Annotated in this window: 188 protein-coding genes, 2 tRNA genes, 2 other RNA genes and 5 pseudogenes (2 of these 197 only partly in view); 101 read left to right on the forward strand and 96 right to left on the reverse strand. The window is 63.1% G+C overall.

The features are described 5' to 3' along the window. On the reverse strand, positions 1-1495 hold the 5' portion of the coding sequence (locus H7A86_RS07660; RefSeq protein WP_425509742.1) for a tellurite resistance TerB family protein. Its footprint begins 1697 nt before the window's first position; 1495 of the gene's 3192 nt are visible here — the first part of the coding sequence; it begins with the start codon at positions 1493-1495; its stop codon lies off the left edge, out of view. A 175-nt stretch (positions 1496-1670) separates the two neighbouring features. Between H7A86_RS07660 and H7A86_RS07665 the strand changes: the two genes are divergently transcribed. Beyond that, the gene (locus H7A86_RS07665) at positions 1671-4244 is read left to right on the forward strand and encodes an AAA family ATPase (protein ID WP_119132309.1); all 2574 of its coding nucleotides are present in this window, start codon (positions 1671-1673) and stop codon (positions 4242-4244) included. A gap of 111 nt (positions 4245-4355) precedes the next feature. Here the strand turns inward: H7A86_RS07665 and H7A86_RS07670 are convergent, their stop codons facing one another. The 3 genes from H7A86_RS07670 to H7A86_RS07680 form a co-directional block, all read right to left on the reverse strand. Continuing rightward, entirely contained in the window at positions 4356-5432 is a 1077-nt protein-coding gene (locus H7A86_RS07670) for a hypothetical protein (protein ID WP_147421363.1), read from the reverse strand. Next, positions 5398-5898 carry a hypothetical protein gene (locus H7A86_RS07675; protein WP_147421362.1) on the reverse strand — a complete coding sequence of 167 codons (501 nt, stop codon included), beginning with the start codon at positions 5896-5898 and terminating at the stop codon, positions 5398-5400. The genes H7A86_RS07670 and H7A86_RS07675 overlap by 35 nt, the downstream gene beginning before the upstream one ends. Before the next feature lie 80 nt (positions 5899-5978). Continuing rightward, on the reverse strand, positions 5979-6974 hold the full coding sequence (locus H7A86_RS07680) for a tyrosine-type recombinase/integrase (RefSeq protein WP_119132308.1): 996 nt from the start codon (positions 6972-6974) through the stop codon (positions 5979-5981). A 245-nt stretch (positions 6975-7219) separates the two neighbouring features. On the opposite strand from H7A86_RS07680, the gene H7A86_RS07690 reads away from it, so the two are divergent. Then, a complete protein-coding gene (locus H7A86_RS07690; protein WP_119132306.1) occupies positions 7220-10954 on the forward strand; it encodes a CHAT domain-containing protein in 3735 nt (1244 codons plus the stop codon). 91 nt (positions 10955-11045) lie between these two features. Further along, positions 11046-12371: a hypothetical protein gene (locus H7A86_RS07695; protein WP_147421361.1), complete on the forward strand. Its 1326-nt coding sequence runs from the start codon at positions 11046-11048 to the stop codon at positions 12369-12371. Between the two features lie 39 nt (positions 12372-12410). On the opposite strand, the gene H7A86_RS07700 is transcribed toward H7A86_RS07695, so the two are convergent. After that, positions 12411-13730: an FRG domain-containing protein gene (locus tag H7A86_RS07700; protein ID WP_119132304.1), complete on the reverse strand. Its 1320-nt coding sequence runs from the start codon at positions 13728-13730 to the stop codon at positions 12411-12413. Positions 13731-13760: 30 nt separating this feature from the next. Further along, positions 13761-14483, reverse strand: a complete 723-nt coding sequence (locus H7A86_RS07705; RefSeq protein WP_147421360.1) for a hypothetical protein — start codon at positions 14481-14483, stop codon at positions 13761-13763. A 317-nt stretch (positions 14484-14800) separates the two neighbouring features. On the opposite strand from H7A86_RS07705, the gene H7A86_RS07710 reads away from it, so the two are divergent. Continuing rightward, positions 14801-15100, forward strand: a complete 300-nt coding sequence (locus H7A86_RS07710; RefSeq protein WP_147421359.1) for a hypothetical protein — start codon at positions 14801-14803, stop codon at positions 15098-15100. A gap of 255 nt (positions 15101-15355) precedes the next feature. Here H7A86_RS07710 and H7A86_RS07715 read toward each other — a convergent pair whose 3' ends face one another. Next, positions 15356-15796 (reverse strand): hypothetical protein, encoded by a 441-nt coding sequence (locus H7A86_RS07715; RefSeq protein ID WP_147421358.1) that lies wholly within the window; start codon positions 15794-15796, stop codon positions 15356-15358. Positions 15797-15841: 45 nt separating this feature from the next. Continuing rightward, positions 15842-18967: a DEAD/DEAH box helicase gene (locus H7A86_RS07720; protein ID WP_232099287.1), complete on the reverse strand. Its 3126-nt coding sequence runs from the start codon at positions 18965-18967 to the stop codon at positions 15842-15844. Between the two features lie 593 nt (positions 18968-19560). Here H7A86_RS07720 and H7A86_RS07725 point away from each other — a divergent pair. After that, positions 19561-20163 carry a hypothetical protein gene (locus H7A86_RS07725; protein WP_119132299.1) on the forward strand — a complete coding sequence of 201 codons (603 nt, stop codon included), beginning with the start codon at positions 19561-19563 and terminating at the stop codon, positions 20161-20163. A gap of 411 nt (positions 20164-20574) precedes the next feature. Here H7A86_RS07725 and H7A86_RS07730 read toward each other — a convergent pair whose 3' ends face one another. Continuing rightward, complete coding sequence (locus H7A86_RS07730) at positions 20575-21966, reverse strand: site-specific integrase (protein ID WP_232099288.1); 1392 nt, start codon at positions 21964-21966, stop codon at positions 20575-20577. 485 nt (positions 21967-22451) lie between these two features. On the opposite strand from H7A86_RS07730, the gene H7A86_RS07735 reads away from it, so the two are divergent. After that, positions 22452-23297: a MobA/MobL family protein gene (locus H7A86_RS07735; RefSeq protein WP_116907041.1), complete on the forward strand. Its 846-nt coding sequence runs from the start codon at positions 22452-22454 to the stop codon at positions 23295-23297. Here H7A86_RS07735 and H7A86_RS07740 read toward each other — a convergent pair. The 3 genes from H7A86_RS07740 to H7A86_RS07750 form a co-directional block, all read right to left on the reverse strand. Then, on the reverse strand, positions 23289-23516 hold the full coding sequence (locus H7A86_RS07740) for a hypothetical protein (protein WP_119132298.1): 228 nt from the start codon (positions 23514-23516) through the stop codon (positions 23289-23291). The two genes, H7A86_RS07735 and H7A86_RS07740, sit on opposite strands and share 9 nt — an antisense overlap. A gap of 66 nt (positions 23517-23582) precedes the next feature. Continuing rightward, entirely contained in the window at positions 23583-23975 is a 393-nt protein-coding gene (locus H7A86_RS07745) for a hypothetical protein (RefSeq protein WP_116906818.1), read from the reverse strand. 49 nt (positions 23976-24024) lie between these two features. After that, complete coding sequence (locus tag H7A86_RS07750; RefSeq protein ID WP_180708134.1) at positions 24025-24342, reverse strand: hypothetical protein; 318 nt, start codon at positions 24340-24342, stop codon at positions 24025-24027. 235 nt (positions 24343-24577) lie between these two features. Here H7A86_RS07750 and H7A86_RS07755 point away from each other — a divergent pair, with 235 nt between their 5' ends. From H7A86_RS07755 to H7A86_RS07805, 10 genes and pseudogenes are all read left to right on the forward strand, one after another. Further along, the gene (locus H7A86_RS07755) at positions 24578-24919 is read left to right on the forward strand and encodes a helix-turn-helix domain-containing protein (protein ID WP_119132297.1); all 342 of its coding nucleotides are present in this window, start codon (positions 24578-24580) and stop codon (positions 24917-24919) included. A 165-nt stretch (positions 24920-25084) separates the two neighbouring features. Continuing rightward, complete coding sequence (locus H7A86_RS07760; RefSeq protein ID WP_180708073.1) at positions 25085-26782, forward strand: type IV secretory system conjugative DNA transfer family protein; 1698 nt, start codon at positions 25085-25087, stop codon at positions 26780-26782. 266 nt (positions 26783-27048) lie between these two features. Continuing rightward, a pseudogene (locus H7A86_RS20960) lies at positions 27049-27261 on the forward strand (hypothetical protein); the annotation flags it as partial. A gap of 503 nt (positions 27262-27764) precedes the next feature. Continuing rightward, positions 27765-31580 carry a zeta toxin family protein gene (locus tag H7A86_RS07770; protein WP_119132295.1) on the forward strand — a complete coding sequence of 1272 codons (3816 nt, stop codon included), beginning with the start codon at positions 27765-27767 and terminating at the stop codon, positions 31578-31580. 234 nt (positions 31581-31814) lie between these two features. Next, the gene (locus tag H7A86_RS07775) at positions 31815-33113 is read left to right on the forward strand and encodes an HlyD family secretion protein (RefSeq protein ID WP_119132294.1); all 1299 of its coding nucleotides are present in this window, start codon (positions 31815-31817) and stop codon (positions 33111-33113) included. After that, complete coding sequence (locus H7A86_RS07780; protein WP_119132293.1) at positions 33110-35326, forward strand: peptidase domain-containing ABC transporter; 2217 nt, start codon at positions 33110-33112, stop codon at positions 35324-35326. Before H7A86_RS07775 ends, H7A86_RS07780 begins: the two co-directional genes overlap by 4 nt. A 106-nt stretch (positions 35327-35432) precedes the next feature. Then, the gene (locus H7A86_RS07790) at positions 35433-36215 is read left to right on the forward strand and encodes a hypothetical protein (RefSeq protein WP_232099289.1); all 783 of its coding nucleotides are present in this window, start codon (positions 35433-35435) and stop codon (positions 36213-36215) included. 66 nt (positions 36216-36281) lie between these two features. Further along, on the forward strand, positions 36282-36920 hold the full coding sequence (locus H7A86_RS07795; protein ID WP_180708074.1) for a cupin domain-containing protein: 639 nt from the start codon (positions 36282-36284) through the stop codon (positions 36918-36920). A gap of 43 nt (positions 36921-36963) precedes the next feature. Beyond that, positions 36964-37488 (forward strand): hypothetical protein, encoded by a 525-nt coding sequence (locus H7A86_RS07800; protein ID WP_119132292.1) that lies wholly within the window; start codon positions 36964-36966, stop codon positions 37486-37488. Between the two features lie 116 nt (positions 37489-37604). Then, on the forward strand, positions 37605-38189 hold the full coding sequence (locus tag H7A86_RS07805; protein ID WP_232099290.1) for a hypothetical protein: 585 nt from the start codon (positions 37605-37607) through the stop codon (positions 38187-38189). A 100-nt stretch (positions 38190-38289) separates the two neighbouring features. Here H7A86_RS07805 and H7A86_RS07810 read toward each other — a convergent pair whose 3' ends face one another. From H7A86_RS07810 to H7A86_RS07820, 3 genes are all read right to left on the reverse strand, one after another. Continuing rightward, complete coding sequence (locus H7A86_RS07810) at positions 38290-39567, reverse strand: MFS transporter (RefSeq protein WP_119132291.1); 1278 nt, start codon at positions 39565-39567, stop codon at positions 38290-38292. Positions 39568-39629: 62 nt separating this feature from the next. Then, positions 39630-40061, reverse strand: coding sequence for a toxin-activating lysine-acyltransferase (locus tag H7A86_RS07815; protein ID WP_119132290.1), 432 nt, complete (start codon positions 40059-40061; stop codon positions 39630-39632). After that, positions 40042-41865 carry a protein adenylyltransferase SelO family protein gene (locus tag H7A86_RS07820; RefSeq protein ID WP_119132289.1) on the reverse strand — a complete coding sequence of 608 codons (1824 nt, stop codon included), beginning with the start codon at positions 41863-41865 and terminating at the stop codon, positions 40042-40044. Before H7A86_RS07820 ends, H7A86_RS07815 begins: the two co-directional genes overlap by 20 nt. 493 nt (positions 41866-42358) lie before the next feature. Between H7A86_RS07820 and H7A86_RS21225 the strand changes: the two genes are divergently transcribed. The 3 genes from H7A86_RS21225 (at position 42359) to H7A86_RS07835 (ending at position 48350) form a co-directional block, all read left to right on the forward strand. Further along, a complete protein-coding gene (locus tag H7A86_RS21225; protein ID WP_119132288.1) occupies positions 42359-44002 on the forward strand; it encodes a MobA/MobL family protein in 1644 nt (547 codons plus the stop codon). Positions 44003-44385: 383 nt separating this feature from the next. Next, complete coding sequence (locus H7A86_RS07830; RefSeq protein ID WP_232099291.1) at positions 44386-45717, forward strand: phospholipase D family protein; 1332 nt, start codon at positions 44386-44388, stop codon at positions 45715-45717. Between the two features lie 425 nt (positions 45718-46142). Beyond that, positions 46143-48350, forward strand: coding sequence for a hypothetical protein (locus tag H7A86_RS07835; protein ID WP_147421356.1), 2208 nt, complete (start codon positions 46143-46145; stop codon positions 48348-48350). A gap of 171 nt (positions 48351-48521) precedes the next feature. Here the strand turns inward: H7A86_RS07835 and H7A86_RS07840 are convergent, their stop codons facing one another. Continuing rightward, a complete protein-coding gene (locus H7A86_RS07840; RefSeq protein WP_119132287.1) occupies positions 48522-50051 on the reverse strand; it encodes a site-specific integrase in 1530 nt (509 codons plus the stop codon). Between the two features lie 107 nt (positions 50052-50158). Next, positions 50159-50555: a transfer-messenger RNA gene (gene ssrA / locus H7A86_RS07845) on the reverse strand. Positions 50556-50688: 133 nt separating this feature from the next. On the opposite strand from ssrA, the gene H7A86_RS07850 reads away from it, so the two are divergent. Then, positions 50689-53145 carry a S8 family peptidase gene (locus H7A86_RS07850; RefSeq protein WP_119132286.1) on the forward strand — a complete coding sequence of 819 codons (2457 nt, stop codon included), beginning with the start codon at positions 50689-50691 and terminating at the stop codon, positions 53143-53145. 154 nt (positions 53146-53299) lie between these two features. Here the strand turns inward: H7A86_RS07850 and smpB are convergent, their stop codons facing one another. Beyond that, entirely contained in the window at positions 53300-53803 is a 504-nt protein-coding gene (smpB, locus tag H7A86_RS07855; protein ID WP_039520446.1) for an SsrA-binding protein SmpB, read from the reverse strand. Between the two features lie 60 nt (positions 53804-53863). Between smpB and H7A86_RS07860 the strand changes: the two genes are divergently transcribed. Continuing rightward, a complete protein-coding gene (locus H7A86_RS07860) occupies positions 53864-54295 on the forward strand; it encodes a type II toxin-antitoxin system RatA family toxin (protein WP_104583340.1) in 432 nt (143 codons plus the stop codon). Between the two features lie 2 nt (positions 54296-54297). Beyond that, positions 54298-54573 carry an RnfH family protein gene (locus H7A86_RS07865; protein ID WP_119132285.1) on the forward strand — a complete coding sequence of 92 codons (276 nt, stop codon included), beginning with the start codon at positions 54298-54300 and terminating at the stop codon, positions 54571-54573. Between the two features lie 270 nt (positions 54574-54843). On the opposite strand, the gene H7A86_RS07870 is transcribed toward H7A86_RS07865, so the two are convergent. Then, the gene (locus H7A86_RS07870) at positions 54844-55239 is read right to left on the reverse strand and encodes an outer membrane protein assembly factor BamE (protein WP_039528130.1); all 396 of its coding nucleotides are present in this window, start codon (positions 55237-55239) and stop codon (positions 54844-54846) included. A gap of 104 nt (positions 55240-55343) precedes the next feature. On the opposite strand from H7A86_RS07870, the gene fur reads away from it, so the two are divergent. After that, positions 55344-55754: a ferric iron uptake transcriptional regulator gene (gene fur / locus H7A86_RS07875; RefSeq protein ID WP_016901564.1), complete on the forward strand. Its 411-nt coding sequence runs from the start codon at positions 55344-55346 to the stop codon at positions 55752-55754. Positions 55755-55865: 111 nt separating this feature from the next. Here the strand turns inward: fur and recN are convergent, their stop codons facing one another. Further along, positions 55866-57530 (reverse strand): DNA repair protein RecN, encoded by a 1665-nt coding sequence (recN, locus tag H7A86_RS07880; protein ID WP_119132284.1) that lies wholly within the window; start codon positions 57528-57530, stop codon positions 55866-55868. A gap of 116 nt (positions 57531-57646) precedes the next feature. Between recN and hrcA the strand changes: the two genes are divergently transcribed. From hrcA to H7A86_RS07910, 6 genes are all read left to right on the forward strand, one after another. Then, on the forward strand, positions 57647-58699 hold the full coding sequence (hrcA, locus tag H7A86_RS07885; RefSeq protein WP_104583337.1) for a heat-inducible transcriptional repressor HrcA: 1053 nt from the start codon (positions 57647-57649) through the stop codon (positions 58697-58699). Positions 58700-58798: 99 nt separating this feature from the next. After that, a complete protein-coding gene (gene grpE / locus H7A86_RS07890; protein ID WP_010366360.1) occupies positions 58799-59317 on the forward strand; it encodes a nucleotide exchange factor GrpE in 519 nt (172 codons plus the stop codon). Between the two features lie 142 nt (positions 59318-59459). Next, positions 59460-61388, forward strand: a complete 1929-nt coding sequence (gene dnaK, locus H7A86_RS07895; RefSeq protein ID WP_119132282.1) for a molecular chaperone DnaK — start codon at positions 59460-59462, stop codon at positions 61386-61388. Positions 61389-61531: 143 nt separating this feature from the next. Further along, positions 61532-62659 carry a molecular chaperone DnaJ gene (gene dnaJ / locus H7A86_RS07900; protein WP_104583336.1) on the forward strand — a complete coding sequence of 376 codons (1128 nt, stop codon included), beginning with the start codon at positions 61532-61534 and terminating at the stop codon, positions 62657-62659. A 347-nt stretch (positions 62660-63006) separates the two neighbouring features. Then, positions 63007-63915, forward strand: a complete 909-nt coding sequence (gene pdxY, locus H7A86_RS07905) for a pyridoxal kinase (RefSeq protein ID WP_119132280.1) — start codon at positions 63007-63009, stop codon at positions 63913-63915. Next, positions 63912-65039: a prephenate dehydrogenase gene (locus tag H7A86_RS07910; protein ID WP_119132279.1), complete on the forward strand. Its 1128-nt coding sequence runs from the start codon at positions 63912-63914 to the stop codon at positions 65037-65039. The genes pdxY and H7A86_RS07910 overlap by 4 nt, the downstream gene beginning before the upstream one ends. A gap of 267 nt (positions 65040-65306) precedes the next feature. On the opposite strand, the gene H7A86_RS07915 is transcribed toward H7A86_RS07910, so the two are convergent. The 15 genes from H7A86_RS07915 to H7A86_RS07985 form a co-directional block, all read right to left on the reverse strand. Continuing rightward, the gene (locus H7A86_RS07915) at positions 65307-65519 is read right to left on the reverse strand and encodes a hypothetical protein (protein WP_119132278.1); all 213 of its coding nucleotides are present in this window, start codon (positions 65517-65519) and stop codon (positions 65307-65309) included. A gap of 150 nt (positions 65520-65669) precedes the next feature. Beyond that, positions 65670-67073: a TolC family protein gene (locus H7A86_RS07920; RefSeq protein ID WP_104648390.1), complete on the reverse strand. Its 1404-nt coding sequence runs from the start codon at positions 67071-67073 to the stop codon at positions 65670-65672. Then, positions 67070-68161: an efflux RND transporter periplasmic adaptor subunit gene (locus H7A86_RS07925; RefSeq protein ID WP_104648391.1), complete on the reverse strand. Its 1092-nt coding sequence runs from the start codon at positions 68159-68161 to the stop codon at positions 67070-67072. The genes H7A86_RS07920 and H7A86_RS07925 overlap by 4 nt, the downstream gene beginning before the upstream one ends. After that, positions 68145-69833 carry an ATP-binding cassette domain-containing protein gene (locus H7A86_RS07930; protein ID WP_104583329.1) on the reverse strand — a complete coding sequence of 563 codons (1689 nt, stop codon included), beginning with the start codon at positions 69831-69833 and terminating at the stop codon, positions 68145-68147. Before H7A86_RS07930 ends, H7A86_RS07925 begins: the two co-directional genes overlap by 17 nt. Positions 69834-69921: 88 nt before the next feature. After that, complete coding sequence (locus H7A86_RS07935; RefSeq protein WP_104583328.1) at positions 69922-70821, reverse strand: hydrogen peroxide-inducible genes activator; 900 nt, start codon at positions 70819-70821, stop codon at positions 69922-69924. A gap of 102 nt (positions 70822-70923) precedes the next feature. After that, positions 70924-72693 (reverse strand): ABC transporter transmembrane domain-containing protein, encoded by a 1770-nt coding sequence (locus H7A86_RS07940; protein ID WP_104648392.1) that lies wholly within the window; start codon positions 72691-72693, stop codon positions 70924-70926. After that, positions 72690-73292: an IMPACT family protein gene (locus H7A86_RS07945; RefSeq protein WP_164739029.1), complete on the reverse strand. Its 603-nt coding sequence runs from the start codon at positions 73290-73292 to the stop codon at positions 72690-72692. The genes H7A86_RS07940 and H7A86_RS07945 overlap by 4 nt, the downstream gene beginning before the upstream one ends. Positions 73293-73445: 153 nt before the next feature. Further along, positions 73446-74039, reverse strand: a complete 594-nt coding sequence (locus tag H7A86_RS07950; protein WP_104648393.1) for an LOG family protein — start codon at positions 74037-74039, stop codon at positions 73446-73448. 153 nt (positions 74040-74192) lie between these two features. Then, entirely contained in the window at positions 74193-75629 is a 1437-nt protein-coding gene (gene lpdA / locus H7A86_RS07955; protein ID WP_104648394.1) for a dihydrolipoyl dehydrogenase, read from the reverse strand. A gap of 145 nt (positions 75630-75774) precedes the next feature. Continuing rightward, positions 75775-76989: a dihydrolipoyllysine-residue succinyltransferase gene (sucB, locus tag H7A86_RS07960; RefSeq protein ID WP_104582743.1), complete on the reverse strand. Its 1215-nt coding sequence runs from the start codon at positions 76987-76989 to the stop codon at positions 75775-75777. A gap of 42 nt (positions 76990-77031) precedes the next feature. Then, positions 77032-79860 carry a 2-oxoglutarate dehydrogenase E1 component gene (locus tag H7A86_RS07965; protein WP_119132277.1) on the reverse strand — a complete coding sequence of 943 codons (2829 nt, stop codon included), beginning with the start codon at positions 79858-79860 and terminating at the stop codon, positions 77032-77034. A gap of 180 nt (positions 79861-80040) precedes the next feature. Continuing rightward, positions 80041-80964, reverse strand: coding sequence for a GNAT family N-acetyltransferase (locus tag H7A86_RS07970; RefSeq protein ID WP_119132276.1), 924 nt, complete (start codon positions 80962-80964; stop codon positions 80041-80043). Further along, positions 80961-82439 (reverse strand): ribosomal protein uL16 3-hydroxylase, encoded by a 1479-nt coding sequence (locus H7A86_RS07975; protein WP_180708135.1) that lies wholly within the window; start codon positions 82437-82439, stop codon positions 80961-80963. Before H7A86_RS07975 ends, H7A86_RS07970 begins: the two co-directional genes overlap by 4 nt. A 417-nt stretch (positions 82440-82856) precedes the next feature. Continuing rightward, a complete protein-coding gene (gene purB / locus H7A86_RS07980) occupies positions 82857-84224 on the reverse strand; it encodes an adenylosuccinate lyase (protein ID WP_119132274.1) in 1368 nt (455 codons plus the stop codon). A gap of 36 nt (positions 84225-84260) precedes the next feature. Continuing rightward, positions 84261-85583, reverse strand: coding sequence for a hemolysin family protein (locus H7A86_RS07985; RefSeq protein WP_119132273.1), 1323 nt, complete (start codon positions 85581-85583; stop codon positions 84261-84263). A 289-nt stretch (positions 85584-85872) separates the two neighbouring features. Between H7A86_RS07985 and H7A86_RS07990 the strand changes: the two genes are divergently transcribed. Then, the gene (locus tag H7A86_RS07990) at positions 85873-87279 is read left to right on the forward strand and encodes a class II fumarate hydratase (RefSeq protein WP_119132272.1); all 1407 of its coding nucleotides are present in this window, start codon (positions 85873-85875) and stop codon (positions 87277-87279) included. 119 nt (positions 87280-87398) lie between these two features. Here the strand turns inward: H7A86_RS07990 and H7A86_RS07995 are convergent, their stop codons facing one another. The 7 genes from H7A86_RS07995 to H7A86_RS08025 form a co-directional block, all read right to left on the reverse strand. After that, a complete protein-coding gene (locus tag H7A86_RS07995) occupies positions 87399-87821 on the reverse strand; it encodes a hypothetical protein (RefSeq protein ID WP_180708137.1) in 423 nt (140 codons plus the stop codon). Positions 87822-88025: 204 nt separating this feature from the next. Next, positions 88026-88556: a DUF2884 family protein gene (locus H7A86_RS08000; protein ID WP_104648403.1), complete on the reverse strand. Its 531-nt coding sequence runs from the start codon at positions 88554-88556 to the stop codon at positions 88026-88028. Between the two features lie 34 nt (positions 88557-88590). Further along, positions 88591-89415, reverse strand: a complete 825-nt coding sequence (locus H7A86_RS08005) for a DUF4097 family beta strand repeat-containing protein (protein WP_119132270.1) — start codon at positions 89413-89415, stop codon at positions 88591-88593. A 10-nt stretch (positions 89416-89425) separates the two neighbouring features. After that, complete coding sequence (locus tag H7A86_RS08010) at positions 89426-90412, reverse strand: ABC transporter permease (protein WP_104648405.1); 987 nt, start codon at positions 90410-90412, stop codon at positions 89426-89428. Beyond that, positions 90409-91284: an ABC transporter ATP-binding protein gene (locus H7A86_RS08015; protein WP_119132269.1), complete on the reverse strand. Its 876-nt coding sequence runs from the start codon at positions 91282-91284 to the stop codon at positions 90409-90411. The genes H7A86_RS08010 and H7A86_RS08015 overlap by 4 nt, the downstream gene beginning before the upstream one ends. Next, positions 91281-91643 carry a GntR family transcriptional regulator gene (locus H7A86_RS08020; RefSeq protein ID WP_003483692.1) on the reverse strand — a complete coding sequence of 121 codons (363 nt, stop codon included), beginning with the start codon at positions 91641-91643 and terminating at the stop codon, positions 91281-91283. Before H7A86_RS08020 ends, H7A86_RS08015 begins: the two co-directional genes overlap by 4 nt. A gap of 2 nt (positions 91644-91645) precedes the next feature. Then, positions 91646-91894, reverse strand: a complete 249-nt coding sequence (locus H7A86_RS08025) for a hypothetical protein (protein ID WP_104582755.1) — start codon at positions 91892-91894, stop codon at positions 91646-91648. 135 nt (positions 91895-92029) lie between these two features. On the opposite strand from H7A86_RS08025, the gene H7A86_RS08030 reads away from it, so the two are divergent. The 5 genes from H7A86_RS08030 (at position 92030) to H7A86_RS08050 (ending at position 96008) form a co-directional block, all read left to right on the forward strand. Continuing rightward, positions 92030-92587, forward strand: coding sequence for a glutathione peroxidase (locus H7A86_RS08030; RefSeq protein WP_104648406.1), 558 nt, complete (start codon positions 92030-92032; stop codon positions 92585-92587). Between the two features lie 90 nt (positions 92588-92677). Continuing rightward, positions 92678-93649 carry an FKBP-type peptidyl-prolyl cis-trans isomerase gene (locus H7A86_RS08035; protein WP_180708077.1) on the forward strand — a complete coding sequence of 324 codons (972 nt, stop codon included), beginning with the start codon at positions 92678-92680 and terminating at the stop codon, positions 93647-93649. A gap of 24 nt (positions 93650-93673) precedes the next feature. Next, positions 93674-95023 (forward strand): UDP-glucose dehydrogenase family protein, encoded by a 1350-nt coding sequence (locus H7A86_RS08040; protein WP_104582757.1) that lies wholly within the window; start codon positions 93674-93676, stop codon positions 95021-95023. After that, positions 95016-95252 carry a SlyX family protein gene (locus tag H7A86_RS08045; RefSeq protein WP_024939344.1) on the forward strand — a complete coding sequence of 79 codons (237 nt, stop codon included), beginning with the start codon at positions 95016-95018 and terminating at the stop codon, positions 95250-95252. The genes H7A86_RS08040 and H7A86_RS08045 overlap by 8 nt, the downstream gene beginning before the upstream one ends. 18 nt (positions 95253-95270) lie before the next feature. Next, complete coding sequence (locus H7A86_RS08050; protein ID WP_338063648.1) at positions 95271-96008, forward strand: DUF2058 domain-containing protein; 738 nt, start codon at positions 95271-95273, stop codon at positions 96006-96008. 11 nt (positions 96009-96019) lie between these two features. On the opposite strand, the gene H7A86_RS20975 is transcribed toward H7A86_RS08050, so the two are convergent. Then, entirely contained in the window at positions 96020-96163 is a 144-nt protein-coding gene (locus H7A86_RS20975; protein WP_232099292.1) for a hypothetical protein, read from the reverse strand. Between the two features lie 81 nt (positions 96164-96244). On the opposite strand from H7A86_RS20975, the gene H7A86_RS08055 reads away from it, so the two are divergent. Next, a complete protein-coding gene (locus tag H7A86_RS08055) occupies positions 96245-97090 on the forward strand; it encodes a transporter (RefSeq protein ID WP_119132267.1) in 846 nt (281 codons plus the stop codon). A gap of 105 nt (positions 97091-97195) precedes the next feature. Continuing rightward, positions 97196-98368, forward strand: coding sequence for a LacI family DNA-binding transcriptional regulator (locus H7A86_RS08060; RefSeq protein ID WP_180708138.1), 1173 nt, complete (start codon positions 97196-97198; stop codon positions 98366-98368). Here the strand turns inward: H7A86_RS08060 and H7A86_RS21135 are convergent. Further along, complete coding sequence (locus H7A86_RS21135) at positions 98357-98479, reverse strand: hypothetical protein (protein ID WP_255438075.1); 123 nt, start codon at positions 98477-98479, stop codon at positions 98357-98359. The two genes, H7A86_RS08060 and H7A86_RS21135, sit on opposite strands and share 12 nt — an antisense overlap. Between H7A86_RS21135 and fucP the strand changes: the two genes are divergently transcribed. The 3 genes from fucP to H7A86_RS08075 are packed head-to-tail and all read left to right on the forward strand — an operon-like array spanning position 98469 to position 101877. After that, a complete protein-coding gene (gene fucP, locus H7A86_RS08065; RefSeq protein WP_425509681.1) occupies positions 98469-99692 on the forward strand; it encodes an L-fucose:H+ symporter permease in 1224 nt (407 codons plus the stop codon). The genes H7A86_RS21135 and fucP overlap by 11 nt on opposite strands. After that, complete coding sequence (locus tag H7A86_RS08070) at positions 99689-100675, forward strand: carbohydrate kinase family protein (RefSeq protein ID WP_180708078.1); 987 nt, start codon at positions 99689-99691, stop codon at positions 100673-100675. Before fucP ends, H7A86_RS08070 begins: the two co-directional genes overlap by 4 nt. Continuing rightward, positions 100672-101877, forward strand: a complete 1206-nt coding sequence (locus tag H7A86_RS08075; protein WP_119132265.1) for an AGE family epimerase/isomerase — start codon at positions 100672-100674, stop codon at positions 101875-101877. Before H7A86_RS08070 ends, H7A86_RS08075 begins: the two co-directional genes overlap by 4 nt. Positions 101878-102008: 131 nt before the next feature. Here H7A86_RS08075 and metH read toward each other — a convergent pair whose 3' ends face one another. From metH to H7A86_RS08090, 3 genes are all read right to left on the reverse strand, one after another. Next, entirely contained in the window at positions 102009-104762 is a 2754-nt protein-coding gene (metH, locus tag H7A86_RS08080; RefSeq protein ID WP_180708079.1) for a methionine synthase, read from the reverse strand. Positions 104763-105384: 622 nt separating this feature from the next. Beyond that, a complete protein-coding gene (locus H7A86_RS08085) occupies positions 105385-106524 on the reverse strand; it encodes a homocysteine S-methyltransferase family protein (protein WP_119132262.1) in 1140 nt (379 codons plus the stop codon). Then, positions 106521-107516 (reverse strand): ArsR/SmtB family transcription factor, encoded by a 996-nt coding sequence (locus H7A86_RS08090; protein ID WP_164740041.1) that lies wholly within the window; start codon positions 107514-107516, stop codon positions 106521-106523. Before H7A86_RS08090 ends, H7A86_RS08085 begins: the two co-directional genes overlap by 4 nt. A gap of 122 nt (positions 107517-107638) precedes the next feature. Between H7A86_RS08090 and H7A86_RS08095 the strand changes: the two genes are divergently transcribed. The 3 genes from H7A86_RS08095 to H7A86_RS08105 all read left to right on the forward strand — a co-directional run bounded on the left by H7A86_RS08095 (position 107639) and on the right by H7A86_RS08105 (position 110785). Beyond that, entirely contained in the window at positions 107639-108787 is a 1149-nt protein-coding gene (locus H7A86_RS08095) for an acyl-CoA dehydrogenase family protein (protein WP_119132261.1), read from the forward strand. Between the two features lie 74 nt (positions 108788-108861). After that, complete coding sequence (locus H7A86_RS21230) at positions 108862-108927, forward strand: hypothetical protein (protein WP_411863078.1); 66 nt, start codon at positions 108862-108864, stop codon at positions 108925-108927. 334 nt (positions 108928-109261) lie between these two features. Continuing rightward, on the forward strand, positions 109262-110785 hold the full coding sequence (locus H7A86_RS08105; protein ID WP_180708080.1) for a platelet-activating factor acetylhydrolase IB subunit: 1524 nt from the start codon (positions 109262-109264) through the stop codon (positions 110783-110785). 219 nt (positions 110786-111004) lie between these two features. Here the strand turns inward: H7A86_RS08105 and H7A86_RS08110 are convergent. Further along, a tRNA-Leu gene (locus H7A86_RS08110) sits at positions 111005-111091 on the reverse strand. A 121-nt stretch (positions 111092-111212) separates the two neighbouring features. Between H7A86_RS08110 and rnr the strand changes: the two genes are divergently transcribed. From rnr to H7A86_RS08135, 5 genes are all read left to right on the forward strand, one after another. After that, a complete protein-coding gene (gene rnr / locus H7A86_RS08115) occupies positions 111213-113759 on the forward strand; it encodes a ribonuclease R (RefSeq protein ID WP_119132258.1) in 2547 nt (848 codons plus the stop codon). Between the two features lie 137 nt (positions 113760-113896). After that, entirely contained in the window at positions 113897-114370 is a 474-nt protein-coding gene (locus H7A86_RS08120) for a GFA family protein (RefSeq protein WP_119132257.1), read from the forward strand. 173 nt (positions 114371-114543) lie between these two features. Beyond that, positions 114544-115293: a 23S rRNA (guanosine(2251)-2'-O)-methyltransferase RlmB gene (gene rlmB / locus H7A86_RS08125; protein ID WP_104532424.1), complete on the forward strand. Its 750-nt coding sequence runs from the start codon at positions 114544-114546 to the stop codon at positions 115291-115293. 67 nt (positions 115294-115360) lie between these two features. Then, a non-coding RNA gene (locus H7A86_RS08130) (sX9 sRNA) lies at positions 115361-115435 on the forward strand. Positions 115436-115695: 260 nt separating this feature from the next. Beyond that, positions 115696-118728: a ligand-binding sensor domain-containing diguanylate cyclase gene (locus H7A86_RS08135; protein ID WP_119132256.1), complete on the forward strand. Its 3033-nt coding sequence runs from the start codon at positions 115696-115698 to the stop codon at positions 118726-118728. A gap of 203 nt (positions 118729-118931) precedes the next feature. Here the strand turns inward: H7A86_RS08135 and rnt are convergent, their stop codons facing one another. The 9 genes from rnt to H7A86_RS08180 form a co-directional block, all read right to left on the reverse strand. Then, positions 118932-119579 carry a ribonuclease T gene (gene rnt / locus H7A86_RS08140; RefSeq protein WP_104582773.1) on the reverse strand — a complete coding sequence of 216 codons (648 nt, stop codon included), beginning with the start codon at positions 119577-119579 and terminating at the stop codon, positions 118932-118934. Positions 119580-119719: 140 nt separating this feature from the next. Continuing rightward, entirely contained in the window at positions 119720-120118 is a 399-nt protein-coding gene (locus H7A86_RS08145) for an RcnB family protein (RefSeq protein ID WP_119132255.1), read from the reverse strand. Positions 120119-120245: 127 nt separating this feature from the next. Beyond that, a complete protein-coding gene (gene phoU / locus H7A86_RS08150) occupies positions 120246-120956 on the reverse strand; it encodes a phosphate signaling complex protein PhoU (protein WP_005994733.1) in 711 nt (236 codons plus the stop codon). Between the two features lie 129 nt (positions 120957-121085). Then, positions 121086-121916: a phosphate ABC transporter ATP-binding protein PstB gene (gene pstB, locus H7A86_RS08155; protein WP_104582775.1), complete on the reverse strand. Its 831-nt coding sequence runs from the start codon at positions 121914-121916 to the stop codon at positions 121086-121088. 22 nt (positions 121917-121938) lie between these two features. After that, complete coding sequence (gene pstA, locus H7A86_RS08160; RefSeq protein WP_039511726.1) at positions 121939-122802, reverse strand: phosphate ABC transporter permease PstA; 864 nt, start codon at positions 122800-122802, stop codon at positions 121939-121941. Beyond that, complete coding sequence (gene pstC / locus H7A86_RS08165) at positions 122802-123776, reverse strand: phosphate ABC transporter permease subunit PstC (protein WP_006450306.1); 975 nt, start codon at positions 123774-123776, stop codon at positions 122802-122804. Before pstC ends, pstA begins: the two co-directional genes overlap by 1 nt. Positions 123777-123888: 112 nt before the next feature. Further along, on the reverse strand, positions 123889-124980 hold the full coding sequence (gene pstS / locus H7A86_RS08170) for a phosphate ABC transporter substrate-binding protein PstS (protein WP_104648424.1): 1092 nt from the start codon (positions 124978-124980) through the stop codon (positions 123889-123891). Positions 124981-125167: 187 nt separating this feature from the next. Beyond that, on the reverse strand, positions 125168-126187 hold the full coding sequence (gene pstS, locus H7A86_RS08175; protein WP_180708081.1) for a phosphate ABC transporter substrate-binding protein PstS: 1020 nt from the start codon (positions 126185-126187) through the stop codon (positions 125168-125170). Between the two features lie 193 nt (positions 126188-126380). After that, complete coding sequence (locus H7A86_RS08180) at positions 126381-127631, reverse strand: OprO/OprP family phosphate-selective porin (protein ID WP_119132254.1); 1251 nt, start codon at positions 127629-127631, stop codon at positions 126381-126383. Between the two features lie 336 nt (positions 127632-127967). Here H7A86_RS08180 and H7A86_RS08185 point away from each other — a divergent pair, with 336 nt between their 5' ends. The 3 genes from H7A86_RS08185 (at position 127968) to H7A86_RS08195 (ending at position 130662) form a co-directional block, all read left to right on the forward strand. Then, a complete protein-coding gene (locus H7A86_RS08185) occupies positions 127968-128288 on the forward strand; it encodes a hypothetical protein (RefSeq protein ID WP_180708139.1) in 321 nt (106 codons plus the stop codon). Positions 128289-128401: 113 nt separating this feature from the next. Then, entirely contained in the window at positions 128402-129082 is a 681-nt protein-coding gene (locus tag H7A86_RS08190) for a carbonic anhydrase (RefSeq protein ID WP_016902474.1), read from the forward strand. A gap of 11 nt (positions 129083-129093) precedes the next feature. Next, entirely contained in the window at positions 129094-130662 is a 1569-nt protein-coding gene (locus H7A86_RS08195) for a SulP family inorganic anion transporter (protein ID WP_119132252.1), read from the forward strand. Between the two features lie 247 nt (positions 130663-130909). Here H7A86_RS08195 and nth read toward each other — a convergent pair whose 3' ends face one another. From nth to H7A86_RS08210, 3 genes are read right to left on the reverse strand one after another with little or no spacing between them, the layout of a single operon-like run. Continuing rightward, the gene (nth, locus tag H7A86_RS08200; protein WP_119132251.1) at positions 130910-131620 is read right to left on the reverse strand and encodes an endonuclease III; all 711 of its coding nucleotides are present in this window, start codon (positions 131618-131620) and stop codon (positions 130910-130912) included. Next, positions 131617-131997 (reverse strand): hypothetical protein, encoded by a 381-nt coding sequence (locus tag H7A86_RS08205; protein ID WP_104582781.1) that lies wholly within the window; start codon positions 131995-131997, stop codon positions 131617-131619. The genes nth and H7A86_RS08205 overlap by 4 nt, the downstream gene beginning before the upstream one ends. A 10-nt stretch (positions 131998-132007) precedes the next feature. Beyond that, positions 132008-132790, reverse strand: coding sequence for an enoyl-CoA hydratase-related protein (locus H7A86_RS08210; protein WP_119129097.1), 783 nt, complete (start codon positions 132788-132790; stop codon positions 132008-132010). Positions 132791-132953: 163 nt separating this feature from the next. Here H7A86_RS08210 and H7A86_RS08215 point away from each other — a divergent pair, with 163 nt between their 5' ends. The 4 genes from H7A86_RS08215 to H7A86_RS08230 all read left to right on the forward strand — a co-directional run bounded on the left by H7A86_RS08215 (position 132954) and on the right by H7A86_RS08230 (position 136481). Further along, positions 132954-133652, forward strand: a complete 699-nt coding sequence (locus H7A86_RS08215; RefSeq protein WP_016902469.1) for an FKBP-type peptidyl-prolyl cis-trans isomerase N-terminal domain-containing protein — start codon at positions 132954-132956, stop codon at positions 133650-133652. A gap of 120 nt (positions 133653-133772) precedes the next feature. Next, positions 133773-134570, forward strand: coding sequence for a CoA pyrophosphatase (locus H7A86_RS08220; protein WP_119132436.1), 798 nt, complete (start codon positions 133773-133775; stop codon positions 134568-134570). Further along, positions 134567-135439, forward strand: coding sequence for a sulfurtransferase (locus H7A86_RS08225; protein ID WP_119132250.1), 873 nt, complete (start codon positions 134567-134569; stop codon positions 135437-135439). The genes H7A86_RS08220 and H7A86_RS08225 overlap by 4 nt, the downstream gene beginning before the upstream one ends. Positions 135440-135527: 88 nt before the next feature. Then, a complete protein-coding gene (locus H7A86_RS08230) occupies positions 135528-136481 on the forward strand; it encodes a DUF1684 domain-containing protein (protein WP_119132249.1) in 954 nt (317 codons plus the stop codon). Between the two features lie 54 nt (positions 136482-136535). On the opposite strand, the gene H7A86_RS08235 is transcribed toward H7A86_RS08230, so the two are convergent. Continuing rightward, positions 136536-137111, reverse strand: coding sequence for an N-acetylmuramoyl-L-alanine amidase (locus tag H7A86_RS08235; protein ID WP_119132248.1), 576 nt, complete (start codon positions 137109-137111; stop codon positions 136536-136538). Positions 137112-137134: 23 nt separating this feature from the next. Between H7A86_RS08235 and H7A86_RS08240 the strand changes: the two genes are divergently transcribed. The 8 genes from H7A86_RS08240 (at position 137135) to H7A86_RS08275 (ending at position 145825) form a co-directional block, all read left to right on the forward strand. Continuing rightward, entirely contained in the window at positions 137135-137626 is a 492-nt protein-coding gene (locus H7A86_RS08240) for an MOSC domain-containing protein (RefSeq protein ID WP_024940679.1), read from the forward strand. After that, positions 137623-138150, forward strand: coding sequence for a YqiA/YcfP family alpha/beta fold hydrolase (locus tag H7A86_RS08245; RefSeq protein ID WP_104648430.1), 528 nt, complete (start codon positions 137623-137625; stop codon positions 138148-138150). The genes H7A86_RS08240 and H7A86_RS08245 overlap by 4 nt, the downstream gene beginning before the upstream one ends. Positions 138151-138184: 34 nt before the next feature. Then, entirely contained in the window at positions 138185-138691 is a 507-nt protein-coding gene (locus H7A86_RS08250; protein ID WP_119132247.1) for a GNAT family N-acetyltransferase, read from the forward strand. Between the two features lie 355 nt (positions 138692-139046). Further along, complete coding sequence (locus H7A86_RS08255; protein WP_119132246.1) at positions 139047-140660, forward strand: ABC-F family ATP-binding cassette domain-containing protein; 1614 nt, start codon at positions 139047-139049, stop codon at positions 140658-140660. A gap of 166 nt (positions 140661-140826) precedes the next feature. Next, entirely contained in the window at positions 140827-142962 is a 2136-nt protein-coding gene (gene rlmKL / locus H7A86_RS08260) for a bifunctional 23S rRNA (guanine(2069)-N(7))-methyltransferase RlmK/23S rRNA (guanine(2445)-N(2))-methyltransferase RlmL (protein WP_104648433.1), read from the forward strand. Positions 142963-143159: 197 nt separating this feature from the next. Continuing rightward, the gene (locus tag H7A86_RS08265; RefSeq protein ID WP_104582792.1) at positions 143160-143936 is read left to right on the forward strand and encodes an NAD kinase; all 777 of its coding nucleotides are present in this window, start codon (positions 143160-143162) and stop codon (positions 143934-143936) included. Positions 143937-144111: 175 nt separating this feature from the next. Further along, positions 144112-145077 (forward strand): 5'-nucleotidase, encoded by a 966-nt coding sequence (locus tag H7A86_RS08270; protein WP_104582793.1) that lies wholly within the window; start codon positions 144112-144114, stop codon positions 145075-145077. Beyond that, positions 145046-145825 (forward strand): spermine/spermidine synthase domain-containing protein, encoded by a 780-nt coding sequence (locus H7A86_RS08275; RefSeq protein WP_425509743.1) that lies wholly within the window; start codon positions 145046-145048, stop codon positions 145823-145825. The genes H7A86_RS08270 and H7A86_RS08275 overlap by 32 nt, the downstream gene beginning before the upstream one ends. Positions 145826-145892: 67 nt before the next feature. Here H7A86_RS08275 and H7A86_RS08280 read toward each other — a convergent pair whose 3' ends face one another. The 12 genes from H7A86_RS08280 to asnS all read right to left on the reverse strand — a co-directional run bounded on the left by H7A86_RS08280 (position 145893) and on the right by asnS (position 158306). After that, complete coding sequence (locus tag H7A86_RS08280) at positions 145893-146465, reverse strand: DUF2939 domain-containing protein (RefSeq protein ID WP_119132243.1); 573 nt, start codon at positions 146463-146465, stop codon at positions 145893-145895. Positions 146466-146589: 124 nt separating this feature from the next. Beyond that, complete coding sequence (locus H7A86_RS08285) at positions 146590-147276, reverse strand: DUF2461 domain-containing protein (protein ID WP_104582796.1); 687 nt, start codon at positions 147274-147276, stop codon at positions 146590-146592. Then, positions 147273-148718, reverse strand: coding sequence for an exodeoxyribonuclease I (gene sbcB, locus H7A86_RS08290; RefSeq protein WP_119132242.1), 1446 nt, complete (start codon positions 148716-148718; stop codon positions 147273-147275). The genes H7A86_RS08285 and sbcB overlap by 4 nt, the downstream gene beginning before the upstream one ends. 106 nt (positions 148719-148824) lie before the next feature. Further along, positions 148825-150192, reverse strand: coding sequence for an FAD-dependent oxidoreductase (locus H7A86_RS08295; RefSeq protein ID WP_119132241.1), 1368 nt, complete (start codon positions 150190-150192; stop codon positions 148825-148827). A gap of 172 nt (positions 150193-150364) precedes the next feature. Next, positions 150365-151636 carry a kynureninase gene (kynU, locus tag H7A86_RS08300; protein ID WP_119132435.1) on the reverse strand — a complete coding sequence of 424 codons (1272 nt, stop codon included), beginning with the start codon at positions 151634-151636 and terminating at the stop codon, positions 150365-150367. 34 nt (positions 151637-151670) lie between these two features. Beyond that, positions 151671-153812, reverse strand: coding sequence for an FUSC family protein (locus H7A86_RS08305; RefSeq protein ID WP_119132240.1), 2142 nt, complete (start codon positions 153810-153812; stop codon positions 151671-151673). Between the two features lie 202 nt (positions 153813-154014). Beyond that, positions 154015-154545 carry a 3-hydroxyanthranilate 3,4-dioxygenase gene (locus H7A86_RS08310; protein WP_115676684.1) on the reverse strand — a complete coding sequence of 177 codons (531 nt, stop codon included), beginning with the start codon at positions 154543-154545 and terminating at the stop codon, positions 154015-154017. Positions 154546-154630: 85 nt separating this feature from the next. Then, positions 154631-155293 carry a carbonate dehydratase gene (can, locus tag H7A86_RS08315; protein WP_104648440.1) on the reverse strand — a complete coding sequence of 221 codons (663 nt, stop codon included), beginning with the start codon at positions 155291-155293 and terminating at the stop codon, positions 154631-154633. A 90-nt stretch (positions 155294-155383) separates the two neighbouring features. Further along, entirely contained in the window at positions 155384-156022 is a 639-nt protein-coding gene (locus H7A86_RS08320) for an FMN-binding negative transcriptional regulator (RefSeq protein ID WP_119132239.1), read from the reverse strand. Between the two features lies 1 nt (position 156023). Next, positions 156024-156350 carry a hypothetical protein gene (locus H7A86_RS08325; protein ID WP_119132238.1) on the reverse strand — a complete coding sequence of 109 codons (327 nt, stop codon included), beginning with the start codon at positions 156348-156350 and terminating at the stop codon, positions 156024-156026. Beyond that, positions 156347-156652, reverse strand: a complete 306-nt coding sequence (locus tag H7A86_RS08330) for a hypothetical protein (protein ID WP_104582804.1) — start codon at positions 156650-156652, stop codon at positions 156347-156349. The genes H7A86_RS08325 and H7A86_RS08330 overlap by 4 nt, the downstream gene beginning before the upstream one ends. 259 nt (positions 156653-156911) lie before the next feature. Further along, positions 156912-158306, reverse strand: coding sequence for an asparagine--tRNA ligase (asnS, locus tag H7A86_RS08335; RefSeq protein ID WP_104648443.1), 1395 nt, complete (start codon positions 158304-158306; stop codon positions 156912-156914). A gap of 218 nt (positions 158307-158524) precedes the next feature. On the opposite strand from asnS, the gene H7A86_RS08340 reads away from it, so the two are divergent. The 7 genes from H7A86_RS08340 (at position 158525) to H7A86_RS08370 (ending at position 165540) form a co-directional block, all read left to right on the forward strand. Next, positions 158525-158863, forward strand: coding sequence for a HesB/IscA family protein (locus H7A86_RS08340; protein ID WP_119132237.1), 339 nt, complete (start codon positions 158525-158527; stop codon positions 158861-158863). Positions 158864-159287: 424 nt separating this feature from the next. Beyond that, complete coding sequence (gene rpsF, locus H7A86_RS08345; protein ID WP_006451585.1) at positions 159288-159722, forward strand: 30S ribosomal protein S6; 435 nt, start codon at positions 159288-159290, stop codon at positions 159720-159722. A gap of 11 nt (positions 159723-159733) precedes the next feature. Next, the gene (rpsR, locus tag H7A86_RS08350) at positions 159734-159964 is read left to right on the forward strand and encodes a 30S ribosomal protein S18 (RefSeq protein ID WP_005991243.1); all 231 of its coding nucleotides are present in this window, start codon (positions 159734-159736) and stop codon (positions 159962-159964) included. 235 nt (positions 159965-160199) lie between these two features. After that, positions 160200-160649: a 50S ribosomal protein L9 gene (gene rplI / locus H7A86_RS08355; RefSeq protein WP_016904199.1), complete on the forward strand. Its 450-nt coding sequence runs from the start codon at positions 160200-160202 to the stop codon at positions 160647-160649. A gap of 208 nt (positions 160650-160857) precedes the next feature. Further along, a complete protein-coding gene (smc, locus tag H7A86_RS08360) occupies positions 160858-164361 on the forward strand; it encodes a chromosome segregation protein SMC (protein ID WP_119132236.1) in 3504 nt (1167 codons plus the stop codon). 56 nt (positions 164362-164417) lie between these two features. Further along, complete coding sequence (zipA, locus tag H7A86_RS08365; RefSeq protein ID WP_104648445.1) at positions 164418-165149, forward strand: cell division protein ZipA; 732 nt, start codon at positions 164418-164420, stop codon at positions 165147-165149. Positions 165150-165156: 7 nt separating this feature from the next. Next, positions 165157-165540 (forward strand): hypothetical protein, encoded by a 384-nt coding sequence (locus tag H7A86_RS08370; protein ID WP_104648567.1) that lies wholly within the window; start codon positions 165157-165159, stop codon positions 165538-165540. 251 nt (positions 165541-165791) lie between these two features. On the opposite strand, the gene H7A86_RS08375 is transcribed toward H7A86_RS08370, so the two are convergent. Then, on the reverse strand, positions 165792-166916 hold the full coding sequence (locus H7A86_RS08375; protein ID WP_119132235.1) for a pyridoxal phosphate-dependent aminotransferase: 1125 nt from the start codon (positions 166914-166916) through the stop codon (positions 165792-165794). 178 nt (positions 166917-167094) lie between these two features. Between H7A86_RS08375 and ligA the strand changes: the two genes are divergently transcribed. The 6 genes from ligA (at position 167095) to H7A86_RS08405 (ending at position 179065) form a co-directional block, all read left to right on the forward strand. Next, on the forward strand, positions 167095-169596 hold the full coding sequence (gene ligA / locus H7A86_RS08380) for an NAD-dependent DNA ligase LigA (RefSeq protein ID WP_119132234.1): 2502 nt from the start codon (positions 167095-167097) through the stop codon (positions 169594-169596). Further along, positions 169593-170555 (forward strand): EF-P lysine aminoacylase EpmA, encoded by a 963-nt coding sequence (gene epmA, locus H7A86_RS08385; protein ID WP_119132233.1) that lies wholly within the window; start codon positions 169593-169595, stop codon positions 170553-170555. Before ligA ends, epmA begins: the two co-directional genes overlap by 4 nt. A 167-nt stretch (positions 170556-170722) precedes the next feature. Further along, positions 170723-171409, forward strand: coding sequence for a DUF3011 domain-containing protein (locus tag H7A86_RS08390; protein ID WP_119132232.1), 687 nt, complete (start codon positions 170723-170725; stop codon positions 171407-171409). Between the two features lie 997 nt (positions 171410-172406). After that, positions 172407-173471: an S-methyl-5-thioribose-1-phosphate isomerase gene (gene mtnA, locus H7A86_RS08395; RefSeq protein WP_104582814.1), complete on the forward strand. Its 1065-nt coding sequence runs from the start codon at positions 172407-172409 to the stop codon at positions 173469-173471. A 209-nt stretch (positions 173472-173680) separates the two neighbouring features. Next, positions 173681-176392: a DNA gyrase subunit A gene (gene gyrA / locus H7A86_RS08400; protein WP_119132230.1), complete on the forward strand. Its 2712-nt coding sequence runs from the start codon at positions 173681-173683 to the stop codon at positions 176390-176392. 195 nt (positions 176393-176587) lie between these two features. After that, the gene (locus tag H7A86_RS08405) at positions 176588-179065 is read left to right on the forward strand and encodes a membrane-bound PQQ-dependent dehydrogenase, glucose/quinate/shikimate family (protein WP_119132229.1); all 2478 of its coding nucleotides are present in this window, start codon (positions 176588-176590) and stop codon (positions 179063-179065) included. Positions 179066-179297: 232 nt separating this feature from the next. Here H7A86_RS08405 and H7A86_RS08410 read toward each other — a convergent pair whose 3' ends face one another. Continuing rightward, a complete protein-coding gene (locus H7A86_RS08410) occupies positions 179298-180026 on the reverse strand; it encodes a hypothetical protein (protein WP_104582817.1) in 729 nt (242 codons plus the stop codon). Here H7A86_RS08410 and H7A86_RS08415 point away from each other — a divergent pair. Further along, entirely contained in the window at positions 180019-181314 is a 1296-nt protein-coding gene (locus tag H7A86_RS08415) for a hypothetical protein (RefSeq protein ID WP_232099293.1), read from the forward strand. The genes H7A86_RS08410 and H7A86_RS08415 overlap by 8 nt on opposite strands. Before the next feature lie 148 nt (positions 181315-181462). On the opposite strand, the gene hutU is transcribed toward H7A86_RS08415, so the two are convergent. The 4 genes from hutU to hutI are packed head-to-tail and all read right to left on the reverse strand — an operon-like array spanning position 181463 to position 186781. Next, positions 181463-183130: a urocanate hydratase gene (gene hutU / locus H7A86_RS08420; RefSeq protein ID WP_119132227.1), complete on the reverse strand. Its 1668-nt coding sequence runs from the start codon at positions 183128-183130 to the stop codon at positions 181463-181465. Between the two features lie 16 nt (positions 183131-183146). Continuing rightward, a complete protein-coding gene (gene hutG / locus H7A86_RS08425) occupies positions 183147-184007 on the reverse strand; it encodes an N-formylglutamate deformylase (RefSeq protein ID WP_119132226.1) in 861 nt (286 codons plus the stop codon). 13 nt (positions 184008-184020) lie between these two features. Beyond that, positions 184021-185562 carry a histidine ammonia-lyase gene (gene hutH, locus H7A86_RS08430; RefSeq protein WP_119132225.1) on the reverse strand — a complete coding sequence of 514 codons (1542 nt, stop codon included), beginning with the start codon at positions 185560-185562 and terminating at the stop codon, positions 184021-184023. A 13-nt stretch (positions 185563-185575) separates the two neighbouring features. Continuing rightward, entirely contained in the window at positions 185576-186781 is a 1206-nt protein-coding gene (gene hutI, locus H7A86_RS08435; protein ID WP_119132224.1) for an imidazolonepropionase, read from the reverse strand. A 60-nt stretch (positions 186782-186841) separates the two neighbouring features. On the opposite strand from hutI, the gene H7A86_RS08440 reads away from it, so the two are divergent. Beyond that, on the forward strand, positions 186842-188212 hold the full coding sequence (locus H7A86_RS08440; RefSeq protein WP_180708082.1) for a formimidoylglutamate deiminase: 1371 nt from the start codon (positions 186842-186844) through the stop codon (positions 188210-188212). Positions 188213-188252: 40 nt separating this feature from the next. Then, on the forward strand, positions 188253-188990 hold the full coding sequence (gene hutC, locus H7A86_RS08445; RefSeq protein ID WP_164740304.1) for a histidine utilization transcriptional repressor HutC: 738 nt from the start codon (positions 188253-188255) through the stop codon (positions 188988-188990). A 40-nt stretch (positions 188991-189030) separates the two neighbouring features. Here the strand turns inward: hutC and H7A86_RS08450 are convergent, their stop codons facing one another. From H7A86_RS08450 to H7A86_RS08460, 3 genes are all read right to left on the reverse strand, one after another. Beyond that, on the reverse strand, positions 189031-190035 hold the full coding sequence (locus H7A86_RS08450) for a restriction endonuclease (protein WP_119132223.1): 1005 nt from the start codon (positions 190033-190035) through the stop codon (positions 189031-189033). A 230-nt stretch (positions 190036-190265) separates the two neighbouring features. Then, positions 190266-190820 carry a phasin family protein gene (locus H7A86_RS08455; protein ID WP_115676698.1) on the reverse strand — a complete coding sequence of 185 codons (555 nt, stop codon included), beginning with the start codon at positions 190818-190820 and terminating at the stop codon, positions 190266-190268. A gap of 181 nt (positions 190821-191001) precedes the next feature. After that, positions 191002-191277, reverse strand: coding sequence for a polyhydroxyalkanoic acid system family protein (locus H7A86_RS08460; protein WP_102596972.1), 276 nt, complete (start codon positions 191275-191277; stop codon positions 191002-191004). 174 nt (positions 191278-191451) lie between these two features. On the opposite strand from H7A86_RS08460, the gene H7A86_RS08465 reads away from it, so the two are divergent. Next, positions 191452-192261 carry an FHA domain-containing protein gene (locus H7A86_RS08465; protein WP_119132222.1) on the forward strand — a complete coding sequence of 270 codons (810 nt, stop codon included), beginning with the start codon at positions 191452-191454 and terminating at the stop codon, positions 192259-192261. Here the strand turns inward: H7A86_RS08465 and msrQ are convergent. Beyond that, the gene (msrQ, locus tag H7A86_RS08470) at positions 192203-192859 is read right to left on the reverse strand and encodes a protein-methionine-sulfoxide reductase heme-binding subunit MsrQ (protein WP_119132221.1); all 657 of its coding nucleotides are present in this window, start codon (positions 192857-192859) and stop codon (positions 192203-192205) included. The two genes, H7A86_RS08465 and msrQ, sit on opposite strands and share 59 nt — an antisense overlap. A gap of 152 nt (positions 192860-193011) precedes the next feature. Further along, on the reverse strand, positions 193012-193980 hold the full coding sequence (gene msrP, locus H7A86_RS08475) for a protein-methionine-sulfoxide reductase catalytic subunit MsrP (RefSeq protein ID WP_119132220.1): 969 nt from the start codon (positions 193978-193980) through the stop codon (positions 193012-193014). 178 nt (positions 193981-194158) lie between these two features. On the opposite strand from msrP, the gene serC reads away from it, so the two are divergent. The 3 genes from serC to aroA all read left to right on the forward strand — a co-directional run bounded on the left by serC (position 194159) and on the right by aroA (position 197953). Further along, complete coding sequence (gene serC / locus H7A86_RS08480) at positions 194159-195244, forward strand: 3-phosphoserine/phosphohydroxythreonine transaminase (RefSeq protein ID WP_119132219.1); 1086 nt, start codon at positions 194159-194161, stop codon at positions 195242-195244. 66 nt (positions 195245-195310) lie between these two features. Beyond that, positions 195311-196513 (forward strand): prephenate dehydratase, encoded by a 1203-nt coding sequence (gene pheA, locus H7A86_RS08485; protein WP_119132432.1) that lies wholly within the window; start codon positions 195311-195313, stop codon positions 196511-196513. A 126-nt stretch (positions 196514-196639) separates the two neighbouring features. After that, entirely contained in the window at positions 196640-197953 is a 1314-nt protein-coding gene (gene aroA / locus H7A86_RS08490; RefSeq protein ID WP_119132218.1) for a 3-phosphoshikimate 1-carboxyvinyltransferase, read from the forward strand. Positions 197954-198109: 156 nt separating this feature from the next. On the opposite strand, the gene H7A86_RS08495 is transcribed toward aroA, so the two are convergent. Both H7A86_RS08495 and H7A86_RS08500 read right to left on the reverse strand, forming a co-directional pair. After that, entirely contained in the window at positions 198110-198577 is a 468-nt protein-coding gene (locus tag H7A86_RS08495; RefSeq protein WP_104648570.1) for an energy transducer TonB, read from the reverse strand. A 351-nt stretch (positions 198578-198928) separates the two neighbouring features. Then, entirely contained in the window at positions 198929-199591 is a 663-nt protein-coding gene (locus H7A86_RS08500) for an energy transducer TonB (protein WP_180708083.1), read from the reverse strand. 111 nt (positions 199592-199702) lie between these two features. On the opposite strand from H7A86_RS08500, the gene serS reads away from it, so the two are divergent. The 6 genes and pseudogenes from serS to cho all read left to right on the forward strand — a co-directional run bounded on the left by serS (position 199703) and on the right by cho (position 206834). Further along, positions 199703-200983, forward strand: a complete 1281-nt coding sequence (gene serS / locus H7A86_RS08505) for a serine--tRNA ligase (RefSeq protein WP_119132216.1) — start codon at positions 199703-199705, stop codon at positions 200981-200983. 462 nt (positions 200984-201445) lie between these two features. Beyond that, positions 201446-202462, forward strand: coding sequence for a LysR family transcriptional regulator (locus H7A86_RS08510; protein WP_016903391.1), 1017 nt, complete (start codon positions 201446-201448; stop codon positions 202460-202462). Between the two features lie 305 nt (positions 202463-202767). Beyond that, positions 202768-202857 (forward strand) — tRNA-Ser (locus H7A86_RS08515). Between the two features lie 83 nt (positions 202858-202940). Continuing rightward, a pseudogene (locus tag H7A86_RS08520) lies at positions 202941-204159 on the forward strand (DUF6538 domain-containing protein); the annotation flags it as partial. Between the two features lie 1323 nt (positions 204160-205482). Then, a complete protein-coding gene (locus tag H7A86_RS08525; protein ID WP_232099294.1) occupies positions 205483-205758 on the forward strand; it encodes a hypothetical protein in 276 nt (91 codons plus the stop codon). Positions 205759-205970: 212 nt separating this feature from the next. Next, complete coding sequence (cho, locus tag H7A86_RS08530) at positions 205971-206834, forward strand: excinuclease Cho (RefSeq protein ID WP_119132215.1); 864 nt, start codon at positions 205971-205973, stop codon at positions 206832-206834. 842 nt (positions 206835-207676) lie between these two features. Here cho and H7A86_RS08535 read toward each other — a convergent pair. Beyond that, positions 207677-207985, reverse strand: a complete 309-nt coding sequence (locus tag H7A86_RS08535; RefSeq protein ID WP_147421354.1) for a hypothetical protein — start codon at positions 207983-207985, stop codon at positions 207677-207679. A 220-nt stretch (positions 207986-208205) separates the two neighbouring features. Beyond that, a pseudogene (locus tag H7A86_RS20985) lies at positions 208206-208512 on the reverse strand (hypothetical protein). Positions 208513-208677: 165 nt separating this feature from the next. On the opposite strand from H7A86_RS20985, the gene H7A86_RS08540 reads away from it, so the two are divergent. The 5 genes and pseudogenes from H7A86_RS08540 to H7A86_RS08555 all read left to right on the forward strand — a co-directional run bounded on the left by H7A86_RS08540 (position 208678) and on the right by H7A86_RS08555 (position 214163). Then, positions 208678-209172 (forward strand): sigma-70 family RNA polymerase sigma factor, encoded by a 495-nt coding sequence (locus H7A86_RS08540; protein WP_119132213.1) that lies wholly within the window; start codon positions 208678-208680, stop codon positions 209170-209172. Continuing rightward, a pseudogene (locus H7A86_RS21235) lies at positions 209162-209278 on the forward strand (hypothetical protein); the annotation flags it as partial. The gene H7A86_RS08540 and the pseudogene H7A86_RS21235, both read left to right, overlap by 11 nt. Positions 209279-209419: 141 nt before the next feature. Continuing rightward, a complete protein-coding gene (locus tag H7A86_RS08545; protein ID WP_232099295.1) occupies positions 209420-210139 on the forward strand; it encodes a FecR family protein in 720 nt (239 codons plus the stop codon). Positions 210140-210180: 41 nt separating this feature from the next. Continuing rightward, the gene (locus H7A86_RS08550; protein WP_232099296.1) at positions 210181-212973 is read left to right on the forward strand and encodes a secretin and TonB N-terminal domain-containing protein; all 2793 of its coding nucleotides are present in this window, start codon (positions 210181-210183) and stop codon (positions 212971-212973) included. A 320-nt stretch (positions 212974-213293) separates the two neighbouring features. After that, complete coding sequence (locus H7A86_RS08555) at positions 213294-214163, forward strand: cytochrome-c peroxidase (RefSeq protein ID WP_232099297.1); 870 nt, start codon at positions 213294-213296, stop codon at positions 214161-214163. Positions 214164-214174: 11 nt separating this feature from the next. Here H7A86_RS08555 and H7A86_RS21240 read toward each other — a convergent pair whose 3' ends face one another. Continuing rightward, positions 214175-215044, reverse strand: coding sequence for an energy transducer TonB (locus tag H7A86_RS21240; protein ID WP_147421352.1), 870 nt, complete (start codon positions 215042-215044; stop codon positions 214175-214177). A 411-nt stretch (positions 215045-215455) separates the two neighbouring features. On the opposite strand from H7A86_RS21240, the gene H7A86_RS20990 reads away from it, so the two are divergent. Together H7A86_RS20990 and H7A86_RS20995 are read left to right on the forward strand one after the other, a co-directional pair. After that, positions 215456-215680, forward strand: coding sequence for a hypothetical protein (locus H7A86_RS20990; RefSeq protein ID WP_119132208.1), 225 nt, complete (start codon positions 215456-215458; stop codon positions 215678-215680). Beyond that, positions 215604-215831, forward strand: a complete 228-nt coding sequence (locus H7A86_RS20995) for a hypothetical protein (RefSeq protein ID WP_232099357.1) — start codon at positions 215604-215606, stop codon at positions 215829-215831. Before H7A86_RS20990 ends, H7A86_RS20995 begins: the two co-directional genes overlap by 77 nt. A gap of 561 nt (positions 215832-216392) precedes the next feature. Here the strand turns inward: H7A86_RS20995 and H7A86_RS08565 are convergent. The 7 genes from H7A86_RS08565 to H7A86_RS08595 all read right to left on the reverse strand — a co-directional run bounded on the left by H7A86_RS08565 (position 216393) and on the right by H7A86_RS08595 (position 225289). Continuing rightward, positions 216393-217469: a TonB family protein gene (locus tag H7A86_RS08565; protein ID WP_119132207.1), complete on the reverse strand. Its 1077-nt coding sequence runs from the start codon at positions 217467-217469 to the stop codon at positions 216393-216395. 9 nt (positions 217470-217478) lie between these two features. Beyond that, a complete protein-coding gene (locus H7A86_RS08570) occupies positions 217479-218096 on the reverse strand; it encodes a biliverdin-producing heme oxygenase (protein WP_119132206.1) in 618 nt (205 codons plus the stop codon). 21 nt (positions 218097-218117) lie between these two features. Further along, entirely contained in the window at positions 218118-219602 is a 1485-nt protein-coding gene (locus tag H7A86_RS08575; protein WP_119132205.1) for a surface lipoprotein assembly modifier, read from the reverse strand. Between the two features lie 83 nt (positions 219603-219685). Beyond that, complete coding sequence (locus H7A86_RS08580) at positions 219686-220450, reverse strand: Slam-dependent surface lipoprotein (RefSeq protein ID WP_119132204.1); 765 nt, start codon at positions 220448-220450, stop codon at positions 219686-219688. Between the two features lie 64 nt (positions 220451-220514). After that, positions 220515-223622 (reverse strand): TonB-dependent receptor, encoded by a 3108-nt coding sequence (locus tag H7A86_RS08585; RefSeq protein WP_119132431.1) that lies wholly within the window; start codon positions 223620-223622, stop codon positions 220515-220517. A gap of 130 nt (positions 223623-223752) precedes the next feature. After that, a complete protein-coding gene (locus H7A86_RS08590; RefSeq protein ID WP_119132203.1) occupies positions 223753-224748 on the reverse strand; it encodes a FecR domain-containing protein in 996 nt (331 codons plus the stop codon). Further along, on the reverse strand, positions 224741-225289 hold the full coding sequence (locus H7A86_RS08595; protein ID WP_232099298.1) for a sigma-70 family RNA polymerase sigma factor: 549 nt from the start codon (positions 225287-225289) through the stop codon (positions 224741-224743). The genes H7A86_RS08590 and H7A86_RS08595 overlap by 8 nt, the downstream gene beginning before the upstream one ends. A gap of 209 nt (positions 225290-225498) precedes the next feature. Here H7A86_RS08595 and H7A86_RS08600 point away from each other — a divergent pair, with 209 nt between their 5' ends. The 5 genes and pseudogenes from H7A86_RS08600 to H7A86_RS08620 all read left to right on the forward strand — a co-directional run. Next, positions 225499-225723 carry a hypothetical protein gene (locus H7A86_RS08600; protein WP_180708085.1) on the forward strand — a complete coding sequence of 75 codons (225 nt, stop codon included), beginning with the start codon at positions 225499-225501 and terminating at the stop codon, positions 225721-225723. Positions 225724-226123: 400 nt separating this feature from the next. Beyond that, positions 226124-226603 carry a JAB domain-containing protein gene (locus H7A86_RS08605; RefSeq protein ID WP_119132202.1) on the forward strand — a complete coding sequence of 160 codons (480 nt, stop codon included), beginning with the start codon at positions 226124-226126 and terminating at the stop codon, positions 226601-226603. A 191-nt stretch (positions 226604-226794) separates the two neighbouring features. Continuing rightward, positions 226795-227376: a hypothetical protein gene (locus H7A86_RS08610; protein WP_232099299.1), complete on the forward strand. Its 582-nt coding sequence runs from the start codon at positions 226795-226797 to the stop codon at positions 227374-227376. Positions 227377-228375: 999 nt separating this feature from the next. Beyond that, a pseudogene (locus H7A86_RS21170) lies at positions 228376-228786 on the forward strand (XVIPCD domain-containing protein); the annotation flags it as partial. Between the two features lie 297 nt (positions 228787-229083). Next, positions 229084-230686, forward strand: partial view of an ATP-dependent nuclease gene (locus H7A86_RS08620; protein ID WP_119132201.1) — the 5' portion only. Its footprint extends 128 nt past the window's final position; the window shows 1603 of its 1731 coding nt (coding positions 1-1603); the start codon lies at positions 229084-229086; the stop codon falls past the right edge of the window.

The raw sequence follows: 230686 nt of genomic DNA on the forward strand, positions 1-230686 counted from the left end.
CGATTCCATCGATCACGACCCGGCGTTCAATGCCATAAAAGAACAACATCACGTAACGGTAGTTGCATTCGGGATCGGATCGATCAGAAGCGAGCCAATTGATGTAGGCGCGACGTTCGGTTGCAGATAGGTCTGCGTAGTTTTCCTGGTAGCCGATCGGCTCCCGGTAGTTGCCAGTTGGTGCAACGGCGAGAACGCCATTGACCAAGCTGGGTTCATTCCCACCCCTCGGTGTGGCGAGCTTGACCCCTGAGTAGAACAGTCCGCCCGAGATTTTTACCCCGCGAATTTCAATGATCTCGCCCGGCTGCACCCAACGCGTCTTCTCCCAGCCCGCAGGAGGCTTGGGCACCAAGAATTCCTTTGCAGGTGCACTGCCGGCGATGCTGGTGCGATGAAGTTCGTCCAAGGCGTTAGCCGGTTCTGTGTGGGAGGCTGCAGGTAATGGTGGCGGGGTTGATGGCACACGTGCCTCGCGCTGCGGAGCAGGAATAGGCGGCAATGCAGGTGGCAGTGCTGGGATCGTCTCAACTCTTTCAGCAGTTGGCGTTGGCGCGATCACGTGTTGATTTTCAAGTGTGGGGTCGGAAGCTGTTTGGGCGGGTGGAGGCATCGCAGCTCTAGCACCGACCGCACGCATAGCGTCGAGAAGATTGCTGTTCAGTTGCTGCGGCGATGATGGGGCTTCCGTAGGTGCCGAGGCGATGGTTTGCGCGTCTGGTGTCTTGGTTGTTCCTAGATCGCTTGGACTAAGCGAAGCAGTTGAGCGTGGGCGGCTCGGGGTGGGCACGATGATGCGCGGAGCGTCTGACGCGGCATCAATGGCAGAGTTCGCTTGCCGACTGATTGATGGTTGCTCAGCCACAGCGCGCATTGCTTCAAGCAAATTGCCGTTGGGCTGCTGAGGGACGGGGCGATCTTGAGGATTTCCGGTGGCGCTCGGTTCCAGTGCGGCACGTGTGCCTGACAGAATGATCGGAGACATTTCCGCCTGCCCGGGAGGGGCAGGAGTCGGTGGTGCTACTGGTGTCGTCGGGCCGTGCTCGGCAATGTGCGCCATCGCGGTCCGCAAGTTCCCAGGGCGGTCCTTTGCAGCAAGAGCTGGGTTCTGTGGAGGCGCCACCTGAGAAGGGGGGACTGATTGGCGCAAGGCTGCAGTCGGTTCCGCAACGGGCTCGCTGGCAACCCGGTTGCTCTGCGAGGGCGATGGAGCGATCGGTGGTTGAGCGGCCTCTAGCATGGAAGAGAGGATCTTCCGATTGGCGCTAGCGGGATCAGCGGCTGTAGAGCCACCAGGTTTGCTTTGAACTCTCTTTGTTCCCGTCAGTTCCGCTAGGGTGGGCTCACGCACGATCGGGGCGGGCGGCTTCTGCTGCGCTTGCCACTTCACGAAGAGATAAATCCCGAAAGCGACCACAACAGTAATGCCGATGGCAATCCACACTTGCTTAGGCACCATCGCGATGACCGCTAATGCGATCACCAATGCGATCACGGTAAGGTCTGAGCCTTGCTTTTTCCTGCGTCTCGCCACGTGGCCCCCTGCCTACGGCGTCTATCCTTATTCATCTTAGCGCTTTGAAAACACGCAGGGTGCTCTCGGCTGGCTGCTAGAAATTGAGATCGAGCCTGCTTGATTGCTATCCTAATCTCAGGGATGGGGGGCTAAGATGGCGCTTTACAACGATTTTTCTCGGTTTGAGAGATGGGCGCGAGATCAGCTGGCGCCCGAAGCAGTCTTGAAGATCTGCGCTGTGGTTGAAGCTAACCTTGAGCAAATCGCGCGAACGACCCACGCGGGCGGTCAGCGCACTCGGCTCATCACGCCTTTGATCCGTGCCAGTCTGGTGCGCCCGCTGCCTGAAAGGGCTGAGACGGCAATGGTGGACCAGTCAGAGCTGGGATGGACACGCTTGTCCAGGCTTCAACTTGGGCCGTTTAGGGGTTTCCGTCGCCAAGAGGTTTTTGAGCTTGATCATCGAACTGTTCTTGTCTTGGGTGCCAATGGCTCGGGAAAGAGCAGCCTCTGTGAAGCGCTTGAACTTGCACTTCTCGGACGCATTGAGGAGGCCGACGAGCGTGCATTGGATTCTCGGCGCTACTTCGATAATGCCCATGAAGGCCGTCACCAGTTGCCCGTATTAATTGCTAAGAGCAACGGTGCAGAGCACCAGGTTCAACCAGACGAGGAGCGTCATCGGTTCATCATCATCGAGCGCAACCGAATCGAATCATTTGCGCGCATCGGCGCACGAAGGCCAGCTGAGGCATCGTCCATGCTGGCGGCATTGTTCGGTCTCACTGCGTTCAATGATTTCGTGGCGGGTTTTGGTGGAAGCTTGGATCGGCAACTCAACCTCGCTCTTCCCAAGGCTGCCGACTTAGCGCAGCGACGCGTTGCAATCCAGGCCGATGAGGCCAAGATCGCATCCGAAGCTGCCACACACGCTGAGTTTGATGTGCAGCGCAATCAGGTGGCCACCGCTTTTGAGCATGGTCTTGACTATTTGGGTCTGAAAGCGCGAATTGGCACTGCACAGACCCCGGGACGGCTTCAAGAGATTCGTGCGATTTTGGCGACACCTTTGGCTGCCGAAACGGGAATTCGTCCTGAGCACTTGATCGCTTCGCGTCGAGCACACCGTGATCTGACCCGAGAGCTGGAAATAACACGGGGAGCGCTGGCAACACGCGCTCAAGAAGTATCGTATCGAGAGTTGTATCACTCTGTCGTTGCGCTCCAAGACGCACATGCAGACCGCTGCCCGGCGTGCGAGACCCCGCTGGACCAAGTGGCCATTAATCCGTTCGCTCGGGCAGCAACCGGCTTGGCGGCACTCAGTGAACTCTCCCAACTTGAAGCGGAAGCGAACCGGTTAGAGCGACAGGTGGACCGAAGCCAAAGCACGCTAGACATAGCGCTCCGGCAAGCGATCGAGCATATCGCTAAGCTCCCCAACATCGGCACCTTGGCGCCAATAGAGCAGTTGTTAGCAAATGGAAATAAGCAAGGTTGGCGTCAGCTGCTCGCGGCGGCGCGCGAGCTGCAACGACTCGACGAAAGTCTTGTAGTCAAGAGGGCCGAGCGGCAATCCTTGGAGGCCGAGCTTGAGAAGCTGCAAACGGCCAGGACGCAATTGGCAAAAATTGCGGGTCAGCAGAGCCAGTTCGACGCAGATGTCGCGTCAGCTAAGGAGCGGGTTGCGGCGTTTGCCACTCAAACTGCCGCACTAGTAGTGGAGGTGTCGGCCGAAGCAGTAGCCCATGGTGTTGAAGTCCAAATCAAAGAGGCCTACGAGTCCTTCTTAGGCTTATTGAGGACCTACCTGGCAACTCTTCCTGAGCAGCTAATGGCTGATCTCAATGAGATCACGGTAGACCTTTACAATAGTTTCAATGCGCATGACCACGCAGATGACTTGATCCATACGCTACGCCTTCCATTAAGGGGTGGTGCGCCGCTTGAAATCGCCTTCGCCCGCGAGCCGGATCGCTTCCATAACGCCTTGGCGATCTTGAGCGAAGGGCATCTTCGGTGTCTGGGTCTTTCGATCCTATTGGCCCAGAACATCAAGCTTAAACTCCCGGCTGTGCTGCTTGACGATGCCGTGAACGCCATCGATCACGAACACCGGGAGGGCATCCGTGTGACGCTGTTTGGCCATTCGGCATTGACGGAAAAGCAGCTTATCATCACATGTCATAGCCCTGAGTTCATCAAGGACATCTTCAACAATCACACGAAGGACGCGCCACTCTACGTCTTGCGTCATCATCAGGGCGACCACCATCCAATAGTCTCGGGAGGCAAGACACGCAACTATATCGAGCGTGCCGAATCACACATCGACGACTTTGATTCGCGCGCGGCGCTCTCGTGCTCGCGCCAAGCGCTCGAAAGTTTAGTTACACGGGTCTGGAAGAGGTTAGCCGATGTTGCCCCAAGTTTGGCAGAGCTCTCGCTAAAGACGCGACGGCCTGGTGCGCCTACGGATCTGAGCAACATTGTCCAATCCCTACTGAGCGCTCTCAATAAGGGGGTCAGCGCTGGCACCTTGGACGGAGTCTGGATCACCAGACGGGATCACTTGGATGCGATCATCAATGTTCGAGCGAATTCATTGGCATGGATGTCGTTGAACAAGGGAACCCATGAAGAGGAAGATCGTGAGGATTTTGAGGAACCCACGCTCCGCCGAATTGTTGAGGCGTTGCGTGGTTTGAACCAGTCTTTCAGCCAGTGAAGATACTGCCATTTCATCGGGATAGGGCTGCAGGATGGTGTGGAATAATAGGCTTAAAACGGTCATAGATTTTTCTAATCATGAGACTTACGGCTTTGAGCAACGCCTTGCTTAGACGCTAAGCTTCCTTGACACGGCTTTTCCGGAGTTGGTCTGTTTGGGCGTCCAATCTTTGCCTTCTGCTGCTTTGTTCAAGCTCGCAACAATTTTCCCCTTGGGACTTTGAGGCGCGCCGCCTTCGGTCGTAGGTGTGTTCTCGGGAGTGGGCGGTGTTGCTAATCGGGCTTCAATGAGCCTCAAGGAGCCAGCAGCGCGCTGAACAAAGCCGTCAACGGCCGTCTTTCCCTCGAGTGGAAGCCAGCCAGGCGCATTGAAACCCCAGCGGGTTGCTGCGCCGATAGTGAGTAGGTGAACCAGGTCCACCGAATCGGGGAGGCGTTTGATCTCCCTCGACTTGTGAGGTGCCCAAAGCTCGCGTGCCGCAGCCTTTGATGCCTCTGCCAATGCGGTAGGCTTCTCCTTTACCAGTGCATCTATGCGCTTCCGCAAGTCGTCTTGTATAGACGCATCAAACTTCGTATATTCGTCCAAAAGCCCGACTATGCTGCTAAGACTAATGCAAAAGCAGTTTGCTTTGTCGTAAATGGCGTAGTGGACCCATGTCAGGTCAGTAGCAGTTGCGCCTTCAGGTAACGCTTTAAAGCCGTGCTGCGCCAGCCTTAGGATCTGCGGCTGAGGCAACATGTTTTCTGAAATGCGGTTCGGAGAGATGCGATGGATGTCGATCGATCCTTCGTCGGACGCGGGTTTTGCTTGGAAAACCGCAACTCTTGCATTGTTATCATCGATTCTAATCAAGAGGGCGAAATCCGCGCCAGTTGATCCTTCGGATGTTTCACCTCGCCCATTTTTTGAGTATTTATGCCAATCAAATCCCGGGGTGAACGAATCAGTGAATTCTGAGGCGAACCATGGAATGGTCGCGGCCATTGCGCCGATGAAGGTCGCGGACATCTCTTCCTCGTCCAGCTCGCTTGCTTCATTGACGGCTAGGGCTTCAATAGTCGCCACTTGTAAGGCGCCAGCGAGCGGAGTTGGTGGATCGATGATCTGCATCAAAGGGCCGACGCGGAGCTCAACGAGACTGCGAACCTTATCTCCAACCGCACTGCTGACCCAGTTTTCCATTCTGCAAGCCTTCATTGGGTGGGCTGAACGCGTCTAAGCGCTCTTGCCGGGCCTGCTTCAATAGCACAGTGAAAGTTGCATCCGCAATAGATCCATGTATCTTTGCAAGTCTCTTTGCTTCGAATTCCCAGCTTTCCGTAGAGTGTTCTAATTTGGTGTTAATATTTTTTTTGAACATCTCATCTGGCAACGAGTGCTGGATGCCATCAATCCAGTCGTTAAACTCGCTCCGACTTCTTTCATCCAAGCTCTCAGCGGCCAGAACCAATGTTCGTGACCTAGCTAGCTGATACGCGCACTGTTTAGCTTCCAAGTCCCAATAATTCCTAGCATGTCTTAGGCTGCTGAACTGGGTAATGTTGCCGGCAGGGGTTGTTGTGTACCATCTTTTTTGAGCTCCTCGCTCATTCCGAGAGAGGGTAATCCCAAACTGAGAGAGGTATCGAGCACATTGTTTATAGTTCATGTTTATCTCCGCGATTATATGTAATCAAGTGCGGAGTAATGTCAAGCATCTGGGCCTCCTAATGTTGGTCGGGCCGGAGCTTACGGATACACCTTTGCCCCCTTCCTCAACCGCTCTTTGAACTGTCCACGCACATAGCTCGGCAGCGTCACAGCCGGCTGATAGTGGCCCAGTGCCTCCACTTGGATCTTCCGGGTGTTGCCGGCCGACTTGTGGACATAGTTGTCCTGCAGCACGGGCGCCTTCTTGTTGAGGGCATGGCCGGTGATCAGCGCAATGTGCTCAACCCGCACGCCTTTGGCATCCAGCTCTGTGGCAAGCGTATGGCGGAAGGCATGCGACCCGATGCCCTTGCCAAAGCCTAGGCCCTTCAAGTAAGCCGCAAATTGGTTGACGAAGCCTTGGCTGTAGCGCCCGTTTGGCTCACCGGTCTTGCGGCAGGTGCCGGCCGACAGGTTGGGGAAGAGGCGAGGGTGGCCAGACGCTTTGACGTCTGCCAGGAAGTCGAGGAAGCCCGCCTGGATGAGCCTTGGGTGGATCGGCACCTTACGGATGGCGCTCTTTCCTTTCAGGCTTTGCCGAGTGCGTTTGCCTGCGCTTTGCGCCAGGTCCTCGTCCACCGTCTTCTGGATCGAGAAGCACCACACGCCTTGGTCTTGCACGATGTCAGCCACTTTGAGCTGGGCGATCTCATTGATTCGAGCGCCTGTAAAGAGGGCAATGAGCGGGCACCACCATCTGTGCGGGTATTTCTTGGCCCAAGGCAGAAAGGTTTCGGGGTTGAAGATCTTCTGGATTTCTTCTGGTGAGAGAAGCCGCTCGGGCTCGTCCTGATCAGCCAGTAGCTCTTCTCTGGCCGGCTTGAACGCATCCATGGGCGAGTGCGGGATGGCACGAGCTTTGACCAGGGTGTTGAAGAAGGACGCGAGGAAGCGCCGATGCAGTTCCAAGGTGGCGTTGGCCGGTTGAGCCCGCCCTTGGCGTTGACCTTTGGCGATCAAGGCATCGACGCTCAACCCTTGGTGCTTGGGGTTGGTCATGAAGTCTTCGGGTGCCCATCGCAGCAGATCCCACATTTGGTAGATATGCGTGTGCTCGATCCGAGCAACGGACGTGTAGTGTTGCGTATCTGCTGTGCTTTGTTCAGAGGTTCCTTAGGGCGCATTGGACTGCCCGACGCTATCGCTCGCACCATCTTGCTCTTGGCGTCAGACTTAGTAACCTATGTCACTGGGGTAATGGTCCCGGTGGATGGTGGGGATCTAGCACGCTAGGTGATGGCGGTCCAGTCAGCAACTTTGCAAGCAAGGTCAGGCAGACAATGAATGGTTTTGATCCAGTGAGGCTTTTTGCTGAGGGCGTTCTATCGGCTTTGGTGGTGGGTGCCAAGACCGAGGAGGTCATTGGACGAACGGGTGCGTTTGGGTTCTTGAATTTTGCTGATCCTGCGGGTCAACGCGCATTTAATCGGGTCGCCATACTTGCCCCGCCGATCCAGGCATGGGCGAAGAGCGATCCGGAACTGGTTGACCTGGTCGTAGATGGACACCGTGAGCTATGTGGCAAGTATCCCGGCATGGCGAAAGATCCCGGTCTTGCTGCTCATGTTGAGGTTGTTCGCTGCCAGGATTTGACGTCCATGGCCTTGCTTGCGTGTCTTTCAGAGCTGACCGGTAAGCTCGTGCTCATTCCTCTGGCGCACCTTTACAAAGACGCTGACGCGGTGGTGCCTCCCGACATGGGGCGCGTGAGTGCGCTGACCAAGGAAGACGAGTGGGTCCCACATTTGTCGAGCTGGCTAACCAAGGCCGTTGAGGCGATCAGTGGCCAGCCTTGCTTGATGGTCGTAAGCGTGTCGGAAGACGCTCCTGTCAAAAGCGTCAATAAGGACGCGATTGATGAAATACCGGATCTGTTGGTTGCCTTCTGGGGAAATGACAAAGACGCGCAACAAATGACTTGGGTTGCCGAGCGCTATACCCGTTGGAGTGGCTTGGCTGGAACCGGTTGCGTGGATCAAGCGATCGCTGAGATCGATGCCTCTGAGTTGGACGATCAAGTCAAGCGACAGCTGCGTATCCAAGCGCTCCATCGCGCCAAAGAGTCGCTGCGCATGGCAGCTGAGTTGCGAGAACTCGCGACAGGCCCTGCTCTTCCGCCTGAGTTTTCGCTGTGTTTTGGTAGCTTTGCCCAAGAATGCGGAGAATATGAGATTGCCAAGGCTTGGCTGGCAGTTGGTGTCGATGGCGCCGTAAGCGAGGCTCATCTTGCCAGTGCCTTGGGTTCGGCGGTTGCATTACAAGATGCTCAGTTAGAACTTCGGATTTATCGGCGATTGGCAAGCCTTTATCAGCAAACCCGGTATCTTGATGTGTATCGAGAGCGGTTGCTGCTGCGGCTGAGTGCTCAGGTCAATCCTGGCGTTGCGCGCGAGGTGGTCGCACATGTAGATCTCAGTGAGCAGCAGCGCAAGGTCGCGGACTTTCTGAACGACGAAGGGGCTGGTGACAAAGATCGACTCAACGCGCTGTTGCAAGATGTCACCGAAGAACAGCGTGACTTTGCTCTACTGTGCTTGGGACATCGCGCTCAGGCCCTGCAAGACCCCCGTGCTGCAATTGATTGCACGCTGGGTATCGACCAGAAAGGCCCTTATGCCCGGCAGACGAGTTGGTTGGTCGTTGCAGCGTTGCGTGAGCTGCTACTGAAAGAAGCGCAGCAAGATGAAGATGGTGTTTTCTTCGACTTGCCCGTTGCTCGGCTGCGCCATTATGTGGCTCATCATCCGGAAGAGCCCGCGCTTCGTGAGGCGTTCTGCGGTCTATTTGGGGTGGAGGCAAGCGGTAGGAGGGGGTTGCCGGTGCTGGTGGCTCAGGCCGTTCATCTGTCGCGCCAAGAGCTAGGAAATGTTGCTCCGATGGAGCTGGAAAGGCCAGCTGCTACTCCGGCGGAGTTGGAAGCATTTTTAGAGCGTTGCTTTGAGTGGATGGAAAGCCTCGGCGCCATTGATTTGAGTAAGGCGGTTTTGCCCGGTCATGTTTTGAAAGGCGATGCTGCGCCCCTGCTTGAAGCTCTTGCCAAAATGGTCACGGTGTTGATCGATGAAGGCCAAGATGAAGATCTTGAAGCGGCTTATCGCTTCGCAATGGTCGGTTCGATGTTGGCCAGGCAGGTGCAGGAAACCACGCTCGATCTGGATGTGCTTCGTCTGGTTGCCAGTCGCTTCTCAATCAGCGGGAAAGTGCAGCGAAGCCGAGATATGGCTGAGCACATTTTGGAAATTTCCCAGAACTCTGATGTCCGCAAGCGTATCGCCTGGAATGCCTACGCCGATATCTATCAGCGCTCGCGCCACCCCATTGACGCCCTGGTGGGGCTGTCCTGCGCTTTTAATCTTGACTGTGATGTCGGGCCTCGCGAGCGCTGGTGGGAGATCTATACGCTTTTTCGCGTCGTGCGAGATCTTGGGTTGATTGACTTTGCCAGGCAGCTCCTTGTCCCGCTTCAAACCTTGCAGGTTCATGTGGATGACAATGCGTCTGGACAGGCAAGAATTCGCGCGTTTGAGCTGGGGCTTGGGTTGGTCGATCCCCAAGGGCGGGACACCGCATCTTATGAACAGTTGGTTGCGGACGCTGTGGATCACTATCGTCTGGTGCAAGATCTTGACGATGAGCTCTTGCCGTCGGCAGCGCTATTGGGTCAGGCCATCGGCCAATGCGAGATATTGGGTGGCCGGGTTGGAGCAGAGGCGCTGGCGGCTTTGGAAGAGGCGATCGCGGGGCTTGACGACAACGCTAAGGAGTATGTTCGCCTGATCTCAACCGCACGCCCGTCGATTGACGATGCCATTCGTTTAAGTTGTCGCGTGGAAGGAGCGCGCTATGGTGACGATGTTCCGGCCGACCTTCTTGCCGCCGAAATCGTTGCCCGACGCGTCCTTTCGACCAAGGCTGATCAACTAACGCCCTCCGATGCTGCCGCCGCGATTGAGCTGCTGGCTGATCGCGAGCTCGATCCGGTGGACGGCGCGCGTTTAGAGGACGCAGCATGGCCGTTGGCCTTCATGGAACAGATCTCAGCTCCGGGAAGTGCCGCGCTCATGATGGCGCTGGATCGGGACGATGCGCTTGTTGCCGTCTTGCAAGACCAGGGGCGGACCTCTTTGGTCAAGCGTGAGGCTGAGAAGTCTTCATTTGGCGATGTGCTTGACGACTGGTCTGCTCGCTATCCCTGGCGCTACGGCATGATCGATCCTCAGGATGGCAACAACGAGTTCTTCATGTCGATGGGGCCGTTGTCGACCCCTATCCCGCAATCCCGGCGCTTGATTGTGGTGGCTGAGCCCAAGCTGCTCCAAGTGCCGCTCAATCTGGTTCCCGATGGCGATCAGTTCTTGGGTCAGTCGTGCGCAATTGGCTTCATCCCCTCGCTCACTTGGCTCAAAGCCAGTAGATCTAAGCCAAGGTTGAAGGGTGCGAAGAGACTTGCCTGGATTTCAGATCCGGGCGATCAGGTGGATAACAGCGCGCTTTCGGCAGTGTTGGTGCGCACGAGTAATGCCTTCGAAGACCACGGCTTTGAAGTCAACACCGATGGCTCGGTGCCGGAGACACTGACCGAGGCCAGTATTGCCGTAGTGGCGGCACACGGCAGTGTGGGTGCAGATGGGCGCTTTTTGCACCGGGTCAGTGACGAAGGCACTTTGACGCTGACACCCCGCAACCTCAGCCGCGCCCTGGCGGGAACTGAACTGGTGATCTTGTTTGTGTGTAGTGGTGGGCGAGTGGACCGCCATCCGCACGCCAATACGGCAGTGGGGCTTCCGAAGCAACTTCTGGTCGCGGGTTCACGCGTGGTCATCGCCTCGCCTTGGCCAATCTCCCCCATTTTTACCGGGCGTTGGCTTGAAGCGTTCATGGCAGGGTGGGAAGACGGCTTGACGGCCATGGATGCAACGCATCTGGCCAACAAACGGGTGGAAGCGCAGTTCGGGATCGTGCCGCAATACGCCTTGGCCATGACGACGTACGGAGATGTATTGATGACCAAGTAAAGCGAGTACTTCCCACTGGACGCTTGGGTGGGCGATCATCTCGGCGGGGCACTTCGGCGCCGAGTAAAAGCCGTTGGGGGTAGCTCGATCGATGGCACTGGATAATCGTGAATGGGCATTGGTGATTTGGCTAACCATTGCCCTCATTGGGGTGCTTCTAAGTGCCAATTTAAGGCAGGCTTCCTGGGCCCTCCTGAAAGCCCTGGGCCAGCCCAGCATTGTTTCAGTTCTGGCGCTACTGTTTGCCTACATCGCACCGATCATATTGGGGCTTTGGCATCTCGGCTGGTGGGGGATTGCCAACCTAAAAACGACGTTGATTTGGGCCTTCGGTTCTGCCTGCGTTGCGGTGTTCAATGTCCATAAGGTGGAAGACGACGCGAGCTTCTTCCAACGCGCACTGGGGGAGGTTATCGGTGTTGCCGTTGTTGTGGACTTCCTCGCAGCAGTCGACACATTTCCGCTTTGGGTGGAATTTTTCATCGCCGGCGGTGCGTTTTTGCTGGCCTTACTGAGCGCTGTAAGCGCCAAAGAGCCTTCCCAACGCCTCGTGCATCGCGGGGCCAATGCCTTGCTAATTGCACTCGGCCTTCTGATGCTGGGAAAGTCGATCTTTCACATCACGGTCGATTTCAACGATTTCGCCAAGATGCAGACCGTTCGGGAGTTCCTGTTGCCCATCATATTGGGCCTACTGCTGCTACCTTTCTTGTTCCTTCTCAATGCTTACTTGGTTGCCGAGAGTGTGTTGGTCGCTTTTAAGTATCAAAGCAAAGCACCCAAGCTTGCGCGATATGCAAGCGCCAAGTTTCTGCGCCACTTAGGGTTGGATATGCCCGCGTGGCGGCAGTGGCAGCGCCATGCAGGGCGCTTTGCGCCTTCAAGCTTTTCCGAAGTTGAGGCGTCGGTGTTGGAGGTCAAGAAGACCCGTTGCCGTCAGAAAAATCCTCATCGCGTCCAGCCTGTGGTGGGTTGGCTACCCGAAGACGCGATGGGCTTTCTTTCATCCCAAGGGTTGAAGACGCGGCCTTACTATCGGGCGGATGATAGGGAGTGGCTGGCTGCGTCTGGCATGGTGGAATTGGGCACGGGGATCTTGCCCAACAATGTGGGCTACTACATCTCCGGAGACGCGTTCATCGTCAAAGAGCTTCGCTTGAAGCTCAATGTCAATCGACCGGAGGAACAAGAGAATGCCACTAGGCACTTTGGCTTGCTCTGTCATGAGCTTCTCAGAAAAGCGCTTCCCTTTGCTTACGCGCAGGATCTACCTTTTGAGATTGAAGTGGATCAGGTCACCATCATTGGACGCCATTCGGTAAGGATGACCCTCTTCGAATGGTCCGGTGGAATTAAGGGGGGTTTTGACCTGACCTTTGCCATTGGTGTGCCCGAAGACGACTGTGCAACCGATTGATCGCTGTGCAACTGTCATGATGCGCACCCATAGCGGCGGCTACGCTTGCTCTTCCTGCTTGAAGCGAAACTTCTCAGCGATGTAGAGAGCGGAGGTCTCGATGCGCGGGAAGACCGTTGGCTCAGTGATGTTGAGCTGATCCAATTCCTTCAAGATCCCTCGCTTGTTGCGGATCTCAATGCGCTCAATGCCAATCTTGTCGCTGCCTTCCTCATCCAAGGTCGCATCCTGTCCGAACAGCAAGAAGGCGCCTGACTGAAACGAGATCCGGTCGTTGCTCCGTTTGCTCTTCACGCACACAACGCTGCCCAGATCCTCTGGATTGATTTGTGGCGTGAAATGGGGTTTTTCCTGTCGGATGAGGTGTAAGAGCTTCCGGATCGGCTCTTGTGCATTGAACGCATCGGTGTCCAGCGTGTAGTCAATTGCATCCTTTTCCGCTTGCGGCAATCTCGCCAGGTTGGCCAGGCAGCTCGCGGTATCAGAGTCGAAATATTTGATTGAGGCTTGTTTCAGCGAGAGCAAGATCACTTCGCCAGGAACCTCTTGGGCTTGCCCACTTTTTGAAACACTCTTGCACGCAAAAAACAAAGCAATGAGCGGGTTGGAGGTGATATCTAGAAGGCGAGTCGGTAAAGAGTAGTGCTGCATGCGCACAAGTCGATCTAAGGTGTATTGGTCGCCCTGGAACTCTCCGGAATGAGAAAGGATCAGCTCGTTGTAGAGCTGATGCTCTTGGCGCAGGTGAAGAGGATTACCCGCACCATCCTTGCGAAAGACGGAAGGTTCCAGTCGATAGCTGTCGCGATTGGAGTGCCCTCGATAGAAAATTTCTTTGCCGTGCTTGGGCATTGCAAGCACGATATCGACGAATTCAGCCACTGACGATGCGCTGTGCTGTGGGTGCACTGGGGGAGGAAGATCGACGCGGCTGGGTTCGGGGTTGCGAAGATCGTTAAGCAAGCCGGCACCAGCAAGCTCCTCAAAGAGATCTGCCTCCTTGATCGCCCAGTGCGTCCGGTTCATTTCCCAGCCGCGGATATCCAGGCGATGCTGGATTGGGTCGATGTGTTCGAAGGGGATTGGCGCAATATCCGGATCGATTTGAAAGCCAATTACCACATCTCGACCGTGCAACTTGATGCTGGTCAGTCGACCAAGCTGCATATTCTCTCGGCCTTCGTAGGCAAACAGGCATGGCAGGTCTAGCAGATGTTCGATCTGCTCGGAGTTGAGTTCCTTGAACCGCGCGGCGACTGACTCGTTGGTGTATTCCAAGAAGCGACTGCGTGGATAGGTGTAGGTGAAGCTGGTGCCGTCCCAGGCCGTTTCATCAGCAGTGACCAGAAGGCTATACATCGGCGTGGTTCCTTTGGGCTTGGAGCATGTTCATAGGCTTCCTGTCGAACTTGCTTGGGCGAGCAGCCAGTTGCGCGTCAGCGACAGTGCAAGCGCTTTTCCTTCGTCAAGTGTCATTGGAGCATCAGGCGGCAAGGTTCTGTCTGCGCTATGCCGAGCAGTCGGTCCCGATGAGGGGTGGTTGGCGGTGTGGTCGAACCTCTTGAGGTCTTTTTGAGAAACCCAGCCGCGCGATTCAAGCGCCTTAGGGCCTCCAACTGCGTGCTTGATCAGCTCGATGATGCGTGCCAGATTGGTCCAATCATTTATAGGTTGAGCGAGATAGCTTTTAAGTTGCTCGCCCAGGCGTCCGCCTTGAAAAGCGGCTTCGAACTGATTAAAGGCGGGGCCGGACGACTGCTTGGCATACACAATGGGCCCATCGCCCAGCTGGATGCTGACCAACGACATCGAAACAACCAAACTTTCAACGATGGCCACATGGTGAGTTGTAGTCTGCCCTTGAACGATCTCGCGGACTTGGCCCAGTCCGATTTGACCGGGCGCAAGCGCATACAAGACTTGGTAGATGCGCAGGCTCGCCAACAGTTCTTCGCCTCTGCGCCTGACCTCAGAAGGCCCTTGCAAGCCTTCAAAGCGAGCAGCATCCAGCCGATAGACGCTATCGACCTCTTGGAGGGGCGACCCCTCGATCCGGCTTGCTTCGAGCGCTTGGAGGGTAGGGCGCTCACCGCTAACTTCAACAACCCACATCATTCATGCCTGTCATTGAGACCCCAGGCATCATGCAGAAATTCTCTGGCTGCTCCTAGTCTTTGGGGGCATTCAAGATCTACCTCCAACTGGATCGAATGAACGAGAGCGCTTCAACGCGCGCACGGCTGAAGTCGAGAAGGGTCGCCAGATCAGCATTAAGCCAAGCAAACTGGCAAAGGGCAAGAAGAAATAATTCAAGCGACGGCCCCTAGGGATCCGTCGTTCTTTCAGCTCCTTGAAAGCAGTGGCATTACCTGAAGCAGCCGAAGCTTGACAGATGCCATTTTGAGCATAGCTTGCTCTCAGGAGGGCTTATGTTTCATCCCGCAAATCTAGTCGAGCATATTGATCGCATGCCGAGCGGATCAGATCGATCCGTGATGGCTCGAGTGGCATTGAACCTACTCTACGATCCTGATCTCTATCCTGTCTCACTCATCGAAGTGCTTGAACTTGGCGCTGTCGAGCGGGTGTTGGTCAGAGCTTGCTTGGACTACTGTGCCATTGATCGCCGCCAGCTGCTGTCTTGGAGCGATGGGCGAGTGGTCGAATTGCGGGAATTCGCGAAAGAAGGGCAAGCTGACGATGGAGAATATGGCTTGTATATCTTATGAATGGCGCATCTTTTGTTGAATACATTGCTGATCAAACCCGAGGTCAGCGTCGCTTAGCACGCTTGGCTCTGCATGTGGCTGGTCACGACAAGATAGTGCCGTTCGACGTGCGCGATCTTCTGGGGCTTTGCGATGAGCAGCGGGCGGTTGCGAACAGTTTCATTGATTGGTTCGTGTGCAATCCAACGGCACGTTTTGGTGGTTCTACTCTGATCCACGCTGCCAGTATGGCGGGGCTTACAGGTGACACATTGGTCACATCGACTGCTTTGGCGAACGCATCTGTTTCAGATGCGTTCGTGCGGATTGGATTGTGAGCATTCCATTTTGTGTGAAGAGATTGAAGAGCTCAACCATTTCTCGAACATCAACTGTGTCTTCCATTAGGAGTTGCGTGATCAAGGTCTGCCAAGCGCGATTTTCGTAGCTCACCATAAATTGTAGGGCGCGAAGTTGGCGAATACGCTCCACACTAGGCCATTGTTTTTCGCCCTCACTTCTTAGCTGCTCCTCATGGGCCTGAGCTTGCTTCTGATTAGCTGTGAAAAACTTTTGTTGAATGATCACAATGATCTCAGAGGGCTTTAGCCCAAATTTGCAGAGCATTTGGATTCGGTCCACCACCTCCTTTGGAAGAGGAAATAGCAGCACATCGCGAACATCTTGCAAGCATTGGTTCATTTGATTTCCTTCCATCAAAAGTCGATCCAGATCGATGTGGCTGGTGGAGAGCGCTGATTCTTAGAGCATTTGATCAAGCACCGCAAAGTGACCAACACCGCTCCAAAGTGATCTGTTACCAACCACATAGAGCGCCTCCTTCGCGCGAGTGACCGCAACATTGAGCACATTTGGAGTAGATCCAGCCCATCCTCGTGCACCATGCTGGGCAGCTTGCGGAGCGCCCAGCACGAAGATCACAACTTGGGCTTCGCGACCTTGGACAGTGTGTACGGTCCCGATGCGCTCTTTGGTCCACTCATAAGGGCTATCCACCCAGCCGTTGAGTAAGCCTGAGCGGCGGACCAAGTCTCGAAGTTCGTCCTGCACCACGACGAATGGCGTGACAATATAGAGATCAGGCTTGATGCTAGCTGCGTGCAGCGCTCGCAGGAGCGCTACCACTTGCTCGCCTTCCTCAGGCGAATACTTATCGCGCCCACTTCCGCGAACATCGATCCAGCGTGAAGGACCCAAGACATCCCGGATGATCGAAGCACCAGGCACTTTGGCTTGGACCATGAGGTTGTTGTAGGCCACACGATTGGAAATTTCAAACATCGGCGAGGCGCAGCGCCTGTGCACCAACAGCGGCGCGCCAACCGCGCGAGAACCTGATGTGGTTTCAAAGCGCGCGCAATGCAGGCTTCCGTCGTCAGCAAGCGTTTGGGCAGAAGCGTTAGGAGCAGCAAAGCGATCCGAATCAACCTTGAACTCGCGCATCACCGCTTGCGTGAGCACGGGCGGCAGCGGGACCACAGGCTCTACTTGCACTGGATCGCCCACAATGAGCGCATGCTTGGTGCGAAGCAGTGCACCAACCGTCGACTGCGGCGTCGCCTGGCCAGCTTCGTCGACGAGCAACCAACCTAGGCTCTCATCAGGAAGCTGATTGAGCATGCGCTCGACTGATGCAAAAGCAGTGGAAATGACTGGCACCACAAGGAATAAGCTCGCCCAGAGATCTGCTGCTAGTTGCTTGCGATCGGCGCCAAGTTTGAAGTTGCTGCCGACAAGCCCATTCAAGTTGCGAAGGAGTGGTAAGGCTGCCGCATCGATGAACGCCCGGTGGACATCCATGGCCGCTTCAAACAGCTCAGAACGCTGGGTTTGAAGATCGCGATCTAGCCAAGGCAACGCCAAATTCTTAGCGCCGTGCGCAAGATCATGGAAGCTCGCATCAAGCACGCAAGCGCCTTCGCCCACTTGAATGCTTCCGCATTGAGCAAGGGCATTGTTCAGTGCAGCCTTTGCCGTGGCGTGAGATGCGCTGGCATTACGGATAACTTTTTGCGCTTGCTCAGATGCTTCGAGCGCAGCATCTTCTTCTAATTTTGCTTTCCGATGGGCTCCTTGTGCTTGATCATGAGCGCGAGCAAGAGGTGTGCGCGTGGCTTCCCACTGTTTAGCGCCGCTCGAACCAAACAGGCGTTTCAGGGCGAACAGACTGGGACGATTGCGTTCGTGTTGGCTCAGCGCTTCCTCGCTGCTTTCAAGCTGGCTTCTAGCGTCGCTTGATGTCGATTGCGCTGTCTGCCAAGTCTCCATAGCTATGGCAGCATTTCGCTCAGCATCGGTCCTTTGTCGCGAGGCATATTGCTCGCGCTCCCGTAGATTAGGCAGCGCACCGAGTGCCTGTCGAAGCGACTCCAATTCCGCCAAGCGCTTGCGCACTTGCGCTGAGCAAGCTTGGAAGTGCTGTTTCGCTTGCTGCCAACGCGTCATTGCCTCAACTGGATTTGCAGGGGCTTGGCAAAGCTCAGCTAGGCCTTCGCGATCAGATTCTTGGCGCGGCGTGATGCCACTAACGCGTTCCAGGTAGGTCTTGAACGAGAGGTGCGATTCTGTCCAAAACGCCTTTCGAAAGCGGGAGCGATTGGTGCCGTTCCCCAGGACAGCTGCCGAAAGACCCCAGGCATCTTTGCCAAGCAGCTGGGTTGCCAAAGGCTCGAAGTAACGAAGCGTGCTTTCCTTGGCTATGGAGCCGACTGCCGGGATCTCTTCGCTGATGTTCTCGACTGCTTTGTTGTTCGAGCTTGCCACGACCATTTCGAAACCACGAAGCGACAGATCGAGAGAAAATAGCTCCTGGTTTTCACCTCGGATGCGTTTACTCCATGCAGATTTGAAGGCCTTTTTGGGATCATCGAAGGCGCACATGGCCTCAGCCCGACGCGTCAGCTGATCGGCCACAACATCGCGCAGTAGCGTGCTCTTGCCCGTGCCAGGAGGGCCATTGACGCCAAGCAACGGGTTCGTCTTAGGCAACTGCGAGGCCAGGTTCACCGCCACCTGCTGTAAGAGCGCAGGACGCTGGTTGGGTGGGGTGATCCAGCGCCCCAAGGGCGTAGTAGCGGGTGACAACGCTTGGTCGAGCGCTTGGGGATCATGCAAAAGATCATGGCGTTCTGAGGGCTTCGTCTGGCCTAAGAAGCGCGCTAATGCGGGTGGAAGCGCCTGACGCATTGCGCGATCCTTGGCTCGGGCCAGATCGCGCAAGAAGAAGCTGTTGAGCAGGAGCGGGTCCGGGACGAGGTTGCTACGAAAGCCTATATAGGCAGCGACGGCAAATTGTGGGCCTTGCACAATGTTGGCAGGGAGTTTGAGGGTTTGCACCAGCCAGGAGAACGCCTTTTGAAGCGTGGCGTAAGCGATCGGCGTATCCGTCCCACTTGGGTCGGGGCGGAGCTGCTTGGTCAGACCTTCAATCAGGCGTCCTTCCTCCTGTGTCCAAGCAGCCAAGCTTTGCAATGAGCCTTCGAGCGCAACAGGTAAGCCCCAGCCAAAAGCCGAGATGGACACCGGCATTTCGCCAGCCAGAAGTCCGTTTTTGTCGACCAAGATCGATGCCAGAACGACTTCGCCCTTGATGTTGGGCGGGTTGGGGCGTGCCTCTTGAAAACGCGTGAGAAGCTTGCCGAAAGCGGGCTCGGCTGCAAGCGTTCCGAGGATGATATGAAAGTAGACCTTGAAGTTGGGCTTGGAGCGGGCGGAGCCGCCATCCCAAGGCAGCTCTGGTCCAATCGAGACGATATTCTGCGCAATGTTGCTCGCAAGTTCTGCTCGGCGCTTGAAGGTGGTAGGAGACAACACTTCCAGAGCCGACCAGGCATCCAGAATGTCGGGAGCGCGATTGGTGTAGTTCACTGGTTCGAGGTCAGGCGGGGAGATGGCGGGCCCAGCCTGCTGCCCCGCCATATCGCTCGGCTCAGGACGAGGGCGCGTTGGCTCGGTTGGGGCGGCGCGTGGCGCAGGCGGTGCATGGTTGTGTGCGCTGTCAGCCCGACCCTGTGCTCGGGAGCGATTCAAGGCATTGACCACCTCCGTAGCAAGCTCCTTAGCACGCGGAGTTCGGCGAAAGCCAAGTTCTTCCGCGAGTTCGGCAAGTGTGGCCTCGTCGGAAATGGATGCAGCGTAAAGCTCTTCGAGTTGGTCGATGGATTTAGATAGATGCGGGCGGCTCATCCGTGGGCTCAGGTGCAGAATAGGCCTAGCTTCGTAACTGCGGCGTTCATCGTCAAGCTTCTAGCGAGTTTTCGCCAAACGAGGATTTTGTTAAATCAGTCCATTGGCATTTTTGCGAAATTTCTGTGCGGGTTCTAGAGCCCAGTCTCAGCCATGCTTCTAGCCAGCTCATCGAGTGTGGGTGGAACTGTGTCCTTCGTCGCGGAATGGCAGGCGGGCGTTTGCGTTTGCGTAGGTTGGGTGACCAGATAGCACGCCGTGGCCCTGGTGCTGTAATGAGTGCAACCGATCTGATTGCGGAAGTATCCAAGACGAGCTTCGCTCTGTTTTGCCAATTGCTGGGTCAGAGCAGAAGAACCGTGTGGCGGCGCATTAGCTTCATGATGCTCATGGGCATCATGATCTGTCTTGGCTCATCTATCTTTGTCAAGCTCCTGATGGCCGAAATTGATAGTCGCAATTCCCAGCGAAGTGCCGAACAGAGTTGGGCAATTGAGGATGCTTTTCGGTTTCGTGCACTCAGCGCCATTGATGATTGCATCGGAGCCATGCAACGCAAAGACCCAGAGGTGGTGTGGTATTGCGACGAGGCGAAGTGGAGCTACACACAGGTTGTTTGGCCGACGCCTCAGCAGAGAGAGCAGGAGATCATCAAGCGTGAGGTCTACTGGGCCATGCGCTCGGACCTGCTGATGCAGGAGCATCGTGCAGATGCCAGTCGAAGAGCGGCTAAGCCGGAGCGATGGGAGCGGGCAGTTGACTCGCTCGGTAAATTCGAATGGATGTTGATGGTCTCGCTCTTAGTGCTAATTCCTTACTTGTTGGCCAGTGGTGCGCTGTATTGGGGTCTTGGACGTTGGGGCTCCCAGAGAACTTGACCGAGTTTCTGGGTGATGAGGGGGATGTAAAGCCGCTTCGAGTGAGGTGGCCACACTGACAAGTTGCTAAGAGCACGCGGAAGTGTCCCTTGCTAGCCTTGGAATAGACCTCCGTGCGTTTGTTGACTTAGCTGGCAAACTGACCTCGCACATAGCGAGGCTAAGCGACGCCTGGCTTGACTTCCCTATGGCAGCAATTGTGCTTGCTAAGACATGCATCGGTGCTTGGTGAATGCAGTGCGTTTGAAGGGCAGGCGCGGATTTAGCAAGCGCATGCGCAGTGATTAGCGCAGTGCTCTAAAGTGTGACTGCTGCGGCGTGCAGCTTGCGTGTGGTCGTCACTGATTCGAACGAGATGTCAAACCATGCCGCATCTATGCAGCATGGTGTTGGTAGCTGTCATGGCTCTTCTTAAGGATACATCTTTGCGCCTTTACGCAGCTTCTCTTTGAACTGGCCTCGTTGATACGTGGGCAATTGGACGCTCGGCTGATAGAGCGAGAGTGCCGCGAGCTGTCTTTGCATAACATTGCCTGACGATTTGTGGATGTAGTGGTCTTGCAGCACTGGCACGCTTTTAACCAGCGAATGACCCGTGAGCAACGCAATGTCCTGAGGCGTGATGCCTGCCGCATGAAGCTCTGTGGCCAAGGTGTGGCGGAAACCATGGAAGCCAATACCTTTGGCAAAGCCAAGATCTTTGAGGTAGTCACTGAACTGATTGAGGAGTCCTTGGCTATACCGGCAATTGCTCGCGCCGCTTTTCTTGTTCTTGCCGGCGGATAAGTGCGGGAACAGTCTGGGATGGCCGCAGGCCTTGATGTCGGCAATGAAATCCAAGAAGCCGGCATTGATCACCTCAGGATGCAACGGGATCTTGCGGATCGCGCTCTTGCCTTTCAGGCGTTGGCGGGTTTGAGCACCGTTAGACTGGGCAAGATCATCGTCTGCCGTCATCCGGATGGCCATGCACCATTGACCTTGTTCCAACATGATGTCGGCAACTTTCAGTTGCGCGACCTCATTGATACGTGCGCCTGTGTAAAGGCCTAAGATCGGTCCCCACCACCGATGAGGGAACTTAGACGCCCAAGCATTGAAGGTCGCAGAATCGAAGATCTTCTGAATGTCACTGGACGACAAGAGCCTGGATGGCGTTGTGGTGTTGGTGAGGAGCGATGGCTTCTTGGGCTTGAACGCTGCCATCGGCGAGTGCGCAACAGCTTGCGTTTTGAGCAACGCATTGAAAAAGCTTGTGACCATCCGACGATGCAGCTCGGTCGTGGCGCTTGCGGGGCAGGGCACATTGAGTGCGGCTCCTTCGCGAATGATGTCTTCGACACTCATCGACTCGAACCGGGAATTGCTGGTCAAGCCAGGCGGTGCCCATCGCAACACATCCCACATCTGGTGAATGTGTTGGTGGTCGATCTGCGACACCGGCACATCGCCACAGGTCAGACGCAAAATTTTGAGGGATCGGGCGGCGGAGTTGATGGTGGTGTCTTGGAGATCACGCCTCGCCATGTCTTTGAGGTAATCCGCGATCTCAACAGACAGCAGCCGGGCAGGTGATCCCGTGGGAAGTGCTTCTGGATAGCGTGATCGAGGGCGGCGAGCACGAGATGCACAGAAAGTTTGCCATGCACTTTGTAGCATTTCGCTCAATTGGATTGCGGCTTGTCTTCCGCGAACGGTGACGTCATTAAACAGCGTCTTTCCGACTTGGATGGATTTGAAGTGAAGTTGTTCGCCATCATTGATGAGAGGGACAACGGGTGGTTTGTTTTGCTTTGGAGTCATCGACTTTCCTTTGGGTTGAAGATGATCCAGCGATAACGTCAGTCTTTAAACTGTCAAGGATAAAAAAATTGAAATAATGAATTTGGCCGACGCCTCGGCGTCTTGAAGATTGATGTGAATAAGGAGTATCGGCGCATTTAAAATTAGCGGGCTTAACTTAGAAGAATGCTTGTGCCCAGGCGGTTTAGCCAATATTCAAAAGAAAACACTAGGCAACTTTTTATAGTGTTTATTTTTTTCCAAAATAGACGCCTAAAGGGCGCCTTATTATATTTTATTATAAGAGCTAGATTAGGCGTTTGCGCGGAGTTCAATTCCGGCCATTCTTCGTTATTGAAATGTAAACGTTAAATAAATGATATTTGCGGGGCCTAAAAACCATCACTATTAGGCGTTCTATTGGACCGCGATTTTTATATTTACGTGCTCTGGCCAGGAGAAAACTTGAGGTCATACAGGAGCGACCTTCACTCACTGGACTACATATGGCTATCTTTCATGTTCGCGTCAAAACTTTCAGTCGTTCTAAAAATCAATCCGCCGTTGCGGCAGCCGCGTATCGCGGTGCAATGCTGCTCACTGACCCAGGCGGAAAGCTTCACGACTATAGAGCGCGCCGAGGCGTCCTCAGAAGTCGATGCTTTGTTCCAGCAGGTTCCCCGGTCTGGGCTGATGATCCTCAGATGCTTTGGACGGCTGCGGAAGCTGCGGAGAAGCGCAAGGACAGCACGCTGTGCCGAAACTTCTGCGTTTCGCTCCCGCACGAGTTGAATCATGCGCAGCGCTGGGATCTCATCGAAGACCTGGCTCAACGCTTGGTGGATCGGTATGGCTTTGCAGTCCAGGCAAGCTCACACGCGCCGGTCGAAGGCGATCCTCGCCACTTCTATGCCCACTTGCTGAGCACGACAAGGAAGTTGGGCCCGGAGGGTCTGGCCGCCAAGACCCGCGAGCTGGATGGGCCCATCAATGGAAGGGTTGAGGTGGAGTGGGTCCGAGCAATGGTCGCCGCTCAGATCAATGCTCACCTGTCGAAGGTGGATGTTCAAGACCGAGTAGACGAGCCTTATCCAGTAACAACGGCAACACAGGACATGCGTGCAGACAGTCCAGCACTGGTCGATGGCGAAGCCGGCTTCGCATCGCTGCTCACCCGCTACCGTTCTGGTGGAGTGCTCATGGGTGTCCCAGAAGGCCACACGGCGGAGCGAGCGTTTGCAGAAAGACTTCTTGCGCGCGGCGCCAATCGGGTGCCCGCGCCCCAGAATCAACGCAGTGATGTCAGGACGGGAGACCGAGCTGGTGAGGCGATGTCTGATCAATCAGTGTAGATAAGGGCGCATGATCTCGCGCTGCAATGCAGGCATGTCGTAGCGGCCAGCTCGATATCCATCGAGTGCTTGTTCAAGGTGGGGGTCTAGGCCAAAGCCCTTTTCCAGGAATTCTTCGACGCAATGCGTCAGAAGCTCCTCGCGGAAATGCAGCTCGTCGCGGTCAAGCGACGAGCTGGCCTTCAATGTTCTTTTATGGATTTTTGAGTTCTGGTTCATACCATGATTCGTATCAGAGAATCACTAATCGTCAAGGCGGCGACGTCATGGCTGCACAGAAGTCGGTCAGAGCTTCTCGCCCTCATTGATCGCCTGACTCAAGATCTCATACCACTGGTTCATCTCGCGCTCGCTGCCGAACTTGATCGTCCAGACTGGATGATCCACATCCCGAACGCTGACTGTGATCGTTCCCTCCCGCCTTGAGTTGTGCCAGTGCTTCTCCCAAGAGCGGACATCCATCAACGGGTAGATCTTCACTGCCCTGCCGGCACGAATCTTCAACCGCGACCGCTCAATCGAGATCGCCAAAGCGCCTTGTCGCCCAAAATAGGAGCGATCAAACTCCCGCCCAAAGGCCTCCCGCTGGTTGCGCAATCGGTCAGCCCGATTGACGGCAACGGCGACCAGCACCGCTGTGCCCAGGGCAAGCAAGATGAGAAACGTGCTAACGGTCATGTGAACTCCTGAGAACAGAATGGGACCATCGTTGATTGCAAATGGACGGCTATTGGACGCGGCCGGTGATCTTCCAAGTGCCGCCCACCTTGGTGAAGGTGTAGACCCCATCCATTTGATGACCAAAGTCCCGCTCCATGGCTTCAATCTTGGCGCTTACGTCACAGGTGTAGCTGGGCGCACCTTCTGCCTTCGTGCACTGGTTACTCTCGAAGTCTTCGATACGCGCCTCTTCGTTGCTGTTCGCTTTGACGAACTGCAAAAAAGCGTGCTCTCGCTCAGTCTCAGCAGGGCCGCCGCCAGAGCAGCTGGCCAAACAGACCGACATCAGGCCAACCAGGGCCAAATAAAGCTTTGACATGTGCATCTCCAAAAGAGGAAGGGAAGAGCGCTGGGGATCCACCAGACCGACAGGTTCGGATGCCCTGATTGCCGGCATGCTCAATGACTGCAAGCCTCCGGACACCGGCGGGAATGACCGGTGTTGGTGCTTGGCAGTCGCAGTTGATTGGCTGACGGAACCATGTTACTGATAAAGTAACAGACAAGGCAAGTCGGAGACCTCATGCTCATTCATCACATTGCATGCTTGTGGTCACATTTTGGATCTGGACGACGCTCGTCTCATCTTCGCCAACCGCCTCCGTCACGCGCGCCAAAAGGCCGATCTGACCCAGGAAGCCTTGGGTGTTGCCGCTGGACTGGCACCTGAGGTGGCCAGGACGCGCATCAATCGCTACGAGAAGGGCGTCAACGAGTGCGACTTGCGCACCGCCAAGCGCCTGGCCGATGCCCTCGGCATGCCACTGGCTGCCTTCTTCGCCGAGACCGATGAGGTGGCAGACGCGATCCAAGCGCTCGCGAAGCTCTCCGTCGAAGAGCAGCGAAAGGTCGTCGCCGAATTGCAGCTCAAAGCCCAGCGCAGCGATCCGCCTAGCCCATAGTGCATCGGATCTCGCTGCTGGTGTCTTGGCCTGCGTGCAGATCAGACAATTCCTACACGGATGCCAACGCCCATCCGATCTGGCCGGGCGGTGTGATCCTGTAATCTTGCGAGCGGACGGTCGTTTTCAAACAAGCCAGGGATCACAGATGGAAGGCAGCGCGTCATGACCGGCAAGATCAAGCTCAGTGTCGCCATCGCGCTCTTGCTCCTCGCCCTCATTGCAGGGGTCTACCTCTCCGGTCAGTTGATCCTGATGCTGTTGAAAGTGGCTGGGCCGCTCAGCGTCGGCACCTATTGGTCTTACGTCAAAGCGCTCGAACTCCCGCAGTTCGCTCCCTATGCCACCAAGATCAAGCTGGCTGGCGCCCTCGGCTTCGGTGTGCCGCTGCTGGCCTGGATCGCACTGCTGATCCCGTTGTTCAAGCCAAAGGCGGCCGCCTTGCATGGCGACGCGCGCTTTGCCTCCGGCAGTGATCTGGCCAAGAAGGACATGCTCAAACCGTCGCCAACCGGCATCGTGGTTGGGAAGCACGGTGGCAAGTTGGTGCGCCTACCTGGGCAACAGTTTGTGATCCTGGCCGCGCCCACGCGTTCGGGCAAGGGGGTGGGCATCGTCATCCCCAACTTGCTCGACTACCAAGGCTCGGTAGTGGTCCTGGACATCAAGCAGGAAAACTTCGATCTGACTTCCGGCTGGCGCAAGAGCCAAGGCCAAGAGGTCTTTTTGTTCAACCCCTTTGCCGAAGACGGGCGCACGCACCGCTGGAACCCCCTGAGCTACATTTCGCCCGATCCCGCCTTTCGCGTGTCGGATCTGATGAGTATCGCGGCGATGCTCTATCCAGATGGCTCTGACGCCCAGAAGTTCTGGGTGAGCCAAGCGCGCAACGCCTTCATGGCGTTTACGCTCTATCTGTTCGATAGCTTGGACGATCAGATCAAGCGCAAGCACCCGAAAGACACCTGGATGTTCCCAACCCTTGGGATGCTCTATCGCGTGTCGTCTGGCGATGGGAGCGACTTGAAGGGCTACCTCAAAAAGCTCTCGCAGCGCGACTTCCTGGGCCGCGATGCCAAGATGGCCTTTGACAACTTGCTCTCGCAAGCCGAAGAGACGTTCGCCTCGATCATGGGCACGTTCAAGGAGCCGCTCAACCAGTTCATCAACCCAATCCTGGATGCAGCTACCAGCGGCAACGACTTTTTGCTCACCGATGTGCGCAAGAAGAAGATGAGCATCTACATTGGCATCCAGCCGAACAAGCTGGCCGAAAGCCGCTTGTTGATCAACCTGCTGTTTAGTCAGCTCATCAACCTCAACACCAAAGAGCTGCCGCAGAACAACCCGGCGCTCAAACATCAATGCTTGCTGCTGATGGATGAGTTCACGTCCATCGGCCGGGTCGACATCATTGCAAGCGCGGTGAGCTACATGGCCGGCTACAACATTCGTTTGCTACCGATCATCCAGAGCATGGCGCAGCTGGATGCGACCTATGGCAAGGATGTCTCGCGCACGATCATCACCAACCATGCCTTGCAAATCGTCTACGCCCCACGCGAGCAGCAAGATGCCAACGACTACTCGGATATGCTCGGCTACACCACGGTGCGCAAGAAGAACAAGTCGCAAACCAGTGGCAAGCAAAGCAGCGTGTCCTACTCCGAGACCGAGCAACGCCGCGCCTTGATGCTGCCGCAGGAGTTGAAGGCGATGGGCTTTGACAAGGAAGTCTTCCTCTATGAAGGCATCCCAAGTCCGGTGCTCTGCGAGAAGATCAAGTATTACGAAGATGCGTATTTCACCAAACGCTTGTTGCCGAAGGTGAAGATCGAAGCCTTACAGATGGCGCTTGCATGAGTGATAGCACACCTTCCAATGTGCCTCAGAATCGATTGAAGGCTGGTGGCAGTCACAGTCAACAGCTTCTGCGTGACCTGGCATTAATCAATGCGCGCACTGTGCAGCAGTTAGGGCCATTGCAACCAAGTGCATCCGTAGAAAAACCTAAGCGTAAGCCCAATTTTCCACGTCCAATGCAAGGCCTCAATCAGGATGCTCTCATGACTCAGACCAACGATTCTTCCCCTGATTCGGTCGGCAAACGACCGCCAGTGCCACAAGGCTTGCGCGAAAGCTTCAAGGATTACCCCGATCACATCGCGCGGCTGGAAAGCGCCCTCCAAGAGTCGGTCGATAAGCCATCGCCGATCACCCCTCCGTTGGAGTTTGCGATCTGGGCGATCGAGGGCTGTATCGATACTTTCATTGACGAGTCACGCGAAAAGGTACGCATTGCGGAGCAAACAGTTGACCAAGAGGCAATCGCATTAGCGAGGTCAACGCATCTGCTTATGCTTCACAGCGCCGCTAAGGGCGCATGGAAGGGGCAGAACTTGATGGATTATTTTGGCTTCCCAAGTTCGAAGTATCCCAATGGTCAAAGCCAGCGCACCGATCAGGATGTTCAAATGACACAGGAAAATTCTCCTTCATCTGGCTCGATTGACGAATATCCTCCCGTTCCCGAAGGGTTGCAGAAAATTTTTCAGGAGTACCCTGAATATATGGATAGATTGAAATCGGCCCTCAAAGAGTCGGTGGATAGTCCGTCATTGGTCACTCCTCCTCTTGAAATTGCAATATGGAACCTAGAAGATTGCTTGGATTCCATCTTGGGTGAGGTCAACAGGGAGCTTAGGGAAGCTGAGGAGGACGGTGATCCGGTAAAATTGGAGGCGGCCGAGAAAAAGCGTAGGCAGCTTGGGCCTGCGGGGTTCAGTCACAACTGGAAAGGCAGCAACATGTTTGCCTACTTTGAAGCACGCGGAAATCGGCAGTCATGACCGGAATTCAAGACCCGCTTGATCTGGGACAGCACGAAGATATTTTCAGGAAGCAAATTCTAGCTGACCTGAAATTTGAGGGACTCTCAAGTTATGAAAGTCCTAGGGCAATCATTCTGGCGGGCCAGCCTGGAGCTGGTAAAGGCAGTTTAGCGCGAGCGGCAAGCAGCGATTTGCATGGTGATTCCATAAAGATCGATCCTGACGAGCTTCGCAGATATCATCCAAGGATAGATGAGTTTCGGCATGAAAATCCGTTCTCTTGGTCAAGTCGGACTCATTCCGACGCAAGTCAATGGGCCGATGAACTTTTAGCGGAAGCTACCTCTTCAAAGAAAAATATAATCTTCGATACAACCTTGGCAAATGGGGAATGGGCATCGAAGACGCTCATTAAAGGTCTTCAAGACAATGGTTATGAAGTTGAGGTCCGCGCCGTTGCGTCACCTAAGCTAGAAAGCGAGCATGGTGTCGACAGCCGATTTACGGCGAATATCGACAGGGAGGGCTATGGTCGTTATGTGCCTGAGGGCGCGCGTGATGCAATCTATAGCAGAATTCCGAGTAGTTTAGACACGATCCATGCAGTCAACAACGTGCCCATCCGCATCTTCAATCGAGAGGGCACCGAGCTTTACGACAGCCGCACCGATGCACGCATGCCTGGCCAAGCGATGGAAGAAGCGCGCAACGCGCGGCTTAGAGATCCGGCTTTCACAGAGCATCTTCGAGAGGCTTGGCAAAAACAATTCGATTGGCACCGTGATCTGCCGGAACACGTGCAAGAAGTCCCCAGATCCGATCCTGCTCTCCAAGCGAAATTGCTCGCTGAGCACGCCGAGCTGCACGTCAGTGACGGCGTGAACAGCCGGCTGGAAGGCATTGCCACCATCGATGAACTTGTGCGACCAGGGGCTCCACCTGCACGCGTGCCTGTGCCGGAACCTGAAATCCCAGGCTTGCGCCGCGCCGGGATGACAGCAGGGCTTGCGGGTTTGGGTGTTGCCGCGACCGCCTACGATGCGTCGCAAACTGGAGAGCGTGTTGGCACGCTGTTGGCGCAAGACAACCTCACCGCTGCGCGCTCAGAAGCGTTGCACTTTGCTGCCCGAGGTGCGGGCGGCTGGGCGGGGGGCGCCGCTGCAGCTGCTGTGGTTGGCACAAGTGGTGCCGGACCCGTCGCGCTGGTGGTGGCCGATAGTTATCTGTTCAGTGCTGCTGCCGACAAGGCCGTGACGCTTTGGGACAACCGCCAGATCTATACACAGACCGACAAGCAGGGCGTGAGCTGGGAGTTCAACGGCAGCCAGTGGCTTCGTCAAGAAAAAGCCGACCTGCAAAACGATGGCACGGATACCCCACAGAAGCAGGGCATGTTCGCGCTGCCTGAAAAAGCGCGCGAGCTGAACTATCACGCAAGTAGCGAAGCGACCGAGCAGGCGCTGGGCAAGGTGCAACCCAGTAATCCTTATGTGCAGCCATCCAGTGAGGCAGATGCGGCGCATCTCTACGCACGGGATTGGCGACACGATCCGGCGAGTGGCCAGTGGTCACGGATGATCGCCGACGAAGTTGATCGGAACGATCGACCTGTCTGGACGGTTGATCCGGCAAATCCTGAGCGTAGTGCCGCGTTGAACCAGCAAGCAGCTCAGGAGGTGGACGCCAACATTGCCCGTGGCCCAGCTGCGATTGCCGCGACGTATCAAGCTGCTTATCAGCGCAATGGTTGGGACGACTTTGGCCCCGTGCCAGCGGCCGTGCAAGCCGCCTTAAACCCCGACTCACTGCAAGCATCGGACGGCAAGCAGTATCAGCGCGATACGCAAGGCCAGTGGCGGCATGACGGCGTTGCTGCCGAAGGCAATGTCCCGTTAGAACTCAACGCAACGCGTGAACGCCTGCAGCCAGCCTTAGAGCAGCACGCGCAGGCGTTGGCACAGATGCCTACAAGGCAAACGCCAACGCCACAGCAGCAAGACCAGGCCAATACCGAAGCGACCTATGCCGCCTATGGCGTTGCGCCCAATGCCCAGACTGCGGGCGCGATCCAGCTTGCGGTGCAAAAAACCCGTGAGGCAAACGGGATTGATGCCGCGACCAGCTCTTTGGCGTTGGAGCGTGATGCGACCGGTCAATATTCGGTGGACAGCCCCATCCAGCATTTGAGCCGTGGCGCCGATGGTGTAGTGCGTGTTGCAGCAACGACCAGCACTGATGAGATCCATCAGGCACTTGGGCAGCTGCAATCAGTTCGGCAGGAGCAACCACCTTCGACGGGTGCACCAGAGCTGCGCATTGACGCGCAATCGCCCCAAGAGCGCGATGCCTACGATCAAGCCTTGCGGGAGGCCAATCGGCAAGGCGTTTCGACGCAAGAAGCGCAACAGGTCGCAAGCTTCGCCGCAACGACCGTCACCGCTGCGCGGGTAGACGAAAACCAAGCGCCTCAGGCCGCTATTGATGCGCAGCGGGATCGATATGTTGCACGCACACCCGAGGTGCCTGTTGTTGCGGAGACGGCAACGCCTGCCCCGGTCGTGATGCCTGCACCCGTCAATGCGCAAGTGCGAGAAGAGCCGTCCCAGGTTGCCAAGCCTGCCGAACCGAAGCCCGAACCTGTCCCACAACGCGAATCCCAAGAAACCCGAACACCTGAGGTTGCCGCACCCTCGGCAGCCGGCGCAGTCCAGCCGAAGGCAGAGGCAGTGGCGCCAGCTTCTGCAAGCGCATCTGCGCCGAGTGTCGGATCGCCTTCATCAGCTCTAACGTCTCGTGAGGAAACCCCAAGCCAGGCAACTGTTCCAACGCCGTCAGCATCAGATGAGGTGGAAGGGTTGCGCCTGGGCGACCGGGGACAAGAGGTCGAGTTCTTGCAGTATCGCTTGCAGCAAGTGGATGCCCGTGGTCCCAATGGTCAGGCCGTGCCGCAAGACGGGCACTACGGTCCAGAGACCGAACATGCCGTGAGGCAGTTCCAGCAGGACCAAGGTTTGCCGGCGACGGGCGTTGCCGGGCAAGATCTGGATGCGGCGTTGTCCCAAGCACAACACACGCGTCGGGAAGCATTGAAGCCCACAGCACCGGCCTCGGCAAATAACCCGGTGGAGCAGGGCAGCGAGCAGCAAGCGCAAGGAGTCACGCCACGGAACGAAGCGCCATCGGCTGTTCCATTGCAGGCAGAGCAGCAAGAGGCGGCGATGCAGGCCTCGTTGCCAGCAAATCCAACTCAGAGCGAAGTGCCGGCACAGATCGTTTTGCCTGAGCGCACGTCATCCTCCTATACGTCATTACCTAGCTTTGGTGGTGCAACCGCCCGCTCAAACGCATACGAACACGATGAGGATCGGTTCGAGCAAGCGAGGCCCTTCCAAGATGTCGCTCAGCAGGCGTTTCCCTCTGATCATCGGGATTACGCGTTGTTCTCCGCCATCCAGGCGCAGCTCCCGAAAGGCACCTCCGATGAGAAGACGACCGAAGTGCTGCATGCCGTCAAAGAGTCAGGGATTGAGCGCGCGGATGAACTCCGCAAAGTGATCATCCAAGATGATGTCGCCTTTGTTTTTGGCAAAACGCCCGGCTTTCACTCGGAAACCTCGCTCAACACGCCATCGCCTGGCATCAATGAGACCTTGCAGAAAACAGAGGCATTGGATCAACAGCGGGCGCAGGAGATGGTGCAATTCCAGCGCGAGCGCGAAGAAATCGACAAGAATCCAACAGGCCCCGTGATGACGCTTGCTGCCCACCCTCAGCAGCAGGCGATGTCTGGCGGCGATGGAAGCGGTGGTGGTGATGGGGGCGGTGGTTGACGCATTGAGCGTAGGGTTCATGCTTCGACTCCGTAATGTGCGGCTGCGCTTTGCGCAACGCACCTTCGCTTGACGCAAACCTTGGTTGCTGAAAAAGCAATAGTGTGGGGCTTGCAACCTTAGGTTTGGCGCCAATGCCAACGCCAGATCAACAAAATGCAAATGTAATTTTAATGTCTGCGCGGGTAGCCTCAACTCACGCAAGTGTGCAGTAGATCTCGAAGTGTAGGTGCTATGGATAGCGAGTCAGGTCAGACGGATGACGCAGAACAACCGCTCTTTCGCAAGCGAAAGGGGCCGGAGACAACTTCCACACTCGGCGACCTAAAAGATGCGTTTCCCTCGTCCATCCGGATCTGGATCGGCTGTGGCTGTGTGCTTTTCCTCTTTCTGGCCACGTTTGTTCTGACCGCGTCCTACTCCAAGCGGGAGCACGTGTCGGGCCAGATCATTTCCACGCATGGGCGAGTGGACATCCGCAGTGGAACGCCTGGCCTCATCCTTTCAACGACATTGAAGCCTAATGCCTTGGTCAAGAAGGGCCAAGTGCTCGCGGAGCTGTCAGCCGACATTACCGATGAAGCGGGCCGCTCTCTGTCCGATGAGACGATCAAGCGTGCTCTCACCCGATCAGAAGAGCTGACCAAGGAGCAATTGCAGGCGCATGACTTTTCCGGCCAGCGCGAGCGGGAACTGACGCGTCAAGTCGAAGAAACGAGCGGTGCGATGCAGGAAGTCGCTCGCAAGATCTCAATCTTGGAAAAGAAATACGCCAAGAACCAAGAACTGTTGAAGACTATTGAGCCGCTGCTTGCTGAGAAGTATGTGTCCAAATACACCTACCTCACCTACGAAAATGCTCTCTTGGATGCAGAGGCGGAGATTCAGGATGCCCGCGCGCAGCAGTCCACACTTCGCAATCAACGTGCCGCATTGCTGGGTGAGATCACCGAGATAAAGACAACGGCCAGCAGACAAGCAAGTGAAATCGAGCGCGAGAAATCCACGATCGAAGATCAAGTGGCCAGAGCCAAGTCCGACCGGCTGCAAACCATCACCTCGCCCTTGAGCGGCACAGTCGCAGCGATCTACGCATCCCAAGGTCAACGCATTGGCACCGACTCGATCATCGCGTCCATCACCCCAAGCGAGTCGGTGTTCGAAGCTGAAATCCTCATTCCTTCAAGGGCCATCGGACATGTGAATGTCGGCACCGAGGTGCTGCTCAACATCGCCGCATTCCCGAAAGCAAAATATGGCGCCATCCAGGGGCGCATCGCATCGCTGTCGACGCAAACGAGTCCGCTCGGTGAGTTGGAGCGCCGCTATGGTCGCCAGTCACCCACCGAGCCGGTTTACACCGCCAAGGTGGCCTTGCCTTCTCAAACCATCGGAGTCGCCCAAGAAGCGAAGTCCTTCCTGCCGGGGATGGAAGTGGATGCGGAATTGATCTTGGAGGGGCGCAAGATTTGGGAGTGGATGTTTGACCCCTTCCAAACCATGGGATCACGCTTGACGGGTGAAAAGCGATGAAGGACGTCTTGACACCATCCGCCGATGGCGCTGCCGAGACGGATCGCTCTGCTGAACCAAGCCTGGTGTTCTCCTCGAAGCGCCGTGTGCCGCATATCCGTCAGACGGAGTCGAGCGAGTGCGGCCTGGCCTGCATTGCGATGCTGCTCTCCTACTACGGCCATGAAACGAGCCTCGGGGAGCTTCGCAACCGCTTTACGGTGTCGACCAGTGGGGCAACGCTCGCTTCGCTGATTGAAATCGCTGATGCCAACGGGCTTACAACGCGCCCGCTTCGCTTGGAGCTTTACGAACTGCCTAAGCTGTCGCTGCCTTGCATGGTCCACCTGCATCACGGGCACTTTGTCGTGCTGACGGCTGTGCGGGGCGGGCACGTGCACATCAGCGATCCCGCAACCGGCGTTAAGAAGATCAAGCTCGATGAGTTCGATGAACTCTTTAGCGGCATTGCGTTGGAAGCGCATCCAGGCCCGGCCTTCAAGAAGATCAAGAGTGTGCCATCGGTATCGCTTCGCGATCTGGCAGGCTCGCTTCGGTCCCTGGTGCCCGCGTTCTGGGTTGTTGGCATCTTGGCGCTCTTCTTGGAAGGTTGTGCGCTGATTGCGCCGCAGTATCTGCGACTGACCATGGATCAGGTGCTCAGCGTGAAGGACGATGGCCTGGTCACCACATTGGCGATCGGCTTTTCGATCGTGCTCTTGGTCCAACTCGTCTTGACCGTTGCTAGGAAGTGGACCTTGCTGTGGATCTCTTCCACCACCGGCTTGCGGTGGAGCAGCAACTTGTTCCGTCACCTGGTGTCGCTACCCCAGTCGTATTTTGTGAAACGGCATACCGGGGATATTTCAAGCCGCTTCCAGTCGATCTACTCCATCCAGCAGTCACTCACGACGAAGATGCTGGAAGCGGTCATTGATGGGGTGATGTCTTTCCTCATGTTGTTGCTCATGATGAGCTACGACGCGCCGCTTGCCTTCGCCTTGTTGGCTTTTACCATTGCCTATGTGGGTTCGCGCTACGCCTACTACGCCAAGCTCAAAGAAGCCAACCTCGATCAGATCAACATTGATGCACGCCGACAAAGCTTGCTCTACGAAACGGTCCGAAGCATCCAGCCCATCAAGCTGTTCAACAAGTCAGCGCTCTGGGCGTCGCGCTTTACGAACTACAGCGCGAAAGCGACCAACGCGACAATCGGGGCCGAGCGGATCCGCATCGGGTTCGATTCTGTCCAGCTCCTCATCCAAGGCCTGTGCCGCATCTTTGTGATCTGGGAAGGCACCCGGTTGGTGCTCAGTGGGGATATGACACTCGGGGTGCTGACGGTCTTTTTGATCTACGCGACCCAGTTCAGCCAACGCAGCATCAACTTGGCCGACTACTTGATGCAGCTCCGGCTGCTTCGTTTGCACACAGAACGCATTTCAGACATCACCCACAGCGAGCCTGAGTCGTTTTTGCATGGTAACGGCGCGCTGGAGGATGCTGCGCCCGCTATTGCCATTGCTAACGGCTACTTCCGCTACTCATCCACCGACAAGTGGATCATGAGCGCCTTGCAGCTCAGGGCCCCGGCAGGCCAAGTGATTGCGATTGTCGGGAACTCAGGCGTGGGTAAGACCACACTTATCCGCGTTCTGGCGGGGCTTGAAGATCTTCAAGTCGGGGACTTCTTAGTCAATGGAGAGGATCTGCGCAAGGTCGGTAAGTCGAGCTACCGGAGCAAGGTCAGCATCGTCATGCAGGGAGACAATCTGTTGTCGGGAACGCTGTCGGAAAACATCTCCATGTTCGATGAGCACATTGATCAAGAACGCCTCGTGCAGGCTGCGAAATTGGCATGCATCCACGACGATATTCAGCGCATGCCAATGGGCTTCAACACCAGAGTTGGCGACTTGGGAAATACGCTGTCAGGCGGTCAAAAACAACGGATCTTCTTGGCCAGAGCCTTTTACAGGCGCACCAAGTTGTTGTTGATGGATGAGCCAACAACTGGGGTTGATGAGCAGATGGGCATACAGCTGATGAAGAACATCAGGAGCATTGGCGCGACCACAGTCATCGTGACGCACGACAAGAACATCTCTCGGATGTGCGATATGCACTATCTCTTTGTGGGCGGGATCCTAAGGCCTTTGATCAAAGAGCAGCCCAGCAAATTTGAACAGGACGAGGCCGGGGAAACGGCTGAGAAGTCCAGTCAACAATGAGGAGTTACAACGCTTATCAAAATAAGTTAAAAGGAAAAAGAGATATGGAACATTCAATAGAAAAAACGATCAGGAAAAAAATCTACTCACAGGATGGAGCGCTGTAATGAGAGAATTGACAAACGAAGAGCTGTTACTAGTGGCAGGTGCGGCAGCCGCTGCGGACGTCGATCCAAGTGAGCCGCCCACTGAGATGCCACCAATTGTGGTGAACCCGCCCACGAGTCCACCTCCGAGTCCGCCTCCGACTATTCCCCCTTCACCGCCAGTTGAGCAGCCAGGACCGATCAGTCCTCCAGGTGGGGGCGGCACTCCTCCGCCAACAGCGCCGGAATACGATCTCAACTTCACCCGTGCGTTGACAGCGGAAGAGTCTGCCGCTCTGGTTAAATTTGACGATGCAATCTACTTTGTTAAAGACTCTATCAGCTCGCTTCCTGATAACGCTTATATGCAAATGAGCGATGGTTCAACCGTGCAGATGTCTGAAATCAAGAGTCTGATGCTCAATGCAGACTATAAGGTAAACGAAGCGGGCACCAGCTATAGTAATGGGTTTGCGACTGGGCAGTCCGACTATAACAACGGCGACCCACAGATATCAATAAACATTGACACCATCAAGGGGTATTCCGATCTAATGGGAGGGGCGAATTTCTTGGTGATGCATGAGCTGGCACATAACGCAGCAGCTGCTCGAACCCTTTACCAGAACCTCTATCAAGATGGTTTTACCAATGCTGAGTTTAATCAAAGTGAGAAATTTGCCAATGATATTGTTAGGGGCGTTGCAAATTATCTCAGCATAGGCGTGCTTGGTCCCAGTGATACAAAGGTTGTTGGTGGATATAGTGAGGTAACTCCGACTATCATTGTTCCAACCCCTTGATTTTACATTCGCGTTAAAAAGGTGCTTTCGATGTCCATAGTTAGGGTTGCCTTAAATTCGATTTGCGTGCTTACGCTCGCCGGCCTAACGGTCGGGCAGGCCCGCTCAAATGACCAGCGAGAGAGTGCTGCTAGGGCTCTATGTTCAGAAAAGTCTCAGCTTAAAGACAATTTCTATGTGGAGGGCGGGAGTGCGAATTTGGTAGTCCCCCTAGCCAAGGTAAGTAAGGTTGACAATGTCCGAGTTCATGCGATCAAAGGCACGTGTGCTCAATTTGTTGACTATTATTCTGGTGATACCTACTACCTGTCCACCAACCTGAAAATTCAGGCGAAGCCAGGGATTATTGGTGATATAGATCCTCGTCCCGAGAAGATTGATAAGGGTAATTCTCTTGCAGCTAAAGATGGTGCGCTGTCAAAGGGCGTATTGGTCGATTCAATTCTCGTATCGCCATCACACGATCACTCAGACGACAAATACGTGGGAGCCTGGGTCACTAATGGTAAAACGCGCCTCATGACGTATTCAAAAAACAAATCAGGACTTCCGAAAAAGGGAGAGGCAATTGCCGAGATCGATGGTGAAGTAGTTTCACTGGCTCAAATCGGTGCGCTGCACAGGGTTGACCAGGGGACTCTTTATGCTTTGGTCAAAGGTGACTCTTCCTTGTTGTCGGTTGCTTTAGATATTTATCGCCTGTAGATCAGGTTGAAATTGAATTGCGTGCTTATTTGAGAGGCCAGTAATGTTGGGCGTGCACAAAGGTCTTGCGGTTACATTGCTGATGGCTGTCTTCTGCACAAGCGCCATTGCGGAAGATGGAATTTCAGGGCTCGCCATGGATGAAATAGTTGGTAAAATCTATGATCCGGGTAAGCCGGTAAACTATGAAGTTTTCCGCGAAATTGGACTCCGTGATTTCCATCAGGTGAGTTCAAGTCGATCTTTGAATATTGCTTTTCGCTCAAATGCGTTCAAGACGCGGGATCAGTATGGGATCTCTTTTATTGAGTTCAGGGTCCCGCCTGAGCTCGATAAAGGAGTGAATTTTATGTATATGGAGCTAGCTCCCGGGCGCTGTTATGAAGTGTCTAAGATCAAGCAAAAATTTGCGCTCACTCCATATGTCTTGCCCCCAAATCCCCATGAGCCAATCGCCGACGTTAGTAAGGATGTCTTCTATAAAACCAATCTTGGTGAAACGTCGGTGTATGTAAAGGCGAGTTCGAAGGGCGAGTGCTTGCTTGGTCTCACGAGAAGTCGAAACTGATGAGGTCCGCTGGTGCTAGCCAATTAGGCATCTAATTGGTTAGCGCTAATCTGGGCCGACACCTGGGCAGGCTTCAAGACAACACTTGAAGCGCTTTAAATGCAATGAGGGCTGGAGTGAAATTTTATAAGATTATTGTATGGTCATCAACTATCGTGGCCTTTTCTATTTTAGTATCGACCACATTCTGTGGTGACGCCTATGGTTCAGAAAAAGTGCTTGACGAACTGGTGTCGCTATTCAGTAGCGGCGTTATTGTTGAAGAGTCTCAGGCCAACAAATTAATTAGAGCCGGCAAAACCGAGATTGTCAGAGACGAGCCCCTTCGTCGTCACTATCGAGTTTCATTGAATGATCAGAAGTCCCAGGTAACAGCGTTGAGCTTCGGCGTTCATCGCAGTGATGAAAGTTCTCAGGCTTGGACAGTAGCTGCTCTAGCTGTAATTTCTACTGACAAAAAAGCCCGAGGCTGCGAAAGATATAGTGATATCGTTAAAAAATATGCTTTTGTGGAAGGCATACGTGAGCCTCGGGCCGTGATAAAAAATGCAGCTTGGACCCAACCAGCGACATTGACGAAAGGGCCGTATAAAATCTATGTCTCGACGACGGACGTGACCTCGCCTTGTGCTTCTGGGCTGACGGTTTCGACGAGGCTGACTGATGGTTTGGATGCTGTCACTCAAACGTCAAGCAAATAGTGTTCATTTTTGCACCGGCCTGTGCATAACGACTGAGCTCACGCATTACATGTTCTCGTAAACAGCCCAAGGTCATTGCAAGGCAATAGCGTGATGGCGCTTACGGCTCGGGTCGCTCCTTCAAGTTGCTCCGAATGATGAGCGAGTAGACGAGGAGGGCAGGCATGCACGTCAGGCAGATGCCAATGAAGAAAGTGCCATAGCCCTGGCTTTGTCCATATCGCGTGGTGAGATAAGCCACTGCAAGGCCTGAAAAGCCGGCAAGCACCCTCCCGAAGATCGAGTAGAAGCTTGTTAGCCAAGCGTAGTGCTCTCCTGCGCGCCCGAGTGTGACTAGCTTTGACATGTAAGCAACCAACGCGATGCCGGTATAGCTACTGGCAAGGTTTTGAAGAATAACGCTAGCCCAAAGCAGCTCAACGGACTGCTCGTTTGACGAAAGCAATGCAAGACCGAGGAGTGCAAGTGCTTGGAGAGCTGCGCCAACAAGGATGGTCGTGCTCAAGGATATGCGCTTCAAGCTTGTGCCTGCAGCCAAAATTCCGAGGAAGGCTGCTGGGATACCAAGCCAGATATGGAGGGATCCGACCACATTCTTTCCAATGCCAAGGGCATAGAAGAACGGATTGATCATGGGACCCAGAAGAATGTCCGGTAGGCGATAGCAGCCGATGAAGACGACCACCGCGATCCATCCTTGGAGCGTGGAGGGTCGAAGGGATATCAGCGGAGCCCCGTGCTTCTCCGCACTCGTGCGACCTGGGGTGAGGACGCTATCGGGGGCAGATCGCAGAAAGAGCGTTCCGCAGATGGGCACCAACATCAGGGGAAGCAGAAGTGCATAAGCAACTTGCCAGGACAACCGCGCTGCGACCAAGAACACCAGACCATCACTCAGCAGCAGAGCAACGCGGTAGCCAAATTGGTAGGCAGTGAGGAGCTTTGCTGGCTGCTGGTGCACTGCCTCTTGTTCGATCCGGAACGCATCGACTGAGGCATCCAGGGTCGCACCGCCAAAGGCTGCTGCGATGCAGCTCAGTGCAATCAGCGGAAGGCTGCCAGCGACAACGCTCAAGACAAGGCCTAGGAGAGAGATGGCGACCATGATCGAAGACAAGACAACCCAGCCTTGACGGTGCGACATGGTGCTTCCAACGGCCGGCGCACGACGTTGGTCGAGATGGCGGGCCCATAGGAATTTGAGGGAGTAGGGAAGTGCGGTCCAAGCCAAGGCACCGATGACTGCAATCGAAAGCGACTTTTCGCTGAGCCAATAGCCTAAGGTGCTGCCGATCAGCGGATAGGGCAAACCAGAACCGAAGCCCAGGAACAAAAATCCAGTCCAGGCCTTGGTCGACCTTGATGTCACTTCGTGCATAGGTTGCAACTGCCTTGTCGCTTCGGTTCGTCCATTCGTATCAAGGAAGCAACGTGTCTTCCTCAGCCATCTTTGCGAAGTGTGTAAGCCTTGGTTCCAAGCATAGCGCCCGTCTTATCTCGCACCAAGCGATGCGCTTGCTTGAAGTGTGGTCGCACGCGGTCCCGAAGTGCCTTCGCCAGGCGTCGGTGATGCCCTGGCATAGCCACGAAATCCAGGATCCAGAGTTGATCACCTTCGTTCCAGTCGCTAATTGGCAAGAATGGGGGATCTTGCAGAACCAAATGATTGGCGGTTTCGGGCGTCAGATAAGCCCATAAGGCGTAGCCGGTCCAGACTCCCTCTTCGTCTTCGATCGTGACGAGCTGGCCTAGGCGAATCGCAGGCCATAGCCATACATAGGCAGCTGCGATACTGAACCTCTTGCGGTCAGTCTTGAACAGAAGTTGCATCGCCAGGCCAAGCGCCTGCGCATCAACGGTATTCGGTTGCATGGGCGGTGGTTGAGCTCAATGTCTGCGCTGCAACTGCAGCGTCCGGGAAGGTGAGCAGTGCGGCAGGGATTGATGCACGCCCGTTCAAGCTTAGACCTACCAGGTAGCTGTTAGGTTCGCAGTCGACAAGCGCGACGGTTCGATGGCCAGAATTGGTGATGCCGAGTGTCTCATCTGCGACTTCGGCACCGAAAAGCAGTGTTCCGCCATGCACGCGTGGCCCCTCCAGCTGGACTGTACAGGCAATACGATGCGTATCAAAGAAATACAACGCGGTGGACACGTGATCGCTTGCGTAGCCCAGGACAAGCCAGTGTGACGGTATGCCTTTCCAAACGCGGCGCGATGCCGCGACCTCGGTTGCGATAAAGGCCGAGACCCGCTCGGGTCCCGACGACCGATCGGCAAGGATCGACCGCACGAGCTTGATCGCCCGGCGCTTGGAGACGCGATAAGAAAGGCGTGGTCGTGGTCTCAACCAGCGGTTGGCTGCACAAAGATGGAGATTTGCATTCGGAAGTGCGCGCAGGAGCGAGTTGATTTCCTCGCCAATCTGAGACCCCTGGGTTGCTTTGCCTCTGATGTGGTCGGAGAGCCAATCGTGGCGCTCATCGTGCTTTGTGGGCTGATCGAGCGCATAGTCACTGCGCTGTTGCTCGCGGTAGTAGCGCGCAATGAGTGCTTTAAAATGCAACGCCTCTGGGCTTGACTCAGGCAAGGCACAGGCTTCTGCACAGTGATGGAGAAACGAAGCTTCCATGTGATGCTCGATCTGGATGAGCAGCTGATCGATGTTGGCGATTGTGTTCTCGAAGCGGGAATACTTCTTGAAGAAATAGGCAAGCGAGGGAAGCGAGTGGCGAACATCACGCATCTCATCGCCGAAGAAGTGACCATGTCCATCGGTGCCATGCTTCCAGCTGGGAACTGCGCGGAAGCCGCCGAAATCCAGGAACTGCGCGTTCAATGTGATGTTGTCGCTTGTCGGGCGCCCTGTCCAAAGGCGATGCGCGCGACTTGCGGCAATCTGCTCGGCAAGGCGGAGGTAGAGCTCAGACAAGTTAACGCCTAAGCCATTGGGATTGCCCGCATCGAGCTGCGCGTGTTCGTCGGCAAAGTGGATGGCATCTTTGACCCGCAGGCTATCTTGAAATTGATCGCTGTTTGCGCTGCCTGATGTTCCGAAATACAGGCTGCGCTCGAAATGCGCCAGGCGAAGGAAAGCGGGCCGGATTAGAATGGCGCAACGTTCCGGTTCGTCTGCATCGGTGCGTGCCAGGGAGAAGCCGGCATCGATGATGGCAACGATGGGGACTGCCCCGTGGGGGAGTTCTGCGTTGAGGATCTCGCTGGCGACTGCCTCGCGAATGGCATCGTAAAGATAGAGACAGCCATGCGAGTGCGACCAATCATGGGCCTCGGAGACCAATGGTGTGGGGCCGGTTCCTTTGGCGATGAGCATGCCATCGGAGCCACAGCGGCCACTCCCTCCGTGGATTGCCCCACCGCTCCCACCATAGCGATCAGCGCCCAGTGTCCGTCCGCCGAAGCTGCCGGCAACGCAGTGAGCTTCGAGGGAGGTCACGGCGAAGCGTTCAAGCAAGGACGCTGAGATGCTGGTCCGAGTGGGCTTGTCGTGGATGGCGATGCCCAAGTCATGAAACCAGCGCTCATTGAGCCAGAGCAAGGAAGCATCTGGCAGCTTTCCCACTGGGAAGGGCACGAGCATCGAAGTGCCCACGCTGGCGAGGTTCAACAGGTTGGGGTCGTTCTTGTCATCCATGTCCCAGTAGTCATTGGGCATTTCGCTTCCTTGTTTCCGCAGCTGCTGCGAATTCGCGTTCGATCGGCTTTGGTGATGCTACCAATCTGGGGGCCGTTCGTCCTTCTGTTGCTTGTATTTCCGAAAACCAAAGGACATCGCCTCTCGCATATACCGTTGCCTTGAAATCGACACAGGGCATTGCAAAAATCAGATCTGTACAGGTCTTATTCATTTTTTATTATGACTATTAATTATACGTAGGGGGTGCAATTGCTTATCCAACCGTAGCGCGAAAATTCTAATAAAGAATCAAACAGCAAGAGCGCACTTATGGTTTCTGCTTTGCAGAAACCGTGCGCCAACGCTACGCGTTGGTGCGGTGGCTTTCGCCACCTCGTTGCTATGCTTCGCTAGGCAACACGGCCTCTTCAAAACCCTGAGATTCAAATCTCGTTGTTGTCGAGTTCGCTTATCTCTCGACAGGGGATGTTCTGCCGCTTCTTTGTGTGCTCCACAAACAGGAGTTACACAAATGGCGATTTATCACGCAACAATGAAGTCTTTTAGCCGAGGCAACGGCGACTCATCAGTCGCAGCAGCAGCCTACCGCGCAGGGTTTGATCTGCTCGATACAAGCACGGGGCTTGGTCACAATTATTCCCACCGAGGCGGTGTCGATTTCCATCGAATGCTTGCGCCAAAGGGCGCCCCCTCGTGGTGCTTCGATGCGCAGTATTTTTGGAACGCGAACGAAGCGGCCGAGACTCGCAAGAACGCGCGCGTTTGCCGAGAAGTCGAAGTATCGCTTCCGCATCAACTCGATCCGCACCAACGAAGAGTGCTTGCCTTGGCGCTGGGTCAATTGCTCGTCAATCGGTTCAAGGTCGCCGTATTGGTCGCTGTGCACACACCAAGCAAATATGGTGATCAGCGCAATCATCATGTGCATTTGCTGATGTCAGCGCGACAAGTCGGACCGGGAGGACTAGGGGAGCGCGCCTGCGCTGAGTTTGATGCACGACAAGGCGGCGGCACACGAGCACTGCGACAAATCCGCAAAGACATCGCAACGGTCATCAATGCGCACTTGAAAAATGCCGGCAACGCGGCTCGTGTGGATCACCGCAGTCTCCGAGCACAGGCGCAGGAGGCCGCGCGCAATGGAGAGTTTGAACGCGCTCGTGAACTCACGCGCCGGCCCGGCAAGCACTTGGGCAAAGCCAAAGTGGCGGTGATGCGCAAAACGAAGTTCACCGCAGAAGTCAAAGGTGCAGGTGGGAAAGCTGCGGCATTAGCGCTTTCAAAGCTTGTTGCTGAACACATGAAGAAAAGCGGTAGTCTCGTGCACGAGGTGCCGCCATCTCACAGTCATGCGGCCGCACTTCGGGACCGGGCCAACGCAAAAGAGTCTGGATTGGAAGGGCGCGCAGCGGGTGGGCCGGGGCGATTGTCAGGCGCAGAGCGGGTGCGGCAGATCAAAGAGCGCTTGGCGCGTGCGCCAGCGCCAAGCGCAGGACTCTACACGCCTTACAGTGGTCAGACCCGACATCTGGGCCGTGTGACGCGTCTGGCTCGTTCTTCGGGCCGAAAAGACGCGGAGGTGCTCAATGCGGAGGCGCAGCTCATCGAAGACTGGCTCGAAGCGCAACGGGAGGTCGCGCAGCAGTCTTTGGAGGTGTTGCGGCAGATCCCGGGTATCCAGATTGAACCAGAGTTCCAGCGGGCGCACTTCGCACTCATTTGCCGGCGGGTCGACAGCTACGCCACAAAGCCTTTCTTGTTCGAGGACACGGAGATGCTTGCTCGCTCAATCAGCAGGTATGCCCATACGCTGGTGCGACCCTACAAAGCGCGTGTGGCCGTGCTGGATGCGCAAGCCAAGCTTGTTGAGCAAGAAGGCAGCGGAGACGCGCAAGCGGTGGCGAGGGCACGCCAGCGTTTGGGGAGGGCAAAGGTGCATGTCTCTTCTCGCATCCAGGCCATCCAGCAATGGCGCATCAAGCGGGCTCGAAAGGCGATGGTGGAAGCGGCTGAGGCCTTGGAGAAGAATTTTGCCGCACAGCCGATCGAGGTGCTGACGCCTGAGGCATCTGGCGATGATGCGCTTCCACCACAGGCCGAAGGTGATGCCGGGCATTGGGAGTTGAAGTTTCGGCCACCGAAGCCAAGTCTATGACGGCTCAGATATTTCTGACCGTCGACCGCGCAGCAGACTGATGGTGCGCCTAGGCATTTGCCTGGAAGCTAGGGTCGTCGCAGAAGGTTCCCGCCAAATGATCGGAACAACGCCGCCCGCCATTGGCACCCGGCGCCGAGGCCAAGGCTCCAACCCCAGCGACACAGGAGCCCCGCATGCGGGGCTCTTTCTGTTGCAGCCCGAATGCTACGGCTTTTCGCACAGATCTGTTGAAGTGCAAGGCAAATCAACGTCTGCACCCTGAGGTAGTTGACGTGGCTTCCTGCCCCGTAGACGAACCTCTCCTACTTTGCGAAGCTGTGCTTTACGGAACAGGGGAGGCTAGATACATGGAGTTTGTGGGTAAACCCATCACGGGTGAGATGATTTATAACAAGCATGCTTCTGCCATCGCAGACTGTTCTGAGGTCAAGGTTGCAATTGCATACGCCACGAAGCCATCCGGCGATATCCTTCTATTTGAGGACTGCGTTGCCAAGGGGAAAAAGCTGACGTTCTATGGCCGTGTCGATGGCTCATGTCCCATCGATCTGCGTATTCTCGACTGGTTCTTGCGTCGTGCATCGCCCAACTTAGTGTGCCATCTTGTGCCGCACTGGCTACACGCTAAAGTGATTTGGTGGGTAGGCCAAGGGGCATATATTGGTTCGGCAAATCTGACCGATCGGGCGTGGTTCAAGAACTTTGAAGCTGGGGTTTACATCAAGCACGAAGAGCTTGAGCACTTTGGGATGGTGCTCCAACTTGAAGCATTCTTCGATGGCCTTGCGCAGAAGTCGTTCCCGCTCGATAGAGAGGAATATGAGCGTCAGATCAAACAGGAGAAAAGGAGGGAAGATCTAGTCGGCAAGCTCAACAAGATCGAGAGTGAATTCGAAGACGATCATTGGAAGCTGAAAGACCGCACGCCCCCTATCGCTCCCACGCCAAATCGAAAGGCGCGCGAAGCGAAGATTGCAGCTTTCCAAGCCGAATGGTCACGCACACTCACCTTGATCCGAAATGTTGGCGCTCGTGTTGCGCTTGATGAGAATCGCCCCAGTTGGATCTCGTCAGATGTGTCTCAAGGCGTTCAAGGCGATCAGTTCCTTCACGCCTACTACTACCAAGTCGTCAGGCCTCATACCGAAAAAGATGCTTACGAACGAGAATTCCGAAAGAATCGTCTCGATCCAGAGGTTGCACTACGGAGTGGACTGGCTTGGTGGAAGGCAGGTAAATATGAGCATGAGCATGAGGAATATACGATTTATACGTCGGCGCCCTTGCTACACGAGCTTCTCGCACGAGGCAGGATCACCACACTGACCGAAGGTGAATGGGTCGATGCCCTTACCCGCGTATACGCTTTTGGCGATCATGCGATGAAGATCAGCAACCTATATTTGGGCTTGGGCACCGATCCAGGCAGCCAAGCGAAGAGTGAAGCCTTGGCGCGGATACTTTGGAAGCAACATTCTGGGAACGGAATGACTGCGCCCGAGGTGCTTGATTTCGTAATTTGGGGGGATGGTGATGTGGCTGAGCGCATCTGGCTAGCGAGCCATGATCATGACTACAAGCTTTCGCATATCGGCACTAGCATCCTGGGTGAGGTGGTGGGCTGGGCCCGCCCGACGGAATACCCACCACGGAATTCACGCACAAGCAAAGCGCTTCGAGCACTTGGGAACGATGTTGATGTTCTCGTCTAGCAGCCAAAACTCATCACTGGGCAGGGCTCATCGGTCACAACTCCGCGTTGACACGCGAAGCTGCGATTAGCTAGAGCACCAACGCAAGACCATCAGAACAATGACAATAAGCGCGATCCAAGCTCCCGCGCCCATGCGTTTGTGTGAGCTGTTTCTGCGAGCCCTGGTGATACCTGATGAGAGCTGGGTAGGGCATGGGGAACAAAGCATATGGCGCTGTTTTTTGGAGGGCTTTTGGCGACAGGAATATTGGGTGAGGCGAGAAGAAATTTAATGTCGAGAGGCGAATGCGGCCGATGTGAGAGATTTTCCAAAAGGGGGGCGCAGACCCTGGTTAGGTATAATAGCTTTTCTACCTTCGGTTCAGCTTGCTATAGATTGGAAAAAATCCAAATTTTCTGAAAAATTCACTTAGCGAGGGTGGGATGGCAAAGATCCGTAAAAAGAAAGCGCCTATGGGAAAGGTCCTGAGCAAAGAGTCGGTTGTTGCGAATTGGCTCATCGACTTAATAAACAGTGGCAAGCTAGTAGATGAAATTGTCGGGAAGGATGAAGTCGAGTCCGTTATTGGGGCTGCCGACCAGGCCAGCCACCTCCCCAGATTTTCGATCGACAAAATGAGTCGGCTAGCCAGTGCGAGGGCTTCAAAATTCGTCCTTGGCCAATTGGGTCTTCTAGAAATCGTTGCTGTTGACAAGAGCATTTCGCTGGTATCTGGCGAGGTGCTGAGGCCTGATATCATTGCTTACAATCCGGAATCAAGGGTGGTGCTGATTTTTGAAGTGAAGAGGGAGAAGGGGCCAGAGCGGCAGGCAGTTTCAGAGGTGGCAGGTTATGAGCATGAAATTCAAAACCTGTTTCCATTCCTTTCGAACATGGACATTTGCTTTGTCATCGTTGCTCGTGATTGGAGTGACCTTTTAGACCATGGTGTCGCAAGCTTGACTACATGGTCAGGCAAGCAGTGTTTGGCCTTGAGCCTGGATTACGATGCTGAACCACGGCAATTACAATGTCGTATCGTCGAGGCCTGGTATCCGACCGCAACTGTTGATATTCCCGAAGAGGCGATGCAATGTTTTGATGTTGTCCTCTACGAAAAAACTGATGACTCGCTAAATCGGGACAGTGAGTTTCCACCTCCACTTGTTCAAACGGCCATCAGCATGATTGCTCGTGAAGGGGACCGGATGCGATCTCATGGTTTTTTGATGCTTTGGCGAAACCTTGTTGACTCGAATAGGGCGTATTGGGTGTTCACGTTGTGCACGCTTGACCCTGGCGTCTTTCACGCAACAATGCAGAAGAACGCTGATGGTCGGCAATCTACGTTGACCACCTATTTTGCTAAAGTAGGCGGTCTTTCAAATGGCTCTATGCCGGGCAGCGGATACCGAATTATAGATCATGCGAAGAATCTTCTTTCGGAAGACTACGATATCCAGATTGAGAATCATAACACTTGGAAAGAGAAACAGCGGCAGCATCGCGGCCGCTCTGAACCTTTTTTATTTGAATTTTGGGGCGAGCCAGGCGACTTCTCGCGATCCTTTGTGACAAGCCAAACGGTTCGATCCTCTCTACTCCCATTTCTTTCGACTTCAAAGCTTGACTGGACACATCCCCTTGTGGCACTTCCCGCCATCGGCTACATGTCGGGCAGAATTCCCTTCGTCGAGGGTCAGGTCTTCTGCAGGGATCTATTCGAAGCTGGTATAACCCTAGGTTCGCTGCAAATATGCCTGCTACACATTCGATCATTACTGGATCAACGCGGAAACGATCGAAGTGGCGAGAAAGAAAGCGCACTGCGCATTGCTGTCGCTTTGTCTAAATGGTGTTTCCCGGACGCTGTCGCGTTAATGGCTGAGCTGGCCCAGCTTTTTAAAAGCTACTCATCTATTCAGGTACCACCGCCACCGCTCTCTAACAGAGAGGAAAATTCGGTCGAGAGTGTGGGTGCCATCATTGAGTGGGTAACGAATCATCTTATTGACGAGAGTGGTTATCACAAGGTGGCATTCTTGCTGGGATTGCAACTAAGTGGGTGCTACGAGCTCCTTAATGCTGGAAAGCCGTTAAATGAAACGCCAGATGGCTTCGAAGAGATTCGGAAGAAAATGATCCTCTTCTGCCGAAACGTGACTGAGGAGATGATTGAGTGGGGTCAAAATAAGCACATTTCGCGCGGAAATGGATTGTATGTAAGAGACTACATTCAGGGGCTGACATCCATTGCAAATATTGAGGGTGAAGCTAATATAGTGTCCGGCCTCAAGGATTTAGATTTTGATAGGCTTTTAGATGTGCTTCGTCTTTGCGTAGATGCGGTCGATAAAATTCGTTTTCCTGTCCATCACACCTTGGTGCCCACGGGGCCGTTGAAACCAGACATGTCTTTGTTGAAGAGTCGTGTCCAACACATCTTCGAGAAAGGTGATAAGAGGGCTGCTGTTATAGTAAGTGCCTCGGGCGCATACGGTGTGGGACACCTTCCAGAAGAGTGTAAAGTTCTACCGCCCTTGGAGAGTACGGAGGACGCTATCTATTTTCTAGATCAAAGAATTGGATTTGCAATGGCTACTAAGTTAAGTTGGGAAGAAGTGGGTGTAAGATTTGCCAAAGGACTATAAGTTAGTTGCATGGCTAACCTCCGGTCTCACTAGGCGCAAGCCTCTAGCGCCTAGCAAGTTGATCGCCTAGCTTGCAAATTCCGTGTGTCCGCTTAGGTGCAGGCATTGATTCCGCGACGATAGAATCCACTCAGCCACCACACGGTATTCGGGGCGAGATCCCCCGTGATTTTAATTCTTCCACCCTGTTGTTCTTGTTTTGTTCGTCCTCTTTTTGGCCGCTTGCTCTCGTCGTCGTTCCATGTGGCGAACCTGCTTGAACGCACGATCAAATTGCCCTGGCGTGTAGGTGGGCAAGGGAAGCGGAGGGCCAAACTGTTCAATGGCCGAAAAGCGAGCGGGCACGGAAGGTGGATCAACGTAATGCTTCAAACCTGGCGGAAGCGTCAACTCATGCCCGGTGATTTGCTGGGAGATCGGAAGCGAGACGCCATGCTCGTTGACCAACGAATTGGACAAAGTGTGTCGGAAGCAGTGAAAGCTTTTGAGCCGTTGGGTTAACCCTTGCTTGATCGCATAGGCCCGGAACTGATCCCCCAGCGCGTCGCCGTAGCCATTTTCGGCGTTGTAGGGCAAATGCGGGAACAGTCGTTCAAAGCCTGCGCGCTTGACCTCATCCACATAGACCAAGAACCCAGCCTCGATCAGCGATGTGGGCAGGGGCACAAAGCGGGAAGAATGAGGGTTCTTCAAGCGTTGATCGGGCTTTGCTCCTCGGAAATGCACGCCCCAGAAGTCGCCGACCTTGCCGATGTCGTCAACATAGAGCTGAGCGACCTCGTTGACCCGAGCACCGGTGGCAAATCCCAACAGCGTGCCAAACCATCGATGGGGATACTTCTTCGCCCAGGACGTGAATGCATTCAGTTCGAGCAGCGCTTCAAGCTCGGCTTGGCTAAACGGATCACGACTCGGCTCATCGGTGAGCGACTTGGCACGATTGAGGATGGCTTTGTGAGGCGCCTTGCTAATCAGGTCTTCGTTCGCCAAGGTGTTGAAGAAGGACGCAATGCGATCGCGATGCTTTTCCTTGGTGCGCATGCTTAGCAGTTCGTGACCACCTTGCTGCGCCTTGCTCAGGATTTCGACAGGGGTGAGGCCGGCGAACACCGCCTTCTTGGTGGCGTTGCTGGGGTAGTGCTCAAGCGCATCCAGGAACTTTCGGACGTCATCGGTCTTGTAGTCCTCGACCGGCTTGTCGCCGACAAGCGCCACAAAAAGACCCAGGCTGTGCTCGGTATCCAGCACGTTTTTCGCGCTTCGCCCAACACGCCGCATCTCACTGATGTGGATGGTGGCGCGCTCTGACAGCAGCGGTCCGGCGCTCTTCACAGAAGCCAGTTGCTGAAGAGGGAGGTGTTTCAGTGCGTCCAGCAGCCGAGCATGATCCTCTGCTCCGTCGGCAGACAGCTCCATGCCACCCACTTTGATGGTGTAAGGGCGGGGTTCGTTCCCTTGCAACGCGGCCAGCGCCTGGTTCAGCAAATCGTCCTTCATGCTGCTTGCTCCCTGCCGCATCTGACCGAATGCTTCCGAGAGTGCCACAGCCGTTCGTGCCACGGCCAGACGGGCAGCATCACCCAGGGTCAAGCGAACGGGACGGACAAGGTAGCGTGAGCCGATGAGGGCTTGAAGGTCGGTCGGGACGAAGAAGCGCACATAGAGCCCAGCAGGGCGGCGCAGAAAATAAGGCTTCGGCACGGGGTTTGATACCTCGTTTGATACCTAGACCAGGCTCAAATCGATCATCAAACCCCGGGCCGAACCTTCGCGAAATCAAGCACTTACTGCTCTTTTCCGCGATCAGATGGTGGAGGTGGGCGGAATCGAACCGCCGTCCGGAAGCACTCCATCCTCAGCACTACATGCTTAGCCCTCCGTTAGATCTCATTCCCAGGCAGCACGGTTGGCAAAGCGCACCTGGAAACCAGCCTGCTTTATCTAACCGGTAGCTGACAGGCAGCCACTACCGATGGTTCCGTGATAATGACCCTACACCTACGAGCACGGGCACAAGTAGGTTCGGGGGTTCGCCTTAGGCGGCTGTAGAACTACAACTAAAGCCAATTAAGCGGCGATAGCGAAGTCCGAACCGTAGTTGTCATCGTTGGCAACTAAAAGTTTGCTGCTGGATTAACGAGGAAAGCTGCCCCCTCGGCATGCGCCAAGCGACTTCGCGACCCCCGTCGAAACCAGTGCACCCCCGGGGAAAGCATCAAAACGCTGACCTGATCAGTGTAGGGATCGGGGCGCCCTGTCACAAGTGGTGAGACGTGCGGCGCTTACAGTGGCTTCAGTCCTACCGGACGGAATAGTCTGGTACTCAAGGAGAGAAGCGATGGCGACAGGCAAGCCCCCCCGTTCGCGGCATGTACGTAGCGTCCCCCGCAAGCGCGCACCAGGTGTCGATGCAGCCAAGCCTCGGCGCGCAGCCACGGCCTCGCAGCAGCAGGCGCAGGAGACCACGCTGACACGCGTGCAGGGCAAGGCGCGCACGGTGATCTACATCCACGGCATCGGCAACAAGCCGCCGGCCGAGGTGTTGCGCTGTCAGTGGGACAAGGCCTTGTTCGGGCGGCCGATGGGCGAGCGCACGCGCCTGGCGTATTGGGTCAATCGCGAACGCTATCCGGTTGCCGAACCCGGCAATTGCGATGCGCGCGATGTCGGCCCGGCACTCAATCAGAGCGTGCAGCGCGCCCTGAGCACGCTTGGGCTGGTGCCAGGCGAGCAGGACCTGCATCTGCTCGCCGACGCCCTGGCGCAGAGCGAGCAGGAGCGCAGCGATCTGCATCGGTTGCTGGACGAGCTGGATGCCGCGCCCGCCATGCCGGCAGCCGGCGAGGTGCAGGCCAAAGGTCCGATCGATGCAATCAACCGCGTGCTGCTGCGGCTGATCTCTGCCGCGCTGCTGCAGGACGTGCACGATTTGTTCTTCGTGCCCGAGCGTGCAGCGTTGATGCGCGACAGCCTGATGCAGCGCCTGCGCTCGGGGGGCGGGCCGTTCGTGGTGGTCGCGCACAGCCAGGGGTCGATGATCGCCTTCGACGTGCTGCGTCAGCTCCAGGCTGCCGAGTGCGAGGTCAGCCTGTTCCTGACGTTGGGCTCGCCCCTGGGCCTGCCGCAGGTGCGCAGCATGTTCAAGCGCTGGACCGGCACGCGCAAGCTGCCATTTCCTGCGTGCGTGCGGCGCTGGATCAACGTCGCCGATACGCGCGATCCGATCGCGCTGGATCCGGATCTCAGCGACGACATCGCCAATGCCAAGGGACGGTTCGAAAACCTCTCAGGCGCGCGCTTGAACCCGGACTGGCAGCACAACGCGCATTCGGGTTCGGGCTACCTGTCGATCCCGCAGGTGCGTGCGGCGGTGCGCGAGGCGGTGGGCGTCGGGTTCGATCAACCGGTGTCCAATGCCGTGCTGATCAAGGATCTCAGCGAGCAACTGGAAGCGCATGGCGCCGAGTACCGGCACGAGGTGCTCATCGAGCTGGATCGGCGGGTGTCGGGCGACGATCCGGCCGGCACGCGTGCGCTGCTGCTGGCGCAACTGCGCCAGGCCGCTGCAGGCACCACCGGCTTGAGCGGCGAAGCGCTGGACGAGGCGATCGCGCTGGAAGATAGCCTGCAGCGGTTTGTGTCGGCACGGCTGACGCGGTTCGAGATCGAATCGCTGCAGGACCGCTACCGGGCACTGGGATTCCGGCGCATGTGGCGCGATGCCGGCAAGCGCGCGTTGATCAACGTGTCCGGCAACGTCCTGCATGCCGATGCGGCGCGCACCGCGTATCGCGCACGCGGCCAGCAGATCGGCTGGGCAGTGCTGGACACCGGTATCGCGGCCAGTCATCCGCATTTCTTCGCAAAGGGCGAGCGCGACACGGTGGTGGCGCAATGGGATTGCACGCGCCGCGGCGCAGCCAAGCGACTGACACGCGCTGACGGCGATGCCTTCGCCCGGCTGGATCGGCACGGGCACGGCACGCATATCGCCGGGATCATCGCCGGCCAGAGCCGCGCGGTGATTGCCGACGCGCAGGGCAACCCGGGCAAGCCGCTGGAGTTCGCCGGCATGGCGCCGGACACCCAGCTCTACGGTTTCAAGGTGCTGGACGACGCCGGCAACGGCCGCGATTCGTGGATGATCAAGGCGGTGCAGCAGGTGGCGGCAATCAACGAGCGCGCCGGCGAGCTGGTCATTCACGGCGTCAATCTGAGCCTTGGCGGTTACTTCGATCCGGAGAGCTATGGCTGCGGTTTTACGCCGCTGTGCAACGAGCTGCGGCGGCTATGGCGGCAAGGCGTGCTGGTGGTGGTGGCCGCCGGCAACGAGGGCCTGGCGTGGTTGATGGGCAACGACGGCGATGCATATCCGGCCAACATGGATCTGTCGATCAGCGACCCGGGCAATCTGGAAGACGCCATCGTGGTGGGCTCGGTGCACAAGAGCAGCCCGCACAACTACGGCGTGTCGTATTTTTCCTCGCGCGGGCCGACCGCCGATGGTCGCGGCAAGCCGGACGTCGTTGCGCCGGGCGAAAAGATCCTGTCGGCCTATTACGACTTCGACCCGAACGACCCGGCGAGCCTGATGGTGGAGATGAGCGGCACCAGCATGGCCGCACCGCACGTCTCCGGCGTGCTGGCCGGATTCCTCTCCGCACGCCGCGAGTTCATCGGCTTCCCGGATCGGGTCAAGCAACTGATGCTGGACACCTGCACCGACCTGCAGCGCGATCGCTATGTGCAGGGCAGGGGGGTGCCGAATTTGATGCGGATGCTTGGGGCGACGTGAGGAATCGGGAGTGGGGAATCGGGAATCGTAAAAGCGCGATGCTTCTCACGGATCCAGCAATGCCCGCGTCTTCAACTAACGTGCGGTCAACGCAGCTGAGACCAATGCAGCGAGCCTGCCCAGCTCTTGCGATTCTCCATTCCCGATTCGCCACTCACGCATCGCGGTTATGCCGCCGCATCACGCGCTGCTTGTCGCGCTGCCAGTCGCGGTCCTTGGCGGCGTCGCGTTTGTCGTGGTTCTGCTTGCCCTTGGCCAGTGCGATTTCCAGCTTGACCTTGTTGTTGCTCCAGTACAGCGCGGTGGGCACCAGGGTGTAGCCGTCGCGTTCGACGCTGCTCAACACCTTGTCGATCTCCCGGCGGTGCAGCAGCAGCTTGCGGTCGCGGCGTTCCACCGGCACGGTGTGGCTGGAGGCCTGGATCAGCGGGGTGATCTGCGCGCCGATCAGGAAGATCTCGCCTGAACGCACGTAGGCGTAGCCATCGATGATGTTGGCGCGACCGGCGCGGATCGCCTTGACTTCCCAGCCCTGCAGCGCCAAGCCGGCTTCGTAGCGCTCTTCCAGGTGGTATTCGTAGCGCGCACGCTTGTTCAGCGCGATGGTTTTCGTGGCCGTCGCGCCGTTTGCTTTATCCTTGGCTGGTTTCTTGCTCATGCCGCTATTGTCGCCGATTCGGCGTCATCAAACGATCTTCTGTCTTTCACAAGTTAGCGAATGCCTACCATCCGTCGCAGCGCCCTGGTCGAACACAGCGCCACCCGCATGTTCGACCTGGTCAATGATGTTGCCGCCTATCCGCGCCGTTTCGGCTGGTGCGATGCTGCGCAGGTGCTTGAACAGGACCAGGCGCACATCGTTGCGCGGCTGGATCTGGGGCTGGGATCGTTCCGCACCTGGTTCACCACCGAAAACATGCTCGAGCGCCCCGAGCGCATCGTCATGCATCTGCGCGACGGGCCGTTCAAGCGGCTGGAAGGCCTGTGGGAATTCCAGTCGCTGGGCGAGAACGCCTGCAAGGTCAGCCTGACCCTGGAAGTGGAAACCAGCTCGCGGCTGTTGGGTCCGGCGCTGGCGCTGGGCTTTCAAGGCCTGGCCGACCGCATGGTCAACGATTTCGTGCGGGTCGCCGATCGCGGCGACACCTGAGCATGCGCGTCGACGTCGTGCTGGCCTGGCCGGACCGCTACAGTTCGGTGTCGCTGGACCTGGCCGAGGGCGCCACCGTGGCCGAGGCGATTGCCGCGTCCGGTCTGGCGCCGAACCGACCACCCGCGGCGCAGGCGATCCATGGGCTGATTGCGCGAGCGGATCAAGTGCTGCGCGACGGCGATCGGGTCGAACTGCTCAGGCCGCTGCTGCTGGATCCGAAGGACGCGCGGCGTCGCCGTGCCGGACCGAGCAAAAAAGCCGGTCCCAGCAAGTAGCGGCTTGCCAGTGCCGCGGTGCGTGTGCGCGTGATAGCGAACTGTGCCGGTGGCAGGTCAGCGGCGTGAACGCGCTCGGTGGCCTGGACCGGCGCAGGGTGATGCAAAACATCTGACTGAAAGCCCCAGCTATCGGCAGCTGGCTCGGCACCGTCGTCCGCGATCAACCAGTCGTTTCGACCAGGCAAATAAAAAACGCATCCGTTCAAAGGGATGCGTTTTCTGATTTGACCGACACTCAGGCGACCGCAAGACCGCCAAGCAGGCGCATCAACGGCCGCGCTGCTTCTTCTTGTCGCGGGCCAGATTGCGGCCGAACTGCTTGGGCGCCGACTTGGCCAGCTGCTCGTCCTGCGACGGGAAATAATCGCCTTCCCAGCGCACGACCTGCTCGTTTTCGAAGAACACGGTGAAGTTCTTGATCTCGGTACGCGCCAGACGGTCCACGCGCTGGGTGGAGGTGTAGTCCCAGCGCTGCGAATGGAACGGGTCGGGAATCGAGGGGGTACCCAGCAACGCGCTGACCTGCTGCTTGCTCTGGCCTACCTGCAGTTGCTCCACGGCATTCTGTTTGATCAGATTGCCCTGGTAGATCGGCTGCTTGTAGATGATGCCGCAGCCAGCGGTGGAAAGAGCAACGGCGGCGACCAGCAGGAGATTACGCATCGGGGATTAAGTGCTGAGGAAATCACGCCGATGATACACTCCCGCCGGTCGCCGCGACCCGTTTGATGGCAGCTGGCGCTAAATCGCCAATGAACGGAGAACATATGGAAACCCACGACCTGCGCAAAGTCGGGCTCAAGGTGACCCATCCGCGGATGCGGATCCTGGAATTGCTCGAGCAGAAGAGCAACCAGCACCACCTCAGCGCAGAAGACATCTATCGGCAGCTGCTCGATCATGGCGACGAAATCGGTCTGGCCACGGTGTATCGGGTGCTGACCCAGTTCGAGGCTGCGGGCCTGGTGCTGAAGCACAATTTCGAAGGCGGCCAGGCGGTCTATGAGCTGGATCGCGGCGGCCATCACGACCATATGGTGGACGTGGACACCGGCCACGTGATCGAGTTCGAGAGCGAAGAGATCGAGGCCTTGCAGCGTCAGATCGCCGCCCAGCATGGCTACGAGCTGGAAGAGCACTCGCTGGTGCTGTACGTGCGCAAGAAGCGCCCGCGCTGACGGCAAGCCAGTGGCATTGCGGCAACGACAAGGCGGCTTCGGCCGCCTTGTGCGTTTGCAGCCATCGGCTGCCCGGCCACCCCGAGCTCTGCCGGCGCCACGCCCATCTGCTCAGGCGCTCTGCAGCAGCTTGCGTGCCGCCGCGCGGGCTTCCTTGCTGACTTCCACCCCGCCCAGCATGCGCGCCAGTTCTTCCTGGCGGGCCTGCGGGCCGAGCAGTTCGACCGCGCTCTGGGTCATGCCGTCCACCGGCGCCTTGCTGACCCGATAGTGCGCATGGCCCTTGGCGGCCACCTGCGGCAAGTGGGTCACGCACAGCACCTGGCGCTCTTCGCCCAGGGCGCGCAGCTTCTGCCCGACGATATCGGCCACCGCGCCGCCGATGCCGGAATCGACCTCGTCGAAGACCATGGTCGGCACGCTGTCCAGACCGAGGGCGGCGACCTCGATGGCCAGTGAAATCCGCGACAGCTCGCCGCCGGAGGCGACCTTGCGCAATGCGCGGGGCGGCTGCCCGGCATTGGCGGCGACCAGGAACTCCACCCGCTCGGCGCCATTGGGATCCGGGCGCAGGGTGTCCTGCGGCTGCAGCTGGATCAGGAACTGCCCACCGCCCATGCCCAGCTCGCCGATCAGCGTGGTGGTGGCGGCCGACAGGGCCTCGGCAGCGGCCGTGCGGCTGGCGCTGAGGGTGCTGGCTGCACCGCGCCAGACGCCGATTGCCGCCTCGATGTGCTTGTCCAGCTGCTGCAGGCGCTCGTCGGCGCCGCGCAGGCTTTCCACTTCCAGGCTCATGCGCTCGCGCTGGGCGGCCAGCTCGTCCGGGGTGACGCGATGCTTGCGCGCCAGATCGTGCAGGCGGCCGAGCCGGCGCTCCATCGCCTCGAACTGGGCCGGGTCGGCCTCCAGGTCGTCGCGCACGCGGTCGAGCAGGGCCAACGCCTCTTCGATCTGGATGACCGCGCTGTCCAGCAGCGCATCGACCTCGCCCAGGCGTGGCTCGTGCTCGGCCACGCGCGCCAGGTCGTGGCGGCTGTCCTGCAGCAGGCCCAGCGCGCAGGCGCCGTCGTCGCCATTGAGCTGCAGGGCCACGCTGTCGCAGGCGCCGATCAAGGCGGTGGCATGCGCCTGGCGGCGGTGATTGACGTCCAGCGCGGCGATCGCGGCCGGGTCCAGGTCCTCGCGTTCCAGTTCGCCGAGCTGGTGTTCCAGAAAATCGATGCGGTCGGAGACATCGCCTTGCGCGGACAGCGCGTCGCGCTCGTCCAGCAAGGCCTGCCAGCGCTGGCTGGCCTGGCGCACCTGCTCGCGCTGCGCGCCGTTGCGGGCGTAGGCGTCGAGCAGGGCGAGCTGGCTGTGGCGGGCCATGAGGGCCTGGTGTTCGTGCTGGCCATGGATCTCCACCAGCCGCGAAGCCAGTTCCGCCAGTTGCGAGGAGGTCACCGGGCGGCCGTTGATCCAGGCACGCGAGCCGCCATCGGCACGGATGACCCGGCGCAGCTGGCATTGCGCATCGTCGTCGAGTTCGTTGTCCGACAGCCAGGTCAGGCCCGGGTGCTGGGCCGGCAGCTGGAATTCGGCCGACAGTTCGGCGCGGTCGGCGCCGTGGCGGACCACGCCGCTGTCGGCGCGCAGCCCGGACAGAAAGCCCAGGGCGTCCACCATCAGCGACTTGCCGGCGCCGGTTTCGCCGGAAACCACGGTCATGCCTGGCCCGAATTCCAGTTCGGTGGCGCGGACGACGGCGAAATCCTTGATGGAGAGGTGTCTGAGCATGGGGTCGAGTGTGAACGCTTTGGGGAAGCTTAGGGTGGGAGCGGCGGGCAGGGAATAAGACGCTTGCCAACCGCAGGGCCAGACATTATCTATGCCCAGTCTCACCGGATGATCCCATGCGCGCGTCACAGTCCCCAACGCTCGACCCCCGCGCTCGCCAGCTGCTGCGGACGCTGATTGCCCGCTATATCCGCGACGGCGAGCCGGTGGGCTCCAAGACGCTGGCCCAGCACGCGGGACTGGACGTCAGCCCGGCCACCATCCGCAACATCCTGGCCGATCTGGAGGACGTGGGGCTGCTCAGCTCTCCGCACACATCGGCCGGGCGGGTGCCTACCGCGCACGGGTACCGGGTGTTCGTCGACAGTCTGGTGCAGATGCAGCCACCGGGCGAGGAGGAGGTGCGGCGCCTGCGCGCGGAGCTTGCCAGCGGCAACGGCACCCAGTCGCTGCTGGGCAGTGCCTCGCAGATGCTGTCGGCGATGAGCCATTTCGTCGGCGTGGTCAGCGCGCCGCGGCGCGAGCAGTTCGCGTTCCGGCACATCGACTTCGTGGCGCTGGACGCCCGGCGGGTGCTGGCGATCCTGGTGTTTGCCGACAACGAGGTGCAGAACCGGGTGATCGAGCCGCGCCGGGCCTACGAGCCGGCCGAGCTGGAGCGGGTGGCCAATTACCTCAATGCGCAATTTGCCGGGCGCGCGCTGGCGGACATCCGCGCCAGCCTGTTGCGCGAGTTGCGCCTGGCCAAGAACGAGATGGAGCAGTTGCTGGCGCACAGCGTGGACCTGGCCAGCGAGGCGCTGGTACCGGCCGATGCCGACGACATGGTGATGGCCGGGCAGACCCGCCTGATGGGCGTGCAGGACCTGTCGGACCTGGACCGGCTGCGCGAGCTGTTCGAGGCCTTCGCCAGCAAGCGCGAGATCCTGCAGCTGCTCGAACGCACCATCCAGGCGCCGGGCGTGCGCATCTTCATCGGCGAGGAGACCGGCATGGTGTCGCTGGACGACGTCTCGCTGGTCACCGCGCCGTACGCCGCCAATGGCCAGGTGCTGGGCGTGCTGGGCGTGATCGGGCCCAAACGCATGGCCTACGACCGGGTGATTCCGCTGGTGCAGACCGCCGCCCAGGTGCTGGGCGCGGCGATGGAACCGCCCGGCACGCGATAAGCGGCAACGATCGATACGATCATTTTGCTTGAAACGCGCGTGCGCGCCCACATACGGGGTGACGTTGGGGCGGGCGTTCCGCTTGCCCGGGAACTGCACATGAACCAAGACCACCCCGAATTCGACTCCGAAGACCTGTCCCAGAACCCACCCGAGACCGATCCGCTCAAGGCCGAGATCGAGTCGCTGCGCAGCGAGATCGCGCTGGTCAAGGCCGATGCCCTGCGCGAGCGTGCCGATCTGGAGAACCAGCGCAAGCGCATCGCCCGTGATGTCGAGAACGCGCGCAAATTCGCCAACGAAAAGCTGCTGGGCGAGCTGCTGCCGGTGTTCGACAGCCTGGACGCCGGCCTGACCGCGGCCGGCACCGAGCCCAGCCCGCTGCGCGATGGCCTGGACATGACCTACAAGCAGCTGCTCAAGGTTGCGGCCGACAACGGCCTGACCCTGCTCGACCCGGTCGGCCAGCCGTTCAACCCGGACCAGCACCAGGCCATCAGCCAGGGCGAGGCCGAGGGCATCGCCCCGGGCCACGTGGTGCAGGTGTTCCAGAAAGGCTATCTGCTCAACGAACGTCTGCTGCGCCCGGCCCTGGTGGTCGTGGCCAAGCACGACTGAACCGTGGCGCCCGGCTGAACTGCCGGGCGCATGCGCGAAACGCAGATTCGTGCAGGTGGCTTGAACACCCGCGCACCACCCCCACATCTCAGCCAGACCCGGCGTCGCCGGACACAGCTAAAGAATCATCAGGAGCGTATCCATGGGCAAGATCATTGGTATTGACCTCGGCACCACGAACTCGTGCGTGTCGATCATGGACGGCGGCAAGGCCCGCGTCATCGAAAATTCCGAGGGCGATCGCACCACGCCTTCGATCGTCGCCTACACCAAGGACGGCGAAGTCCTGGTCGGTGCCTCGGCCAAGCGCCAGGCAGTGACCAACCCCAAGAACACCTTCTACGCGGTGAAGCGCCTGATCGGCCGCAAGTTCACCGACGCCGAAGTGCAGAAGGACATCTCGCACGTTCCGTACGGCATCCTCGCCCACGACAACGGCGATGCCTGGGTGCAGACCAGCGATGGCAAGCGTATGGCGCCGCAGGAAATCTCCGCCCGCGTGCTGGAAAAGATGAAGAAGACCGCCGAGGACTTCCTGGGCGAGAAGGTCACCGAGGCCGTGATCACGGTGCCGGCCTACTTCAACGACAGCCAGCGTCAGGCCACCAAGGACGCCGGCCGCATCGCCGGTCTGGACGTCAAGCGCATCATCAACGAGCCGACCGCTGCAGCCCTGGCCTATGGCCTGGACAAGAAGGGCGGCGACCGCAAGATCGCCGTGTACGACCTGGGCGGCGGCACCTTCGACGTGTCGATCATCGAAATCGCCGAAGTTGACGGCGAGAAGCAGTTCGAAGTGCTGGCCACCAATGGCGACACCTTCCTCGGCGGCGAAGACTTCGACAACCGCGTCATCGAGTACCTGGTCGACGAATTCAACAAGGATCAGGGCATCGATCTGCGCAAGGATCCGTTGGCGCTGCAGCGCCTGAAGGACGCCGCAGAGCGCGCCAAGATCGAGCTGTCGACCAGCCAGCAGACCGAAGTGAACCTGCCGTACGTCACCGCCGATGCCTCGGGCCCGAAGCACCTCAACATCAAGTTGACCCGTGCCAAGCTCGAAGCGCTGGTGGAGGACCTGGTCAAGAAGTCGATCGAGCCGTGCCGCACCGCGTTGAACGATGCCGGCCTGCGCGCCAGCGACATCAACGAAGTGATCCTGGTCGGCGGTCAGACCCGCATGCCGAAGGTGCAGCAGGCGGTTGCCGATTTCTTCGGCAAGGAACCGCGCAAGGACGTCAACCCGGACGAAGCCGTGGCCGTGGGCGCTGCGATCCAGGGCGGCGTGCTGGCCGGCGACGTCAAGGACGTGCTGCTGCTGGACGTGACCCCGCTGTCGCTGGGTATCGAAACCATGGGCGGCGTGTTCACCAAGATCATCGAAAAGAACACCACCATCCCGACCAAGGCCTCGCAGACCTTCTCCACCGCCGAGGACAACCAGTCGGCCGTGACCGTGCATGTGTTGCAGGGTGAGCGCGAGCAGGCCCGCTTCAACAAGTCGCTGGCCAAGTTCGACCTGTCCGGCATCGAGCCGGCCCCGCGCGGCATGCCGCAGGTGGAAGTGTCCTTCGACATCGACGCCAACGGCATCCTGCACGTGTCGGCCAAGGACAAGAAGACCAACAAGGAGCAGAAGGTCGAGATCAAGGCCGGTTCGGGCCTGTCGGACGAAGAGATCCAGCGCATGGTCGCCGATGCGGAAGCCAACCGCGAGGAAGACAAGAAGTTCCAGGAACTGGTGCAGGCCCGCAACCAGGCCGATGGCCTGATCCACGCCACCCGCACCGCGATCACCGAGCATGGCAGCAAGGTCGGTGGCGATGTGATCGGCAAGGTGGAAGCGGCGCTGTCGGATCTGGAAACCGCCATGAAGAGCGACGACAAGGTGCAGATCGAGGCCCGCAGCAAGACCCTGGAAGAAGCCGGCCAGTCGCTGTACGCCGCCGCTGCCGCGGCAGAGCAGGGCGGCAACGCCGATGCGGCCAGCGGCAACGCGCAGGCCTCCAAGGCCGCCGACGACGTGGTGGACGCCGAGTTCACCGAAGTCAAGGACGACAAGAAGGCGTGAGTGGGGAATAGGGAATCGAGAATGGGAGGAGCGGTGCTGCGGCATCGCTCCTTCCCGTTGTCTGATCCTTCCACTTTCGATTGCGATTTACTGAGGATGTACGCTTTGAACGATTCCCGTCTCCCGATTCCCGATTCCCTGTCATGAGCAAACGCGATTACTACGAAGTGCTGGGCGTTGCCCGTGGCGCCAGCGACGAGGAGCTGAAGAAGGCGTATCGGCGCTGTGCGATGAAGCACCACCCGGACCGCAATCCCGGCGACGCTGCTGCCGAAGCGATGTTCAAGGAGTGCAAGGAAGCCTATGAGGTGTTGTCGGACGGCAACAAGCGCCGCGCCTACGATGCGCACGGCCACGCTGCGTTCGAGCACGGCATGGGCGGTGGTGGCGGGCCGGGTGGCCCGGACATGGGAGATATCTTTGGCGATATCTTCGGCAATATTTTCGGCGGTGGCGCCGCCGGTCCGCGCGCTGCGCGACGTGGTGCCGACGTCGGTTACGTATTGGAACTGGATCTGGAAGAAGCCGTTGCCGGCATCGAACGCCGCATCGAGATCCCGACCCTGATCGAGTGCGAGCCCTGCCATGGCAGTGGTTCGGAAGACGGCAAGGTGGAAGTGTGCGGGACCTGCCACGGACGCGGCCAGGTCCGCATCCAGCGCGGCATCTTCGCCATGCAGCAGAGCTGCCCGCATTGCGACGGGCGCGGCACGCTGATCCAGAATCCGTGCAAGACCTGCCACGGCGCCGGTCGCGTGGAAGAAGACAAGGTGCTGTCGATCAAGGTGCCTGCCGGCGTGGATACCGGCGACCGCATCCGCCTGGCCGGCGAGGGCGAAGCCGGCCCGGCCGGCACGCCGCCGGGCGATCTGTATGTGGAAGTGCGCGTGCGCGAGCATGCGATCTTCCAGCGCGACGGCGACGACCTGCATTGCGAAGTGCCGATCCGTATTTCGCAGGCGGCGCTGGGCGACACCGTGCGCGTGGCCACCCTGGGCGGGGAGGCGGAAATCCGCATTCCCGCCGAAACCCAGACCGGCAAGCTGTTCCGGTTGCGTGGAAAGGGCGTGCGCTCGGTGCGCAGTCGCAGCGAAGGCGATCTGTATTGCCGCGTGGTGGTCGAAACGCCGGTGAACCTGACCGCCGACCAGCGCGAGTTGCTGCAGCAGTTCGAAGCCACGTTCACCGGCGAGGATGCGCGCAAGCATTCGCCCAAGTCGGCTACCTTCATCGATGGCGTCAAGGGCTTCTGGGATCGGATGACGTCCTGAGGCTGGGAATCGGGAATCGGGAATCGGGATCGGGGAATCGTAAGAGCGGTGTGGCCGGAGCGGTGCGCCATTTTGGCGATTCGGGATGTGCGGGAGCGGATGAATGCTCCCGAATGTCCGGAAAGTTGAATGACTGAGCGAGGTTCTCCAGACGAATGCCGGCCCCGGGGCCGGCATTTGCGTTCTTGCGGCAGGAGCCGGCGCAGATCGGAGGCGATATCGACTGCTGCCAGCGCACGGACCGGCCTGGCGAGGACTGGCTTGGCGACGGTAGGCGTAGCGGCGAGCGGACGACGGTCGCATCGATCGAAGGTGGGCGCGCCGTGGCGCTGGCGTAAAATGCTGCGATGAACAATGCCCCCGACAGTCATCTGGTCCACGGCCGCCGCCAGCGTCCGGATGGTCCTTCGCCGATCGATGTGATCTCGGTCCAGTCGCAACTGGTCTACGGCCATGCCGGCAACAGCGCGGCGGTGCCACCGCTGCGTGCGCTGGGCTTGCGGGTGGCGGAAGTGCCGACCACGCTGCTGAGCAATGCGCCGTTCTACGCCACCTTGCGCGGCCGCATCCTGCCGGCCGACTGGTTGGCCGACCTGCTGCTGGGGGCGAGCGAGCGCGGCCTGCCGCAGCGTGCCCGCATGCTGGTTTCCGGCTATTTCGGCAGCCTGGCCAATGGCGAGGCGTTTGCCGACTGGCTGGAGCAGACCCTGCCGCAGGCCCCGCAACTGCGTTATTGCCTGGATCCGGTGATCGGCGACACGCACACCGGCCCGTATGTCGAACCCGGACTGGAGCGCGTGTTCGCCGAGCGGCTGTTGCCGCATGCCTGGCTGGTGACGCCGAATGCGTTCGAGCTTGGGCGACTGACCGGTTTGCCCAGTCTGAAGCAGGACGATGCCGTCGTTGCCGCGCGCGCATTGCTGGCGCGCGGTCCGCAGTGGGTGCTCGCGCACAGCGTGGCCGGTGCGGCAGGTGAGCTGGTGACCCTGGCGGTCAGCAACACGGCGGTGTATCGCTGGGCCACGCCGCATCTGCCGGTGGATGTGGCCGGCACCGGCGATGTGCTGATGGCCTTGCTGATCGGTTTCCTGCTGCGCGATATGCCGTTCGAGCAGGCGGTGGGGCATGCGCTCAGCGGCGTGCATGGTGCACTGGAAGCCACATTGGATGCAGGCGTCGAGGAGTTCGATGTGCTGGCCGCCGCACCGGCCGCACTCGCGGCTGCCCCGCGTTTTGCGCTCGAGCGATTGGCATGATGGCGCAGCCGGTGGTCGGCATCGTCGGCATCGCCGGTGCCTACGGACGCTGGCTGGCGCAGTTTTTGCGCACGCGCCTGGGGCTGGAGGTGATCGGCTTCGATCCGGCCGGTGCCGGCGACATGGACGAGGCCACCTTGGCGCAGCGTGCGGACGTGCTGATCTTTTCTGCGCCGATTCGCCACACCGCCGCATTGATCGCGCGTTATGTGGACCTTGCCGGCCCGCGTGCCGCGTCGCAGTTGTGGATGGATGTCACCTCGATCAAGCAGGCGCCGGTTGCCGCGATGCTGGCATCGCCGGCCGAGGTCGTCGGCCTGCATCCGATGACCGCACCGCCCAAATCGCCCACCTTGAAAGGGCGGGTGATGGTGGTCTGCCAGGCACGGTTGCAGCAGTGGTCGGCATGGGTGCAGATGCTGTGCACCGCGCTGCAGGCCGAGTGCGTGTACGCCACGCCCGAGCACCACGACCGCGTGATGGCGCTGGTGCAGGCGATGGTGCACGCCACCCATCTGGCGCAGGCCGGCACCTTGCGCGACTACGCGCCGCTGCTGGGCGAACTGCGCGCGCTGATGCCGTATCGCTCGGCCTCGTTCGAGCTGGATAGCGCTGTGATCGCGCGCATCCTCTCGCTCAATCCGGCGATCTATGAAGACATCCAGTTCGGCAACCCGTACGTGGGCGAGATGCTCGACCGGCTGTTGCTGCAGCTGCGCGAATTGCGCGCGCTGGTCGCGCAAGGCGACGATGCGGCGCGCGCGCAGTTTCGCGCCCGGTTTCTGGACGACAACGCGCAGGCGCTACGCGGCGAGTCGCTGGCTGCGGGCAACTACACCTATGAGCGCGTGGGCTACCTGCTGGCCGACCTCACCGAGCCGTTGACCGTGAGCGTCTACCTGCCGGAAGACCAGCCCGGTTCGTTGCGTGCGCTGTTGCATGTGTTCGAGCAGCATGGGGTGAATCTGTCGTCGATCCACTCGTCGCGCACGCCGGTGGGCGAGTTGCATTTCCGCATCGGGTTCGAGCCGGACAGCGATCGCGCGGCGCTGGCGCAGGCAGCCAGCGACATCGACCGCAGCGGCATCGGGCGGGTGCTGGAGCGTTCCGATCGCACCGGGTAGCCACGATCCACAGCCGGCCTGATCGATGCCGATATCGCGGCGTGCGACCTGCGGCGATCCATGTTGGCTGACTGAACCGCATGCGATGCGCCGAGGGCGATATGGGGGCAATACCGGGTGTGGCCGGGCACGACGCCAAGTGCTTGCCACAGCGGTTTCATCCACACAGGGTGTGGATGAAACCTGCACAAGCATGTGGATAACCGCGTGCAGCCCTTGCACTGCAAGGGTTGCCGCCCGGGTGGTCAAAAAATGACCAGCGTCATCTCAGGACGTGGACAGCCGTAACTCGCCACCATCGGTGATGAAGCGCTGGCCCTGCCGCTGCAGGCGGCGGCCATCGGGGAGTTCGTAGCGTGGCGCAGCGCGCGACTGCATCTGGGCTTGCTGCCCGTTGCGGGATTGGGGCTCGTCGCGGAATTCGATGATGACGTAGGACTCGCCATCTGCACCGATTGCGGGAAATTGCCGGAACGACATACGCACCTCCGAAAGAATCAGGGACGTCGTGCGAGCTGCCAGGGATCGCACCACCGGCGCCGGGCCGGCCGAAGCGAGCATGCGCAGGCAGGTGTTACCCGGGCGTCATTGCGCGATGCGGCAAGTTTGGCGAGCCAACCACCAGCCCGTTCACCGGCTCAGCTGCAACGCATCCCGATCGGCCGTCGCCGCCGCCAGCTCTGCACGCGCCGAGGCAATGCGCGCCTGCGCATCGATCAGGCGCACGCGGGCATCGTTGGCGGTTTCCTCGCGCTGGTTGACCAGGAAGAAATCGCCCGACCCCAGCTCGAAGCGGCGGCGCTCGGCGGCTGCCAGACGGTCGGCCAGGGCGCGTTCTTCGTCGGCGATCTTGGCCAGCCGTTCGGCGGCGGTGAGCGAGATGACGATCGACTCGACCTCCACCGTGATCTGGTCACGCAGGTAACGGCTGCGCTGATCCAGCGCCTCGATCTCGGCGCGTGCTTCGGCGACCCGGCCCTTGGCGGCGCGGTTTTCCAGCGGCACGCTGAAGCGGAAGCCGATGATCGCATCGGTCGGCGAGCGGTTCGGGCCGCCGACACCGGGCGCCCCGAGGTCCTTGCTGACCTCGAAACTCACATCCAGGCGTGGCTTGAGGTCGTTCTGCGCCAGCATCAGCCGTGCAGTGGCCTGATCGATGCGGGTCAGCACCGCGCGGTAATCGGGGCGCTCCACCGGTGCGGTGATCTTGCTGGCGCCGGCCAGACCTTCCAGCGCCGACGTATCGGCCGGCAGGCGTTCGGTGGACACGATCAACGGCATTCCCGCTTCATCGCGCAGGTACAGCGACAAGGCATTGGCAGCATTGGCGAAGTCCTGCTCCGAGCGCACCACCAATGCGCGTCGGCGGACCAGGTTCTGGTCGTTTTCGGTCAGCAGGATGGTGGGCCGCGCACCCAGTGTCACCTGCCGGGAAATCGCATTGCGGCGCTGCTCGGCCAGCTGCAGCAGGTCGTTGTACGCGCGCAGCTTCAGGCCGGCCGCGACCCAGCTCTGGTAGGCGTCCACCGCGCGGCGTTGCACACCGATGGCGACCATTTCCGCTTCGTATTGCGCGACATCGATATCGGCACCGGCAACGCTGCGGCGAGTGCGGCGCTCGTCGACCACCCGGTCGCGCAGCAGCGCATACAGCGCGCCGACCTTCACTTCGCCGCCGCGGTCGGTGTAGGACTTGTCTTCGTAGACCGGGAAGGAACCACGCGAGGAGCGGTAACCACCGTAGTAATAGCCGCCGTTGTCGTCGAACGGGCGCTTGACGGTGCTTTCGATCGCGCTGCCGTCGTAGTAGCCGGCCTCGCGCGAGCGGCCGTCGATATCGAACACGGTGTCGAACGCGCCATCGGCCGAGATGCCCTTGCCTTCGGCCTGGCGGACCTTGGCCAGCGACTCGATGATCTGCGGAGAAGCGCGGGCAGAGGAGCGCAGCACTTCATCCAGCGTCAGCGCGGTGGTCTGGGCGGCAACCACGCCCGGTACGAGCGCGACCAGCAGGACGACAAGACGGCGGATCATTTCTTGCCGGTCTCGTCGTCTTCGGACTTGCCGGCCGACGCCGGCTTGGCCTTGCCCTCATCCTGCGTCGTCGTCGCCGACGGGCGGCGGCCGAACTCCAGCGGGAAATTATTGAGCTGGCGCCACAGTTCGTAGCCCACCTTCACCGTTTCGCCCTGTACCCAGCCGCGCACCTTGCCGCCCTGGCGGGCGAATTCCTGCGCCGGCCAGGCCGGCTTGCCCGGCTGCGGTTCGACCAGGATGCGGAACAATCCGTCGGGTGCGGCATTGGGGTCGATGGCGCGGACGCGACCATCGAACATGCCGTGCGCCACCGACGGCCAGCCGCTGAACTGGATCGCCGGCCAGCCCTCGAACTCCAGCCGCACTGGGCGACCGGGGCGGATCAGCGGCACGTCGCGGCCGTCGATGTACAGCTCGACCGCACGTTCCACCCGCTCCGGCGCGATCACCGCCAGCACCGTGCCGGGCGAGACCATCGCGCTGCCGCTGGCGGCGTTGAGCTGCTGCACGCGGCCATCGCGCGGTGCGCGCACCAGCTGCGCCGACTGACGGTTCAACTGGATGTCGATGCGGGTCAGCTTGGCACGCGATTCGGCCAGCTTGGCATCGGCTTCGGCCACCTTGATCTGGGTCAGCTCGTAGTCGCGGCGGCCGGCCAGGCCTTCGGCGAGCAGCTGGCGGCTGCGTTCCACATCGATACTGGCGACCGCGCGCGATTGCTGGATGGCGCTGATTTCCGCCGCCACCTGCGCACGCTCGCTGGCAAGACGGGCCAGCAGGTCCGGGTCGAGGTCGCCGACGCGGGCGATCGGGTCGCCCTTGGCGACGTGCTGACCATCGTGTACATACCAGCGCTCCACCCGGCCCGGCACGAAGGCGGTGACCTGCTGCTGGCGGTCACCCGGGTCCAGCGCCACCACCTGGCCCTTGCCGCTGGCGGTCTGCACCCAGGGCGCGAACGCCAGGATGGAACCGGCGATGGCCACGCCGATCAGCAGCATCCACGCCAACACCTTGGCGATGCTGGGCGGGCGCATGGATGCCAGGGTGGGGAAGTGCGCGATCCGGTCAGAGGCGTGCTGCATCGTCGGCCTCCTGCGTGGATGCGATCAGGTCGGCGCGCGTGGCGTAGCGCTGCTGGCGCTCCGGTTCCAGGCGGAACCAGCCATCCAGGGTGATGTCCTCCGGCCGGCCGGTGCACAGCAGGACCGTGGTGCCGGCCTGCTTCAGCTGCCGCAGCACCCGGGTCAGGCGTTCGGCCGGCAGCAGGTCGTACAGCTGCGACAGCATCAGCACGCGCGGACGCACCAGCAATGCGTTGGCCAGTTTCAGCGCCATCACTTCGCCGATCCACAGCGGGTAGCCGGAGGCGGCAAGCCGGGTGTCCAGGCCTTGCGGCAGCGCGGCGATGCGCGCGCGCAGCCCCACCGTATCGATGGCTTCGAGCATCGTCTCGGAGGTCACCTCGGCCGAGGCCATCGACAGGTATTCGCGGATGGTGACCTCGACGATGGTTGGCCGATCGAGCACGGTCACTTCAGAGCGCAGCAGGTACATGTCGAAGGTGGCCATGTCGGCGCCGCCGACCATCACCAGCCCGCGGTCCGGGACGACATGGCGCTTGAGCACCATCGCCAGCAGACGTTCGGCGCCGCCGTCGGCCAGCGTCACCAGTTGTTCGCCGGCCTCCAGCGCGAAATCGAAGCGCGCCCCCTCGATCACCACCCCGTCCAGGCGCACGGCACTGTTGCCGGGGATCTTGCCCGCGGCAGCCACCGGGCGCTCCTGCGGAATGGCATACAGCACCGACAATTCCTCGGCGCTGGCCACCAGGTCGTAGAACACGTCCAGGTAGGTGCCCAACTGCGCGATGCCGTAGAACACCGCGCTGAGGATCAGCTCGGCGGCCACCAGCTGGCCGATCGACAGTTCGCCACGCAGGATCAGGCTGCCGCCCAGTGCCAGCAGCGCCGCGCTGGCGACCGCGTAGGTGAGCAGGAACGCCACCGTCTGGGTGAAGGTGTAGCGGAAATGGCGCCGATGCCGGGCGACGTAGGTGGCGGTCACCGCTTCGGAGCGCTCCATCGCGAAGTTGAGATGGCGGCTGGATTTGTAGAAGCCGTTGGAGCCACCCACGCTTTCCAGCCAGTGCGCCGCGTTGTGCTTGGCGTGGCTCAGTTCCACCGCCGAGCGGATCGAGCCGCGCGACCAGATCATCCAGATCGCGAAGATGATCAGCAGCAGCAGCGCGTTGAAGCCGAGGAAGAACGGGTGATAGAAGCTGGTGACGATCAGGCCCACCGCCGATTGCAGCACGATGGTGAAGGCACCGACAGCCAGGCTGGGCACCGCTTTTTGCACCACCACCAGATCGAAGTAGCGGTTGAATACGTCGCCACGGTTCTGGTCGGCGAAGAACGGGTTCTGCGCATGCACCGCGCGCACGGTGATTTCGGCCACCACCCGCGCAAACAGGCGGCGCTCGAACAGCGCCATCATCCACACCCGCATCGCGCTGAGCGCCGCCACCAGCAACAGCAGGCCCAGCAACAGGCTGGACAGGGTCCACAGCGGAGTGGGCAGCGCGGTGTTGGCGACGCTGTTGATCAGCAACTGCACAGAGATCGGCGTAGCCAGCGACAGCAGGCTGATCGCGACCCCGTACACCATGGCCAGGCGCACATAGGGCATGTCCGGCCCGACGATCTCCGCCAGCCAGGCTCCCGCTTCCCGCCATCCGATCTGCTTGCCCGCCATTCGATTTCCGTTGATGAGTTCAATGAAGCATTGACGAGTTGCAGTTGGCGAACAAGGCAGCAGCGCTTATTCGACGCATAGGATTTTCCTATGCGGCCACCGCACGCAGAAGATCGGCAATCAGCCCGAAGGCCGGCGCGCGTCCTGCGCCTTGCCGCCACAGCAGACCGATCTCCCTATAGTAGCGTCCGCCTTTGATCGGCCGTACGACAACATCGTCGCCCTCGCGGATCTCCTGGCGCACATACAGGTCTGGCAGTAATGCAAGACCCATGCCCATCCCGGCCATCTGGCGGATCGCATCCAGGCTGGTGCCTTCGTAATCGCGCAGGACATTGGCGCCGACGTCCATGGCGATCGCCGCGACCTGTTCGGCCAGGCGGTATTCGGGCATCAGGGTGAGCAGGTTGGCGCCGCGCAGATCGGCCGGCGTGATGCAGGCCTTGGCACGCAGGGGGTGATCGGCGGCCATGGTCACGTGCAGCGGTTCGCGGAACAGGCGCTCGCTGTGCAGGCCGCGCCCGGCCACCGGCAGCTGCGCCAGGATCAGGTCGTGCACGCCGCTGGCCAGACCGCTGGCGAGCACGGTCGGCAGGCCTTCGCGCACGTGCACGCGCAGTGCCGGGTGTTCGCGATGCAGGCGCGCGACCAGGCTCGGCATCAGGTAGGCGCCCAGCGTGGGCGACACGCCCAGCCGGATGGTGCCGATCAAGGTGTCGGCCGAGGTGGCGCGGACGTCTTCCAGATCGGCCACGTCCAGCAGGATGCTGCGCGCGCGATCGAGCAGGTCGCGCCCCAGCGGCGTCAGGATGGCCGGCACGCCACGCTCGAACAGCGCGGCGCCGACGATGGTTTCCAGCGCACGGATCTGCTGCGACAACGAGGGTTGCGACACGCCCATCTGCTCGGCGGCGCGGGTGAAGCTGCCGGTGTCGGCGAGCGCGACGAAATAACTGAGCTGGCGAATGGTGGTTCTGGGGCGGGGCATGCGGGATGTCGTCAGGGGTGGGGCGCGTGGGGGCGCAGGGTCGGCCCGGGCCGCTGCCGCGGACACCCCGGCATGACAGCACATGCCGGTGTCACCCAGGCGTCACTGATCGATGAACTGCAGCCGCGCCAGTTCGGCGTACAGGCCGCCTTCGGCGATCAATTGCGCATGCGTGCCCTGCGCGACGATGCGGCCGGCCTCCATCACCACGATGCGGTCGGCCTTGAGCACGGTGGCCAGGCGATGGGCGATGACCAGCGTGGTGCGGCCTTCCATCAAGCGGTCCAGCGCCTGCTGCACCGCGCGTTCGCTCTGCGCATCCAGCGCGCTGGTGGCCTCGTCCAGCAGCAGGATCGGCGCGTCCTTGAGCAGGGCGCGCGCGATCGCCACACGCTGTTGCTGGCCGCCCGACAGGCGCGTGCCGCGTTCGCCGAGTTCGCTGGCGTAGCCCTGCGGCAGGGCGCGGATGAACCCATCGGCCTCGGCGGCCGCCGCGGCGGCTTGCACCTCCGCGTCGCTGGCGTCCAGGCGCCCGTAGCGGATGTTGTCGGCGGCGCTGGCGGCAAACAACGTGGGTTGCTGCGGCACCAATGCAATCCGTTCGCGCAGCAGCACCGGGTCGGTCTGGCGCAGGTCCACCTCGTCGATGCGCAGTCTGCCGCTGACCGGGTCGTGGAAGCGCAGCAACATCGCCAGCACCGTGCTCTTGCCGGCACCGGAGGGCCCGACCAGCGCCACGGTTTCGCCCGGATGGACATGCAGGTCGAAGCCGTCCAGCGCCGGCGCATCGGGGCGCTGCGGATAATGAAACACCACCTGGTCGAAATGGATCGCACCACGCAGCGGCTGCGGCAAGGGCTGCGGCGTGGCCGGCGCGACGATCGCCGGTTGCTCGTCGAGCAATTCGCCGACCCGGCCCATGCCGCCGGCCGCGCGCTGCAACTCGTTCCAGACCTCGGCCAGCGCACCCACCGAGCCGCCACCGATCAGTGCGTACAGCACGAACTGTCCCAGCGTGCCGGGCGTCATGCGTCCGGCGATCACATCGTGCGCGCCCAGCCACAGCACACCGACGATGGCGCCGAAGATCAGCATGATCGCCACCGCAGTGACCATGGCCTGGGTACGGATGCGCAGCCGTGCGGTATCGATTGCGGCGAACAGGGCCTGGCTGAAACGCTGGCTCTCGTAGCGCTCGCGCGCATGCGCCTGCACGGTGCGCACCGCGCCCAGCGTTTCGGCCGCCAGCGTGTTGGCATCGGCCACGCGGTCCTGGCTGGCGCGCGAGATCTTCTGCAGGCGGCGTGCGCCCAGCACGATCGGCAGCACCGCCAGCGGAATGCCGATCAGGGTGAAGCCGGCCAGCCGCGGGCTGGTGACGAACAGCATCACCATGCTGCCGATCACCGTGACCGAGCTGCGCAGCGCCACCGACATGGTGGTGCCGATCACCCCGCGCAGCAGCTCGCTGTCGGCCGACAGCCGCGAGACCAGCTCGCCACTGCGGCTGCGATCATGAAAGCCGGCGTCCAGCCCGATCAGATGCGCATACAGGCGGCCGCGCAGATCGGCGACCACCTTTTCGCCCAGCAGCGCGACGAAATAGAAGCGCGCGGCCGTTGCCACCGCCAGCACCACCGCCACGGCGAACAGCAGCGCGAAGGCGTGGTTGATCTGCGAGCCGCCGGAAAACCCATGGTCGATCATCTGCTTGACTGCCGCCGGCAGGCTCAATGTGGCGGCCGAGGAAATGGCCAGTGCGATCAGCCAGGCGGCGAACAGGCCACGCTGGCGCTGCACGAACGGCCACAAGGTGCGCAGGCTGCCAAGCTTCCGCAATGGGTTGGGCCTGGCGGCGGCTGGCTGGTTCATGCGGCTTCCGGTGATGAGAGATGGACACGGTTGCGAGTGGCGTCGCACAGGCGTGTTTTCAAGCTGGCCAGTTGATCGGCAGGCAGTTGCACGCGCAGCGCGGCGCCCTGCGCGTCGAAACGTTCATCCAGCTTGTCGGCGCGGAAGGCGCTCAAGGCAGCATGCACCAGGCCCAGGTCGTCGAACTGACACTGCAGATCAAGCAGCGACAACGCAATCAACGGCTGTCGCGTCGCCAACCGCAGGCATTCGGCTGCGGTGCCGCCGTAGGCACGCACCAGCCCGCCGGCACCGAGCTTGATGCCGCCATACCAACGGGTGACCACCACGACCACGCGGTCGTAGCCCTGGCCATCGATGGCCGCGAGGATTGGCCGCCCGGCGGTGCCGCTGGGCTCGCCATCGTCGCTGGACCGGTAGTCCTGCCCGTAGCGATAGGCCCAGCAATTGTGGGTGGCATCGGCGACGGACACGCGCTGCACGATCTCCAGCGCCTGCGCGGGAGAGTCCAGTGCCGCAGCATTGGCCACAAAGCGACTGTGCTTGATGTCCAGGCTGTGGTGCGCGTCAGCGGCGAGGGTATCGAGCATCGTCGCCATTCTATGCGAGCCGGTCGTGCCGGACGCTGCGGCCGTCGTGACTGCCGTTGCAAGCCGGCAGATCGAGGGTGTTCGATGATGCATTGAGACGGGCTGGGCGCGCGATGGGCGCGCGCAGTCCCCGGGGGTGCGGTTAGCGCAGGCGCTGCCGTTTTACACCAGGGTGGAGCGGCGCTTCTCGTCGATCCACTTGGAGGCCTGCGCCGGCGTGTAGTGCTGCATCCACTCCAGCATCTGCTCGATGTCGGCGCCGTACCACAGGTCGGTGCGCTGGTCCGGATGCAGGAAGCGTTCTTCCACCATTCGGTCGATCATGCCGATCAGCGGCGCGTAGAAGCCTTCGATATCCAGGAACGCACAGGGCTTGTTGCCGATGCCCAGCTGCCGCCAGGTCAGCATCTCGAAGATCTCTTCCATGGTGCCGAAGCCGCCGGGCAGGGCGACGAACGCATCGGACAGCTCGAACATGCGCATCTTGCGCGCATGCATGGAGCCGACGATTTCCAGCGTGGTCAGCCCACGGTGCGCCACTTCCCAATCGGCCAGCTGCTGCGGAATCACCCCGGTCACCTCGCCACCGGCTGCCAGCACCGCATTGGCCACGGTGCCCATCAGACCCACATTGCCCCCGCCATACACCAACCGCAGTCCCTGCGCGGCGATGCGCTGCCCCAACGCAGTGGCACGCTCGGCGTAGGCGGGTTTGTTGCCGGCATTGGAGCCGCAGTAGACGCAGATGCTTTTCATGGGAACGGGAATCGGGAGTTGGGAATAGGGAATGTGTCGAAGCACAGCGGAAGCCAGAACGCATGACGCCGGACCTAAGTCCGGCGTCAGCATGAGGAGTGAGGTAATGGGAATGCTTCTACGATTCCCGATTCCCCACTCCCGATTCCCGGCTTAGTTAGCCTTATGAATCGCGCGCTTGCTCACTGCCATTGCGGCATCGTGAACCGCCTCGGACAGCGTCGGGTGCGCGTGGCAGATGCGTGCCAGGTCGTCGGCCGAGCCGTTGAATTCCATCGTCAGCACGCCTTCGTGCACCAGCTCGGACACGCCCACGCCGACCAGGTGCATGCCCAGCACACGGTCGGTCTCGGCGTCGGCGATGACCTTGACGAAGCCGGCCGGCTCGCCCATGGCCACCGCACGGCCGATCGCCGCGAACGGGAAGCTGCCGGCCTTGTAGGCGACGCCTTCGGCCTTGAGCTGCTGCTCGGTCTTGCCGACCCAGGCAATCTCCGGCTCGGTGTAGATGACCCACGGGATGGTGTCGAAGTTGACGTGGCCGGGCAGGCCGGCGATCAGCTCGGCCACCGCGATGCCTTCCTCGAAGCCCTTGTGCGCCAGCATCGGGCCGCGCACGCAGTCGCCGATCGCCCACACGCCATCGACGCCGGTGTGGCAATGCCCGTCCACTTCGATCTGGCCACGCTCGTTGAGCTTGACGCCGGTGCCCTCGGCCAGCAGGTTCTTGGTCGCGGCCTTGCGGCCCACGGCCACCAGCAACTTGTCCACGGTCAGGGTCTGCTCGCCGGCAGCGTCGGTGTAGCTGACCACCACCTGCTTGGCATCGCCGCTGCCGGTGATCTCGGTCTTGCTGACCTTGGCACCGAGCTTGATGTCCAGACCCTGCTTCTTGAATTCCTTCAGCGCGGTCTTGGCCACTTCGGCATCAGCCAGCGCCAGGAAGTCCGGCAGTGCCTCGAGGATGGTGACCTCGGCGCCCAGGCGCTTCCACACGCTGCCCAGCTCCAGGCCGATCACGCCGGCGCCGATCACTGCCAGACGCTTGGGAACGGCGGTGAAATCCAGGCCGCCGACGTTGTCGACGATGGTGTCGCCTTCGAACTTGGCGAACGGCAGCTCGATCGATTCCGAACCCGGCGCCAGGATTACGTTGGTGCCCTTGAGCTCGATCTCGCCGCCTTCGTGCTGGGCGACCTTGACGATGTTGCCCGGCAGCAGCTGGCCGAAGCCGTAAAACGGGGTGATCTTGTTCGCCTTGAACAGCATCGCGATGCCGCCGGTGAACTGCTTCACGATCTTGTCCTTGCGGCTGATCATGGTGGGCACGTCCATCTTGGCGTCGTTGAAGCTGATGCCGTGGTCGCCGAACAGGTGGCCCATGTTCCAGAACTGGCGCGAGGAATCCAGCAGCGCCTTGGACGGAATGCAGCCCACGCGCAGGCAGGTGCCGCCCAGTGCAGGCTTGCCATCCTTGCCGATGGCCGCGTCGATGCAGGCGACCTTCATGCCCAGCTGGGCCGCGCGAATCGCAGCGTGATAACCGGCCGGACCGGCACCGATGACGACGACGTCGAATTGTTCGCTCATTTCATTTGCTCACGGGAATGGGGAGTAGGGAATGGGGAATCGCAACAGCGCATGCGCCGCTCGCGTCCCATCCGAGTCAAGGCGGGAATGGAGCGGTCGACGGGTGCTTGCCCATTCCCCAATCTCCATTCCCGATTCCCGGCTCTTACAGACCGAACAACATCCGGCCCGGGTTTTCCAGCTGATTCTTGATGTCGACCAGGAACTGCACCGAATCCTTGCCGTCGATGATGCGGTGGTCGTAGGACAGCGCCAGGTACATCATCGGCGCGATCACGACTTGGCCGTTCTCGGCGATCGGACGTTCCTTGATCGCGTGCATGCCCAGGATGGCGCTCTGCGGCGGGTTGATGATCGGGGTGGACAGCAGCGAGCCGAAGGTGCCGCCGTTGGTGATGGTGAACGTGCCGCCCTGCAGGTCGTCCAGGCCCAGCTTGCCGGCGCGCGCCTTGGCGGCGTAGTCGGCGATGCCCTGCTCGACATCGGCGAACGACTGGCGCTCGACGTTACGCAGCACCGGCGTGACCAGGCCCTTGTCGGTGGACACCGCGATCGAGATATCGCTGTAGCCGTGATAGATGATGTCGTCGCCGTCGATCGAGGCGTTGACCAGCGGGAAGCGCTGCAGCGCGTTGGCGGCGGCCTTGACGAAGAAGCTCATGAAGCCGAGCTTGATGCCGTGCGCCTTCTGGAACTCGTCCTGCAGTTCCTTGCGTGCGGCCGACACCTTGGCCAGGTTCACTTCGTTGAAGGTGGTCAGCATCGCGGTGGAGTTCTTGGACTCCATCAGGCGCTTGGCGATGGTCTTGCGCACGCGGGTCATCGGCACGCGCTCTTCCGGACGGGCGCCGGACGCCTTGCCCACGCCGCCGGCCTTGGCGAAGTTGACGATGTCTTCCTTGGTCACCGCGCCACGACGGCCGGTGCCTTCGACCTGGGCCGGATCCACGCCCTGGGTGATCGCGGAAAAACGCGCACCCGGGGGCAGGGCATCGGCAGCCGACTTGGAGGCAGCAGCAGGCGCCGCGGCGGCAGCCGGGGCCGGCGCGGCGGCCGGTGCAGCAGCGGCAGGTGCCGGTGCATCGGCCTTCTTCTCCTCGGCCGGTGCGGCCGCAGCCACGGCGCCTTCCTCGATGATCGCCAGGATCTGGTTGCTGGTGACGGTGCTGCCGGCTTCGAACTTGATTTCCTTCAGCACGCCGTCGACCGGCGAAGGAACTTCCAACACGACCTTGTCGGTTTCCAGGTCGACCAGATTCTCGTCGCGCTTGACCGCTTCACCGGCCTTCTTGTGCCAGCTGGCGATGGTGGCGTCGGAAACGGATTCGGGCAGTACCGGAACTTTGACTTCGGTGGCCATTCGGGGAGCGTCCTAGGGTTTTCGTTCTTTGGGGAAGAGGAGTTATTCAGCGACTTGGTCGTTGAACGGATTGAGTAGCGCATCGGCGACCAGCTTCTGCTGTTCGACGATGTGGTCGGCCATATGGCCGGCGGCAGGCGAGGGCGAACGGGCACGGCCGGCGTAATGCAGGCTCTGGCCGCTGGCCAGGCAGAAGTTCAGGTGGTGGCGGATCTGGTACCACGCACCCTGGTTCTGCGGTTCTTCCTGGCACCACACCACGTCGGTGGCGTTGGCATAGGCCTTGAGCTCGGCGGCCAGCTGCGCACGCGGGAACGGATACAGCTGCTCCACGCGCAGGATGGCGACGTCGTCCTGGCCACGCTTGGTCTGGTCTTCGAGCAGGTCGTAATAGACCTTGCCCGAGCACAGCACCACGCGCTTGACCTTGCCGGCATCGGCCTTGGCGTCGGGGATCAGATGCTGGAACTCGCCTTCCGCCAGTTCTTCCAGGCTCGACACCGCCAGCTTATGGCGCAGCAGCGACTTGGGCGTCATCACCACCAGCGGCTTGCGGGTGGTCATGCGCATCTGCCGGCGGATCATGTGGAAGCACTGCGCCGGGGTGGTCGGCACGCAGACCAGCATGTTCTCCAACGCGCACAGCTGCAGGAAGCGCTCCAGACGCGCGGAGCTGTGCTCCGGGCCCTGGCCTTCGTAGCCGTGCGGCAGGAACAGCGACAGGCCCGCGATGCGGCCCCACTTGGCTTCGCCGGCGGCGATGAACTGGTCGATCACCACCTGCGCGCCGTTGGCGAAATCGCCGAACTGGGCTTCCCAGATGCACAGTGCATTCGGGTCGGTGGTGGAGTAGCCGTACTCGAAGCCCATCACTGCTTCTTCGCTGAGCAGCGAGTCGATGATGGTGGCGTCCTCGGGGTTCTGCACCAGTTGGCGCAGCGGCAAGTAGTAGCTGTCGGTCTTCTGGTCATGCAGGATCGCGTGACGGTGGAAGAACGTGCCGCGACCGGCGTCCTGGCCGACCAGGCGCAGCTTGTGGCCTTCGGCCAGCAAGGTGGCGTAGGCCAGGTTCTCGGCAAAGCCCCAGTCGCCGGCCTGGTCGCCGGCGGACATCTTGACGCGGTCTTCGTAGATCTTGGCCACGCGGGCATGCAGCTCCACGCCTTCCGGGATCGTGGTGATCAGCTTGGCCAGACGATCCAGCTGCTCGCGCTTGACGCGGGTATCGACCGGATCGGCAGCGGTGCCGACCAGGTACTTGGACCAGTCGATGGCGAATTCGTCCGGCTTGCGCGTCGCCAGTTCGGTGGTGTATTCGCCCGAATCGAGCTTGTTGCGGTAGCCGTCGACCAGCGCCTTGGCCTCGTCGGCGCTCAGCACGCCGTCGCTTTCCAGCTTGGCGGCGTACAGCTCGCGGGTGGTCTTGTGCTTGCGGATGGTCTGGTACATCACCGGCTGGGTCGCTGCCGGCTCGTCGGCCTCGTTATGGCCCCAACGGCGGTAGCAGACCAGGTCGATGACCACGTCCTTCTTGAACTGCTGGCGGAATTCGTAGGCCAGCTTGGACACGAACATCACCGCATCCGGGTCGTCGCCGTTCACGTGGAAGACCGGTGCGCCGATCATCTTGGCCACGTCCGTGCAGTACAGCGTGGAACGGGCGTCGTCGCGGGCGCTGGTGGTGAAGCCGATCTGGTTGTTGACCACGATGTGCACGGTGCCGCCGACCGCGAAACCGCGCGCCTGCGACATCTGGAACAGCTCCATCACCACGCCCTGGCCGGCGAATGCGGCATCGCCGTGGATCAGGATCGGCAGCACGGTCTTGCGCTCGGCATCGCCGAAGCGTTCCTGGCGCGACCGCACGCTGCCGACCACGACCGGGTCGACGATTTCCAGGTGCGAGGGATTGAAGGCCAGTGCCAGATGCACCTGCTTGTCGCCACCGACCGCGATGTCGGCCGAGAAGCCCATGTGGTACTTGACGTCGCCGGTGTGCGCGCGGTCGTCGTGGGCGTGCTCGAACTTGCCTTCGAACTCGTCGAACAGCTTGCGCGGGTTCTTGCCCAGCGTATTGACCAGCACGTTGAGACGGCCGCGGTGGGCCATGCCGATCACGATGTCCTTGACCTGATCGTTGCCGGACTGGCGAATGATCTCGTCCATCATCGGGATCAGCGCGTCGCCGCCTTCCAGCGAGAAGCGCTTCTGGCCGACGTACTTGGTGTGCAGGTAGCGCTCCAGGCCTTCGGCAGCGGTGAGCCGCTCCAGCGTGCGCTTGCGGCTGGCCGCGTCGCCGGCGATCTTGCCGCCGGCATCTTCCAGGCGCTTGTAGATCCACTGGCGCTGGTCGAATTCCTGGATGTGCATGAACTCTGCGCCGATGGTGCTGGCGTAGGTCGCCTTCAGGCGGGTCAGCAGATCCTTCAGCTTCATGCGCGGCTGGCCGCCGACGCCGCCGGTGCTGAACTCACTGTCCATATCCGCCTGCGACAGGCTGTGGAACGGCAGGTCCAGATCGGGCGGGTTGACCGGCGGGGTCAGGCCGAGCGGGTCGAGCTGCGCGCCAAGGTGACCACGCGCACGATAGGCGGTGATCAGGCGGCCGACGTTGCGCTCGCGCTCGTCACTGGCGCCTGCGCCGGTTCCGGCATTGGCGGCCTGTTTGGAGGCGGCGAGGATGTGGGCAATGGCCGCCGAGTGCGGCACATCACCGGCATCGCGACCCTTGAAGCCATCGAAATAGCTCTTCCACTTCGGGTCGACACTGTCCGGGGCGACGAGGTACTGCTCGTACAGATCCTCGATATAGGCGGCGTTGCCGCCGGCGAGCTGCGATGACTGTGCGAACTGCTTTAGGAGATTATCCACGATGGTAAGTCGGGTCTGCTGTGGGGATGATTGTGCGGAAGCGGCAGGGCGAGATGCCCCATCGGTCGGTCTCAAATCTCGAAAAATTATACCCCCTTGCGCCAGTGAGGGGGCGTCTGCAAGCTGACCGAGCGGGTAGGTGCGGCCGCCTGGCGCCCAGGCGCGAAAGGCGCTGCGGTCTCAGATGCCGAGTGCGCGCGGTTCGTTCCACAGCGCGCTGCGCTCCCATATCTGCGCGAATTCGCGCTCCAGCTGGCGGCTGCGCGCCGCGCCCGACAGCCAGGTTTCACCATCGTCGAAGCGATGGCCTGTTGGACGAAAGTAGTAGGCGTCATCGCCCACCACATAGGCCGACGCATAGCTGCTGTCGACCGGATCGCTGACCGCGCGGAAGCGGAACACGCTGGGCAGGCGCTGGGCCAGCCGCAGCAGCGCGCTGCTGCTGGCGCCGGCAATGGCGGTGTCCTGCACCAGCACCTGCACGCGCTTGTCGTGGCGGGCGGTGGCGAAGCGGCGCAGCGCATCGAGCACTGCGGCGTTGTCGAACAGCGGCGGATCCAGTGCCCGCGTATAGATCAGGACCTGGCGGCGTGCGGCGCACAGCAGGCCGGTGGTAGCGGCCTGCGCCGCGCGCAGGTCGTCCACCGCCATCGGGCCGTCGAGACGGCGGTGCAACGGCCCGTCAGGCCGATCGCCCGCCGTTGCGGCGCGATCGGGATGCGGGTCGGAAGAGGTGTCCGGCAGGAAGCCCAGGCGTGCGAACACCGCCCCGGCATCTGCGTTGACGCGGGCCCGTACGCCGGGCCAGCCGCGTTGTTGCGCGGTGGCGACGGCGGCTGCGAGCAACTGGTCGGCCAGGCCGCGGCGGCGCCAGCCCGGCAGGATGCCGAGCCTGTCGATGCGCAGATCCGCGGTCAGCCGCACCGAGCCGATCAGCTGGCCGTCCTCGCTGCGCAGGGCCAGGTGCAGGCTGAGCGGGTCCAGTGCGTCCCAGTCAGCAGCGCCGCTGTCGCCGCTGCCGCAGGCCAGGCGCAGCGCACGCAGGGCCGCGGCGTCGGACGCCGGGTCCAGCGAGACGATCCGCGGGCCGGCCTGGGGGCTCATGCGCGGTTGTCGGCCCCGTCGTCGCCAGCGTCCGTTGCCGCGTCGTCGGCGAGCTCGCTGTCGTCGTCCAGGTCGGCGTCGGCAGCTGGTTCGTCCTCATCAGCCTGGGCCGGGCCGTCGGCGGTATCGGCGACCTGCTCGACGTCGGCCTCCGCGTCGATCTCGTCGTCCGCATCCGGCGCGTCGGCCTCGGCGTCGTCCTGGTCGGCCGACAGGCTCAGGCCATGGGCCTGGTCGTCGTCGATGTCCTGGATGTCGTCCTCCGCGTCCTCGTGGGCGCGCTGGTAGTGGCCCTGCGCCAGCAGCTCAAGCACCACCTCGCGGCCACGGTTGGAAAACTGCGCATACAGCGTGCCGTCGATCTCTTCGGCCGCGGCCAGGCGCGCGGCGTCCTTGGCCGACAGCGCGAACTCCAGGCCGCTGCAGAACAGGGTGGCGCCACGCTTGGCGCGCCGCCAGGCCAGCCGCGACCAGGGGTGACGGTGCAGCAGCACGCCTTCCTCCAGGGCCTGCTCGACCGCCTCGCGCGGGATCGGTTCGGGGGCCGGCAGCACGTCGCCGGAGGCGCGGTAGGTGGTCATGAAGCGGCCGAACCAGTCGCCCAGCCGATCCGGGTCGTTCATGCGCAGGGCATTGAGCGCTTCGACCACGCGGTTCATCGCGGTGACGTCGATCTCGTACGGGTCGGCCGGCACCTTGAGGTCTTCGTCGTGATAGCGCACGGCCTCGTCGGCATCGGCGATCAGCGTATCCAGATAGTCGCCGATCAGCTCGGCCGACGACGGCGCGCGGGTGCCGATGGAGAAGGTCAGGCAGGCGTCTTCGGCCACGCCGTGGTGCGGCACCAGCGGCGGCAGGTACAGCATGTCGCCCGGGCCCAGCACCCAGTCGTGGGTGGGCTTGAAGTCGCGCAGCAGCTTGAGCTCGACATCGTCGCGGAACGCCAGCGGCGCGGCCTTGCGGCCCTGTTGCGCGCGTGCGTCGATCTGCCAGCGGCGGTGGCCCTGGCCCTGCAGCAGGAAGACATCGTAATGGTCGACATGCGCGCCGACCGAGCCGCCGGTGGCGGCGAAGCTGATCATGATGTCGTCGATGCGCCAGCGTGGCAGGAAGCGGAACTGTTCCAGCAGCGCGCGCACGTCGGCGTCCCACTTGTCCACGTCCTGTACCAGCAGGGTCCAGTCATGGTCGGGCAGGCCGGGGAAGTCGGTTTCCTGGAACGGGCCGGTGCGTACGTCCCAGCCGTCGGTGGCGCGGTCGTGGCTGATCAGGCGTGCCAGCACGCCGTCTTCGCAGGCCAGGCCGGCCAGGTCTTCGGGCTGCAGCGGGGACTGGAAGTCCGCAAACGCGTTGCGGATCAGCAGCGGGTGCTTGTGCCAGTAGTTGCGCAGGAAGCGCTCGACCGGCATGCCCAGGGGCTGGTCGCCGGTGGCGTGGACCTCGAAGGGCAGCGGCGCGCCTTTCCTGGCGGCGATCTTTTTTGCGGCGGTCTTTTTCATGGTGTCACGGGTCCGACAGGAGGGCCGGCGCTGTGCGGCCGGCGGAGTGGCTTATTGTCGCCCAGCCCGCCATGCGATGCCTTGCTGGCGGGTGTGGCGGTGATTTCAGTGCACCTGTGCCTGCCATGCGTGGCCGGCATGCACGGTGGATGCCGGCATCGGCGGGTCAGTGGATGGCGAGCTGGCTGTCGCTGGGCGAAGGCACCGACCCAACCGTGTGGTCGACACGCCTGCCAGCGCTTGCGACGCGGCAGCGGTGGAAGCGGCAGCGGCCTGTCTCCCGCAGGCGACCGATGCCAGCAGGGACACGGACAGCAGTGAGCGCAATGCCATGGCACTCCTCCTGACGGCTGGATGGAGCCTCGCGATGCCGGTCGTTGACTGCCGCTGGTCTCAGATCGCGCGCGCCAGCTGCTCGGCCAGGCCGGTGTAGGCGCCCGGCGCCAACGCCCGCAGGCGCTGCTTGTCCTGCTCCGGCAGCTGCAGGCTCTCCACAAACGCCTGCATGGACGCGGCGGTGATGCCCTGGCCGCGGGTCAATGCCTTGAGCTGTTCGTACGGGTTGGGCAGGCCGTGGCGACGCATCACCGTCTGCACGGCTTCGGCCAGCACTTCCCAGGCCGCGTCCAGGTCCGCATCCAGGCGCTGCGGATTGACGGTCAGCTTGCCCAGGCCCTTGGCCAGCGAATCCAGCGCGACCTGGGTGTGGCCGAATGCGGTACCGAGCGCACGCAGGACGGTGGAGTCGGTGAGATCGCGCTGCCAGCGGCTGATCGGCAGCTTGGCCGAGAAATGCTCGAACAAGGCGTTGGCGATGCCGAAATTGCCTTCGGCATTTTCGAAGTCGATCGGGTTGACCTTGTGCGGCATGGTCGAGGAGCCGACTTCGCCCTCCTTGAGCTTCTGCTTGAAGTAGCCCAGCGAGATGTAGCCCCAGATGTCGCGCGACAGGTCGATCAGGATGGTGTTGACCCGACGGCTGGCGTCGCCGATCTCGGCCACGTTGTCGTGCGGCTCGATCTGGGTGGTGTAGGGGTTGAACACCAGGCCCAGGCTCTCGACGAAGCGCTGCGCGAACGCGGCCCAGTCCAGCTCCGGGTACGACACCAGGTGCGCGTTGTAGTTGCCGACCGCACCGTTGATCTTGCCGGTCAGCTCGACCGCGGCGATCTGCTTGCGCTGACGCTCCAGGCGCGCGACCACGTTGGCGATTTCCTTGCCCAGCGTGGTGGGCGAGGCGGTCTGGCCATGCGTGCGCGAGAGCATCGGCTGGCCGGCCTGGGCATGGGCGAGGGTGCGCAGCGTGGCGATGATGCCGTCCAGCGTCGGCAGCAGCACCTCGCGGCGTGCCTGTTCCAGCATCAGGCCGTAGCTGAGGTTGTTGATGTCCTCGCTGGTGCAGGCGAAATGCACGAATTCCAGCGCCGGGCCCAGCTCGGCATCGTCCTTGAGCTGTTCCTTGATGAAGTACTCCACCGCCTTGACGTCGTGGTTGGTGGTGCGCTCGATCTGCTTGACGCGTGCGGCGTCGCTCACGCTGAAGTCGTCGGCCAGGCGGCGCAGGGTCTGGGTGGCGGCGGCCGAGAACGGCGCCAGCTCGGCGATGCCCGGCTCGGCGGCCAGTGCCAGCAGCCATTCGATCTCGACCTTGACCCGTGCCCTGATCAGGCCGTATTCGGAGAAGATCGGGCGCAGCGCATCCACTTTGGAAGCATAGCGGCCGTCGAGCGGGGACAGGGCGAGCAGGGCGGAATCCGACATGGGCAGGGCACTGGGAGGCTGGCGGGGGTGCGTATTCTACGCCGCCCCGGCGCCGGCTTCGCCGATCGGCCGCACCGTTATCGCCTGGATCCGGTGCCCGGCCATGCGCCGCACCGTCAGTGCGTGGCCGTCCAGCTCCAGGGTCTCGCCTTCTTCGGGCAGCCGCTGCAGCCGGTGCACGATCAGCCCGCCGACCGAATTGACGTGGTCCGGCGCGCTCAGGTCCCGGCCGAGCAGGCGCTCCAGGCGGAAGATCGAGGTGCTGCCGGCCACCAGCAGCGAGCCGTCCTGGCTGCGGATCGGGGCATCGCGCACCACGTGGCGGTGCTCGTCCTCGATCTCGCCGACCACCACCTCCAGCAGGTCTTCCAGGGTGAAAAAGCCCAGGATGCGGCCCTGGTCTTCCACGCACAGCGCCAGATGGGTGGTGCCGGTGCGGAACTGCTCCAGCGCGCTGGGGATCGGGGTTTCCAAGGTCAGCAGGGTCGGCGGGCGCAGCAACGGACGCAGATCGTCCAGGTCCTGGCTGCGCGCCATGGCCACCAGCAGATCCTTGGTATGCAGGATGCCCAGCACCTGCTCGCCATCGGCGTCGAACCAGGGGTAGCGGCTGTAGCGCGACTCGCTGAACTCGGCCAGCACCGATTCCAGCGCCATGCCCTCGCGCAGGCTGCGCATGTGCTCGCGCGGGCGCATCAGGTCGCCGGCGACCAGGTCGGGCAATTCCAGCGCGTGGCTCATCAGGGCCAGCCCGTGATCGGGCGTGGCCGCGTTCGGATCCTGGCGGCCGACGATCAGCATCAGCTCCTCGCGCGAATAGCGATGCGACTGATGTTCCACATCGCCCCAGCCCAGTACCCGCAGCAGGCGGTTGGCGCTGGTGTTGAGCACCCAGATCGCCGGATACATCAGCCAATAGAACACGTAGAGCGGCGCGGCGGTCCATAGCGACATCCGCTCCGGGCGGCGGATCGCCATGGTCTTGGGCGCCAGTTCGCCTAGCACGATGTGCAGGAACGAAATCAGGCTGAAGGCGATCGCCAGCGCGGTGAACTGCGCCGCTTCCGGCGACAGGCCGGCGCTGTCGAACAGCGGCTGCAGCAGATGCGCGAACGCCGGCTCGCCGACCCAGCCCAGGCCGAGCGATGCCAGGGTGATGCCGAGCTGGCAGGCCGACAGGTAGGCATCCAGGTGCGCATGCACCCCGAGCAACAGACGCCCACGCCACCCGTTGGTTTGCGCCAGGCCCACCGCCTGCGTGTGGCGCAGCTTGACCAGCGCGAACTCGGCGGCCACGAAGAAGCCGTTCAGCAGCACCAGCAGCAACGCGACGAACAACAGCAGCACATTACCCAGCATGGCGTCGGCCCCGGTGCCGTGCAGCGGCGGTCACGCGGCGTGTCCGCCGTTGCGCGTGAGGGGGCGGGCGGTGTGCGGGCAGCAAGGACGCAACCAATGCGTTGCTACAGTCAGGGTCGTCGCCCATGGCAGCGTGGTACCTCGTATGGATCGATGGGCAGTCTAGCCCACGGCTTGCGACGACACGGTCGCAACGCCGCGAGCGAGTATCGTAGGCAGTCTCGCCAGCGTGGGTGCGCCCGCTGCCAGCCATCCATCACCACAGACCAACCATGTGCGGAGAGTGCAGATGAGCGAACGTTTCAGGACCGAACACGACAGCATGGGGCAATTGCAGGTGCCCGCCGATGCCTTGTGGGGCGCGCAGACCCAGCGTGCCGTGCAGAATTTTCCGGTCTCCGGCCAGCCGATGCCGCGCGGCTTCATCCGCGCGCTGGGCTTGATCAAGGCCGCCGCGGCCGGCGTCAACGCCGAGCTCGGGTTGCTGCCCAAGTCGATCGGCAAGGCCGTGCAGGACGCGGCGCTGCAGGTGGCCGACGGCACCTATGACGCGCAGTTCCCGATCGATGTCTATCAGACCGGCTCGGGCACCTCGTCCAACATGAATGCCAACGAGGTGATCGCCACGCTGGCCACGCGCGCCGGCAAGGACGCGGTGCATCCCAACGATCACGTCAATCTCGGGCAGAGTTCCAACGACGTGGTCCCCACCGCGATCCGCGTGTCTGCGCTGCTTGCGGTGCAGGAACACCTGCAACCGGCGCTCAAGCATCTGCGCAAGACCATCGACAAGCGCGGCAAGGGACTGGACAAGGTCGTCAAGACCGGGCGCACGCATCTGATGGATGCGATGCCGCTGACCTTCGGCCAGGAATTCGGTGCATGGTCGGCGCAGCTGAGTTCGGCGCAGGAGCGCATCGACGATTCGCTCAAGCGCCTGCGGCGGCTGCCGCTGGGCGGCACCGCGATCGGCACCGGCATCAATGCCGATCCGCGTTTCGGCGGCAAGGTGGCCAAGGCCTTGTCGGGCTTGAGCAAGGTCAAGTTCGAGAGTGCCGACAACAAGTTCGAAGGCCTGGCCGCGCAGGACGATGCGGTGGAGTTGTCCGGCCAGCTCAATGCGCTGGCGGTGGCCTTGATCAAGATCGCCAACGATCTGCGCTGGATGAATGCCGGCCCCCTGGCCGGGCTGGGCGAGATCGAGCTGCCGGCGTTGCAGCCGGGCAGTTCGATCATGCCGGGCAAGGTCAATCCGGTGATTCCCGAAGCCACCGTGATGGCCTGCGCGCAGGTCATCGGCCACCATACGGCGATTACCGTGGCCGGGCAGACCGGCAACTTCCAGTTGAACGTGACCCTGCCGCTGATCGCCTACAACCTGCTGGATTCGATCAACCTGCTGGGCAATGTGTCGCGGCTGCTGGCCGACAGCGCGATTGCCGGCTTGAAGGTGCGCCAGGAGCGCGTGCGCGAGGCGCTGGACCGCAATCCGATCCTGGTCACCGCGCTCAATCCGATCATCGGCTACGAAAAGGCCGCCGCGATCGCCAAGCGTGCCTACAAGGAACAGCGCCCGGTACTGGACGTGGCGCTGGAAGACAGCGGGCTCACCGAGGCGGATCTGCGCCGTTTGCTGGACCCGGCCGCGCTGACGCGTGGTGGCATCCAGGCCGGCAGCAGTGGCGGCGGTGGCTGATCACTGACAGCGTGTGTGTAGGAGCGCACCTGGGCGCGACGGGCGTTGTCGATACAGCCCCGTCGCGCCCAGGTGCGCTCCTACACGGGCTTGCGCGAGTCCGCGGCGTCGCCAGCGACTCAGTGCCGCTCGGCCTGCACGTTGCCGAAGCTCTCGCGATACGGTTGCAGCGACGGGATCTCGTCCAGCAATTCGCCGCTGAGCTGCTGGATCTCCGGCGTGGCGGTCAGCTTGATCGACCTATACTCCGGATCTGCGCCGGCCTCGTTGACGGCCTGCTGGCGCAGCATCTGCAGGTGCCCGAACAGCAACTGCAATTTGGCGCGCGTCGGTTCCTTCTGCGGCAGCGCGATATCGTCGATCTTCAGCGTGCCGTCCGGAGTGATTTCCGCATTGGCGGCCGGTGGGCGGCGGATCATCACCGACTGGGTGGTGATGGCAACGCGCGGCTTGCCGCGTTCGGCGCGCCGCGACGACTGGTCGCCACAGGCGGTCAGGGCGCATAGCAGGAGCGCCATGCAAAGCATCACGAACTTGTTCATGGGGTCGCTGGGGTCTGGGGAGCGCATTAGTGTAATCCCGCTCCGGCAGCCGATCAGTGCCGGCGGCACATGGCGCCACTGACAAGATGTCGCAGGCCGGTATCGGGTGCCTGGCGTGCGCGCAGGAATCGACACGACGCTCCAGCCGGTTCCGGTCCGCCGCTGCGCCCGTCGATGGGGGCGCAGCGGCGGTCGGTGCCGCGCTTACTTGCGGCAGTCGTCGACGTCGTGCTGGGTCAGGGTCGAGTACGGCGCGAATGCCGGCACCAGTTGCGCGGCGGCGTCCTGCGCGTTGCGCAGCGTGGCCAGCTGGTCGCAGATCTGCATCGTATTGTGTTTGAAGGTTTCCGCCTGCGCCTGGATCTTGTCGCCGATCTGGTCGGTGTTGCCGCTGAGCACGCCCTTGAGTGCTTCGCCGGCGGCATGCGCACCGAAGGCCGCGCCCTGCGTGCCGATGTCGATGCCTTTTTCGGCGACGCCCTGGATCTGCACATAGAAAGTGCGCATCGCCTGGCGCTGCGCATCGTTCAGGCTCACCGGCTTGCCGGCGATGCTGAGCGCGCCATCCGCGCCGATGGTGGCGGCAGGCAGACCGTCGCGGTGGAGCGTCAGGCTCTTGCCGTTGAAGCTCACCCCGCGCGCGTTGGCCTTGCCCGATACCACGACGGTGGGTTCGGACTTGCCGCAACCGACCAGCAGCGCACCCGCCAATACCGCACAAATCAACAGTTTCATCAGCAGTCCCCCTCAGTAATGGTCAATGCAGTGGTCAGTTGTCGGTCGGTACGCGGGTGGTGCCGGCAACATCGCTGACGTCGATGTCGCCGCTGCCCTTGCGCGCGACGCTGACGTCGCCGCGCACCTTGTGCACGCTCAGGGCGCCGGAGTTGACCGCTTCCACGCCGACATCGCCCTGCACATCGTCGATATCGACATCGCCGGAGCCGACCGTGCCGAGCTTGACGTGGCCGGCAACGCCGCGCAGCTTGACGTCGCCGGAGCCGACCTTGCCGACCTCGGCCGCGCCGCGAATCCGGCGCGCCTTGAGATCGCCGGAGCCGACTGCCAGCACGCGCAATGCCCCCATGTCCTCCAGTTCGATGTCGCCGGAACCGACCTTGGCGGTCACCCGGCCCTTGGTGCGGTGGATGGCCATGTCGCCGGAGCCGACATCGGCACTCACTGCAGCCGCGCCGCTGATCTCGGCGTCGCCGGAGCCCACGTCGAACTGCACCAGCAGCGAGTCCGGCACGTTGCCACGCAGGTCCAGGTACGCGTAGCTGTCGCCGATGGAGATGCGCGACGGGCGGTCATCGGCCAGCGTCACCACCAGCTTGTCGCCGACGCGCTTCTGGGTGACGGTCAGGCCCTCGAGCAGGTCGGCCCTGGCGGCACAGGCGCGGCCGCTCAGACGGCCGCCGTTGCCTGGCGCGGCGTCCAGATGCAGGTCGTTGGAGGCGACCTCGAACAGCACCGACTTCACTCCGCTCAGTTTCAACTCCAGGCTGCGCGGTTCGGAAAACGTGCATTGCTCCTCGGCAAACGCAGCGCCGGGCACTGCGCACAGGATGGCCAGACTCAGCAGACGACGCATGGGATGTCCTTCAGGCTTCGGAGCGCCGACGGCGCAGGTAGATGGAGGCAGCGATCAGCACCACGCCGATGGCGGCGCCGATCCAGATGTCCGGATTGCCGTAGACCAGTGCGCTGTCGGTGTGCTGCAGCGCCCACTGCACCAGGTCGCTGGGGTTCTGCATCGCGCTGCTGTCGAGGTTGCCGCTGACCGCACGTGGCGACCAGGTGCCGGGCAGGGCGCTGAGCAGGCCGCGGTAGCCGACGATGTACCAGATCCAGCCGATCGGCAGCGAGACACCCGGCATCGCCGAGAGGATGCTCAACATCACGCAGGCCAGTAGCGGGAACAGCACCGCCCACAGGAACGGCTTGCTGGTGGCCCAGGCCGAGCAGAACATCAGCCAGCCCACGGTCGGCAACGCCCACAGCAGGCTCATCGGCACGGTCTTCAGCAACAGCCACAGCAGCGAGAAGGGATGCGAATGGGTTGCCAGTGCCCAGGGGCTGGGGACGCCGGCGATCGAGGCGCCCACGATGGCGATCAGCCACAGTGCCAGGCCGACCAGCACGCCGATCACGATGGCGATCAGCGGCGCCAGCAACAGCGCCCATGCCGCCTTGGACAGCACCGTCTGCACATCGGACACCGGCAGCGACTTCCAGAACAGCACGCTGCGGTCGCGGCGGTCGTCGTACAGGCTGCCCAGCGAGTAGAAGAACACCACGAATGCCAGCACCACCGAGGCGATCCCGATGCCGCCCAGCAGCAGGCCGTCGCCGACCTGGCCCAGCGTGCGCGTGTACTCGGCCAGATCGTCCATGGTGATGCTGTCGCCGATCATGTTGCGACGCGCGCTGATCGCGCCGATCACCGCGCCCAGCAGCGCGAAGAACACCGCGATGCCGCCGGTGATGACCTGCGCCCAGACGAAACCGCCGCGGTGTTCCCAGTACTCGCGCTTGAGCAGCCAGCCGAACGTGCGTGCGGGAGAAGCTTGGTGGGTGAGTGTCTTCATGCGTAGGTCCCCTTCATGACCGCAACGAACAGGTCGGCAAGGCCGGGATTGCGGATTTCGCCAAAACGGGCGAGCTGCGCCTTGGGCACGCCATCGAACAGCATCACGGTCTTGCCGAACGGCAGGCCGCGCTCGTCGATCGGCGTCAGGCCTCTGGCGGCGTCGAGATGTTCGGCACCCACCAATACTTCGGTGTAACGCTCGGCCACGTTCTCCATGTCGGCGGTCAGCACGATGCGGCCGTCGCGGATGAACATCACGTCGGTGAGGATGTGTTCGATTTCCTCGACCTGGTGGGTGGTGACGATGATGGTCTTCTGCTCGTCGAAGTAGTCCTCCAGCAGGCGCTGGTAGAACTGCTTGCGATACAGGATGTCCAGGCCCAGCGTGGGCTCGTCCAGCACCAGGATGCGCGCGTCGATGGCCATCACCAGCGCCAGGTGCAGCTGCACGATCATGCCCTTGGACAGTTCGCGCACCCGCGACTTGCGGTTGAGCTGCGTATTGGCCAGGAAACGTTCGCACTTGGCGCGATCAAAGCGCGGATGCACGCCGGCGACGAAGTCGATCGCCTCGCCAACCCGCAGCCAGCGTGGCAGCACTGCCACGTCGGCAATGAAGCAGACCTCGTTCATCAGCGCGTTGCGCTGGGTGCGCGGATCCATGCCGAGCACGCTCAGCTCGCCGTCGAAATCGGTCAGCCCCAGCACCGCCTTGAGCGCGGTGGTCTTGCCGGCGCCGTTGGGGCCGATCAGGCCGACGATGCGCCCGGCAGCGATGGTGAAGCTGGTGTTGTCCAGCGCGAGCCGATGCTTGTAGGCCTTGCGCAGGCCACGTGCGTCGACCACATGGTCGGAGGAGACGGCGGTCATGGTGTTTTTCCCTGTGGCAACAGATCGTCGATGGACAGTCCCAGGCGCTGGATGCGTTCCAGCACCGCGGGCCATTCTTCATTCAGGAAACGCTCGCGTTCGCTGCCGCGCAATTTCTGCGCGGCCTCCGGGGTCATAAACATGCCCAGGCCGCGGCGTTTCTCCACCAGGTTCTCGTCGGCCAGTTCCTGGTAGGCACGCGAGACGGTGATGGGGTTGAGTTGGTAGTCGGCCGCCACCTGCCGTACCGAGGGCAGGGCGTCGCCCGGCTTGAGGATTCCATCGAGCATCATGGCAATCACCCGTTCCTTGAGTTGGCGGTAGATGGGAGCGCCGTCGCTCCATTGGATGTCGTTCATGGTCAGCTCCGTGGACGCAGGACCTGCGCGAAGGAGAAATAGGGCATCGACAGCGAAGCGCGCAGGTGCCGGCCGGGCCGGGTGCGCGCTTCGGGGGGAGTCGTCGCGTTTTCCGTAACCGCCTCCGACACGCCATAATCGGCGCCGGACTCCGTAACCTGACTGGAAGCGGCTCCCAGGCAACCAATGACGAACAGGGCGCTGCCGAACAGCAGCAATGGAGCTGGTCGCGTGAAGCGTGTGCTGTTCATGCTTTCCCCCTGCGTTGGATGACTGGTGTTGTATTCAACTATAACACCGACACGCAGGCAGTCAACTGCCTGTCATACCCAACTGATGGCACCCCGCACCCGCGGGTGGCCCGGACCTATCGAGAGGGATCGCCCATGTTGCTCAAACGTCTGCTGGTGGTTGTATTCGCTGGCTTTTTTTCCGCCGCGGCGCTGGCCGCAGGCGCGCCGGTGCTGGATCTGGACTACCGGCCGCTGGCCGGCAAGGCGCCGATCAACCTGAACCGTACCTACGGCGGCAAGGTCCTGATGGTGGTCAACACCGCCAGCAAATGCGGCTACACCCCGCAGTACGAAGGGCTGGAGGCGCTGAACCAGCGCTTCGGCAGTCGCGGTTTTTCGGTGCTGGGCTTTCCGTCCAACGATTTCCAGGGGCAGGAACCGGGATCTGAGAAGCAGATCCAGGAATTCTGCACGCTGACCTATGGCGTCAAGTTCCCGATGTTTGAGAAGGTGCATGTGCTGGGCGCGCAGGCCACGCCGCTGTATCAGCGGTTGACGCAGGCCACGGGCGTGGCGCCGGGCTGGAACTTCCACAAGTATCTGATTGGTCGCGATGGACGCGTGGTGGCGCAGTTCCCCAGCAAGATCAAACCGGATGATCCGAGCGTGCTGGCGGCAATCGAACGCGAGCTCAACGCGCCGTCGCGCTGAGCGCGGCGCTCGCAACGCCACGCGCACATGCGACAATGCGCATTCAGCGCCGGCGTCGGCGTGTCTTTTCACTTTCGGGAAGTGCATCGAATGAAGATGGGAAAGCGCGGCGCGGCGGCGTCGCTACTGATGGTGGCACTGTCGGCATCGATGCCGGCGATGTCGCAGCAACCGGCCGCAGCGGCCACCAAGGAGAAGCCAGTTTTGAATGCATCGTCTGAGAAGAGCACGCGCGACAACGTCAGCTACGCCATCGGTATGGATGTGGCACGTTCGTTCGAGCCGATTGCCCAGGACATCGATGTGAGCGCACTGCAACGCGCCATCGAGAATGCATTCAAGGGCGGCAAGCCGCTGTTGTCCGAGGAGCAGACCCAGGCCACCGATACCGCATTGCGCACCGCGCTGGCGGCACGTAACGGGCAGCAGGTTCCGGGCATGGCCCCGGGCAGCGCGCCGGCCGCGCCGTCCAAGGAAAATGTCGGCCTGATGCTGGGCGATCGCGCAGTCGGTCCTTCGCTGGCCGGCATCAAGGACGAGATCGACCTGTCGATCCTGATGGAAGCCGTCCGCACCGTGTTCGCCAAGGGCACCACGCGCCTGACCCAGCAGGAAGCCGCGGCTACCATGCAGGCATTCGCCTCTGCCAAGCAGGGCGCTGTCGGTGCCAAGAACCGCGAGGAAGGCAACGCCTTCCTGGCCAAGAACAAGACCGAAAAGGGCGTGATCACCACCGCATCGGGGCTGCAGTACATGGTGCTGCGCCAGGGCAGCGGCGAGCGTCCGATGCCCACCAACACGGTGCGCGTGAACTACGAAGGCAAGCTGCTCAACGGGCAGGTCTTCGACAGCTCCTACCAGCGCGGCCAGCCGGCCGAGTTCGGTCTGAATCAAGTCATTGCAGGTTGGACCGAGGGCGTCGCCTTGATGCCGGTCGGTTCGAAGTATCGTTTCTGGATTCCATCCAACTTGGCCTATGGCCCGAACGGCACGCAGGGGGGGCCGATCGGACCAGACGCAACGTTGACGTTCGATGTCGAACTGATGGGTATCCTTCCCTGATCCCCCACAGGAGTACCCCCACCCATGCGAGTTGCGATCTTTGGTACCGGCTATGTTGGTCTTGTCACCGGTACCTGTCTGGCGGAAGTAGGTCATCACGTTATCTGCGTGGATATCGACCAGGCGAAAGTTGATGGTCTCAATCGTGGGGTGATTCCCATCTATGAACCCGGCCTGGAGCCGATGGTGAAAGCCAACCACGCCTCTGGCCGGTTGCGCTTCACCACCGATGCGGCCGAGGCGATTGCGCACGGCGAAATCACCTTCATCGCCGTGGGCACGCCCCCGGACGAGGATGGCAGTGCCGACCTGCAGTACGTGCTGGCGGTTGCGCGTACCGTCGGCCGGCATATCGACGGCCCGTCGGTGGTCGTCAACAAGTCCACCGTGCCGGTCGGCACCGCCGACAAGGTGCGGGTCGCGATCCAGGAAGAGCTGGACGCACGCGGCCTGGACCATGAGTTCGACGTGGTCTCCAACCCCGAGTTCCTCAAGGAAGGCGACGCCGTGGCCGACTGCATGCGTCCGGACCGCATCGTCATTGGTGCCAAGAAGCCGGCGGCCATTGCACGCATGCGCCGTCTGTATGCGCCGTTCAACCGCAACCGCGATCGCATCGTGGAGATGGACGTACGGTCGGCCGAGCTGACCAAGTACGCGGCCAACGCGATGCTGGCGACCAAGATCAGTTTCATGAACGAGATCGCCAACATTGCCGAGCGTGTCGGTGCGGACGTCGAGCACGTGCGTAACGGCATCGGGTCGGACCCGCGCATCGGCTGGCACTTCATCTATCCCGGCGCCGGCTATGGCGGCTCGTGCTTCCCGAAGGATGTGCAGGCATTGGCCAAGACCGCCGAGCAGTACGGCATGGAGCCGACCCTGCTCAACGCGGTGGAAAGCGTCAACAATGCGCAGAAGGGTCACCTGTTCGAACTGGTGCAGCGTCATTACGGCGCCGAAGGCACCGGCAGCATTGCCGGCAAGACCTTCGCGGTCTGGGGCCTGGCATTCAAGCCCAATACCGACGACATGCGTGCCGCGTCCAGCCGGCGTTTGATGGAGCAGTTGTGGGAAGCCGGTGCCACCGTGCGTGCCTACGACCCGGAAGCGACCCATGAAGCCAAGCGCATCTTCGGCGAGCGCGACGACCTGACCTTCTGCGACGAGGCATTTGCCGCGTTGGAAGGCGCCGATGCCCTGGTCGTGGTCACCGAGTGGAAGCAGTTCCGCAGCCCGGATTTCGGCAAGATCAAGCAGGCCTTGAAGGACGACGTCGTGTTCGACGGTCGCAACCTTTACGACCCGCAGGAAATCGAAGCCGCAGGTCTGGCCTACTACGCCATCGGACGAGGCCGTTCGTTGCATGCATGAGCAACTCTCGCCGCGCGACCAGGAACTGGACGCGCGGTTGGTTGAACTGGAAACGCGCCTGTCCTTTCAGGAGCAGGCGCTCAACGAACTGAGTGAAGCACTTGCGGACGCCCGTTTGACGGGCGCCCGCAACGCCGAGCTGATCCGCCACCTGCTCGAGGATCTGGGCAAGGTGCGCTCCACGTTGTTTGCCGACGCTGCGGATGAACCGCCGCCTCCGCACTATTGATTGCAGATTGCCACCGCCATGAGCGATACCTTACGTGACCAGTTGCTTGGGTTGGGCTTCAAGTCCGCGCCCAAGCCCGAACGCAAACCCGACGCACGGCCTGCCGCGCGTCAACATGGCAACGGTGGCAGGCCTGCGCCCGGCGGCAACAAGCCGGGCGGCCAGGGCAGGGGGCCGCAGCGGCCGCATGTCGCTGCGGCGACCGACGGCAGGGGCGAGCGCAAACACGATGGCCGGCCCGAGCGTCGTAACGATGGCAAGCCGGCGGCATCGCCGCGTCCGCAGCAGCCCACTGCCGAGCGTCGCGGACCCAGGCCGGCACGCACGCGCGAAGACATCGATCTGGCCAAGGCCTATGCGATCCGCGCGCAGCGCGAGAAGGACGAGCGCATCGAAGCCGAGCGGCTGAAGCAGGAAGAAGCACGCCTGCGTCGCGAAGCCAAGGCCAAGCTCGAAGAGCTGCTCAAGGACAAGGGGCTGAATCATGCCGATGCGGACATCGCCCGGCATTTCCCGTATGGCGGCAAGATCAAGCGTATCTACGTGACTGCCGATCAGCTCAAGGCGCTCAACGCCGGCAAGCTGGGTGTGCTGCAGCTCAACGGCCGCTATCTGTTGGTCACCGCCGAGGTACTGGCAGAAGCCGAAGCGGTGTTCGCGCCATCGGTGGCATTGAAGGTGGATCCGAATGCGCCGGCAGGCGAAGACCCGTATGCCGACCCCCAGTATCAGGTGCCCGACGACCTGGTCTGGTAACCCTGCGTGCGCTAGGTGTTGTTGGTCATGGGCACCTGATGGGTGCCCATGTTGTTTGGTGCGTTGCCTTGCGTGGTGCGCACCTGATCGTTACTGCGCGCGGTCCGGCCGAGCCATGCAGCAGACGCGGCGTGGGCGATATACGGGCCGGTCACGGCGCGCGCGGCACCATCGCGGCCTTACCGGTCGACGCCTCCGGGCATGGTGCCTGCTGCGTTGCCGCTCATTCCCTGCCGATGGTGCCGTGTATGTCCATGTTGTCGAAAATGTTGAAGGCCTGCGTTGTTGCATCGGCCACATCCACCGCGCGCGGCGCTTCGGGTTTGCAGGCGACGCGCGCCTTGGGGCCGGCCGCGGTGATGCTTGGGTTGTGCGTGGTGAGTCAGCAGGCCGCTGCACAGGCGGAGGATGCACCGGCGTTCGACCGTCCCGGTATTCCGTTTGCTGCCGAAGTGCTGCAGCCCGGCGCGTTCGCCTGGGAGCAGGGCCTGCCGGACGCGAGTACCGATCGCAGGGACGGGCAACGCACCACGCAGTACACCGCCGATACGCTACTGCGCCTGGGGCTGTTCCAGAACGTGGAGCTGCAGGTGGGTAGCGACAGCTACAACTGGCAGCACGGTGGCGGTGAGCGTGTGCGTGGCGGGGGCGATAGCCATATCGGCCTGAAGGTGGCATTGCCGTCGCAGTCGGACAGCTTTCACTGGGCCGCGCTCGGCAGCTACAGCGTGCCGACCGGCAGCCCCGCCTTCAGCGACGGCTATGCGCGCGAACTGGGCGTGACCGCGTCCTGGGATCTGGCGCAGCAGCGCGCCCTGGCGCTGTACGTGAACTACGCACGCGACAGCGAGGGGCATACCTGGACTTTCTCGCCGAACTACACGTTCTTCTCCGGCGAGCATTTCAGCAGCTATGTGGAAGCGGGTTTCGACACCGGTAGCGAGCACTCGCGCGTGGCCGGCGCCGGTGGTGCCTGGCAGTTGCCGCATGCGATGCAACTGGATGTCTCGGTGCTGCGCGGGCTGACCTCCGAAAGCCTGGACTGGCAGGGCGGGATCGGCCTGTCGATCGCATTCCAGTAAGGAGGCGATTGCAGTCGGGATCGGCGCGGCTGCTGACTATGTTGCACTGCCGCATGCATTGGGTGCGCGGAAAAGGCCTAATTGGATCGATCCAATCGACGCCAGATGCATGCGCACTTCTTCCATTGCAAGGTCGGCAGCGTGACGCGTGCCAAACCGACTCCCTCCGCTGCGGAGGACGGCGATGCCCGTCGCGGCGGACGCGGTGCGGTGACCTTGCGCGATATCGCCGGCGCCATCGGCGTGTCGCGTGCGACGGTGTCGTTGGTGCTGCGCGGCAGCCCGCTGGTGCACGCGGCCACGCGCGCGCGCGTGGAGGCCGAGCTGGATCGGCAGCACTACGTCTATAACCGTGCCGCCGCCAATCTGCGCCGCCGCACGTCATCCAGTATCGCGCTGGTCATCAACGATCTGTCCAACCCGTTCTTTGCCGAATTTGCCGCAGGCGTGGACGAGGCGCTGGGCGCAGCCGGTTATGTGACCCTGCTCGGCAGCACCGGCGAATCGACGCAGCGCCAGCAGGCGGTGCTGACCTCGCTGATGGAGCACACGCCTGCCGGCATCATCCTGTCGCCGGCCGAAGGCAGCCAGGCGCAGGCCTTGACCCAGGTGCTTGGGCGTCAACACAACGTGGTGTTGTTCAACCGCGAAGTGGAGGGCGCGGGCTGGGATCTGCTGGCGCTGGACAACGAGCAGGGCGCGTTGCTTGCCTGCACGCATCTGATTGCGCAAGGCCATCGGCGCATCGTGTTCTTCGGCGGGCATGCCGAATCCAGTTCCTGCAGGCAACGCCGTGCCGGTTATGCGCGCGCGATGGCCGATGCCGGCCTGCCCGCGCACTATGTCGAATCCGCACCGAACCGGCAGGAGGCTGCGCTATGCGCCGGTCGCATGCTGGATCGTGCCGAACACGATCGCGCAACCGCGGCGGTCTGCTACAACGACAGTGTCGCCTTGGGCCTGATGGCCGCGCTGGCGATGCACGGCATCGTGCCGGGGCGTGACTTCGCGGTGACCGGCTTCGACGATATCGCCGAAGCTGCATTGTTTACCCCCGCGCTGACCACCCTGGCCGCCGATCCGCGCGCGCGCGGCCGCCAGGCGGCGCAGCTGGTGCTGCAGCGTATCGGCAGTCCCGACCTTGCATCGCAACGCCTGACCGCCGCGGTCGAATTGAAGATCCGCGCCAGCAGCGTCAGCGCGTCGAGTTCCATCGTTTCGCTTCACTCCCCCAGCGATTCCCCCGCACATTCCCCCACCAAGGCCTCAGGCCGCTGACCAGGCAATTCCTATGGTTTCCCTTTCCACGCAATCCACAGTGCCAAGTGGCAACAAGGCGCCCGTCAACAACGGCGTTGCGTTGTCGGTCGTCACCACGATCTTCTTCATGTGGGGCTTTCTCACCTGCCTCAACGACATCCTGATTCCGCATCTGAAGGCGGTGTTCGAACTCAACTTCGCGCAGGCGATGCTGGTGCAGTTCACCTTCTTCGGCGCGTACTTCCTGATGTCGTTGCCGGCTGGCTGGCTGGTGGCCAGGCTTGGCTACAAGCAGGGTATCGTGGCCGGGCTGGCGGTTGCCGCGGTCGGTGCGTTGGGCTTCTGGCCTGCGGCGGAACTGCGCGTCTATGGCGCATTTCTCGGCGCGCTGTTCGTGCTGGCCACCGGCATCACCATCCTGCAGGTGGCCGCCAACCCGTATGTTGCGCTGCTGGGTCCGGAGCGCAGTGCCTCCAGCCGGTTGACGCTGGCGCAGGCGCTCAATTCGCTGGGGACTGCGATCGCACCGCTGTTCGGTGGCTGGCTGATCCTGTCCAACACCGTGATGAGCGGCGACCAGCTCAAGGTGCTGCCCGAGGCCGAGCAGCTGGCCTATCGCGTACAGGAGGCGCAGGCCGTGCAGGGGCCGTACATCGGTCTGGGCATCGTGCTGTTCCTGCTGGCGATCTTCGTGTTCCTGTTCCGTCTGCCGGCATTGACCGACGCGGGCGCGCAGAAGGACGAAAGCAGGCATTCGCTGCTGGACGCCCTGGCGCATCCGCATGTGCGCTTCGGTGTGCTGGCGATCTTCTTCTATGTCGGCGCGGAAGTGGCGATCGGCAGCCTGATGGTCAACTATTTCTCGTTGCCGCAGATCGGCGGGTTCACCGAGCGCGAGGCGACCCACTACGTGTCGGCCTACTGGACGCTGGCAATGATCGGCCGCTTCATCGGCTCGGCGCTGCTGGCCAAGTTGTCGCCGCGCGTGCTGTTGTCGGTGTTTGCCGGGATCAACGCGCTGCTGCTGGTGCTGACCATGGCCAGTGGCGGCATGCTGGCGGTGTATGCGCTGGTGGCGATCGGCCTGTTCAATTCGATCATGTTCCCGACCATCTTTACGCTGGGCATCGAGCGGCTTGGTCCGCTGACCGGTCGCGCGTCGAGCCTGTTGATCATGGCCATTGTCGGCGGCGCCATCGTGCCGTATCTGCAAGGTCTGCTGGCCGACAGCATCGGCTTGCACGAGTCGTTCGTGCTGCCGCTGGTGTGCTACCTGTACATCGTGTTCTATGGCATCTGGGGCTCGCGTCTGCGTGGCGCACTGGCGGAGGCGCACGCATGAGTGCGGTCAAGAACCGGGTGGTCTGTTTCGGCGAGGCCTTGATCGACATGCTGGCATTGCCATCCGCCGGCCCCGACGAGGCACGTACGTTTGCGCAATACGCCGGTGGTGCGCCGGCCAATGTCGCGGTTGCGGTGGCGCGGCTGGGTGGCGCGGCGCATTTTGTCGGCATGCTGGGACGCGACATGTTCGGCGACTTCTTGCTGCAGAGTCTGCAGCAGGCCGGCGTCGCCACCGATGGCATCGTGCGCACTGATCAAGCCAAGACCGCGCTGGCCTTCGTGGCCCTGGATGAAGCCGGCGAGCGCAGTTTCAGTTTCTATCGTCCGCCTGCGGCGGACCTGTTGTTCCGCCCCGAGCATTTCGCCGCGGACGCCTTCACGCAGGCCGCCGTGCTGCATGTGTGCTCCAACAGCATGACCGAACCTGCGATCGCGCAGTGCACGCTGGACGGCATGCGCCGCGCTCATGCCGATGGCGCCATCGTCAGCCTGGATCTCAACCTGCGCCCGATGTTGTGGCCGCAGGATGTGGACCCGGCCGCGTTGCTGTGGGAGGCGTTGGCACTGGCCGACGTGGTCAAGCTCTCGCGCGAGGAACTCGATTACCTGGCCGGCACGCTCGATGGCGATGCCAGCGCGGTCACCCGCAAGCTCTGGCAGGGCCAGGCCAGCTGGCTGCTGGTCACCGACGGCGGCGGGCCGGTGCATTGGCAGACACGCACCGATTCCGGCCAGGTGCCGGCCTTCGACGTGCAGGTGCGTGACAGCACGGCAGCGGGCGATGCATTCGTCGGCGGCCTGCTGTTTCAGCTGGCTGCGCGCGTGTCCACGCTGGAGCAGCTGTGTGGCGATGCGGTTGCGATGACCGCGGTGATCCGCTTTGCCGCGGCGGTCGGTGCGCTGGCGGTGACGCGCAAGGGCGCGTTTGCGGCGATGCCGAGCGTCGATGAAGTCCATTCCCTGATCCAGGAACAACCATGAGCCGTTTGCCTGCGACCCCCGCACCCGATTTCCGTTCGGCCGATGTGCTGCGTCAGCATATCGCCGACACCATGGCGTTCTACCACCCGCGCGCGATCGACCCGGCGGGTGGGTTTTTCCAGTATTTCCGCGACGATGGCGCGATCTACGATGCCGGGCACCGACATCTGGTCAGCAGTACGCGCTTTGTCTTCAACTATGCGATGGCGTATCGCGAATTCGGCGATGCGCAATACCTGCAGGCGGTGCATCACGGCCTGGATTACCTGCGCAACGTGCACCGCAATCCGGCCACCGGTGGCTATGCCTGGACCCTGCGCGATGGCGTGGTCGAAGACGACATGAATCACTGCTACGGCGTGGCGTTCGTGCTGCTGGCGTATTCGTGCGGCCTGAAGGCCGGCATCGAAGAGGCGCGGGCATGGATGGACGAAACCTGGCAGCTGCTGGAAACACATTTCTGGGAGCCGGAATTCGGCCTGTACCGTGATGAAGCCGATGCGCAATTCAACTTCACCAGCTACCGCGGCCAGAACGCCAACATGCACATGTGCGAGGCGATGATCGCCGCGTACGAAGCCAGTGGCGAGCAGCGTTATCTGGACCGCGCCTTGTCGCTGGCCGACACCATGACCCGGCGTCAGGCGGCCAAGGCCGACGGCCTGGTGTGGGAACACTACGATCCGCAGTGGAACATCGACTGGGACTACAACCGCGACAATCCCAAGCACCTGTTCCGCCCCTGGGGGTTCCAGCCCGGCCATCAGACCGAATGGGCCAAGCTGCTGATGCTGCTGGATCGCTACGCGCCGAGCGACTGGTTGCTGCCGACCGCGCAGCATCTGTTCGATGTGGCGGTGGAGCGCTCCTGGGATGCGCGGCGTGGCGGGCTGTATTACGGTTTCGACCCGGACGGCCAGGTCTGCGACGACGACAAGTACTTCTGGGTGCAGGCCGAATCGCTGGCGGCGGCGGCGTTGCTGGCCCAGCGCAGCGGCCAGGAGCGCTACTGGCAGTGGTACGACAAGCTGTGGGCGTATTCCTGGGAACACATGGTCGACCACCGCTATGGCGCGTGGTATCGCATCCTGGATGCGGACAACCGCAAGTACAGCGATGAAAAAAGCCCCGCCGGCAAGACCGATTACCACACCATGGGCGCGTGTTACGAGGTCTTGAACGTGTTGCGGCCGGCTACCTGATGTTGATGTGATCAAAGCGCCGCCGTCGAAGGTCGGCGGCCCCACCGTAGGAGCGCACCCGGGCGCGACAGGGCATTACTGGTAACGCCCTGTCGCGCCCGGGTGCGCTCCTACGGGGTTTGCGGCGGCCCTTATTCCGGGTCGTAATCCAGGTTCGATGCCAGCCAGCGCTCGGCCACTGCCAAGGTGATGCCCTTGCGCCTGGCGTAGTCGGCCACCTGTTCCTTGCCCAGGCGCCCGACCACGAAGTACTGGCTCCTGGGGTGGCTGAAGTAATAGCCGGAAACCGCTGCGGTAGGCAGCATCGCGAAACTTTCGGTCAGCGTGATCGAGGTGTGGCGCTCGGCATCGAGCAGGTCGAACAGGGTGCGCTTTTCGCTATGCTCGGGGCAGGCGGGATACCCCGGTGCCGGGCGAATGCCGCGATAGCGTTCGGCGATCAGCGCCTCGTTATCCAGCGTCTCGTCGTCCACATAGCCCCAGAACTCGGTACGCACGCGTTGATGCAGGCGCTCGGCCAACGCCTCGGCCAGGCGGTCGGCCAGGGCCTTGAGCAGGATCGCGTTGTAGTCGTCGTGCGCGGCTTCAAACCGTGCCACATGCGGGTCGATCCCGATGCCGGTGGTGACCGCAAACGCGCCGATCCAGTCCTGCTTGCCGCTGCTCTTGGGCGCGATGAAATCGGCCAGGCAGAAGTCGGGGCGGTCGATGGGTTTGTCGACCTGCTGGCGTAAGAAGTGCAGGGTATGGGGAATGGAGAATCGGGAATGGTCCGGCGCCGAAGGATCGCCTTGCGATTCCCGATTCCCGATTCCCGATTCCGCAGGATCGGTCAGCACAACGACATCGTCACCCACGGCATTGGCCGGCCATAGCCCGAACACGGCCTTGGCGGTCAGCCATTTTTCCGCGACGATGGTGCGCAGCATCTTGCGTGCGTCGCGGTACAACTCGCTGGCCTGGCTGCCGACCACCGCGTCGCTGAGGATCGCCGGAAACTTGCCCGCCAGTTCCCAGGCCTGGAAGAACGGGGTCCAGTCGATCAGCTCGATCAACTCCTGCAGCGGGTAATCGTCGAACACGTGCAGGCCGGGCTGGCGCGGGGCGGGCGGTGTGTAGCTGTCCCAGTCGCCATCGAAACGCTGTGCGCGTGCCTTTTCCAGCGGCACCAGGCGCTTGGCGTCGCCGCGATTGCGATGGCGCGCGCGGATCTCCGCGTAATCGGCATCGTTGGCGGCGACAAAGGCCTGGCGCAGGTCACGCGAGATCAGCGATTGCGCAACGCCCACCGCACGCGAAGCGTCCTTCACCCACACGGTGGGGGCGGTGTAATGCGGGTCGATCTTCAATGCGGTGTGCGCGCGCGAGGTGGTGGCGCCACCGATCAACAGCGGAATCTCGAAACCTTGTCGCTGCATCTCGCGCGCGACATGCGACATCTCTTCCAGCGACGGCGTGATCAGGCCGGACAGGCCGATCAGGTCGGCATTCTCCGCACGCGCCCGGTCCAGGATCACCTGCGCCGACACCATCACGCCCAGGTCCACCACATCGAAGTTGTTGCAGGCCAACACCACGCCGACGATGTTCTTGCCGATGTCATGTACATCGCCCTTGACGGTGGCCATGATGATCTTGCCGTTGGACTTGCCCACATCGCCGGTACGCAGTTTTTCCGCTTCGATGAACGGCAGCAGATACGCCACCGCCTTCTTCATCACGCGCGCGGACTTGACCACCTGCGGCAGGAACATCTTGCCGGCACCGAACAGGTCGCCGACCACGTTCATGCCGTCCATCAGCGGCCCTTCGATCACATCCAGCGGACGGGTGGATTGCTGGCGCGCTTGCTCGGTATCGGTTTCCACGAATGCGTCGATGCCATGCACCAGCGCATGCGCCAGCCGTGCGCGCACCGGCTTCTCGCGCCAGGCCAGGTCCTCGACTTTCGCCGCGCCCTTGCTGCCCTTGTAGCGTTCGGCGATGTCCAGCAGCCGCTCGGTGCCGTCCTTGCGCCGGTTGAGGATCACATCCTCCACGCGTTCGCGCAGTTCCGGGTCCAGTTCGTCGTAGATCGGCATGCCGCCGGCGTTGACGATGCCCATGTCCATGCCGGCCTTGATCGCATGGAACAGGAACACCGAGTGGATCGCCTGGCGCACCATCTCGTTGCCGCGGAACGAGAACGACACGTTGGAAACGCCGCCGGAAATATGGCAATGCGGCAATGTGCGCTTGATCTGGCGGGTGGCTTCGATGAAGTCCACCGCGTAGTTGTCGTGCTCCTCGATGCCGGTGGCCACGGCAAAGATGTTCGGGTCGAAGATGATGTCTTCCGGCGGGAAGCCCACCTGTTCGGTCAGCACCTTGTAGGCGCGCGTGCAGATCTCGACCTTGCGCGCGCAGGTGTCGGCCTGGCCCACTTCATCGAAGGCCATCACCACCGCGGCGGCGCCGTAGCGCAGCACCTTGCGTGCCTGTTCGATGAACTGCGCTTCGCCCTCCTTGAGCGAGATCGAATTGACCACGCTCTTGCCTTGCAGGCATTTCAGGCCGGCTTCGATCACGCTCCACTTGGACGAATCCACCATCACCGGAATGCGCGCGATGTCCGGTTCGGACATGATCAGGTTGAGAAAGCGCGTCATCGCCTTTTCCGAATCGATCAGGCCCTCGTCCATGTTGACGTCGAGGATCTGCGCGCCGTTGGCGACCTGCTGGCGCGCCACTTCCACCGCCTCTTCGTAGCGCTCCTCCTTGATCAGCTTGCGGAACTGCGCGCTGCCGGTGACGTTGGTGCGCTCGCCCACGTTGACGAACAACAGGTCCGGCGTGATGACCAGCGGTTCCAGGCCGGACAGGCGGGTGTAGCGGGGAGTGCTCATGCGAGGCTCTGCTGGACGTTGACGGCGGCGCGATTGGTCTTGGTGCGTGGGCGTTCCTCGCGGCCTGGCCATGGGGCGCGAGACACCGCGGCCCTCATCCGGCGCTGCGCGCCACCTTCTCCCGCAGGCGGGAGAAGGGTGCTGTGCTGCGCACGGAGCGTCTTCGTGGCAAGCCAAGCCATGCGCTGTCCTTCTCCCGGGGGCGGGAGAAGGGTGCTGTGCTGCGCACGGGGCGTCTTCGTGGCAAGCCACGCCATGCGCTGTCCTTCTCCCGCGAGCGGGAGAAGGGTGCTGTGCTGCGAACGGAGTGTCTTCGTAGCAAGCCAAGCCATGCGCTGCCCTTCTCCCGCTTGCGGGAGAAGAGTGCTGTGCTGCGCACGGGGCGTCTTCGTGGCAAGCCAGGCAATGCGCCGTCCTTCTCCCGCGGGCGGGAGAAGGGTGCTGTGCTGCGCACGGAGTGTCTTCGTGGCAAGCCAAGCCATGCGCCGTCCTCCTCCCGCGGGCGGGAGAAGGGTGCTGTGCTGCGCACGGGGCGTCTTCGTGGCAAGCCACGCCATGCACTGCCCTTCTCCCGCTTGCGGGAGAAGGTGCCCGAAGGGCGGATGAGGGTGTGCCTGCCGCATCACGCGGCCAGCTCCTGCGCGCCAGGCAACTGCCGCGGCGGCAGGTCGGCCATCGCCTCGGCGATGGCGCGGATGTGATCCGGCGAGGTGCCGCAGCAGCCGCCGACCAGGTTGAGCAGGCCGGCCTGCGCGAACTCGCGCAAGGTCTGCGCCATTTCTTCCGGGGTTTCGTCGTATTCGCCGAAGGCATTCGGCAGGCCGGCATTGGGATGCGCGCTGACATACGCGTCGGCGATCTGCGACAAGGTCTCCACATGCGGGCGCAGATCCTTGGCGCCGAGCGCGCAGTTCAGGCCCACCGACAGCGGCCGCCCGTGCGCGACCGAGGCGTAGAACGCTTCCGCCGTCTGGCCGGACAAGGTGCGTCCGGATGCATCGGTGATGGTGCCGGAGATCATTACCGGCAGCCGCCCGCCGCGCGCTTCGAACACTTCCTCGATCGCATACAGCGCGGCCTTGGCGTTGAGCGTGTCGAAGATGGTTTCCACCATCAGCGTGTCGGCACCGCCGTCGATCAGGCCGTCGATGGCCTCGCGATAGGTGTCGCGCAATGCGTCAAAGCTGGTGTTGCGATAGCCGGGGTCGTTGACGTCCGGGCTGATCGAGGCGGTGCGGCTGGTGGGGCCGAGCACGCCGATCACGAAGCGCGGCTTGTGTGGGGTCAGCGCCTCGACTTCATCGCAGCACGCACGCGCGACCTGCGCGCCGGCCTTGTTCAATTCGTAGACCAGATGTTCCAGGTGATAGTCGGCCTGGCTCACCGAGGTCGCATTGAAGGTATTGGTTTCCAGCAGGTCGGCCCCGGCGTCCAGATAGGCGCGGTGGATGCCGGCGATGATCTCCGGGCGCGACAGCAACAGCAGGTCGTTGTTGCCTTTCAGGTCGTGGCCTTGCGGCACGTGTGCGTGATCGCAGCCGGGGCCATGCACGTGTACCTGCGTGCTGTCGTACCCGTCGGCAAAGCGGGTGCCGCGATAGTCTGGCTCCTGCAGCCCGTGACGCTGGATCATGGTGCCCATTGCGCCATCGATGATGAGGATGCGTTCGGCAAGCGCGGCTGTGAGTTTGGCGGCGCGCTCGGGATGCAGCCACGGCAGCGCAAACGGAATTGGAGGTTGGGGATTGGATACATGCGTCATGATTCAGCTCTCCGCAAAGCAGCGCCTTTGCTTTCAACCAATCCCGATTCCCGACTCCCGATCCCCGGCTTCACCGCAATCAACGAAATCACCTCGAAATGCGGCGGGCGCTTCTCGCGCGTCACCGTTTCCAGGCTGGACACGTCCAGCCCGGCTTTCTCGGCGAACTTGCGCAGTTCCTTGGCCGCAAAGCCGAGATTGACGTGGCCATAGGCATGCACCGCGGCGCGGTGTTCGTGCTTGGCCAGGCTGCACAGCAGCAGCCGGCCGCCGGGGCGCAGCACGCGCGCGGATTCGGCCACCGCCTGCGCGGGCTTGGCTGCGTAGGTGAGCGCATGCATCAGCACCACCAGGTCGAAGCTGGCATCAGGAAACGGCAGCGCATGCATGTCGCCTTCGCGCACTTCCACATTGCGCAGCTTGCGCAGGCGCTCGCTGGCGGCGGCGACCACGCGCGCGCTGGTGTCGATGCAGATGTAACGGGTGGCATGCGGTGCCACCAGCTCGGCCAGCACGCCGTCGCCGGAGGCGATGTCGAGCACGTCGCCGGTTTCCAGCAAGGGCAGGGCGGTGCGCGCCAGCGCTTCCCAGGTGCGACCGGGGGAATAATGCCGCTCCATGTCGCCGGCCACCGAATCGGCCCAATTCTGGTCGGCGGCGCGGTTGGCCAGCACCGCGGCCACCCGCTCGGCGTCCTGGCGCAGCAGCGGATCGTCGCTGCCGGTGCTCAGCGCCAGCCACAGGGCGCGCTGCGCCGGGTCCAGCGACACCTCATCGAAACGGTAATAGGCCGACACGCCGGCGCGGCGGTCGCGCACCAGCCCGGCTTCCTTGAGCTTGGCCAGATGCGTGGACACGCGCGGCTGCGCCAGGCGGGTGATCGCCGACAGCTCGGCCACGGTGAGTTCTTCCTGCTCCAGCAATGTCAGCAGGCGGACGCGGGTGGCGTCGGCAAATACCTTCAGGCGCGCCGACCAGTCTTCCAGATCCATGAATATCTCTATATCGCGATATGGAGATATTTTCGACCGGGCAGGGTGTGGGGTCAACTACATACGCATGCGAATGGTTGGGGCTACAATGGGCGCTCAGCCTAGGCCTGGAGGGGTGCCACGTGGATTTCAGCTTTACCGAAGAACAATTGATGATCCAGGATGTGGCGCGCCGCATCGCCCAGGAAAAGATCGCCCCCAGCGCGGAGCAGTTCGATCGCAGCGGCGAGTTTCCGCTGGAGAACATCCGCCTGCTTGGCGAGAACGGCCTGATGGGCATCGAGGTGCCGGCCGAGTACGGTGGCGCCGGCATGGACCCGATCAGCTACGCACTGGCGATGATCGAGATCGCCGCTGCCGACGGCGCGCATTCCACCATCGTGTCGGTCAACAACTCGCTGTTCTGCACCGGTATCCTGAAGAACGGCAGCGAAGCGCAGAAACAGCTGTACGTGCGCGCGATTGCCGAAGGTGCGCAGATTGGCGCATTCGCGTTGACCGAGCCGCAGTCGGGTTCTGATGCGTCGGCCATGCGGTGCCGCGCGGTCAGGCAGGCCGATGGCAGCTTCGTGATCAACGGCAAGAAGAGCTGGATCACCTCCGGCCCGGTCGCCAAGTACATCGTGTTGTTTGCGGTGACCGAGCCGGACAAGGGCGCGCGCGGCATCACCGCCTTCATGGTCGATGCCGATCGCCCCGGTTTCCATCGCGGCAAGACCGAGCCCAAGCTCGGCATTCGCGCCTCGGCCACCTGCGAGATCGAGTTCGCCGATTACATCGCCCAGCCCGATGAAGTGCTGGGCGTGGAGGGCGAGGGCTTCAAGACCGCGATGAGCGTGCTCGATGCCGGGCGCATCGGCATCGCCTCGCAGGCGGTTGGCATCGCGCGTGCGGCGTACGAAGCCACGTTGGCGTATGTCAAGGAGCGCAAGGCGTTCGGCGCGGCCATCGGTACCTTCCAGATGACCCAGGCCAAGATCGCCGACATGAAGTGCAAGCTGGACGCAGCGTTGCTGCTGACGCTGCGCGCGGCCTGGTTGAAGGGGCAGGGCCAGAAGTTCGGCACCGAAGCGGCCGTGGCCAAGCTCACCGCCTCGGAAGCGGCGATGTGGATCACCCATCAGGCGGTACAGATCCATGGTGGCATGGGCTATTCCAAGGAAATGCCGCTGGAGCGTTACTTCCGCGACGCCAAGATCACCGAAATCTACGAGGGCACCTCGGAAATCCAGCGCCTGGTGATTGCGCGCGCCGAGACCGGCCTGCGCTGAGGTCGGCCACGCTCCAGCGCTGCCGCAGGGCGCGGCAACGCTGAAGCGTTCTCCGTGACGCCAAGATCACCGAGATCTACGAGGGCACCTCGGAAATCCAGCGCCTGGTGATCGCGCGCGCCGAGACCGGCCTGCGCTGAGTAACTAGTTCGGCAGCGCGCCGCCGGGTGCCGACTCCATTGGCCCGAGGTGCGCAGCGCTCGATCCGGTGCCTTGATGGAGGCGATTGCTTCCCACTGCCAGGTAGGAGCGCGCTTGCGCGCGATGAAGCGTTACCGATAACGCCGCATCGCGCGTAAGCGCGCTCCTACGCAAGCATGAGCGATCCGGCATCACAGATGCGCCGTATCAGTGGCCTGGCGCCGACATACCACAAGCACGTCGCAGCCCGACATGGCGGGTGGCTGCGTCCACGCTTGTGGTGCGCGGCGCGCGCGGATCACAATCGTGGCTTCTCCAGCCTCTGGTGCGCGCATGCTCCGGTCTTTGCACGCTGTGTTTCCTCGTCTTTCGCTGTCTGCCATCGCGCCGGTGCTGGTGTGTTGTGGCCTGTTGCTGGTCTGCGCCGCGGCAAGCGCACAGACGCCGCCACCTTCGATCGTGCCCACCGACCGCCTGCAGGAGGCGTGGTGGGCGCAGCGACATGCGCAGGTGCTGGAGCAGGTGCGCCAGCACCCTGACACCCCGCTGCTGTTGATCGGCGATTCGATCACCCAGAACTACGAAAAAGCCAAGGCGCCTGACGAAGATTTCCAGCCGACCTGGCAGACCTTCTACGGCAGCCGTGGCGCGCTCAACCTGGGCTTCAGCGGCGACGGCACCGAGAACGTGCTGTGGCGGCTGGCCAATGGCGAGGTCGACGGTCTGCAACCCAAGGTCGCGCTGGTGTTGATCGGTACCAACAACACCGGCCATCTCGGCCAGACCGCAGAGCAGGCCCAGCTCGGCATCGATGCGGTGGTCGCGGCGGTCGAACAGAAATTGCCGCGCACGCAGATCCTGTTGGTGGGCGTGCTGCCCAGCGACATCTCCAGCGAGAAGTCGCGCCGCGATGCGCAGATCAACCAGGGCCTGGCGGTGCGCTACGGCGACAATCCGCGCGTGACCTATCTGGATGTGGGGTCGATCTTCCGGCGCGATGGCAAGCTGCGCAGCGAGCTGTTCTACGACACCCGCTTCCGCCCGCCGGCCGGTGCCCTGCATCCGGACACGCAAGGTCAACGCATGCTGGCCGAGGCGATCGAACCGACCCTGGCGCGCCTGCTCGGCGAGCCGCCAGTCAAACCGGTTGCACAGCTGGGCCGCGACTTTGCGACCTCGCTGATTCCGGTCGACCGGCTGGAGCAGGATTCCTACGACTGGTATGCACGTCACCATGCGGCGCTGGCTGAAGCGCGCGCGCTTGCGCCCCAGGTGGTGGTGATCGGCGATTCGATCACGCATTTCTGGGCGGGCCCGCCGCTGGCCACGCGTGTCAGCGGGCCCGAGTCCTGGCGCTGGTTGTACGGCCGGCGCCCGGTGCTGAATCTGGGCTTCGGTTGGGACCGCACCCAGAACGTGCTGTGGCGGATCCGCCAGGGCGAGCTCGACGGCCTGGACCCGCGCTGGGTGGTGCTGCATATCGGTACCAACAACCTCACCGGCACCGCGCAAGCGCGCGCGGCCACGCCGGCCGAGACCGCACAGGGCGTGGAGGCGGTGGTGAGCGAGGTGCGTCGTCGTTTGCCCAGGAGCCAGCTGATCCTGATGGCGATCATGCCGCGCGGTCGCCATGCCGGGGATGCGCAGCGCGCACCCATTGCCGAGACCAACCGGCTGCTGGCCGCGCGTTACGGCAAGGATCCGTCGGTGCGTCTGCTCGATATCGGCCCTCGGATGCTGCAACCGGACGGAACCTTGCCCGAGGCGCTGATGCCCGACGGCACCCATCCCAGTGAGACCGGGTACGCGATCTGGGCGACGGCGCTGCGCGAGGCGGGTATTACGGCGGCGCCCTGACGGCCCCCGCTGCAGACGGTGGTGTCGACGAGGGCGCCACCGTCAGCAGCAGGCTGGCCTGTTGCGGCGTTGCCGAGCACGGCGCAGGCGGAATCAAGCTTCGGCCGCCGATCAACGGCAGGCTCCCGGCGGCCGGCAACGCGGCGCACCGCCCCCGATCACGACTTTCCTGACCCCAGAAACCAGAAGACCCCCGATTGCTCGGAGGTCTTTTTAAACTGGTGCCCAGAAGAGGACTCGAACCTCCACGAAGTTGCCCCCGCTAGCACCTGAAGCTAGTGCGTCTACCAATTCCGCCACCTGGGCAGGTGAGCCGCGAATTTTGCAGATTCCCGGCAGGCTTGTCAATGCCTGGCACGCAGCAATTGCGACCGACCGGGCAAGGCGTGCTGCCCATGTCGCGGCCGCAAGGGGTACCATGTAAGCAATGACAAAGAAAAACACCCCAGATTCCGATCGGCCCAGTCGCCGCAAGTCCACCAGCCCGGGCGATGCCACCACCGCCGAAAAACAGAAGTTGCCGGGCTGGATGCCGGACTTCCTGGTCCGCGCCGCCGCCGGCGCGTCGACCAAGTCCGCGAACAAACGCGCTGCCGACAAGGCCGCCAATGCCTCGCCCGAGCTGCCGGTAGCGCCCGCGCTGCCCACGCCGCCGGCACCACGCGCACCGCATCCGCGCAAGAGCGGCCCGCCGGCGCCGCCGCCGGAACGCTTCCAACAGGCGCCGACCGAAGCGCCCGCACCAGCGGCCGGGTTCAAGGACCCGCATGCCGATCGCGAAGCACTGCGCTACGCCGAGCCGATCGCCAGCCGCGAGGCCATCCTGCAGCTGCTCGATGCCTGCGACGGCCCGCAGACCGCCGAGGAAATCGCCGAACAACTCAACCTCAGCGACCGCATCGACGCGCTGGGCAAGCGCCTGGCAGCGATGGTGCGCGAAGCGCAGCTGGTGCAGAACCGCCGCGGCGGCTACGCGCCGGTGCAGCAGACCAGCCTGATTGCGGGTGTGGTGATCGCCAACCCGGAAGGCTTCGGCTTCCTCAAGCCGGACGAAGGTGGGGACGACCTGTTCCTGCCGCCGTACGAAATGCGCAAGGTCATGCACGGCGATCGTGCGCTGGCCAATGTCACCGGCATCGACCGCCGCGGCCGTCGCGAAGGTGCGATTGCCCGCGTGCTCGAGCGCCGCATGTCACGCATGCTCGGGCGCTTTTTCTACGAGCATGGCGTGGCCTATGTCGACCCGGACGACAAGCGCGTGCAACGCAACGTGCAGATCGCACCGGACGGCATCGGCGAGGCGCGCGAGGGGCAGTTGGTGGTGTGCGAACTGATCGCGCCGCCGGACGCCCGGCGCCCGGCGATCGGCAAGATCATCGCGGTGCTCGGCGACAAGCTGACGCCGTCGCTGGTGGTGGAAATGGCCATCCATGGCCATGAGCTGCCGCACGAATTCCCGCAGGAAGTGCTGGACGAAGCCGCGGCGGTGCCGTTGGTGGTCGAGCCGCAGATGGTCGGCGGGCGTGTGGATCTGCGGCAGATGCCGCTGGTCACCATCGATGGCGAGGACGCCAAGGATTTCGACGACGCGGTGTATTGCGAACCCAACGCCGACGGGTTCCGCCTGGTGGTGGCGATCGCCGACGTGTCCAACTATGTGCGTCCCGGCACGCCACTGGACGACGAGGCGCAAAAGCGCGCCACCTCGGTGTACTTCCCGGGTTTCGTGGTGCCGATGCTGCCGGAGACGCTGTCCAACGGCATCTGCTCGCTGATGCCCAAGGTCGACCGCATGTGCTTTGTCTGCGACATGCAGGTCGGTCGCGACGGCGAAGTCACCGGCTCGCGTTTCTACGAAGCGGTGATGAACTCGCATGCGCGCCTGACCTATAACCAGGTCTGGAAGGCGGTCGGCGAAGACGATGCCGATACCAAGGCCTTCATCGGCCCGTTGCTGCCGCAGGTGCAGCGCCTGCATCAGCTGTACAACGTGCTGTCGAAGGCGCGCACGCAGCGCGGCGCGATCGAGTTCGAAACTTCCGAAGTGCGCTTTGTGCTCGACAATACCGGCGAGGTCACCCAGGCCGGCATGCTGGTGCGCAACGACGCGCACAAGCTGATCGAAGAATGCATGATCGCCGCCAACGTCGAAGCCGCGCGTTACCTGCTGAGCATGCATGTGCCTGCACCGTACCGCGTGCACGAGCGGCCGCCGGAGAGCAAGTACGAAGACCTGCTGGAGTTCCTCAAGGAATTCCAGCTGAGCCTGCCGGCATGGAGCAAGGTGCGTCCCGGCGACTACACCAAGTTGCTGAAGAAGGTGCGTGCGCGCCCCGATGCGGCGCTGCTGGAGTCGGTGCTGCTGCGCAGCCAGAGCCTGGCGGTGTATTCGCCCGACAACAACGGTCATTTCGGTCTGGCGCTGGAGGCGTATGCGCACTTCACCTCGCCGATCCGCCGGTATCCGGACCTGCTGGTGCACCGCGCGATCAAGCACGCGTTGACCGGCGCCAGCCCGGAAAAGTACATCTACACCCCGCGTCAGATGGCAGCGTTGTCGCTGCAGTGTTCCGAGCGTGGCCGGCGTGCCGACGAAGCCGAACGCGAAGTCGACGAGCGTTATCGCGCCGCGTGGATGGAAAAGCATGTCGGCGGCCAGTTCGACGGCGTGATCAGTGGCGTGACCGGATTCGGCCTGTTCGTGGAATTGAACGAATCCAAGGTCAATGGCCTGGTGCATGTCACCCAGTTGCCGCAGGACTATTACCAGTTCGATCCGATCCGCAAGACGCTCAGTGGCGAGCGCCGCGGCCGCGCATTCCGCCTGGGCGACCCGGTGCGGGTGTTGGTGCTCAAGGCCAGCATGGAAGAACGCAAGATCGACTTCCGCCTGGCCGAGGACCGTGGCGATTCGCCCGAATCGCCGCTGCCGCCACGCGATCAGCCGGCCAAGCGCAGGAAGAAGCAGCACTAACACGGTGGCATCGTCGCGAGCCGTCGCCTGGCGGCCGCTCGCGATGCGTAGGGATCGCTGGCCACGCGTGCAGGGTGTTGCGTGCAAAAGCGCGCAATGTGCACGAGTCACCCGTCTTCAATGGCGCAGAGGCAACGATGGACACAGCAATCGGGTACAGCGGTGGTTGCCAATGCGGTGCGGTGCGTTTCCACGTGCGCGGCCGGTTGTCGGACGCCTCGATCTGCCACTGCCGCATGTGCCAGAAGGCCTTCGGTGCGTATTACGCGCCGCTGGTGTCGGTGCGCGGCGCCGAGTTCGCCTGGACACGCGGCGAGCCCAGGCGCTTTGCGTCTTCCTCGCTGGTGCAGCGTGGATTCTGTGCCGACTGCGGAACGCCGCTGACCTACGAGGCGCCTGACGGCCTGGCCATTGCCGCCGGCAGCTTCGACACGCCCGCGTTGCTGCCGCCGGTGATCCAGTACGGGATCGAGGGCAAACTGCCGTTTGTCGACACATTGGGCGCGTTGCCGGCACATCGCACCGAGGACGACCCGCAGGCGCCGGCGTTTCTGGCTGCACTGGTGTCGCGCCAGCATCCGGATCACGATACCGACCGCTGGCCTGCGTGACCCTGGCAGCCGCATCGGCGTTTGTCGAGCTGGCGCGTTGAACTGCGCGTCGCGGCGACGGCCACTTCCGTTGCGCTGCGACTGGCATGTGGTGCTCGTAGCGAGAGTCCGCCCGTGACGTGGCAGGCCGCAGGCCCTACCATTCTCCCTTTATCGCTTCGTATTCCCGCGCAATGAGCAAGCAGAATCAGTGGATCGTCGGCGTCAACGCCGTCGCCTCGTCCGTCGAGAACGACGCCGACAACGTGCGCGAGGTATTGATCGAGGCCGGCAGCAAGAATCCGCGCCTGATCGAGATCGAGGAGCAGGCCCGCCGCAAGGGTATCGACGTGCGCCGGGTCAACACCCAGGCACTCGATGGCGTCGGTGGCCAGGTGCGCCACCAGGGCGTGGTCGCGCGTTATGCGGCAGCGCGCCTGTGGGCCGAGAACGAGCTCGAGGCGCTGGTGACCGCGGCCGAGGGACGCGCGCTGCTGCTGATCCTCGACGGCGTGCAGGACCCGCACAATCTCGGTGCATGCCTGCGCAGCGCTGCCGCCGCCGGCGTCACGGCAGTGGTCATTCCCAAGGACAAGTCGGCCACGGTCAACGCAACCGTGCGCAAGACCTCGGCCGGTGCGGCCGACCGTATTCCGGTGGTGGCGGTGACCAATCTGGCGCGTTGCCTGCGCGACCTGCAAAAGCAGGGCGTGTGGCTGTACGGCCTGGCCGGCGAAGCCGAGGCCTCGCTGTACAGCGTGGACCTGCGCGGCAATGTCGGGCTGGTGCTTGGTGGCGAGGCCGATGGCCTGCGGCGCCTCACCCGCGAGCACTGCGACGGCCTGGTCAAGATTCCGATGCCGGGCGATATCGAAAGCCTCAACGTGTCGGTGGCCGCCGGCGTGACCCTGTTCGAAGCGGTACGCCAGCGCCTGGGCGCCTGAAGCGGCGACCGAAACGACTGCGCTCACCGCTAGGTGGGCGCGGAAGCGGCCGATGCCCTGACTCGGCATGCGCCAACGTGCACTGCGCTTGCTGCGCGTCGTCCGCATCCAGCTGGCGACTGTTCGCCCTGTGTTGCAAACCACTTTGAATTGCACGTGCGTGCCAATGGCGAACCGCGCAGGTCGATCGGCATGGCGAGATCGCGCGTGCGGCGCGGCGCGATCCGCGCACTCACGCAGCAGCCGATCTGCGCAAACCATGGCGCCGGTGCACTTGCCGCTGCAGTGCCGGGCGCGCAGGTAGCGCGCTGCAGATGACTTTCGTCCAGGCATGTGGAGATCCACCGGCGCGCGTGCCCGTTTTTGCCTACCATATCGCTAGCGAACGGCGTGTTATGTCTGATGAGAGATGGGGCGGGGGCCTGGTCGACGGGCGAGAACGGATGCGATGCCAAGGCGTCGGCACGGGGAGGCAAGCGGCCGCAGCGCTGGCTCGGTGCCGTTGTCTGCATGCTGCTGGCGCTGTGCTCGCTCGCGGCACTGGCTGCACCGGCCGGCACGGCGCCACTGCGCGATTACGCGATCGACAGCTGGAGCTCGCGTAACGGCCTGCCGCACAACTCGCTGCGCGATATCGCCCAGACCCGCGACGGCTACCTGTGGTTCGCCACCTGGGAAGGGCTGGTGCGTTACAACGGCCTGGAATTCAGCATCATCGACCGCAGCACGCGTCCTGGCTTGCCCGACAACGGCGTCGGTGCCTTGTACGTCGACCGCGATGGTGCGCTGTGGCTCAGCGATGCGCGCGGCAATCTGGTGCGTCATGGCAGCGATGGGCAGTGGCGGCACTGGCAGCGGCAAGGGCAGTGGCCGCAGGCGCTGATCCATGCGATGACCATGGATGCGCGCGGTCGCATGTGGCTGCTGTTCGAGGGACACGGGCTGGGCTGCCTGTGGCCGGATGGGCGCTTTGAGTACTTTCCGCCGCGTGATGGCGTGCCGCTGCAGAGCAGCTTTCCGCGCATGGCGTTCGATGACCGCGGCCGGCTGCTGATCGGCACGCTGGACGGCCTGATCTACCGCGAACCGGACGGACGCATGCATCGTGCCCCGGCCGCATTCGGCCTGCCGCCAGGGCTGGCATGGCCGTACCGCGCAGCGGACGGCACGCTGTGGGTCGTCGCCGGCGAGCAGCTGTACCGGCTGAAGGGCGAGTCCGCCGAATTGGTGCATCGTGTGCCCGGGCAAGGCCACTTCACGGCGATGTTGCAGGATCGCCACGGCGACCTGTGGCTGGGCAGCGAAAATCAGGGGCTGCTGCGCATCGGCAGTCATGGGGTGGAGCACTTGCCGGCCGGTCGCAGCCTGCCGACCGGGCGCATCGTCAGCCTGCGCGAGGATGCCGAAGGCAGCATCTGGGTCGGTGCAAACGGCGGGCTGTTTCGCCTGCGCGAAACCCTGTTCAGCAGCTACAGCCAGCGCGATGGCCTGAGCGGCGACTACGCCCGTGCCGTGCTGGAAGACCACGACGGCAGTCTGTGGATCGCCGGCACCGCCGGCCTGGATCGCATGCTGCCGGACGGACGCATCGTGCCGGTGGCGGTGGCCACACCATCCGGGCGCAAGCTCTCGGTGCTCAGCCTGGCGCTGGATCGGCGCGGCGATCTGTGGGTGGGCACCTATGCCGATGGCGTCTTCGTGTTGCGCAACGGACGCCTGCTGCGGCATTACGGCGATGCCGAGGGCATTCCCAGCGGGCATATCCGCGCCATCGTGACCGAAGACCCCGGCGTGGTGTGGCTGGCCACGCAGCGCGGGGTGGTGAAGCTGGTCGACGGCAGGCGCCAGTCCCTGGCCGTCGAAGGCCTGCCGGACGGGGTCGTGACCGCACTGGCCAGCATCGATGGCGCGCTGTGGATTGGCTCGGTCGACGGCGCGGCGGTGCTGCGCAACGGAAAGCTGCAGCAGCTGGATCTGGAAGCCCAGGGCGGCGCGCGGAGTGTGTTCGGTTTTCAGCGCATCGGTGACGCTGTCTGGATCTCCACCGATCGCGGCCTGTACCGCATGCGCAACGGCAGGCTCGCACGCGTGGGCCTGGAGCAGGGCATGCCGGTCGATACGGTGTTCCAGCTGGTCGACGACCGATTCGGCAACGCCTGGATCAGCAGCAATCGCGGCGTACTGCGCACGCCACTGATGCTGCTCGACGCGGTTGCCGATGGGCGCGGCCGGCTGGTCATCGAACGCTATGGCGAGATCGACGGCATGGGCAACGCGCAGGCCAACGGCAGCTCCGGGCCGAGCATGATCAAGCGTGCCGATGGCTCGATCTGGGTGGTCACCGCCGGCGGCGTGAGCACGGTCGACCCGGCGCGCCTGCAGCGCTTTCGCGAGCGGCCCGCACCGCCTGCAGTGATCGAGAGCGTGCAACAGGACGCACGTCCGCTGACATGGCGGCAGCAGGCACGGCTACCGGGCGGGCATCGGCTGAACGTGTCCTACGTCGGCATGAGCTTCCTGCTGCCGGAGCGCATCGAGTACCGCACGCGCCTGGAAGGCCTGGACAACGACTGGATCGAGCGTGGCCGGCAACGCAGCGTGGAGTTCATCGGCCTGCCGCCGGGACGCTACCGTCTGCATGTGGCGGCCCGTCACCCCGGCGGTGCGTGGAGCACGCACGAGGCGATGTGGGCATTCGAGGTGCTGCCGCTGTGGTGGCAGCGCCAGGACGTGCGCTTTGCCGCGGTACTGGGCGCGATGTTTGCACTCGCGTTGGTGTATCGCTTCCTGCTGCGCCGCTACAAGACCCATAACGCGCGCCTGGCCGAGCTGGTGCGCATACGCACCGAAGATCTGCAATTGCAGGCACAGCGCCTGCTGCAGGCCAACCAGGAAAAGAGCGAGCTGCTGACGCGGCTGCGCATCAAGTCCGACGTGTTCGAGCGCCAGGCGCACGAGGACGCCCTGACCGGGCTGCCCAACCGCCGGCATTTCGACGAGGCACTGGCGCGCGACATCAGCCGCGCACGCCGCAGCACGCGCCCGTTGGTGCTGGCGATTCTGGACATCGACCACTTCAAGCGCATCAACGACCACTACTCGCACGCCAGCGGCGATGCGGTACTGCACGACGTCGGCGTGCTGCTGACGGCCGCCGCGCGCGCATCGGACCTGCCGGCACGCCTGGGCGGCGAAGAGTTCGCGCTGCTGCTGGCCGATACGACGCTGGACGATGCGCAGGCGCTATGCCAGCGCATCCGCGAGCTGTTCCATGCGCGCCACGACTGGGGCGGCGTGGACGGCCTGCAGGTGACCTTCAGTGCCGGCGTGGCCGAGTTGCGCGATGACGACACCGGCTCATCGCTGATGCAGCGCGCCGATCAGGCGCTGTACCAGGCCAAGAGCGCGGGGCGCGACCGGATCTGTGTGGGTTAGGTGCTGGGATTGGGGAGTCGGGAATCGGGAATCGGGAATCGCAGAGCAAGGTGCCTGGCGCTTTCCTTCTCCTGCGGGAGAAGGTGCCCGAAGGGCGGATGAGGGCACGGCCACACGGCGGCGCCACTAACTGCTGATTTCTCAAGCAGGAAGCCTCGCTGCTCTTGCGATTCCCCAATCCCGATTCCCGATTCCCGGCTCGATCAGCCCGCGCTAGGCCCCGGCCACGCATTGGCAATCGTGCAGAACAGCCGCGCGGTCTGTTCGGTGTCGTAGACCGCGCTATGCGCGTCGGCGGCGTTCCAGTCCAGGCCCGCGGCTTGTGCCGCGCGCGCCAGCACGGTCTGCCCGTAGGCCACGCCGGCCAGGGTCACGGTGTCGAACACGCTGAACGGATGGAATGGATTGCGTTTGTGGCCGACGCGCGCAACCGCGGCGTTGAGGAAGTTCAGATCGAAATGCGCGTTGTGCCCGACCAGGATCGCGCGCTGGCAGCCGTACTTCTTCACTGCCGCGCGCACCGGTGCGAACACGTGGTCCAGCGCGTCCTTTTCCTGCTTGGCGAAACGGAACGGATGGTCGAGCACGATGCCGGTGATCTCCAGCGACTTCGGGTCGATCTCCAGCCCTGGCGCCGGCACCAGATGCGCGCTGGCGGTCTCGCCGGGGAAGAACCGCCCGTCGGCATCCATCTCGATCGGCACGCAGGCGATTTCCAGCAGGGCGTGCCTGTTCCAGTCGAATCCTCCCGTTTCCACATCCACCACCACGGGCAGGTAGCCGCGAAAGCGCCGCGACATGGGCAGGAAGGAGGGGGCAGGTGGCAGGTCGACCGGTGCGTTCATCGGCATAGCCTAGCAGGTCGCACGACCGGCCCGATCGTGGCAGCCGGCAGCTTGCCCGCACGTCTGCACTGGCGATCGGGCAAACAAAAGCCCGACCCGTGTTGCCACGGATCGGGCCCGATAACCTCGCATCGCAAGCGCTGGCCTCAGCGGGCGGCAACCACACTTGCGATCAGGCCGGTGGCCACCGCAATCAGCACGTAGTTGTTGTCCACGCGGCGCCACTCGTGGCCGCGCTGCGGCGCATGCAAATGATGCTTGCGGTAGTCGGCCACGCGTGTGCCGCGATGGTCCGGTGCCAGACGTTCGCCGCGCCGATAGGGCGGGCCACGACGATCGTTGCGGTGGTCGTCGTTGTGCGCGCCAGGGCGGTGGTCACGCCTGTCATCGTGCCTGTCGTCGCGATGCTCATCGCCACGGTCCGGACCACGCGCGTCGTGGTGCTGCGCGCGCTGATCGCGGTCGTCATGCTGTTGCGGCGCAGCGAACGCTGCCCCGGACGTCAGCAGCGACACAACCATGAGGGATCCGATGATGCGTTTCATCTGCGTACTCCTGCGTCACAGGAACAGCCTGTGTGATTGCACCCTAGGCGCAATTTGCTGAATACGTAATGATCAGGGCCTTTGCGCGTGTTCGCAGCGTGCCTGCAGGTGTCGCAGGCCGGGCGGATCAGATGACGCCGGTGGTGCTGGTGTCGTCGCGCTTCAGGCGCGGCGGCAGCGGCTGCTCGCCATGGACCAGGAACCACACGTTCTCGGCGATATTGGTGGCGTGGTCGCCGATGCGCTCCAGGTTCTTGGCCATGAACAGCAGGTGCGTGCACGGGGTGATGTTGCGCGGGTCTTCCATCATGTAGGTCAGCAACTCGCGAAACAGCGCGGTGTATTGCGCATCCAGGCGTGCATCTTCATCGCGTACGCGGATGGCCGCATCGGCATCCTTGTTGCGGTATGCCTGCACCGCCTCGCGCACGGCGTCGGCCGCCATCTGGCCAAGTGCACGCAGGCCCACCGTCTGCGGCAGCGGCGGTGCCGAATTGAGCGCGATCGAGCGCTTGGCGACATTGGCCGCGTAATCGCCGATGCGTTCGATATCGGCCGGAATGCGCAGGCCGGCCAGGATCTCGCGCAGGTCGCGCGCCATCGGGCCACGCAACGCCAGCCGCATCACGTCGTGGCTGATCGCATGCTCCAGCGCATCGATCGCCTCGTCGTTGACCACGATGCGATGTGCGGCGTTGTCGTCGCGACGTTCCACCACATCCAGTGCGGCTTCCAGCTGCGCCACCGCCGTGTCGCCCATGCGCACGATCTCGGCGACAAGACGGTGCTGCTCCTCGTCGTAGCTTTTGACGATATGGTCGTTGAGGTGCTGGTTCATCGTGGTCTCGATTCGTGGCGGTGGTGGGTGTCCGCCTTCACCTTGGCGACATCGCAGGTGAGGGGGATGTCGTGCAGGGCAAGGGTGCGGCGAAGCGGCGTCGATGCGGGATGCGGCGCCCGCCTTACATCAACCGAAACGACCGGTGATGTAGTCCTCGGTCTGCTGCTTGGACGGCTGGGAGAAAATCGTTTCGGTGCGGTCGTGTTCGATCAGGTCGCCCAGATACATGAAGGCGGTGTAGTCGGACACGCGCGCGGCCTGCTGCATGTTGTGGGTCACGATCACGATGGTGTACTCGCGCTTGAGCTCTTCCACCAGTTGCTCGATGCGGCTGGTGGAAATCGGATCCAGCGCCGAGGTCGGTTCGTCCAGCAGCAACACATCCGGCCGTAGCGCCACGGCGCGTGCAATGCACAGCCGCTGCTGCTGGCCGCCGGACAGGCCCAGCGCGCTTTGCCCCAGCTTGTCCTTGACCTCGTCCCAGAGCGCGCCCTGGCGCAGCGCCTGCTCGACACGGTTCTGCATGTCGGCCTTGGACAGTTTTTCGTGGTGACGGATGCCGTAGGCGACGTTTTCGAAGATCGTCATCGGAAACGGCACCGGCTTCTGGAACACCATGCCGACCTTGCTGCGCAGCCGGTTCATCGGGTACTTCGGCGAGAGGATGTTTTCGTTGTCCAGCAATACTTCGCCGCGCGCCTCCATCTTCGGATACAGCGCATAGATGCGGTTGAAGATGCGCAGCAGGGTCGACTTGCCGCAACCGGAAGGCCCGATCAGCGCGGTGACGCGCTTTTCCGGAATCTCGATGTTGATGCCCTTGAGCGCGTGGTACTTGTCGTAATAGAAATCCAGGTTGCGTGCGGCCACCTTCACCGGCGCCTGTGCGGTCGGTGCCCCCTTGGCGGCCGGAACGGCGATGCGATGCATCGGCATGGCGTTTTGGAGATCGTTCATGTGGGGTGTCCGGAGGGAGAGGTCAGTCATTGGAGATCTTGTTGCGCAATAGCAGGGCACGCGCGCCCAGGCTCACCAGCAGCACGAACACGGTCAGCACCAGCGCGCCGGACCAGGCCAGGGTCTGCCAGGTCTCATAGGGGCTGCCGGCGAACTGATTCATGATCACCGGCACGCTGGCCATCGGCTGGAACACATTGCTGTTCCAGTACTGGTTGCCGAAGGCAGTGAACAGCAACGGCGCGGTTTCGCCGCTGATGCGGGCCAGGGCCAGCAGGATGCCGGTGAGAATGCCGGCCGAGGCGGCGCGATACAGCACCTGCACGGTCACCTTCCACTGCGGAATGCCCAGCGACAGCGCCGCTTCGCGCATCTGCGCCGGCACCAGACGCAGCATTTCGTCGGTGGTGCGCACCACCACCGGCAGCACGATGAAGGCCAGCGACAGCGCGCCGGCAAACGCGGAGAAGCGCCCGCCGGTCTGCATCACGTACAGCGTGTAGACGAACAGGCCCAGCACGATCGACGGTGCCGACAACAGGATGTCATTGACGAAACGCACCACCAGCCCGGCCTTGCGTGCATTGCCGTACTCGGCCAGCCAGGTACCGGCGGCAATGCCCAGCGGCGTGCCGATCGCCAGTGCCAGGCCGCACATCACCGCACTGCCGAAGAAGGCGTTGAGCAGGCCGCCTTCCTGCATCGGCGGCGGTGTCATCTTGGTAAACAGGTTGACGTCGATGCCCGGCACGCCCTTGGACAACAGGGTCCACAGGATCCAGGCCAGGAAGAACAGGCCGAACACCGCGGTGACGCACGACAGCAACAGGGCGATCGCGTTGGTCACGCGGCGGCGGTTGTACAGTGATTGCGAGACCGAGGACATCAGTTGCCCTCCCGACGCGACAGCTGCATCAGCATGAAACGCGCGATCGCCAGCACGATGAAGGTCACGATAAACAGCACAAACCCCAGCAGCAGCAATGCCGAACGATAGGTTTCGGTGGCCTCGCCGAAGTCATTGGCAATCAACGCGGCGATGGTGGTGCCGGGCTCCAGCAGCGACGGTGACAGCCGCACCGTGTTGCCGACCACGAACGCCACCGCCATGGTCTCGCCCAGCGCACGGCCCAGGCCCAGGAACACACCGCCGATCACCGCGGAGCGGGTGTAGGGCAGCACGATGTCCCAGCTGACTTCCCACTTGGTCGACCCCAGCGCGTACGCCGATTCCTTCAGGCGCGTCGGCACGGTCAGGAACACTTCGCGCATCACCGAGGAGATGAACGGAATCACCATGATCGCCAGCACGAAGCCTGCGGTCAGTAGACCGATTCCCAGCGGCGGGCCCTGGAACAACGGGCCGATCAGCGGCAGCGTGCCAAGGTGATCGTTGAGCCAGGGCGTCACGTGCTCGGTCATCACCGGCACCAGCACGAACAGGCCCCACATGCCGTAGATGATCGACGGGATGCCGGCCAGCAGTTCGATCGCAGTGCCGACCGGGCCACGCAACCAGCGCGGCGCCACCTCGGTGAGGAAGAACGCGATACCGAAGCTCACCGGCACCGCAATCACCATCGCAATCAATGCGGTGACCAGGGTGCCGTAGATCGGCGCCAGCGCGCCGTATTTGTTTTCCACCGGATTCCAGTCGGCGGAATAGAAAAAGCTCAGGCCCTGCATCTGCAAGGCATGGCGTCCGCCCCACAGCATCGACAGCGCGGCGCTGCCGAGCGCCAACAGGACGAAGACGACCGTGGCGGCCAGCGCAAGCTTGAACAGGCGATCGGCACGTGCATCGCGCAGGTCGCGGCCGCGCGGGGCGGTCATCGCTTCGGGAATGGCGGTGGCATTCATTCGATTGGACTCGTCACCCGCGCACTGGCGGGAGCGTGAGACAGCAGGAACGGCGAGGCGCCCGCAGGCACCTCACCGCAGCGCAACCCGCCATCACAGCGGGTGCAGGGCATCACTTGAACTCGCTGGCCCAGTAGGCCTGGATCTGCTGCACCAGCTCCGGCGGCAGCGGCACGTAATGCAGTTCGCTGGCCTGGGCCTGGCCGTTGTCCAGCGCCCACTTGAAGAAGTCCAGCGTCGCCTTGCTGCGCGCCGCATCCTTGGGCTGCTTGTGCATCAGCATGAAGTTGGTGGCGGTGATCGGCCAGGCCTTCTCGCCCGGTGCGTTGGTGATCACCAGGTTGAAATCCTTGGCGTTGGCCCAGTCGGCGCTGGCCGCAGCGGCGGCGAAGCTTTCCGCGTTCGGCTCCACCCACTGGCCGGCGGCATTCTGCAGCGAGGCGTAGGGCATCTTGTTCTGCAGGGCGTAGGCCAGTTCGACATAGCCGATCGAGCCCTTGATCTGCTGCACGTACGAGGCAACGCCTTCATTGCCCTTGCCGCCGACGCCGCCGGGCCACTGCACCGAGGTGCCTTCGCCGACCTTGCTCTTCCACTCCGGGCTGACCTTGGACAGGTAGTTGGAGAAGTTGAAGGTGGTGCCCGAGCCATCGGAGCGATGCACCAGGTTGATCTTGGTGGCCGGGAGGGTCACGCCCGGATTGGCCGCCACGATCGCCGCATCGTTCCACATCGTGACCTTGCCCAGGAAGATGTCGCCCAGCAGCGCGCCGGTCAGGCGCAGCTTGCCCGGTGCGATGCCTTCCAGGTTCACCACCGGCACCACGCCGCCGATCGCCGACGGGAACTGGCCCAGACCGGCCTGCTGCAGTTCGGCGCTGTCCAGCGGCTTGTCGGTGGAACCGAAGTCCACCGTGCCGGCCTTGATCTGCGCGATGCCGCCGCCGGAGCCGATCGACTGATAGTTCACCTTGTTGCCGGTGGCGGCGTTGTAGTCGGCCGACCACTTGGAGACCAGCGGATAGATGAAGGATGCACCGGCGCCGGAGATTTCGGCGCTCTTGCTGTCACTGGCGGTGGCGCCCGCGCTGGGCGCGCCCTTGGCGGTATCGCCGGACTGCGCATCCTTGCCGGGCGAGCAGGCGGCCAGGGCGAGGGCGATGGTGAGGGACAGGGCGGTCAGGCTGGCCGACTGCAGTTTCATGGAAGCTCCGAGGCTGGATTGGCCGGGGGACCCGGCAGACCACGCTATGAAATGATGTTTTTGTTACACGTGCATGACAGTGCCTTTTGGAGAAGGCATCACAAAAAAGACGCGACCCCCGTGGGGCCGCGTCCCGGTGCCGACGCCGGGGAGAGAGACGGCGTCGTTCCTGTTGCTGTGCGTGGCGTTACTTGGGCAGGTTCTTGGCCCAGTAGCCTTCGATCTGGGTCACCAGGCTGTCCGGCAGCGGCACGTAGTCCAGCTGCTTGGCCTGCGCATCGCCCTTGCTGTAGACCCAGCGGAAGAACTCCAGCGTGTTCTTGAGGCCGGCCGGGTTCTTCGGCTTCTTCTGCACCAGTATGAAGTTGGTGGCGGTGATCGGCCAGGCGTTGTCGCCGGAGGCATTGGTCATCACCAGGTAGAAGTCCTTGCTGTTGCCCCAGTCGGCGCTGTTGGCAGCGGCGGCAAAGGTCTCGTCGGACGGCTGCACGAACTTGCCGGCGGCGTTCTTCATCGCGGTGTAGGCCATCTTGTTCTGCAGCGCATACGACAGCTCGACGTAGCCGATGCCGCCCTTGATCTGCTTCACGTACGCAGCCACGCCCTCGTTGCCCTTGCCGCCGATGCCGGTCGGCCACTGCACCGCGGTGCCTTCGCCGACCTTGCCCTTCCAGTCCGGGTTGACCTTGGACAGGTAGTTGGTGAAGTTGAAGCTGGTGCCCGAACCGTCGGAGCGATGCACCACGGTGATCTTGCCCTCGGGCAGCTTCACGCCCGGGTTGAGCGCGGCGATCGCCGGATCGTTCCAGGTGCTGACCTTGCCCAGGAAGATGTCGCCCAGGGTCTTGCCGTCCAGCTTCAGCGCGCCTGCCGCCACGCCGGGCACGTTGACCACCGGCACCACACCGCCGATCACCGACGGAAATTGTGCCAGGCCGGCCGCGGCCAGTTCTTCCGGCTTGAGCGGCGCATCGGACGAGCCGAAATCCACGCTGGCTGCCTTGATCTGGGCGATGCCGCCGCCCGAACCGATCGATTGGTAGTTGACCTGCTTCTTGGTGGCCGCGTTGTAGTCGGCCGACCACTTGGACATCACCGGGTAGATGAACGAGGCACCGGCGCCGGTGACATCGGCGGCCTGGGCGCACAAGGCCAGCGAGGCGGTGAGCACGCCGACGGCCAGACGGGTCTTCAGAGAGTGGATCACGGAACAGCTCCTGTAGCGAAGGGATGAGGACGTCCCGGGGTCGCGCCATTGCAGGGCAGGGGCATGACCGCGCGGTGTCGAAGAGATGACATGCAGATGACGGCGTTGCGGCCGGGCGCATTGCCGGGCCAGGCGGGTCGCCGCCATGGCGCGCCCACAGCAGCGCGGCAGGGCGGCCGGATCGATCGCGCACTTACCAATAGAACTGCGCACGTGCCTCGATGATCGACGGGTTGTCGTCGACCAGGCCACGCGTGGCGCTGTTGTAACGGGTGCTTTCCACCTTGGCGTAGTCGAGTGCGAACTTGAAGTTGGAGCGCCAGTACCAGTTGGCGCCGACCGTCCACACGTCCATCTTGCCGCCCAGCACGCCGTCCACGAACGGGGTGGTGCCGTTGGAGACCAGGTGTCCGTCGTTGAGGTCCAGGGTGTCGTAGCGCACCGCCAGCTGCCACATCCCCGAGGCCGGCGCGTTCGGCAGCGGGGTGGTCGGTACGCCGGCCTTGTAGCCCCAGGTCTCGCCGGTGATGTTCCAGACGCCGCTGACGTACCAGCCGTCACTCTTGTAGTCGTTGGCGTTGTTGCCGATGCGCTTGGCGTTTTCCTGGAAGAACTCGCCCTGCAGCTTGAACGGGCCGGTGATCCACATCGCCTCGGCTCCGGCCACACCCACGCTGTCCACGTTGGTGATGGCGCCGCTGTCGATCAGGCGCACCGTGGTCAGGTCGGCGTCCGGGCGCGCGCGCAGGCGCAGGGTGTCGTCGTCGGTGTCGTAACCCAGGTAGCTCAGGCCGACGTGCAGCACATTGCCGCTCTCGTTGATCGGCGCCCAGGTGCCGCGTGCGCCGTAGCCGCTGCCATGTGCCTGGTTGCGGGTCAGTTCGCGGCCGAACGCGCTGGCGGTGATGCTCCAGTCGTTGTCGCCCATTCCGTAGGCCACGCCCAGCCGGCGCGAGATGCCGTAGGTGTTGGTCACTGCGGCCTTGGAGACGAAGTCGTTGTTCTTGGTGCTGGACAGCTCTTCCAGGCTGTTGGGCTGCTTGAACTGGCCGATCTGCAGATAGTTGTTGGCGTTGCCGGCGAACTTGTACTTGATGTTGTTGTCCAGGAAACGCCCGGTGCTGCGGATGGTGGTGCCGCGGATGGTGACTTCCTTCAGTACGCTCGGGTCGTAACCGGCCACCCATTCGAAATTGCCCGGGCCCTTGCCCTTGAGCACCAGCTCGGCACGGCGGATGCTGAATTCGGAATTGTCACCATTGGCTCCGATCGGGCCATTGAGATCCTGCACATCGTTGTGGAACCAGTTGCCATCAGCCTGGACCAGGCCTTCCAGCGACATCTCCGAGCTGCCGATCACGTCGATGGCGATTTCGGCATGCGCGGCAGGTGCGGCCAGCGCCAGCAACAGGGCAGCGCCCAGCAGGGTGGGAGAAAGTTTCATATGTGCCTTGCGACCTGAGAAAGTGAGCGCAGGCTATGGCGTGAAAGTTGCGTTAATGTGACAACTTCGGATCACGTTGCAATCTGATTTTTGTCAACAAAGACAAAGATTTACGCGTGTTTGTTTTTTGTCAGTGTGTGTCATGAGTCTGAACGGGCCGCGCCGTATGACAGATGTGACAGCGGCGTGGTTCACCGTTTCAGCGAGCTCAAGCTTATTGCGACCTGAACCAACCAGGTGGAACGGCGGCGTATCAGGCGCTTTGTGCGTCGCACCACTTGCACAGGCGCGTTCTAAATTGTTAGTTTCGAGGCCATGTTTCCCCGATTCCTCCAATTGCTGTTGGCCTGCCTGCTCGCGCTCACTGCGTGGTCGGCGGCCGATGCGCACGACCGCATCCACGATGCGCTTGTGGGCGACGGCGTGGCGGTGATGACGGATGCTGGTGAAGAACGCGACGCAGCCGATGATCTGCAGGACGACGGGGACGCACAGACCCAGGTCGATACGCACTCTGCAGACGACATCCCCTTGCTCTCCCAGGCATGGCCGGTGGTCGCACGTTATTTCCCCTCCTGGTACGCGCACTACGCGCCGGCAACTCAAAAACGCGACCTGATCCCGCAACTGCGTCCTCCCAACGCAGCGCGCGCCTGATCCTTCGTTAGTCGCGTCAACCGGTGCAGCGCACCGGCTTCCTTTGATTTGTTCGTCTTTGCAATTCGCGGCCTGCGCCGCGGATAGCCATTCGTTGCCTAGAGGTATCTCCCATGGAAAGTTTGCTAGAAGGTTTTCGTCATTTCCGTAAGGAAGTGTATCCGCGCCAGAGTGCGCGCTTTCAGGAACTGGCCGGCGGCCAGAGTCCGCACACGTTGTTCATTACCTGCGCCGACTCGCGCGTCATGCCCGAGCTGATCTTTTCCGCGCAGCCAGGCGAATTGTTCGTCTATCGCAATATCGGCAATGTGGTGCCGCCTTACTCCCAGCACGTCAGCGGCGTGGTTGCGGCGATCGAGTACGCCATCGCCGTACTGGGCGTGCGGCACATCGTGATCTGCGGCCATACCGACTGCGGTGCGATGAAGGCCGTGCTCAAGCCGGAATCGCTGGAGGACGTGCCGTCCGTGGCGGCTTGGCTCAAGCACACCGATGCGGCGCGTCACGTCACGGCCCATCACGGACACGACCCGCACAGCCAGGAAGCGCTGAGCTGCATGACCGAGGAGAACGTGGTCTCGCAGCTGGACCATCTGCGCACGCAGCCGGTGGTCGCCGCGCGTCTGGCGGCCGGTACCTTGCGCATCCACGGCTGGATCTATGACATCGCCCACGGCGAGATCCGCGCCTTCGATGCCGAGAAGGGTGGCTTCCGTCCGTTGTTGGCGGACAACACCCCCGAAGCCACCCCACGCCCGCGACTGCAGCAAGTCGTGCGCGCCGAACTCGCCTGACGGAGCACATCATGAAAACATCAGGTATCGGCGGATATTTCCGCCAGGGACTGTTCGGGCGTGATTTGCTGTCGTCTGTCGTGGTCTTCCTCGTCGCACTCCCGTTGTGCATGGGCATTGCGATCGCTTCCGGCATGCCGCCGGCCGCAGGCCTGATCACCGGCATCATCGGTGGACTGGTCGTCGGCTTCCTGGCGGGCTCTCCTCTGCAGGTGAGCGGACCGGCCGCCGGCCTGGCTGTGTTGGTGTTCGAACTGGTCCGCGAGCATGGCATTGCCGCACTCGGTCCGGTGATCCTGGTGGCCGGTGCGATCCAGCTGATCGCTGGTCTGTGCCGCGCAGGCGTGTGGTTCCGGATGACATCGCCGGCCGTGGTGGCCGGCATGTTGTCGGGCATCGGCATCCTGATCGTGGCCTCGCAGGCGCATGTGCTGATGGACGCCGCTCCCAAGGCGCGCGGTCTGGAAAACTTCGCTGCATTGCCGGCCGTGGTGTGGCAGGCAATCACCGAAGGCACCGGCCGTACCGCGTTGTTCGTGGGCCTGGCCACCATCGGCATCATCCTGGCCTGGGACAAGCTGCGTCCGCAGCGTCTGCGCTTTTTGCCAGGTGCGTTGATCGCGGTAGTGGTGGTCACGGCGACGGTGCAGTTGCAGGGCCTGAACGTCAACAAGGTGGACGTGCCGACCAATCTGTTCTCGGCGATCAGCATCCCCAGCGTCGCGGACATCTTCGGCGTGTTCAATGCGACGTTGCTGGTGTCGGCGGTGACCTTTGCCTTCATCGCCAGCGCAGAGACCTTGCTGTCGGCGGCGGCGGTGGACCGCATGCATCAGGGCGCGCGCACGCAGTACGACCGTGAGCTGGCGGCGCAGGGCGTGGGCAATATGCTGTGCGGCTTCCTGGGCGCATTGCCGATGACCGGCGTGATCGTGCGTAGCGCGGCCAATGTGCAGGCCGGAGCGGCCACGCGCATGTCCACGGTGCTGCATGGCGGCTGGTTGCTGGTCTTCGCAATGCTGCTGCCGTGGCTGTTGCGGATGACGCCGGTGGCATGTCTGGCCGGCATCCTGGTCTACACGGGCGTGAAGATGATCAAGATCGGTCAGGTCAAGGAGCTGGCGACCTATGGTCGTGGCACCGCGGCGATCTATCTGGCGACCACCTTCGCGATCGTGGCGACCGACCTGCTGACCGGTGTGCTGATCGGCTTCGGCCTGTCGTTGTTCCGTCTGGCCCTGCATTCTTCGCGCCTGAAGGTGGACGTGCGTGAGCACGAGCACAAGAAGGACGAGATGCATCTGACCCTGCAGGGATCGGCAACCTTCCTGAAGGTGCCGGCGATGGCGCGCACGCTGGAGAGCGTGCCGCCGAACACCGCCCTGCATCTGGATGTGGCCAAGCTGCATCACGTCGACCATGCCTGCATCGAGTTGTTGCGCGACTGGAGCCGGAATGCGGCCTCGCGCGGCTGCGAGCTGGTGGTGGACTGGAAGGAACTGGATCGACGCGTGGAAGGCCAGCCGGCGGTGGAGAGCGTGCTGCTCGAACAGCGCGTCGAACAAGCCAAGGCGGCGTAAACCTGCTGCAACGCCCGGCGCTCGCGCCGGGTGAACTCCATCGTGACCGGGTGATGCATGGCGCCGCAAGACGCATCATCTGGTCGCGATTTTTTTATGGCCGGGAATCGGGATTCGGGATTGGGGAATCGGAAAAGCCGGGATTGGCGGTGCTGAGGTGCTGATACGGCAAGCCTGGTGCCCGACTGAGCGCTTGCAGTTGCGATGGTTTTGTTAGGTCGTGTCAGCCATGTTGATTCGGATTGCGTCAGCTTTTGGGAGTTTTTGGCCGTTCGGCGGGTGCGGGAGTCTTGTCGCGGTAGCGGCACAGGTCGTGGATCACGCAGCCTGGGCAGTCGGGCTTGCGTGCCTTGCAGACGTAGCGGCCATGCAGGATGAGCCAGTGATGTGCGTCGTGCAGGAACTCGGCAGGAATGACCTTGACCAGTGTGTCCTCGACCGCGCGCACGTCCTTGCCCGGCGCAAGACCGGTGCGGTTGGCGACGCGGAAGATATGCGTGTCCACCGCCATGGTGGGCTCGCCGAACGCGGTGTTGAGCACGACGTTTGCGGTCTTGCGGCCGACACCGGGTAAGGCTTCCAGCGCGGCGCGATCGTGCGGTACTTCGCCGCCGTATTGCTCCAGCAGGATCCTGCAGGTGGCGATGACGTTCTTGGCCTTGGCATTGAACAGGCCAATGGTGGCGATGTAGCGCTTCAGGCCTTCTTCGCCGAGATCGAGAATGTCACGCGGGGTATTGGCCACCGGGTACAGCTTGCGGGTGGCCTTGTTGACGCCGACATCGGTGGCCTGTGCCGACAGCAGTACCGCGATCAGCAACTCGAATGGCGTGGTGTATTCCAGCTCGGTGGTCGGGTGCGGATTGAGCTCGCGCAACCGCGCGAACATCTCCTGTATTTCAGGCTTGCGCATGAGGTTGCCGCGCCTTGCCGGCGGGGTCTGACGGATCGCGTTCATGGCGGTGCGCCGCCAGCGGCCTTGGCCTTTGCGCGCGCCAGGATGGCTGCGGCCAGCGGTGGTAATGCGGCTGCGGCGGGTTGGCTGGGCGCCGGTGCCGGCGTTCGGCGTGCATCGCGTTCGGCAGCACGACGTTGCAGGCGCGCGGCGCGTGCGCGGTAGCGGTCGCGGGCGGCCCAGGCATCGCGCAGCCGCTGTTGTGCGGCAAGCAACACCGCGCGCAGCTGCGGGCAGGCCGGATCCAGCAGGTCGTCGCCCGGATCGGGCCGATACTCCATCAAACCCAGTGCCAACGCACGATCGAGATCGTCGGCGTGTACGCAGTCGAACAGCTGGAGGGGCAGGGGACGTGCTGCCGGGTTGGGGTCGAACGTCATGGCAAGCCGATCAGCGATTGAGAAAGTGCGCGGGGCGTTTTTCGAGAAACGCGCCGGTGCCTTCGCGCATGTCGTCGCTGGAAAACAGCAGCGCAAATTGCGCGGTTTCCAGCTGCAGGCCTTCTTCGATGGCGCATTCGCCACCGAACACTACCGCATCCAGAATGCCGCGCAGCGCGAGCGGTGCGGCGACGGCCAGACGCTGTGCCACGGCCAGGGTGTCTTCCTGCAGGGCTTCCGGCTCGACCACGCGGTTGACCAGGCCCAGCTGCAGCGCACGCGGCGCATCGATCGGCAGACCGAGCAGGCACAGCTCCAGCGCCGCCGCTCGCCCGGTCAGACGCAATAGCCGTTGCGTGCCGCCGAAACCGGGGATCAGGCCGAGGTTGATCTCCGGCTGCCCCAGGCGTGCGGTGGATGCGGCGATACGCAGATGGCAGGCCATTGCCAGCTCCAGCCCGCCGCCCAGCGCAAAGCCGTTGACCATGGCGATCACCGGCTTGGGCATGCGCTCGATCCGGCGCATCACCTGCTGGCCCAGCAGCGAGAACTCACGGCCCTGCATCGCCGACAGCTCGCGCATTTCGGCGATGTCCGCGCCGGCGACAAATGCCTTGGGGCCTGCGCCGGTCAGGATCACCACGCGGATGTGGTCTGCGCTGGCTGCCTCGGCAAAGGCATGATCCAGTGCCCGCAGCGTTTCCTGGTTCAAGGCGTTCAGTTTGTCCGGTCGATTGACCGTGATCGTCCGTACACTGGCGTGGTCGGCGATCAGAATGACGTGATTGGACATGGAAATCCTTGCGAACGTAAAAAATTAGTAAATACGGAACTTCCGAAAGCCTTGCTGGTCCTAGCTTTCGTGATAAGTAGCGGTTCGGTATCGCGGCCGCTATCCTAGCGCGTCATCTCAGGCGGCAGACCCGTCCTGTGCCACCACCCTGGAGAATTGTTTGATGAAGTTGCGTTCTATCGCGGTCGCTGTGGCGGCCCTGGCCCTGACGGGCAATGCACTGGCCCAGGACACGACGTCCGAGAAGGGCAAGTTGAGCTACTACTTCGGCTATGACTACGGCAACAACCTTGCCGAGCTCACCGGTCGCGGCGAGCAGCTCGACATCAACTCGGTGGTAAAGGGTCTGCAGGACGCCTATGCCAAGAAGCAGCCGGCCATCACTGCCGACCAGCTGAAGCCGGCCGTCGAAGCGTTCCAGAAGCGTGAGCAGGGCCGTGCCCAGCAGGCCAAGGCCGAGTACGACAAGGCCGCTGCGGCCAACAAGACCAAGAGCGACCAGTTCCTGGCCAAGAACAAGGGCACCGCGGGCGTGCAGACGCTGCCCAGCGGCGTGCAGTACCGCGTGATCGAAGCAGGCAAGGGCGCCAAGCCGACCCAGGCCAGCACCGTGCAGCTGGAAGTGGCCGGTCCGTTCCCGTTCGGCGACCGCGAGAAGGCACGTCCGGCGCAGCAGATCCCGGCCATCAAGGTCAGCGAAGTCGAAATGCAGGCCATGCGCGACACGCTGCTGCAGATGCCGGCCGGCTCCAAGTGGGAAGTGACCCTGCCGCCGGAGAAGGCCTACGGTGCCGATCCGCGCACCCCGTTCCCGCCGAACGTGGCTGTGCAGTTCGAGATCAAGCTGGTCAGCGTCAAGTAATTGCATTGGATGTTGCTGTGACAACGCCGGCCACTAGGCCGGCGTTGTCGTTTGGATCCAGCGGCCATGCGCGAGAGGATGGACGAACGGCGTGACGATGCGGTGCAGCGGGAGCCAGCGATGAGCGACACGGATTCGACCCGCAATGGTCTGCCCAGCCCGTGTATCGGTGTATGTTCGCTGGACGCGCAGGCGCACTGTGTCGGCTGCCTGCGCAGCCTGGATGAAATTGCACGCTGGATGAGCATGAGCGACACCGAACGTCAGCAGTATCTGCACACGGTTCTGCCGGCGCGCGCGTTGGCCGCGCGGCTGCCCGAATGTGCGCAGTTGCAGCGCGCGCTGTATGCGCTGGACACCGCGCCCGACGGGCCGGGCTGGAATCATGCCGAGTTGATCGACCTGACCGAGGGCGGCGCCTCGGCCGAGGCTGCGGTGCTGTGCGGACTGGTGCCGCGCGCACAGGGCACCATGGTGCTGCTGACCCGGCGCACCGACAGCCTGCGTCACCATGCCGGGCAGGTCAGTTTTCCCGGTGGACGGATCGAGCCGTCGGATGCGGATGCGGCCGCTGCGGCCCTGCGCGAGAGCTGCGAGGAAATCGCGCTCGGCGCCGGCCAGGTGCATGCGCTGGGCTATCTGGATCCGTTCCTGACCGTGAGCGGTTTTCGCGTCACGCCGGTGGTGGCGGTGATCGACCCGGCGTTCGTGGCGGTGCCGCAGCCGGACGAAGTGGCCGAGGTGTTCGAGGTGCCGCTGGCCTACCTGATGGATCCGGACAACCTGCGCAGCGTGGAGCTGGAATATCGCGGCCGGCCGCGCCGCGTGCTGGAATACGACTGGCCGGGCCACCGCATCTGGGGTGCCACCGCGGCGATCCTCCTCAATCTTCGTCGTCGTCTGGAGCAGGTTGCATGAGTGCGGAACCCCACTGGACCACGCTGGTCGACAGCGCCACGCTGGCAGCGGCATTGCTGCATCCGCAGTTGCGATTGCTGGACGCGCGCGCTGCGCCACCGACTGCGCCGGACCCGGATGCCGCGCGCAAGGCCTATGCGCAAGGGCATCTGCCAGGCGCGTACTACGTCGATCTCGACCAGGATCTGGCCGATCTGTCGCTGCCTGCACAGGGGCGGCACCCGCTGCCGCACAGTGCGGCATTCGCCAGGCGGCTGGGCGCGTGGGGGATCGACCCGGACAGCCAGGTGGTGATCTACGATGCCGCCGACGGCAGCATGGCCGCGGCGCGGGCATGGTGGATGCTGCGGCTGATGGGACATCGCCGCGTGGCGGTGCTCGACGGCGGGTTGGCCGCCTGGCGTGCCGCGGGGCTGCCGGAGAGCACCGAACCGCCTGTAGTGCGCGATGGCGTGGCATATCCAGGCAGCTTCGACAGCGATGCGGTGGTCGGGGCCGAGCAGATCCTGGCGCGGCTGGATCAGGCGCCGGGCTGGTTGCTGGATGCACGCGCGGGCGAGCGTTTTCGCGGCGAGGTGGAGCCGGTCGATCCGGTGGCCGGGCATGTGCCCGGTGCGGTGAGCCGCCCCTTGGGCGTGAGCCTGCGCGACGGGCGGTTCAAGCCGGCAGAGGAACTGCGCACCGAGTTGTCCGCGCTGCTGGGCGCGTACCGTCCCGAGCAGGCGGTGGTGATGTGCGGCTCCGGGGTGACCGCATGCCATCTGCTGCTGGCACTGGAAGTGGCCGGATTGTCGGGCGCGCGCGTTTACGCCGGCTCCTGGAGTGGGTGGCTGCAGGATTCCACACGTCCGGTCGCGACCAGCCCCTGATTGCAGGCACAATGGCGGCAGGAACGGTGACCTGTGGGGACGCAGGTTCGCTGCGCGGAGCGCAGTTTCTCGCAGTGCTGGGTGACTCATGCGGTTGCAGTTGCAGGTCGGCGCGTTGTGCGTCGCGATGGTGTCGTTGGCTGCCTGTTCGGCGGGGTCGACCGCCGACGCCAACGGTGCGCGCATCGCCGGTCGTGGGCAGAGCGATCGCCACGCGATGTATCAGGTCGAACTCGAACGTGCACGCGCCGAGCGCGTGCAGCGCTTGCGTGCGCCCGATGGCTGGCTGAGCTACACCGGGTCCGGGCGCGTGCGTGCCGGCCGGTACCAGGTGGGCAGCGATCCACGCAGCGACCTGGTGTTGCCGGCCGGGCCTGCGCAACTGGGGCAGCTGACGCTGGATGCCGACGGCCGGGTGCACTTCGACTCCGCTGCCTCCGCACCGGTGCACTTGAACGGCCAGCGCATCGATCGCGTGCGCCTGAGGCCGGAGCGTGCAGGGCAGCGTGGCGATCGCCTGGATGTGGAGGGCCGGCAGTTCTATCTGGTGCAGACCGGCAGCTTGTTCGGCTGGCGTTTCCGCGACCCGGCAGCGCCGTTGCTGACCCACTTCGCCGGGCTGGAATATTTTCCGACCGACCCGCAGTGGCGCATCCAGGCGCGCTGGCAGGCGTATCCCACGCCGCGCACGACCACGCTGCTGACCTCGATCGGTACACCGCTCACCGTCCAGGTGCCGGGCGAGGCGGTGTTTTCGCGCAATGGCCGGGACTACCGGTTGCAGCCGATCGTCAGCGACGACGGGCGAGGCCTGTTCTTCCTGTTCGCCGATCGCACCAGCGGCAAGGAAACGTATGGCGGCGCGCGCTATCTCTACACCGCGGCACCACACGACGGCCGGCTCGTGCTCGACTTCAATCTGGCCGAGAATCCGCCCTGTGCGTTGACGCCGCACGTGGTCTGCCCGATCGCATCGCCGGAAAATCGCCTGGACCTGGCAGTGAATGCGGGCGAGAAGACCTACCGCGCGACCGAGCGCTGAGCACCGAACACGCGAAGGCGGCCCGCCGTGTCGATGGCCCTGTGTGCGCCGCCGCTAGCGCGGTGTGTGCGCCCAGCTGATCGCCGCTTCGATCTGCGGCCACGGAAACAGCGGGCCGGGGTCGAGCTTGCGTTGGATCTTGCGCGACGGATCGTCGCTGGCCGCTTCCTGGGTGGTGTCCAGTGCCTGGTGGCCGGCGATGCGGCGTATCGACGGCAATTGCTGTTGCAGCCATTGCAGCAGCGTGGTCAGCGCATTGATCTGCACCTGCGGGTACGGTTCGCTCATGCACTGATGGCGCGAGTCCAGCCAGTGCGGATAACGGCCGCTGTTGACCAGTTCGATGCCCAGCGTATGCGGGTTGTGGCCGCGCACATGATGCGCGACGCGCTCCAGCGCAACGTACTGCTGGATGCTGCCGTTGCGGTCGATGTAGTAATGCCCGCTGTTGCCGGTGCCGCTGTCGTAGAGCACGCGTTCGCCGTATTCGCGCGCCATCGCCATGTCGGGCAATTCGGTGCAATGGATGACCACCATGTCGATCTGCGTGAGCGCGCGTCGCGCCAGCCGCGATTCGTAGGACAACGGCGCGTAGGTGATCGGTGGCGACGGCAGGACGGCATCGGACATGGGGCGGATGCTAGCATTCGACGATGGCTTTGAATCCCGACAGCCCTTTGGGCAAATTGATGGCAACCCTGCCGCAGACCGGCCAGGTGACCTGGATCGGCGTGCGCCCGGCGCGCGACGTGGACATGATCGAGGTGGACGCGGCGCAGGCCACCACCGGCATCGGCCTGGTCGGCGACCGCTACAAGGGCGGCAGCGGCAAGCGCGGCGTGACCCTGATCCAGGCCGAGCATCTGCCGGTGATCGCAGCGCTGGCCGGTCATACAGCAATTGCGCCGGCCACCTTGCGCCGCAACCTGGTGGTGTCCGGTATCCCGCTGATCGCCTTGAAGGGGCGGCGCTTCCGCATCGGCGATGTCGAGCTGGAAGGCACCGACCCCTGCGATCCGTGCTCGCGCATGGAAGATGCGCTGGGCGCGGGTGGCTATAACGCCATGCGCGGCCATGGCGGCTTGTGCGCGCGCATCCTGCGTGGCGGCGTGCTGCGCATCGGCGACACGGTGCAGGCGTTATGAGCCGCGGTCATTGCATCCTGTCGCACGGCTTCGAGAGCGGCCCGGATGCGCTGAAGGTCACCGCCCTGGCCGATGTCGCCGCGCAGTTGGGCTGGACCCACGAGCGCCCGGACTACACCGATCTGGACGCACGCCGCGAGGTGAGTTCGCTGGGCGATGTGCAAGGCCGGCTGCAGCGCCTGCTGGAGATTGCGCGTGCGGCGGCCGACAAGGGCCCGCTGGTGCTGGTCGGTTCCAGCCTGGGCTCGTACATCGCCGCGCAGGTGTCGTTGCAGGTGCCCACGCGCGGGCTGTTCCTGATGGTGCCGCCGACCAGGATGGGGCCGTTGCCGGCACTGGATGCGGCGCGCGTGCCGATTTCGATCGTGCATGCCTGGCGCGATGAACTGATTCCGGCCGGCGAGGTGATCGCCTGGGCGCAGGCGCGGCATGCGCGCTTGCTATTGGTCGACGACGAACACCGGCTGGCGTCGCACGTGGATGCATCGGCGCGCGCCTTCGCCGAACTGTTGCAGAGCCTGTGATGCGGAACAGGGTGTGCGGGTTTTGGGGCGTCCGATGAACGTATTGATTCGCGAAGCGAGCGACGGCGATGCGGCGGCAATCGAACTGCTGACGATGGTCGCGTTCATGCGCGACGAACATAGCCGCCATGACGAGCAGCACGTGATCGCCGGGTTGCGCAACGACGGCGCGCTGGCGTTGTCGCTGGTAGCCGACCACGACGGGTATGTGGTCGGGCATCTGGCGGTATCGCCGGTGTGGCTGTCGGACGATTCGCCCCGCTGGTACGCGTTGGGGCCGCTGGCGATCGGCCCGGGACATCAACGCCAGGGGCTGGGCACGCGCCTGGTGCAGGCGGCGCTGGCCAGCTTGCGCGAGCGTGGCGCGGCCGGCTGCCTGGCATTGGGCGAGCCGGCGTTTTTCAGGCGCCTGGGTTTTGCGATGGAGCCGGGGCTGACCTTGCCCGGCGTCCCGGCATCCGAGCTGCAGGCGCTGGCGTTTGGCGACCGCCTGCTGCCGCTGGCCGATGTCGCCTATCACCCGGCGTTCGGGCTGGGCTGAGCGTTGCATCATCGGGACACCTGATGGCCCGCGTTGCCGGTGATTTTGCCACGGCAGCGATCCCCGCGATGGCTGTCTTCGATGGTCCCTGTTAGCCGGCAATGAGCCGGCCTGCAGGAGCGTGGGCATGTCTGCACGGTGCCGCCTGCCGGTGCTGCTGCTGCGCTTGAACAGGGCCAGTCTGCCGCAGTGCCCGGGATTTGGCTTGCATCGCAGGCTGACCTACACTTTGTCGCGTTGCCCATTGTCTGAGGATTGGTCCAATGCGCCATTGATGCCGCCGTCGTGATGACGGCCTTACCCGCTGCCGGTCCGGCTGGATCGGTGCGTGTGCTGGCATGCAATGGAGACCCGTATGACCTGTCCGTCGCTGACGCTGGAACGCGTTGCGTATGTGCTGCCCGATGGCAGCCCGCTGTTTTCCGATCTGACAATCCACATCGACCAGCGCGCCACCGGCCTGGTGGGGCGCAATGGCGTTGGCAAGAGCGTGCTTGCGCGCCTGCTGGCCGGCACGTTGCTGCCCAGTGCCGGGCGCTGTGTGCGCAACGGCAGCGTGCGTTACCTGCCGCAGCGCGTGCGCGTGGCGCCGGGGCAGAGCATTGCCGACCTGGCCGGCGTCGCGCCGCTGCTGGAGGCGCTGGACCGTATCGCTGCTGGCAGCGTTGCGCCCGCCGATTTCGAACTGGTCGGCGAGCGCTGGGCCGCCCATGCGCAATTTGCCGCAGAGCTCGAACGGCAAGGCCTGGGTGGGCGCGATCCGCGTGCACCGGCCGCGCAGCTCAGTGGCGGCGAAGCGATGCGCGTGGCACTCGCCGGTGCGTTTCTGAGCCAGCCGGACCTGTTGATTCTGGACGAACCCAGCAATCACCTGGATGGCCCGCAGCGGCAGCGGCTGATGGATCAGTTGCTGGCATGGAACGGCGGCGTGCTGGTGATCAGCCACGACCGCAGCCTGCTCGATGCGATGCAGCGCATTCTGGAATTGTCCGGGCAGGGGCTGCGCAGCTATGGCGGCAATTACGCGTTCTATGCGCAGCAGCGCGCCATCGAACAGCAGGCCGCCAGCGCGTTGCTGGCCCAGCGCAAACAGGCGCGCGCACGCGGCGAACAGGCGCTGCGCGAGCAGCAGCAACGTCACCAGCAACGCCAGGCACGCGGCGCGCGTGCTGCGGGGCAGGCCAACCAGGCCGCGATCCTGCTTGGCGCGCAGAAGCAGCGCAGCGAGGTCAGCGCGGGGCGGCTGCAGCAGCAACGCCAGGCCGACCAGGCGCGGCTGAGCGAGGCGGTGGTGCAGGCCTCGGCGCTGGTGCAAGACAACCCCACGATCGCGCTACTGGCGCCGACATCGCCCGCCGGCGCATCGCAGCGCTTGGCCACGCTGCAACAGGTGGAACTGGCGCACGGGCGGCTGGGCGGGCGGCGGGTGGATCTGCTGTTGCATGGGCAGCCGCGGATCGGCCTGGTCGGCCCCAACGGCAGCGGCAAGTCGTCGTTGCTGCAGCTGCTGGCCGGGCGCCTGCAGCCCAGCGCGGGGCAGTGCCAGGTGCATGTGCCGGTGGCGTATCTGGATCAGGACCTGGGGCTGCTGGACCCGGCGCGCTCGGCCGCTGCGCAGCTGCACGATGCAGACCCGGGCGCGCCGGCGCATGCGCAGCGGCTGCGCCTGGCGCTGCTGGGGCTGGACCAGAGGCGTGCCGACCTGCCCGCCGGCCAGCTCAGCGGCGGCCAGCGGCTCAAGGCGGCGCTGGCCTGCGCGCTGTACCGGGCGCAGCCGGCGCAACTGCTGTTGCTGGACGAGCCGACCAACCATCTGGATCTGGCCGCGGTGGAGGCGATCGAGGCGCTGCTGCACAGCTACCCAGGTGCGCTGATCGTCGCCTCGCACGATGCCGCCTTCCTGCAGCGGCTGGGCCTGCGGCAGCGCCTGGATACCGCGCAGGCGCAGTGGCGGCTGGCGCCGTGGTGAACCGCACGACGGGCGATCCGGCCGGCGGGCTGGTAAAGCCGGGCCCGATGGCCGACCATTTGCGCCCCGCCCGCGGCGGCCACGGCTCTGCCCTCCAGGGCGCCGGCCCAGCGTCCTGCTCCCGCGCTCGCCCCCACGGCCAGCGTCTCCATCGATACCTGCCTACGTGAAATTCTTTGCATCCTGTGCCAAGGGCCTGGAATACCTGCTTGCCGACGAGCTGCTGTCGCTCGGTGCCAGCAAGGCCACCGCCACCATCTCCGGCGTCAACGTCGAGGGCGAGCTGCGCGATGCGCAGCGCGCCGTGCTGTGGTCGCGGCTGGCCAGCCGGGTGCTGTGGCCGCTGAGCGAGTTCGATTGCCCGGACGAGGACGCACTGTATGCCGGGGTGGCCGAATTGCCGTGGGACGAGCACCTGTCCGTCGGCCACACGCTGTCGGTGGACGCGCATGTCTCCGGTACCGCGATCACGCACGCCCGTTACGCGGCGCAGCGCATCAAGGACGCGGTGGTCGACACCATGCGCCGGCAGGGCCTGGAGCGCCCGTCGGTGGATGTGGACAGCCCGGATCTGCGTTTGAACCTGTCGCTGCGCAAGGGCCGCGCCACCATTTCGGTGGATCTGGGCGGCGGCCCGCTGCATCGGCGCGGTTGGCGGATGGCGCAGAACGATGCGCCGCTCAAGGAGAATCTGGCCGCGGCGGTGTTGCTGCGCGCCGGTTGGCCGCGCGCCTATGCCGATGGCGGCGGCCTGCTGGATCCGATGTGCGGCAGCGGCACCTTGCTGATCGAAGGCGCGCTGATGGCCGCCGACGTGGCGCCCGGCCTGCAGCGCTATGGCAGCGCTATCCCCAGCCGCTGGCGCGGCTTCGACCGCGAGGGCTGGCAGCAGCTGGTGGGCGAAGCGCGCGAGCGCGACAGTCGCGGCCGCGCCGCACTCAGGCAGGTGATCCACGGCAGCGACATGGACCCGCATGCGATCCGCGCCGCGAAGGAGAATGCGCAGGTGGCCGGTGTGGCCGAGGCGATCTGGTTCGGCGTGCGCGAGGTGGGCGATCTGCAGACCCCGCCGCAGGCCACCGGCGTGGTGGTGTGCAATCCGCCTTACGACGAACGCCTGGCTGCCGACGCGGCGCTGTACCGCCGCCTGGGCGACACCTTGCAGCGCGCCGTGCCGCAATGGCGGGCCAGCCTGCTGTGCGGCAACGCCGAGCTGGCGTATGCCACCGGCCTGCGCGCGGGCAAGAAATACCAGCTGTTCAATGGCGCGATCGAATGCGCGTTGATCGTCTGCGACCCGATCGCGGTGCCGCGACGCACCCCGCTGGCGGCGCCGACCGCGCTCAGCGAAGGCGCGCAGATGGTCGCCAACCGCCTGCGCAAGAATCTGCAGAAGTTCAAGAAGTGGCGCGCACGCGAAGGCATCGAATGCTTCCGCGCCTACGACGCCGATCTGCCGGAATATTCCGCCGCCATCGACGTGTACCAGCAGGCCGATGGCGATCGCCGCGTGTTTCTGCACGTGCAGGAATACGCCGCGCCGGCGACGATTCCCGAAGCCGACGTGCGCCGCCGTCTGGGCGAGCTGCTGGCCGCCGCACGCGAGGTCTTCGAGGTGCCGGGCGAACGCGTGGCGCTCAAATCGCGCGAGCGTGGCAAGGGTGGCAGCAAGTACGGCCGCTTCGAGCAGCGCAACGAATTCATCAACGTGCGCGAGCATGGCGCCTTGCTGCGGGTGAATCTGTTCGACTACCTGGATACCGGCCTGTTCCTGGACCATCGCCCGTTGCGCGGCACCATGGCCATGCAATCGAAGGGGCGGCGTTTCCTCAACCTGTTCTGCTACACCGGCGTGGCCAGCGTGGAAGCGGCGGTGGCCGGGGCAAGCGCGACCACCAGCGTGGATCTGTCCGGCACCTATCTGCAGTGGTGCGCCGACAACCTGGCCCTGAACGGCCAGGCCGGCAGCAAGCACACGCTGGTGCAGGCCGACGCGCTGGCCTGGCTGGAAGCCGAGCGCGCGCATTTCGACGTGATCTTCTGCGACCCGCCGACCTTCTCCAACTCCGCACGCGCCGAGGACTTCGACATCCAGCGCGAGCACGTGCGGCTGCTGCGTGCGGCGATGGCGCGGCTGGCGCCGGGTGGGGTGCTGTACTTCTCCAACAACTTCCGTCGCTTCAAGCTGGACGAGGAACTGGTGGCCGAGTTTGCGCAGTGCGAGGAAATCAGCCCGCGCACCATCGACCCGGATTTCGAGCGGCATGCGCGCATCCACCGTGCCTGGCGATTGACCGCCTGATGCCGCGGCCCGGTCGCGTCTGACCGGCCAGTGCAGGCATTGCGCGCCCGCTGTCGCCGGCGCCCGGCTGGCTGCGGTGCGCCATGCCAGCGGCGCGTGGTGGCGCAGCTGCAGCCGTGCAGGCCAGGGCGGGGCGGGCAGCCAACAAGCCGACCACAGCGCTGCGGTATGCTGATTCGCATGCTTTGGAGTCAACGATGACCGCACCACCACGGATTGCCTTTGTTGCCAGTCACGCCGAGCCGGCGGTGACCGCGCGCGCGCGTCTTGTGCAGCGCTATGGCGATCATGCGCTGGACACCGCCGACATCGTCTGCGCCCTGGGCGGGGACGGCTTCATGCTGCAGACCCTGCACCGGCATGGGGCTGCCAGCAAGCCGGTGTTCGGCATGAAGCTGGGCTCGGTCGGGTTCTTGATGAACCAGTACCGCGACGACGAGGACGACCTGCTCGCACGTCTGCAACGGGCCGAACCGGCGCATCTGCGCCCGCTGGAAATGCAGGTGCAGACCGAGTCCGGTGCCAGCACGGTGTCGCTGGCCTACAACGAGGTCTCGCTGCTGCGGCAGACCCGCCAGGCCGCGCACCTGAGCGTGGATCTCAATGGCCAGACCCGCATCGCCGAGTTGATCGGCGACGGGGTCATGGTCGCCACGCCGGCCGGCAGCACCGCCTACAACTATTCCGCGCACGGGCCGATCCTGCCGCTGGGCTCGCACACGCTGGCGCTGACGCCGATCGCCCCGTATCGGCCGCGCCGCTGGCGCGGCGCCATCCTCAAGGCCGATACCGAAGTGCGTTTCCGCGTGCTGGACCCGTACAAGCGCCCGGTCAGCGTCACTGCCGACTCGCACGAGATCCGCGACGTAGTCGAAGTGACCATCCGCGAATCCACCCAACGCCAGGTCACGCTGCTGTTCGATCCCGAACACAATCTGGAAGAGCGCATCTTCAGCGAACAGTTTGCGGTCTGAGGCGCGGGGATTGGGCATTGGGGATTCGGGATTGGCACCGGCAGCAGCGTGGCGTGCAGCCGAGCCTGCGCGTGGCCAAGGTACGATGCAGTGCAAGTAACCATCGCAAACCCCAGAAACTTCGTTGTTGCTCCAACCCATTCCCCAATCCCGATTCCCCATTCCCGGCACCCAAATGGCTGACAACTCCCCCAGGCTCCTGACCGTCGCGGTGACCTCGCGCGCGCTGTTCGATCTCGAAGAAGGCCATGCGCTGTTTGAGGCCGATGGCGTGGAGGCGTATTCGGCGTTCCAGCGCGAGCACGAGGACGACATCCTGGAGCCGGGTGTCGCCTTTCCGGTGGTGCGCAAGCTGCTGGCGCTCAACCACGATGTGCCCGAGGAAACCCCGCGTGTCGAGGTGATCCTGCTGTCGCGCAATTCCGCCGATACCGGGCTGCGCATCTTCAATTCGATCCAGCACTACAACCTGGGCATCGTGCGGGCGACCTTCACCTCGGGCCAGCCGACCTGGCCGTACGTGAAGCCGTTCGGCACCGATCTGTTCCTGTCGGCCAATCCGGAATCGGTACGCCGCGCACTCACCCATGGCATCGCGGCGGCGACCATCATGCCGCGTGCGCCGGGCGAACGCGCCGAGGCCGCCGCGGCGATCGTGCATAACGACGAAAGCCGCCTGTCCACCCAATTGCGTATCGCCTTCGACGGCGATGCGGTGATCTTCGGCGACGAGAGCGAACGCATCTCGCGCGAGCAGGGCGTGGAGGCGTTCGGGCGCCACGAGCGCGAACGTGCGCGCGAGCCGTTGTCGGTCGGGCCGTTCCGCAATTTCCTGTCGGCGCTGCATGCGCTGCAGGCGGCATTCCCGCCCGGCGAGGCCTCGCCGATCCGCACCGCGCTGGTCACCGCGCGTTCGGCGCCGGCGCATGAGCGGGTGATCCGCACCCTGCGCGAATGGGGCGTGCGCCTGGACGAGGCGCTGTTCCTCGGCGGGCGCCACAAGGGGCCGTTCCTGGAGGCATTCGGCGCGGATATCTTTTTCGACGATTCGCAGCACAACATCGACAGTGCGCGCCAACACCAGCATGTGGCGGCCGGCCACGTGCCGCATGGCGTGGCCAACGATCCGCCGGGCAGGTGAGCGAGTGAGCGAGGCACCGAGGCCGTCTGGACGCGCCGCGCTGCGCTCCAGCTGGCGGCAACTGGAGCTGTATTTTGCCGACGACACCGTCCAGACGCGCATGTCGCGTTGGGCGCCGTACCGGCTGATGCTGCCGTACACGCGCGGCATGCTCGCGGCGCTGTGGTTGCAGCCGCGCCCCGAGCGCGTCGGCCTGATCGGCTTCGGCGGCGGCGCGCAGGCCAAGTTCTGTCACCGCTATCTGCGCAGCACGCGCATCGAAGCGGTGGACGCCGATGCGCAGGTGCTGGCCCTGCGCGATGCGTTCGGCGTGCCGCGCGACGATGCGCGGCTGGAGGTCACGCACGGCGATGGTGCGCAGTGGATCGGCACGCGTGCCGGGCGCTACGACCTGCTGCTGCTGGATGCCTACGATGCCGATGGCATTCCGCCGGCGTTGTGCACGCCCGGGTTCTACGCCGACTGCCGCGCTGCGCTGACGCCGAGCGGTGTGCTGGCCCTGAACCTGTTCCAGGTGCCGCTGGCCGGGCATCTGGCCGCGCTGCGCGAGGTGTTCGAGGGACGGGTGCTGCTGTTGCCCGAGCCGGACCCGCGCAACCAGCTGCTGTACGCCTGGAACGGCAAGCGCACGCCGGGCACTGCGGAGCAGGCGTTGGCGGTGCTGCCGTGGTCAGCACGCCGGCAGCTGCGGCCGTCGATGTTGCGGCTGCAGGCGGCGTGGATGGAGCGGGCCTGGCGGTTTTCCTGAGCCGCTGTCCGGCGCCCGTCGTCCGCTTGCAAATGCGACACGCCCAATATCGCTCGCAGGCGCGCGCTTATGGGGTCAGCGGATGTTCCGCTTCCGCCTCTGCCAGCGGCAAGCGGATATCGGTCAACCGCCAGCGCAGGCCTTGCCGGGTCAGCACGAACACCACCGGCGCTCCGGCTGCGGTGCGGATGGTGGCGGTGAAGCGGCGGGTGGACTCGAAGCGCTGCTGCGCGCCTTGCAGCGGACGCGCAGGTGCCGGCGCCGCATAGGTGTCCGGGCTGACGGTGGTGCCGGTAACGCGATTCCACACGCTATGGCCTTGCAGCAACGCGCCGATGCCCAGCGGCGTCACCAGCGTGTCCACGCCGGCGCCGCTGATGCCGCTGGCAAGCTGCAGGGCGAATCCGCCCAGCAGGCTGGATTGCATGCGGCTGCCGGCCTGGCGGATCAGGTAATCGTCCAGCTGCGCCTTGAGGTTGACCCGCAGGCTGGGGAAGTCCACATGACGTTCCAGCTGTGCGGCGTCGCGACTGGCGACTGCCTCGCTGATGCCGCGAATGGCCAGATACGGGCCCGCAACCACATAGCTGGCCAGCAGCAACGCGGCCAGCACAGGCAGCAGCAACCAGCGCTTCTTCATGGCATGCAGTCCATTGCTGTTGTCTGTACCAGGCGCATCGAGGCATGGCGCCGCGCAGCGAGAAATCGCCGCGGTCCGCCGGTTACCTGCGCAGCGTCGATTGCCGTCGGCGCCGTGTGATGCATCAGAATTCCAGATCCAGCGCGGCGCACAGGTAATCGACGAACGGCGCCAGCACCACCAGGTCCGCCTCGATGGTCTGGCGCAGGCGCGGGCCGGTCATGATGGCATCGTCGAGTGGACGCAGGTACGCCCAGTTGCGATGCTTCAGGTCGTCGATGAACTCGAAATCGTTGGGAAAGCCGCGCGGCGCACGCACCAGTTTCTCGCTGTCATCCAACGCGAACTTGCGGCGTAGTTTTGGCTCGTAGGCGGCCGCTTTCCAGTTGGCGGGATTGTCGAAGATGAACTGGCGCAGCTTGCGCTGGGTGTCCGGCTCCGGATGCCACAGCCCCGCACCCACGAAGCTCTCGCCCGGCTGCAGATGGATGTAGAACGACGGCGCCGGCACCTGGCGGCGGCGCTCATGGAACAGGCGCGCGCCTTGCCAGTTCTTGTACGGTGATTTGTCGTTGGAAAAACGCGCATCGCGGTAGATGCGAAACAGCGAGCCGCCCTGGGTCTTGGGGTCGGCGCGATAGTGCTCGCTGACCTGTGCCAAGGCAGGCTGCAGATCGGTGATCAGCTGCAGGAACGGCTGGCGCACGTGCGCCTCGTACTGATGCCGGTGGTCGTTGAACCAGGTCTTGTCGTTGTGGCGCGCCAGGGCGCGCAGGAACTTGAAGCTGGCGTCGGAAAAATAGGTGGTCATAGCGTGCGTTGGAGGTCCAAACCCCAGGCGGCGAGCTGGTCGAGCAGGGACTGCTTGGTAGCATCGTCCGGGTGAGCAAGCCGTAAATCCGCGATCTGCGCATGGAACTGGTCGAGCGTGACCTCGCCCAGGCCACGGTCCTCGAGCAGGCGTTGGCGGCGGTAGACGTTCCAGCGTTCCTGCTCGTCGAACGACAAGGTCTGCGGCCAGTTGCGCGCGCGGTAGCGGAACAGCAACTCGATCAGGCGCGGATCGCGAAAGCGCGATTCCAGCGCGCCCAGCTCGGCCGGCGCACTGGCGCGCACCTGCGCCAGCAGGCGCTTGTCGCCTTCGGCCAGGAAGCCGTCATACAGCGAGGCATCGGCATCGTTGACCGCCGGCGCCGCAGCGCGCTCGTTGCCGTACACCTGGCGCACCTTTTCGGCCAGTTCGGGGCCGAGCGCGCGCAGGCGTGCAGCCTTGGCCAGCACCGCGTCCGGGTCGATGCCCAGGCGCTGGAAATCCGCCGCGCGCAGATGCTGCCAGGCCACCAGCGCCGGCGACTTGTTCACATGCACTTCCTTGAGCGCAATGCGCTGCTCGCCTTCGGGCAGGTCGGCGGCGCGGATATACAGCCGGTCGGCGATCTCGTCCGGGCTCAGGCGCAACAGCACTTCAGGGTCGCCTTCCAGATCGAACACGATCACGCGGCTGTCGATGCGTGGATGGCGCGTCAATGGCAGCACTGCGGCAGCGCACATGCGCGAGGCGGGATAGCGCTGCGAGACATGCAGCACCGGCTGCATGCCGATCACGTCCAGCAGCGTTGCCGCAAAGCGCTTGTCGCGCAGGCGCAGCGCGTAGTCCCACAACTTAGGCTGATGCTGCTGGAACCTGCGTGCCATGCCGATGGTGGCGTACACGTCCGACAGCGCTTCATGTGCATCGCCTTCGCGCACCGCGTTGGCATCGGCCAGGTGTTCGAGCTTGAACGAGGTGGCGCCGTCTTCGCGCTGCGGCCAGACGATGCCGTCCGGGCGCAGCGCATGCACCAGCCGCAGCACGTCCAGCAGATCCCAGCGCGAATTGCCGCCGCGCCACTCGCGCTCGTACGGGTCATAGAAATTGCGGAACAGCCCGCAGCGCACGAATTCGTCGTCGAAGCGGATCGAGTTGTAGCCCAGTGTGCAGGTCTGCGGCCGGCTCATCTGCTCGGAGATGCGCGCGAACGCTTCGGCCTCGCTCACGCCTTCGCGCAGTGCGTGCTGCGGGGTGATGCCGGTGACCATGGTCGCGTACGGGGAGGGCAGCAGGTCATCGGCCGGCTGCACGTAGAAACTGATCGGTTCCTCGATCACGCGCAGCTGCGCATCGGTGCGCACCGCGGCGAACTGCGCGATGCGCGTGCGGCGCGGATCCTGGCCGAAGGTTTCCAGGTCGTAGAAGAGAAAGCTGTCAGGCATGCCGTATCAAATCCAGATCCGCGGCGCGCTGCGGAGGGCGCCGCCAGTGCTGCCTAGTATCTCTTATCCGCGCGCCGGCCCGCTGACGCCGGCCTGTGCAGCTTGATCAGTGCGCGCCTTCCAGCGGTTGCAGGCGCGCATGCACGACCGCTTCCAGTGCCGCCCAGTCGATGCGCGACAGGTCGCTGTGCCCGCGCGTGGCCTCGACCAGGATCTGGCGCTGGATCTCGCTGCGCGCCAGGGCGATCGAATAGCGCGTGCGCAGGAAGGTCACCATCGTGTAATGCGGCACGAAACGGGTGGGCCAGCGTGCCTGCAGTTGCTGTTCGAGCGCGCGCTGCAGCAGGAAGTCGGGATCGTCGACGCGGTCGCGCATCTCCAGATAGTTTTCCAGCGCCATCTGCTGGATCGCCGCCGCATCCTCACGGCGTGCGGCCTGGAACGCGGCAAACGCAGTTTCCAGATCGTGGTGCGCGTCCAGTTGCTCTGCCAGCGCCACGCAATCTTCGAACGCGCAATTCATGCCCTGGCCGTGGAACGGCACCATCGCGTGCGCGGCGTCGCCGATCAGCAATGCGCGGCCGCCCAGATGCCAGCGGTCCAGCGTCAGGGTGCCGAGCAGGCCGGGCGGATGTTCTTCCCAATGTTCCTTGAGCTGCGGGATCAGCGGCAGCGCATCGGGGAAATCACGCGCGAACAAGGCCAGCGCCTCGTCGCCGTTGCGGGTGGTGGCAAAGCTGGGTTCGCCGGCGTTGGGCAGAAACAGCGTGACGGTGAAGGTGCCGCCGTCGTTGGGCAGCGCGATGCACATGTAGCGCCCGCGCGGCCAGATGTGCAGCGCGTTGCCTTCGATGCGGAACCCGCCGCCGGGCAGCGGCGGAATTTCCAGCTCCTTGTAGGAGTGATCGAGGAATTCGGTGCGCTCGCCCAGCGGCGATTTGCGCTGCATCGCCGCGCGCAATGCCGAGCCGGCGCCATCGCTGCCGATCAGGCTCTGGAAATGGATTTCGTGCGGCTGGTCGTCGCGGTCGTCGATGAAGCGCGCATAGCCGGCGTCGAAGTCCACCGTATGCAGGCGGCGGTAGAAGTGCACGCGTGCGCCGGCCTGTTCGGCCAGATCCAGCAGCGCGACATTCAACGCGGCGCGGTGGATCGACCAGATCACTTCGCTGTCGTCGCGGCCATAGCGCTGCAGCTGCGGCTGCCCGTGCAGCGGGTGCACCATGCGCCCGCGCATCATCACCGCCTTGGCCATCACCGCGTCGTCGGCGCCGGCCTGGCGCAGTGCATGGCGGCCGCGTTCGGCCAGCGCCAGGTTGATCGAGCGGCCGGACTCGTAGCCCTTGATGCGCGGATCGCCGCGGCGCTCGTAGACGGTGACCTGCCAGCCGCGACGCGACAACAGGATGGCCAGCAGGCAACCGGCCAGGCCAGCGCCGATCAAGGTCAGGGAACGGGGAGAGACTGCGCTCAATGCGGTATCCGGCAGCGGCCGGACGCAAGTGCCGGCGAAGGGGGAGAACAGGGATGGCTGGCAACGGCACCTGCCGCGGTCAGCCAGGTGCGGGTTCGGAGTGTACGTGCGCGTGTGCCGGTTCCGGTCCCCGCGCCGATCTGGTCGATGGCACAGTCTGTGCCGCGTGTGCTCAGGCGCTGGCCCAGGTTTCCACCTGTTCCACCAACCGATGCAGATCGCTGAAGCGGTTGTACAGCGGAACCGGTGCGATGCGGATCACGTCCGGTTCGCGCCAGTCGCCGAGCACGCCGACCGACTGCAGGTACTCGAACAGCGAGCGCCCCTGCGCGCGGCCACCGGCCACCCGCAACGACAACTGGCAGCCGCGTTGCGCCGGCTCGGCCGGGGTAACGATCTGCAGTACCTGCGGCACGCGGGCGTGGATCAGCTGTTCCAGGTGCCCGGTGAGTTGTTCGGACTTGGCGCGCAGCGCCGGCATGCCGGCCTGATCGAACAGCTCCAGCGACGCACGCAGCGGCGCCAGCGCCAGCACCGGCGGATTGCTCAGCTGCCAGCCTTCGGCCCCAGGCGAGGGCACGAACTGCGGATCCATGCGGAACCGGGTCTGCTGCTCGTGTCCCCACCAGCCGGCCATGCGCGGCAGGTCGCTGTTGGCATGGCGTTCGTGCACGAAACAGCCACCCACCGCGCCGGGGCCGGCGTTGAGATACTTGTAGTGGCACCAGACCGCGAAATCCACGCCGTCGTCGTGCAGCGTCAGCGCGATATTGCCGACCGCATGCGCCAGATCGAAACCCACTGCCGCGCCTTGTGCGCGTGCCAGCCGCACGATTTCGCCCAGGTCGAAGGCCTGGCCGGTGCGGTACTGGATGCCGGGCCACAACACCAGCGCCAGCCGCGGACCATGCCGGGCGATGGCATCGGCAATCGCTGCCATCGACAGCGTGCCATTGGGTTGGTCGGCTTGCACTTCGATCAGCTGCGTGGCCGGATCCAGCCCATGCAGGCGCAGTTGCGATTCCACTGCATGGCGGTCGGACGGAAACGCGCCGGCTTCGATCAGGATCGCGCCGCGCTCGGGCGTGGGGCGGTAGAAGCTGGCCATCATCAGGTGCAGGTTGACGCTGAGCGTATTCATCGCCACCACTTCGCCGGGCAGTGCGCCGACCACCCGGGCCAGGCCATCGCGCACCAGCTGGTGATAGGTCAGCCACTGGGTGGGACCGGTGAAGTGGCCCTCCACCGCGAGCGCACCCCACTGGTCGAGCACCTCGGCCACCATCGCGCGTGCGGCGCGTGGCTGCAGGCCCAGCGAGTTGCCGACGAAATAGGTCTGATCCTGGCCGGCATGCTGCGGGAAGATGAAGTCATCGCGCAGCTGGCGCAGCGGGTCGGCGGCGTCCAGTGCAACGGCATGGGCGCGGGACAGCAGGTCGGTCATGATCACGGCTCGCAACGCAGGTCAGTGGCGCAGTTTACCCGCCGGCACCCTGTGCGCCGTCATGCGCGGCCGGTGTGTCGGGTGCGGCGGTGGTCGCGGCTGGCCGGGCAGGACGCAGCAGATGCGTCAACGTGCCGATGCTGTCGGTGATGCGGTCGATGGTGTCGGCCAGTGCGGCGGTGGCCGGCGAGCCGTCGGGCAGGGCCGCCAATGCATCGGACAGCTGGCGCTCGGCGCTGCGCAAGGTGGCCGCGGCGGGAATGCCGCCGTCGAACAGGCAGGCGATCAGCTCGGACAGTGCCTGGTCGGCCTGTTGCGCGAATGCCGGCAGCGCGTCCAGCACAGGCAGGGGATGGCCGTCGCGCAGCACCGCCTCCAGCGACAAGGTGGCGCGGATCAGCCGGTTGCCGTTGGCCAGCAACGACTCGGCGAGTTTGAGCTCGTGCAGATTGCGCCGGCTGCGCGGCTCGCCGCGCAGGCGTTCGATCGAGGCCTGCGCATTGGTGCGCGCCACGCGTGCGGCAGCGCGGGTGTCGCCCAGATCCTCCATCCTGCCGAGCAACAGATTGCGCAGATGATCGCGATACGCGCTGAGCAGCTGCGCCAGCGAGGCGCGGATGTGCCGGCGCTCGCGCGTGGGCCAGAGCGCGTAGGCGATCAGCGCCCAGGCGCTGCCGGCCACCGTCGCCTGCAGGCGCGCACCGATGGCCTCGCCCGGTGCCACGCCCTCGAAGGACAGCAGCAGCACCAGCATGCCGGTCAGGAACGCCACGCCGATGCCGTAGTTCACCTGCGTCAGCAGGCGGAAGCCCAGGCAGAACAGTGCCAGCAACGCCAGGCGGACGCTCGCGCCGTCCATCGCCAGATGCGCCAGCAAGGTCGCTACCAGCAGGCCGACGAAGGTGCCGGCCACGCGCAGGGCACCGAAGCTGAAGGTGCCGCCGAAATCCGGCTTGAGCACGATCGCGGTGGTCATCGGAATCCAGAAGCCGTGCGGAATCTGCTGCCAGCGCTGGAAGGCGATGGCCAGCGCCAGGCATACGCCGCAGCGCAAGGCATGCCGGAAGGCCACCGATGACAGATCCAGGTTCGCGCGCAGCGTGGCCCAGGTCGCGGCGGGCCTGAGTGCCGCCGGCAGGCGCGCTTCGGCCAGCTGCGCCTGGATTTCGCCGCGGCTGCTGGCCCAATGCGCATTGCGGATCAGCGCGCGCAGCTGGCCGCCCAGGCCTTGCGCGCGCGCCACCGCCACCCGCACCAGCCGGCGCTCGCGGGTGTCGGCGTTGTCGTGCTGGAACTGCGCCAGCGCGGCGACCAGATCGTCGAAGCCGGTCATCGAGGCATTGGCGGCGAGCGGGTCTTCGCCCACCGTCATCGCATGCGCGAGCTGTTCCAGTACGATGGCGCTGCGTTCGAGCACGCGCTCGATCGCCGGCCGCGCCTGCGATTCGGTCAGGCGGGTGTCGGCATCGGCCAATGACAGCAGCTCCAGCCGCACGCGCTCGCACAGCTCGGCAATGATGCGGAAGCTCTGCACGGCGATCGCGCGCGAGCGGTGCTCGCCATGCAGCATCACCATCGCATCGAGCACTTCCTGGGTTGCCGGCGGCGGGGCGCTGGCTTCCGGACGCTGGCGTGCGATGCCGGCCAGTTGACGCATCAGGTCGGCCAGCGCGAAGCGCTCCGGGCGATAGCGTTGCAGCGGCCAGGCGGCCAACGCCAGCACCACCTGGAGCAGGCCGCCGGCAAAGATCAACGCCGCCACACCCGCTGCCTGCTGCACCGGCAAGCGCATGTCGGCGCTGACCACCAGCAGGATCATGCTGGTCAGCCCTACACGCGCCGCCACCGGGCCGAGCGCCACCAGCAAGCCGCCGCCAAGGCCGAGCAGCAGCCCGGCGATCACCAGGGCCGGCGTGTTGTGGCCGACCCAGATGCCGAGCAACGCGGCCAGGCCGGCAGCCAGCGCGGCCATCAGCATGCGTTGCAGGCGCGCGCGATACGGGCCGGGCTGGTCGGTGAACATGGTGTTGAGCGCGCCGGTACACACGGCCAGGCCGGCGGCGACATGCCCGGTGGCCACGCCGGCCGCCAGCGGCAGCACCACCGCGGCGGTGTTGCGCAGCGCGACGCGCAGCGGCACGTCGCGCGGTTTGAGGTCGATCAGCGTGCGCAGCATGGCATGGGGTTCAGCGCGTATACGCAGCGTGGCTGCGGCGCGTGCACGCGGTTGAAACGCAGCACGTTGCGGGCAGTTGCGCCGTCATTGCAATTGCGCGGCATTACGCTGCCGACGTGACGCACACGCGCGGCCATCGAGCGAACGCGCCTCCGAAGACCTGCGCAAGACGTGCCCGGCCGTGCCATACGCCATGGCCCGCTCATGCCTGGACAATGGCATAGCGCTCCGGCGCAGGATGCAGGTGTCCGCAGCGGGTGCAGGTGCGCAGCGCGAGCGAGCGGTAGAAATGATCGAACACCGGCGGAAAATCGGTTTCGATGTCCTGCAGCGGAAACATCGCCTCGTACAGCTTGTGATTGCACTGCGGGCAATACCACTGCAGGCCGTCCTGCTCGTCGGGGAGGCGCTCGCGTTCGATCACCAGGCCGATCGAGCCGGCCGTACGCTGCGGCGAATGCGGCACCTTGGGCGGCAGCAGGAAGATCTCGCCGGCGCGGATCGGGATGTCGCGTGCCACGCCGTCATCCTGCACCTTCAGCACCATCTCGCCTTCGAGCTGGAAGAACCACTCCGGGCCTTCGTCGTAGTGATAGTCGGTGCGCGCATTCGGCCCGCCGACGATCATGATGATGAAGCCGTCCTGCTGGATGCATTTATTGCCCACCGGCGGCTTGAGCAGGTGGCGGTGTTGCTCGATCCAGGCTTGCAGGTTGATCGGCGGGACCAGCATCGACGTTCCTCGGCAAAGAAGACGTCCAGCATAGCCAACCGACGGCGCCGATGGGCGCCGCGGCGGGATGGCGTGCGGGTGCGGCTCAGCGTTCGGCGTGATCGGCCTGGATCTGTGCCAGCGCCGCGTCGTAGCGTTCCTGCAGCAGTTCGGGGCGGTCGATCGACATGCCCAGGTCGTGCGCACGTCCGTCGCGCAGGCTGTAGACCCAGCCATGCACCTGCAGCGCCTGGCCGCGCTCCCAGGCATCGCGCACGATGGTGGTGCGGCAGACATTGACCACCTGTTCGAGCACGTTGAGCTCGCACAGGCGCGCGTGCTGGACCGGCAGGTCGCCCGCATCGTGCAGGCAGGCCTCGTGCTTGTCGGCCACATCGGTGACGTGGCGGATCCAGTTGTCGACCAGGCCCATGCGCTTCTGGGTCAGGCTGGCAAACACGCCGCCGCAGCCGTAATGGCCGACCACCAGGATGTGCTTGACCTTGAGCACGTCGACGGCGAACTGGATCACCGACAGGCAGTTCAGATCGGTGTGCACGACCACGTTGGCGATGTTGCGATGGACGAACACCTCGCCCGGCGCCATGTCGATGATCTGGTTGGCCGGCACGCGCGAGTCCGAGCAGCCGATCCACAGATACTCGGGCGTCTGCTGGGTGGACAGCTTGGAGAAGAATTCCGGGTCCTCGCGACGGATGCGCTCGGACCAGGCACGGTTGTTTTCAAGCAAATGGTTGAGCTCGTTCATGGGGGCAGTATTCCAGAGGACGAAGGGCAGTGTGTGATCGACAGATGAGCGAAAGGAAGTGATGCGCAAATCGATGCTGTACGGCACCGCTCATGCTGCGCCATCGCGTACCTGCAGGGCATCGCGCATCAGCGATGCCAGCTCGCGGGAGTCGGCGGACGCCTGTTGCTGCAATGCATCGCTCACGGCAGCGACATTACCGGCCGGATGATTCTGGCTGAGCTTGAAGGTCAGCTCGATGCGGCTGGGAACGAAGCGGAAGCCGATCAGGCCGCGCAACTGACGGCGGTGGCTGTCGCGTTCCATCTCGAACAGCCAGTCACTGCCGGCGCGCTGTTCGAAGTGCGCGCTCATGCGGCCGATCAGGTCGCCCAGCGCCGCCTCATCGCTCACCTGCTCGCAGCGTCCATGCAGATGCGCCACGGCGTAGTTCCAGGTCGGCACGCGTGCGGCCGCTTCCTTGTCCGGATACCAGCTCGGCGACACATAGGCGTGCGGGCCCTGCACCACGATTACCGCATCGCCGGGGCTGCGTGCCTGCGGATTGGGGCGCGCCCAGTGGCCTTCGATGACCACTGCCTGCGCCTGGCGTCGGTACAGCACCGGCAGATGCGAGATCGCCGGCTGCCCGTCCTCGCCACCGCTGATCAGGGTGACGAACGGGTCGCGCGCGATCAGCCAGTCCAGCAGTGCCAGATCGGTCTGCGCGAACGCGCGCGGGGCGTACATGTCAGGCGCGACCGCCCAGGGTCAGCACCATGCGTTCGCGCAGGTCGGCATCGTCGTCGCCGCGCGGCGGCGACACCTCGTCGAGCGAGAAGCCACGCATCAGCGCGTCTTCCTCGTCCAGCCCGTCGAGCGCGACGAATTCGGCATCGAACAAGGCCGCACGGGCGCTGTCTTCGCTGTCGTAGGGCAGGATCTTGCCGTCGCTGTCCAGGACTTCGGCCGTGCCGGCCTGCTTGACGCGCAGGCGCGCCCAGATCAGCGTGCGGCCGATCGTGGCCAGCCACCACGAATCGTGGTCGTCCTGTGCGGTGTCTTGCGGTGTATTCATGGCATTACCTTGGAGAGCAGGCCGAGCAGGGCCGCCATGCCCAGGCCGAAGAAGATGGTCAGCAGCGACAGCCAGGCGGGTGTGGCCAGACCGGACAGCGCATTGTCGCGGTGGCTGCGGTAGCGCCGTGTCAGCAACCAGCGCAGTGCCGCAGGGCTGATGAAGGCCGGATCGCCGAAGCTGGCCAGCGCCTCGGGATGACGGTCGCGCAGGTGCACCAGCGTCAGTGGCCAGAAGATCAGCAAGGCGGTGAGCCCGGCGACGGCGACGCCGACAAAACACAGTGCGAAGAACAGGGTCATGTGCCCGCCGGCCTCAGTACGCGTTGCAGAAGTGTTGCGCCAGCCACCGGCGCAGCGATGGTCCACCCCAGCGGACGCCTGGCCCGGAGAACGGCCTGGCGTGCCGTGTCACCCTGCCGCCACGCACCTGGAACCGGAGGCGTGGCTGCCGGCTCGGCTGGCCGGACGCCGCACACGCCGGCCATGCCGAGGCTTGGCAAGGCCGGCGCCAAGGCCGGCGATTGCGGGTGCGGGGCGGCGGCAGCCAGCAGGCGCACGGTCAGAACTCGGCGCTGCCCGGTGCGCGCGGGTAGGGGATGGCGTCGCGGATATTGCTCAGCCCGCACACGTAGACCACCAGGCGCTCGAAGCCCAAGCCGAAGCCGGCATGCGGCACCGAGCCGTAGCGACGGAAATCGCGGTACCAGCCGTAGTGCTCCTGATCCAGGCCGAACTGCGCCATGCGCGCATCCAGCACGTCCAGGCGCTCTTCGCGCTGGCTGCCGCCGATGATCTCGCCGATGCCCGGCGCCAGCACATCCATCGCCGCGACGGTCTTGCCGTCGTCGTTCAGGCGCATGTAGAAGGCCTTGATGTGCTCGGGGTAGTTGGTCACCACCACCGGGCGGCCGATATGTTCTTCGGTCAGCCAGCGCTCGTGCTCGGTCTGCAGGTCCAGGCCCCATTCGACCGGGAAGTCGAACTTCTTGCCCGAGTTCTGCAGCAGCCTCACCGCCTCGGTGTAGTCGATCTGCTCGAACGGGGCATTGATGAAGGCTTCCAGCTTGCTGATGGCGTTCTTGTCCACGCGCTCGGCCAGGAAGGCCAGATCGTCGCCACGTTCGTCCAGGACCGCGCGAAACAGGTACTTGAGGAACTGTTCGGCCAGGCGCGCGTCTTCGGCCAGGTCGGCGAAGGCGATTTCCGGCTCGATCATCCAGAATTCGGCCAGATGGCGCGTGGTGTGGCTGTTCTCGGCGCGGAAGGTCGGGCCGAAGGTGTAGACCTTGCTCAGCGCCAGGCAGTACGCCTCCACGTTGAGCTGGCCGGACACGGTCAGGAAGGTTTCCTTGCCGAAGAAGTCGCGGCTGAAATCCACCGCACCGCTCGCATCGCGCGGCAGGTTCACCATGTCCAGCGTGGAGACGCGGAACATCTGCCCGGCGCCTTCGGCGTCGGAGGTGGTGATGATCGGGGTGCTGATCCAGTTGAAGCCGTTCTGGTGGAAGAAGCGGTGCACCGCCTGCGCCAGGCAGTTGCGGATGCGGGTGACCGCGCCGAACAGGTTGGTGCGCGGGCGCAGGTGCGCCACTTCGCGCAGGAACTCCGGCGACATCGGCTTGGGCTGGATCGGGTAGGTCAGCGGGTCCTCGACCCAGCCGACGATCTCCACGCCGCTGGCCTGGATCTCGAACGACTGGCCCTTGCCCTGCGACTTCACCAGCACGCCCTTGGCGATCAGCGAGCAGCCGCTGGTCAGGCGCTTGATCTCGTCGAAGTTGGGCAGGGTGTCGTTGGCCACCACCTGGATCGGGGCAAAGCACGAGCCATCGGTCACGTTGATGAAGGCCAGTCCGGCAGATCCGCGCAGCGTGCGCACCCACCCCCGTACCGTGACTTCGCCGCCTTCCGGGAGTTTTCCCGCAAGCGCATGTTCAACGCTGACCACCGTCATGACTTGTCCTCGCCGTAGCGACTTTGAATGGTCTGCGAGTTTACTGGCTGCGGGCGCGCTGGCGCGAGCATCTGAACGGCTTGCCGGTGGTCGCGCTTGTCGACGGCGTGGCATGGCCCCATCTGGGGAACACGTCGTATCAGCGGGTGCCGCCCCGGTCATTGCAGCCTCGCTATACTTGCCACCAGTGTTTCACCATCGTTTCCGGAGCATCTCCCATGGCCATCAGCCTCACCCCCGCCGCGCTGGAGCGCGTGCAGCGTTTCGTGCAGCAGACCCCGGGGACGCTGGGTCTGCGCTTTGGCGTGACCAAGACCGGTTGCTCGGGTTGGGGCCATGTCACCGACCTGGCGCGCGAGAAGCGCGACGACGATGCGGTGTTCGAGCAGCAGGGGGTGCGCATCTTCGTCGACCCGGTCAGCCTGCCGCTGGTCGATGGCACCTGCATCGATTTCGGCAAGCACGGCCTCAGCGAGAGCTTCACCTTCAGCAACCCCAATGCGACCGCCGAGTGCGGATGCGGGGAGAGTTTCACGACCGAAGCCGAGCACCGCTGAGCCAGCCGGCGCGCGCTATTCCTTCTCCCACCGGGAGAAGGTGCCCGAAGGGCGGATGAGGGTACGGAGCGAAGCCTCGCGCGGTTAGGCGTCACGAGTGGCTTCGACCCGGACCCTCACCCCAACCCCCGCTCCACGCCCCGGCCCGCGCTTGCGGCGCGGGCGCTCCAAGGCACACGCGCCAGTGGCGCGCAAGCGGTGCCTTATCGCCCCGGCGGGAGAGGGGCTCAAGCAGTCACCACGCAGACGTCACGTTCGTAGGCTCGGCCGCTGGCACGGCCCGGTTGCGGCTAAGCACCTGAACTGCCATACTTTCCTGCTTCCTGCCCGGTTCCGGGCGGGAACCCTTGCTCCACCGGCCGCCTTGCGCGGGTCACCGGGGAGCTGTCCGGCCCATGTGGCCACATCCGAAAGGTAATACAACATGAGTCGTCATTACGAAGTCGTGTTTCTGGTCCACCCGGATCAGAGCGAGCAGGTCCCGGCCATGATCGAGCGCTACAAGTCGCTGATCGAGGGCGGTAACGGCACCATCCACCGTCTGGAAGACTGGGGCCGTCGTCAGCTGGCCTACCCGATCCAGAACCTGGTGAAGGCGCATTACGTGCTGCTCAACATCGAAGTCGACCAGGCCGTGCTGAGCGAGCTGGTGGAAAGCTTCCGCTTCAACGATGCGGTGCTGCGTCACCTGGTCGTCAAGCGCGACGGCCCGGACACCGAGCAGTCGCTGATCATGAAGAGCAAGGACGAGAAGGGCGACAAGCCCGAGCGTAGCGAGCGTCGTCGTCGTGATGACGATGAGGGCGATGCTGCACCTGCCGCCACCGATACCGACGGCGACAACGCCGAAGCCGCTTAAGGAGCGCTGTCATGTCCAAGTTCTTCCGTCGTCGCAAGTTTTGCAAGTTCACCGCCGAGGGCGTCAAGGAGATCGATTACAAGGATCTCAACACCTTGCGCCAGTACCTCACCGAGAACGGCAAGATCGTGCCGAGCCGCGTGACCGGCACCAAGTCCAAGTACCAGCGTCAGCTGGCCACGGCCGTCAAGCGCTCGCGTTTCCTGGCGCTGATCCCGTACACGGACAATCACGACGTTTAATCCGAGTCGTTGATGTGAGTCCCTCACAAGAGCCCCGCACGGTTGTATGTGAGTCCCTCACAAAAGCCCGCACATCCATGTGCGGGTTACTAAACATATAGAGGCCGGTCATTCGAGATGCGGTGTTGATCGTGCTGTTGCGATTCCCAAATCCCGATTCCCGAATCCCGTCTTTTCGGACAGCAAACGTTGCGTCGGCCAAAGCGCCGGCGCTAACGAATAACGGAGCACCACCATGGATCTGATTCTTCTGCAGAAAGTGACCAACCTCGGCGGCCTGGGCGACAAGGTCAGCGTCAAGCCGGGTTACGGCCGCAACTTCCTCGTGCCGCAGGGCAAGGCCGTGCCGGCCACCGCTGCCAACGTCGAAGCGTTTGAAGCCAAGCGTGCCGATTACGAAGCCAAGGCCAACACCATCCTGGCCGATGCCCAGAGCCGCGCCGGCAAGTTCGAAGGCGCCAGCGTCACCATCGGCGCGCATGCGTCGACCGAAGGCAAGCTGTACGGCTCGGTCGGTCCGCGCGACATCGCCGAGGCGTTCACCGCCGCCGGCCTGCCGCTGGAAAAGAGCGAAGTGATCCTGGGCGAAGGCGCGTTCCGCAATGTCGGCGAGTACGACGTTGTGCTGCACCTGCACGCCGATGTGGAAACCTCGGTCAAGGTCATCGTCGAATCCGACGCCTGATCCGCGCTGCACGCTGTACCCGAAGGGCGCCTGGTTGGGCGCCCTTCGTCTTTATGCGGCCGCGCCAACGATGGCAGGCCCGCTATACTCGTGTTCCATTGCCGGTTCCACGGCCTGCAGATCTTGTGGATCAAGGGCTTAGGTGTCGGCTTCACAGGAAAAAGCGCCTGCCGGCCTCGCCCGTGCGGTGCCCGGAACCTTCAGCCCCATGCGCCTGTCCACGATCAAACTGTCCGGTTTCAAGTCGTTCGTCGACCCGACCACGTTGCACCTGCCCACCAACATGACCGGCATCGTCGGACCCAATGGCTGCGGCAAGTCCAACATCATCGACGCGGTGCGTTGGGTGATGGGCGAAAGTTCGGCCAGCCGCCTGCGCGGCGACTCGCTGACCGACGTGATCTTCTCCGGCTCCTCGGCGCGCAAGCCGGTGTCGCAGGCGACGGTGGAGCTGATCTTCGACAATTCCGATCACACCATCAGCGGCGAGTTCGCCTCGTTCAACGAGATCTCGGTCAAGCGCCTTGTCAGCCGCGACGGCAACAGCGCCTACTACCTCAACGGCACCAAGTGCCGGCGCCGCGACATCACCGACCTGTTCCTGGGCACCGGTCTTGGCCCGCGCAGCTACTCGATCATCGAGCAGGGCATGATCAGCCAGATCATCGAGGCGCGCCCGGAAGACCTGCGCGTGTACCTGGAAGAAGCCGCCGGCATTTCCAAGTACAAGGAGCGCCGCAAGGAAACCGAAACGCGCATCCGGCATACCCGCGAGAATCTCGATCGCCTGGGCGACCTGCGCGAAGAGATCACCAAGCAGCTGGCGCATCTGCAGCGCCAGGCGCGCCAGGCCGAGCAGTATCAGGCCTTGCAGGAAGAGCGCCGGATCAAGGACGCCGAGTGGAAGGCGTTGGAATACCGCGGGCTGGATGGGCGGCTGCAGGGCCTGCGCGAGAAATTGAACCAGGAAGAGACCCGGCTGCAGCAGCTGATCGCCGAACAGCGCGATGCCGAGGCGCGGATCGAAACCGGGCGCGCGCGTCGCGAGGAAGCCGCCGAAGCGGTGGCCAAGGCGCAGGCCGATGTCTATCAGGTCGGTGGTGCGCTGGCGCGCATCGAGCAGCAGATCCAGCACCAGCGCGAGCTCTCGCATCGCCTGCACAAGGCGCGCGACGAGGCGCAGAGCCAACTGCAGGAACTGACCCAGCACATCAGCGGCGACTCGGCCAGGCTGGCGGTGTTGCGCGAGGCGGTGGACGCTGCCGAACCGCAGCTGGAACAGCTGCGCGAAGACCATGAATTCCGCCAGGAGTCGCTACGCGAGGCTGAAGCGCGTTTGGCCGACTGGCAGCAGCGCTGGGAAACCCATAACCGCGACACCGGCGAAGCCTCGCGTGTCGGCGAGGTGGAACGCACGCGTGTGGATTACCTTGATCGCCAGTCGCTGGAGGCCGAACGCCGCCGCGAAGCGCTGGTCAACGAGCGCGCCGGGCTGGATCTGGACGCGCTGGCCGAGGCGTTCGAGCAGATCGAGCTGCGCCACGAAACCCAGAAGACCTCGCTGGACGGGCTGACCGAGCAGGTCGAAGCGCGCAAGCACGCGCTCGGCGGGCTGCAGGAACAACAGCGCGCCAGCCAGGGCGAGCTGGCCGAGGTGCGCAAGCAGGCGCAGGCCGCGCGTGGCCGGCTGTCGTCGCTGGAAACCTTGCAGCAGGCCGCACTCGGCCAGGAGCAGGGCGCGGCGGTGGCGTGGCTGACCTCGCGCGGGCTGGATTCTGCCGCGCGTGTGGGCGAGCGCATCACGGTCGAAAGCGGCTGGGAAAACGCGGTCGAAGGCGCCTTGGGGCAGTTGATCGAAGGCGTGCTGGTGGAGGCGCCCGAGCAACTGGTCGATGCGCTGGGCGAATTGGGTGATGGCCGCATCGCGCTGGTGTCCAGTGCCGACGACAACGCGACATTTGCGCCGACCTCGCTGGCGGCCAAGGTGCAGGGGCCGATCGCGATCCGTCGCCTGCTCGCGCGCCTGCACGCGGCCGAGGATCTGGACGCGGCACGCACGCTGCAGCGCAGCCTGCCCGAGGGCGATTCGGTCATCACCCGCAGCGGCGAGCGGCTGGGCGAGGGCTGGGTGCGGGTATCGCGTTCCGGCGCCGCCAAGCAGGGCGCCTTGCTGCGCGAGCGCGAGATCCAGGAGCTGCGCGCGCAGATCGAAACGCTGCAGGAGCGCGAAGCCGAGCTTGAACAGCGCCTGGGCAGCTTCCGCGAGCAGCTGCTGGCGGCCGAACAGCAGCGCGAAGATGCGCAGCGCCAGTTGTACATGGCGCATCGCAGCGTGTCCGAACTGGCCGGCCAGCTGCAGAGTCAGCAGGGCAAGGTCGATGCCGCGCGCACGCGCATCGAACGCATCGAAAACGAATTGTCGCAGCTGCTGGAAACGCTCGACACCAGCCGCGAGCAGGCACGCGAGGCACGCGCCAAGCTCGAAGACGCGGTGACCCTGATGGGCGATCTGCAAGGGACCCGCGAGGCGCTGGAGAACGAACGCCGCCAGCTCACCGATGCGCGCGACCAGGCCCGCGATGCCGCACGTGGCGTGCGCGATGCGATGCATGCATTGGCGCTCACGCTGGAATCGCAACGCACCCAGATCACCTCGCTGAGCCAGACGCTGGAGCGCATGGACAGCCAGCGTGGCCAGCTCGATACGCGCCTGGAGGATCTGGTCGCCCAGCTCAGCGACGGCGACTCGCCGGTGGAAACGCTGGAACACGAGCATCAGGCCGCCTTGAGCGAGCGTGTGCGTACCGAGCGCGTGCTGAGCGAGGCGCGCACGATGCTGGAGAGCATCGATGGCGAACTGCGCAGCTACGAGCAGACCCGTCAGCAACGCGACGAACAGGCGCTGGCCCAGCGCGAGCGCATCTCGCAGCGCAAGCTCGATCAGCAGGCGCTGGTGCTCAGCGCAGAGCAATTGGAGGCCGCCGTGGTGAAAGCCGGCTTCGTGCTCGAGGACGTGGTCAATGGATTGCCGGAAGCAGCGAACGTGGCCGAGTGGGAAGCGGCAGTCGGCCAGATCGACGGGCGCATGCGGCGGCTGGAGCCGGTCAACCTGGCCGCGATCCAGGAGTACGGCGAGGCTGCGCAGCGTTCGGAATATCTGGACGCGCAGAACCTGGATCTCAACACCGCACTGGAGACGCTGGAAGAGGCGATCCGCAAGATCGACCGCGAAACCCGCGGCCGTTTCAAGGACACCTTCGACCGGGTCAATTCCGGCGTCCAGGCACTGTATCCGCGCCTGTTCGGTGGCGGGCACGCGTATCTGGAACTCACCGGCGAAGACCTGCTCGATACCGGCGTGACCATCATGGCGCGCCCACCGGGCAAGCGCGTGTCCAGCATCTCGCTGCTGTCCGGTGGCGAGAAGGCGATGACCGCGGTGGCGCTGGTGTTTGCGATCTTCCAGCTCAATCCGGCGCCGTTCTGCCTGCTCGACGAGGTGGACGCACCGCTGGACGAAGCCAATGTCGGCCGCCTGGCCAACATGGTGCGGGAAATGAGCGAGAAGGTGCAGTTCCTGTTCGTCAGTCACAACAAGGCAACGATGGAGGCGGCGCGTCAGCTCTCGGGCGTGACCATGCGCGAGCCGGGCGTCAGCCGCCTGGTCAGCGTGGACCTGGAAGAGGCCGCACGTTTGGCGGGTGCGGCATGACGTGCCATGCTTGTTGGAATATCGACACCTGTCACTCTTATGCGGAGGCACGCTGAATGTCCGACATGGCCATGATCCGGATCGGGATCCTGATCGCTGGACTGCTGCTGGTCGCGGCCATCTTCCTGTTTGGTCGCCCGAAAAAATCGCCGCAAGGCCGCCGGGTCGACAAGGACGACGGGCAGCCGCGCGAGCGCCGCGAACCGGTCATTTCCGGCGAGCCCGGCGTGGAGGGCGACCCGTTCGCGCGCAGTGAAGGCGCCGAGCAAAGCGAACTGAACCTGGACGATGCCGATGCGGCCGGCGGCAACGATGTCGGCAAGCGCCCGAACCAGGACTTCGACAAGATCGTGTCGCTGTTCGTGGCCGCCAAGGCCGGCCAGGTCCTGCGCGGCGAAGACATTGTCGTCGCTGCCGAGAAGACCGGGCTGGTGTTCGGGCACATGAATGTGTTCCACCGCCTGGTGGAAGGGCATCCGGAGCGCGGGCCGATCTTCAGCATGGCCAGCATCCTCAAGCCCGGCAGTTTCGACATGGCCAACATCCGCGAGATGCAGACCCCGGCGATTGCGTTCTTCCTCACCTTGCCGGCGCCGATGACCGCGCTGGATGCCTGGGAAAAGATGCTGCCGACCGTGCAGCGCATGGCCGAACTGCTCGACGGCGTGGTGCTGGACGACAGCCGCAATGCGCTGGGCCGTCAACGGGTGGCGCATATCCGCGACGAGCTGCGCGCCTACGACCGCCAGCATCAGGCCCCGCCGCTGACCAAGTCGCCGCGCTGGTGAGTTGACGATGTTGAGTCTGCAGGGCGTCTTGGCAGTGGCATTGCTGTTGGTACTGTGGGCAATTCTGGCAATGCCGCTGCTGTGGATCTTTTCGTTGATCACCGCGCGCCTGCGCAAACGCCCGCGCAACTCGCCGTGGGTGGTGGGCAGTTTTGCCGCTGCCATCACCCTGTTGGTAGCACCGGTGCCGACACCCTTCATCAGCGTGTTCCTGCCGCATGTGATCGCACTGTTCGATCGCCGTTACTACGCGCACATCCTGCAAGGCCCGCCGATGTTGCGTGAGTTGCTGCTGTGGAATGCCTGCTCGATGTTGCTGACGTTCGTCATCAGCTATCTGTGGATCCGTCGCAGCTTGCGCGCGACGCAGGGCGAGGCGTTGGATGAGTAGTTTGGGATCCTCTCCCGCCGGGAGCGGGGCTGGGGTGAAGGTTCGGAGGCCATGCCCTCGCGCGGCTGGGCGACACTAGGCTTCGCGCGTCCCCTCATCCGCCCCTTCGGGGCACCTTCTCCCCGGGGGAGAAGGGACCAAAATCTCTTGCCTTGCACCTTCTCCCGGGGGAGAAGGGATCAAAGCCTTTTGCCTTGCACCGTCTCCCGAGGCGGGAAGGGATCAACGCCTTTTGCCTTCCGGAGACGTGCTCAGCGCTTGGCTTTGGCGAACGCCTCGCGGAAGCGCAGCATCTCCGCCTCGGTGCCGACGCTCACGCGCACGCGCTTGGGCCAGATCGGCCAGCTGCGGCCGACGATCACGCCCTGTTTCTGCATCGAATCGGCGAACACGCCGGCATCGCGCTTGACGTCGAGCAGGAAGCAGTTGGCCTGCGTGGGCAGGCAGGTGTAGCCCTTGGTCTTGAGCCAGGCGACGGTGTCGTCGCGCACGCGGGCGTTCTCCGCGCGACGGGTCTGCACCAGCTGGGGGTCGCGCAGGCTGGCGATGCCGGCGGCCATTGCCGGAACCGACAACGGGTTGCTGCCCAGGCTGGCGAGCTTGGTCTGCAGCCCCGGCGGCGCCAGCGCGGCGCCCAGGCGCAGGCCGGCCATGCCGTAGAGCTTGGAGAAGCTGCGCAGCACGATCAGGTCCTGGCGCTGACGCACAAGGTCGGCCACGGACGGCTCGTTGCTGTAGTGGATATACGCTTCGTCGACCACCAGCACGGCGCTGGCCGGCTTGTTGGCCAGCAGCCACTCGATGTCGGCGCGCGGGGTGATGGCGCCGCTGGCGTTGCCGGGGTTGCACAGGTAGATCAGGCCGGCGGACGGGTCGGCCTTGGCCATCGCCTTGACGTCGTGCGCGCCATCGGCCCGCAGCGGCACCTTGCGTACCGGCACGCCGCGGGCATTCGCGCTGTCGACGATCGGATCGAAGCTCGGGTCGGCCACCACCAGCCCCGCACGTGCGGAGGTGAACAGGCTGCCGGCACGATTCAGCGCATCCCTGGACCCGGGAAAGAACGCCAGATGGTCGCCGGGCAGTTGCAGCTCGCCGGTCATCAGGTTGCGCAGGTCCTGCTCCATCTCGAACTGATAGCGGCCTGCGCGTGCCAGCGAACGCGTTGCCGCGTCCACTGCGGCGGGCGAGGGGCCGAGCGGATGCTCGTTGAGGTTAAGAAACACCGCGCCGGCCGCCGGCGCCACGCCGGGCTTGGCCGGCGCAGCCGCGCGTTTGCGGGCTGCCTCGGCCGCAGGGGGCAGCCCCAGTGCGGAAACTGCCACGCCAACGCTGGCGAGGCTGAGAAACGAACGGCGCGAGACAGGCAACGACACGGGGTAAGCTCCAGGCGAGCAGGCAAAGAGGGCGCCACGCTAGCGGGTTTGCGCCTGTCTGCCTATCGGGAGAATCGCTGCAGGGCTCGCTGTCGCACGGTTTGCCAGCTGCCGGGTCGCACTTGCATCCCGGCATGGCCCGTTAGAATGGGCGGCCCAGAGCCAGCCCAGCGATCGCATGACTGTCAGCCCGGACCCCGCGCAGCGTATCGACGCCCTGCGTCATCGTATCGAGGACGCCAACTACCGCTATCACGTGCTCGACGAGCCGCAGATGGCCGACGTCGACTACGACCGCCTGATGCGTGAACTGGAGGCATTGGAGGCCGCGCATCCGGAGCTGGCCAGCGCCGATTCGCCGACCCAGCGCGTCGGCCACCTGGCCGCCTCGCGCTTTGCCGAAGTGCGGCATGCCCTGCCGATGCTGTCGTTGGGCAATGCCTTCAGCGACGAGGAAGTGACCGAGTTCGTGCGGCGCATCAGCGAGCGCCTGGAGGTGAAACAGCCGCTGTTCTCGGCCGAGCCCAAGCTCGATGGCCTGGCGATCAGCCTGCGCTACGAAAACGGCGAGTTCGTGCAGGGCGCAACGCGCGGCGACGGCGCCACCGGCGAGGATGTCAGCGCCAATCTGCGCACCGTCAAGGCGATTCCGCTGCGCCTGCGTGGCGCGGGCTGGCCGAAGGTGCTGGAAGTGCGCGGCGAGGTGTACATGCCGCGCGCCGCCTTCGAGACCTACAACGCGCAGATGCGCCTGCAGGGCGGCAAGGTGCTGGCCAATCCGCGCAATGGCGCCGCCGGTTCGCTGCGCCAGCTGGATGCGCGCATCACGGCGCAGCGCCCGCTGAGTTTCTTTGCCTACGGCGTGGGCGAAGTGAGCGAAGGTGCGCTGCCGCAGACGCATTCGGCAATCCTGGCGCAGTTGCGCACGTGGGGTTTTCCGGTGAGCGCCCTGGTCGAGGTGGTGCAGGGCAGCGACGGCCTGCTGGCGTACTACCAGCGCATCGGTAAAGCGCGCGATGGCTTGCCCTTCGACATCGATGGCGTGGTGTACAAGCTCGACGATCTGGCCGGCCAGCGCGAGATGGGCTTTGTCGCGCGCGCGCCACGCTGGGCGATTGCGCACAAGTTCCCGGCGCAGGAGCAGTCCACCACGGTGGAGGCGATCGAGATCCAGATCGGCCGCACCGGTGCGGCCACGCCGGTGGCGCGGCTGAAGCCGGTGCACGTGGCCGGGGTGATCGTCACCAATGCCACCTTGCACAACGCCGACCAGATCGCGCGGCTGGATGTGCGCGTGGGCGATACCGTGATCGTGCGGCGTGCCGGCGATGTGATTCCGGAGGTGGCCGGCGTGGTCGCCGAGCAACGGCCGCCGGGCACCCGGCCATGGCAGATGCCCACGCAATGCCCGGTGTGCGGGTCGGAGATCGTGCGCGAGGAGGGCGAGGCGGTGTGGCGCTGCTCCGGCGAGCTGACCTGCCCGGCGCAGCGCAAGGAAGCGTTCCGGCATTTCGTCTCGCGCCGCGCGATGGATGTCGATGGCCTGGGCGAGAAATTCATCGAGGTGCTGGTCGATAGCGGTGTGGTGCAGGGCGTGGCCGATCTGTATCTGCTCACCGTGGACCAGCTGCTGCAACTGCGCCTGATCAGCACCGCCGAGAGCCCGCATGCGTTCCTGCGCGAGGCGCGCGAGCATCTGGCCAGCGGTGCGTATGGCCAGCTGGAAACCACCGTGGTCGGCATCGGTGTGGACCTGGCCGGCGAGCGCGAGGTGCCGCACACCTGGGAGGCGGACCTGTTGCGCGCCGGCCTGCCGGCGTTCGACTGGAACCGCAAGAAGATCGCCACCAAGTGGGCGGAAAACCTGATCGCGGCGATCGCGCAATCGCGCGATACCACGCTGGAGCGTTTCCTGTTCGCGCTGGGTATCGAGCATGTCGGCGAAAGCACCGCCAAGGCCTTGTCGGCGTGGTTCGGCGACCTGGAACTGATCCGCCATCTGCCGTGGCCGCTGTTCAAGCGCGTGCCGGACATCGGTGGCGAGGTGGCGCGTTCGCTCGGGCACTTCCTCGACCAGCCCGGCAATCAGCAGGCCATCGACGACCTGCTGCAGCGTGGCGTGCGCATCGGCGATGCGCATCCGCCATCGCCCAAGCTGCGCGAGGCGCTGAGCTTTGCCAGCGTGCTGGAAGACATGGACATCCCCAAGGTGACGCCGGTGCGTGCGCAGCAGCTGGCTGCCGCGGTGGCCTCGTTCGATGCGCTGCGCAGCGCCGGGTCCGATGCCTTGTTGCAGGCTGGCGTTCCCGCGCCGGTGGTGGCGTCGCTGCTGCAATGGCTGGAGCGGCCGGAAAACGCGGCCCTGGCCAGCGCCGCGCAACAGGCGATGGAAACGGTGCTGTCGCGTCTGCCCGCAGCCGGTGCGCTGCAAACGGGCCCGCTCGACGGCCAGACCGTGGTGATCACCGGCACCCTGGCTGCGCTCACCCGCGATGCGGCCAAGCAACGGCTGGAGGCGCTGGGCGCCAAGGTCGCCGGCAGCGTCTCCAAGAAAACCGCGTTTCTGGTGGCCGGCGAAGAGGCCGGGTCCAAGCTCGACAAGGCGCAGTCGCTGGGTGTGGAGATCTGGGATGAGGCGCGCTTGCTGGCCTTCCTCAGCGAGCACGGCCAGCAGCCATGACTGCGACGCAGGTCGATCTGGACGCGTTGCGGTTGCGCGCGCGGCTCAACGCGCTGATCCGCGATTTCTTCGCCGAGCGCGACGTGCTGGAAGTGGAGACGCCGGTGCTGTCGGAGGCCGGCAACACCGAGCCGAATATCGACAGTTTCAGCACGCGCTTCAGCGGCCATGTCGATGCCGGCGCGCCGGTGCGTTGGTTGCGCACATCGCCGGAATATCCGCTCAAGCGGCTGCTGGCCGCCGGGGTGGGCGATTGCTACGAGCTGGGGCGGGTGTTTCGTAATGGCGAGGCCGGCGGCCGCCACAATCCCGAGTTCAGCATGCTCGAGTGGTACCGGGTGGGCTGGGACGATCGCGCGCTGGCGCAGGAAACCGTCGCGCTGGTGCGCCGCGCGCTTGCGCTGGTCGGGCGCCAGGCGCAGGTGCAGGTACTGAGCTATCGCGCGCTGTTCGTGCAGGCACTGGGCATCGATCCGTTGCGCGACCCGATCGAAACGCTGCGTGCACCGCTGCACGATGTGGCGATCGATCCGGAGGGCCTGACCCGCGACGATTGGCTGGATCTGCTGATGACCCATCGGCTCCAGCCGGGCTTTGCCAGCGACACGCTGACCGTGGTGCACGACTGGCCGGCCAGCCAATGCGCATTGGCGCGCATCCGCCACGACGACCCGCCGGTGGCCGAACGCTTCGAGCTGTATCTGGGCGCTTACGAGGTGGCCAATGGGTACCACGAGCTCAACGATGCGCACGAGCAGCGTGCGCGTTTCATGCGCGACAACGCGGTGCGTGCGGCGCGCGGATTGCCGCAGCTGCCGGTGGATGAGCGGCTGCTGGCGGTGCTGTCGCAACTGCCCGATTGCGCCGGGGTGGCGGTCGGCGTGGACCGGCTGTTGATGGCCATGCGTAACACCACGCAGATTGCCGATGTGCTGGCCTTCGCGTTCGCCCGCGCCTGACCCCGACAAGGCCTGCAGTGGCCCCGGCGTGGCTCGTCGCGCACGGTGTGGCCCGCTGCCATCCCGCTGTCATGTCCCCCGTATTGCTATCTTCACATCGATGATGCTCTCATCGTGGCGTCCACGGGGGGCGCGGCGCAGAGTGTGTTTGGGTGAGGATTGTCGGCATGAAGTGGCTGATCAGCTTATGCGGTTTGTGGTGCGTGCCGCTGCTGATGCTCGCCGATGCGCGCGCGGTCGATCGCGTCTCCGGTGTGGTGCGCTGCGAGTCCAAGGACATGGCACGCGTGCATTGCGCGATGGATACCGAACATGGCATTCAACTGGTGCGCCAGCTGTCCGAAACCAGCTGTATCCGCGGCAGCGAGTGGGATGTCGAACGCGATGGCGTGTGGGTCGAACAGGGCTGCCGTGCGGAGTTTGCCAGCGCGCGCGCGTCGCAGGCCCCGCAGATGCGCCGCGTGGTGCGCTGCGATTCCAACGGCGGCAAGGTGGTCTGCCCGGTGGTGCTGCGTGGTGCGCCGGTGCGCTTGCTGCGCCAGCGCTCTGTCTGGCCGTGCAAGGAAGGCCGCAGCTGGGGCGCGCGCCGTAACGAAATCTGGGTTTCGCGCGGCTGCGATGGCGAATTCGAAGTCGCTGCCGAGGACGGTTCCGGCTTCGTGGTAGTGCCGCGCATGGTGACCTGCGAATCGAAAAAGGGCGCACGTCGCACCTGCGGCGTCTCGGTGGAGCGCCGGGTGCGTGTGGGCCGGCAGCTCTCCAAAAAGGAATGCGTGGAAGGCCAGACCTGGGGCTGGAGCCGAGACGGCGTGTGGGTCAACGACGGCTGCCGCGCCGAGTTCATCGTCGACTGAGAGAATTGATCAACAACTCAAGCCCTCGGTTGTCTTGAAACTGAGCGGGTTGCGGATTTACCGGCTGTAGCGCGGACGATCTGCGGCTTGGCCGCAGGGCCCTTGGCCGCCCACCATCGCAGGACACGCCGCAAGTACGTCCATGTAGGCTCCGGCGCGGCATCCATGCCGCTCAGGGTCCCGCGACGGTGAGCGGGCAGGACCGGTCGAGAGGATCGGTGTGCATGGGAGAGCAGTGCTGGATGCGCCTCGTCCGATCATGAAGCATGGGCCCCAGGTCTGATGCATACCGCACGACAGACGGCTTTTCAGATGAGCGCCGACCACCTGTCTGGTGCGGTGCCCTTGCCGGTTGCGCGACCGTGTGGCGGCATGAATGCCGCCACCGAGCCCCCCCAGGGATGGATTCACGGCGTGTCCCTGAAGCGGTGAGGGCACCGCGCCCTCGACGCTGCGAGTTGGCTGCAGGGTCCTTGCCCGCCCACCCTCGCAGGACACGCCGCAAGTACGTCCATGTAGGCTCCGGCGCGGCATCCATGCCGCTCAGGGTCCCGCGACGGTGAGCGGGCAAGGACCAGTCGAGATGGTCGGTGTGCATGGGAAGAGCAGTGCTGGAAGCGCCTCGTTTGATCATGAGCAACGGCTCCACGTCTGATGCATACCGCACGACAGACGGCTTTTCAGATGAGCGCCGACCACCTGTCTGGTGCGGTGCCCTTGCCGGTTGCGGGACCGTGTGGCGGCATGGATGCCGCCACCGAGCCCCCAGGGATGGGTTTACGGCGTGTCCCGCGAGCGGTGAGGGCACCGCGCCCTCGACGCTGTCAGTTTGCTGCAGGGCCCGCCCGCCCACCATCGCAGGACACTCCGCAAATACGTCCGTGTGGGCGCACGCGGCATCCATGCCGCTTAAGGTCCCGCGACGGTGAGCGGGCAAGGACCAGTCACGACGGTCGGCGAGCGTGGTTGCAGGCAGGGCATGACTTACAATGTCCGCATGAACGACAGCGCCCATATCGACTACGCCCGCTACGACCATATCCGCCCACTGCTGTGGACCGGCGATGCCCTGGAACTGCTCGACCAACGCAAGCTGCCGTTCGTGGTCGAGCATGTGCGTTGCGACACCAGCGACGCCGTGGCCGAGGCGATCCATTCGCTGGCCGTGCGCGGAGCGCCGGCGATCGGCATCGCGGCCGGGTGGGGCGTGGTACTGGCGGCGCGCGACATCGCTGCCGAGGACGGTAGTGCGGCCTTGCAGAAACTCGAACCGGCGCTGTTGCGGCTCAATGCCGCGCGTCCGACCGCGGTCAATCTGGCCTGGGCGCTGATGCGCATGCGTCGCGTGCTGGGCGCTGCCGGCGCCGACTGGCGCGAGGTCATCGCGCGCGAGGCGCAGGCCATCGCCGATGAAGACCTGGCGGCCAATCGGCAGATGGGCGCGCTTGGTGCGGCGTTGATCGACACCGGCAGCGGCGTGCTGACCCACTGCAATACCGGTTCGCTGGCCACCGCCGGTTTCGGGACCGCGCTGGGCGTGATCCGCGCCGGCGTGGCGCAGCAGCGCATCGCCAAGGTGTTTGCCGGCGAGACCCGGCCGTGGTTGCAGGGCGCGCGCCTGACCGTGTGGGAGTTGCAGCAGGATGGCATCGACGCGACCCTGATCGCCGATTCGGCCGCCTCGCATCTGATGAAGTCCGGGCTGGTGCAGTGGGTCATCGTCGGCGCCGACCGCATCTGCGCCAATGGCGATACCGCCAACAAGATCGGCACCTACCAGCTGGCGATCGCCGCGCGCCACCACGGCGTCAAGTTCATGGTGGTGGCGCCGTCGTCCACGGTCGACATGGACACCGCCAGCGGCGAGCAGATCGAGATCGAGCAGCGCGATCCGGGCGAGTTGTTCGGGGTCGGCGGCGTGCGCACCGTGGCCGATGGCATCCATGCCTGGAATCCGGTGTTCGATGTCACCCCCGGCAGCCTGATCGATGCGATCGTCACCGAACGCGGGGTGATCGTGCAGCCGGACCCGGCGCGCATGCAGGCGGCGTTCGGCGGCTGAGGCCAGTGCGGCGCGCTATCGCCGCATCGTCCCGTCAAAATCCTGCAAGTGCTTGTTTCTGGCCGGTAAACCGGCGGCATCGTGGTGCCCCTTCGTGATACAATCCGGGGCTTGAATCGATCGGCGGGAGCGTGGGGTCGGCAGCCTGTGACCAAGGCGCCCCCGACGCGGCTTTCCGGCTGGCCCGCCACCTCACTTACGGAACCCGAATGGCAGAAACCGCCAAGGAAATCATCCAGGTCAATCTGGAAGACGAGATGCGCAAGAGCTATCTCGATTACGCGATGAGCGTGATCGTGGGCCGCGCACTCCCCGATGCCCGTGATGGCCTCAAACCCGTGCACCGCCGCGTCCTGTACGCCATGCACGAGCTGGGCGCTCACAGCAACAAGGCCTACTTCAAGTCGGCGCGTATCGTCGGCGACGTCATCGGTAAGTACCACCCGCACGGCGACCAGTCGGTGTACGACACGCTGGTGCGTATGGCGCAGCCGTTCTCGCTGCGCTACATGATGGTGGACGGCCAGGGTAACTTCGGTTCGGTCGACGGCGACTCCGCCGCGGCGATGCGTTACACCGAGTCGCGCATGTCGCGGCTGGCGCATGAGCTGATGGCCGACATCGACAAGGAAACCGTCGATTTCCAGCCCAATTACGACGAAAAGGAACTGGAACCGACGGTCATGCCGACCCGGTTCCCGAGCCTGCTGGTCAATGGCTCGGCCGGTATCGCGGTGGGCATGGCCACCAATATCCCGCCGCACAACCTGACCGAGGCGATCAACGCCTGCATCGCCTTGATCGACACGCCGGAACTGGATGTCGAAGGCCTGATGGAGTACATCCCCGGTCCGGATTTCCCCACCGCCGGCATCATCAACGGCACCGCCGGCATCGCTGCCGGGTATCGCACCGGCCGTGGCCGCGTGCGCATGCGCGCCAAGGCCGACGTGGAAGTGGCCGACAATGGCCGTGAAGCGATCATCGTCACCGAGATTCCGTATCAGGTGAACAAGGCGCGGTTGATCGAGAAGATCGCCGAGCTGGTCAAGGAAAAGAAGCTCGAAGGCATCAGCGAGCTGCGCGACGAGTCCGACAAGGACGGCATGCGCATCTACATCGAGGTCAAGCGCGGCGAGTCGGCCGAGGTTGTGCTCAACAACCTGTATCAGCAGACCCAGATGGAGTCGGTGTTCGGCATCAACATGGTGGCGCTGATCGATGGCCGCCCGCAGTTGATGAACCTCAAGCAGATGCTGCAGGCGTTCATTCGCCACCGCCGCGAAGTGGTGACCCGCCGCACCATCTATGAACTGCGCAAGGCGCGTGCGCGTGCGCATGTGCTGGAAGGTCTGACCGTCGCGTTGGCCAACATCGACGAGATGATCGAGCTGATCAAGACCTCGGCCAATCCGCAGGAAGCGCGCGAGCGCATGCTGGCCAAGACCTGGGAACCGGGTCTGGTGGGCGCGCTGCTGGGCGCTGCCGGTGCCGAAGCCTCCAAGCCGGAAGACCTGGCGCCGGGCGTGGGCCTGGCCAACGGCTTCTACCAGCTCAGTGAAGTGCAGGCCTCGCAGATCCTGGAAATGCGCCTGCATCGCCTGACCGGGTTGGAGCAGGAAAAGCTGACCGACGAATACAAGCAGTTGCTCGAGGTCATCCAGGGCCTGATCCGCATCCTGGAAAACCCGGACGTGCTGCTGCAGGTGATCCGCGACGAGCTGATCAATATTCGCGAAGAGTACGGCGACGAACGCCGCACCGAGATCCGTCACAGCGAAGAAGATCTGGACATCCTGGACCTGATTTCGCCGGAAGACGTGGTGGTGACGCTCTCGCACGCCGGCTATGCCAAGCGCCAGCCGGTCAGCGCGTATCGTGCGCAGCGCCGTGGCGGCCGTGGCCGGTCTGCGGCGGCGACCAAGGAAGAGGATTTCATCGACCAGCTGTGGCTGGTCAACACGCACGACACGCTGCTGACCTTCACCAGCAGCGGCAAGGTGTTCTGGCTGCCGGTGTACCAGCTGCCGGAGGCCGGCTCCAATGCGCGTGGTCGTCCGATCATCAACTGGATTCCGCTGGAACCGGGCGAGCGGGTGCAGGCAGTGCTGCCGGTGCGCGAGTACGCCGACAACCGCTATGTGTTCTTTGCCACGCGCAACGGCACGGTCAAGAAGACTCCGCTGAGCGAATTCGCGTTCCGTCTGGCACGCGGCAAGATCGCCATCAACCTCGACGAGGGCGATGCGCTGGTCGGCGTGGCCTTGACCGATGGTGATCGCGACGTGCTGCTGTTCGCCTCCAACGGCAAGACCGTGCGCTTCGGTGAAGCCACGGTGCGCTCGATGGGCCGTACCGCCACCGGCGTGCGCGGCATCCGTCTGACCAAGGGCGAAGAGGTGGTCAGCCTGATCGTGGCCGAGCGTGCCGGCGGCATCGAAGGCGATGTCGAGGACGAGGCTGTCGAGGACGTGGTGGAAAGCACGGACGGCGTCGAGGCAGAGGTGATCGACGGCGCCGAAAGCGACGACATGGCCTACATCCTCACTGCCACCGAGAACGGCTACGGCAAGCGCACCCCGCTGACCGAGTACCCGCGCAAGGGGCGCGGCACGCAGGGCGTGATCGGCATCCAGACCACCGAACGCAACGGCAAGCTGGTGCGTGCGGTGCTGCTGGGCGCCACCGACGAAGTGCTGCTGATTTCCGATGGCGGCACCCTGGTGCGCACCCGCGGTTCGGAGATCTCGCGCGTGGGTCGCAATACCCAGGGCGTGACCTTGATCCGCTTGTCCAAGGGCGAAAAGCTGCAGGCGGTCGAACGCCTGGATGCCTCGCTGGAGGAGGCCGAGGATGTGCTGGACGATGCAGCGGGCGTACCGGCAGCCAGCACAGGCGAGCTGCCACCGACCGAAGCGTGATCGCAGCAGGCGAGCAACGCAGTTGAAGAAAAACGCCGGCGCACAGCCGGCGTTTTTTTATTGCACGCGGTGACATCTGCAACGCAGTGTTTTTCGACGCCGGTCGCAAAGAACGCGGCTTTTTCACCGTGGCGGGTCGAAGGTTGTCGGCGGTGCGGCGGCGTTGCGTCGCCGCAGATCGAAGAGGAACAACTGATGACGACATTGCATCGTCCTTCCCGTCGCGGCCATTGGGCGCTGGCGACGTTGGGAGGCGTGATTGGAGTGCTGGGCACCGTGCTGCTGACAGGCGGCATGTGGCTGGCCGCGCTGGGCGGCTCCTGGTATTACGCGCCTGCGGGCGCGGCGTTGCTGATTGCCGGCGTGCTGCTGTTTCGCGGTCGCAATGCGGGCGCATGGTGGTTTGCCGCCGTGGTGGCGGCGTCGCTGCTGTGGACATGGTGGGAATCGGGCAGCGACTACTGGCGCTGGGTGCCGCGGCTGGGCTTGATCGTCGGCCTGGCATTCGTGCTGGCGCTGCTGCTGCCGAAGCTGGAGCGCCCGGTGTCGCGCGCGGTGTCGCGCAGCGTGGCCGGCGTCTTGGCAGCGGTGTTCGTGGTGGCCTTCGCGCTCGCCTTCGTGCCGTTTGGAGTGACCGAGGCCGATGGTGCGCTGGCACATGCTGCCGGCATGGCTGCGGGCCTGGTCAAGCGCAGTGCGTCTGCATCGCCTGCAGTCTCTGATGGTCAACCGGCCAATGCGCCTGCCGACGACGACTGGGCCGCGTATGGACGCAGCCAGGCCGGGCAGCGCTATTCGCCGCTGCAGCAGATCAACCGCGACAACGTGGCGCAGCTGACGCGGGCCTGGGTCTTCCACACGGGCGACCTGCCGAGCAAGCGCTGGGGTGCAGAAACCACGCCGCTGAAGGTGGGCGACAGCCTGTACCTGTGCACCGCGCGCAACCAGGTGATCGCGCTGGATGCCGCCAGTGGCAAGGAGCGTTGGCGCTACGACCCCAAGGTCAAGGACGAGGCGATTCCGTATACGGCCGCCTGCCGTGGTGTGTCGTACTACCAGGTGCCGGCGGCGGCCAACGATGCTGCGGCAGCGGCGGCGGCCGATGCGTCGGCGCTGTGCCGCACGCGCATCATCGAAGGCACGCTGGACGGCCGCCTGATCGCGCTGGATGCACGTAGCGGCAAGCCATGTACGGATTTCGGCAACAACGGCCAGGTCGCTATCACCGCCGGCATGGGGCAGACGCCGCCGGGGTATGTGTCGATCAATTCGCCGCCTGCCATCGTGCGCGGGGTGGTGGTCACCGGCCATCAGGTGCTGGACGGGCAGAAGCGTTACGAGCCGTCCGGTGTGATCGAGGGTTTCGATGCGGTGACCGGCCAATTGCGCTGGGCCTGGGACATGACCCATCCGGACTGGAACGGCGCACCGCCGCCGGGCCAGACCTGGACGCGTGGCACGCCGAACATGTGGACCACCGCCGCGGCCGATGAACAGCTGGGCTATGTGTATCTGCCGATGGGCAACTCCACCGCCGATTACTGGAGCAGCTCGCGCACGCCGCAGGAGAATCGCTATGCGACCTCGCTGGTGGCGCTGGATGTCACCACCGGCAAGCCGGTATGGAATTTCCAGACCACGCATATCGATACCTGGGATTACGACCTGGGTTCGCAGCCGAGCCTGATCGACTTCCCCAAGGACGGCGTCAACGTGCCGGCGGTGTTGTTGCCGAGCAAGCAGGGCGAGTTGTACGTGCTGGATCGGCGCACCGGCAAGCCGCTGGTGGGCGTGGAGGAACGTGCAGTACCGGGTGGCGGCGTGGAGCCGCAGATGCGTGCCAGGACGCAGCCATTTTCGCTGTACCACACGCTGCGCAAGCCGGATCTGACCGAGCGCGACATGTGGGGGATGACGCCGATCGATCAGCTGGTCTGCCGCATCCAGTTCCGCAAGGCCAGCTACAAGGGCATCTACACGCCGCCGGAAGCCGACCGCCATTCGATCGAATATCCCGGCTACAACGGCGGTTCGGATTGGGGCAGCGTGTCGGTGGATCCGCAGCGCGGCGTGATCGTGGCCAACTACAACGACATGCCCAACTACAACCTGCTGGTGCCGCGCGCCAAGGCCGACAAGCTGGGCTGGGCGCCGCGCGATGAGGTGCGTGGCGATACGGGGGGCGCAGAAGGCGCAGGCGATCCGCAGGCCGGCACGCCGTATGCGATCAACGTCAATGCGGGCTGGCGTTTGCCGTTCACCAAGCTGCTGTGCAAGCAGCCGCCGTATGGCGGCATCCGTGCGATCGACCTGGCCAGCGGCAAGACCCTTTGGGACCGTCCGTTCGGCAGCGCACGCGGCAATGGTCCGTTCGGTATCCGTTCGGGTCTGCCGATCGAGATCGGCACGCCGAACAATGGCGGTTCGGTGGTGACGGCCGGCGGATTGATCTTCATTGCCGCGGCCACCGACGACCTGATCCGCGCCATCGATCTGGCCACCGGCAAGGAGCTGTGGCATGCCAAGCTGCCGGCCGGTGGTCAGGCCAACCCGATGGTGTACGCCTACGGCGGCCGCGAGTATCTGGTGATCATGGCCGGCGGCCACCACTTCATGGAGACGCCTGCAGGTGATGCCGTGGTGGCCTACGCGCTGCCGCAGAAGGCACCGTGATGCACGCAGCGAGCGAATGCGCTAGCTGAGGCTTGCTAGCCACTCCCGAAGCCTGAAACGAAAAGCGCACCGCAAGCGGTGCGCTTTTTTCATGGGCAATCGCATCGTGGCCAAACAACATGCATCTACCTGTTGATCCAACAGAACCCCGCATCCACGCTCTTACGATTCCCGATTCCCGATTCCCGATTCCCGATTCCCGATTCCCGATTCCCGATTCCCGATTCCCAAATCACCCGACGTTGGCAGCGGCCGCATCTTCCATCACCGCATCGCGCACATCCTGCGCGAGCGTGGCCTTGACGATGATCGAGCGGATGGCATCGGTGGCATCCGACAGCGGCACATCGCTGCCCAGGCGCTGGAAGGTATCGCGGCTGTTATAGCCGGACCCATCCTTCAGGTAATGGTCGTACATCGACAGCAGGTCCTGGCAGGCGGTGATCAGCGCTGCGACATTGCCGCGCAACAAGGCATAACCGATCTGGTCGAAGCTGTGCAGGCAATCGGCCAGCCAGTGCAGGTCGTAGCGGGCCGTGGCCGGTTCCGGCGCCGTGTGGCCGCGGCTGTAGGCGCTGTAGCGGCGCAGGCTGCGTGCCACCCGTGCGACGTGCGTGAACAACGTACCGATTTCGTTGGCGATATCCAGCCGCTGCACCATCACCATCGGAATCACCTGGCTGTCAGCGGCCGGCGCCTGTTCGGCGGCTGTCTGTTCCCGCTGTTCCAGTGATTGCTTGAGCACGGTGTAACTGCGCTGCAGCGATTCCAGTTCCAGCGCGCTGGCGGCCGCGCGCGCCTTCAGCTGCGAGAGCGCGGCCTGGTAGCGGGCCAGGCTGTCCTGCGTGCTGGCGAGCTGGCCGGATTCGGCGCGCAGCTGCCGCCCACGCACGAACGCCAGCACGGTGGCAATCAGCGCCCAGAGCGCGAATGCAGGCACCAGGTAGATCAAGATGCCCATGGAGATTCCTCAAAACGTTGCACACCTTGTCGGCCTGCACGCCGCGGACTTGAGGGCAATCGTCGGGAATGTGATGGACGACGATGTCCCCCGCTTGCATCCTGATGCCAGAAGCTCTCACCGCCCCCTGACGAACGGCACGTGGCGGGCGAAGTCGCGGCATGCTCGAATCAGCGCATTCGCCAGCCGGGAGCCTTGCATGCGCAGATGGATCGATCGCTGGCCGCCAACGCTGCGGGGCATCGGCTCAGTCGGACTGCTCTGGGCATTGCTGTATGCCACCGCGCATGCCGCGCCACCCGTGCCGCCATCGGCACCGGTGCAGGTGGGTTACAGCGAGGCCACGGATCTGTTCAACCTGCTGGATAACCTGTCGGACTGGTTGCCGGGTTTTACGGTGCCCGTGTATCGCAATTACTTCGAAACCCATGGAGGGCTGGATCAGGCCGATCACGCAGCACTGGTCGCCTATGCAGATTTCCGCCGCCGCACCTCGGGGCTGGCAAAGGGCGACGATCCGGAGGTGCTCGACCGTGTGTTTGCGCCAGAGGCCACCCGTGATGTGGATCCTTTCTCGCGGCATTTCCTCGGGAATGCAGAATTCGAGGGCGCAGCGAGCGCCGCCATTGCGGAGCAGTCGGCGGATGACCAGGCGTTGTTGCGTGCGTATCTGGCCCGCTTCGTTCCACGCGCCAGGCGGCTGGTCACAGCTGCCCCCCGTTTCGAGCAACAGGCGCGCGTGCTGCGCGAGGAACTGTCCAACCCCGCCGTTGCGCGGTTGGCGTCGCAGATGCGGGCGTTCTTTGCGGTGCCGGAGCCTGCGCTGTTCCAGGCAAGATTCGTCTGGTGGCCGGAGCCGGACACCACCCAGGCCAAGGTACGCGGACGCACCATGCTGCTGTATTCGCAGCAGGATGCGCTCGCCGGCACGGCCTCGATGGACTGGGCGCCGATCGTGTTGCACGAATTGAGTCACCACCTGTCTGCGGTGCAGCCCTCGGCGCGTAAACGCCTGCTCGCTGCCAACTTCATGCGGCTGTGTCCGGGTGCGGCCAGCTTGCCGAACCCGCTCAACGCGCTGGAAGAACCACTGGCGATCTATTGGGGACAGTATCGCTTTGAGCAGGCGGTGCGCGGGCGTTCGCTGCCGCCGTCGTCGCAGTGGTATATCCAGGCGCACGCCGATCGCGCGGCGAAGGCGATCGCAGCCGCCTATCCGGCAAGCGGGGCGGCGCCGGCGCTCGATGACGGCGCATTGCTGGCTGCTGCTGCATCGGCCTGCCAGTAGACAGTGATGGAAATGAAAGCCGCTGACAGAATGTAGCGGCTAGTCGGCGCGTGCTGCGGACGGCGCGCCTAGCACCGGTGATGTAGGCGTGGTAAGTGCCGACAGCGTGCAGCGTACACGCTGCCGGCGAAACCGCGGCCGAGGATCCTCAGCCGAGAATCCCCGGCAGATCCAGGCCTTTTTGCCTGGCGCAGTCGGTGGCGATGGCGTAGCCGGCATCGGCGTGGCGCATCACGCCGGTGGCCGGGTCGTTCCAGAGCACGCGCTCCAGGCGCCTGTCGGCGGCCTCGCTGCCGTCGCAGACGATGACCATGCCGGCATGTTGCGAAAACCCCATGCCGACGCCGCCGCCGTGGTGCAGCGACACCCAGGTGGCACCGGAGGCGGTGTTGAGCAGCGCATTGAGCAACGGCCAGTCGGAGACCGCATCCGAGCCGTCGGCCATGGCTTCGGTTTCGCGGTTGGGCGAGGCCACGCTGCCCGAATCCAGGTGGTCGCGGCCGATCACCACCGGCGCCTTGAGCTCGCCGCTGCGCACCATCGCATTGAAGGCCAGGCCGAGCCGGTGGCGGTCGCCCAGGCCGACCCAGCAGATCCGCGCAGGCAAACCCTGGAAGGCGATCTTGTCGGCGGCCATGTCGAGCCAGCGGTGCAGATGCGCATCGTCGGGAATGAGTTCCTTGACCTTGGCATCGGTCCTGGCGATGTCGTCCGGATCGCCGCTGAGCGCGACCCAGCGGAACGGCCCGATCCCGCGACAGAACAGCGGCCGGATGTAGGCGGGCACGAAGCCGGGGAAGTCGAACGCGTTGTCGACGCCTGCTTCCAGCGCCATCTGCCGCAGGTTGTTGCCGTAGTCGACGGTGGGCACGCCCAGGGCGTGGAAGGTGAGCATGGCGCGGACGTGGTTGGCCATCGCCTCGCGCGCGGCTGCTTCCACCTGCTTCGGTGCGGACACGCGCTTGGCGTCCCATTCCTCCACCGTCCAGCCCTGCGGCAGGTAGCCGTTGACCGGGTCGTGTGCGGAGGTCTGGTCGGTCAGCAGGTCCGGTTTGACCCCGCGCAGCAACAGTTCGTCCAGCACGTCTGCGACATTGCCGAGCAGGCCGACCGACAGCGGCTTCTTGGCCGTGCACGATTCCTCGACCAGGCGCAGCGCTTCGTCCAGGTCGTCGGTCCAGGTGTCCAGGTAGCCGGTGCGCAGGCGCATGTCGATGCTGGAGCGGCGGCATTCCACCGCCAGGCACGAGGCGCCGGCCATCACCGCAGCCAGCGGCTGCGCGCCACCCATGCCGCCGAGGCCACCGGTGAACAACCAGCGCCCGGACAGGTTGCCGCCGTAATGCTGGCGGCCCATCTCCACGAAGGTCTCGTAGGTGCCCTGCACGATGCCTTGCGCGCCGATGTAGATCCAGCTGCCGGCGGTCATCTGGCCGTACATCGCCAGACCCTTGCGATCGAGCTCGTTGAAGTGGTCCCAGTTGGCCCAGCGTGGCACCAGGTTGGAATTGGCGATCAGCACGCGTGGCGCATCGGCATGCGTGCGGAACACGCCGACCGGCTTGCCGGATTGCACCAGCAAGGTCTGGTCATCCTCCAGGCGGGTGAGCGCGGCGACGATCGCATCGAAGGATTCCCAGTCGCGCGCGGCGCGGCCGATGCCGCCGTAGACCACCAGCTCCTGCGGGCGCTCGGCCACGTCCGGGTCCAGATTGTTCATCAGCATGCGCAGCGGCGCTTCGGTGAGCCAGCTCCGGGCGGTGAGCGTGGTGCCGGTGGCGGCGCGGATGACGCGGGTTGCATCGTGACGGGTCATGCCGGTTTCCTTGCAATCAACGGTGCGCCGCAGGCGGCGTGGTGTCGGAGGACTGAGCGCTGTCGGCGGCAAATTGCAGGCAGGCCAGCAGCACGTGCCGCAGCACCGCGCGCAGCGCGACTGCATGCGCGGGGAGCCAGGGCGTCGGCCAGTTCTGCGGGGTAATCGCGTCCGGCTCGCGCATGTAGCCGCGGCATGCCAGCTCCATCTGCAGCGTATGCACGCCATGCTCAGGCTGCGCGTAATGGCGGGTGATCCAGCCGCCCTTGAAGCGCCCGTTGCGCACGGTGCTCGAGCCGCTGCTGCGGCACAGCCGCTCCACCGCATCGGCCAGCGCCGGAGCGCAGCTGCGGTCGTCGTTGCTGCCGATGTTGAACTGCGGCAGCTCGCCATCGAACAGATGCGGGATGAAGGAGCGGATCGAGTGCGCGTCGTACACCACGATTCGGGGATGCAGCCGACGCAGGCGCGCGATTTCGTCGGCAATCGCCGCGTGATAGGGGTCGAACCAGCGCGTGCGGCGCCAGGCAATCTGCGCTTGGTCGGGTTCGGCGCCATCGGCATACAGCGGCTGGTTGTCGAAGGTGGTCAGCGGACACAGGCCGGTGGTGTTCTGGCCCGGATACAACGACGCCCCGCTGGGGTCGCGGTTGACGTCGATCACCGAGCGACAGATCGCGGTGCGCACGGTGGTGGCGCCCAGCGATTGCGCAAAGTCGTACAGCTGATGCACCCACCAGTCGGCATCGCGACGTGCCAGCCAGGGCGAGACGAACTGGTCCACCAGCGCGTCGGGCAGCTCGGTGCCGGTATGCGGGAAGCTGAGGATCAGCGGCGCATCGCCGCGGTGGATGTCGAGCCAGGGCAGGGCGCTCATGCGGCGTCTCGCATCATGCCTGCTGCTCCACGCCTGGCAATGCCGTGGCAACCGCCTGCGCAAGTGCACCCGAACGCACCAACGCGCTGGCCGCCAGCATGTCGGGGTGGAAATAGCGGTCGTCCTGCAAGGTGGGCACCTGCGCGCGCAGCAACGCGCGTGCGGCTTCCAGTGCGGCGCTTGAGCGCAGCGGCGCATGGAAGTCGCAGCCTTGCGCGGCCGCCAGCAGTTCGATGCCGATCACGTGTGCGGCGTTCTCGGCCATCGCCAGCAAGCGCCGCGCGCCATGCGCGGCCATCGATACATGATCTTCCTGATTGGCCGAAGTCGGAATCGAATCGACACTGGCCGGATACGCGCGTTGCTTGTTCTCCGACACAAGCGCCGCAGCGGTGACCTGCGGAATCATGAAACCGGAATTCAGGCCCGGGCGCGGGGTGAGAAACGCCGGCAGGCCCGACAACGCCGGGTCGACCAGCATCGCGGTGCGGCGTTCGCTGATCGAGCCGATTTCGCACACCGCCATCGCCAGCATGTCGGCTGCGAAGGCCACCGGCTCGGCATGGAAGTTGCCGCCGGACAAGGCCTCGCCGGTATCGCTGAACACCAGCGGGTTATCCGAGACCCCGTTGGCCTCGATCTCCAGCGTGCGTGCGGCCTGGCGCATGATGTCCAGCGCCGCGCCCATCACCTGCGGCTGGCAGCGCAGGCAGTACGGATCCTGCACGCGCACATCGCCGAGCCGGTGCGATTCGCGAATGCTCGAATCGGCCATCAGCGCGCGCAGTGCCGCAGCGGTGGCGATCTGCCCGGGCTGGCCGCGCAGGGCCTGGATACGCGCATCGAATGGCGTGTCCGAGCCCTTGGCCGCTTCCACCGACAAGGCGCCAGTGACCAGCGCGGCCTGCAGCACGGTCTCGATCTCGAACAGGCCGGCCAATGCGCAGGCGGTGGAGAACTGGGTGCCGTTGAGCAGCGCCAGCCCTTCCTTGGCGCCCAGCACGCGCGGCTGCAACTGCACCTGCGCAAGCGCGTCGGCGGCAGGCAGGCGTTGCCCGCCGACGAAGGCCTCACCGACGCCGATCATCACCGCGGCCAGATGCGACAACGGTGCCAGATCGCCGGATGCGCCCACCGAACCCTGGCAGGGCACCACCGGCGTGATGCCTGTACGCAGCATCGCCTCCAGCAACGCCAGCGTGCCCGGCTGCACGCCCGAGGCGCCCTGGGCCAGGCTGGTGAGCTTGAGCGCCATCATCAGCCGGACCACCGGCACCGGCGTGGGCTCGCCGACGCCGGCCGCGTGCGAGAGCACGATATTGCGCTGCAGGGTCTGCAGGTCCTCGCGCTCGATGCGCACGCTGGCCAGCTTGCCGAAGCCGGTATTGACGCCATAGACCGGCTCGCCGCGCGCCACGATGGCCTCCACCGTCTGCGCGCTGCGCAGCACCGCGGCCGCGCAGGCGTCGTCCAGCACGACCTCGGCGCCGCGATACAGCGCACGCCACTGCGCCAGCGTGACCTGGCCGGGCTGCAGGACAACAGATGCACTCATGAGGACTCCGGATTCAGCAGGAATGCCCGCGCCAGACGCGGGCATGAAGAGGATTGAAGCCCATGCGGTAGACCAGGTCGGCCGGCGCATCGATGTCCCAGATCGCCAGGTCGCAGTGCATGCCGGCACGCAGCCGACCGAGCCGCTCGCCGCGCCCCAGCGCGCGTGCGGCGTGCCGGGTGAAACCGGCAATGCACTCGTCCACGGTCATGCGGAACAGCGTGGCGGCCATGTTCATCGCCAGCAACGGGCTGGTCAGCGGCGAGGTGCCGGGGTTGCAGTCGGTGGCCAGGGCCAGCGGCACGCCGGCGGCGCGCAGTGCCGCGATCGGTGGCAGTTGGGTATCGCGGGTGAAATAGAACGCGCCGGGCAACAGCACCGCGACCGTGCCGGCGCCGGCCATCGCGGCAACGCCGGCGTCATCCAGGTATTCGATGTGATCGGCCGACAAGGCGCCATGGCGTGCGGCCAGTTGCGCGCCATGCTGGTTGCTCAGTTGCTCGGCATGGATCTTGATGTGCAAGCCGTGCGCCTGCGCGGCGAGGAAGACCTGTTCGGCCTGCGCGGGCGAGAACGCCAGGTGTTCGCAGAACACGTCCACTGCCTCGGCCAGGCCTTGCGCGGCAATCGCCGGAATCATCTGCGTGCAGACGGCGTCGATGTAGCCTTGCGCATCGCCGCCCGCTGGCACCGCATGCGCGCCGAGGAAGGTCGGCACCACTTCGACCTTGCGCAGCGTGGCGAGCTGACGTGCCACGCGCAGCTGCTTGGTTTCGTCCTCCAGCGTCAGCCCGTAGCCGGATTTGATTTCCAGCGTGGTCACGCCCTCGGCGAGCATCGCGTCCAGGCGCGGCAGGCTGGCGGCCAGCAGCGCTGCGTCATCGGCGGCACGGGTGGCGCGCACCGTGGCCACGATGCCGCCGCCGGCTGCGGCAATCTCGGCATAACTGGCACCGCGCAGGCGTTGCTCGAATTCGTTGGCGCGATTGCCTGCGTACACCAGATGGGTATGGCAATCGATCAAGCCGGGGCTGATCCAGCGGCGCTGGCAATCATGCGCAATGTCCGGCTTCAACGCCGGCGCCTGCGCGGCCGGGCCGGCATAGGCGATGCGGCCGTCCTGGCAGGCCAGAATGCCATCATCCACGATGCCCAGGCCGCCATCGGCCGCGTCCAGGGTCATCAGCCGTGCGTTGTGCCAGAGGACGTCGCAATACATGGCGCAGGCTCATGCTGTCTGATATGTATATACAATAGAACCGGCAATCGAGGGTGTCCAGTGGCAGACCAACAGGTGCAGGCGTTGTGGGCAGCGCGGGCGCTCCTGCCCGATGGCTGGGCTGGCGATGTGCGGATCACGCTGGCGCAGGGGCGCATCGCCACGGTGCAGGCCGATCGCGCACCTGTCGCCGGCGATACCCGGGTCGCGCTGCTGCTGCCCGGGCTGGGCAACCTGCACAGCCACGCGTTCCAGCGCGGCATGGCCGGCCTGACCGAGGTGGGCGGGCGCAGCGGCGACAGTTTCTGGAGCTGGCGCGAGCTGATGTACCGCTTCGTCGACCGGCTCGATCCCGACAGCCTGCAGGCGATCGCCGAACAGGCCTATGTGGAAATGCTCGAAAGCGGCTTCACCCGCGTCGGCGAATTCCACTACCTGCACCACAGCCCCGGTGGCGCGGCATATGCGCAGGCCGGCGAAATGTCCGCGCGCATCGCCGCTGCCGCCGCCAACACCGGTATCGGGCTGACGCTGTTGCCGGTGTTCTATGCGCATTCGGATTTCGGCGGCCTTACGCCCAGCGCAGCCCAGCGTCGTTTGATCCACGACATCGATGGTTTCGCGCGGTTGCTGGACGACTGCAGGCGCAGCCTCACGGCATTGCCGGATGCCGTGCTTGGACTGGCGCCGCACAGCCTGCGCGCGGTCACGCCGGAGCAGCTGGCCGCATTGGTGCCGCTCACCGATGGCCCGATCCATATCCATATCGCCGAGCAGCAGCGCGAGGTCGAGGCCTGCCTGGCCTGGTCGGGCCAGCGCCCGGTGCAGTGGCTGCTGGCCAACGCACCGGTGGATGCGCGCTGGTGCCTGGTGCATGCCACGCACGTGGACGCGAGCGAGCTGCAGGCCATCGCCGACAGCGGCGCGGTGGTCGGGCTGTGCCCGATCACCGAGGCGAATCTGGGCGATGGCGTGTTCCCGATGCAGGCATTTGCCGCCGCGGGCGGGCGCTTTGGCGTGGGTTCGGATTCGAATGTCCTGATCGACGCGGCCGAAGAACTGCGCCTGCTCGAATACGGCCAGCGTCTGCAGCTGCAGGCGCGCAATGTGCTGGCGCAGGCGGGTACCTCGAGCGGGCGCTGGCTGTTCGACCAGGCGGGCGAAGGCGCGGCACAGGCCTTGGGCATTGCTCACACTGGCATCCGGGTCGGCGCATCGGCCGATCTGCTGGAGCTGGACCCGGCCCATCCGGCGCTGCTGGCGCGCGATGACGATGCGCTGCTGGACAGTTGGCTGTTCGCCGCGCGCGGCGGTGCGGTGCGCACTGTCTGGCGCGCCGGGCGGCCGGTGGTGCGTGACGGGCGCCATGTGGATCGCGCGCGGATTGCCATGCGTTTTGCCGGCGTTTTGCGAGCGCTGCTGAGCAAATGAGCCGATACGCGCACAATGCAGGTCTGACCGGAGACCCGCTTTGACCGCCACCCCCATCGCCGCGCCCGGCACCCTGCATCAACGCATCCGGCAGGATCTGGAACAACGCATCCACAGTGGCGACTGGCCGCCCGGTCACCGTGTGCCGCCCGAACACGAGTTGATGGCGCAATACGCTTGTTCGCGGATGACCGTGAACAAGGTGCTCGGCCTGCTCGCCGATGCCGGCATGATCGAACGCCGCCGCCGCACCGGCTCGTTCGTGGCGCGCCCGCATCCGCATCTGGAGCAGGTCGCCTTGTCGATTCCCGACATCGAAGTGGAAATGACCGCGCGCGGCCACGTTTACGCGTTCTCGTTGGTGTCGCGGCGGCTGCGCAACCCGCGCCTGCGCGTGCCGCAGGAGCGTGCCCTGGGCAGCAGCGGCAAGCTGCTGGCGCTGGAAAGCGTGCACCTGGCAGACGGCAGCCCATTCGCGCTGGAACAGCGGGTGATCGACACCACCACCGTGCCCGAGGCATTGCTGCAGCCGTTCACCGACATCGCGCCGGGCAGTTGGTTGCTGCGCAACGTGCCGTGGACGCGCGCCGAGCACCGCATCAGCGCCGCCAGTGCGGACGCCGCGCAAGCCGAACGCCTGCAGGTGGACGATGGCACGGCCTGCCTGGTCATCGATCGCCACACCTGGCGCGGCGATCAGCCGGTCACCTACGTGCGTCAATTGTTTCTGGGCGGGTCTTATGACCTGGTGGCGCGGTTTGCGCCGGGAATGCGCTGACCCTCAAACGCACGGCTGAGCACATGGATCGATGTATGCATCAGATCGTCGTGCACTGCCGCCAGCGCACCGGTTCGTCCACGCCCGGCCGCGGATTAAGCTGCACGCGCACGTTGCGCAGATACGGGTAGCGCTGCAGTTCGCGGCAGATCAGCGGCCACGCCGCAGCGTCTTCGACTGAGCGATCCACTGCCAGCGTTGCCTGGGTGATCCAGATGCCGCGCACCAGGCCGGGCGTCCGAGCCAACGCCTTTGACACCTCGCGTTGATAGCCCTGCACGGTTGCCGCATCCGGTTCGGCAGTGCCTGCCAGCGGCATCGATGCAGGCGCTGCGGCTGTCGGCGGCGCCGCCTGTTGCGAGGGTGTGCGCTGCGGTGCCGGGATTGCAGAAACCGATTCGGCAACGCGCGGAGTGGCCACCAGTGCGGCCTGCTGTGTTGGCATGGGCGGCTGCGCTGGCTGCAGCGCCAGCACCGCAACCAGGGCCAGGGTCGCCAGCGCTGCACCGGCACCGAGGCTGTGACGGATCGCGCGGCGGCGCGCCATGCGGACCACGCCGGCTTCCACATCGCCCGGCAGATACGGCTTGAGCAAGGGCCACAGGCGCGTGCCATCCAGCACTTCGATGGACTGCCTCTCGGCGGCGGCCATGCCTTCGCGTTCCATCCGGCCTTCGGTCACCATCACGCCGCCGCCTGCGCCGGCCAGCCGCGCCATCGCGCCCAGCTCGTTCACCGCTGCCACGCCGATGCGGTAGCTGCGCCCATGCTTGCAGGCCACCAGGCGGGTGCCTTGTCCAGTGCGCATCATGAATTCGGCCGTCGGCAGGCCGTCCTGCGGTACCTGGGTCGGTTGCCAACCGCGTTGCTCCTGCAGCACGCGCAGCACCACGCCGGAAAAGTCGCGCCAGTGCATGGCCGCCAGTGCATGCACGCCCTCGGTGGTCTCGTCGGCGCGGCGGCGCACCAGCCATACATAGGCGCACACCGCCAGCCAGAGCAGCAGGGAAGCCACAAGCGCCACAATCCAGGGAGGCATGAGCATCAAGCGAAGGGATGGCGCATATGACGAAGCGGTGCGCTTAGAAGAATCCTTCGCGGTAGGTTCGTCAATGGATCGGCGGCAGTGATCGCACGCGCCGATCCAGGCAGCAGAAGACCCGCCAGTCCGAAGCCGTGAGGGGAGGGGAGCAAACGGACTTCGTAATGCAGGACTGGCGGGTCCTTCCCGATTGTCTAAAAAATCATGCTGCTTTGCAACATTGCCGAACTGTCTTATTCACCATCAAATGCAGCATTGTTTGAGGTGGCGCTGCCGGTGGCTGTGCCTGCGCCGGTGGTGTCGCTGCTGGCGGCCTGCGCTGCCTGGTTGGCGGTGCGATTGGCGCGCTTGGTCGCGGCGGTATTGGCACGCACCTGGGCCTTGAGCGATTCCACCTCGCGACGCAGGTTTTCCAGTTCGTCCTGCTCGGGGATGTTGAGCGTGCGCAAGACCCCCTTGACGCGTTCGTCGAAGGCCTTGCCCAGCTTGTCCCAGCCGCGCACGGCGGTGTCGCGTGCCTGCTCGAACTGGGTTTCCACCTCTTCGCGCAGCTCATCGACGCTTTCGGCCGCCTTGCGCTGGCCGCTGCGCTCGTACGCTGCGCCTTCGCGCACCAGCGAGTCGAACAACTTGCCCCCCTCGCTCTGCACCCGACCCAGCGCACCGAGCCCGGCCAGCCATACCGTCTGTGCCGATTCACCGAGCCGGCGCGAAATCTGTTCTGCCTGCGCCTGGAAGCCGTGCGCTGCATCGTCGCGCTTGCCGTTCTGATCGTATCCGGTCGTCATGGAATGCTCCTGTTGGGTTGCCAAGTGACGTTGCCTTCACCCTAGTCCGGGCACTGCATCGAGCAGGTGAAGCACCCATGAAGCATCCCCCTGCAACGGACGGCGCGGCTGACTTGTTGCTGAAGCGATAGTGCCGTCAGGCCGAGCCAGGCGATCAGACCCGATCAGCGGCGCTGCACGCTCAGGCGAGTTTTTCGGCCAGCAGGCGACGGATCTCCGATTCCACCATCGGCTGCATCGCCGACAACAGGAAGCCAAGCTCGGCGGTGACATGCACCTGCTGCGGCAACAGGGCGATCGCCCCATCCACGCCGGCACGCGCGATACGCAAGGTATCGCCTTCCCAGTGCGAGGCGACGCCGTAGCGATCGGTCAGCTTGCGGGCCGCCGCGTCGATCGCTGCGCGGGCCTGGGCCGGCGACAGGGCATGGTCGTGGCGGATATCGATGCTGGACATGGGTTCCATGGAAAAGACGAAAGGAGGGCGCATTGTGCGCATGCGCGCGCCAGGCTCCAAGTGCGGCGCGCGTGGCACGCAGCGGCAACGACGCCCCGGCCCGGTGCATGGGGCGGGGCGACACCGGTCAGGTTGTTGGCCGCGGCGCGTGGCAAACCTGCTAGGCTGCGGCGGGTGCGCGATCTGCAAGTTCATTTCACCCACCGGCAGCAGCCGGATCATTCCCTCAAGCCCGGCGTCCACCGGATCGTCCGCCATGCCTCCGGCAGCGTGCGGGTGGTTGCCGATGCGCAGGGGGCGCTGCTGTTGGCGCAGTTCTGCCTGGACCAGCGCGGGCTGTGGCTGCAGGTGGCCAACGGGATCCGTGGCATCCACGTCAACGGACGCCCGGTGCGGCGCATGGCGCTGCTGCGCCCCGGCGATGCGATCTACGCCGACGGCGTGGAGATGCTCCTGCGCAGTGCGCCGTCGAGCGCGCCGGCCAGCGATGTTCAAGACGACGAGACCGGCCTGAGCGAGGTCTGCCTGCTGTTGCGCGGGCTCGGCGGCCGTCATCACGGGCGCAGCTTCACCCTGGACCGCTCGCGGCTGGTCGGCAGTGACCCGGTGGCGGACATCGTCATCGACGACCCGGCCTTTGCCGCCCAGCACGCGCGGCTGGAGCGCCACGGCGACCGTGTGCTGATCCGTGATCTGGGCTCGGAAGAAGGCAGCTGGATCAACGGCGTGCAGGTGCGCGACGGTTGGTTGCAGGCCGGCGACCAGGTTGTGTTCGACGCGCGCCACCGCTTTGTCGTCGAGGTGCCGCGTATCCATCACGGCACCACCTGGGACATCCCCGAGTCGGAGCCGCAGCCGCTGCCACGCGCGACCAGCGAGCCGGCGCGTGCGCCGGTCAAGGTCGCGCGCTGGCCATGGCTGCTGCTCAGCGCGGTGTTGCTGGCGGCGGCGTTGAGCGCCTTGCTGTGGTTCGGCGCGCGCTGAGTTTTTTCCAGATCCGCCAGCCCAGCAGCACGGCCAGAATGCCGGCATACAGTGCCGGTTCGCGGATGTCGGATTTCACCAGCCACCAGAAGTGCAGTACCGCCAGCAGCCCGATCGGGTAGATCAGCAGGTGCAGGCGGCCCCAGTTGCGCTTGAGCCGCCGCATCCAGCCCTGGGTGGAGGTGATCGCCAGCGGCACCAGCAGCAGCCATGCCGCAAAACCGACCGTGATGTAGGGACGCTTGAGGATCTCCTCGAAGATCTGGGTCCAGAAGCCGCGCAGATCCAGGCTCAGGTAGGCCGCCAGGTGCACGCTGGCATAGAAGAACGCGTACAGCCCGAGCATGCGCCGGAAGCGGATCAGCAGCGCCTGGCCGGTGAGCTGGCGCAGCGGCGTGATCGCCAGGGTGATCAACAGGAAGCGCAGCGCCCATAGCCCGGTGCGGTGCTCGATCTCGGCCACCGGATCGGCGCCCAGTGCATCGCTGCCGGTTTGCCATACCTGCCAGAACTGCCAGCCGAGCAAGGCGATCGGCGTCAGTGCGGCGACATGCGCCAGGGTCTTGGCGGCGATCAGGGATGCGGACGTCTTGGCCATGCGATCTCGAAGAAGGAAGCGATGCCGCGCGGGCAGGAAACGTGCGCGGACATGAAACGTAGGAGCGCACCTGGGCGCGACGGGCATCACCAGCAAAGCCCGTCGCGCCCGGGTGCGTTCCTACGGCAGATGGATATCAGAGGGTTTGTTGCCTAGAACCACTTCTTCAGGTCCATGCCCGCGTACAGCGAAGCGACCTGGTCCGCATAGCCGTTGAACGGCTTGGTCGCGATCCGCTCGGCGAACAGCTTGCTGGCGGTGCCGGCGATGCGGCGCTCGGTCTTCTGGCTCCAGCGCGGATGGTCCACCGCCGGATTGACGTTGGAAAAGAACCCGTATTCGGAGGGCTGCAGGTCGTGCCAGGCGGTTTCGGGCATCTTCTCGACGAAGCGGATGTCCACGATCGACTTGATGCTCTTGAAGCCGTACTTCCACGGCACCACCAGCCGCAGCGGCGCGCCGTTCTGCTGCGGCAGCGGCTTGCCGTACAGGCCAGTGGCCAGCAGGGTCAGCGGATGCATCGCTTCGTCGATGCGCAGGCCTTCGCGGTATGGCCAGTTGATCGAGCGGTAGCGCACGCCGGGCATCTGCTGCGGGTCGGCCAGCGTGGTGAACGCCACGTACTTGGCTTTGGAGGTTGGCGCAAAGCGCTTGAGCACCTCGCCCAGCGGCACCCCCGTCCACGGGATCACCATCGACCAGCCTTCCACGCAACGCAGCCGGTAGATGCGTTCTTCCGCGCTGATGCCCTTGAGCAATTCGTCCAGCGACAGGCTACCGGGCTTTTCGCACTCGCCACTGACCTTCACCGACCATGGCGACAGCTTCAGGGTCTTGGCGGCCTTGGACGGGTCGGTCTTGTCGGTGCCGAACTCGTAGAAGTTGTTGTAGCTGGTGACGTCTTCCAGCCGGGTCAGTTCCTCGGCGGTCCGGAAGCCGCTGTGCGCCTGCGCCGGGGTCACCACGGTCTTGGGCGGAGGCGGCGGATCGGCCTCGGCGCAGCCGGCCACGCCCAGCGCCGGGGTCAGGGCAAACAGCTGCAGCAGCCGGCGTCGGTCGCGGTAGACGGCCTCATCGGTGATCTCGCTGGACGGCGTCTTCAAGACATCGCGAAGGGACATGGCTCGCTCCTGACAGTGGCTGCTGATGAGAATAACGGACCACCGTGATGGCGCTGCCGATGGCCTACGCAAACCATACGTCTCCGCCAGTGAGAAGGATGCACATGCAACTTTTCTGCGACGCTGCCAAGGCCGGTGCGCTGCGGCATACTAGAAGGCTAGCTCGACAAGGTGTGCCATGACACGCGCGTTCAATTTCAGTGCCGGCCCTGCGACATTGCCGGAATCGGTCCTGCGGCAGGCGCAGGCGGAGATGGTCGAATGGAACGGCGTCGGCGCCTCGATCGTGGAAATCAGCCACCGCAGCGCCGATTTCATGGCCGTGGCGGCCGCGGCCGAAGCCGATCTGCGCCGCTTGCTGTCGATTCCCGATGACTATGCGGTGCTGTTCACCGCCGGTGGTGCCACCACCATCCAGGCGCTGCTGCCGCTCAATTTCGCCGCACCCGGCCAGGCCGCCGACTACGTGATCACCGGCCACTGGGGCAAGACCGCGATCAAGCAGGCGGCCACCTATGTGGATGCACGCATTGCCGCCGACGGCCAGGCAGGCGGCTTTACCGACATTCCGCCAGTGGCCAGCTGGACCTTGTCGCCGCATTCGGCCTACGTGCACATCACCGCCAACGAAACCATCCACGGCGTCGAGTTCCGCGACACGCCGGCAGTGGGTACCTTGCCGCTGTTTGCCGATTTCAGTTCGTCGATCGCCTCCGAGCCGCTGGATGTCTCGCGCTACGGGTTGATCTATGCCGGCGCGCAGAAGAATCTGGGCCCGGTCGGCATCTCGGTGCTGATCGTGCGGCGCGACCTGCTCGAACGCGCCGGCCAGCCGCGCGCGGACATCTTCAACTACGCCTCGCACGCCGCACGCGATTCGATGCTCAACACGCCGCCGACCTGGAACTGGTATCTGCTCGGACTCACCGTGAAGTGGATGCTGGAGCAGGGCGGGGTGGAGGAGTTCGCCCGCCGCAACGCCGAAAAGGCCGCGCTGGTGTATGGCGCGATCGATGGCTCCGGCGGGTTCTACCGCAACCTGGTCACCCCGGCGGTGCGCTCGCGCATGAACATCCCGTTCTTTCTGCCGGACGAGCAGTTGGATGCCTTGTTTGTCAGCGAATCCAAGGCGGCCGGCCTGCTGGCGTTGAAGGGGCACAAGGCGGTCGGCGGCATTCGTGCGTCCTTGTACAACGCGATGCCGGTTGCAGGCGCGCAGGCGCTGGCGAGCTTCATGCACGACTTCCAGCAGCGTCACGGCTGAGTCTTCATTCGACCGCGGCGCATGCCGCGCAGGCGCATGCGCCGCAATTTCAAGGAATGCCGAGCGATGGCTCCCAAGTCCAACAAGCCCAGTGCCGCCACCGGCGGCAAGACCAAACCGGCAGGCAAGTCCGCCGCCAAGGCTGCGGGCAACGCTGCAGACAAGCGCGCGATCAAGCCGGCCACGGCGGCACCGGTGCTGGCCGATGTGCGCGCCAAGATCGACGAGATCGACCGCACCATCCAGGCGTTGATCGCCGAGCGCGCCAACTTTGCCCATCAGGTCGGCAAGGCCAAGGGCAAGCTCGCCGCGGCGGTGGATTACTACCGGCCCGAGCGCGAGGCGCAGGTGCTGCGCATGGTGGTGGACCGCAACGAAGGCCCGCTCAGCGATGAGGTGCTGGTGCACGTGTATCGCGAAATCATGTCCGCGTGCCTGGCCCAGCAGGAGCCGCTGAAGATCGGCTATCTCGGCCCGGAAGGCACCTTCAGCCAGCAGGCGGTGCTCAAGCACTTCGGCCGGTCGGCGGTGGGCCTGCCGATGGCCACCATCGAGGAGGTGTTCCAGGAAGTGGAAGCGGGCAATGCCGATTTCGGCGTGGTGCCGGTGGAAAATTCCGGCCAGGGCACCATCCAGGTCACGCTGGACATGTTCCTGACCTCGAACCTGAAAATCTGCGGCGAAGTCGAGCTGCGCGTGCACCAGTACCTGCTCTCGCGCAATGGCCGGCTGGAAGACATCGAGCGCATCTACGCGCATTCGCAGTCGTTTGCGCAGACCGCCGGCTGGCTGCGTTCGCACCTGCCCAAGGTCGAGAAGATCGCCGTCTCCAGCAATGCCGAAGGCGCGCGCCGCGCCCGCAATGCCGAAGATGCCGCGGCGATCGGCGGCGAAAGCGCCGCGCATGTGTATGGCTTGAAGAAAGTCATCATGAAGTCGATCGAAGACGACGACGACAACACCACGCGTTTTCTGGTGATTGGCCGGCAGATCTTTCCCACCTCCGGGCATGACCGCACCTCGGTGCTGGTGTTCATCCACGACAAGCCGGGCGCGTTGTTCGACGTGCTCAGCCCGTTCGCGCGGCATGGCATCAGCATGAACCGCATCGAGTCGCGTCCCTCGCATCAGGCCAAGTGGGAATATGGCTTCTTCATCGACCTGGCCGGCCACGTGGAGGACGAGGCGATGAAGCAGGCGCTGGCCGAACTGGAAGCGCACTCGGCACAGATCAAGGTGCTGGGCTCGTACCCGGTCGCCATTCCCTGAGCGGGCGCGTCCGGCAAGCGCAGTCCTGACCGGCATGCCGTCGCCGGCCGAGGTGGCGGCAGCGCCACGACACTCTCCAACGCGTATCGCCGCACAGGGCGATGCCGCAGCAATCGGATCACACGCATGAGCAGCAGCACGCAGCACTGGATCGCCCGGCAGGGCAGCGCCTTGCAGGGCAGCCTGGCCATTCCCGGCGATAAATCCGTCTCGCATCGCGCGGTGATGTTCGCCGCCCTGGCCGATGGCGTCTCGCAGATCGATGGTTTTCTCGAAGGCGAAGACACCCGGTCCACCGCGGCCATTTTCGCCCAGCTCGGCGTGCGTATCGACACACCGTCGGCGTCGCAGCGCATCGTGCACGGCGTGGGTGTGGATGGTCTGCAACCGCCCAGCGAGGCGCTGGACTGTGGCAATGCCGGCACCGGCATGCGCCTGCTCGCCGGCCTGCTGGCAGCGCAGCGCTTCGACAGCGTGCTGGTCGGCGATGCATCGCTGTCCAAGCGCCCGATGCGGCGCGTGACCGGCCCGCTGGCACAGATGGGCGCGCGTATCGACACCGAAGACGACGGCACCCCGCCGCTGCGCGTGCATGGCGGGCAGACGCTGCACGGCATCGACTTCGTCTCGCCGGTTGCCAGTGCGCAGGTCAAATCCGCCGTGTTGCTGGCAGGCCTGTATGCGCAGGGCGAAACCTCGGTCACCGAGCCGCATCCCACCCGCGACTACACCGAGCGCATGCTGTCCGCATTCGGCGTGGAGATCGATTTCTCGCCCGGCAAGGCCCGCCTGCGCGGCGGCCAGCGCCTGCGCGCGACCGATATCGCGGTGCCTGCGGATTTCTCCTCGGCGGCGTTCTTCATCGTGGCAGCCAGCATCATTCCCGGCTCGAACGTGCTGCTGCGTGCGGTGGGCCTGAATCCACGGCGCACCGGGCTGCTGGCGGCACTGCGGCTGATGGGCGCGGATATCGCCGAAGAACAGCATGCCGAGCATGGCGGCGAGCCGGTGGCCGATCTGCGCGTACGCTATGCGCCGCTACAGGGCGCGCAGATTCCCGAAGCGCTGGTGCCGGACATGATCGACGAGTTCCCGGCGCTGTTCGTGGCCGCTGCGGCGGCAACCGGGCAGACGGTGGTCAGCGGCGCTGCCGAATTGCGGGTCAAGGAATCCGATCGCCTTGCAGCGATGGCCAACGGCCTGCGCGCGCTCGGCGTGCAGGTCGACGAGACCCCCGATGGCGCGACCATTCATGGCGGCAGCATCGGCGGCGGCGTGATCGAGAGCCACGGCGACCACCGCATCGCGATGGCGTTTGCCATTGCCGGCCAGCTGTCCACCGGCGACGTGCGGGTCAACGACGTGGCCAATGTCGCCACCTCGTTCCCGGGGTTCGACAGTCTGGCGCGGGGTGCCGGTTTCGGGCTTGAAACAGCCTGAGTAGACAGACAGCGTTTGAACAAAGGCGGTAGTTCTTGGCCGGTAAGGATTGCCGGTCGAGGCGGCGCTGGCGCGCAACGCCTGTGAGTCGAGGTTCGGGTGTCGCCTTGCAGTCAGTGCGGCGATACCGCTAGCCCACTCGAGTGGTGATCCCACTCAGCGCTCTGCGGTGAACTCCACCGGCACCTGCACGCTGCTGACCACTGCATGGCCATCGCGGGTGGCTGGCTCGAAGCGCCACTGACGCAAGCTGTCCATCACCGCTGCATCCAGGCGCGGGTCGTTGCTGCCGCTGCGATCGACGATGCTCACATCGCTCACCCGGCCTTGCACATCCAGTTGCAGGCGCGCAGTACGACTGCCTTCGATACCGGCCTGTGCGATGTCTGAGGGATAGCGTGGCATCGCATTGCCAGGCAGCGGAATCGCTTCTTCGGTGCTGGTCGGCGCGCGCACGGGTTGATGCGCAATCATGGTCATGGCGCGCGGGCCTTCCGATGTCGGCAGGATCTGGCGGCTGGCCGCAGGCGCCGGGCGCGTATCGGTCGCGAACGATTCGTCGCTATGTCGGGCCCACCACCAGGTCGGCACCACCACCAGCACCGCCAGCAGGGTCGCCCACAGCCAGGGCGAGGCGCCATCGGCAGCGTCGTCGTGGACGTGGTCGTCGGTGTGCGCGGAGCGCTGCGGCAATGCCTGCGTGGGGTGTGGCGAGGGATTGGAGATGAAGGACATGGCCGGCCTCCTGGCGCATCTTTGGGATGACGTGACCAGTCTGGTCGGCCTTGCCTGAGGCGCAGCTAAGGCAAGGCACTCAAGAGGATTCAATGCGCGGTAGACATTCAGCTTGGTCGAGCCGGCGCCGGGGCCAGTTCGATCCGCCATCTCCGGTCAACCCACGGCGCTCTCCTCGCCTGCGGCAGGCGGGCCGTCGTCGGCGTGCGGGGCAATCGACGCATCGCACCGCCGCGCCTCTTACTGCGCCGGCTTGAACTCGAACGGGATATCCAGGCTCCCGGCAATCGGCTGGCCATTGCGCTGTGCCGGATGGAAACGCCAGCGACGTACCGCTTCCATTGCGGCGCGGTCCAGGTCGCGTGAGCCGCTGCGCTGCACCAGCGTCACTCCGCCCGGGTTGCCCGCCGCGTCCACGTCCACCCGCACCACCACGTCGCCGGCATCACCGCGACGCAACGCCGCCGAGGGATAGCGCGGCGGCGGCATCTGGCCCTGCATCGGCACCGGGCGATCTCCGCCTGCAGCAGCGGCGTTTGCCGGGGCCGCGCTGCCCGGCGCACCGGGAAGCGCGTCTTCAGGCAACGGCATGGGGGCAGGCGCAGCCGGCGGCGCGGTCTCCACCAGCGTCGGGGTTTCTTCCGGCGGTTTGGCCTGCGGCATGTCGCTGGCACCGTCCTGGGCCGGCAGCGGCGCAGGTAGCGGCTGGATGCTGTCGTCGGCCTGCACACCGGCAGCCGGGTGGGCCGGCGAGGCCTTGTAGAAGTCGTCCTTGCGGCCGGTGGCCCACACCAGCAGGAACAACAACAGGCCGGCAACGAAGGCGATACCGGCAATTTTCAGGGTGTGGCGGGGCAGTCGCAGGACGATCTGGCGATCGGACGCAGGGCGGGGCGCGGGCATAGGGCTCACCTGAAGGATCGGGCCAATTCTGGCATAGCGGCGGTGAATCGATCGCAGCAGGTGGCGGAACAGGCGATAATCTCGCGCTTCCCACTGACTCACAGACTCCCGATGCTAGATCCGGCCCTGCTTCGCCAACATCCCGCCGACCTTGCCGAGCGCCTGCGCAGCACGCGCAGTTTCTCCCTGGACACCGCGGAACTGGAGTCGCTGGAAAGCGAGCGCAAGCGCATCCAGGTGCGCACGCAGGAACTGCAGAGCCAGCGCAATTCCAAATCCAAGGCGATCGGGCAGGCCAAGGCCAAGGGCGAGGATGTCACTGCGCTGATGGCCGAGGTGGCCGGTTTTGGTGAGGAGCTCAAGGCCTCCGAAGAAGCGCTGGACGTGATCCGCGCCAAGCTCGAGACCATTGCGCTGGGCCTGCCCAATCTGCCGGCCGACGATGTGCCGCAGGGCAACGACGAGAGCGAGAACGTCGAGCAGGCGCGCTGGGGCACGCCGCGCCAGTTCGATTTCCCGGTCAAGGACCATGTGGAACTTGGCGCGCCGCACGGCTGGCTGGACGGCGAGACCGCTGCCAAGCTGTCGGGTGCGCGTTTCACCGTGCTGCGTGGGCCGGTCGCGCGGCTGCACCGCGCGCTGGCGCAATTCATGCTCGACCTGCATGTCGGCGAGCATGGCTACGAAGAAACCAACGTGCCGCTGCTGGTCAATGCCGAGTCGATGCGCGGGACCGGGCAGCTGCCCAAGTTCGAGGACGACCTGTTCCAGACCGAAGTGGGTGAATCGCGCCGCTACCTGATCCCTACCTCCGAGGTGCCGCTGACCAACATCGTGCGCGACGAGATCGTCGACGCCGAGCGTCTGCCGCTGCGCATGACTGCACACTCGATGTGCTTCCGCGCCGAAGCCGGTAGCGGCGGCCGCGACACGCGCGGCATGATCCGCCAGCACCAGTTCGAAAAAGTGGAACTGGTCACCGCCTGCGCGCCGGAACACAGCGATGCCGAACATCAGCGCATGACGCGTTGTGCCGAAGTGGTGCTGGAAAAACTCGGCCTGCCGTATCGCAAGGTGCTGCTGTGCACCGGCGACATGGGGTTCTCCGCGATCAAGACCTACGATCTGGAAGTGTGGCTGCCATCGCAGGGCACCTACCGCGAGATTTCGTCGTGCTCGAACTGCGGCGATTTCCAGGCGCGGCGCATGCAGGCGCGCTGGCGTAACCCGGCCAGCGGCAAGCCGGAACTGCTGCACACACTCAACGGTTCCGGCACCGCCGTGGGCCGCGCGATGATCGCGGTGATGGAGAACTACCAGAACGCCGATGGCTCGATCGATGTGCCCGAGGCGCTGCGTCCGTACATGGGCGGGATCGAGCGGATCGGGTAGGAGCGGTTGGCGCAATTGCCGCGCAGCGCAGCTGTCAGGCGGGCGCGGCCGATGCCCGGCGTTGTCGTGCAGTTTTGATATGCGGTGCCCCGTGTGCCGTCAGCTCCCATTGACGACCGCTCCCGTGTTCGTCAGGCACTTAAGCAGTGGTACTCGCGCGGCTGCTGGGTTGCCAGATGTGCCGCCGCGTCACTGACAAACCCGGAACAGGAACGGGGCCAGTGATGGCCCCGTTTGCATGTCCATGCAGCGGCCTTTGCGTCGCCCGATCGTGGCGAAGTGCTCTGGCGTTTTTTCTCCACCCCAGCCGCGCGCCGCCAGCTATGCATTTACCGTGGCGAAACCGATGGAGCTCGGAGCGCAGCAGTTCGCGGTCCTGATTTCATGAAACTACATTTCTGGTGTATCAGGTCGTTGCCCTGTTGGGATAAAGGTGATTAAATGTCACTTATCGTTCTATCCATGGATGCCTGCGCCATGCACGACCTGAATGACCTGTATTACTTCGCGATGGTGGTGGACCACGGCGGCTTCGCTGCAGCCGAGCGTGCGCTCGGAATCCCCAAGTCGCGCCTGAGCCGCCGCATCAGCCAGCTCGAAACCGACCTGGGCGTGCGCCTGTTGCAGCGCTCCACGCGCCGCTTTGCAGTCACCGATGTCGGCACCAGCGTGCACCGGCATGCCCAGACCATGCTGGCCGAAGCGCAGGCCGCGCGCGAGGTGGTGGACCGTCTCAGCGCCGAGCCGCGCGGCCTTGTCCGCGTGAGCGTTCCGGTCTCGCTGGCGCAGATCCAGTTGCCCAAGCTGTTGCCGGAATTCCTGGCCAAGTACCCCAAGGTGCGGCTGCAGCTCAACATCAGCAATCGCCGCGTCGATGTCATCAACGAGGGCTACGACATCGCGCTGCGCGTGCGCTCGCGCCTGGACGACGACGGCAGCCTGGTGATGCGCAGCTTCGGCCAGGTGCAGGAGTTGCTGGTGGCCAGCCCCAAGTATCTGGACCGTGCCGGGCGCCCCAAGGATCCGAGCGAGCTGGCCAACCACACCACCATGAGCACCAGCGAGGACGAAGCACACCAGCGCTGGGAGTTGCACGGCCCCAACGGCGAGATGCGCCGGGTGGACCTGCAGCCGCGCCTGGCCGGGTTCGACTTCCCGCTGCTGCAGTCGATGGCGCGCGATGGCTTCGGCATCACCATGCTGCCGGAAACCGTGTGCGCGCAGGCAGTGCGCAGCGGCGAGCTGGAAGTGGTGCTGCCGCATTGGTCGCTGCCGCAGGGCATCTGCCACGCGGTGTTCGCCTCGCGGCGCGGCCTGCTGCCGGCGGTGCGGGTGTTCATCGACTTTCTGGCCGAACACCTGCCGCAGGAAATCGAACGCTCGCGCCTGGATTGCGGCGGTAACTGCGCCGAGCTGGCCGAGAAGCTCAAGCGTGCGGCCGCAACCGCACCGCGCCTGGCCGTGGCCGAAGCCGGCTGATCGCTGTGCCTGGTCGTCGACGTCCGGGTTGCCGATGTCGGCCCATCAGCGCTGTGTCGCCTGGCAGCGCTGCGTAATCGGAAATGCTGCGTAACCTGGCAAACGGAACAGCTTTGCAGCGCTGTGCAGCTCAACGACACGCGGCGCTTAGCAAAGCGCGTCCGGGCATGCGAGAATGCGCGCCCGGGAGCAATCCCGGGTCGAGGGCAGCGCGCAATGCAGCGTCCATCGACAGACGTCACCCGCTTCGCGCGTGGCGCAAGCGTGATCACCCGACGCCCTCGGCGGTCGCGCAAAGCAGCATCGGAGAGATGGCCGAGCGGTTTAAGGCACCGGTCTTGAAAACCGGCGAAGGGTCAAACCTTCCGTGGGTTCGAATCCCACTCTCTCCGCCAGTCACTTCTAAGTCATTGTTTTTAATCATTAATTTTTTAGGCGAGTTGATTGGAGGCAGGAAGCATGCAGAGGAAACACTCGCATGCGCACCCCTCATCATTTGAGCCGGTCATCCACTGGCCGCTGGTCGTTCGTCCAGCGCGTCCCTGTTGCTCTTCAAGCCGTGCTCGATTGCCGGCTCATCAAGCGGACTCTTAAGACCAAAGACCTTGCTCAGGCACACGTGCGTGCAGTCGTTGCTTGGGGCGGGCTATGCTCGGCTCTTCGCACAGTTGACGGATCAACGCGTGGACAAGCTGAGCAAGACGGATGCTGACCTCCTTATTGCGCGTCTGACGAGCTCAGAAAATCTTCAGGACCTGACGCTCAACCGCACCCGCCAGCCGGATGGCACGGTGACGGAGCAGTGGCAGATCGACAGCCCTAAGGACTTGAAGCTGTATCGGCAGCTTATGGAGTTGGAAGCGATGGCCGGCGCTGCCTTGCAGGCTCGGGCCCACCCGGTTGCTTTGCCAACCATGTTTGGCTCAACGCATGCTGGCCCAAATAGGCAGTCATCTGCGCCGGCCATCGAGACGATGACGCTGGGCAAAGCCCGTGACGCCTTTCTGGCGACACTCAAGGGCTCGACGCTGCCCAAGACCTACACGATCAAGAAGACCGCCATTGAGGCTTTGGTGAGCTTCCTCGGCGAGAAGGCCAAGGTCCATGCCATTACGCGCTCGGACCTGGCTCGCTGGTATCAGGACATGCGCGAGAAAGGGGCATCTACGCCCACGCTCACCAACAAGCAGAGCTATATCGGCGGGCGAGGAGGCTTTTTCGAATGGGCCATGGCGTCGGGCCATTACCCGAAGGGCGATAACCCTGCGTCCGGCCATGTGAGCTACTCACAGCGAGAAAAGCGCGCCCGTAAGAAGCTGAGCTTCAAGGCATACGACCGTGCACAGATCCAGACGCTGTTCGCGCCCGAAGCGCTGGCCAAGCTGTCGGAATCGGCCCGCTGGGCCTCGCTCATTGGGCTTTATACCGGTGCCCGGGCCTCTGAGGTCGGCCAGTTTCTCGTCAAGGATGTGTTCGAGGAGGAGGGCATCGCTTGCATCCGCATCTCAGATGAAGGCGAGCACCAAAAAGTCAAAACGGAGGTCAGCCTTCGCACGGTCCCGCTTCATCCCGAGTTGCTCAAGATGGGGTTTCTGAGATGGGTGGAGCGCAAGCGAAAAGCAGGTGAGACGAGGCTGTTCCCGGCTGCAAAGGCCACTGCCGTCAATGGGCAGGAAATTGGAGTCGTTACGGCGTTTCGAGACGCTCAGTGGATTCTTAAGAATCCAAATAGTAAGGTGCCCGGCCTCAATCTCGGTCTCTCAGGAAATACTGAAGGGCCAGTGGTCGACGCACTGGCAAGCTTGGGGGAGCGTTACTACATTTTTGAGTTCAAATCAGACCAAAGTAAGTGCAGTGATGAGTGGGACAGCAAGGGTTGGGCTAAAGATGCACACGTCAAGCTTATGTCGCTATGTCGGTCGATCGAAGTCGCTCCTTACGATTACGACCTCAGGAAGCTTCTGAAGAGGGTATGGATGACTGCCTCTACACGCCTAAGAGTACGTGGGTTGCTGCGCTCTGATTCTAAGTAATCTAGAGCTAGGTTGAGAGCGTCTGCCAGAGTGCAGCGGCTTAAGGAAAAATCGATAAGCTTTCCAGGGATTATTAGTGTCGCGTCGAGAAAGCCTCTGTCTGTTGTGGTCAAGCGAATGCCGGTTAAGAACGATAGGCACCACACTACAAACACGAGTTCTTCTTGGCTTTCGCTTTTGCGAAGCGTCAATACGTGAGTTTTGGGAAGCCCGAAGGTTCGCGCACTGTAAGGCATTTCACGAGCGCCCCCCCTTTAGGACTTGTTGCGCTCCAGGATAAATCCACCCTTTGACCACGTTCCGGTCGTCTCGAACATCAGCCACAATTTCTTTGTGGTTAGGAAGTGTTTTTAAAATAAACCGTCTGGTCTTTATGTTGCATGCTAAAGGGTAATATCCGAACTCCGCTTCAACTCCGTTCGGCGGCGGGGTGATTGATTTTTCGATCACGATCGGCGTGCCATTTTCAGATTGGTCTTGGCTAAGATAACTTGTCTGAACTCTTATCCTAGTCTAAAGAGGAGCATTGCAAACATGGATCACTTCGAAGGCGTGGTGCTCGATTACCTCCGAGCGGACCGGGCGCTGTTCGTCAACAGCCAGTGTTGCATCCAGCTCAACGAGGGCGCCAACCCGGACACCAGAGGCCCGCATTGGTATTACGATGCGGTGGCCGTGAGCTTCAAGGAGGGGCGGCTTATTTGTGCGAAATCAGCTACGCAGCTCGGGCCCGTCGTTGATTGCTCGCCTGAAGGGATGGAACGAGCATTGGACCGGCGTCAGGAACGCCCTTGCGCGAGACAGCGGTGTGCCGCTGGGCTGGACGGTGAGGCCTTGGCTATTTGTCCCCGAGGCTCAGGCCGAGCGGCTGCGCGCCAGCATCGCAGGATTTGGCAACCTTCCTAGCCCCCGCATCACGTTTCTGGAGGACGTGGTGCCTTGGCGCTATCGTTCCTGGAATCGCGGTGCATACACCGACACGACCCCATGACCTCGCTGACTTTTAGCGCTCCAAGTTATGCCCTCCTGCAAGCGACCACTCAGTGCTGGAAGCGCGCGAAGGCCACCCCCGTCACCACGGTGTGGGTGCCGTCCTTCGTCGACAACGAGGATGTGGAAGAGCCAGACGACGAGCCCGTGATAGGTGGAACGGCCATACTGGGCTACATCAAGGCGCATCCATGGGTCCAGGGCGGCCTTCAGTCGTTCATTTCCCATGTCTCGACGCCAGTCCTGAGATTCCCCGAGTGTCCCAAAGCGTGACGACGTTTCGCTGAGATGCTTGCCTCGGCCTACTGCGCCCGAAGTGCTTTGAGCTTGACCGGTGGCGTCCTCGTATCAAGGTTCTGCTGAACACGGCTATGCTGAGGCTAGCTTGGAGTGGGCTGACGCGGGCGGGACAGAGTGCAGTCGCACAGACTGAGACGGCGTTGCACCAGAGTGTCACCCCTACATCACCGCCTTCACAACACCGCATGCCCAGTAGTGCCAGGCGCGCCCGTCGCGCATCCGATGTTTTCGATTACGCTTACCCAGAGCATTTACGCGATTGCGTGGAAGCACTTCCCAAAACAGCAGGGGTCTACACCTTTCACGGGAAGGAAGGCCTGTTGCCGCTCTACGTCGGTAAGAGCATCAACGTGCGCACCCGGGTGATGGACCATTGCCGCACCCCGGAAGAGGCCTCACTGCTTCGTCAAACGACCTCGATCTCCTGTATCTCTATGGCAGGGGACGTTGGTGCACGTCTGCTGGAGGCGCAAATGGTCAAGCGTCAGATGCCGCTCTACAACAAGCTGCTTCGGAAGGTCTCGCGTCAGTTCTCCATCCGGCTCTATCGGGGCGAGGTCTCTATCGTCCACTCGGCGGAATACGACGTGACCTCCTCACCGATGCTCTACGGGCTCTACTCCAGCCCGCAGTCCGCTCAAAAAAGCTTGCGGCGTATCGCCGATGACCACCGGCTTTGCTACTCCCTGGTAGGGCTCGAGCGGCTGCCTTTGGGCCGCCCATGCTTTCGCGCCATGCTCAAGCGCTGTGCGGGCGCTTGCTCGGGAGGTGAGGCCCTGGATGAGCACGAAGAGCGCTTACGTGCCGCACTCATTCGTCTAGAACTTTCAACCTGGCCCTTTCATGGCCGGATTGCGTTGGAAGAGAAGGGCGAGAACTTGCGCCAGCTCCACGTGCTGGATGCCTGGCACTACCTGGGCACCGTCACGACACTGACGGCGGCCAGGAAGCTGAAAGGCGAGCCGTTGGGCTTCGACCGGGACAGCTACAGGATCATCAGGGCTGCGATAGAGTCGGGACTTCACGCCATCACCGTTCTTGGCCCGTAGAGCTCTTCCGCACTACGTTTAATGGTTCGTCTTCCGGGCGGCGTTGCAGGGCGCCGGTCGCGTTGTCGTGAGCGGCATTGGACGACCATTGGCAGACCATGAGTCGGCTTGCCAAGAAAGCCTGCTTGCTTAAACACGGGTTAGTTGAGTAAGCCTGCGCGGTGCTTCATGTGGCCGATTAGCAAGGCTTGGGGTTCGGCATCCTCCAGTGCATGAGCGCCTGCAAGGAAAACCAGGTCGGCCACCCGTTGCCGCCGTTTGATTTCTTCCCGCTTCGCAGTTTCCTGCGCCTTCGCTTCGCGGCGCTGGCTGGCTCATCGGGTCAGCTGCACCCAAAGCACCATGGGAGTCCGCTGAGCACAGAGGTGATCAATGACGGTCAGCGGGGTCATCCCCCACCACTGGCCCCCCCTGAAGCCCTGGCCGCATTGACGGGGGCATAAGCTGCTCGCGAATAAAGGCACTCTCCACCGGCGGCCGCTGCTAGCCGGCACGCCGCACCACGGAGCTTAACGGGCCGGAGCAAAAATCCCGCCGACCAACGGTGAGTTAGAAGCCAAGCCTTTCTTCGGGTAGCTGGCAGTCCATGGGAGCTGCTGTCATGTTTTTCGTGGAGTTTTAGAGCTCCCCGCCCGCATAAGCTGGTCTCAGATGAACGTCTGTCCAGCACCATGCTTACCTTGTTAGGCGTCTCGCTTGCTGTGATAAACCATCGCCCCAAGCAACATGAGCATGATCAAGAGCAGTTCGTTTCGAACATTGAATGAAAAGGCTGCATAGGAAAACAATCCCAAGCATCCAAAAGCCAGAAATAGAGCGTAAATTATTTTTAAGAACATTATTTATCCCTCAGTGCATTCAATTGTTTCTTCCACCATCCCGGTCGGGAAGACTTCCTTAAGTTCGTTCATGAACTCAATGATGTCTTCATTTCTGACATCCGCCGAACCAAAGTATTTCAATCCGCTTTTGTCGATAACTTCTTGGAGCTTTGCCATGCATATCCCGCATTGGATGCACGATGCGGAACTCTGCACGCTATATTTCCTCACACATTTGCCTTCCTTTGCGACCTCTTCAATGAATTCCCCGAGCAAGCCTTCGGAAGCCCAGCCAATTAGAAAAGCGGCGATGGCATAGAAAAACCTCACCATCAAGCATCATGGATGCCACCTACTGGTCGTCGATGCGAAATCGTCGTTATCAGTCGCGAGACTATGGATTTGCTTCAATGTAGTTACTGGATAAGTCGTTGATCTCCATAAGCTTTCGGCTAGGCGATGTTGCCGTAGCCGACGCCGCGCCAAAAGTTTTGGCAGGTCGCATTTTAACAATAGGTGAGACGCATCGCATTTGGGAGTGTGTTGTAATTTAGCCGGTTCGCCTACTGCGCCACAGCACCAAGAACAGTATCGGCAACGATTTCAGGACGGCCATCGCTCCCAAGCCCATGGTGACCGTCAAGGGCGTCACGAGCCACCATCGGGCCCAGCTGAGGCCCTGGTCGCGCTGCCTAGCTGCTTAGGCTTCTTGCGCATAGAGCCGTTCCGCCTTTCGCAGGCCTCGGTCGAGCCATCAACGGCCCGACGATGAAGGCGAACGGGCCCAGGAAGAGCAGGCAGGGCTGCCGTTTCGGGGGACATGCTGCTGCGATAGCTGTATGGCGAGAAGCGGGCATGTCTTGCATCACCGGGAAGCTGGTCTCTGCTTGTTGGTGACTAGCGGCTTGAGAGGTGACTATCGTCGCTAGTCAGACAATGCGTAATGTGTCACAATTGAGAATCAATCTCATCTTTGGGTCAGCCACGTGGTTTGAAGCCGCCCTCGCTTTCAAGGGTTCTTCATGGCCGTCGACCATTCATTGCTTGCCTCGCTTTACCGCGATCATCAGCCTTGGCTACAGCGCTGGGTCGGTGGCCGGGTTGGGTCTCGAGAGGTTGCGCAAGACCTGACGCAGGACACCTTCACTCGCTTGCTCAGTGGGCGCGACCTTTGCGGATTGAATGAACCACGCGCGTTCCTAACGACGGTGGCCAAGGGCCTCATGGCTAATTGGTTTCGTCGCCAATCGTTGGAACGTGCCTACTTGGAAAGCTTGACTGCGCTTCCCGAATCAATCGTGCCATCAGAAGAGGAGCGAGCGATTGTCTGCGAGGCGCTTTGCCTCATCGATGCAATGCTCGAAGGGTTACCTGTGGCTGTGCGCCAAGTCTTCCTGCTGGCCCAGTTTGAAGGCCTTGGGTATGGCGAGATCGGCTGCAAGCTTGACCTGTCGCTGAGCACCGTCAAGCGACATATGAAGCGTGCTTGGCTCGCATGCCTGGCCTATGCGCCCTGACGACACCAAGTCCTCAACGCCACTTGATCCCTGCGTGCTCGAACAAGCCGCCGAATGGGTCGTGCGATTAGGAGAGCATGGAGGAGCTCAGGACCAAGCTGCCTGTGAGCGTTGGCAGCAACAGCACCCCGACAACGCACGGGCATGGCGAAGGGTTGAAGAGCTCTTGGGGACCATCAACGCGGTCCCACCTTCGATTGCGCGCCCCGTATTGGATCGCCCCAAGCACCCGGGACGTCGCTTAGCCATGAAGCGCTTAGGCGCCTGGCTACTCGCTGCCCCGGCTGGGTGGCTTGCCTGGCAACTGTGGGAACAATCGAAATGGGATCAACGCTTCAGGACGGGCACTGGGGAGTGGCAGCACCAGCAGCTCGCGGACGGGACCCAGATAGAGCTCGATTCCGGAACTTCGCTGGACGTGGCTTATGGTGCAAAACAACGCCTGCTGCGCTTGCAACAAGGTCAGGTGCTGATCAAGACCGCGCCAGACACCATACCTTCACCGAGACCCTTTCGGGTTGCCACGACGCACGGATGTATGCAGGCATTGGGCACACGGTTCAATGTGCGCGTAGAGGAGCATCGAACACACTTGGCGGTGTTCGATGGCGCGGTGCGCATCGAGCTCGGAGGAAACACGCGCTCGTCGTGTCGGGTGGATGCGGGCTTTGCCGTTTGGTTTGACCGCAATCGTTGCGTCATCGCTCCGAAGCCAACCGAGCAATTGACGGGCTGGTCAAAGGGCCTGCTGGTCATCAATGCCGAGCCACTCGGGCAGGTGCTCGAAGAGCTTGGGCGTTATCGCCATGGCGTGCTGCGCTGTGATCCGTCCGTGGCGCATCTCTTGGTGTCAGGTGTGTTCCCACTGGCTCATATCGACCAGAGCCTCGACATGATCGCCCAGACACATGGCTTGGCCATCGAGCGCCGAGCCAAAGGCTGGTGGACGACGGTCGTCCCAAAATAAAAAGCAGTCGGAGTGACCCTTTTTTCAATCTCGCGGGGCAAGTGGAAGAACCCCTATTGTTGAGCGCTGTCATGCGTCGTTTTTGCCATCCCCTGCGGATTCGTCTTCTAGTCCTTGCCCTGGCTACCGTCTCAAGCTCGGCGTTTGCCCAGGCAACGCCCGCTCGATTGCCTGCGGGGCCGCTGGGCGCAACGCTCACCGCGTTTGCCACGGAGCGCGGGATCGCATTGTCGTTCGATCCCGCCTTGACCGAGGGGCTGACTTCGCCATCGCTCGAGGGCAACATGACCGATCGCGAAGGCCTGGAGCGGCTGCTATCGGGTTCGGGACTGCGCTTGCTTGCACGCTCCAATGGAAGCTACACACTGCTTCGCGCACCTGCTGCGAGCAGCGGGATCATTCCACTGTCGCCCTTGCGCATCGGGGCGCAGCGCACGTTCCCTTACTCGGAGGGAATTGCACTGGATCAAGCCTACATTGATGCAGCGCCTCGGGGAGAAAGCGATCTCGCCACGCTACTGCGCATCAATCCATCGGTGCAGTTCAGCGACACAGCGAGAAGCTCGCGCAATGCTGGCGAGATCCGCCCGGCAGATTTCAGCATCAACGGCGCGCCGTTTTACCAGAACCTGTTCCTGATCGATGGCATCAGCTTCAACAACGATATCGATCCGGTCTTCAACAACGCTGACCACTATGCTGATGTCCCTAGCCAGTCACAGGGCATCGCGGTCGATACCGATCTGCTCGAGGGCGTGACCGTCTACGACAGCAACGTGCCGGCAGCCTTCGGGAACTTCACTGGTGGCGTGGTGGACGCACAAACCCGTAAGGCAGGTGACCGTCTACACGGCAAAGTCTGGTTCCGCATGGCGCGTTCGGTTTGGAATGACATCATCATCCCTCAAGGGCAAGAGCAGGACTTCGAGCAGTCAGCAACCAGCGATTTTCAACCCGAGTTCGACAAGTTCAAATTTGGGGCGCGACTGGAAGGACGGACCAAGAGCGGCATTGGGCTGATCGGGACTGTCACGCAGACTCGCTCGGAGATCCCTCTTCGAGGCTATACCTCGGGGAATGTGAGCAGCAGCGATGCCAACAGCAAAACGCAAACCCGGCAGAACACAGCGACTTCCTTGTCGGCCGATTGGAAAAGCGACAGTGGTATCGAGCTCGGTGCCAGCATCACCTATGCGCCGACCGATGATCGTTACTTCATCCAAAGCGCCAAAAACTCATGGTTCGATCTGAAATCAGGTGGCCCTGTTGTCGCGCTGCGTGCCAACGTCGAGCGTGGGGCCTGGACGATGCGCAATACCTTGAGCTACAGCGATCTGGAGAGCTCCAGGCGAAGCCAGGTCGACTACTGGAAGTCCTGGGCCAAGTCACGGGAGTTCGATTGGGGCGTCAACAACAGTAGCCGCGAAGGAAGCTGGGGCAATGTTGATCAGCATGATCGCAAGGTGGGCTATCAAGCCCAGCTCGATCGGGAGCCCATTGCCTGGGGATCGAGCGAACACAATGTGCAGCTGGGCGTGTCCTTCCAGCATCGAGAAGCAAACTACGAGCGCCTCAATGACCACTACAACTACCTGCAACCCTATGCCACCACAAGCTGCACCAGCAGCAATGGGGCAGTGGACACGGATAGCTGCTCGCTGTCACCGGTCCTGACCTCTGTCACCGGAACGGTTGTCGCCGGGCGTGGTCAATACTTTCGCCGGCAAACCACCTATCGAGCAGGAGAGTTCAAGGTCAGCGGGCAGGCTTATGCTGCGTGGCTCCAAGACGACGTGCGCCTTGGAGACTTGAGCCTTCGTGGTGGCGTGCGTCTGGACAAAGACAGCATTTGGGACAAGACCACGCTCTCTCCACGGCTGGCCGCATCCTGGGATGTATTCGGCGACAAGACCACGATCCTGACGGGTGGGCTCAACCGCTACTACGGACGCAACTTCTTTAGTTACCTGCTTCGCGAGGGGCGTGAGCGCCTGACCCTGGTCAAGACACGCACGAGTGCGCGCGCGGCATGGGAGAGTATCGAGGGCACATCTGCTGGTTCGACCAACCGGCTGAGCGATGTTGATATCCCCTATACCAATGAATGGACCATCGGACTGGATCAGCGTTGGCGCGGCCTGGATCTGAGTCTGAAGTATGTCAGTCGTGACAACCGCGACGAAGTCCTGCGCCAATCGGTTCGAAGTAACGATCCGTCCGGCGCGTTCACCAGTAGCGTCTACGAGTATGTGAACAACGGGCGCAGCCGAAGCGATGTCTACACGCTGAGCGTGAGCCCTGAAAATAGCCTGGTCTGGGGGCCTAGTCGGACCCAAGTGCAGTTTGCCTTCGACTACACCGACACCCGGCGAAATTACAGCAACTACCAAACCAGCTGGAGCGATGAGAGCGACCAGTTGGTGCTCTATAAAGGCAACCGGGTTTGGCTCTACGATCTGCCGGCGACCGACTTCGCGCGCAAGTGGACAGCACGCCTGTCAACACAGTCGCGTGTGGATATCGGGCCAGGCGAGCTTCTCTGGAGCAATTTTTTGCGATATCGCGATGGGTTTCGCGACATCGTGCAGCAAGGAAGTGAAGACGTTGGTGGCGAGGTCTATGACGTCTATCGTGATGTGAGCTATCCACGTGCCTTCACCGTGGACACCACACTCGAATACAGCTTCCGCTTGCCATCCGAGCAGCAACTCTATGTGCGTGTGGAAGCCATGAATGTGCTCAATCGCATCAACAAGATTGCTGGCACAACATCTTCATCATCTTACTTTGAGCAAGGGCGCAGCTACTGGCTGGAAGCGGGGTATCGGTTCTAATGAAGGTGGGTCGGCCGATGCGGTTGGGTGGTTGAGAGGTGGCACGCGTTGAGTCGCGATGTTGGCGTTGGTGGCTGATGCTGGCCGCATGCTGTGTTGCAGGCCATGCCGTGCCGGAGAGGACGAACACGCCCGTTCCTCGGGACTGCCGGGCAACGCTCGCCTTGTCATCCACTAGCGTGGACGTTGCGTGTCTGCGCCTGGCTTACGCAGGGCCGCAAGCGTCGTGGCCGAAACCTGAGATCTCTGAAGGCGCGGTATGGCAAGAACTTGCTCCCTTACCCGCGAAAGCGCCGACACCTGCTGACAACCCAACAACCGTGCAAAAAGTCGCTCTTGGAAGGAAACTCTTTGAAGACCCGCGACTGTCGAGCTCAGGACAGATCGCGTGCGCCAACTGCCACGATCCAGAGCTTGGATGGGGAGATGGGCGTAGCGTGTCCTTTGGCCATAATCGACAACAAGGACGACGCAACGCGCCAAGTGTGGCGATGTCTGGTTTTGCCGAGTCACTCTTCTGGGATGGACGTGCCGGGTCGTTGGAGGAGCAGATCCGCCATCCCATTGAGGACGGCAAGGAAATGGCGTTTTCGCTCCCTGCCATGGTGGAGCGGCTCAATCAAAGCGATGACTACCCCGGTGAGTTCGGACACGTGTTTGGCTCATCACGTATCACGGAGAAAGACATTGCTCAGGCGTTGGCAGCTTTTGAGCGAAGCTTGGTGCCTCGCGCCAATCGCTACGACCGATTTCTACAAGGGCAACGGGAGCTGCTGACCGATCAGCAGTTGTGGGGCTTGCATATTTTCAGGACCAAAGCCCGCTGCATGAACTGCCATAGCGGTCCGACGCTTGCCGACAATCGTTTCCACAATCTTGGGCTTCATTTCTATGGACGTCAGCGCCAGGATCTGGGCCGGTATGAGGCCACCCAGGATGTTCGAGACAGTGGGAAGTTCCGCACGCCGTCACTGCGCAATGTGCGGAAGACAGGGCCTTACATGCATACAGGTGGTTTCGCGGATCTGCGCAGTGTTGTCAATGCCTACAACGCAGGCATGCCAAGGCCAAAGCCCAAAAACGAGCAGATCGATGATCCGCTCTTCCCGAAACCTGATCCCTTACTTCGACCCCTTGGCCTACAAAAAGAAGAGCGCGACGCCATTGTGGCGTTCTTGGAAACGCTTTGAAGGCCTGCTTCTTATTGCAAGAAAAATTCTACGGGAACTTCTAGTTCCACCGGATCGGGCAACGAGTGGGGCGGCCGAGGAAGCGGCTGCGCCCGGGAAAAGGTGCCTAACGCTTCATCATCAAGGGCTAGGTAGCCGCTCCCAAGGTGCACCCGTGCGGCAAGCACCCGGCCTTGATGATTGACCAGAGCGCGCACGAAGACGACACCTTCTTGTCGATGTGCCTTGGCGGTAGTGGGATAGCGACGGAAGCGCTGCAAGCGTTCCAAGACGCGCCCCTCCCAATTTGGGTCTGTCATTCCGGCGGCAGGAGCTGGCGGAGCAGGGGGCGAGGCTGGAGCAGCAGCTTGCGTCAGGGCAGCGTCTTGCTCAAGTGACGCTGCCATCGAATGTTCGACAACATCGGACGGCGGCATGAGGGGAATGCTAGGTAACGAGGCAGGCGTGGGCTGTCGTGTCGGACGCTCGACAGGGGGCGCCTCTAAGCGAGGTGGGGACGAAGAAGTGATCCGTGACTGTTGTGGAACTTGTTTGGGTGCCGGGACTGGTGCGACCGGTGTGGGGGGCGCGGCTGCAGGAAGAAGAGTGAGGCGCATCCGAACTTCTTCCTGAGGCGGAATGCTGCCGTCAAAGCGCGTTTGATCAAGCACAAGCCATGCGATGAGTGCATGGATGACAACTGTCGCAATGCCCGCACTAAGCCTTTGCCAGCGACTCTCCTGTGTGGCAAGGGCATGGATGGAAGAAAGAGCGGTAGCGGAGGGCACGGTGGAAAATACAAACGAGACTCGTTCTATTTTATACGTTAGGCACGTTAGGTGCGATGCGCTTTGAGCAGAAGTGTGTCTTGCGTGAGGTATGGAATCGCATTTGAAGAGCATCAAGTCGCCAAGAAACGCGGCTGTAAGTCAAAGCCTCTGGCATAGATGATGGCTGTGAGTTCGATCGCTTCGCGAAGGGTTTCTCCGCCTGGATGACGCGTAGCTCAGAACTTCCTGACATCCCGAAGGGCGCGAGACCTATGGTTTCAGGAATGCAGTGGCGCAATCTAAAGCTGCCGGACGGGAGACCGATGGTCGCTCACCTCGCGGGACGCTTGAGCAGCGTCGTGCCGGCAACCCACGAGTATTTCTGTTGAGGTTGCGTCCATACAGTCTGGCTGTATAGCCGCTCTTCGTGTGTTGCCATCTGTGTGAAGCAGAGCACCCAACACTCCCCTACGTCAGCTCCATAGTGGACGAGGCGCTGCCGTGGTCTCAGGCGCTGCGACAGCGCTACCGATACTTGAGCTCATGGACAGAGCTGAGTTGCGAATCCACCTGGATCACTTGGACAACGCAGTGCCAGCGCTGAGGGCGTCTAGCCCTGACCGTTACCACTTCTTGCGAGCGTTCGCGGGCATGGCGCAGGTCATTGAGGCAAAGGCTCTCACTTCTCAAGATGCTGAATTCGTTGGCCGCCGGGTCGATGAGATTTTGGCATGGCATGGTCTACAAGGCTCGGACGACCAAGGCTGAGGTGGCATTGGTTACCACCAGTTCTCCCGACCAATGGAACCGCCGGGATAGTGGCTTCATCAATCACACCATCAACATGGGCATCCCCTCGAACATCCCGCCGGACAGCGAATACATGATTTGCAGGGATGAGTCCACTGACTCCTTTTAGAAGATTCACCGCTACGGCACTGGCTCGTGACGCAAATGGCCGCGCCGCGCCGCGCTGAGCTGACTTAGTTGACTCGATAAACCGGCGGTCAGATGCCGCTCGCTCTTTGGGGCGAGTGGCATTTTTGCTTCGGAGCTCGTTGAGCGGAAACAGCAGATGAAGGGTGGATCACATCGGCTGGCAGATGCACGAGCAGCAAACGGGGATTGCGTATGCGCGCTAGAGCTCCTAGGCAATGTTGCACCGAGAGGACTGGTGACCCACGATCATGAAGACCTGCCGAGATGCGAGCTCCGATAGAGCTCGGTCAGTGAGTGCGTAATGTTCGCTTCCATCCTTTCTACACACGCGAGAGTGTTCAAGCGCATCCGTCGCAGGCTCATCGGATTGCACGGCGAAAATCGCGAAGCTCCCATTGCTGGGGCCTAACTTTGGCGGTGGCAGCAAAGTGACACTTCTAAATCTGGTGACATTTTTTAATGTCACCCAAGCGCTTGTTGCTGCCTCCGCCGTCTCGGAACGCGTCCATGGGACATGTGCTTGCACCTGTCTATAAAATATCTACCTCAAGAAGAACCTGACAGGGACGTCAAGGCTCACTGGTGCTCTCATCGCAATAGGTGGTGCGGGCAGGGGTTCGGCTCTCGCAAACGTAGCCAAGGCTTCTTGATCCAAGACATTTGAGCCACTTGTGCGCCGGACCGTTGCCGACATGACGCGGCCTGAGCCATCGATCAAAGCGTGGATAAGCACTATCCCCTCTTGGCGGCGAACTTTGGCACGGCGGGGGTATCGCTTGAACTTTTCCAGTCGGGTGAGCACTTCCCCTTCCCAGTTTGGATCAACCTCTCCGCTGGTCTGTGGACTTGGCGGCAAGGACAAAGATTGGGGTGCCGATGGCGGGGACGGCGTTGGAACGCTTGGTGCATTTGAGGCACCCTCATCGAACACGGGCACTTCGCCCATGAGTGATGCAAGTTGCGGTTGAGCGGAAGTCTCCGTGCGCACGCGCTCTGGCGTCATTCTGGGAGAGGCCTGCTTGGGCCGGGCCTTGGCGGCAGGAGGATCGAAGCGTTCAGGTGAGACTTTATCTGCCACGGGCACAGGCGGTGCTGTCGGGCTCAAGAAGGTTAACTGAACTCGAATCTGCTCGGGTGTTGTGGGCTTTGAAGGTTCAGGCCAGTGAAACAAGAGCGCGTAAAGCACCAATGCATGGCCGCCCCACGTCAATGCGTGCGCCAGGAGCTTGGTTCTAAGCTCGCTTTGGTCTTGCAAGCGCTGCTCGACGCGCGGCAGCGGCCGAGTTTGGATCCAGAGTGCGCAAAGACAGATTGCGAGCGTCACGCCAGCGCCAAGCACCCAAGATGGCTTGGCACCCAGCCAAAACAAGGTTGTCCCCAAACCCATGCCGAGCGTAGCAAAGCATTTGCCATTGCGTGAAATCGCGCCTTCCTCAGACCAGGCTCGAAGCACGGCGCCATAGCGAGGATGGCCTAAAAGCTTGGCCTCCAATTCCGGTGACGATCGAGCAAAGCAACCCACGGCCAAGATCAAGAAGATGGTTGTTGGCATGACAGGCAGTAAGGCGCCGATGATCCCTAAGCCCACCATCACAAATCCCAAGAGAAGCCAAGCCATGCGCTTCAATCAACCAAACTCCCTTTCGGATTTGCGGTCGAACAAGGGCATTTCCTGTTCGACAAAGGCCTTCATTGTCGAGAAAGCGCGTATGGCACCCTCAACCATGACAGCAAGTTCCGCGTTGGTCCAAGCGACCTGATCCGTCGCCTCGACGAACGAGCGCCAGTGCCGGGCTCTACCATCATCGTGAGCCGCCAGGTGCCGTGCGCCAAAGGCCTCACTTAGGCCAAGCCGTTGTGCGTGTTTGAGCAAGATGGCTGCGCCAAGCTTGGAGCCCTCTGCTACATAGAACCAACCCAAAGCCGTGGCCGGAGAGGTGAAATCGACAACAACGCTGCTTCGATCAGTTTGGCTCTCAATCCCGAGATCGCCCAGATCGAGGTCGATCTCAGCTAAGCGCCGACGCTCGGCAAGCTGCGGGACAATGCCTTGAAGGCGTGGCTCACCGAAAAGCGGGTCGATAGTGGCATGAAAGCGCCGTTGTGCCCTTAGGAATTGGGCATAGCGGGTGGTCGAGGAGAAGGGGGCGCTTGCCATGATTCGCTGATCGAGCGCGTCGTGCGCATCGTGCGTTTGGGCCTTCAAGTGCTTAGCCGCGCTCGGGATTTGTTTTGGAATTGTCATGGGGATGCTCAGAGGTGGACGCTACAACACGTGTTCGAACTTCAAACTCACCGCATCGCGGTCGTAGCTGTAAAGCCAGTCGATGTTGCTTTTGACGGTGTTTCGCCGAAAGGTCAGCACTGGCGTGAAGCCTGCCCAAGACCAGCGTTGGGCACGAAAAATCAGGGTGTAGCCTTGCTCACGATCCCGACGCCGAGCTTCCAACACAGCACTGTATGCGCCGTAGTCGCGCCATCGAAAAGAGGAGAAGAGGGTCGTCTGAATGCCAGTGGGCCATTGCAACGAGCCGCCCACGCGAATGCCTCTTTGGAAGAAGCCATCGACGTCTTCTTGCGCTTGGCTGTCGACGGCGTCGACGCCAGCAAAGCCCATCCATTGCGCACCGAAGCTTTTGAACATGGTGGCAAAGACTGATGTTGTTTCACCATCGAGGTAGTTGCCATAGTCTTGCCGTCGATAGCCCAGGCGCTTCCAGTCCCCTTCGAGCTTCATCAAGGATGTGGGGGATATCGTCCATGACCAGTCTGCGTGAAGTCCTGGCGCACCATAGAGGCTTTGATTGCCGAGGCCGTAATACTCAAAGGAAGGCGCCAGCGAAAACGCATTTCGGCCAGACTTGAAGCTGTATCCTGATTGCACCACGGCCGTGACTTCATTGAACTGGCTGTTGTCACGGTAGCTTTGTCCAAACAAGGTCATGCGGGCATACAGACCGTGATGACCTCTGATGCTCCAACGCTTCTCATTGGCTGCGTCGTATTCGAGACCTATTGACTTCACTGCATCAGGGGTGCTGCGATTGAAGTAGCACTGTCCCTCCAAGAAAATCAGGCAGTTGGAACTGGCTGAGGTGCGATTGACATTGTCACTCCATGCTGGACCCAGCGCGAAAGTGCCTTGCCAGTGATCTCGCTCCGTCAGGGCTTGTTGGAAGCTCCCGATGCTATCGAACACGCCTGAGGTCTTGGCATCGCTGCGGTCAATCGATTGTTCAATAGAAGAAAATAGCGCTTTCGCCTCAGCATTTTGCTGATCCTCAAACAGCACGCGAGCCAGTTCAAGCTGCCCTGGCAGGAAATCAGCTTTGAGCCTCAAGAGCGCTTCGTATTCCGACTGAGCTTTTGCGTAGTCGCCTTGAAGGCGGGCAAAGGCGCCTTGCGCGTAATGAACAAGCATGGGATCGCGATCGGGAAGCGTCAGATACTCATCGAGAAAGGATCGAGCTTCCGACCATTGTTTGTTTTGAAGCGCGATGTAAAGCGCGCGACCAACATCATTGGCATTGCGCCCAACGGTGTATTCGCGCCCGTCCACCACCATTGTGGGTCGGGACTTGTCCGTTTCATCCTTCATGATGGCACGCTCGCGAGCGTCAGACTGCGCTTGATTGCGCTGCTCCAAAATGCGGCGCATATCATCTTGCTGCTGCTGTGCATCAGCCGCGAGAGGCAGCGCGGCGATGGCAGAGAGGGCGACAACCCAAATGGGTGTCTTCGTTGCATGCATAAAGATCGGCCATGAGAGTAAAACAGGACTGGCTTGGCCTGGCTTGTCCTGTCATTGCGCTATCAAGTGGTATGCGGCATCACTTACTTCTTCGAACCACCGAAGGCCGTGTCATATTGCACACCGGTGAAGTTCGCCGCGCCCGCGAGCGCAGTTTGGCCGGCATAGAACTGACCAGTGACCGCACCATTTGAGCCCACCAGTGTGCCGGACTGACGCGCCGTGGCGTTGGTGCCGGAGATGCTGGCGTTGGTGTTGATCGTGGCCGTGCCAATGTTCACCGCAAAACCGGCGTTGTTTTGGATCGAGCCAGTCAGGCGGCGCGTGCCGAAGTTCGCATCGAAGGTGCCACTCAGCTGATTGCCGGAGGTGTAGTTGTTGATACCAACCACATTGTAGCTGGCCGTACCAGAAGCGGGGATGGTGGTGTCGGCGTTGTCGCCAATGAAGTAGACGGTATGGGTGTTCAGGCCCTCCGCGTTGTCTTTGCGGGAATACCATTCGCCGAACCACACATCCTGCGTGCCGACTTGCGCAAAAGCGAAGACGCCCAAGCTGTCATGACTGGTGGGTGCGCCGCTATACGGGAAGTTCAGCACTTTGACTGAGCCCGTGCCGCCATAAGATGCTAGGCCCCTGAAGTCGACAGGCTTATCCAAGCCCGTGGAGTTAACGGCAACTCCTGCAAAGCCGGCCTGGTGAGGGCCGCCATTGACTGTGGAGGCGCCGACTTTGACATAGCCTTCGTTGGTCGAGCCGCCGACGAAATTCGCCGCCTGTGCTGCTCCGGCAAACAGCAAGACGCTGGCACCAATGGCAACGGACAGCACTTTGTTGTGGATGTTCATCTGTTTGGTCTCTTGTTGAAGGGAAAGGGCATCCTTGCCCGTGTAACGGTCCGTGATCCTGGGCTCAGAAACGGCCCGTAAAACTCAGCTTGATGGTTCGACCAGGTGCAGCCATGGCAGATCGCGTGGCGGGATCGACGTAATAGCGATCAGTGAGGTTGGTGCCGGTGAGTTCCATCGACAGATTGGGCCTGAGCTTGTAGCTGACATACGCGTCGACCAGTGTCGTGCGCCCCCAGGAAAAGGGAACATTGAAGGTGTAGACCAAGCGCCCATTGCCGCTTTGAATGGAGTTGTCTTTAAACCATTCAAGATCAGCATTTTCGTATTGCTTGTAGTAGCTCAGACGTGTGCCAAGCTCCAAGCGTTGGTCCATGAAGCGCCCACCCAATGAGATGCTGGTCGAGAACTCTGGTGCGCTTTGAGTGAGCAAGTAGCCGCCGACAAAACCATAGTCCACGCAGTTCGGCACAATGACCCCACTGCCAATGATATAGCCGTTGGTGCCAGACAGCAGGGCTGCCGTTTGCTCATCGCATACTTCATTTTTGAAGTTGTAGTTGATCGCAAGGTCCGCAAACACTCGCCCTGAGTCATATCGACCCTGGAACTCAACGCCTTCAATCGTTTGCTTGTCGATGTTGCGGAACTTGAAGCTCGGGTCACGCTCGATGACGTCGCGCGTTTTGTTCTTGTAGTAGCTGAGCTTGATGTCAGCCACGGTGTCAGCTGATAGAAGGGGGGCAAAGTCATGGACATAGCCCACCTCCCAGTTGTAGGCGTGCTCCGGTTCCACGCCTTCGGGATTGAGAGAGGCGGAAAAAGCGATCGTGCTTTCAAACATGCTGGGGTAGCGAAGCGTCTCGCCATATCGAACGTAGGCTCGGCTGTAATCGCTTAGGTAAAAGGTCGCAGAATAAAACGGGGTCCAGCCGTGATCCTTGCGCTTTTTCGCAGCGACGTCGGTGACGTCGGAGACGGCCGAGGTCTGGCAGATTTGCCCTTGGGCGGCAGGATCTGCATCAAGCGATCCATTCAGGCAGGCATTGCCGGCCTTGGTGAAGTTTCCATTTGCATCTGGCTCCCAGGCGCCCTGGTGATCGACAGTGTAGGTTGTTGGAACATCCGCCAAGATCAAGGAAGCAATCTCGTCATACTCTTCTTGCGTGATGATCTCCAGGTCGAGGAGTTCACGATTGGATGCCAACTGATCTTCAACGAGGGCCTCACGCTCGGCTTGTGTGTAGGTGCCAGTGGTGCTGTATCGCGTGGTGTAGCCTGTGGTCATGGCCTGGCGAATATCGCCCTGATGCGCGTCGAGGAAGTCGTCGAATGCCCAATAAGAGGAGTAGCGGGCACCTGCACTGAGTGAGAGTGCTTCGATTGGACGCCACTCGAAGTTGAAGTTGCCTTGCCATTCTTCGCGCCGTCCAGCGCGCGGATACATGCGCCAGCCGTCGCTCACGCCAAAGTATTCGTCCGTCGAGGTGAGCTTCTCATGCTGGAAGCTACCGCCCACCGTCAGATCCAATTGATCCGTCAGGCGAAGCTTGTTGCTCAACGTGATCCCATTTCTGGCATTGTTGCCATTGGCAAGTGCTGTGTTTTTTAAGAGGGGGGCGTTGGGGCTTTGGGCGTAGTTCGGAAAGCCGCCTGCCGTATAGGTGTCGCTTTGTGTATCGGTTCGCCAGACATTGACGTAGAGGTCGATCACGCGACTGTTTTGGGGCTGCCACTTGTATTCGGCGTTCCAAGCCTGCGTATCCACGCGACTCAGGGGCCATTGAATGGCGGCTCGATCTTCTGACTCGATGATGCGCGAGGGCATCACTTCACCATAGTGCGACAAGCTGCTGCGGTAGCCAAGCTGCAACACTTGGTCTGGCGTGATGCGCCAAGTTGATTTAAAGAGCCAAGACTCCATCTGGCTCGATGTATTGGCCACCTCGTTGCCCGGTAGCCAGTAATTTGCCATGGACAAGATGTAGTCGTCAGCGTTGTTGCTTCTGTCGTTGGAGTAGTAGTCTGCGCCGCGCTTGCCTGAAAAGTAGTTGCCCCGTTCCCGGTAGCTATACGCGGCCAGAAGATCGAGATTTTCCGTGGCTCTCCAACCCAACGCTAAGCGATAGGCGTAATCCTGGCCAGAAAAGACATTGACCCCACCGCCGCCACTTCGCGGCTGGAACATCAAGGTCCGATCGGTATACGGAATGTTGGGCGTTTGCTGCGGGAAGCCATCCAACGTTCGGTAGTCTTCGCCGGTATGGAGCGTCGGAAGACGCGGCTTAACGGCATTGCTGCTGCCTTCTAGACGAAGCTCGGCACCGAAGGCTTGTCCCTCATCCAAGATGTCTTCGACATCCAATGTATTGACCACCATTGCGCCACCTACACCCGTGGTGACATTGCGCGTCAGCGAAGGACCTTTCAGGATCTGGATGCCGCCAATGAGGAACGGGTCGATGTAGTTGCGGTTGCTCGCACCGTTGTAGCCGCGCCAGACGGTCAGGGCCTGTTCGGTGCCATCAATGGTTACAGGCACTCGGCCAGGGCCTTGAATGCCGCGAATGTTCAAGTCCAGTGCGCCGCTGTTGCGCGCATCGCCACTGAAAACGCCCGGGATTCCGTTGACCAGATCAGAGGGTGTTTTCCCCTTAAAGCGCTCAATCGTGGCGCGATCGATGTAGGAAGTGGAAATATCGAGATCGTAGACATCGTCACGGCCTTGCAGGTCCCGCTCTTGGCCACGACCAGTTCCCAGATCCCCACCAACCCGGAGCACGTCCGTGGTGTGGGCGGCGGTGCGCGATGCATGCACGATTAGGTTCTGACCTTGCTGACTGGCCTCCAGACCCGTGCCGTTCAGAAGCAGGGCTGCACCCGCCTGAGGAGTGAAGCTCCCTTTGAGGCCGTCACTTCTCAGGTCCCGAGTCAGCGAAGCATCCACGCTAATACCCAAGCCCGCCTGACGACCAAAGCTCAGCAAGGCTTGATCAAGCGGACCCGCCGAGACATCAAAGACGATGGCCGCCTGTTGTGCGTGAGCGACAGGCACAACGGCTGTGAGTAACAGTGCCAGTGGCGCAGATCGAGCCAGCAAAAAAGCAAGTGCCAGCGGATGACGGCGAATGCGCGGGGCGTTTCGGGTGGGAAAGGGGCGTTGTGCCGCCATGGCAAGGGCAATCCTCAGAGGGGAAGTCTCACCCGCTTTGATCGTCAAAGAGGGGCTCATAAGGTTGCCAATCGAGATCGCCAAATCTGCCACCGAGCAGTGAAAAATTTTTCCGGCGCGACTCAATGGCTCAGCGCTTTGCGGGTCCCACGAGGATCAACCAAGGCGAGACACGGCGGATTGAAACCGGAAGCACCTGGGGTAGCGTGTCCAAGATGGCGATGACCGGGTCGGCGCCGACCAAGCTATAAAGCGCGGTGAGGCGAAACTGCGCAACGGATGCTTCGCAGCGGATCCATCCGCGCCGGTAGCGAGAAAGCTCCGCGAGGAGATTTCCCAGAGACATGCGATCAGCTCGGATCAGGCCATCCGTCCAGGCGACCGCGCTATCATCGAGCGGCACTGGTTTCCCCGTGCTCAGACAGTCAAAGAAAATTTGTGATCCAGCATAGACCCGCAGGGCAGGAGCAATCCTTCTCGTGAGATCGACGGCCCCTTCTTGCACGGTTAAAAGCGTGCCGGTATCACTGAGGCGAACGCCAAATCGTGTGCCAACCGGCATAAGTTTGGCCGAAGGCACTTCCACCAAAAAGCGCCGCCCCAAGACATCGGGCGCAGTTGTGATGTCGAGCTCCCCCTCGCGCAGGATGACGCGGCGGAGTGTTGGATTAAAACGCACGTCCACCGCACTTGCGGTGTTCAACCTCAGCACTGTGCCATCAGGAAGCGTCAGGCGCCTTTGTTCTCCGACCTTGGTGCGGATGTCCGCTGTCGTGATATGCCACTGACGTGATAGGCCCAGGGGTTCTCGCAAGAAATAGCCGCCTCCCAGCCCGGTGCCTCCGAAGATCAAAACCTTCAAGGCTCGGCGTCGATGGTGTGCGTTGGCGCTGCCAAGCACCTCGCGCGATACCGCGCCTGGAATCGGTGCAAGACGTTCCGTCATGCTTCCCCGAAGCGCTTCAATCCGTCGCCAGGCCTCGGCATGGTTGGGGTCGGCCTGTTGCCAGTGCGCAAAAGCGTCTTCCTGGCTAGGATTGGGCTGCCCTGAGGACAAACGCACATACCAGCGAATGGCCCCGTCGATGGCAGACGAGGGCAAAGGGCGCGGGCGGAAGTCAGCCATAAGTTGCGCGATAGCAGCTTTGCAACGCTCGGATCATGGCCTTTTGGACCATGTTCACTGTGATCCCAAGATGCGCAGCGATTCTGGCGTAAGGCCACCCATCGAGCTGAGACAGCAAGAAAGCTTGCCTGGATCGGGCAGGGAGCCCATCAAGCAACGTGTCAATTTCTTCCAAGGCTTCCAAGGCGAGCTTGGCGTCCTCAGGTGAGGGAAAGGCCAGCTCGCCGCGAGCAGCCAAGGCATCCAAGTAGGCCCGCTCAATCGACTGCCGACGCCAGTGATTGACTACTAGGCCGTGAGCAACGGTGGTGAGATACGCGCGTGGTGTGCGAATAGCTTCGGTCGGGATGCTTGAACCAATAAGCCGCACAAAAGCATCTTGGGCCAGGTCCAGCGCCAGGGCATCGTTGCCAAGTTTTGCGCGCAACCACGATCTGATGTAGCTGTGATGGTTGAGGTAGAGGTCGTGCAGATGAGCACGAGCTTCGTTCGACAATGTGATAGCAACGCTATTCATCATAGTGTACGAAATAAGAATCATTCGCATTGTAGCTGCACTGGGTTGGTCGCGCAAATCGTGCCAGCTCGGCTCGGAGGGACCTGCAGTGGTGAAAAACAAGCGAACTTATCGGGGCTACTTAGGAACTGATGCAATACATTCCATTGGAGGGGCTGCTTGTGTTGCGTTTGCGTTTGCGTTGGCGGTGACGCATCGCAAGCGGTGCGACAGCGCTGCCGATACTCGAGTGCATGGATAGAGCCGAGCTGCGCCTTCACCTTGAACGCCTGGATGCAGCCGTGCCAACATTGCGTGCATCTAGTCCTGACCGCCGCCACTTCTGGCAAGCCTTTGCCAGCATGGCCTCTGCCATCGAGAGCAAGGCCATGTCGAACGAGGACGCGCAGTTTGTTGGCCGTCGAGCCGAGGAAATCTTGTCCTGGCACGGGCTGGAAAACATAGACGAACACATCTGAGCCCATTGGTGCCGGCCAGCCTATCCCGATGCCTGCTTGGTTCTCATGCGCAGCGATGCTAAGTAGGGCAAACATGCATGGGGCCGCAGTAGCCCATCACTGGCTGCAAAGCCCAGTCATCGCCTGCTGACATCAATCGACCCCGCCCATCCGAATACCGTTTAGTCCGCAGGCCTTGTAGGGCATGCATGGGGCTGTCTCCACCAGCGCTGGGCCTCTGAAAGGGAACTTAGCTCCGCTGTCCCGACCGCAAGGGCAGGCCTCCTTCTCGACGCTTGCGCTTTGTTGCCGCCCTTCGCTGCGCACCGCTTGCACGGTGCTCGCTCTCGGGTGCGGTAGGGCCGGACGCTTCGCCTGTCGGTTCCCACGAGGCGCACAACGTGCTGGTGGAGAAGAAGCGATGAAGCGCACCCAAGACCGAGCAGTCCAGTATCAACTCCAGATGGACGAGGAGGGCATTTTGCTCGCAGCAGCCCGCATCCTCGAAGGGCGGCTTCAGCGCCAAGGTCGGATCCACAGCCCCGACCAAGCCGGCGATTACTTGGTCGCCCGCTGCGCCCACCTGCCGCGTGAGGTCTTCGGATGCGTCTTCCTCGACACCAAGCACCACATCTTGGCCACCGAGCACCTCTTCAGCGGCACCATCGACGGGTGCGATGTCCACCCGCGAGTCGTAGCAAAGCGTGCCCTGGACCTCAACGCCGTCGCCGTCATCCTCTTCCACAATCACCCGAGCGGGAATCCGGAGCCCAGCGAAGCCGACCGCAAAGTCACTAAGCGCCTGGAGCAGGCCTTGGGCCTCCTGGACATCCGAGTCCTCGACCACCTGGTCATCGGTGGCCGGCAGCACACCAGCCTGGCCGCAAGGGGGTGGGCATAGCCCACCCCTGCCTATCAGATTGGCCTGCGCCCAAGCGCTGGCGTTAAGCTGTCCAACCTCCCGACACTCGGATGTTGGCCATGGATATACCCAGGCAAGGAAGGCGCATCGCCAAAGCCCTTTCAGCAGGTGCGCTGTTGTTGGGAGTGGCCGCATGCGCGCAATCGTCAAACGCCCATCAGGAGAAAGCTATGAAGGAACCGACCTCGGCTGACGTTCGGCGTGAGCAGGACCGCGTCGCGGCACTTGTCGACGCCGCGGCCCCTGAGCGTTCGGCACCGATGATGACCTGGGACGGCTATCCCGCGCTGCAACCAGGGGCTGAACTCACCGCCGATCAACTGCTTAAACAAATCAAAGCGCTCGCCCAGTCCTTTCACACTCAAGCAGACTCCGACCCCGCCAACGTCGAGCGCGTGTTGGGCATTGCACTTCCTCCCGACGCTAAGCATGAGCGCAGGGGCGCGGCCGGCAAGGTGGGACAGGGCACTTACGAGTGGGCTGTGTGGAAGGGCGCGCCCAAGCTCCCCGGGCACCGGGTGGAACTGACCCTTGCCCCGAATGCCTGCCTCGCCTACGACGCATTGAAAAAGCAAATGGAAGCCGACGGCTTCCGGGTGTATGTGCCAACCTTCGGCGACGATCAACCAATCACGTTCGACAAGATCGTCGGCCCCTCGCTCGGGCTCTACATTGCCGTGACTCCTGACCATCGGGACACGCCGACCTGCGTGACGGTCGTTGTCTTTGAGATGGAGCGCAGCGATGCTTGACCCTCGCATTGATCGCATGCTCCAGGAGACCGAACAACGATCGTCTCTGTCCCCAGGTGCAGCCAAGGACCTCCGCGAAGCGGTGGAGTCCTCTCCTTACTTGGTTGAGGTGATACCAAAGCCATCGACAACGGCGACCTTGAGCACATTAAGTTCGCTCGCACGCCCAACGAAGGCGGGCACTATAACCATGGCGAAAAGACGATCAGCGTCAACGCCGATGTATTCCAGCGACCGACCCGGTCAGAGCGGATAGACCAGCTGACGGGTGTTCTGGGGCACGAGGCGGGCCATGCGTTGATGGCTCGCTCCAACGACCTCAGCACCTACAAGCTGTCCTACCGAATCGATGAGGCACTCAAAGAGGGCGCGCGCTACGGAGATGCGACGGTGGACATAACTCCGTTGGCAAAGGAATACATCAACGCTTCCCGGCAGAACGAAGCGCTCGCCGAAATGGTATCGATGAATTCGGTGGCCAGTCGGGTCAAGCACCAAGACAGCAACGTCAGCGAAGCAGAACTGCTTTATCGCCTCGACCCGACCACGCCCTGCGTCACGAACGGGCGGCTGGCGCCAGGCATCCAGATGGATGTCCAGGGCATCCGACACACCGACAACCGCATCGACAGCCCTGCGGTAAAAGCCGTTGCAATTTGTCAGTTCGATCAGTCCGGCAAAGGCCTGGGCGCATTAGGACAGTCCGACTACAACGCCTTTTACTTGTCCTATGTCGTGTCCGCCAGCGCTGCGGTATCCCGTGACCTAGACCGGGCTTCCAGCCACTCGATTCCTAGCCTTGGCCTCAACCTCAAAGAGCTTGGCAGTTCGGTGGAAGAAGTGCAGGCGGCGGGGATCTCTTTGGGCGGGCAAGGGAAAGCCTTCGGATTCACCGACACTTCCGACGGGCAGCTACGTCCCACGGAGGTGCGGCAGATCGGGAAAGGCGGCGCCGGCCAACCAGACATCGAACCCCAAGCCGTCGCGCGCAACGAAGCCATGCTGGCCGACAATCCGATGCACCCCGACCATCAGACGTATGCCCGCATCCACGGCTGGGTCAAAGGCACGGGCAACTGGAACGACGAGGAAAGCCGGAACGTGTCGGCCTCGCTCTACAAGCAGCAAGCCGAAGACTCGCTGTTGCAACGGGTCGACCGGGTGACCGGAGGCTTGGGGAACAATGGTGCTCAGAACGTCGTTGCAATCTATGCGCCCTTCGGGGAGAAGGGGCCGTTCTTCCATGCGCATGTCGACGGGCGCGAGGCCTCCCAGCAACCGGCGCAGCAGAATCTGCAGCAAGCTGAGGTCATCAAGCAAGATCAGGTGCGTCAGCAGGCGTTGGAGCAGACACAACAGCAGTCACCGCAGCAGGAGCAGGGGCCGCGGATGACAATTGGGGGGCTGTGATCAACCTAGTGCAAGGTAGCCAGTGCTGGCTACCCATGGCCTAGGGGCGCACCTATCCGGACTTCGTAGCCAAGCTCACTGATGGGCGCTTACTGGTTGTGGAATACAAGGGGGGTGATCGGGTGAGCAACAAAGACAGCCAGGACAAAGCTTCAGAGGGACCACCTTTGGGCCAAGGCGCCTGCGATGACGGCTTGTCAGTCGGACAGCAACTTGCCAGGGCTGTGAGCTAGCGATGGCGGCTGCCGGCGCCATGATCGCGTCTATTTTTCATCGGAAGGATTCGGGGTCGAAATCATGAGAGTTGGGCGGCTGAAAATATCGAACTTCAGAGGCATCTCACAAATTGACTGGTGGCCTGCGGGAACCGTCCTTTGCTGCCTTATCGGGTATGGGGACTCTACGAAATCTACAGTCCTCGATGCCATCGAGGCTGCCCTGTCGTCGCGCTGGTTCAGCTTTACGGAATCAGACTTCTACCTTTGCGATACGACTCAGTCCATATGCATTGAAGTCACCGTTGGGGAGCTTTCGAAGGCATTGCTGTCAGACGAACGCTTCGGGCTCTACATCCGCGGATGGGGCAACGATGGGCAGATTCATGACGAGCCAGAAGACGGTGACGAGCCTGTATTGACGGTGCGGTTGAGCGTCGATGCAACCATGGAACCGGTTTGGGAAATCATAAATGAACGCGCGAGCCATCCGCGCACCATTTCCAACCGTGACCGCGCCCTTTTCGGCCTGGTGCGGTTATCGGGTGATGACGCCCGCCATTTGACTTGGGGCCAAGGCTCGGTCCTGTCCAAGCTGACAGACGATACTGACGAAGCAGCCAAGCATCTTGCTGATGCGTATCGCACGGCCAAAGCGAGCGCCAATCTGGGCGCTATTTCCGGCTTGGTAGACGCTTCGCTTCAGGCTGAATCCCGCGCCAAGAGCATCGGCGCATACGTGACCGGCTCTTACGGACCTGGCCTCGAGCTGGGTCGGGGCGGCTTCTCCTCTGGCTCCATTGCGCTACACGACGGCACAGTTCCACTCAGGTTGGCGGGAATGGGGACCCGGCGCTTGGCGACGCTTGCTATTCAGTGTGCAGCTATCGGGGACGGCGCCATCATCCTCGTTGACGAGATCGAGCAGGGGCTTGAGCCACACCGCATATTGGGGGCGATCGCTCACCTGAAGGCAGCTCAGGCGCAGGCCAACGCCGACGGTAGGGCTGTAGGGCAAGTGCTGATGACCACACACTCCGATGTTGCGCTGAGTGAGATAACTCCCAGCTCACTTCATGTTGTGCGGTCTTACGCTGCGCAGGGCGTGCGGATCCTGAAGCCCCCGTCCGGCTCCGACTTCCACCGAATCCTCAAGAAGTCGCCGCGAGCACTCTTCGCTCGGCGCGTCTTGGTCTGTGAAGGAGAGACTGAACTGGGATTGATGCTGGGGATTCGCGAGCTTTACCCATCTAGGCATGCCGGCGTTCCAATAGAGCAGCGGGGAGTTGCTATTGTTGACGGTTGTGGCACTGAGGTCCCATTCCTTGCTGCGGGGTTTGGAGCGCTGGGCTACCACACGGCGCTCTACCGCGACTCTGACGTGCCACTTGAGACCAGTCAGGCCAGATTGCTGGCAGAAAAATCGGTTGAGGTTATCACTTACGCAAGCGCGATCAACACGGAGCAAGCGCTGTTTCGGGCGATCAAAAATGATGAAGATATGGACTTCATTTTGCAGGTCGCACGAGACGTAAAAGGGTTCAATGCTATTAATGACCAACTGGCTAAGGCACTGCCAGAGCTCACAGGCGTTAACTTCGCCGATCCATTTCAAACGTGGAACCAGTTTGATGAGGTTGCCAACGACGACTTCATTGAGCGCCTAGCAGTCCTAGCTCGCAAGA

The sequence above is a fragment of the Xanthomonas euroxanthea genome, from assembly GCF_903989455.1.
GTDB classification, from domain to species: Bacteria; Pseudomonadota; Gammaproteobacteria; order Xanthomonadales; family Xanthomonadaceae; genus Xanthomonas; species Xanthomonas euroxanthea.

What these genes read in the sequence shown, in the direction of transcription:
- H7A86_RS08575 (WP_119132205.1), bottom strand. Translation starts at nt 219,602, where the DNA reads ATGCATGCAACGAAGACACCCATTTGGGTTGTCGCCCTCTCTGCCATC.
- H7A86_RS08460 (WP_102596972.1), bottom strand. Translation starts at nt 191,277, where the DNA reads ATGTCCAGCATCGATATCCGCCACGACCATGCCCTGTCGCCGGCCCAG.
- H7A86_RS08220 (WP_119132436.1), top strand. Translation starts at nt 133,773, where the DNA reads ATGAGCGACACGGATTCGACCCGCAATGGTCTGCCCAGCCCGTGTATC.
- H7A86_RS08585 (WP_119132431.1), bottom strand. Translation starts at nt 223,622, where the DNA reads ATGGCGGCACAACGCCCCTTTCCCACCCGAAACGCCCCGCGCATTCGC.
- H7A86_RS08370 (WP_104648567.1), top strand. Translation starts at nt 165,157, where the DNA reads ATGTTGAGTCTGCAGGGCGTCTTGGCAGTGGCATTGCTGTTGGTACTG.
- H7A86_RS08390 (WP_119132232.1), top strand. Translation starts at nt 170,723, where the DNA reads ATGAAGTGGCTGATCAGCTTATGCGGTTTGTGGTGCGTGCCGCTGCTG.
- H7A86_RS08270 (WP_104582793.1), top strand. Translation starts at nt 144,112, where the DNA reads ATGGCTGACAACTCCCCCAGGCTCCTGACCGTCGCGGTGACCTCGCGC.
- H7A86_RS08570 (WP_119132206.1), bottom strand. Translation starts at nt 218,096, where the DNA reads ATGACAATTCCAAAACAAATCCCGAGCGCGGCTAAGCACTTGAAGGCC.
- can (WP_104648440.1), bottom strand. Translation starts at nt 155,293, where the DNA reads ATGAACGAGCTCAACCATTTGCTTGAAAACAACCGTGCCTGGTCCGAG.
- H7A86_RS08225 (WP_119132250.1), top strand. Translation starts at nt 134,567, where the DNA reads ATGAGTGCGGAACCCCACTGGACCACGCTGGTCGACAGCGCCACGCTG.
- H7A86_RS07725 (WP_119132299.1), top strand. Translation starts at nt 19,561, where the DNA reads ATGAGTGCAACCGATCTGATTGCGGAAGTATCCAAGACGAGCTTCGCT.
- H7A86_RS08450 (WP_119132223.1), bottom strand. Translation starts at nt 190,035, where the DNA reads ATGCTCATGCCTCCCTGGATTGTGGCGCTTGTGGCTTCCCTGCTGCTC.
- H7A86_RS08030 (WP_104648406.1), top strand. Translation starts at nt 92,030, where the DNA reads ATGTTGCTCAAACGTCTGCTGGTGGTTGTATTCGCTGGCTTTTTTTCC.
- H7A86_RS07860 (WP_104583340.1), top strand. Translation starts at nt 53,864, where the DNA reads ATGCCTACCATCCGTCGCAGCGCCCTGGTCGAACACAGCGCCACCCGC.
- H7A86_RS08000 (WP_104648403.1), bottom strand. Translation starts at nt 88,556, where the DNA reads ATGAAACTGTTGATTTGTGCGGTATTGGCGGGTGCGCTGCTGGTCGGT.
- aroA (WP_119132218.1), top strand. Translation starts at nt 196,640, where the DNA reads ATGAGCAGCAGCACGCAGCACTGGATCGCCCGGCAGGGCAGCGCCTTG.
- H7A86_RS07835 (WP_147421356.1), top strand. Translation starts at nt 46,143, where the DNA reads ATGGCAAAGATCCGTAAAAAGAAAGCGCCTATGGGAAAGGTCCTGAGC.
- H7A86_RS08330 (WP_104582804.1), bottom strand. Translation starts at nt 156,652, where the DNA reads ATGACCCTGTTCTTCGCACTGTGTTTTGTCGGCGTCGCCGTCGCCGGG.
- grpE (WP_010366360.1), top strand. Translation starts at nt 58,799, where the DNA reads ATGAACCAAGACCACCCCGAATTCGACTCCGAAGACCTGTCCCAGAAC.
- H7A86_RS08590 (WP_119132203.1), bottom strand. Translation starts at nt 224,748, where the DNA reads ATGGCTGACTTCCGCCCGCGCCCTTTGCCCTCGTCTGCCATCGACGGG.
- rnr (WP_119132258.1), top strand. Translation starts at nt 111,213, where the DNA reads ATGACAAAGAAAAACACCCCAGATTCCGATCGGCCCAGTCGCCGCAAG.
- H7A86_RS08545 (WP_232099295.1), top strand. Translation starts at nt 209,420, where the DNA reads ATGAAGCGCTTAGGCGCCTGGCTACTCGCTGCCCCGGCTGGGTGGCTT.
- H7A86_RS08245 (WP_104648430.1), top strand. Translation starts at nt 137,623, where the DNA reads ATGAGCCGCGGTCATTGCATCCTGTCGCACGGCTTCGAGAGCGGCCCG.
- H7A86_RS08015 (WP_119132269.1), bottom strand. Translation starts at nt 91,284, where the DNA reads ATGACCGCCGTCTCCTCCGACCATGTGGTCGACGCACGTGGCCTGCGC.
- H7A86_RS08510 (WP_016903391.1), top strand. Translation starts at nt 201,446, where the DNA reads ATGGATGCCTGCGCCATGCACGACCTGAATGACCTGTATTACTTCGCG.
- H7A86_RS08070 (WP_180708078.1), top strand. Translation starts at nt 99,689, where the DNA reads ATGAGTGCGGTCAAGAACCGGGTGGTCTGTTTCGGCGAGGCCTTGATC.
- H7A86_RS08180 (WP_119132254.1), bottom strand. Translation starts at nt 127,631, where the DNA reads ATGAAACTTTCTCCCACCCTGCTGGGCGCTGCCCTGTTGCTGGCGCTG.
- H7A86_RS07700 (WP_119132304.1), bottom strand. Translation starts at nt 13,730, where the DNA reads ATGTATAGCCTTCTGGTCACTGCTGATGAAACGGCCTGGGACGGCACC.
- H7A86_RS07770 (WP_119132295.1), top strand. Translation starts at nt 27,765, where the DNA reads ATGACCGGAATTCAAGACCCGCTTGATCTGGGACAGCACGAAGATATT.
- ligA (WP_119132234.1), top strand. Translation starts at nt 167,095, where the DNA reads ATGACTGTCAGCCCGGACCCCGCGCAGCGTATCGACGCCCTGCGTCAT.
- dnaK (WP_119132282.1), top strand. Translation starts at nt 59,460, where the DNA reads ATGGGCAAGATCATTGGTATTGACCTCGGCACCACGAACTCGTGCGTG.
- gyrA (WP_119132230.1), top strand. Translation starts at nt 173,681, where the DNA reads ATGGCAGAAACCGCCAAGGAAATCATCCAGGTCAATCTGGAAGACGAG.
- pstB (WP_104582775.1), bottom strand. Translation starts at nt 121,916, where the DNA reads ATGAACGATCTCCAAAACGCCATGCCGATGCATCGCATCGCCGTTCCG.
- H7A86_RS07750 (WP_180708134.1), bottom strand. Translation starts at nt 24,342, where the DNA reads ATGCACATGTCAAAGCTTTATTTGGCCCTGGTTGGCCTGATGTCGGTC.
- H7A86_RS08285 (WP_104582796.1), bottom strand. Translation starts at nt 147,276, where the DNA reads ATGACCACCTATTTTTCCGACGCCAGCTTCAAGTTCCTGCGCGCCCTG.
- cho (WP_119132215.1), top strand. Translation starts at nt 205,971, where the DNA reads ATGCCCAGTAGTGCCAGGCGCGCCCGTCGCGCATCCGATGTTTTCGAT.
- hrcA (WP_104583337.1), top strand. Translation starts at nt 57,647, where the DNA reads ATGCGCGCGTCACAGTCCCCAACGCTCGACCCCCGCGCTCGCCAGCTG.
- H7A86_RS07745 (WP_116906818.1), bottom strand. Translation starts at nt 23,975, where the DNA reads ATGACCGTTAGCACGTTTCTCATCTTGCTTGCCCTGGGCACAGCGGTG.
- sucB (WP_104582743.1), bottom strand. Translation starts at nt 76,989, where the DNA reads ATGGCCACCGAAGTCAAAGTTCCGGTACTGCCCGAATCCGTTTCCGAC.
- H7A86_RS08145 (WP_119132255.1), bottom strand. Translation starts at nt 120,118, where the DNA reads ATGAAACGCATCATCGGATCCCTCATGGTTGTGTCGCTGCTGACGTCC.
- H7A86_RS07985 (WP_119132273.1), bottom strand. Translation starts at nt 85,583, where the DNA reads ATGCTGGGTAATGTGCTGCTGTTGTTCGTCGCGTTGCTGCTGGTGCTG.
- H7A86_RS07670 (WP_147421363.1), bottom strand. Translation starts at nt 5,432, where the DNA reads ATGGAAAACTGGGTCAGCAGTGCGGTTGGAGATAAGGTTCGCAGTCTC.
- H7A86_RS08060 (WP_180708138.1), top strand. Translation starts at nt 97,196, where the DNA reads ATGCATGCGCACTTCTTCCATTGCAAGGTCGGCAGCGTGACGCGTGCC.
- H7A86_RS07710 (WP_147421359.1), top strand. Translation starts at nt 14,801, where the DNA reads ATGTTTCATCCCGCAAATCTAGTCGAGCATATTGATCGCATGCCGAGC.
- H7A86_RS07930 (WP_104583329.1), bottom strand. Translation starts at nt 69,833, where the DNA reads ATGGCGGGCAAGCAGATCGGATGGCGGGAAGCGGGAGCCTGGCTGGCG.
- H7A86_RS08325 (WP_119132238.1), bottom strand. Translation starts at nt 156,350, where the DNA reads ATGAATACACCGCAAGACACCGCACAGGACGACCACGATTCGTGGTGG.
- pstC (WP_006450306.1), bottom strand. Translation starts at nt 123,776, where the DNA reads ATGAATGCCACCGCCATTCCCGAAGCGATGACCGCCCCGCGCGGCCGC.
- H7A86_RS08305 (WP_119132240.1), bottom strand. Translation starts at nt 153,812, where the DNA reads ATGCTGCGCACGCTGATCGACCTCAAACCGCGCGACGTGCCGCTGCGC.
- H7A86_RS07680 (WP_119132308.1), bottom strand. Translation starts at nt 6,974, where the DNA reads ATGTGGGATCTGCTGCGATGGGCACCCGAAGACTTCATGACCAACCCC.
- H7A86_RS07935 (WP_104583328.1), bottom strand. Translation starts at nt 70,821, where the DNA reads ATGCCCCGCCCCAGAACCACCATTCGCCAGCTCAGTTATTTCGTCGCG.
- H7A86_RS07850 (WP_119132286.1), top strand. Translation starts at nt 50,689, where the DNA reads ATGGCGACAGGCAAGCCCCCCCGTTCGCGGCATGTACGTAGCGTCCCC.
- H7A86_RS08210 (WP_119129097.1), bottom strand. Translation starts at nt 132,790, where the DNA reads ATGTCCAATCACGTCATTCTGATCGCCGACCACGCCAGTGTACGGACG.
- H7A86_RS07760 (WP_180708073.1), top strand. Translation starts at nt 25,085, where the DNA reads ATGACCGGCAAGATCAAGCTCAGTGTCGCCATCGCGCTCTTGCTCCTC.
- H7A86_RS08595 (WP_232099298.1), bottom strand. Translation starts at nt 225,289, where the DNA reads ATGATTCTTATTTCGTACACTATGATGAATAGCGTTGCTATCACATTG.
- recN (WP_119132284.1), bottom strand. Translation starts at nt 57,530, where the DNA reads ATGCTCAGACACCTCTCCATCAAGGATTTCGCCGTCGTCCGCGCCACC.
- H7A86_RS07925 (WP_104648391.1), bottom strand. Translation starts at nt 68,161, where the DNA reads ATGCAGCACGCCTCTGACCGGATCGCGCACTTCCCCACCCTGGCATCC.
- H7A86_RS07940 (WP_104648392.1), bottom strand. Translation starts at nt 72,693, where the DNA reads ATGAACCAGCCAGCCGCCGCCAGGCCCAACCCATTGCGGAAGCTTGGC.
- H7A86_RS07865 (WP_119132285.1), top strand. Translation starts at nt 54,298, where the DNA reads ATGCGCGTCGACGTCGTGCTGGCCTGGCCGGACCGCTACAGTTCGGTG.
- H7A86_RS21135 (WP_255438075.1), bottom strand. Translation starts at nt 98,479, where the DNA reads ATGAAGAAGATCGTGGTGACGACCGACAACGCAACGCCGTTGTTGACG.
- H7A86_RS07990 (WP_119132272.1), top strand. Translation starts at nt 85,873, where the DNA reads ATGAGCGAACGTTTCAGGACCGAACACGACAGCATGGGGCAATTGCAG.
- pheA (WP_119132432.1), top strand. Translation starts at nt 195,311, where the DNA reads ATGGCTCCCAAGTCCAACAAGCCCAGTGCCGCCACCGGCGGCAAGACC.
- serS (WP_119132216.1), top strand. Translation starts at nt 199,703, where the DNA reads ATGCTAGATCCGGCCCTGCTTCGCCAACATCCCGCCGACCTTGCCGAG.
- H7A86_RS08190 (WP_016902474.1), top strand. Translation starts at nt 128,402, where the DNA reads ATGGAAAGTTTGCTAGAAGGTTTTCGTCATTTCCGTAAGGAAGTGTAT.
- H7A86_RS08045 (WP_024939344.1), top strand. Translation starts at nt 95,016, where the DNA reads ATGCATGAGCAACTCTCGCCGCGCGACCAGGAACTGGACGCGCGGTTG.
- fur (WP_016901564.1), top strand. Translation starts at nt 55,344, where the DNA reads ATGGAAACCCACGACCTGCGCAAAGTCGGGCTCAAGGTGACCCATCCG.
- H7A86_RS08540 (WP_119132213.1), top strand. Translation starts at nt 208,678, where the DNA reads ATGGCCGTCGACCATTCATTGCTTGCCTCGCTTTACCGCGATCATCAG.
- H7A86_RS08205 (WP_104582781.1), bottom strand. Translation starts at nt 131,997, where the DNA reads ATGACGTTCGACCCCAACCCGGCAGCACGTCCCCTGCCCCTCCAGCTG.
- H7A86_RS07690 (WP_119132306.1), top strand. Translation starts at nt 7,220, where the DNA reads ATGAATGGTTTTGATCCAGTGAGGCTTTTTGCTGAGGGCGTTCTATCG.
- H7A86_RS08565 (WP_119132207.1), bottom strand. Translation starts at nt 217,469, where the DNA reads ATGGCTTGGCTTCTCTTGGGATTTGTGATGGTGGGCTTAGGGATCATC.
- phoU (WP_005994733.1), bottom strand. Translation starts at nt 120,956, where the DNA reads ATGAACCAGCACCTCAACGACCATATCGTCAAAAGCTACGACGAGGAG.
- H7A86_RS08415 (WP_232099293.1), top strand. Translation starts at nt 180,019, where the DNA reads ATGCCCATGGAGATTCCTCAAAACGTTGCACACCTTGTCGGCCTGCAC.
- H7A86_RS08040 (WP_104582757.1), top strand. Translation starts at nt 93,674, where the DNA reads ATGCGAGTTGCGATCTTTGGTACCGGCTATGTTGGTCTTGTCACCGGT.
- H7A86_RS07740 (WP_119132298.1), bottom strand. Translation starts at nt 23,516, where the DNA reads ATGAACCAGAACTCAAAAATCCATAAAAGAACATTGAAGGCCAGCTCG.
- H7A86_RS07665 (WP_119132309.1), top strand. Translation starts at nt 1,671, where the DNA reads ATGGCGCTTTACAACGATTTTTCTCGGTTTGAGAGATGGGCGCGAGAT.
- metH (WP_180708079.1), bottom strand. Translation starts at nt 104,762, where the DNA reads ATGAGCACTCCCCGCTACACCCGCCTGTCCGGCCTGGAACCGCTGGTC.
- H7A86_RS08255 (WP_119132246.1), top strand. Translation starts at nt 139,047, where the DNA reads ATGACCTGTCCGTCGCTGACGCTGGAACGCGTTGCGTATGTGCTGCCC.
- purB (WP_119132274.1), bottom strand. Translation starts at nt 84,224, where the DNA reads ATGTCGGATTCCGCCCTGCTCGCCCTGTCCCCGCTCGACGGCCGCTAT.
- rlmB (WP_104532424.1), top strand. Translation starts at nt 114,544, where the DNA reads ATGAGCAAGCAGAATCAGTGGATCGTCGGCGTCAACGCCGTCGCCTCG.
- H7A86_RS08340 (WP_119132237.1), top strand. Translation starts at nt 158,525, where the DNA reads ATGGCCATCAGCCTCACCCCCGCCGCGCTGGAGCGCGTGCAGCGTTTC.
- H7A86_RS07910 (WP_119132279.1), top strand. Translation starts at nt 63,912, where the DNA reads ATGATGGCGCAGCCGGTGGTCGGCATCGTCGGCATCGCCGGTGCCTAC.
- H7A86_RS08610 (WP_232099299.1), top strand. Translation starts at nt 226,795, where the DNA reads ATGAAGGAACCGACCTCGGCTGACGTTCGGCGTGAGCAGGACCGCGTC.
- hutU (WP_119132227.1), bottom strand. Translation starts at nt 183,130, where the DNA reads ATGACCCGTCACGATGCAACCCGCGTCATCCGCGCCGCCACCGGCACC.
- H7A86_RS07705 (WP_147421360.1), bottom strand. Translation starts at nt 14,483, where the DNA reads ATGTGGGTTGTTGAAGTTAGCGGTGAGCGCCCTACCCTCCAAGCGCTC.
- H7A86_RS07915 (WP_119132278.1), bottom strand. Translation starts at nt 65,519, where the DNA reads ATGTCGTTCCGGCAATTTCCCGCAATCGGTGCAGATGGCGAGTCCTAC.
- H7A86_RS07920 (WP_104648390.1), bottom strand. Translation starts at nt 67,073, where the DNA reads ATGATCCGCCGTCTTGTCGTCCTGCTGGTCGCGCTCGTACCGGGCGTG.
- H7A86_RS08500 (WP_180708083.1), bottom strand. Translation starts at nt 199,591, where the DNA reads ATGCCCGCGCCCCGCCCTGCGTCCGATCGCCAGATCGTCCTGCGACTG.
- H7A86_RS08195 (WP_119132252.1), top strand. Translation starts at nt 129,094, where the DNA reads ATGAAAACATCAGGTATCGGCGGATATTTCCGCCAGGGACTGTTCGGG.
- H7A86_RS21240 (WP_147421352.1), bottom strand. Translation starts at nt 215,044, where the DNA reads ATGCTCTTCAAATGCGATTCCATACCTCACGCAAGACACACTTCTGCT.
- H7A86_RS08050 (WP_338063648.1), top strand. Translation starts at nt 95,271, where the DNA reads ATGAGCGATACCTTACGTGACCAGTTGCTTGGGTTGGGCTTCAAGTCC.
- H7A86_RS08320 (WP_119132239.1), bottom strand. Translation starts at nt 156,022, where the DNA reads ATGTACGCCCCGCGCGCGTTCGCGCAGACCGATCTGGCACTGCTGGAC.
- H7A86_RS07815 (WP_119132290.1), bottom strand. Translation starts at nt 40,061, where the DNA reads ATGCAACCGAATACCGTTGATGCGCAGGCGCTTGGCCTGGCGATGCAA.
- msrQ (WP_119132221.1), bottom strand. Translation starts at nt 192,859, where the DNA reads ATGGCCAAGACGTCCGCATCCCTGATCGCCGCCAAGACCCTGGCGCAT.
- dnaJ (WP_104583336.1), top strand. Translation starts at nt 61,532, where the DNA reads ATGAGCAAACGCGATTACTACGAAGTGCTGGGCGTTGCCCGTGGCGCC.
- H7A86_RS08135 (WP_119132256.1), top strand. Translation starts at nt 115,696, where the DNA reads ATGAGAGATGGGGCGGGGGCCTGGTCGACGGGCGAGAACGGATGCGAT.
- sbcB (WP_119132242.1), bottom strand. Translation starts at nt 148,718, where the DNA reads ATGCCTGACAGCTTTCTCTTCTACGACCTGGAAACCTTCGGCCAGGAT.
- H7A86_RS07780 (WP_119132293.1), top strand. Translation starts at nt 33,110, where the DNA reads ATGAAGGACGTCTTGACACCATCCGCCGATGGCGCTGCCGAGACGGAT.
- H7A86_RS08025 (WP_104582755.1), bottom strand. Translation starts at nt 91,894, where the DNA reads ATGAACAGCACACGCTTCACGCGACCAGCTCCATTGCTGCTGTTCGGC.
- nth (WP_119132251.1), bottom strand. Translation starts at nt 131,620, where the DNA reads ATGAACGCGATCCGTCAGACCCCGCCGGCAAGGCGCGGCAACCTCATG.
- H7A86_RS08310 (WP_115676684.1), bottom strand. Translation starts at nt 154,545, where the DNA reads ATGCTGGTCCCGCCGATCAACCTGCAAGCCTGGATCGAGCAACACCGC.
- H7A86_RS07820 (WP_119132289.1), bottom strand. Translation starts at nt 41,865, where the DNA reads ATGCCCAATGACTACTGGGACATGGATGACAAGAACGACCCCAACCTG.
- H7A86_RS08240 (WP_024940679.1), top strand. Translation starts at nt 137,135, where the DNA reads ATGGCTTTGAATCCCGACAGCCCTTTGGGCAAATTGATGGCAACCCTG.
- asnS (WP_104648443.1), bottom strand. Translation starts at nt 158,306, where the DNA reads ATGACGGTGGTCAGCGTTGAACATGCGCTTGCGGGAAAACTCCCGGAA.
- H7A86_RS07810 (WP_119132291.1), bottom strand. Translation starts at nt 39,567, where the DNA reads ATGCACGAAGTGACATCAAGGTCGACCAAGGCCTGGACTGGATTTTTG.
- H7A86_RS08455 (WP_115676698.1), bottom strand. Translation starts at nt 190,820, where the DNA reads ATGACGACCGGATACGATCAGAACGGCAAGCGCGACGATGCAGCGCAC.
- H7A86_RS20995 (WP_232099357.1), top strand. Translation starts at nt 215,604, where the DNA reads ATGCTGAATTCGTTGGCCGCCGGGTCGATGAGATTTTGGCATGGCATG.
- H7A86_RS08410 (WP_104582817.1), bottom strand. Translation starts at nt 180,026, where the DNA reads ATGGGCATCTTGATCTACCTGGTGCCTGCATTCGCGCTCTGGGCGCTG.
- H7A86_RS08085 (WP_119132262.1), bottom strand. Translation starts at nt 106,524, where the DNA reads ATGACGCATGTATCCAATCCCCAACCTCCAATTCCGTTTGCGCTGCCG.
- H7A86_RS07945 (WP_164739029.1), bottom strand. Translation starts at nt 73,292, where the DNA reads ATGGCGACGATGCTCGATACCCTCGCCGCTGACGCGCACCACAGCCTG.
- H7A86_RS08275 (WP_425509743.1), top strand. Translation starts at nt 145,046, where the DNA reads ATGGCGTGGCCAACGATCCGCCGGGCAGGTGAGCGAGTGAGCGAGGCA.
- pdxY (WP_119132280.1), top strand. Translation starts at nt 63,007, where the DNA reads ATGAACAATGCCCCCGACAGTCATCTGGTCCACGGCCGCCGCCAGCGT.
- H7A86_RS08405 (WP_119132229.1), top strand. Translation starts at nt 176,588, where the DNA reads ATGACGACATTGCATCGTCCTTCCCGTCGCGGCCATTGGGCGCTGGCG.
- H7A86_RS07950 (WP_104648393.1), bottom strand. Translation starts at nt 74,039, where the DNA reads ATGAAAAGCATCTGCGTCTACTGCGGCTCCAATGCCGGCAACAAACCC.
- epmA (WP_119132233.1), top strand. Translation starts at nt 169,593, where the DNA reads ATGACTGCGACGCAGGTCGATCTGGACGCGTTGCGGTTGCGCGCGCGG.
- H7A86_RS07870 (WP_039528130.1), bottom strand. Translation starts at nt 55,239, where the DNA reads ATGCGTAATCTCCTGCTGGTCGCCGCCGTTGCTCTTTCCACCGCTGGC.
- H7A86_RS08120 (WP_119132257.1), top strand. Translation starts at nt 113,897, where the DNA reads ATGGACACAGCAATCGGGTACAGCGGTGGTTGCCAATGCGGTGCGGTG.
- H7A86_RS07775 (WP_119132294.1), top strand. Translation starts at nt 31,815, where the DNA reads ATGGATAGCGAGTCAGGTCAGACGGATGACGCAGAACAACCGCTCTTT.
- H7A86_RS08010 (WP_104648405.1), bottom strand. Translation starts at nt 90,412, where the DNA reads ATGAAGACACTCACCCACCAAGCTTCTCCCGCACGCACGTTCGGCTGG.
- smc (WP_119132236.1), top strand. Translation starts at nt 160,858, where the DNA reads ATGCGCCTGTCCACGATCAAACTGTCCGGTTTCAAGTCGTTCGTCGAC.
- H7A86_RS08230 (WP_119132249.1), top strand. Translation starts at nt 135,528, where the DNA reads ATGCGGTTGCAGTTGCAGGTCGGCGCGTTGTGCGTCGCGATGGTGTCG.
- rnt (WP_104582773.1), bottom strand. Translation starts at nt 119,579, where the DNA reads ATGCCGATGAACGCACCGGTCGACCTGCCACCTGCCCCCTCCTTCCTG.
- mtnA (WP_104582814.1), top strand. Translation starts at nt 172,407, where the DNA reads ATGAACGACAGCGCCCATATCGACTACGCCCGCTACGACCATATCCGC.
- rplI (WP_016904199.1), top strand. Translation starts at nt 160,200, where the DNA reads ATGGATCTGATTCTTCTGCAGAAAGTGACCAACCTCGGCGGCCTGGGC.
- H7A86_RS08055 (WP_119132267.1), top strand. Translation starts at nt 96,245, where the DNA reads ATGGTGCCGTGTATGTCCATGTTGTCGAAAATGTTGAAGGCCTGCGTT.
- H7A86_RS07715 (WP_147421358.1), bottom strand. Translation starts at nt 15,796, where the DNA reads ATGGAAGGAAATCAAATGAACCAATGCTTGCAAGATGTTCGCGATGTG.
- H7A86_RS07830 (WP_232099291.1), top strand. Translation starts at nt 44,386, where the DNA reads ATGATTTATAACAAGCATGCTTCTGCCATCGCAGACTGTTCTGAGGTC.
- rpsR (WP_005991243.1), top strand. Translation starts at nt 159,734, where the DNA reads ATGTCCAAGTTCTTCCGTCGTCGCAAGTTTTGCAAGTTCACCGCCGAG.
- H7A86_RS07695 (WP_147421361.1), top strand. Translation starts at nt 11,046, where the DNA reads ATGGCACTGGATAATCGTGAATGGGCATTGGTGATTTGGCTAACCATT.
- H7A86_RS07730 (WP_232099288.1), bottom strand. Translation starts at nt 21,966, where the DNA reads ATGACTCCAAAGCAAAACAAACCACCCGTTGTCCCTCTCATCAATGAT.
- hutG (WP_119132226.1), bottom strand. Translation starts at nt 184,007, where the DNA reads ATGAGCGCCCTGCCCTGGCTCGACATCCACCGCGGCGATGCGCCGCTG.
- smpB (WP_039520446.1), bottom strand. Translation starts at nt 53,803, where the DNA reads ATGAGCAAGAAACCAGCCAAGGATAAAGCAAACGGCGCGACGGCCACG.
- H7A86_RS08215 (WP_016902469.1), top strand. Translation starts at nt 132,954, where the DNA reads ATGAAGTTGCGTTCTATCGCGGTCGCTGTGGCGGCCCTGGCCCTGACG.
- kynU (WP_119132435.1), bottom strand. Translation starts at nt 151,636, where the DNA reads ATGACCGACCTGCTGTCCCGCGCCCATGCCGTTGCACTGGACGCCGCC.
- H7A86_RS07675 (WP_147421362.1), bottom strand. Translation starts at nt 5,898, where the DNA reads ATGAACTATAAACAATGTGCTCGATACCTCTCTCAGTTTGGGATTACC.
- H7A86_RS08250 (WP_119132247.1), top strand. Translation starts at nt 138,185, where the DNA reads ATGAACGTATTGATTCGCGAAGCGAGCGACGGCGATGCGGCGGCAATC.
- H7A86_RS20990 (WP_119132208.1), top strand. Translation starts at nt 215,456, where the DNA reads ATGGACAGAGCTGAGTTGCGAATCCACCTGGATCACTTGGACAACGCA.
- H7A86_RS08035 (WP_180708077.1), top strand. Translation starts at nt 92,678, where the DNA reads ATGAAGATGGGAAAGCGCGGCGCGGCGGCGTCGCTACTGATGGTGGCA.
- H7A86_RS08580 (WP_119132204.1), bottom strand. Translation starts at nt 220,450, where the DNA reads ATGAACATCCACAACAAAGTGCTGTCCGTTGCCATTGGTGCCAGCGTC.
- H7A86_RS07995 (WP_180708137.1), bottom strand. Translation starts at nt 87,821, where the DNA reads ATGAACAAGTTCGTGATGCTTTGCATGGCGCTCCTGCTATGCGCCCTG.
- H7A86_RS07970 (WP_119132276.1), bottom strand. Translation starts at nt 80,964, where the DNA reads ATGAGCCCCCAGGCCGGCCCGCGGATCGTCTCGCTGGACCCGGCGTCC.
- H7A86_RS08005 (WP_119132270.1), bottom strand. Translation starts at nt 89,415, where the DNA reads ATGCGTCGTCTGCTGAGTCTGGCCATCCTGTGCGCAGTGCCCGGCGCT.
- H7A86_RS08090 (WP_164740041.1), bottom strand. Translation starts at nt 107,516, where the DNA reads ATGGATCTGGAAGACTGGTCGGCGCGCCTGAAGGTATTTGCCGACGCC.
- H7A86_RS08280 (WP_119132243.1), bottom strand. Translation starts at nt 146,465, where the DNA reads ATGAAGAAGCGCTGGTTGCTGCTGCCTGTGCTGGCCGCGTTGCTGCTG.
- rpsF (WP_006451585.1), top strand. Translation starts at nt 159,288, where the DNA reads ATGAGTCGTCATTACGAAGTCGTGTTTCTGGTCCACCCGGATCAGAGC.
- H7A86_RS08265 (WP_104582792.1), top strand. Translation starts at nt 143,160, where the DNA reads ATGACCGCACCACCACGGATTGCCTTTGTTGCCAGTCACGCCGAGCCG.
- H7A86_RS07800 (WP_119132292.1), top strand. Translation starts at nt 36,964, where the DNA reads ATGTTGGGCGTGCACAAAGGTCTTGCGGTTACATTGCTGATGGCTGTC.
- lpdA (WP_104648394.1), bottom strand. Translation starts at nt 75,629, where the DNA reads ATGAGCGAACAATTCGACGTCGTCGTCATCGGTGCCGGTCCGGCCGGT.
- H7A86_RS08020 (WP_003483692.1), bottom strand. Translation starts at nt 91,643, where the DNA reads ATGAACGACATCCAATGGAGCGACGGCGCTCCCATCTACCGCCAACTC.
- H7A86_RS07790 (WP_232099289.1), top strand. Translation starts at nt 35,433, where the DNA reads ATGAGAGAATTGACAAACGAAGAGCTGTTACTAGTGGCAGGTGCGGCA.
- H7A86_RS08605 (WP_119132202.1), top strand. Translation starts at nt 226,124, where the DNA reads ATGAAGCGCACCCAAGACCGAGCAGTCCAGTATCAACTCCAGATGGAC.
- H7A86_RS08600 (WP_180708085.1), top strand. Translation starts at nt 225,499, where the DNA reads ATGGATAGAGCCGAGCTGCGCCTTCACCTTGAACGCCTGGATGCAGCC.
- zipA (WP_104648445.1), top strand. Translation starts at nt 164,418, where the DNA reads ATGTCCGACATGGCCATGATCCGGATCGGGATCCTGATCGCTGGACTG.
- pstA (WP_039511726.1), bottom strand. Translation starts at nt 122,802, where the DNA reads ATGTCCTCGGTCTCGCAATCACTGTACAACCGCCGCCGCGTGACCAAC.
- H7A86_RS08235 (WP_119132248.1), bottom strand. Translation starts at nt 137,111, where the DNA reads ATGTCCGATGCCGTCCTGCCGTCGCCACCGATCACCTACGCGCCGTTG.
- H7A86_RS21225 (WP_119132288.1), top strand. Translation starts at nt 42,359, where the DNA reads ATGGCGATTTATCACGCAACAATGAAGTCTTTTAGCCGAGGCAACGGC.
- pstS (WP_104648424.1), bottom strand. Translation starts at nt 124,980, where the DNA reads ATGAAACTGCAGTCGGCCAGCCTGACCGCCCTGTCCCTCACCATCGCC.
- serC (WP_119132219.1), top strand. Translation starts at nt 194,159, where the DNA reads ATGACACGCGCGTTCAATTTCAGTGCCGGCCCTGCGACATTGCCGGAA.
- msrP (WP_119132220.1), bottom strand. Translation starts at nt 193,980, where the DNA reads ATGTCCCTTCGCGATGTCTTGAAGACGCCGTCCAGCGAGATCACCGAT.
- H7A86_RS08075 (WP_119132265.1), top strand. Translation starts at nt 100,672, where the DNA reads ATGAGCCGTTTGCCTGCGACCCCCGCACCCGATTTCCGTTCGGCCGAT.
- hutI (WP_119132224.1), bottom strand. Translation starts at nt 186,781, where the DNA reads ATGTATTGCGACGTCCTCTGGCACAACGCACGGCTGATGACCCTGGAC.
- H7A86_RS08525 (WP_232099294.1), top strand. Translation starts at nt 205,483, where the DNA reads ATGACCTCGCTGACTTTTAGCGCTCCAAGTTATGCCCTCCTGCAAGCG.
- hutH (WP_119132225.1), bottom strand. Translation starts at nt 185,562, where the DNA reads ATGAGTGCATCTGTTGTCCTGCAGCCCGGCCAGGTCACGCTGGCGCAG.
- H7A86_RS07735 (WP_116907041.1), top strand. Translation starts at nt 22,452, where the DNA reads ATGGCTATCTTTCATGTTCGCGTCAAAACTTTCAGTCGTTCTAAAAAT.
- H7A86_RS08105 (WP_180708080.1), top strand. Translation starts at nt 109,262, where the DNA reads ATGCTCCGGTCTTTGCACGCTGTGTTTCCTCGTCTTTCGCTGTCTGCC.